Origin of the sequence: Streptomyces sp. NPDC007929 (assembly GCF_042959065.1) — a bacterium.
Classification (GTDB): domain Bacteria; phylum Actinomycetota; class Actinomycetes; order Streptomycetales; family Streptomycetaceae; genus Streptomyces.
The window spans coordinates 53,738-276,302 of record NZ_JBIBKD010000006.1; the positions used below are offsets into that span (position 1 = coordinate 53,738).

The following is a 222,565-nucleotide window of genomic DNA, read 5'->3' on the forward strand; positions in this document are numbered from 1 at the left end:
GAGATCACGGTGAAGGGTTCCGGCGTCCGGCTGGCCGGGTAGGCAGTCGCTGGACGCATCCGACCTGCGCTGTCCGGTGGGCGAGACAGTGATGTCCGCAGCGTAGATGTGACGAGGGATACGGTCGGCCGGATCCCGTGCGGCGAACGGCCCGGGGGCCTCCTGATCCCATATGGCGGATCATCCCGTCTCAGTATGCGACACACCGGTGACACGCCCGCCCGACCGTCCCTACGATCGAGGCCATGAAGCGACAGGCGGATCTCACGAAGCGGCGGGCAGTAGACCTGTGCCGCGTCGCCGCCATGCTCTGTCGCACCTTCTGAGCGATCGCGTCGGCAGTCGCGCCGGCGCGCGCATCCCCGCAGCCCCGCATCACGGGCACCCGTGCGCCGCCCTGCCTCAAGGGCGCGCCCTTGAGACCTCGCACGCCCCGCCGTAACTGCCCCGGAGGAGAAGAAGCATGAGCCGCAACGACGTCCTGGTTGACGCCGACTGGCTCCAGGAGCACCTGGACGACCCGACCATCGCCATCGTCGAGGTGGACGAGGACACGTCCGCCTACGAGAAGAACCACATCAAGAACGCCATCCGGATCGACTGGACCCAGGACCTCCAGGACCCGGTCCGCCGTGACTTCGTCGACCAGGAGGGCTTCGAGAAGCTCCTGTCCGACAAGGGCATCGGCAACGACCACACCGTGGTCCTCTACGGCGGCAACAACAACTGGTTCGCCTCCTACGCCTACTGGTACTTCAAGCTCTACGGCCACGACAGCGTCAAGCTGCTCGACGGCGGCCGCAAGAAGTGGGAGCTCGACGCCCGCGAGCTGGTCGCCGGTGACGAGGTGCCGGAGCGTCCGAAGACGGACTACAAGGCCAAGGCCCAGGACACCTCCATCCGCGCCTTCCGCGACGACGTCGTGGCCGCGATCGGCTCGCAGAACCTCGTCGACGTGCGCTCGCCCGACGAGTTCTCCGGCAAGCTGCTCGCCCCGGCCCACCTGCCGCAGGAGCAGTCCCAGCGCCCGGGCCACGTGCCCAGCGCCCGGAACATCCCGTGGTCCAAGAACGCCAACGACGACGGCACCTTCAAGTCGGACGACGAGCTCAAGGAGCTCTACGCCGCGGAGAGCGTCGACCTGGCCAAGGACACCATCGCCTACTGCCGCATCGGTGAGCGCTCCGCGCTGACCTGGTTCGTGCTGCACGAGCTCCTGGGTGTGGAGAACGTCAAGAACTACGACGGCTCGTGGACCGAGTACGGCTCCCTCGTGGGCGTGCCGATCGAGCTCGGCGCCAACAAGTAACCCACCCCGACCGACCTTTCCGAAACTTCAGGAGTACGACATGTGCGGTGCGAAGGCCGGCGGCCCCGACGCCTCGACGATCAAGCCCGGTGAGACCACCATCCAGGGTCAGGTGACCAAGGACGGCGAGCCCGTGGTGGGTTACGTGCGTCTGCTGGACTCGACCGGCGAGTTCACGGCCGAGGTGCCGACCTCGGCGACCGGACAGTTCCGCTTCTACGCGGCCGAGGGCACCTGGACCGTCCGTGCCCTCGTGCCCGGCGCCACCGCCGACCGCACGGTCGTCGCCCAGCAGGGCGGCCTGGCGGAGGTCGCGATCGCCGTCTGACGGCGAGCTTCTCCACGGAGGGCCGCACCCCCCGGGTTGGACACCTGGGGTGCGGCCCTTCGGCGTGCCCGGATCTACGCTGGACGTATGTACGCACGGCGGCGTCACACGTACTTCGCGATGATGGGCCTCTGCATCGGCCTCTTCGTGCTGGCGTGGGGTGTCGTGCGGCTGTGGTCCGTCCCCGTCGCCGTCGGGATGTGCGTCGTCGCCATGGTCATCCCGCCCGTCGCCGCCATGGTCGCGAACCGGCGTGGGCCTGAGGACCGCTGGTGGGACGACCCGTCCGGCGACCCCCAGTCCGACGAGTGGTGGGACGAGCTGGACGGCAAGAAGCGCCCCCACTGACCGGCGCCCTCCCGCCCGCCCGGGGCGTCCCGGGTGCTGCCGGATCCCGCGGGGCACCCGTTCCGCCGGTACACGGAGTCTCAGTAGACGAGCGCCTGCGTCTCGTCCGCCATCGCCTCCTGGACGAAGACCTGCGCACCCGCGATACGGACGCCCTTGAGCACGTCCTGCTCCGTGATCTCGCGCCGGGCCGCGCACTGCGTGCACAGGGTGACGCGTCCGGCCGTCAGGAGGGAGTCCAGCAGGTCGGGCAGCGGGGCCGCGTGCGGCAGCTCGAACTCGGCGGCGCGGCCGGGCAGCGCGAACCAGGCGGACTCGCCGGTCAGCCACAGGGACACGTCGACGCCGCTGGCGACGGCCACCGCCGCCACCGTGAACGCCTGGGAACACCGCTCGGGAGCATCGGCCCCCGCCGTCACCTTGATCACCAGCTTCTTCGCCATAGCCGGAAGCGTAGTCCGGAATCGAAGTGCTGAAACGGCCCGCGTAAGCTGGCCTCCGGCCCTGTGCACCCATTCGCACCCCCGCTCAAGGAGCACCCCGTGGAGATCTTCTTCGAAATCCTGTTGGTCCTGGTCGCCGTCGGCGTCCTCGCCTTCGCCGGACTGACCGTGAAGAAGCTGTACCAGGGCCAGCGCTGACCCACGTCTAGGAAGTTCCCATGATCGAGATCCCGTCCGACCTCCACAAGGACCTCGTCCCGCTCGCCTTCCTGCTCGGCAACTGGGCGGGCGCGGGCGTGCACGACTTCCCCGGTTCCGAGAAGTGCAACTTCGGGCAGGAGGTCTCCTTCACCCACGACGGCCGGGACTTCCTGGAGTACCAGTCGCACAGCTGGGTGCTGGACCAGGACGGCAACAAGGTCCGTCCCCTGGAGTCCGAGCACGGCTACTGGCGGATCGACGCCGACCGCAAGGTCGAGGTGACGATGACCCGCGACGACGGCGTCATCGAGATCTGGTACGGCGAGCTGGCCGACAAGAAGCCGCAGATCGACCTCGTGACGGACGCGGTGGCCCGCACGGCCGCCGCCCAGCCCTACACCGGCGGCAAGCGGTTGTACGGCTACGTCAAGAGCGACCTGATGTGGGTCGGCGAGAAGCAGACCCCCGACGTCGAGCTGCGCCCCTACATGTCGGCCCACCTGAAGAAGGTCGTCACCCCGGAGGAGGTCGAGCGCTGGGCCAAGGCCCTGCCCGACGACATGCCGGACGACGGGATCGCTTTCTTCAAGTAGTCCTAGACTGGCCGGTGTGGTGAGCACCGACTGGAAGAGCGATCTGCGGCAGCGCGGCTACCGGCTGACCCCGCAGCGGCAACTCGTGCTCGAAGCCGTGGACACCCTGGAGCACGCGACCCCCGACGACATCCTCGTGGAAGTGAGGAAGACGGCGTCGGGGGTCAACATTTCCACGGTGTACCGGACGCTGGAGCTCCTGGAGGAGCTCGGCCTGGTCAGCCACGCGCATCTGGGGCACGGGGCGCCGACGTACCACCTCGCGGACCGGCACCACCACCTCCACCTGGTCTGCCGGGACTGCCAGAACGTGATCGAGGCGGACGTCTCGGTGGCCGCCGAGTTCACCGACAAGCTGCGGCAGACCTTCGGCTTCGACACCGACCTGAAGCACTTCGCGATCTTCGGCCGGTGCGAGGACTGCACACTGAAGGCTTCAAGTACCGAGTCGTAGGCTTACGGGTATGAAGAGCCCCCTGCTGACCCTGCCCGGCGCCGTCCCCGCCGAGGGCGTGGACGAAGGCGTCGCCGCCCACTACGGCGATCTGTTCCGTGAGCAGCGCGCCCTCGCCGACGGCACCGGATTCGTGGACCTCTCGCACCGGGGAGTCGTCGCCGTCACCGGCGAGGACCGGCTGACCTGGCTGCACCTGCTGCTCACCCAGCACGTCAGCGACCTCCCGGCGGGCCGGGCCACCGAGGCGCTGATCCTCTCCGCGAACGGCCACATCGAGCACGCCCTGTACCTCGTCGACGACGGCGAGACGGTCTGGGCCCATGTGGAGCCGGGCACCCAGGAGGCGCTGATCGCCTACCTGGAGTCGATGAAGTTCTTCTACAAGGTCGAGGTCGTCGACCGCACGGCCGACATCGCGGTCGTGCACCTCCCGGCCGGTTCCATCGCCCCGGTCCCCGAGGGCGTCGTCGTACGGGAGACGCCGCACGGCCGGGACCTGTTCCTGCCCCGTGCCGAGCTGGAGGCGTTCGCCGGGCAGGCCGGGCCGCCCGCCGGGATCCTCGCCTACGAGGCGCTGCGTGTGGAGCAGCACCGGCCCCGGCTCGGTTTCGAGACCGACCACCGCACCATCCCGCACGAGCTGGGCTGGATCGGCTCGGCGGTGCATCTGCAGAAGGGCTGCTACCGGGGGCAGGAGACGGTCGCCCGGGTGCAGAACCTGGGCAAGCCGCCGCGCCGGCTGGTCTTCCTGCACCTCGACGGCAGCGAGGTCCATCTGCCCGTGGCCGGGACGGAGCTGCGGCTCGCGGACGACGGGCCCGACGGCCGCAAGGTCGGTTTCGTCACGACGTCCGCCCGGCACCACGAGCTGGGCCCGGTCGCCCTGGCCCTGGTGAAGCGGAACGTGGCGGTGGACGCCCCGCTGGTGGCGGGGGACACGGCGGCGGCCCAGGAGGTCGTCGTCGAGCCGTAGACCCTCCCGGTGGATCCGCGGCCCGGCTGACGCTTGTAGACCTTTCGGGTCAGATTTCGATCTGCACGGTGAACGGGCCGTCGTTCGTCAGTGATACACGCATCGCCGCCCCGAAACGGCCCGTGGCCACCGTCGCGCCGAGCGAGCGCAGCTGGGCCACCACCTCGTCGACGAGGGGCTCGGCCACGTCACCGGGGGCGGCGGCGTTCCAGGTGGGGCGGCGGCCCTTGCGGGCGTCGCCGTACAGGGTGAACTGGCTGATCACCAGCAGTGGGGCGGCGATGTCGCTGCACGACTTCTCGTCGTGCAGCATGCGGATCGACCAGAGCTTGCGGGCCAGCTGGGCCGCCTTCTCCTTGGTGTCCTCGTGGGTGACGCCGACCAGGACGCACAGCCCCTCGCCCTCGATCGCGCCCACCGTCTCGCCGTCCACGACGACGCTCGCGCCGTCCACCCTCTGCACCACTGCTCGCATACGTCCATCATGCAGGGCGGTGACATCGGCGCCGCCGCCGGTCGGCGGATGGCCCGAAAGGGTGGTTTGCGCGGACGCCAACAGCCCCTGCACGGACGTATTTTGCTGCTATACCGCCCATCTGGGGTCTATCGGGGGCACTCGTTCCCATAGCGGCCACCTGGGGTGGCACGATGCTTGCACACACCGGTCGAGGGGACGGTTGAGGCACATGAGCACATCAAGCACCGGACAGCAGCAGGCGGCTGTCTGGTCGACGTACACGGGGAGGGGCGCGTCGGAGTACCACCGGCCGCCCACACAGCGCACGGACAGCCCTCAGCTGCCCTCGGACACCTCGGGACCGGAGATGCCCGCGCTGAGCCTGCCCGAGCTGCGCACGCTGCGCCGCGAGGCCCAGCGCGACGAGGCCGACCTCAGCTATCTGCGGCGGCTGCTCCAGGGACGGATCGACATCCTGCGGGCGGAGGTGGACCGGCGTGCACCGGCGGGCGGGGCCCGCGTCGAGGTGCCGGAGGGGACGTCGGTGGTGGAGCGGCTGGCGGAGATCCTGCGGGACGGCCCCGCGCGGCACCGTTCCTCGGCACGCCACCTCACCCTGGGCACCCCGCGGGGTGAGGAGTACCGGCGGCTGGCCGCCGAGATGCTCGCCGAGGTGGAGCTGTCCGACCTGGGCGCGCGCACGGACCTGGAGCTGAACGCGGCGATGGGGCGGCTGGAGCGTCACGAACAGCAGGTCTCCCGGCGCCGCCGGAAGCTCCAGCGCACGGCCGACGAGTGCGGCGCGGAGATCGCGCGCCGCTACCGCGAGGGGGAGGCGCAGGTCGACGACCTGCTGGTCTGAGCCGTCCCGGACCAGGTCCGGCCGGGGGAGGACGGGGTAGGTGCTCTGCGCGGCCTCGCCGGAGCAGGTCGTCGGGGGCGGTCGGCGGACCGCGCGCGGTGGCGCCCCGGGCCGGTGCCGCCGGGCGGCCGCCCTGGCCGCCCGCCATCTGGCCCGCCGCCAGTCGAGGGCGGCGGGCAGGGCCGAGGGCAGCGCGGGCAGGTCAGCACGCGCACCTCGCGGGGGCGCAGGGGGACGGCGGGTGAGGGCGGGGCCGGGGGCCGGCGGCGGTCGGATATTGACGCGACACCGACCGGCCCTGCGCCTAGCGTGAGTTCATGGCCCCGATACCCCACTCCGACGGCATCGACATACGTCCCATCACCGAATCCGAGTTCGCCGACTGGCTGCGTGCCGTGAGCACCGGCTTCCTGCGGGCGGCTCCGCTGACCGACGAGGAGATCGAGGGGCGCAGCGAGCGGTTCGTGGCGGGGCGCTACCTCGGGGCCTTCGACCGCGGCAGATGTGTGGCGACGTTCCGGTCCTTCGACCAGCAGCTCACCGCCGTGGGCGGCGCGAGCGTCCCGGCCGACGCGATCTCGGGGGTCACGGTCACCGCCACCCACCGCCGTCGCAGGCTGCTCAGCCGCATGATGAGGCGGGACCTGGCGGCCGCGAAGGAGCGCGGGGACGTCGTCGCGACGCTGATCGCCGCCGAGTACCCGATCTACGGCCGTTACGGCTTCGGCCCGGCGACCTCGATGGCGGAGTGGACGGTCGACGTGCCGCGCGCCGGCCTCGACGCCCGCCGGGCGGGCCCGGCGGACGGCGGGCGGGTCGATCTGGTGGAGGGCGAGGACATCCGCAAGCTCGGCCCCGAGTTGCACGAGCGGCTGCGCCGCGGCCTGCCCGGAGCCATCGACCGCGACGACATGTGGTGGCGGGCGAACACCGGCGCCCTGCCCTGGGACACGACGTGGAAGCCGTGCTTCTTCGCCGTGTACCGCACGGCGTCCGGCGAGGTCGAGGGCATGGCCGCCTACGAGGTGGACGACAACTGGGGTGACGCCAAGCAGCCGTTGAACACGGCGACCGTGCGGTGGCTGATCGGTGTGACTCCGGCCGCGGAACGCGCGCTGTGGGAGTACATCTGCTCCGTCGACTGGGTCGTGAAGGTGAAGAGCGGCTGGCGGGCGCCCGACGACCTGCTCCCGCATGTCCTGCCCGACCCGCGGGCGGCCGGGATCACCTCGCTCGCGGACTGGCTGTGGCTGCGCGTCCTGGACGTCGAACGGGCCCTTCAGGCGCGGACATACCAGGGCACGGGGGCGCTGGTGCTGGAGGTGGCCGGTGTCGACGGGCTGACCGGCGGGCGCTACCGGCTGGAAGCCTCGCCCGAGGGGGCGTCCTGTGTGCCGACCACCGAGAGCGCGGAGCTGGAGCTGGGAATCGGCGCGTTGGGCGCGCTGTGGCTCGGGGACGAGTCGGCGGTGCGGCTGGCGGCGCTGGGGCGGGTGCGTGAGGAACGAGCGGGCGCCGCCCGGAAGGCCGACGCCCTGCTGCGTACGTCCAGGCGGCCTTGGTGCCCGGACATGTTCTGAACCGCTCCCTCCTGCCGGTGTGTGCTGGGCCCCGCATCCGTAGCGAGCTGTTCTGTTGTGGTTGTCGTGCGGCCGTGTCGGCCGGGCGGGACTCCCGGCTCCCCTCCGGAAGGGAGTCCCTGGTGGGCGGCCAACCCCCTGAAGGTCTGACCATGTGCCCGAAGTTGGCGACCAACTTCACTGTACTTATCTCCGCTTGGAAGCGGCTCATAACCACCTTTCCTTGAACTGCCCAAAGATGGCGGGAAGTTGTACTGTGCAGTGGTGGACCCGGAACACGACTCCGCCCATGGGCGGAAGAGGTCGCAACGGCCACAGAGGACACATCACGAGGTGGCCGACGAGCTGCGTGCCCGGATCAGGTCGGGGGCGCTGCGGCCAGGTGCGCGCATGCCCACCCAGGCTCAGCTGGCCCACGAGTTCGGTGTCGAGCGCGGGACGGTCCGGCAGGCGCTGCGCGTCCTGCAGTCCGAGCGGCTGCTGACCAATGTGTCCAAGGGCGCTCCGGCGACCGTCGCCCCCGATCCCGTCGGGGCGCTGACCGGCCCGGAGGCTCCTCCGCTGCCCACGACGGTGGCCCTCGCTCCGCGGATCGCGGCGGCGTTCGGCGCGGAGCACGTCGAGATCGACGCCGTGTGCCTGACGTCCATCTCCCTCACGCTCGCCATCGGTGAGCCGCTGCGGCAGATCCACGCCGGACGGCTGAAACCGGCCAAGGTCGACGTCAGGGTGCTGCTGCCGAGCCGGAACATCGACCTGGCCTTCCCGGTGCCGGTCGAGGGGGGCGACGACTGGGTGCACGAGCGGTGGCTGGCGATGCGCAACGCCCAGGGGCAGGTCCTCCAGCACAACCTGCTGGCCCTGCGCGCCACCCACGGCATCGATGTGCGCGTCACGTTCCGGGCGCTGCCCTTCACCCCGCCGGTGAAGCTGTACCTGCTCAACGGCGTGGAGGCGCTGTTCGCGTACTACACGCTGACCCGCCGTGAGGCCGAGGCCGAGCACGAGCAGCCGGCGCTGTACGACGCCCTGGGCAGCCGGTCCATGCTGTTCTCCTTCGAGCAGGGCGCCGGGCTGCGGGACACGACGTTCGTGGAGCAGTCGCACCTGTGGTTCAACGCGCTGTGGGAAACGATCAGTTCGGAGCTGGTGCTCACGAGCTGACGTCTCCCACGGGTCGTTCCGGGGCGGTGCGGTGGGTCATCGGGAGGGCCCCGTCATCAGCAGCGCGAGCACGACCGCTCCCGCGGAGCTGACGGCCGGGCTCTTGGCCTTGACGCCCACGGTGAGAAGGATCAGGCCGACGAGGCCGGCCGGGCCGTACTTCCACTGGACGAGCTGCTCGAAGGCGACGACGAAGGCGGCGGAGAGGAGAGCGAGGGCGGGCATCGGGGTTCCCCCTTCGGAAGTACGGAAGCAAAACTTCCGCCAACTCCGAGAAGTTGGCAACCAACTCTGATTAAGTTGTCCCCACTTGGCCCCTACTCATAAACAACTTTCAAACAACTCCCGCCAGATGGATCAGAGTTGTAGCGTTTTGGTCGTGACCCAGGAGAGCGTGGCGGAGAACGTGGCAGTGAGCGGCAGCAGAAGATCCTCGCCCCAGGAGATCGCCGACGTCCTGCGGCAACGCATCCGAGCCGGTGAGCTCAAGCCGGGGGACCGCCTGCCCACCCAGGCCGAACTCGCGGAGGAGTTCGGCGTGGAGCGCGGCGCCGTCCGCCAGGCCCTGCGCGTCCTCCAGGAGGACGGACTGCTCACCAACGTCAGCAAGGGCAGCCCACCGCGGATCGCCGCCCCCGAGCCGGTCCGGGGGGAGCCCCAGCCGACGATGGTGGGGCTGGCGCCCCGGCTGACGGAGGCCTTCTCGGCACCGCACGTCCGCGTCGACGTGGTCTGCCACACCGCCGAGACGCTGATGATCGCCATCGGCGAGCCGCTGCGCCTGATCCACGAGGGCCGTATCCGCCCCGAGTCGATCCACGTCCGCATCCTGGTCCCGTCCCGGGACATCGAGCTGGCCTTCCCGGTCCCGGTCGAGGCCCACGGCGACGACAACCCCGTCCACCAGCGCTGGCTGGCGATGCGCAACGCCCAGGGGCAGGTCCTCCAGCACAACCTGAAGGCGCTGCGCTCGACGCACGGCATCGACGTCCATGTCACCTTCCGCGCACTGCCGTTCACCCCGCCCGTGAAGCTGTACCTCCTCAACGAGGAGGAGGCCCTGATGGGCTACTACATGCTGACCAGGCGCGCGGAGGAGTGGGGCAGCCAGACCCTGGACATGTACGACGTCCTCGGCTCCCGGTCGCTGCTGTTCTCCTTCGTGAAGCGCACGGGTCGCCGGGACGCGGCGTTCGTGAAGGAATCCCAGAAGTGGTTCAACGCCCTCTGGGAAACCATCACGTCGGACCTGACACTCTCCTAGTGACTTCTGATGCGAAGCAGACTGGTGCGGTGCACATCACGACCGAGAACGATCCGAACCGACTCCGCGATCGGATCGGACGTGCCCGTGTCGTGCTCTGGGACTTCGACGGGCCCATCTGCCGCCTGTTCGCCGGGCACTCCGCGGAGCGGGTCTCGGCCGACCTGGTGTCCTGGCTGGCGGGCCGCGGTCTGCACGGCCTGCTCACGGAGAGCGAGCGCGAGTCCCTCGACCCGCAGGTGGTCCTGCGCGCCGTGGACCGCCGGCATCCCGGCAGCGACCTCGTCGCCGAGCTGGAGGAACGCCTCACTCAGGAGGAACTGCGGGCCGCGTCCTCCGCGATGCCGACCCCGTACGCCGATCCGCTGATCCGCACCTGGACGGCGGTGGGCTCCCGCCTGGCGATCACCACGAACAACTCGCCCCGGGTGGTGCACACCTACCTGGAGGGACGCGGCCTGGCCGGCTGCTTCGCCCCCCACGTCTACGGCCGCACCCAGGAGCTGCGGCACCTGAAGCCGGACCCGCACTGCCTGAACGGGGCACTGCGGGCGATGGGGGCGGCGCCCGGGGACGCGCTGATGATCGGCGACGCCCCCACGGACCTGAAGGCGGCCGGACGGGCCGGAGTGCCTTTCCTGGGTTACGCCCGCAACGAACGGAAGGCGAAGCTCCTGCTGGAGGCCGGGGCGGAGTCGGTCGTGGGGTCCCTGGAGACGTTGCTGCGGCTGCTGCGGGGGTGAGCGAAGGCGCGGCGGTCCCGGGCGTCTTGGCGGCGCGGGTCCGGCGCCGCAGCGGTCCGGGCCGTCGCTCGGGTGTGCGTCGGTTACGCCTGGGAGGGGACCCGCTCCTCGGATGGCCGGGTTTTCCTCCGGCGACCGGGGCCGGTGGAGTAACGTGCGTCTCCCCTTAGGGGTCCTTTCACCATCGGCACCACCGGAACAGGCTGAACCAGCGAATGACACCCTCCTTGGTCTCCGGTGCTCGAGAGCGAGCCGAGGAGATGAGCGGCGACCCGAGCCTGGTCAAGGGGCCGCTCAAGGGCTATCACCACGAGACCTACGTCCTGTCACTGCCGGGCCGGGCGGGAGCGGTGAAGGTCCGTGAACCGCGCGCCGAGATCCTGTGGTTCGACCGGCGGTGCTTCGGGTCGGAGGAGGAGCTGCTCAAGGCGCTCCAGCCGCACCTCAGCCGCATCCCGGACATCGTCGACGTCGGCGGCATGGCGCTCCAGGCCTTCATCGAGGGGCGGACGCTCGGGGAGCAGCGCAGGCCGGGTCGACGGGTCTGTGACGGAACGTTCGGTCAGATCGTCGACGTCTTCGGCGAGATGGTGCGCATCACGCCGGACATGCTCGACGTGGAGCGGCGCTGCGAGGACCGGGACCGTGCCGAGGACGGCGACAGCGACGGCTTCCTGGAGCGCCTGGTCGTCTTCGTCGAGAAGCAGGTCTACGAGAAGAACCACCGGAACTTCGCCGGGCTCTTCCACGCGCTCGGTATCTCGGAGGAATCGTTCACCCTGCTGAGGAAGCAGGTGCTGGGGTTGCGGGAGCGCCCCTTCTGCCTGCTGCACGCGGACCTGCACCGGGAGAACTTCGTCCTCGACCCCCGGCAGCGGCTCTGGGTCATCGACTGGGAGCTGGCGATGCTGGGGGACCCCCTCTACGACCTCGCCACCCACCTGTATCTGATGCGCTATCCGGCCGACCAGGAGCAGCGCATGGTGGGCGCGTGGTGCCGGGTCGTGGAGGAGACCCGGGCGGGCGGCTCGGCCGGCTGGGAGCAGGACCTGCCGAAGATCCTCGACTTCAAGCGGGCGCAGTCGGTCTTCACCGACGTCATCCGGGTGGCGCTGTCCCTGCGCGAGGAGTGGGGCTTCAACTGGGTGGCCGTCCCCGTCGCCGCCGCCCGCCTCCAGAAGATCCTCACCGCCGCCGCCCGGCCTCTCGGCCTGACACGGGTCCCGAGCCGCTCCCAGATCATGACCGCCCTCGTCCGCTGGCACGGCGACCGAGGGGCCGCCCAGGACGACCGGCCCATGCCCACGGCCTCGGACATCTACTGACGGGGCGGTGATCCCGGCCCCGCCCCGCCCCTGCGTAGGCTCGCCCTCATGAGTGACCCCGGGCTGCGTGAGCGTAAGAAGCGGCGGATGTACGAGACCGTGTCGGACATCGCTGTGCGGCTGTTCATGGAGAAGGGGTTCGACGCGGTGTCCGTCGCGGAGGTGGCGGCGGCGGCCGAGATCTCGAAGCCGACGTTGTTCCGGTACTTCCCGGCCAAGGAGGATCTGGTGCTGTACCGGATCGCCGATCACGAGGGGGAGGCCGCCCGGGTGGTGGCGGAGGCCGGGACCGCTCCCGTGGAGGCGCTGCGGCGGCACTTCGTGGACGGCCTGGAGCGGGGGGACCCCGTGACCGGGCTCAGCGACCATCCCGACGTGCTCGCCTTCCATTCCCTGCTCTACGGGACGCCCTCCCTGGTCGCCCGGGCGCACTCGCACCAGGAGCGGTCGGAGGCCGCGCTGGCCGAGGTGCTCGGGGGTGATCTGGAGGCGCGGCTCGCGGCCGGGCAGATCATGGCCGTACTGCGGGTGCTCGCGCTGGAGAACTGGCGGCGGATCGCGGCGGGGGAGCGGGTCGAGGACGTACGGCCGGACGCGGTCGCGGCGGCGCGGCGGGCGTTCGGATGGCTCGACGCGGGGCTGCCGCCGCGCCTCAGGGGCGAGACTCGGTAATTTATTTAACTCAGTCACATTTTCGCGTACGCTCGGTGGAATGACCTCGACCGAGCCTGCCCTGAAGCACGTCCTCGACCGCGAGCGCGCCCACCACGAGCGCTGCCGCACCGCCCTCGCCGCGATGGTCGAGGGCGCCGGTGAACAGGTCGTCATCGGGGAGGACGTGTCCGCGTCCGGGGCCGACGCCGAAGTCCTCGGGTACCAGTTGCGCAGCCGGGCCAAGGCGCTGCGGGAGCTGCCCGAGGGGCCGTTGTTCTTCGGGGCGCTCCAGGGCGGGGACGGCACGCTGCACATCGGGCGGCTGCGGATCTCCGAGCACCCGGCCGAACCGCCCCTGGTCGTCGACTGGCGTGCCCCCGTCTCACGCGCCTTCTACCAGGCCTCGGCCCGTGACCCGCAGGGCGTGGCGGTGCGCAGGCGCTTCGGATGGGCGCCCGGCAGCCGGGGCGACTCCGGGGACCTCACCGGCCTGGAGGACGAGCACCTGGAGCAGGGCGAGTCGCGCGACAGCGAGATCGTCGCCCGGGAGATCGAACGGCCCCGGGTCGGGCCGATGCGGGACATCGCCGCGACGATCCAGCCCGACCAGGACGACCTCGTCCGGGGGGACCTGGCGCTGTCGGTGTGCGTGCAGGGCGCACCGGGCACCGGCAAGACCGCCGTCGGGCTGCACCGGGCGGCGTATCTGCTCTACACCCACCCGCAGCGCATCCGCCGCGGCGGCCTGCTGATCCTCGGGCCGAACCGCACCTTCCTGTCGTACATCGCCGAGGTGCTGCCGGCCCTCGGCGAGAGCGGGGTGCGGCAGTCGACCCTGACGGAGGAGATCGCGCGCTGCCCGGTCCGCGGCGTCGACGACGAACCGGCCGCCGCCGTGAAGCACGACGCCCGGATGGCCGAGGTCCTGCGGCGGGCGCTGTACGCGCGCGTGCGCGCCGAGGGCAACGGCGCGGAGATCGCCCTGCCGGACGGGGCCTACCGGTGGCGGGTGCCGGCGGGGGAACTCGCCCGGATCGTGCGGTGCCTGCGCGAACAGGCCGAGCGGCGGGCCGGGCCGCCGCCGAACGCCTGGGTGCGGCGGGTGGAGCGGGCGCGGCCCGTGTCGGCGTACGTCGACGCCGTGTGGCCGCGGGTGCGACCCGAGGAGGTCGTGGCCGAACTGCTGGGCGACGAGCAGGTGCTGGCGTCGGCCGCCGAGGGGCTGCTCGACGCCGGTGAGCGGCGGGCGCTGCGGTGGCGGCGGCCGCCCCGGTCGTGGAAGTCGGCGCGCTGGTCGGCCGCCGATCTGGTGCTGCTCGACGAGGTCGCCGGGCTGATCGGGCATCCGGAGGGGTACGGGCACGTCGTCGTCGACGAGGCGCAGGACCTGTCCCCGATGGAGTGCCGGGCCATCGCCCGCCGGGCCCGCTTCGGTTCGCTGACGGTGCTGGGGGATCTGGCGCAGGGGACCACGCCGTGGGCGGCCCGGTCCTGGCGTACGGTCCTCGCGCACCTGGGGAAGCCGGACGCGGCCGAGGTCGCCCTGACCACCGGGTTCCGGGTGCCGCAGGCCGTCGTCGGGCTCGCCAACCGGCTGCTGGAGCGCCTCGACGTGGATGTGCCGCCGGCCCGTTCGCTGCGCGGGGACGGGGAGTTGCGGATCCGGGAGACGACCGTCGACGGCGTGCCCGGGGCGGTCGTGGCGGCCGTACGGGACGCGCTCGGGCGGGAGGGGTCGGTCGGGATCGTCGCGGCGGACGCGGACGTCGCACGGGTGCGGGCGGCCCTGGACGCGGCCGGCATCGACGCGGCGGGCCCGGACGAACTGGGCGCGCGGGTCGCCCTGGTGCCGGCGAGCGTGGTCAAGGGCCTGGAGTACGACCATGTCGTGGCCGTCGAACCGGCGGCGATCGCCGAGGCGGAGGAACGGGGACTGCACCGGCTCTACGTGGTGCTGACCCGGGCGGTGTCACGGCTGGAGGTGGTGCGGGGCAGGGAACTGCCGTTCCAGTGGTCCGCCTTCGGCGGCTAGGGTCCCCTGTCATGGTGGCTGACGTCGACGCGTTCACGGACATCCCCACGACCACGCTGGCCGATCTGCTGGGCCGCGAGCAGGTCATGGACATCGGGATCCGCCCGCTGTGGGAGCCGGTGCCCCGGGTGGCCGGAGCGGCCTTCACCGTGCGGTGCCCGCCCGGCGACAACCTGATGCTGCACGCCGCGATCCACCGGGCCGGGCCCGGCTCGGTCGTCGTCGTGGAGTCGGGCGACCTCGACCACGCCCTGGCCGGCGGCAACGTCTGCGCCGTCGCCCGGCGCCGGGGCATCACCGCGTTCGTCGCCGACGGGCTGATCCGCGACCTCGCCGAGGTCAGGGACATGGGCTTCCCGGTGTTCGCACGCGGTGTCATCCCCATCCCGGGCGCCAAGAAGGCCGCCCTGCCGCTGAACCAGCGGGTGCGCTGCGGCGGGGTCGCGGTCGACGCGGGAGACACGGTCGTCGCCGACGAGGAGGGCGTCGTGGTCGTGCCCGGGGCCCGCCGCGCGGAGGTACTGGCGGCGGCCCGGGCGAAGCTCGCGAAGGAGGCCGCGCAGACCCTGGACGACTGGGAGGCGGACCATCGCGGGCGCATCGCGGGGATCCTCGCGGAGCAGGGGTACGAGGAGGACTGACCGGCCACGCCCCGGCGCTGTGTCGTGGCGCCATGCCCCGGCGCTATGTCCTGGCGCTATGTCGTGGCGAAGGGCCCTCCGTCCCCGAAGGCCAGCTCGTGGAAGCGGGCGCCGATGTGGCGGTGGGTGGCCGCGTCCGGGTGGACGTTGTCGGGCAGGGGGTGGGCGGCTGCGTCCCGCGCGCCGTAGAGGTCGAGGCCGTCGAGGTAGTGGAGGTTGGGGTCGTCGGCGGCGCGCTGCTCGACGATGCGGGACAGTTCCTCGCGGATGACGGCGAGGGTGAGCTTGCCCGCGGCCGTCTGTGCCGGGTCGCCCATGGCGGCGAAGACCATACGGCCCTTGCTCATCTCGTCCCGGTCGGGGGCGGTGGGGCCGGGGGTGTTCTCGTGGATGGCGCAGTGGATGGGGGAGACGAGCAGCAGCGGGGTGTCCGGGTGCCCGTCGCGGATCGTGTCGAGGAAACCGTGCACGGCGGGCCCGAAGGTGCGCAGGTGCATGGCGTCCTGGTTGACGAGGTTGATGCCCGTCTTGACGCTGATCAGGTCGGCCGGGGTGTCGCGCATGGCGCGCGCGGTGAACGGGTCGAGCATCGCACTGCCGCCGAAACCGAGGTTGACCAGCTCGGTCCCGCCCCGCAGCGCGGCGATCGCGGGCCAGATGGCCGTGGGGCTCGCGGCGTCCGAACCGTGGCTGATCGAGCTGCCGTGGTGCAGCCACACCCGGCGGCCCCGGTCCGGGGCGGGCACGACGGGGGCGTCCGTGCGCAGGGCGACCAGCTCGGTGGTCTCGTTGTGCGGCAGCCAGATCTCCACGTCCTTGTCCCGTGCGGGCAGGCCCGTGAAACGGACCGTGCCGACCGGGCCGGGCGTGACCTCGCCCGCCCAGGTGGCGAGGTCGACGGTGAGGACGTTGCCGTCGGTCCCGGCGGCCTGGCCGGCCGGTACGCCGTCGACAAGCAGGTCGTACAGGCCGTCCGGGCGCGGCGGGAACCCGGCGTAGTCGCGCTTGGTGCGCAGGGTGTCCAGCTCGATCGCGGTCGCGGCGGTACGGAACACCAGCCGTACGCCGGAGGGCTGGGCCTCGGCCATCGCCAGCTGCGGGCTGGTGTTCTGCGCACGGGCCCGGGCGGGCAGCCGGTGCGGGAGCAGGCCGTGCTCGGTGCGCTCCAGGTCGAGGGCGCCGCGCAGCAGGTCCGCCGTGAGGGGCGTGGTGATCCAGTCGGGCTCGGGGTGCTCGGGGTGCTCGGGGTGCGAGTCGTGCTCGGGGTGCATGGGTGTCAGCCTCGGGGGTCGGTGGGGGCCGCGGGCCAATTCCGCAGCAGCGTGTCGAGGGCGTCGAGGATCCGGGCCCAGGTCTCCTCGGTGTCCGGGGCGCTGTGGCTGAAACCGCCACCGAGCTCCAGGCTGACGTAGCCGTGGAAGACGCTGCCGAGCAGCCGGACCGCGTGGGTCTGGTCGGGCTCGGTCAGGTCGTAGCCGCGCAGCAGCGCCCGGGTCATCTGCGCGTGCCGGACCCCGGCGCTGGCGGCCGCGGTCTGCGGGTCGAGCCGGAGCTGGGCGGCGGCGTAGCGGCCCGGGTGTTCGCGGGCGTAGTCGCGGTACACGTTCGCCAGAGCGGCCAGGGCGTCCTTGCCGGCCCGCCCGGCCAGGGCCTCGGCGGCCCGGTCGGCGAGTTCCGCCAGGGCGAGCAGGGCGATCCTCGTCTTCAGGTCGTGGGAGTTGCGCACGTGCGAGTACAGGCTCGCGACCTTGACGTCGAAGCGCCGTGCGAGTGCGGAGACGGTGACCTGCTCGAACCCGACCTCATCGGCGAGTTCGGCACCGGCCTCGGTCAGCCGCTGGGGCGTGAGCCCTACGCGTGCCATGGTTCTCCCTTCTGCCTAAAGGGAGTGTGCCCATGCCTAAAGCCTTTAGGCAAATGTGTTTGCCACCTTGCTGCCCCGGCGGGTCTTCCCCCAGGGCTTGAGCACGGAGATCACCGTCATGAAGACGTAGGCGGACAACGACACGACCGGCCCGAACAGCACGTCCCCGGCGTCCCGGAGCCCCTCGCCCGCGGCGACGGCCGTGACGGCGGAGTGCACGCCGGGGCGCAGCGCGAAGACGGTGGCGGTGGTGGTGCCGAGGGTGAGCCAGAACTTGGTGTACACCCACCGATACCGGGCCAGACCCCACTTCGTGCCGAGCGACAGCACGAGCCCGCTGAGCAACGTGAGGAACGCGACGGGCAGCAGGAGCCAGTCGGCGAACAACTCCATGCCCCGGACGGAGGCCTCCACGGCCGCGGGCGACCCGGCGGTGGCCGCGGCGATCCCGAGCGCGAGCAGCCCGAGGGAGAGCCCCAGCCAGCCGGCGGAGGCGATGACGTGAACGACGAGAGCGACCCGGCGGGCACGACGACTGAGTTTCCGATTCGGCTTCACGCTGTCACCGTGCCGGGCGGTGACGCCGAGGTCATCTCACGGCGGGAGTAGACCGGCGTACTGGTGTGGGAGTAGGAGGACTGAACTCGCGGCACCTCTCGGGCCGGTCGCCGACCTCGGCTGCGGTCCGGGCAAGGTGACGGCGCACCTGGCGGCTCTGGGCGTACCGGTGTTCGGCGTGGACGTGTCGCCGAGGATGATCGAGTTGGCCCGGGCGGCCCATCCCGAACTCCGTTTCACCATAGGCTCGATGACCGCGCTGGACATCGCCGACGGCGAACTCGGCGGCATCCTCGCGTACTACACCATCCACCACACTCCACCGCAGTGGCTGCCGACCGTCTTCGCCGAGTTCCACCGCACCCTCGCGCCCGGCGGCCGGCTGATGCTGGCCGGTCATGTGGGCAACGGCGAGCACCTGCGCCCCACGCGCGCGTACGGCGACCATCCGGTGTCCTACGAGTCCCACCTGCTGCCGCCGGACCGGATCGCGGAACTGCTGCACCGGGCTGGGCTGGTGATCACGACGAGGGTGGTGCAGGAACCGGAGGGCGGGGCGAAGCGGCAAGCGGGGACGTTCCTGGCGTACAGGCCGGAGTAGGGGGGAGGTGGCTGGTGGCCCCGCTCCCTTCAGGCGTTCGGTTCGTCTTCTTCCGGTGCGCCAACGGTCGGCTGTTCGACGACAAAGGAACCCTTGCCTCGGACGGTGACGATCAGGCCGCGCTCGCGGAGTTCCTGTGCGGCCCGTCGCGCGGTCAGTCGTGCTACGCCGTACTCGTCGGCGAGGTGGTTCTCGGACGGGATAGGCCTGTCCGGCGCCAGCTCACCGGATGCGATCTTCCCGGCGATGACGTCGGCCAACTGCACGTAGAGCGGTCTCGCGCTCATCGGGTCCAGAGTGGGCTTCGACGCTTCGGTATCGCTCATACGTCCAACGTAGAGCGGTAGCAACCTGCCCAATCGTGTGGATCCCTCTGTACTTGTATGTAGAGGACTGCATCCCGGTGTAGCGTCGAGGACGGAAAGACCCCGGCGAGGTGGACTAGACCTCCCGGGGCACGGCCAACGCTGATCAAGGAGCGTCGACATGCACGACCTTATCCCCCGCGCCCTCCAATGGCTGCGCCTTCTCTTCCTCCCCGGCACCGGGAAACGGCGTCGGTGCCGCCCCCGCCGTCACCTCTTCCCCCACGTGCACCTCACCCTCGTCAGCTGCCCCTCCGCATCCCGGCCGCCGCAGCTCCCCCGCCACCGCTCCCCGTACGGCCTGCACAGCCCCCTCGACGGCACTGCCTCCGCCCTCGTCCGCCCCTACCTCGTCGCTCACGAACAGGAAATCGCCCTGCTCGGCACGCGAAAGGTGGCCGCCTGATGGAACGCCCCACCGGTCCGACACACCTCACGCCGCCACCCCGGCTCCTGCCCTGGTCGTCTTCCGACGGCAACCCCTGGTACCTGGTGACCGACGACGACGGCAGCTACCTCTCCCGTCTTGCCGACGACTTGGAAGCCGTCCAGCTCGCCACCGGCGCGGACGTGCTCGGACTCGCCCGCAAGGTGCTGGACGACCCGGCCTCCTCGCACACGGAGGTCCGTTTCGCCGGCATCCGTCTCGCCGAGTGCCTGACCGACGCTTTGCGGGTCGCCGAGTCACGGGGGATGCGTGTGCCCGCACCGGTCACCGTGGACACCGAAGCGGGCGAAGACGCTCACCGACGGATCACGCGCATCCCAAGGAGCGGGCTATGGTCGTAAGCACGAAGCGTCGAAGGAGTCCACCGGCCATGACTGCCCACGCCGCCGAACCGACACCGAGTGTTCCGCCCATGCCCGAGCGGACCCCGAAGGCCCTGCGCGAGGCGATCGTGGAGCACGCCCCCCAGCTCCTTGCCGACTTCGACGAGCACTGGCAGTGGGCTGTCGCCGACGCGTACGACATCAGCACGGTGCCTGCATTCATGGCTCGATGGTGGGGTCAGTACGCGATCGCCCGAGACCCGAAGCTCGACGCTCACGTAACCGATCTCGAACACCGTGCGGCGGCGGCCACCGACATCACCGAGGCCAAGGCGCTCCTTGAAGAGGCATCCCATATCCGACACCAGGTGCGGCGGCTGGAGCCCGGCCAGTGACCGACGACGGATTCATGGGGCCGCCGTGGCAGATGGACTGGACGCTCAAGGCCCAGGCTGCCCGCGACACCCTGCCGGAGAACGTGCGGAAGACGGTCGACGCCGCGCGGGCCGAGCTGGTCACGGCAAAGGACCCCTACTAGGTCTTCTGGCAGTGACCCGCGGTCAGTCGCGCGATCCGTGCTGACCGGAGTGTGCCCACACCCGCAACGGGCCGATCGACTCGAAGCCGTGCCGGAGGGCGGCCGTCAGATCGTCGCCCTGCTCGTAGCCGACGACGGGCAAGGTGGGAAAGAGGTGGGCGAGCGCGTGCAGAACGGACGGCCAGGCCGCGTCGGGTCCGTCCTCTCGCACGAAGAGGTTGGAGACGCCGACCACGTGCTCACTGCGGGTCGCCACCGCTCCGGCGACCACTTGGCCGTCCGGGGTGTGGGCGGGCCGCGCCAGGATCACGAAGGTCTCCGGGTCGGCCAGCAGTCCGGGCCGGAACAGGTCCGCCTCCCCGGCCCCGTCATCCCAGGCCAGAGCCCAGGCACGGAGGGTGTCCGGGTCGCCCACCACGTCCCACGCGAGATCGGACGGCGGGGTGGGCGCTCCGGCCGGCCGGTGGATCCACTGTGCCTCGAACAGTACGTGGAACCCGGCTGCCCCCAACTCCAGGTCGGCGAAGCTGTCCTTGACCGAGGCACCGGGCGACGCCGTGTCGATCCGGGCGGTGAGTGCGTCGGAGTCGGCGTGCGGCTCCAGTGTGACCGCGTCGGGGTAGTAGAGCGGCGTCCGCACCGGGGCGGCCCAGGCGTCGGCCCCGAACCCGCCCGTCACCCCGTGCGCCCGGCACATCGCCGCACACCACTCGGCGTTGTTGCGGGCGGCGGCCCGGAGGAGCGGAAGTCGCTGTGCAGTCGTCACGAGTGGGGATCATGGCCGTGTCCGCCCCTGACGGTCGAATGAATTACGGCCCTCTCCGTGCAACTGCGCGCCACGGCCTCCGCGAAGGCGCGGGCGAGCGGGGAGAGCGCGTCCCAGCGGCGGACGGCCCAGCCGACCGGGAGCGGGGGCAGGTCCGGGACGGGGACGAGGCGGAGGGGGCCGTCACCGGGTATGTCCCAGCCGGGCAGGACCGGTACGACGGCGTGACCGAGGCCGAGTTCCGCCAGCAGCAGGGCGGTGTCCCAGTCGGCCACGCTGGTGTCGGAGCTGCTCCGGACGCCGAGTTCGGCGAACGCGGCGTCCAGGCGGGCACCCGACGTGGAGTTCCCGGGAAGCCGGATGAGGCTGACGTCGCTGAGTTCGGCCGTGCGGACGCAGGACAGCTCCGCGAGCGGGTCGTCGGCGCGTACCGCCAGGGCCCAGGGCAGGGAGACGACGGGGTGTTGCTCGATGCCGCGTACCGGGCCGTCGATGGTCACCCAGGCGAGATCGAGGTTGCCGGTGGTCAGGGCGTCGAAGCAGCCGCGGCTGGAGGTCTCGGTGCGAAACTCCAGACTGACCTTCGGGTAGCGCCGCCGGAAGGTGACGACGGCCTCGGACATGAAATGCCGCACCGTGGTGCCGCCCGTGGTGACCCGCACGGCTCCACTCTCGCCGTTGACCAGGTCCCCGAGACGCCGAAGGGCCAGATCCAGACCGGCGATGCTGTCCGACGCGGCATCGCACAGGACGCGTCCCGCGGGTGTGGGCACGACACCTCGGGGTCTGCGCTCCAGGAGGCTCACGCCGGCTTCCCGCTCCAACCGCCGGACGTGCTGGCTCACCGCCGATTGTGTGCGGTCCAGCTCCCGGGCGACGGCGCTGAGGCTTCCCGCCCGGCACACGGCCACGAAGACACGTAGGTCGTCCAGAGTCATAACTCCAAGCTACAGCTTGGGGTTTGGAAGAAATCCATAGGATTGACTGGGGCTGACGGGCGCACGAGGATCGGTGCAGGGCCCAGGCGGCAACCCGTCCGGCGCTTTCGCGGGATCCGGACCCACAGGCGAAGGCACGGGCGGGTGCCGACCTCAGCGACGGAAGGACCCGACGGTGCCTGCCTCTCCTCCTCCTACCGCTGCCGACCAGGCGGTAGCGCTGCTGCACAAGCTCGGAGCAGCGCGGATCGACCACCCGGGCGGCACACTCGTCGCCCACCTCCACCGCGTCCGAAGCCGGCTCGCCGACTGGGGCGCTCGCCCCGCCCTCCAGCTGGCGGGCCTGTGCCACGCGCTCTACGGAACGGACGGCTTCCCCGAGGCCCTGCTGCCCCTGGACCGCCGTACGGAACTCGCCACGGCCGTCGGCGCCGAGGCCGAAGCCCTGGTGTACCTGTACGCCTCCTGCGCCCGCGCTGCCACCTACCCGACGCTCGCAGACCCCGACGGGCCGTTCGCCGACCGCTTCACCGGCCTTCGACACGTACCGGACCCGCGATCACGCCGGGATTTCACGGAGCTGACCGCGGCCAACGAACTCGACCTGGCCCACACGGACCCCGCCTTCCGCGACAAGTGGGGCCCCCAACTCCTCACCCTCTTCACCCGCGCCCGTCCCTTGCTGAGCCAACCGGCTTGGACGGACTGCCGGGAGGTACTCGCCGGATGAAGCCGCGCGCGCGGGTCGGGTGTGCCGGGGCGGGTTTGCCGGTTCGGCAACGGCGGTCGTGTCGGGTGGTCGTCACGCCGCATGATCGAGGGGAGACCACCGGCCGCCCGCGTACCGAGGAGAAGCCGCTCATGCGATCCGAGCCGACCGTCGCACCGCGTCACCGCATCGTCGAGGCCCCGGCCGGGCGTCTGCACCTGGTCGAGCAGGGGCGTGGGCCGCTGGTCCTGCTCGTGCACGGTTTCCCCGAGTCCTGGTACTCCTGGCGCCATCAGCTCCCGGCCCTCGCCGCGGCCGGGTACCGGGCGGTGGCGGTGGACGTACGCGGCTACGGCCGCTCCTCCAAACCCGCCGCGACAGAGGCCTACCGGATGCTCGACCTCGTGGCGGACAACGTCGCCGTCGTGCGCGCCCTCGGGGAGGACAGCGCGGTGGTCGTCGGCCACGACTGGGGCTCCAACATCGCCGCCGCCTCCGCCCTGCTCCACCCCGAGGTCTTCCGCGCGGTCGGCCTGCTGAGCGTCCCGTACGCGCCGCCCGGCGGCCCCCGCCCCACCGACGTCTTCAGCCGGATCGGCGGTCCGGAGCAGGAGTTCTACGTCTCCTACTTCCAGCAGCCCGGCCGTGCCGAGGCGGAGATCGAGCCGGACGTCCGGGGCTGGCTCGCCGGCTTCTACACGGCGCTGTCCGCCGACACCATGCCGGCCGAGGGCGAGCCCGACCCGCACTTCCTCGCCCCGGGCGGTCGGTTGCGCGACCGCTTTCCCGCCGGTCCGCTCCCGGCCTGGCTGAGCGAGGAGGACCTCGACGTGTACGCCGGGGAGTTCGAGCGAACCGGCCTGACCGGCGCCCTCAACCGCTACCGCAGCATGGACCGAGACTGGGAGGACCTCGCCCCCTACCGAGGAGCCCCGATCACCCAGCCCGCCCTGTTCATCGGCGGCGCCCTGGACGCCTCCATCACCTGGATGTCCGACGCCATCGACGCCTACCCCACCACCCTCCCCGCCCTCTCCGCCTCCCACCTCCTGGACGGCTGCGGCCACTGGCTCCAGCAGGAACGCCCGGAGGAGGTCAACAGCCTGCTGACCGACTGGCTCGCCACCCTCCGTGTCCCGTCTCTCCGAATCTGAGGCACCACCGGTTTCCCCTGCGTGCTATCCAGGGGCAGTGACGAATCTCAAGATCTCCAGCAGGCCCTTCGACGCGGTGCTGTGCGACCTCGACAACGTGATCCGCTTCTATGACACGACGGAACTGGCCCGCCTCGAACGCAGTGCGGGGCTCGCTGAGGGGACGACCGAGAGCGTGGCGTACGCGCCGGAGACAGACCTTCCACTGCTCCTCGGCGAGATCACCAAGGATCAGTGGGTGGAGGCCATCGTGGCCGGCCTCGCGGGGCAGGTGCCGGAGCTCCAGGCGCGTGAGTTGGGGACGGCGCTCGCCGAAGCGCCCTTCTGGGCGGACGACATCGTGGTCACCATGCTTCGGCAGATGCGGGTGCACGTGCCCTTGGTTCTCGTGACCAACGCGACCGTGGAGTTGGAGGACGACCTGGCGTCACTCGGGCTGGCGGATCTCGCCGACCACGTCGTCAGCAGTGCCCGCGTGGGGGTGGCCAAGCCGGACCGGAAGATCTTCGAGATCGCGGCCGGTCAGGTGGGCGTTGCCATGAACCGGTGCCTCTTCGTGGATGACCGGTCCGAGAATGTCGAAGCCGCAATCGGGCTGGGGATGACCGGCCTCCACTATCGCGAGCCTGCCGACCTCCGTGAGGCGTTGGGCGTTTTGCTGGGCAGTTGAGTTCAGGGGCGCCCGTCTGGTCTCGCCCGACCCTCTTCGCTGCCGCGTGGCGTGGCGCACTTTTGCAAGCGGGTGCTTGCAATAGTTAGCGGGGTGCTGCACTGTGGGGGCATGGCATCGCTCAACGTCGGCAATCTCGGTGACTATCTGCGCGAACAGCGGCGCACCGCGCAGCTGTCGTTGCGGCAGCTCGCCGATGCCGCCGGGGTGTCCAATCCGTATCTGAGCCAGATCGAGCGCGGGCTGCGCAAGCCGAGCGCGGAGGTGTTGCAGCAGGTTGCCAAGGCGCTGCGGATCTCCGCCGAGACGCTGTATGTCCGGGCCGGCATCCTCGACGCCGAGCGGGACCGGGACGAGGTGGAGACGCGGGCCGTCATCCTCGCCGACCCGACGCTGCACGAGCGGCAGAAGCAGGTGCTGCTGCAGATCTACGAGTCCTTCCGCAAGGAGAACGGGTTCGGGATCGGCGACGGCATCGATGTCCCGGGTGGCGAAGACGGCCCCCGCGGCGCGGGCGTCGTCGGTGTCGTCACCGGTGACGGTGCGGTGAGCGTGGACGGGGACGCTCCCGAGACCGGCGCAGACGCCGGTATCGGGATATCGCCGACCGGGTCGGCCGACGGCGGCCAGTCCGCCCGGCGCCGTAGCCGTAAGGCCGCCGGCAAGCGCGCCGGTAAGGGCGCCGGCCAGAGCGACAGCACGAACGACGGCGGTACGACCGCCCCACGCCGGAAGCGCGAGAGCACCGGCGGCAGTGACACCGATCCGCAGCAGACGGCCGGCTGAGCCGGACCAGGGCATGGGCCGCCCGCCGCGGATCACACAACCCTCAGCCGAACCCTCAAGCGAGACAGAATCCGGGAGGACCCTCACCATGGCCATCACCGACGACCTGCGCAAGACCTTCAGCGACCCGACGCCGCTCTACTTCGCCGCAGGCACCGCCGACCTCGCCCTTCAGCAGGCCAAGAAGGTGCCGGCCCTGGTGGAGCAGCTGCGCTCCGAGGCGCCCGCGCGGATCGAGGCCGTGCGCAGCACCGACCCCAAGGCGGTCCAGGAGAAGGCCTCCGCCCGCGTCAAGGAGACGCAGGAGACCCTCCAGACCAAGGTCACCGAGTTCATCGGCTCGATCGACGTCGACATCAAGAAGCTCGGCAGCAACCTCGACGCGGACCTGAAGAAGCTCGGCGAGAACGCCCAGGATTTCGCGCTGCGCGGCGTCGGCGTGGCCGCCGAGTACGCCGTCAAGGCCCGTGAGACCTACGAGAAGGTCGCCGAGCACGGCGAGCAGGCCGTGCGCACCTGGCGCGGCGAGGCCGCCGACGGCATCGAGGACGTCGCCGAGGGCGTCGAGGAACTGGCCGTGGCCGTCGAGCCGAAGCCGAAGCCGCAGCCGGTCGAGGTGAAGGAGGAGCCGGCCAAGCCGGCCGCCGCCGCTCCGGCGAAGAAGGCCCCCGCCGCCAAGAAGGCCCCGGCGCGCAAGACTCCCACCGCGAAGAAGACCACCCCGCCCGCCAAGTAGGACGGCGGAGCGATCACAGAGAACAGTGATCACACACGGGCCGGGCACCCTGGGGGTGTCCGGCCCGTTGTACGGGTACGGTGACCGCGTAGGACGAGCCGAGACGGGTGGTGGACGTTGTGCTGATGCAGGGCTTCACAGGGTTTATGTGGCTTCTGAGCATGGCCCTGATCGTTTTCAGCGGCTTCGCGGTGTTCGACGCGGCGGTGCGCCGGGAGGACGCCTACCGGGCGGCCGACAAGAAGACCAAGCCCTTCTGGCTGATCATCCTCGGGATCGCCTTCGTGGTGAACCTGCTGTTCCCGATCCTGTCGTTCCTGCCGATCATCGGCCTCATCGCGACGATCGTGTACATGGTCGACGTACGGCCCGCGATCCGCGCGCTGCCCGGCGGCGGCCGCAGCAACCGCGGCTCCAGCAGTGACGGCCCCTACGGCCCGTGGAACGGCGGCCGGTAGACCCCCGCTGTGCTGTCCGCGGCTACGGTCGGCCGGTAGAACCCCCCGCTGTGCTGTCCGGGGCTACGGCACCCGGTCCAGCAGCAGAACCGCCACGTCGTCCGTCAGCTCGCCACCGTTGAGGTCGCGCACCTCGTTCACCGCCGCCCGCAGCAGCTGCTCGCCCCGCAGGCCCTCGGCGATCTGGCGGCGGACCATCTCCGTCATGCCGTCCTGGCCGAGCCGCTCCCGGCCCTGGCCGATGTGGCCCTCGATCAGGCCGTCGGTGTAGAGCATCAGGCTCCACTCGGCCCCCAGCTCCACCTGCATCCGCGGCCAGCGGGCGCCGGGCAGCAGCCCGAGCGCCGGACCGTTGTTGTCGTACGGCAGCAGGCGGGCCGGTTTGCCGGGGCGGGCCAGCAGCGGCGACGGGTGACCCGCCAGGCACAGGCCCGCGCGGCGGCCGTCCGGCGCGATGTCCACCGTGCAGAGGGTCGCGAAGATCTCGTCGTCGGCACGCTCGTGCTCCAGCACCTGCTGGAGCGTGCCCAGCAGCTGGTCGCCGCACAGGCCCGCCAGCGTCAGCGCGCGCCACGCGATCCGCAGCTCCACCCCGAGGGCGGCCTCGTCCGGGCCGTGACCGCAGACGTCGCCGATCATGGCGTGCACGGTGCCGTCCGGTGTGCGGACGACGTCGTAGAAGTCACCGCCGAGCAGCGCGCGCGAGCGGCCGGGGCGGTAGCGCGCGGCGAAGCGCAGCGGGGAGCCCTCCAGCAGCGGCGTCGGCAGCAGGCCACGCTCCAGACGGCGGTTCTCCTGCGCGCGCAGCCGGCCCTCGGCGAGCCGGCGCTCGGCCGACTCGGAACGCTTGCGCTCCACCGCGTAGCGGATCGCGCGGCTCAGCAGCCTGCCGTCCAGCTCGTCGCGGAAGAGGTAGTCCTGGGCGCCCACCCGCACCGCCTCGGCGCCGCGCTCGGCGTCGCCGGACGCGGTCAGCGCCAGCACGGCGTGCCGGGGCGCGAGCTCCAGCACGTGCTTGAGCACGGCGAGCTCGTCCTCGGGATCGGCGTGGCCCGGCGCGGGCAGCGCCAGGTCCAGCAGGATGCAGTGGACGTCGTCGGTCAGCAGCCGCCCGGCCTCCGTCAGGTTGCGGGCCGTACGGACGCGGATCGGCTTGCCTGCCTGGTCGAGCATGTCCGGCACGATCGGCGAACCGGCCGGGTCGTCCTCGATCAGCAGCAGCGTCAGGTTGGTGTGGGCGGTGTTGTGCTCCACCTTGTTCGTGGTGTTCCCGGCGGTGTCCGGCGTGCGGCTCGCGGGCGGGGCGTCCTTCACGGACTCCTCGGCCGAGCCGCCGCGCGGGGACGCGGCCTGCGCCTGACCACTCTCCGCGGCCGGGATCGCTCTCTGCCGCGGTATGGGTACGGGCATCGTCTTGGGTTCCTTCCCTCCCCCCGAGGGCACGGTGGGGCGAGGGACCTCGACCCACCGAGCGGGACCATAGCGGGTGTCGGCGCCGCATTGGAATGGTGTGAGCCACGCCGCTGCGCCACCGGCCAGTGTCATATGCCGCGATATGCCCCTCAGTTGGACAGCTCGGAGATGCTGCGGGGATGACGAACGTCACGTCAGCGCACGTTGTGCGGCGGGTGGTGCGTGCGGTGGGTCACGTGGGCCAGGTCACCAGGGGTGTCCGATATTCGGTGTGCACCCTCAGTCGGTGGTGGTGTTGGCGCCGGGGGCGGTGTCGGCATCGGCGTCGGCGTCAGGGCGCACCACGCCGAGGATGGGCATGGATCCCGCTCCCGCGATCGTCACCGTCCGGCCGGGGCGGGGCGCGTGCACGATCGCCCCGTCGCCGATGTACATCGCGACATGGCTGGCGTCGCCGAAGTAGATGATGAGGTCGCCCGGCCGCATGTCCTGGACGTCGATGTGCCGCAGCCGCTTCCACTGTTCCTGCGAGGTGCGGGGTATGCCACGACCGGCGGACAGCCAGGCCTGTGACGTCAGCCCCGAGCAGTCGTAGGTCTTCGGGCCCTCGGCGCCCCACTGGTACGGCTTGCCGATCTGGGCCGTGGCGTACTTCACGGCCTTCTTGCCCTGCTCCGTGGCCTTTCCGCCGATCTCGTCGAGGATGCCGGAGTCGAGCCAGGCACTCTGCGCCTTGTTCGCGGCCTCCTTCTCCAGCTCGGCGAGGCGCTCCTGCTCCTCCTTCTGCAGCGCGGACTCGAGCTTCTCCGCCTGCGCGATCTGCTTCTCGATCTTCTTCTGCGCGGCGGCCTTGGCCTTGCGGCCCGCCTCCAGCTTCTTCAGCTGGGCGGTGGCGTCCTTGGCGTACTGCTCCAAGTCTTCCTGGGTGCGGGTCAGTTCGCCGAGCAGGCCCTTGGTCGCGTGGTGGCCCTCGCGGACCCGGCCCGCGCCGTCGAGGAAGTCCTGCGGGTCGTCGCTCAGCACCAGGTGGGCTTCGGGGGGCAGTCCGCCCCCGCGGTACTGGGCGGCGGCCGCGGCGCCCGCGCGGTCCTTCAGCTTCCTGAGCTTCTCCTGGCCCTTGACGATCTTCTTCGCCAGTTGGACGACCTGGGCGGACTGTTTGTCCGCCTTCTCGTCGGCGGCGTTGTACTCGTCGGTGGCGCGGGCCGCGGCGCGGTAGAGCTTGTCGAGCTTCTTGCGGACGGCCTCGAGGTCCTTGGCGGGTGCGAGGGTGGCCGACCCAGCGCTCGGGGTGGGGGTGGGGGAGGGGCTCGCGAACGCCGTGCCCGGTGCGGCCAGCACCGTGACCGCGCAGACCACGGCCACCGCCGTCGCGATCAGGCCACGCTTGCCCGTGCCCATACCTCGTCCCCCAAACTGATTAACCATCAGTAACATGCGGTTCGCCTGGGGATGCTGCCATGCCGGCCCGGAAAGCGACAGGGGTAGTACTTCCCGCCACCCCCTCGCCGGTATGCGCCGGCAACACGATCTCCCCGCCTGTGTGACGAACGACTCAAAGAGATCGTTCCAACGGGCGCTGACCGGTTCCTCGCACGGGCGCTGACCGGGTTCTCGCACGGGTGTTGACTGGTTCTTCTGACGGGCCCCGGCCGGTTTCTCGTACGGGCCCGGATGGGTTCTCGTACGGGCCCCGGCCCGTTTCTCGTATGGGCCCCTGCCCTGCGCCAGGACTCAGCCGCCCGGCGCCAACGCCTCCCACCGCACCGTCACTTCCCCCTGCCGCCACCGCACCGGCCCGTCCGTCACCGGCCAGTCCGCCGTCAGGTCCCGCACCGTTCGGATCCAGCGCTGCCGGGCGCCGTAGGAGGCGTAGGGCGCGGCGGCCGCCCAGGCGCGGTCGAAGTCACGCAGGAAGGCGTGCACCGGCTCGCCCGGGACGTTGCGGTGGATGAGCGCCTTCGGCAGGCGTTCGGCGAGGTCCGAGGGGCGTTCCAGGGAGCCCAGCCGGGTCGCGAAGGTGACGGTGCGCGGTCCCTCCGGGCCGAGCGCGACCCACACGTGACGGCGTCCGATCTCGTCGCAGGTCCCCTCGACCAGCAGCCCGCCGCGCGAACCGGTCGCCGGGTCGGCCGGGGCGAGCCGCGCGCACAGTCGCTGCCACACGGCGGCGACCTCGCCCTCGTCGTACTGCCGCAGCACGTTCGCCGCGCGGACGAGCAGGGGCCGCTGGGGGATCGGAATCTCGAAGCCGCCGTGCCGGAAGACGAGTCCCGCCCGTGCGTAGGGCAGGGCGGCCGCGACCCGGGCCGGTTCGATCTCGACGCCCACGACACGCGCGCGTGGCGCGACGGTGCGCAGGCGCTGGAGCAGCTCGACGGCGGTCCAGGGAGCGGCGCCGTAGCCGAGGTCGACCGCCACGGGGTCGGCGGCGCGGCGCAGCTCGGCGCCGTGCGTGGCCGCGATCCAGCGGTCCATGCGGCGCAGCCGGTTGGGGTTGGTCGTCCCGCGCGTCACCGTGCCGAGGGGGCGGGCGGCTGCGCGGGGTGTCATGCGTACGAGGTTAAGCCGCCGCCGGTGCGGGCTGGACCCGCGTGAGGTCAAGTGATCCCCTGCGTCTCGAACGGTTGAGCGACAAGCGGTAATGATTCGGTAAAACTCTCGAATCGGGAAATGGAGCACCTCCCTCCGGCGTTGGACCCCGTCGGAGGGCGCCGTGCGCCCTGCGACCGGCATGCCCGAGGCGAGGAGGAACGCCACGTGAGCCAGTACATCGGCAGGCTCGGTAGGCGCTCCGCGTCGTCACCCGCGCGCCTGCGGCTGCATCGCAGGCCCCGCCGCGTGGCCATGCTGTCCGTGCACACCTCCCCGCTCCACCAGCCCGGCACCGGCGATGCGGGCGGCATGAACGTCTACATCGTGGAGTTGGCCCAGCGCCTCGCCGCGCACGGCATCGAGGTCGAGATCTTCACGCGCGCGACCGCGGCCGCCCTCCCGCCGACCGTCGAACTGGCCCCCGGCGTCCTCGTCCGGCACGTCGACGCCGGCCCCTACGAGGGCCTCAACAAGGAGGACCTCCCGGCCCAGCTGTGCGCCTTCACCCACGGAGTGATGCAGGCCTGGGCCCACCAGCGCCCCGGCCACTACGACCTGGTCCACTCGCACTACTGGCTCTCCGGCCACGTCGGCTGGCTCGCCGCCCAGCGCTGGGGCGTGCCCCTGGTGCACGCCATGCACACCATGGCCAAGGTCAAGAACGCCAACCTGGCCGCCGGCGACACCCCCGAACCGGCCGCCCGCGTCATCGGCGAGACCCAGATCGTCTCCGCCGCCGACCGCCTCATCGCCAACACCACCGAAGAGGCCGACGAGCTCGTACGGCACTACGCGGCCGAGACCGACAAGGTCGCCGTGGTCCACCCCGGCGTGAACCTCGGCCGCTTCTCGCCCGCCGACGGCCGCGCCGCCGCCCGGGCCCGCCTCGGTCTGCCCCAGGACGCGCTGATCCCGCTGTTCGCGGGCCGCATCCAGCCCCTGAAGGCCCCCGATGTGCTGCTGCGTGCCGTCGCCGTCCTCCTCGACGCACGCCCCGAACTGCGCTCCCGCATCCTCGTGCCCGTCGTCGGAGGCCCCTCCGGCAGCGGCCTCGCCAAGCCCGAGGGCCTGCAGAAGCTCGCCGCGCGCCTCGGCGTCGCGGACGTCGTACGGTTCCGCCCGCCGGTCGGCCAGGAGCAGCTCGCGGACTGGTTCCGCGCCGCTTCCGTGCTGGTCATGCCCTCCTACAGCGAGTCCTTCGGCCTGGTCGCCATAGAGGCACAGGCGGCCGGTACGCCGGTGCTCGCGGCGTCGGTCGGCGGTCTGCCGGTCGCCGTGCGCGACGGGCACAGCGGCTTCCTCGTCCGCGGGCACGATCCGGCCGACTACGCGCGCGTGCTGGGCCACTTCGCCGACGACCCGGCGCTGACCGCCCGGCTCGGCGGGCAGGCCGCCCGGCACGCACAGTCCTTCGGCTGGGACACCGCGGCCGCCGCCACCGCGGACGTCTACACGGCCGCGATGCAGGCCCACCGCCGTCGCGTACGCTCGCTGCATGGGTGAAACCGATCAGGAACAGCGCGCGGCACAGGTCGTCGAGGGAGCGCTGAAGGACGCCGACCTGGAGTGGGAGAGCCCCCAGCCGGGCACCTACGTCGCGCAGCTCCCCGGCACCCGCAAGCTCAAGACGACCGTCTCCCTGATCATCGGCCGCCACTCCCTGTCGCTGAACGCCTTCGTCATCCGCCACCCCGACGAGAACGAGCAGGGCGTCCACCGCTGGCTCCTGGAACGCAACCTCAAGCTCTACGGCGTGAGTTACGCCGTCGACCAGCACGGCGACGTCTACGTCACCGGCCGCCTCTCCCTGCCCTCCGTCACCCCCGACGAGCTCGACCGGCTGCTCGGCCAGGTCCTGGAGGCGTCCGACGGCGCCTTCAACACCCTGCTGGAGCTGGGGTTCGCCTCGGCGATCCGCAAGGAGTACGCGTGGCGGGTGTCGCGGGGGGAGTCGACCCGGAACCTGGACGCGTTCACCCACCTCACACAGCGGCCCGAGCGCGCCGAGCGGTCTGCGCGCGCCGAGCGGCCCGAGCGCGCCGAGCGGTCCGAGCGCGCCGAGCGGTCTGAACGGCCGTAGCGGACGTAGAGCCCCGAGCGGACGTAGAGCCCCGAGCGGACGTAGAGCCCTGAGCGGCCGAAGCGGCCCGAGTGGCCTAGCCGGCCTTGTAGCGCCCCGGTGGCACGCCCACCAGCCTGCGGAAGTGCCGGGTGAGGTGCGACTGGTCGTAGAACCCGGCCGCCACCGCCGTATCGCCCGGTGAGCGTCCCTCCAGGAGCAGCCGCCGGGCGCGCCCCACGCGCAGGGACGTCAGATACTGGTGCGGGGCGATGCCGTACGCCGTGCTGAACGCCCGTACGAGATGGGCGGGATGGGCGCCGAGCAACTCGGCCGCCTCGCGCAGGGCGACGCCCTCGACGATCCGCTCGTCCAGCAACTCCCGCAGCCGCCGCGCGAGAACGGGATCGGCCGGCCGCGGCGAGGCGGGGTCGCCCCGCAGATGCCCGCGCAGCCGCTCCCCGACGAACAACAGCCTGCTCTCGGCCTCCAGTTCCTCCCCCGGCCGCCCCAGCGCGCCGTGCAACTGCCCCACCCGGTGCCGCAGCAGCGGATCGCGCAGATCGGGCCGGTCGACGGCCGCCCCGATGAACTCGTCCCCGAGATGTGTCCCGTCCAGGTACAGCACCCGCTTGCGGAAACCCTCCGGGGTGACGGGGGAGCCGTTGTGCGGCACGTGCGGCGGCAGCAGCGTCACGGTGTCGTGCGGGGTGCCGCGCTCGTGCCGGTCGAGGTCGTACCGTACGGCGCCGGTGTCGACGATCAGCAGCGTCCAGGCGTCGTGGACGTGCATCGGATAGGCGTACTCGGTGAATCGCGCGTGGAAGACCTCGACGACACCCGGGACGGCGGGCCGCCAGGCGGAGACGGACCGGGAGGGCTCGGAACCCATGCAAAGAACGTACAAGACCCCGGCGAGCGCTGCCGGGCACGCTCGGACCATGGACACCGTAGCCCCCGCGGAGCCGATCCGCTTCGACACGAAGATCGCCGTACTGCTGCGCGCCGACCTGGAGCCGTGGCAGCGCCTCAATGTGACGTCGTTCCTGGTCAGCGGCCTGGGAACACAGCTTCCCGAGGTGATCGGCGAGCCGTACGAGGACGCGGACGGGGTGCCCTACCTCCCCATGTTCCGCCAGCCGGTCATGGTCTTCGAGGCCACCAAGGAGACCCTGACCACCGCCCACACCCGTGCGCTCTCGCGCCCCCTGCCCCGCGCGGTCTTCACCTCCGACCTCTTCGCCACGGGCAACGACCGTGACAACCGGTCCGCCGTACGGGCCGTGCCGACCGCGGACCTGGACCTCGTGGGACTCGCCGTGTACGGGCCGAGGAACGCGGTGGACAAGGTGGTGAAGGGGGCGCGGATGCATCCCTGAGCGGGGCGCCCGCGGGCGACCAAAGTCGCGGGCGCGTAGACCAACGGCCGACGACAGGGCGGACGGTTCATCAGGAGACTGGCCGCATGGAGGAAGCCAGGAACGTTCCCATGCAAAAGAGCCCCCGGTCACGGGCGGGCGGTGCCACCGAACTCGCCGAGTCGGCCTGGGTCATGGTGCTGTTCTGCGTCGCCTGCGGTGCCGCGGCCGGCGCCCTGCTCCCGCTTCTCGCCCGTCTGCTCCTGGCCCTGCCCTGGGCACCGCTCGAAGGCCCGGCCGAGCTGCTGACCTCAGTCCCGGAACCCGCCCTCACCCTCGGCACGATCGCGGTGGGCGTGCTCGGCGGTCTGCTGCTCGGCTTCACGGCGGTCCACGAGTCGCTGTCCGTCCGCGTCACCGACACCCACGTGACCCTGACGATCCGGGACAGCGCCCAGGAGTTCACCCGCGAGGAGATCTCCGTGTTCTTCCGCGACGGCAAGCAGCTCGTGCTGCTCGCCCCGGACGGTTTCGAACTGGCCCGGGAGCCCTGCGGCCTGAACTGGCAGCGCCTCGCCGATGCCCTCACCGCCCATGGCCACACCTGGGCGGGGCAGGACCCGCACCGCGCCGAGTTCCGCCGCTGGGTCCCCGGCACCCCCGGTCTGCCCCCGGGCGCCGATGCCCTGCTGCGCGCCCGCGCCCAGGCCCGCAGGGGCGACAACCACGCCGAGGAGGCCCGGGAGCTGCGCGGGGAACTGCTGCGGCTGGGTGTGGTCGTACGGGACGAGGAGGGGCGGCAGTACTGGCGGGTCGTGCGGGGCGTCGGCGGGTGAGGTCGGTGTCAGGGCGTGCAGGCCGCGGCGATCGACACGCTGTTCTCGTAGAGGTGGTGGCGGGTGATGCGCCCGTCCTCGACGGTGAGCCGCAGGGCGAAGGGCCCCGAGAAGGACTTGCCGGTCGCCCGGACGGTCCCCGAGACCCGCCCCGTCAGCACGGCGTCCGTCCCGTCGACGAGGATCGTGTCCACGGACGCCCGGGCGTCCTCGGGGACGGTGTAGCGGGCCAGGTCACCGGCCTGCGCCGCACACTCGGCGGCGGTGGACCGGGGCCGGATCCAGGGCACGACGGGGTTCTCGGCGAGCATCCAGTCGACGGTGTCGGCGAAGAGGGCCGTGAGTCCGTCGGTGTCACCGGCGAGGCGGAGTTCGAGGAACCTGCGGACGGTGGAGCGGGTGGCTTCGGCCGCTTCAATGGTGGCTTGGGTGGCTTCGGCAGTTTCAACGGTGGCTTGGGCGGCTTGGGTGGGTTCGGTGGCTTCGGTGGTGTTGGGGGGCGTCATAGGGCTCAGCCTGCCCGGGTGGCCGAGGGGCGTCGATTACCTCGGAGGTAGCGACGGGCCTGGGCCTCGCTGCCCTGGCCCGTCGGTCTGGGAGCCGCGGTGCGGGAGCCGCAGTCCGGGAGCCGTGGTCCGGGAGCCGCGGAGGCCCGGACGTAGAATCGAACGCATGAACGACCCAGAGTCGCGGCTCGCGCTGCTCCGCTTCCTGGAGCGCGTACAGGAGCGCGACCTGGCCCGCACCCGCCGATGGATCGCGGACGAGGAACGCCGCCAGACCGAACACCGTCGCGGCGTCCTCGCCCGGCCGCCCGCACCTGACTGGGTGATCGAGCGCGGTCTGTCCGGCCAGGAGGCGGTGTACGTCCATGTCGGCGGCTGCTGGAACGCCGGCCGGCGCGGCAAGGGGGTCGACCGCGACCACGCCCGACGCGCCCTCTCCGACGGGGTCAAGGCCTGCCCACAGTGCCGCCCGGACACGGAGCTCGGCTTCGTGGACGGATAGGGACACCTCGGGCGCCCTGAGGCGGGGGGCCGGCCGCCCGAAGCCCCGTTGTCAGTGCCCGGCGCTATGGTCCTCAACGCGCGGCCGGCTTCCGGGGGTTCCAGCTCTGCAATGAATGGCTGCATCCCCGATCTGTCCGGGGGCGGCCCGGAGAAGTCGTCCGGGACCCAACCGACGTTCGGGCTTCGTCGATGGCCAGGAGGAAACCTGCCAGCGCCGGCCGCGCACCCCGGCAGCACGCTCGCGACACAGGTCCTCCATGCCCCCGCCTGTCACCCTCCGGCCCGTTGCTCCCCGCCCGCCGATGCCAGCCCCCGTCACCCTCCGGCCCGTTGCTCCCCGCCCGCCGACGCCAGCCCCCCGTCAGCCTTCTCGGACACCGTCGCCGCCGCCTCCCCCTCTGCCTCCTCCTCCTCGGTCGCGGACACCCGCCGCATCAGCACGGCGTACCCCACCCCCGCCAAGGTCCCCACCAGCGCGCACAACCCCCACAGCCACTCCGCCCCGAGCCGGTCGATGACGAACCCGGACAGCAGCGGAGCGACCAGCGCGGCCACGGACCAGGACATCGTGTACATGCCCTGGTAGCGCCCGCGCCCGTGCACCGGGGACAGCCGTACGACGAGACTCGTCTGCGTCGGCGCGTTGACGATCTCCGCCAGTGTCCACACGCACACCGTGAGCGCGATGACACCCAGCGACCCCGCGAAGGCGGTGAGCGCGAAGCCGTACCCCGCGAGGACGGACGAGACGACCAGCAGCCGGCGGGGATCCCGGTGCTCGATGAAGCGGGTGACCGGGATCTGGAGGACGACGATCAGCACGCCGTTGACGGCGATGGCCATGCCGTACTCGGCCGGGGTGAAACCGGCCGCGCCCATCGCCACCGGCAGCCCCACCGCCCCCTGCTGGAAGATCAGCGCGACGAGGAAGGACAGCCCGACGACGCTCATGAACGGCCCGTCGCGCAGCACGGTGCGCAGGCTCACGGAGCTGTCCCGGCGGGCCGCTTCCGTCACGGTCGCGGTGGGCTTGGACTCCGGCAGCCGCAGGAAGACGAGGACGGCGCAGACCATCGTCATCCCCGCCTCGATCAGGAACCCGGCGCGGTAGCTGACCTCGGCGATGAACCCGGCGGCCATGGAGGAGACGGCGAAGCCGAGGTTGATGGCCCAGTAGTTGAGGGAGAAGGCGCGGATACGGTCCTCGGGCCGGACGATGTCGGCCATCATCGCCTGTACGGCGGGTCGCGAGGCGTTGCTCGCCATGCCGACGAGGAAGGCGACCCCGGCGATCGCCACCGGGTCGCGCACGAACCCCAGCAGCGCCACGGACACGGCGGTCGAGGACTGCGCGATCAGCAGGGTCGGCCGTCGGCCCAGCCGGTCGGTCATCACCCCGCCGGCCAGCGAGGAGACGACTCCGCCGAGCCCGTGCAGCGCGGCGACGAGACCGGCGTACGTGGCGGAGTAGCCGCGGTCGAGGGTCAGGTACAGCGCCATGAAGGTGGCGACGAAGGCGCCGAGCCGGTTGACCAGGGTGCTGGTCCACAGCCACCAGAACTCGCGGGGGAGACCGGAAACCGTCTCCCGGACGGCGCGTCGGGCACGCAGGGCGTACGGCATGGGTCCCCCGGAGGCAAAGGTGTGGGTGGCGTGCGGCTCGCGGCCACCGGGGCTCGCACGTGACGCCGTGAGCGGGGTTGTAAGTGGCGCTGGTGGCATACGCAAATTACAAGCCGCTGGTTGACGGGGGCCACTCAATTAACAGATTCAGTCAAACGTCCGCCTGCCGGGCAGCCACGCGAACGGGCGAAAGCGTGGATTACGCTCTGAGGCATGGCCGACGCACCGTACAAGCTGATCCTCCTCCGCCACGGCGAGAGCGAGTGGAACGCGAAGAACCTGTTCACCGGCTGGGTGGACGTCAACCTCAACGAGAAGGGCGAGAAGGAGGCAGTCCGCGGTGGCGAGCTCCTGAAGGACGCCGATCTCCTGCCCGACGTGGTCCACACGTCCCTCCAGAAGCGCGCGATCCGCACGGCTCAGCTGGCCCTGGAGGCCGCGGACCGCCACTGGATCCCCGTCCACCGCAGCTGGCGCCTGAACGAGCGCCACTACGGCGCCCTCCAGGGCAAGGACAAGGCCCAGACGCTCGCCGAGTTCGGCGAGGAGCAGTTCATGCTGTGGCGCCGGTCCTACGACACCCCGCCCCCGGCGCTCGACATCGACGCCGAGTACTCCCAGTTCGCCGACCCGCGCTACGCGACCCTCCCGCCGGAGCTGCGCCCGCGCACGGAGTGCCTGAAGGACGTCGTCGTCCGCATGCTCCCGTACTGGTTCGACGCGATCGTCCCCGACCTGCTGACCGGCCGCACGGTCCTGGTCGCGGCCCACGGCAACTCGCTCCGCGCCCTGGTCAAGCACCTGGACGGCATCTCCGACGCGGACATCGCGGGCCTCAACATCCCCACGGGCATCCCGCTCTCCTACGAACTCGACGCCGACTTCAAGCCCCTCAACCCGGGCGGCACCTACCTGGACCCCCAGGCAGCAGCAGCAGCCATCGAGGCGGTCAAGAACCAGGGCAAGAAGAAGTAGATTGCGTGATCATGCCCCCGGCCTGCGGTTTCTCCGCGGGGTCGGGGGCATTTTCGCGGCCTGGGCCCTCTGTGGGGCCTCAGCGCGGCGGGGCCTCCGGCGGCAAGAGTGCTTCCCGCATGGGGTCGATCTACTGTCGTGCCGCTGACATCGAGGTCAGGCGTCTTGACCCGACCAGGAAGCACGTTGCAGCTCAAGGAGTGAGGTCCGTGCGGGCCTCGGTAGTGAAGGTCGCGAGCGCCTTGAAGGCGAGAACAGCCTTCTCGGTGGCGTCCTTCTTCAGAGCCTGACGTTCTTCCGTGCTCCGGCCTGGGGTGATGGCCTTCTCGGCAGCCTGGCGATACTCCATTGCCAGCTTCCGCAGGAGCTCTACGTTCTCCCCTAGCTGCTCGGGAGCTTCCATATCCACAACACCTTTGGCAACGACCATGGCGTTGTACGAGTCCTTTACCTGCACCATGGCTTTCTGCCGGGCCTCGTCCGTATCGAAGCCCTCAGGGTTCCTCAGCATGGTTGTGTCACGAAGGCTGGTCAGCAAGGCCGTCACGTATGCCGCGTAAGCATCTCGCCGCGCCGTGCGGTGCTGCTCGTTGAGCCTCGCGGAACGATCCAGCGCTGCCATATCGGCGGCGTGAGCGAGGTTCCGCTGGGAAATCAGGTAGGCGATCACGGCGGTGACTGCGGATGCGAGAAGCGAGGACACGGCTGTGATGATGGCCACGGAGATGAGCGTGGACGCGGAGACCCCTGACTGCATCTTTCCCCCAGGAAGAGCTTGTTCGTGGAGTGCTTCGAAGGCATCACTCTCTCGAGGAGCTCAGCTCGGGACATCCGCTTTGAGCAAGACCAGAGGTATCCGCCAGATACCAGGCGAGTGGTTGTCAATGTGATGGGGCTTGCCCCCTGTTGCGCCGCCGGGCTTACATCGCTGTGCACCACAATCGCGCCAGATCACAGCGGGAAATCACGGCACAGGCAGCCGAGACCGACGAGGACGCGGATCGGCCGTTAGCCGAGGTCAGCGTCCAAATCAGCCGTCAACGATCACTGAGCTTCTTCAGCGTCGCAGCTCCAGGGTGAGGACGGCCTTGGCGATTGACGTCATGCGGTTGGGGCTGCAGCGGGACCTGCGGAAGATCCGCCAGGACTTCAGGCGGGCGACTCCACGTTCGACGGGGGCTCGTGTGGCGGCCAGGGCACGGTTGCGGGTCTTCTCGGTAGGGGTCAGTTCCTTCAGGGGCCTGCGTTTGATGCCCGTGGTCAGCCACGGACCGGCGCCCTGGTAGGCGAGATCGGCCACGATCGGAACGCCCTGGCGCTCGCAGATCCGGATGATCCGGCGGGTGCGGGCAGCGGTCAGATCGTGGGTGTGGCCCGGCAGGGCGGGCGAAAGCCACAGCAACTGGCCGCCGGGGTCGGTGACGACCTGCACGTTCACGCCGTGGCGCCGGTGTTTGTGGGAGTAGTCGGCCCGGCCGTCGCCGACCCGGTCGCATTCGGCGAGGGTGCCGTCGAGCAGGACGAAGTCGGGATCGTGGTCGCGCAGCGTCTTCAGCAGACCCGGTGCACGGGCGGCGAGAAGGTCGACGACCGCGCTGGTGTAGGCATGCGCGGTGGACTCGCTGATCCCGAACCCGGCGGCGATCTTCGCGACAGTGGTGTGTTCGCGCAGGTACACCAGTGCCACCATCGCGCGCTGGGACGGACGGAGCTTGCAGCGCCGGTCGCCCTCACGGGTGATGATCAGCATGGTGACCCACTCCACGAGTGCATGCGGTAAGTCGAGTGCGGCAGGATGGATGACCAACGAGGCCCCCGAGCAGTGTGATTGAGACGTCAGACATCTCGATCAACAGCCCGGGGGCTTCGCTCGTTGCGCTTCACGGACCGTCACCCGATCGGTAGCCACATCGAAGAAGCTCAGTGGTCCTTGGGCCTGGACCTGCTCCGGCTTGCCGGCGATGGGCGCCGGCGCACTGTTGACGCGGAGCAGAGAGGTGGTTGGTCTACCACCAAGAGGTGCACTGGATGCCGCTGTTGTCGCCCTGGCTCAGCAGGTGCGCGCAGACGCGGAAGGCCCGGCTCGACGAGCTGCTGGTCGGGTAGGCCGGCGTCGTCATCCTCTTGCCAGCCGTCATCGTGCTGAACGGACCGCACTGGATCCAGGTCTGCCTGTTGTCGTTGCTGACGTCCATCCAGACCTCCGCCAGGACGCCGGAACCCCAGTTACTGCCCGACCCGGTAGTCAAGACGCCCCACGCGGCCTGTCGGCCTCCGACGTTGCCGGCCTGCATCGCATACGAGGCGACAGCGTGGGGGAAGTCAATAATCATCGCACCCGCACCCCCCACACCCGTGCCACTGAGACTGTCCGGGATGTCGGTGAAACCATTCACACCTCCCTCGCAGTCCGACCGCGCTGCCTGAGCCGTGCCGGCGGATCCGGCCACCAGGCCTGCCGCCAACATGATCGCGGCTGCTCCTACGCAGAAGATCCGTCGGATGCTGTGCATGTTTTCTCCCTGGGTCCAGGTGCTGAGGGCTTCCGCAGAGGGGCGCTGTGCCGTGGAGTCGGCGGCCACTGCTGTGACCTGACCGAAGCGGTAACGGCCCCCGCTTCAGCTGCCGTAGCGGTGCAAGGGACGCCCAGTTGGCGCCTCGAACTGTAGGGCGGACCCGGGACGTTGCGACCCCGACAGATGTCAGGGTCACGATCAGCTGCTGGTGCGCGCCATGGTCTCGCCAGGCCGCCCTGGCCTGGGTCACGCAAGGGCCGATCAACTGGCTGCACGTGCCGCTGCCCTGTACCCGAACGGCAGGATCGGCGAGAAGCTGCTCTGAACTTTGACCCGGCCGGATCTCCTCGCGCCAGCGGCAGTCTCATCGTCCTCCAGGTCGCCCGCCTGAAGTCCTGGCGGATCTTCCGCAGGTCCCGCTGCAGCCCCAACCGCATGACGTCAATCGCCAAGGCCGTCCTCACCCTGGAGCTGCAACGCTGAAGAAGCTCACTGTTCACGGAGCGTCCCGTTATCAGCCATCGGCTTTCGCTACCGTTGAGCCGTCGCCCTTACGCCCTTCAGGAGCTCTCGTGCCCATCGTGAAGCACCCCTACGACGCGAAACTGCACCGCGAGGGCACGGTGGGGAGGCGGGGTGGATGTTCGTGGCATGGCCAGGAGGGCTGCTCGGAACAGCCGACCAGCACCTACGAGACGCCAAGCGGAATGATGGCTGCATGCCCTCGCGCCGAGCGCCAGATCGAAGACCTGTACGGCGCCCCGGCAACTCGTGAGCAATAGTGTCGCCGCGCCCGGCGAGGTACGAGGTCGCGTGCCACGGTCGTGCCAGATGTAGCGTTCGGCTGCGATCAACCACGGTGCCAGGCGGGCGAGTTCGTAGCGCTGAGGCCAATGCGGCTATCCGCAGGCCACCCGCCCCACGCCCCCGCCTCGCTCCTGAAGCGGTGCCGCAGGTTCGAATCCTTCCGGGGACACCAGCCGAAGGCCCACCTACGGCTTTCGCAGGTGGGCCTCCTGTATCTACTTGCATCAACACGGGAGATCGAGACGCCCCGTCCCGATCTCGATGCCCTTGGAGTCGGTGGAATCCCGGCCTGGGAATGTCGGGGCGGTGCGTGCGCGCCGTGCCTGCCGGTACCTCTCGTTCAGTTGGTCGGCCGTCGCGCAGGGGAGTCCGCGATTCACCCCCTCCTCGTCCACGGTCGTGCATGTCGCGCAGGTGATGCAGTGATCCGCCAGACGCACGTACGCGCCCGCCCACGGGGCATCGACGGATGACAGGTACGGGGCACCACTCATGCCTCCGTCTCCATGTCCACGCAGTGTCGTGCGGCGGAGATCAGGCGGGCGACCGCGAGCGGGCTGCACAGCACTGCGGCTGAATCCATCGGCACCGACCAATAGGAGGCGAACGCACCTTCCCGACCCACAGCATCCGGTCGAGGCACTCCCAGGTAACTCCCGCGTTCGAGGCACTCCACCTCCAGGTCACGCCAGGCGTCGGTGATCTGACGCAGTGTCGCCGGCATGCCGGCGGGCACCAGCGCGTAGTACCGCGAGAAGCGCGGGTCACAGATGACTGGCCCGCCGCCGAGGGCCTCGGACAGGAAGTCGTCCAGGCAGGCAGTCTCAGTGTGGGCGCTCAGGGCGGTCAGCAGGCGCTCAGGCATTCGTACGGCGGAGAAAGGTCCGCCGACCGGCAGTACTGCCACCCGGTGCTGCTCCCACTCCCACCGGGCTCGGTCCCGGAGCGGGGTCGGCAAATTCGCAAGCAGCCGGTGCTCCGTGGCGAGACGACGGTCCGCAGGGGAGTGCATGAACCCGCCGGGCTCCACGCTCAATGGACGCGGAACGATGCGCGTGTCCGATTGGTCCCCCGGCTGCATACCTGCTGCCTTATCGACGTCCACGGTTACACCTTCCATATACGCTCAGTTGTCGAATCGCTACTGTCTGAACGCTAGAAAGCATTGGCCGCCGCATGAAGTGACTTGCGGTACAGGTATGGATCGGACCCACACAGGGACAGGTGGTCGAGGTGCCGTCAATCCCAGGACGAACCCTGACCGGCAGTCGGGGTACGCCCTCGCGACCCCGGATCGGGGTCGTTTCCGGATACACCTTCCGGATCATCCGGGAGCAGCTTTGTCGGACACAGGACGACGTGGCCGAGCGGTTGGAGGTCTCGTCGGACACAGTCGCGGGCTGGGAGTCTAGACGTCGGCCCCTGCCCGCGTTGCCAGTCGGGCAGATGCTCGTGCATCGGCACCGGCTCATGCAGATGGGCACCTCCCCCGCCCTGCTTCAGGTCTTTGAGAGAGCGATAGAGGCCGACGTTCTCCTGGCCAGTGCCCTGGACGAGCAGACACCCACCGAGGAGAGCCAGCTCGGGGCGTGGGTCATGCAGCGTGACCTGGTCGAGGTCCTCGCATGGCCACTCACTCGGGTGGCGCCGCAGCCGGTTCGCGATCTACCCCCGCCCCGGCGACCGCGTCGAGGACCCGTACCGTCAGCGCCCGAGCTGCCGGCCACCGACCGGCGCAAGTTCTTCTCGCGGATGCGGGACACGGCAGAACAAGCACGACGCGAGGAGCAGTTCCTGTTACGACGCCAGGCCTTGTACCTGTCCGGTTACGACGACCGGTCCGACACTTCCGAGTGGCTCGCCCATCAGCAGGCCACGGAACGGCCTGGGGGCTGGCTCATCGGCTGGCTGAACGCCCGCTCTGTTGCGGCCGTTGCGGCGCGGCAGGGCGACCGCGCACGGATGAGCCATTTCATCGACACCGTCCTGCTTGACGACGATCGAGGCGAGGCAGCGAACTTGAACTACTGGGCGTACTGGGTGGGCGAGAGCCGCCACCTCGAACTGTCCGACGACTTCATCGCCTCCCGAGAGCCTGGGCCCTGGCCCGGGGACAAGCTGCTCGCCCACTTCGCGCATGGGTTGGCTCCTCACCACGGGTACGTCGATCTGACCGTCCACTCGCTGTGGTCCCTGCTCGCCATCCGGCCGAACCTGCTGAAGCCCGGGGCAGTTACCCGAGCCCTACGCGACCGGCTGCCGGTGATGTTGGATAGCCAGGGGTTGTCGGCTCGCGCTCGCCGAGAACTGGACAGCATTAGGTATGCGATCCGCCTTGCCGAGGCGTGAGAGGAGAGTCGACCGTGGCCGAAGAGCTGACCCAGGTGGCACGATTCCTGTACGAAGCGGGGACACTCAAGCAGTCGAAGCGCACCGGGTGGTGGATGGCTGGCGTGCGCGACCCGGAGAGCGTTGCCGAACACTCCTGGCGTACCTCGCTGATCGCGACGATCATCGCCAGACTGGAGGGGGCAGATCCTGCCCGTGCCGCGTTCCTGGCGGTGTGGCACGACTCTCAGGAGACCAGGACCGGGGATGTCAATCACCTGGCCAAGAAGTACGGTGCTGGTGAAGCCGACCCCGAGGTGGTCACCGCCGACCAGGTGGCGGGCATGCCCGAGGCGCTCGCGTCGACTGTGCGCGAACTGATCAGCGAGTACGAGGCCCGGGAATCACCAGAAGCGATCTGCGCACGAGACGCGGACAAGCTGGAATGCATGCTGCAGGGCATCGAATACAAGGCCCAGGGTTACGAGCACGCACAGCGGTGGATCGACAACAGCCGCGGACGGCTCGTCACGACGACCGCGAACGAGTTGGCCGACCAGTTGCTGGCGACCGACCCACTGGACTGGCTGCGCAGCACGATGGGCGAGTTGGGCTGACTCGCCCCTGCCGCTCACCCACGGCGGCAGAACGCTGAACTGACGCCGTGTGCACCCAGTTTGCACAGCCCCAAACCACAGACTGAGTTACAACCTCCCGCGCACGGCGCGGGCGCGCCCGGCCTCTGCGGCGCGGCGTGCCTCCTGTCTGCGCCCCGGCTGGCCGCGCCCGGCGGCGCGCTGCGTGCATGCGGGGGAGGTGGAAAACCCTCCGTGGCTGAGGCGATCAACTCCACGGCTTTAGAGGCCGTTCTCTTTCCGAATGCCGTGTGCGGATTCCGCTGGTCAGGCATGAGATTGCGGCTATGGCGGGAGTCTCGACTCGTTGCTTGGTTGAGACCGGTGGGAGTGCAGCGAGACACGCGCGCGCCTGATCGCTCGGCGTGCCCGCCGTCGTGGCTGGCTTTCGTCAGCTGAGGCACAGACGACCTCCTCGACGAGGCACCGGCAGAGGGCACCCCCGCGGCCTTGACTCGGTCATTGAGCTTCCAGCCCAAAGCCGTTCCGCCGACCTCACGTCATTGGCCAACGCAAGCCCTGATAGAACACGCGTGTGACCTACAGATTCACGGCGAAGATCGCTTACGGATGCCACGAGCCGGGGCCGGACATCTATGCCCTGACTGCCGGAGTTGCCGAGTCAGAAGGCGGAGAGGGCTTCGCGCTTGACTTCCAGTGCAGCTTCAAGGAACCCGATGCGCAGAACATCCGCAACGGCTGCGACTCGTACTGCGTTGTCACCCCCGACCAAGGCACCGCGTACGGATGCGTGCGCACGGTGGAGCTGGAAGGAGACCTCCTGCGGGTCACGTTCGACCCCGATTCCTTGGAAGCCCTGTTCCTGGATGACCCGGTCGTCGAAGCAGTGCTACACGCGCCGGCCGCAGACGTAGCTCACATGAAGGAGGCACTCACGCGCATCCTCGCTTACGGCCGGCCGGACGCGCTCCCGATCGTGATCGGGGTCTGAACCACGGTCGCTATTCGGGCCGTCTCGGGGCCGTGCGGGGGTACTCAACGACGACCAACGCTGACAACCACCGACAGCTAAGTCGCAGGTCGCGGCGTTGATCGATCGCACGGCCGCAGGTCAGAGACCCGGCCCTTCACTTCTTCGGCTACTGGTCGCACACCGCAGCGCTTGACTCGCCCATTGAAACTCCAGCCCAAAGCCGCTCCGTAAGTTGTTTGGCGGTCCGGAAGAGTGGGGTGTGGCTTTGCAGTCGCTTGCCCCCGGTGGCTCCGGTGGAGTGGCCGCCCTGCTCTTCGGGACGCCTGGCCGCTGATTGAGATCTGCGCACTGATCGCTGTTTACGGAGCTGACGGCGGGTGTTCCTCGGGCCGAGCGGGCTGAGGGCTGCAAGCACGTCCAGGCTGTCATCGCCCTCGCCCGCCGACGTGCCGATGTCCTGTGGGCGCTCTTGCGTGACGACAGGCCTTTCACCCTCGATCCACCCGACGCGCAAGCCGCCGAAAACGGGCCAGCGCACCCCGCCTACCTGGCGATAGCCTGCGGGCCAAACCAGAAAGGCGGACCCCAGTGGGCTTCGACGCAGAACGATCAGCGCGCATCGCTGCCATGCAGGAAACCGCCCGGCCCGTCTGGAAGGCAACTGGCGACACGGACGCACTCCAGCAGTTCCTCAAGGACAACGGGTGTCACGGAGTGGAAGCCGTGTTCGTGACCATGGGCCTGCTGCACTGCGATCTTGCCGAAGCTCAACGAGCCTTCTTCAACGCCCCGTGTCGCGACGCCGAACGCCGCTTCCACAACCGCGCCATGGACCTGCTCGAAGAGACCGCCGCCCACGACGCCTGACAGCCCGAGCGACCCTTGACACGCCCATTAAGACTCCACCGACCTCGTGGTTTGTCCTGGGCTTCATTCTGCTGATTCCCCAGGGGGAACCGTCCGTGGATGGCGGATAGAACCCACAGCCCGGCTCGTAGCTACTCAGCGTCCCTGATTGCGGCTAGACCTGCGGTGCAGGACAAGCGAGGCGCCGGCGCCAGCCACGACGGCGAAGACGGCGCCGCCGTAGTTGTCCTGAACGAGGACGCCAGCGGCAATCACGGTGCCGATGACGAGAGGTAAGCCGGTGGACATGCTGTTCTTCTTCACGAGAGCCTCTCCTCAGTGTGTGCGGCAGGAAGCGCCGCAGGCATGGGCAGATCGTCTACACGACTGCACGCCGCATGATCTCAGGTTCACCGATGCCGGACCAGACCGATCATGTTCAACGATGCGCTGCTGGCCGAGGCCGGGATCATCCTGTCGAAGGCCAAGGCCTCTGTTGATACCAAGATCAGCAACAAGTGGACATGGTCCGGGACGCAGACCGTGACTGACAGGAACACCAAAGCGAAGGGGTACCGGGCAGTGCTCGGCCAGCAGGGATGGAAGCTCACGGCCACCAAGACGTGGATTGCTCCGCCTTGCAAGGTCAAGAACAGGACCATCATCATCTAGGCCCCCAGGAAGGGCGACATTTCGATCGGGCGGAAGAAATCGTGATGATCAGCGGCAGGCGCGTGCGGCATCTCTTCATTTGCCTGGGCATCTCCATGCCGCTCGCTGTGGGGGCTTGCAGCTCCGGCGAGTCGTCCCCTCCGAAGGTCTCGACTTCGAAGACCTCCGCTTCGGACGGGGCGGAGGCGGCGAAGTCATTGCTGGAGAAACGCATTGTCGAAATGGAGTCGCTGAGTGGCGGGTCTGGCGTGCTGGAGCGGAGGTTCGGGAACACGCTGGAATCCGTGCCCGACGATGTACTGAGCGTGGCATTCGCGTTCACTTGCACGGGCGGTGAAGTGGTGAAACTGGCGATCACCTCTGCGGGCAACGACGCTTCATCGGGCACCCTTGTCTGCGACGGCTCCATTTTTCAACGGAGCGTCAACACAACCGAGTCGGGTCCTGTCGCACTTTCTGCCGTCACCTCTGACGGTACTAGCGGTGGGTATGCCTACGCCTACTACGTCGAGAAGAAGCAGCATTCGTAGGCTTCGGGTGGGCTTACGACGCGAAGCCGCGGGCCGTTCTCAGGGTGTCTTCGGGGGGTGTTCCGCACTGGGCCCAAGCGATGCCGACGCCTGCGTGCATGCGTACGGGTTGGCCGGGCAGGTGGATCGGCAGGTGGATCTGGGTTTGCATCCAGACCGCTGCGGTGTGTGCGTCGGCGGGGCTCAAGTCGTCGGCGAGGACGACGAACTCGTCCCCGCCGTAGCGGGCCACCGTGTCGCCGTCGCGTACGGCCTGGCCGAGGCGTCGGGCGACCTCGATGAGGACGCCGTCTCCCGCGTCGTGCCCGAAACGGGTGTTGATCGCCTTGAAGTCCCGGAGCGCGAAGAACAGCACGGCCAGGCCGTGGGTGGTGTCGTCGCCTGTGGGGGCCCATACGTGGGTGTGAGGTGGTCGCGCCCGGAGGTAGGGGACGTCGGCCTCCGCCCCCTCGGCGTCGGAGCCGTGCTTCCGGAGTGCGCAGAGCCGGGCGCCGATGCGGGCGTGCAGCTCCGCGGAGTTCGGCAGGCCGGTGAGCGAGTCGTGTGAGGCGCGGTGGGCGAGCTGAAGCTCGCGGCGCTTGCGCTCCTCGATGTCCTCGACGTGGGTGAGGAGGAAGCGTGGCCCGTCGGCGGCGTCCGCGACGACGCTGTGGCGCAGCGACACCCACACGTACGTGCCGTCGCGGCGGCCGAGGCGGAGCTCCGCGCGTCCACCCTCGGCGCTGGTGCGCAGCAGGGTGCCGATGTCGTCGGGGTGGACGAAGTCGGCGAACGTGTAGCGGCGCATCGCGGACGCGGGGCGGCCCAGCATGCGGCACAGGGCTTCGTTCGTCCGCAGGAGGCGACCGTGCTGGTCGCCTCCCATCTCGGCGATGGCCATGCCGGACGGGGCGTACTCGAAGGCCTGCCGGAAGGACTCCTCGCTGGCCCGCAGCGTCTGCTGCTCCCTGTCCAGCCGGACCAGGGCGCGCTGCATGTTGGCGCGCAGCCGGGCGTTGCTGATCGCGACGCCGGCCTGGAAGGCGTACTCCTCCAGATCCCGGCGTTCGTCCGGCCTCGGACGGCGACGGGTGAGGGGTTGGTCCACCGAGATCACACCGAGCAGCTCGCCTTGGGTGGCGCCGGAAGCGCTCCGGGCGTACATGGGGGCGTAGAGGCGGTCGGCGGGGTGCCACTCGTCCTCGAAGCGGGGGTCGGGGCCTTCGGTGTACCACTGCGGGACGTCGTCGTTGTCCAGGACCCAGCCCTCGGTGTGCGGGATGAACACCAGGTCGCCCCAGCGCTCGCCCATGCCGAGGCGGCGTTCCCAGGACTCGCGCGAGCCGACCCGGCCGGTGATGAGGGCCTCGGCGGCGGGGTTGCCCGCGAGGGCGGCGACGACCAGGTCGCCGTCCGGCCGTACGAGGTTGACGCACGCCAGCTCGTACCCGAGGCCGGTCACGACTCCCTCCGCGACGGTCTGCAGGGTGTTGGCGAGACTGCGGGCGATATGGAGGCCCTGGACCGTGGCCTGGAAGTTGTGGCTCTTGTCGATGGCGAGCGCGCTACGGGTGGCGAATTCGGCGGCGACCGACAGATCGGCGTCCTGGAAGGCCTGCTCGGCGGCGTGGCGCAGGAGGACCGCCGTGCCGATGATCCGCCTGCGGCCGTGCAGGGGCACGAGGACGGTGTGGCCTCCGCCGGGTGTCTCACGCCCCTCACCGAGCAGTTCCGGCAGCGCGGCGCCACCGACCGGCGAGTCGCCGCCGACCGGCAGTGCCCCGTTCAGCACTTCGAAGAGCGCGCTGCCGGGGCGTACCTCGCACCGTTCGGCACCCCCTCCGGCGTGGAGCGGGTGCACCTGCTGTAGCCGCAGCACCAGCGGGCCCACGTGCTCTTCGTCGCCCACCGGGATCGGGTCCCGCAGATAGACCATGACCGCGTCGGCGACGGTGGGGACGACGGCCCGGCACAGCCGCGTCACGATGTCCTCCGGGTCTCTTCCCCGGGTGATTCGGTGGGCCGCCTCGGAGATGTCGCCCTGGGGGTCGGTGGCCGGGGGCCGTGGGGATTCGAGCGCGGGCAGGGAGGTGTCCTGGCTGGTGGGCGGGTTGTTCGGGGTTGTTCCGGACAACTCGGCGGGTTGTCCGCCCGGGTTCCGCCGGACCTGGCCGGGTACGGGAACACCCACTTGTGCCGGAGGGCCGGGTACGGGAACACCCACTGGCGCCGGAGGAATCGAGGACGACCAGTAGCCCACCTCGTCGGCGGCCTGCTGCACGGCCTCGTGCTCCTCGTCGAGGACGGCGCGCGCCTTCTCCAGCGCCCGGTCCACATCGTTGAGGGCGGCGTCGTCGGGGTCGAGCGCATGCGGAGTGGGAGGGGACGGCGGCGGCACCGGCTCCTGCGCCCCGGAGGGCTCGTCCTCGCCCATGCGCAGCCGCAGCTCGGCCAGTTCGGCCTCCAGCTCGTGGATTCGGCGGGCCGCGTGGTCGGCGACCTGCTGGGCGATGCCCCGCTCCCGTTCGGCGCGGACCAGCTGTTCGCGCAGTTCCGTCTCCTGCTGCTGTACGCGGGAGAGCAGCTCCACCACTCCCTGCCCGGAGGGGAGCTCCGCCGTCACCGCGTCCAGTGCGTCGAGTCGGCGCCTCAGTTCGGAGACCTTCGCCTGGGCCTGCCCGAGCATGACGAACAGCAACGTGGCGATCGACAGGGCCTGTTGACGTCCGTGTTCGCCGGCTTCGTAGGCCTGCCGGACGCGCTGCATCTCCTGGAGGACCTCGATGGTGCGGTCCTTGGCCTCCAGCAACTCCCGGGCGGGCACGAGTTCCTGTGGTTCGGCGATCGCTGTGGGGGTCGACCGCGCACGGTCCCACAGCGCCCTCGCCTCCGCGAGGCGTTCCGAGGAGAGGCCGGCCTGTTCGTGGGGAAAGCACACGTCGGCCACGGCCTCGACGAGATCCCACTCCAGCGACTCGCCGGACAGCCGGTCACGTAACCGGCGTAACTCGGGCACCGTTCCGTCGATGAAGTGCTCGGGGGTGAGACGTGTGTGCAACTGCCGTACGGATACCGCCGATTCGTCCAGCCAGGATCGCACCACCGCGACCAGCTGGTTGATCTCCACGCACGAGCCGCGGGCCGGTCCCCAGGGCCGCCCCGCCCGCTTCCTCTCGCCGGCCACTCGCTCTCCCCCACGGTTTGTTCGCCGGACAACCCCCTGTTGTCGCGGGAGAAACATCCAACCGTCCCACCTGCGGTTCCGCCCGGGGATCGTCGTACTTCGTCATCGACACCACACGACCCAGGCGGTGCTCTCATGAACAACACCTTCCCGGCGTTCCTGCTCCTCGCGCTGGCGGTGGCCGTCCTCTTCTCCGTCGTCGCCGCGGCGATCGCCTTCGCCCTCGCCCGCTGGGAGGGAGCCGCGGTGCCGGCCGCCCTGTCCCGCGGTGGCCTCGCGTTCGCCGCGAGCCTCACCCTGTGCCTGGCCGTCTTCGCGGCGCTGGACCGGACATAGGCGCTGGACCGGACATGAGGGAGAGGGGAACAGGGGAACAAGGAGCCATGGCCCTCTATGACACGCTCGGTGCGACGTACGGTCTGACGCGGCGGCCGGATCCGCGGATCGCCGCGCGGATCCACGCCGCTCTCGACAGCGCCGCGGATGTGATCAACGTAGGGGCAGGCACTGGCTCCTACGAGCCGGCGCAGACCGTGCTCGCCGTCGAGCCCAGCCAGATCATGCTCCGCCAGCGGCCGCCCGGGTCGGCGCCCGCCGTGTGCGCCGTCGCCGAACGTCTGCCGCTGCGCGCCGACGCCGCCGACGCCGTCATGGCACTGCTGACCGTCCATCACTGGACCGATCTCGCGGCCGGTGTCGCTGAACTGCGCCGGGTCGCGCGCCGCCGCGTCGTCGTCCTGACCTGGGACCAGCAGGTCTTCCGCGAACACTTCTGGCTGGTGCGCGACTACCTCCCGCAGGCCGCCGCCTTCGACGACACCCGTGCCGTCCCGATCGACCGGCTGGCCGCTCTGCTCGGCGGGGCGGAGCAGTTGCCGGTCCGCGTCCCGCACGATTGCACGGACGGGTTCGGCGCGGCGTACTGGCGCCGCCCCCACGCCTACCTCGACCCCAAGGTCCGCGCCGGGATCTCCATGCTCGCCCAGACCGGGGAGGACGTCCTCGCCCCCGGCCTGGCGGCACTCGCCGACGACCTCGCGACCCGCCGCTGGCACAACCGTTACGCCGACCTGCTCGCACTCGACACCATCGACGTCGGCTACCGGCTCCTGGTGGCGGACGTCTGACTCCCGCCCGCCCGATATTCGGTGGTGTCCCCGCCCCGCCCGGTCCACCATGCCCCCATGCCCTCAAGCGAGCACCCCGGCGAAGCAGTCACGGCGGAAGCCTCCGGTACGACGCGGTGGACGCTGGCCACCGTCTACCCCGACATGTGGGTCGACCCCGACGACGACCCCCGCGAGACCGGCGACGAGCCCGTCGACGAACGCGGCATCCTGCTGGACTACCTGCGCACCTACCGCCTCACCTTCGAGATGAAGTGCGCGGGACTCGACGCCGAGCAGATGGCCCGGCGTTCCGTCCCGCCGTCCACGATGTCCCTGCTCGGGCTGGTGCGGCACCTGACCGAGGACGAGCGGCACCTCCGGCGGGTGATGGCCGGCGAGGACGCGCCGAAGCTGTACCGCACGGAGGAGGACCGGGACGGCGACTTCAACGGTGCCGTCGCCGACCAGGCGGTCGTGGACGAGGCCTGGCGGGCGTGGCGTGCCGAGGTCGAGCGCACCGATCGCTTCCTGGCCGGCGTCACCGACCTCGCCACCCGCAACGCGGGCTTCTCCGACTACGGCCCCGAACCGGGCGGACAGGTCCAGCTCCGCGACATCCTGGTCGCGCAGATCGCGGAGTACGCGCGGCACTGCGGCCACGCCGACCTCCTGCGCGAGTGCGTCGACGGCCGCGTCGGGCAGTGAACGGGGAACCGCTGAGAAAAAGATCCGGCGGCGATGTCGAGAACCCGCGTCCGGCTCCGTCCCCGGGGTGAAGGCGGCCAGGATGGGTCGCACAGCACCGAGGAGAAGACGATGGCCAAGTACCTGCTTCTGAAGCACTACCGCGGCGCCCCGGTAGCGGTCAACGACGTGCCCATGGATCAGTGGACGCCGGAGGAGATCTCGGCGCACATCCAGTACATGAACGACTTCGCGGCCCGGCTGGAGAAGACCGGCGAGTTCGTCGACGGCCAGGCGCTCGCCGCCGAGGGCGCGTGGGTCCGCTACGACGGTGAGGGGCGCCCGCCGGTCACCGACGGGCCGTTCGCCGAGACCAAGGACCTCATCGCGGGCTGGATGATCATCGACGTCGACGGCTACGAGCGGGCCGTCGAGCTCGCCGGGGAGCTGTCCGCCGCCCCCGGCGCGGGCGGCAAGCCGATCCACGAGTGGCTGGAGGTCCGTCCGTTCCTGACCGCGCCGCCCACCATCCCGGAGTGCTCCGTCCATGGATGAGGCACTGCTCCGCAGCCTCACCCCGAGCGTGCTCACGATCCTCGTCCGCCGCGGAGCCGACTTCGCGGCGGCCGAGGACGCCGTGCAGGACGCGCTGGTCGAGGCGCTCCGCGTGTGGCCGGCCGACCCTCCCCGGGACGCGAAGGGCTGGCTGGTCACCGTGGCCTGGCGCAAGTTCCTCGACCAGGCGCGGGCGGACAGCGCGCGCCGCCGGCGCGAGGACCTGGTCGAGGAGGAACCGGCGCCCGGGCCGACGCCCGACGCGGACGACACCCTCCAGCTGTACTTCCTGTGCGCCCACCCCTCGCTGACGCCCTCGTCGGCGGTCGCGCTCACGCTGCGTGCCGTCGGCGGGCTCACCACGCGGCAGATCGCCCAGGCCTACCTGGTGCCCGAGGCGACCATGGCGCAGCGCATCAGCCGCGCCAAGCGCACCGTCTCCGGTGTGCGGTTCGACCGGCCCGGCGATGTCGCGACCGTGCTGCGCGTCCTCTACCTGGTCTTCAACGAGGGCTACTCCGGCGACGTCGACCTGTCCGCCGAGGCCATCCGGCTCACCCGGCAGCTCGCGGGCATCATCGACCACCCCGAGGTGGCGGGGCTGCTGGCGCTCATGCTGCTGCACCATGCCCGGCGGGCCGGCCGTACCGCGCCCGACGGCAGCCTGGTGCCGCTCGCCGAGCAGGACCGCGGCCGGTGGGACACCGCGGCGATCGCCGAGGGCATCGGGATCCTGCAAGCGGCCCTCGCCCGTGACCGGCTGGGCGAGTTCCAGGCCCAGGCCGCCATCGCGGCGCTCCACGCCGACGCGCGGACCGCCGAGGAGACCGACTGGGTGCAGATCGTGGAGTGGTACGACGAGCTGCTGCGCCTGACGGACAACCCGGTCGTCCGGCTCAACCGCGCGGTCGCGGTGGGCGAGGCCGACGGACCGCGCGCGGGACTCGCGGCCCTCGCGGCCCTGGACGACTCCCTGCCCCGCCACACCGCGGTGGCGGCGTACCTCCACGAGCGCGACGGCGACCCGGAAACGGCGGCCCGGCTCTACGCCGAGGCGGCCCGCAAGGCCCCCCACCTCGCCGAACGGGACTACCTGACGCGTCAGGCGGCCCGCCTCAACGCCGGCCGGCGCCGCTGACGGGCCGCACGCGGCAGGTCACTGGACGATCAGCGGCACGGGGTGCACCTCGTCCGCCGTGTGCCCGGCCCGCTCGTGAATGCGCTGGACCGCTTCGGCCGAGGGGGCCTCGGAGAGGCAGTACACATGGCCGGACTCCGGGTCCGCCCAGGCCATCTCGAAGTGGACCTGCTCGTCCTTCTCTATGGCGAGGTCCGCGTTGTGCGCTTCACGGAGCTGTTCCGCCGTGATGCCTTTCATGCCGCGATGGACGTCCATGAACTTGGGCATGGCTCGCGTCTCCTTCCCGGCACGGCGCCGTCCGGCGCCGCCTTGCCTCCTCTCATGCTCCGCCCGTACGGCCACGGGGGCGACCGCACGCCGCGGGGCCCGGCGATCGACCCCACGCCGCAGGGCCCGGCGATCGACCCCACGCCGCGGGGCCCGGCGATCGGCACCGGGCCCCGCGGGTACGTCCTACGCGAAACTCCGCGCCGGCGTCAGCCGCACTGGCAGGGGCTGCCCGACTGGCATCCGCAGCCGCAGCCCGAGCCGCAGCCGCACGCGGCGATCAGGGGAAGGCTCCTGATCTCGGCGGGCTGCTCGGTCTCGCGCTGCCGGGCGGGGTCGGGCGTCGTACTGGGGGATTCGGCCATGGGTCCCTCCTCGAGGCTGGTGCCTGTGCCCATTGGATGCCCGTTCCGCTGGGCGCATCAACGGCGCACTGAGGCGCCCACGCGCCCCGGCCGATTCCCACCCGCCCCCTGAACCCGCCCCGGGCAAGGCGCCGCGGGATGCCTCCGGCGGCCCGCCCCCTCAGGCGCTCTCCGCCCCCGACACCGCCTGGATCTCGGGCTGCGTGTCCAGCTGGAGCTCGTCCGCGTGCTCACCCGTCACCAGGTACACCACCCGCTTGGCGACCGACACCGCGTGGTCGGCGAACCGCTCGTAGTAGCGGCCGAGCAGCGTGACGTCCACGGCCGTCTCGATGCCGTGCTTCCAGCGGTCGTCCATCAGGTGCTGGAAGAGGGTGCGGTGCAGCAGGTCCATCTCGTCGTCGTCCTGCTCCAGCTGGAGCGCCAGGTCGACGTCCTTGGTGATGATCACCTCGGCGGCCTTCGCCATCAGGCGCTGCGCGAGCTGGCCCATCTCCAGGATGGTGGCGTGCAGGTCGCTCGGGACCGCGCGGTCCGGGTAGCGCAGGCGCGCGAGCTTCGCCACGTGCTGGGCGAGGTCCCCCGAGCGCTCCAGGTCGGCCGACATCCGCAGCGATGTGACGACGATCCGCAGGTCCGTCGCCACCGGCTGCTGGCGGGCCAGCAGGGCTATGGCCCGGGCCTCCAGGTCGTGCTGGAGTTCGTCGACCTTCTGGTCGGCCTCGATGACGGCCTCGGCCAGCTTCAGATCGGAGTCGAGCATGGCGGTCGTGGCGCGCCCGATCGCCGAGCCGACCAGCCGGGCCATCTCCACCAGACTGTCGCTGATCGAGTCCAGTTCCTCGTGGTACGCGTCCCGCATCAGGCTTTCCCTCTCGTGCGTCCGTGTCGGGGTTCATCGGGCCGGGGCCCACCGAACAGGCCGGGGCCCACCGAACAACCGGCGGTACGACCGTCGTATTACCAGCGGTCCGAACCCCACGCTCCCACGTTCCGCCCCGTACGCGTCCGTTTCCGGCATCCCAAATGAACCAATACTGGCTCCAAGGTGAACTCTGGGCGACGAGTGTTCGAGCTCGCACCCGGACGGCTGTGGAGGGTGCCCGAGCCATGCCTAACCTGGGTGCATGGACGTGAACGCGGCGGTCGCCGCAGCGGCAGCGATCGCCGGGGTGCTCACCGGTGTCATCGCCGCACTGGCGTTCCGGTGGAGCGAGCGCGAGCAGAAGCGCCCCACCCGCAGCTCCCTGCACACCGACGCGGTGCTCCCGCCGGGCGTGGACACCGTCCTGTCGGTCCTCAGGTCGTCGGCCGTCGTCCTCGACGAGGCGGACGCCGTGGTCAAGGCCAGCTCGGCGGCGTACGCCCTCGGCCTGGTCCGCGGCGGCAAGCTCGCCGTCGAGCCGATGCTGCAGATGGCCCGGGACACCCGCCGGGACGGCGAGATACGCCAGGTCGAACTGGACCTGCCCCGGCGCGGCACCGGACGCGGAGAGGCCCTGGCCGTCTCCGCGCGGGTCGCGCCGCTCGGCTCCCGGCTGGTGCTGCTGCTGGTGGAGGACCTGACCGAGGCCCGCCGCATCGAGGCGGTCCGGCGCGACTTCGTCGCCAACGTGAGCCATGAGCTGAAGACGCCGGTGGGCGCCCTCTCGCTGCTCTCCGAGGCCGTGATGGACGCCTCCGACGACCCCGAGGCCGTCGAGCGGTTCGCCGGGCGCATGCAGATCGAGGCCACCCGGCTGACCAGCCTGGTGCAGGAGCTCATCGACCTCTCCCGGGTGCAGAACGACGACCCGCTGGAGGACGCCGAGCCGGTCCGCGTCGACGAGCTCGTCGCCGAGGCCGTCGACCGCTGCCGCCACCAGGCCGGCGCCAAACAGATCACCATGGCCGCGGGAGGCGCCGCCGACCTGCGCGTGTGGGGAAACCGCGGCCAGCTCGCCGCCGCCCTCGGCAACCTCGTCGAGAACGCGGTCAACTACTCACCCGCCCGCACCCGCGTCGGCATCGCGGCCCGCAGCGTGAACGCGCCCGGCGGGGACCAGATCGAGATCGCCGTCACCGACCAGGGCATCGGCATCTCCGACAAGGACAAGGAGCGCATCTTCGAGCGCTTCTACCGCGTCGACCCGGCCCGCTCCCGTGCCACCGGCGGTACGGGCCTCGGGCTGGCGATCGTCAAGCACGTGGCCGCCTCGCACGGCGGGGAGGTCACGGTGTGGAGCGCCGAAGGCCAGGGCTCCACCTTCACCCTGCGGCTGCCGGAGGCCGGTGCGGCCCGCGACCGCGCACATCAGCAGCCCGCCCGACACGAGCGCGCAGGAGGCGCGGGCCTCGACGAGGAGGCCGGGCGGTCCACCCCCACATCCCCCGAATCAACCGCGTACGAAACGCTTCCCGCCCCGGAGGTCCTTCCGTGACCCGAGTGCTCGTCGTCGAGGACGAGGAGTCCTTCTCCGACGCCCTGTCGTACATGCTCCGCAAGGAGGGCTTCGAGGTCGCCGTCGCGACCACCGGGCCCGACGGACTCGACGAGTTCGAGCGCAACGGCGCCGACCTCGTCCTCCTCGACCTGATGCTGCCCGGCCTGCCGGGCACCGAGGTGTGCCGCCAGCTGCGCGGCCGCTCCAACGTCCCCGTCATCATGGTGACCGCCAAGGACAGCGAGATCGACAAGGTCGTCGGGCTGGAGATAGGAGCCGACGACTACGTCACCAAGCCGTTCTCCTCGCGCGAGCTGGTCGCGCGCATCCGTGCGGTGCTGCGCCGCCGCGGCGAGCCCGAGGAGGTCACCCCGGCGGCCCTGGAGGCCGGTCCGGTCCGCATGGACGTCGACCGGCACGTGGTGACCGTCGCCGGCACCAAGATCGACCTGCCGCTGAAGGAGTTCGACCTGCTGGAGATGCTGCTGCGCAACGCCGGCCGCGTCCTGACCCGTATGCAGCTCATCGACCGCGTCTGGGGCGCCGACTACGTCGGTGACACCAAGACCCTCGACGTCCACGTCAAGCGGCTGCGCGCCAAGATCGAGCCCGATCCGGGTGCCCCGCGCTACCTGGTGACGGTCCGCGGCCTCGGCTACAAGTTCGAGCCGTAGACCGCCGGCGCACGACGGCGGAACACAGCGAAGGGCGGGACCTCCCCGAGGAGAGGTCCCGCCCTTCGCCGATCACGACGACTGCGAGGGCTCAGTGCCCGGCGCCCGCGCCGGTGCTCGCCGAGGCCGCGTCGGTCGGTGTGCCGGACGACTCGTGGCCACCCGGCGTCTGGCCGTCCGCGGGGCTCTCCGGGGCGCCCGAGGCACCTTCGGCCGGGGAACCGGACGGGGACGACGACGCGCCCGGCCCGGCCGGGACCTCGCTCGGGCCCCACTCCTTGAAGAAGTGCTCGGCGGGGACGACGAACGCGCGCAGGCTCACGGCGCCCGTCTTGCTGAAGGTGAAGGTGACCTTCTGGGCGTTGCCGTCCTGCACGGCCTCACGGCTGCTGGGCAGCATCGCCGTGGCGTTGTCCTTGCCGCCCAGGATCAGCGAGCCGCCGGGCGGGATGCTGAGGCTGCCGCCCTTGGCGGGCTTGAGCTCGGCGGTCTTGCCGGTGCCGGGGAGGGTGATGGACTCCAGCGTCTGGGCGCTGCGGCCGGAGTTGAACAGGGTCGCGGAGACCGCGGCCGGACCGGTCGACTCGAGGTCGGGCTGCGTGATGACGATCGCGTTCTGGACCTTGATGTCACCGACGCTCGTGGCCGCGTTGTCCGGCTGGATCTCCAGGGTCTGGGCGTCGTTGCCGGCGCCGCACGCGGCGAGCGAGGCGATCGAGAACGCGGTGACGGCGGCGGCGAGGGCACCGCGTCGAAGGCTGCTGCTCACGGCGGCGGCAACTCCTTGACTCGAGCGGAGCGGCCGGAAAAGCCGCCCTAAGTGTCTGTCAGCGGGCCTTAGGTTACCGAGCCGTCCTCCTCCGGCCGCACCCGACCCCCCGTCACCGGCGATCCCACCTGAGTCACGGATGACTCGCGGGTCACATTGACGGAGTGCTCGTCCGGCATTCACATAAGAGCCCCGGGGAGTACCGCAAATGTTCCGTGAAGGAATGCGCGGAGCACCTCGGAATTGATCATCGGTGGTCCGCCGGGGTGAGTCGTGATCAATTCCGGATTCGACCGGAACCCGGCTCGGGCCTCCGAACGGAGTAGCGGAAGCCGATCATACGGAACCGGACATATGCGGATGTTCGGCCTTCTGGAGGATGCTCCGGATGCGTGTACCGTACGCGTTTCGCTCACCCCGGAGAGCCGCTCCCACCTGCGAATACCTTCTTCCGATCCCTGTCCGAAGCACGTTCCTGTCGGAGTTGTCAAGCCCCGAGATATGCCCTGACCTGCGAAAACGCCATTCAGAACCCGCAGTTTCCGTGTTACCCTGGATAGCCACGGAAGGGGTACCTGTCACATGACGTTCAAGGTTGGCGACACCGTGGTCTATCCCCATCACGGGGCCGCGCTGATCGAGGCCATCGAAACTCGCCAGATCAAAGGCGTGGACAAGACCTACTTGGTGCTGAAGGTCGCCCAGGGTGACCTGACGGTACGTGTGCCAGCGGACAATGCGGAGTTCGTCGGCGTGCGTGATGTGGTCGGTCAGGACGGGCTGGACCGGGTCTTCGAGGTGCTGCGCGCGCCGTACGCCGAGGAGCCCACGAACTGGTCCCGTCGATACAAGGCAAATCTGGAGAAGCTCGCCTCGGGCGATGTCATCAAGGTCGCGGAAGTGGTGCGTGACCTGTGGCGTCGTGAGCGTGAGCGTGGACTCTCCGCCGGTGAGAAGCGCATGCTCGCCAAGGCCCGCCAGATCCTGGTGAGCGAGCTGGCCCTCGCGGAGAACACCAACGAGGACAAGGCGGAAGCTCTGCTCGACGAGGTTCTCGCCTCCTGAGGCGAAGCCGGTCGCTCAGCGCTGTGCTTGTCAAGCAGCTTGTGCTTGTCAAGGCTGCCGCTGATCAAGGCTGCTGATCAAGCGCGCGCCTGCACATCGAAATGCCGCGGTGCCCGATGACGAATTCCTTGTCGCCGGGCGCTGCGGCATGTTCATACCCTGATGCCGATGCACCATCACCCCGGAGTGTGTTATCACTCACGCCCCGGTTGTCCGTCTGGCGTGCCGGGCCCGGGCAGCCGGCTCGAACGGCGTCACGGAAGGGTCCGGTCGAGCGCGTCGCGCCCGGCACTCCTCCAGGCCATACCCACGCCAGGCCAGCACACAAACCTGACAGGAACCGATGTCTGACGATTCGCGTCCCTCGCCGCCCGCAGGCCCCGCCACGGTCCGTACCGCCGCCGTGATCCCGGCCGCCGGCCGGGGCGTCCGGCTCGGCCCGGGCGCCCCCAAGGCCCTGCGCGCGCTGGGCGGCACCCCCATGCTGATCCACGCGGTCCGGGCGATGGCCGCCTCCCGCGCCGTCTCCCTGGTCGTCGTCGTGGCCCCGCCCGACGGCGCCGCCGAGGTCAAGTCACTGCTCGACGCGCACGCCCTGCCCGAGCGGACCGACTTCGTCGTCGTCCCGGGCGGGCAGAGCCGCCAGGAGTCCGTGAAACTCGGCCTCGACGCGCTGCCGCCCCGCCACGACATCGTGCTCGTCCACGACGCGGCCCGGCCCCTGGTGCCGGTGGACACGGTCGACGCCGTGATCGAGGCCGTACGCGACGGCGCGCCGGCCGTGGTCCCGGCGCTGCCGCTGGCCGACACCGTCAAGCAGGTCGAGCCCGCCGCCGCCCCCGGCGAGCCGGAGCCGGTCGTCGCCACGCCGGAGCGCTCGCTGCTGCGGGCGGTGCAGACCCCGCAGGGCTTCGACCGGGCCACGCTGGTGCGGGCGCACGAGACGGTGACCGGCGAGGTCACCGACGACGCCGGGATGGTCGAACAGCTCGGCCTGACGGTCGTGGCCGTCCCCGGCCACGAGGAGGCGTTCAAGGTCACCCGCCCCCTGGACCTGGTCCTCGCGGAGGCGGTCCTGGCCCGCAGGAGGCTCAACGATGGCTTCTGACCAGCCCCTTCTGCCCCAGGTCGGCATCGGCACCGACATCCACGCCTTCGAGGAGGGCCGCGAGCTGTGGTGCGCGGGCCTGAAGTGGGAGGACGCGGGCCCGGGCCTGGCCGGCCACTCCGACGCGGACGTCGTCGCCCACGCCGCCTGCAACGCCCTCTTCTCCGCCGCCGGTCTCGGCGACCTCGGGCAGCACTTCGGCACGGGCCGCCCCGAGTGGTCGGGCGCCTCCGGAGTCACCCTGCTGACGGAGGCCGCGCGCATCGTGCGCGAGGCGGGCTTCCGCATCGGCAACATCGCCGTACAGGTGGTGGGCCCCCGCCCGAAGATCGGCAAGCGCCGGGACGAGGCCCAGAAGCTCCTGTCGGAGGCGGCCGGGGCCCCGGTCTCGGTGTCGGGCGCGACGACGGACGGCCTGGGCTTCCCCGGCCGCGAGGAAGGGCTGATGGCGGTGGCCACCGCGCTGGTGGTGCGCACCGGCTGAGGGCGGTGGCCACAGGCCCTGGTGGCGCGCACCGGCTGAAGACAAGGGCCCTGCGCGTTCCCATTGCCTATGTCACGAATATGTGCGTCCCCGGGGTGAAGGTCCTGATGCACACCCCGGGGCCCACTACCCTGGAGTGGTGACTATTCGCCTGTACGACACCAGCGCCCGGCAGATCCGTGACTTCTCCCCGCTCCAGCCGGGTTGCGTCTCGATCTACCTGTGCGGTGCCACCGTGCAGGCCGCCCCGCACATCGGGCACATCCGCTCCGGGCTGAACTTCGACATCATGCGCCGCTGGTTCGAGTACCGCGGCTACGACGTCACGTTCGTGCGGAACGTGACGGACATCGACGACAAGATCATCGCCAAGTCGGCCGACCAGAACCGCCCTTGGTGGGCCATCGGCTACGAGAACGAGCGCGCGTTCAACGACGGTTACCACGCGCTCGGCTGCCTCCCCCCGACCTACGAGCCGCGCGCCACCGGCCACATCACCGAGATGGTCGAGATGATGCGCGGCCTCATCGAGCGCGGGCACGCCTACGTCGCGGACGGCAGCGTCTACTTCGACGTCCGCTCCTTCCCGGAGTACCTGGCGCTGTCCAACCAGGACATCGACGACCTGCGTCAGCCCGACGAGGGCGTCTCGGGCAAGCGCGACCCGCGCGACTTCGCCATGTGGAAGGCCACCAAGCCCGGCGAGCCCGACTGGGAGACGCCCTGGGGCCGTGGCCGTCCCGGCTGGCACCTGGAGTGCTCGGCGATGGCCCACAAGTACCTCGGGACCGCCTTCGACATCCACGGCGGCGGCCTCGACCTGGTCTTCCCGCACCACGAGAACGAGATCGCGCAGGCCAAGGCCTACGGCGACGAGTTCGCCCGGTACTGGGTGCACAACGCCTGGGTCACCATGAGCGGCGAGAAGATGTCCAAGTCGCTCGGCAACTCGGTCCTGGTCAGCGAGATGGTCAAGCGCTGGCGCCCCATCGTGCTGCGCTACTACCTCGGCACCCCGCACTACCGCTCGATGATCGAGTACAGCGAGGACGCGCTGCGCGAGGCCGAGTCGGCGTTCGCGCGGATCGAGGGCTTCGTACAGCGCGTGGTGGAGAAGGCCGGCCTCGTCGAGCCCGCCGACGAGGTGCCGCTCGCCTTCGCCGAGGCCATGGACGACGACCTGGGCGTGCCGCAGGCGCTCGCCGTGGTGCACACCACCGTCCGGCAGGGCAACAGCGCCCTGGCGGCCGATGACAAGGAAGCCGCTGTGGCACGGCTCGCCGAGGTCCGCGCGATGCTCGGCGTGCTCGGCCTCGACCCGCTGGATGCCCGGTGGGCCGGGGAGGGCGACCGGGGCGACGACCTGCACGGCGTGGTCGACACGCTGGTGCGCATGGTCCTGGACCAGCGCGAGGCCGCCCGGGCCCGCAAGGACTGGCCCACCGCGGACGCCATCCGCGACCAGCTCGGCCAGTCCGGCCTGGTCATCGAGGACGGTCCGCAGGGGCCGCGCTGGAGCCTCGGTCCGCGCTGAGACGAGCCCCACGGGCTGATCGACTGTGCCGCCCGGGCCTCCGGGCGGCACACTGCATAGACGGAACAGACGTACACAGCCGTACGGACGCAGTCGTACGGACGCAATCACCTCACGGAGACGAGTAGCTCAATGGCCGCGAACAACCGCCGCATGTCCGGCAAGAAGGGCGCGCAGGTCGGCAGTGGCGGCCAGCGGCGCCGGGGCCTGGAGGGCAAGGGCCCGACCCCGCCCGCCGAGATGCGCAAGGGACACAAGAAGAACCGCGTCGCCAACGCCAAGGCGAAGCAGGCCGTCCGCCGGCCCACCGTGCGCGGCCGCGGCGGCAAGGGCACGTCCGAGCTGGTCGTCGGGCGCAACCCGGTCCTGGAGGCGCTGCGCGAGGGCGTCCCGGCCTCGACCCTGTACGTCCAGCAGTTCATCGACAACGACGAGCGGGTGCGCGAGGCCCTCCAGGTCGCCGCCGAGCGCGGCGGGATCAACCTCATGGAGGCCCCGCGTCCCGAGCTGGACCGGATGACCAATGGCCTCAACCACCAGGGCATGGTCCTCCAGGTCCCGCCGTACGAGTACGCCCACCCCGAGGACCTGGCGTCCGCCGCCTACGACGAGGGCGTGGACCCGCTGATCGTCGCCCTCGACGGCGTCACCGACCCGCGCAACCTCGGCGCGGTCGTCCGCTCGGTCTCCGCCTTCGGCGGGCACGGCGTGGTCGTCCCCGAGCGCCGCGCGGCCGGCATGACGGCCGGTGCCTGGAAGACGTCCGCCGGTACGGCGGCCCGCACCCCGGTCGCCCGGGCCACGAACCTCACCCGGGCCCTGGAGGCGTACAAGAAGGCCGGCATCACGGTCGTCGGCCTGGCCGCCGACGGCGAGGCCGAGGTCGGCGAGCTTCCGGCGCTGGACGGCCCCGTCGTCATCGTCGTCGGCAGCGAGGGCAAGGGGCTGTCCCGGCTGGTCGGGGAGACCTGCGACCACCGGGTGCGGATCCCGATGCCGGGTGGCGCCGAGTCGCTCAACGCCGGTGTGGCGGCGGGGATCGTGCTGTACGAGGCGGCCCGCCGACGCAGCTGAACAGGCGTCCGGAACTTCACCCGTACGGGGTAATTCCGGTGTCATCGGGGCGACGAGGACAAGCTTGACGGGGTCCGGACAGATCCGACGGGTCAAAGCAGTGTCCTAACGCGACGTCACTCGGTTAGATGAGTGTGGACACCAGAACACCCCGCACACCCACGGGGGACCGCTCGTCGGGACTCGACGACGCTCCCGCGCTGAGCATGGTGAAGGTGCCGAGCGACCCGGCGCAGGTCATCGTCAATCACGCGAGTTTCCGCGTGCAGTTGGGCGTCTCGACGCGTCGCGTCCAGTCCCCCCGGGTCGCACGGCATCTGACCGCCACCGAGGACACCGCCCGCATCCCCCAGGTGGGGGGAGGGGCGGACGGGGCCACCGCCCGCCGCCGGCCCGTCGTCTGGAGCGGCAGGTCAGCCCCCGACGACACCGGCGCGCACCGGCTCCTTCAGGCCGTGCGGCACGAGAGCGTCCGCCACACCGACGAGCCTGCCTCCGACACCGGAGCCACCCAGGTCATCTCCCGCGTGGGCCCGGGCTACGACAGCCCGGGCTACGACAGCCCGGGCTACCAGGGCGCGGGCTACGGCGACGGGTACGGCGGCGAAGGCTACCGGGGCGACGGGTACGCGGACGACGGCTACGGGGGCGACCTCGCCCAGACCGTCGAGACCCCGGTCGTCGGCCCGCAGCGCACCCACGAGCCCGCCGACGGCACCCGGCTGCTGCCGCCCATGCGCACCGTCGGCAGCACCTACGACGAACCGGCCTACGCGGGCGGTGAGTTCGAGGAGTCCGCCACCGACGCGGACGACACCGGCACCGGCCGCCGGGGCAAGCGGCACGGCGACGACCCGGCCCGGCACGCCTACTACCCGGGCCGCCGGATGAACCTCGGCGTCGTCCTGCTCCCGCTGCGGGTCTTCCTCGGCTTCATCTCGATCTACGCCGGCATGGGCAAGCTGTGCGACCCCGTCTACTTCGAAGGCGGCAAGCGCGGCTCCATGGTCAAGTGGCTCAACACCCTGCACCCGTGGGAAGTCGCCGAGCCACTGCGCCAGTTCGCCCTGGAGCATCCGGTCGGCGCCGGTCTGGTCATCGCCTTCGCGCAGGTCATCGTCGGCGTCCTGACGGTGCTGGGCTGCTGGCAGCGCGTCGCCGCCTGCCTGGGCGCCCTGCTGTCGGCCGCGCTGCTGGTCACGGTCAGCTGGAAGAGCGTACCCGCGTACGAGACGCCCGACATCATCTACCTCGCCGCCTGGTCGCCGCTGATCATCGCCGGTGCCCCCGTCTACTCCGTCGACGGCCGCCTCGCCGGCAGCGCCTGGCGCCGGCTCGGCCCCCGCGCCGACATCTGGGACCTGCGCCGTTACGTGCTGCGCCGCGGCGCCCTCGTCACCGCCATCGTCACCGGCATCACCCTGCTCGTCGGCTCGCTGCTCGGCGGCGCCGTCCGTGACGCCGACCGGGTCGTCGTCCCGGGCCCCGGCGAGGCCCCGCGCAACGAGCTGCCCGGCTCCCCGCTCCCGGGCGAGCCCGGCAAGCGCCAGGACAGGCGGACCCCGTCGGCCTCCTCCTCGCCGACCCAGGGCGCCACGGCCGGCTCGGCGAGCCCCAGCGCGGGCACCACGACCCGGCCGGGCGCCACGCGCGACACCGGCACGGTCACGGGCGGCTCCCCGAGCCAGACCCAGGGCACCGCGGGCCAGGCCCCGCCCCAGCAGTCCACCCCGGAGAACCAGGCCCCGAGCACCACGACGGGCCCCACGTCCGGCGGCGGCACGGCAACCGGCGGCGCGGGCTCCACCGGCGGCACAGAAGGAGGCAACCCCTCCACAGGCCGCCCCGGCCTGGTAGGCGGCCTCCTGGGCTAACACCCGGCCAGACGGCCGGAAGGCCCCGCACCGAAGAGTGCGGGGCCTTTTCGCGCGGAGGGGGCAGACGCCCCTGAGGGGCGCGGGGAACTACGCGAGCAACCACGACGGACCCGCGGGCGCCGGGCATGCCGAGGGCACCTCTCGACGGCCTCGGAGCCTGACGTCCTTCAGGGGCGCGGGGAACTGCGCGAGCGCCACGACGGACCCGCAGCCGAAGCACATCGCGCGGCGCAGCCGACTAGCGCCCCAACGCCGCCAGTTCCTTCGCCGCCTCCGTCAGATCCTTCGCCGTATCGATGGCCCGCCAGTACGACCCCTGCGGAATCGTGAACCCGGCCAGCCGCCGCTCCCGCGCCAGATGGGGAAACGTCGTCCGCTCATGATCCCCCCGATGCGGCAGCAACCCGGCGAACTCGGGGGAGAACACATACACACCCGCGTTGATCTCGAACGTCGACGGCGGCGCCTCGATGAAGTCCGTGATACGCCCGAAACCGTCCGTCCGCACCGCCCCCCACGGCAGCCTGGGCCGCGCCAGCGCCAACGTCGCGACGGCATCACGCTCGGCGTGGAAATCGGCCATGTCGCGCAGCGAGAAGCGCGTCCAGATGTCCCCGTTGGTCGCGTACCAGGGCTGGTCGGGGTGCGGAAGGTGCGCCGCGGCGTACTTGAGGCCGCCGCCGCGTCCGAGCGGCTCGGTTTCGACGACCGTCGTCACGGAGACCGGCCACTCGGCCGTCTCCAGCCACTTCTCCAGCACCTCGGCGAGATGGCCGCAGGAGACCACGACGTCCGTCACGCCCTCGTCGGCGAGCCAGGACAGCTGATGGCCGATGATCGGCGTCCCCGTCCCGGGAATCTCGACCATCGGCTTGGGCCGGTCGTCGGTGTACGGACGCAGCCGGGAGCCCTGGCCACCGGCCAGCACGACGGCTTGAACGGGGCGGGACGCGGCGCTCGGATCGCTCATGGACACGAACTGTACGTGGCGTCCCGCCCGTGACAGCGGCCGACGATCGATCTCACGTCGGCCGTGATGGACTTCCCACCCGTCGGCAGGGCGGTGCGCTCAGCGGTGCGCGGCGGCGACGCCGGTGGCGAAGGCGGTGTCGCAGACCGGGCGCGCGTAGGACTGGGCACGGGTGGGGCCGTAGACGCGGACGGCGGCCTGGCCGAGGGCGCGGGCGATGGACGCGCAGTGCTTCGCTAGCGACGGGCGGCCGTTGACGGCCTGCTGGAGGTGGGTGAGCGCGACGCCCGGGTCCTCCTCCTGCAGTTCGGTCAGCAGCTTGTCGCGCAGGATGTCCTGGGGGGCGCGCTTGGCGAGCCGTGGGGAACCCACGGAGGTGTCCGCGGCGGTGAGCACCGGGTCGGTGGAGTTCCCCGACCAGTTGACTCGGGTGACCGCGAGGGTCCCGGAGAGCACCAGGACGACGGGCAGGACGAATGCGAGGGTGCGGCCGATCCGGCGGGCGGGGCCCCGGCCGCGTCGCGTCTGTTGGTTCATGGAGTGCTTCACGCGTGTGAGGGTAGCGCCCGGTAATGGTTTGTAGACATTTAGTCACCGGTTCGGGGGATGAGAGAGTGCCACTTTCCGGGTAGGGGGTTGACGCACACGGCTCGAAACGTCCGTTCTGCCGGGGTATTTGTCGACAACGCGAAGGCCCCACAGCAGGCTGCGGGGCCTTCGTCGTCAACCTGGGTGATTCACCCGGGATTGTGCGTGCGCTGGTTGATCAGTCGGACAGGCGCGCACCGGTCGACGTGGAGAAGACGTGGGTCTCGCCGGAGCGGGGCACGATGTGCAGCTGGCTGCCCTTCTCCGGGACGTCACGGCCGCTGACGCGGACGACGAGGTCCTTGGAGTCCTCGCCGACCTTGGCGGTGCCGTAGACGTACGCGTCGGCGCCGAGCTCCTCGACCACGTTGACGGTGACCGCGAGGCCCGTGTCGGACTCCGGGCCGGCCACGTCGAAGTGCTCGGGGCGGACGCCGACGGTGACGGTCTTGTCGGTGGCGGCGGCGATCGCGTCGCGCTGCACCGGCACCACCGACTTGCCGAACTTCACGCCACCGTCGGTGATCGGCACCTCGACGAGGTTCATCGCCGGGGAGCCGATGAAGCCGGCCACGAAGAGGTTGGCGGGCTTGTCGTACATGTTGCGCGGGGTGTCGATCTGCTGGAGCAGACCGTCCTTGAGGACCGCCACGCGGTCGCCCATCGTCATGGCCTCGACCTGGTCGTGGGTGACGTAGACGGTGGTGATGCCCAGGCGGCGCTGGAGCGAGGCGATCTGCGTACGGGTGGACACACGGAGCTTGGCGTCCAGGTTGGACAGCGGCTCGTCCATGAGGAACACCTGGGGCTCACGCACGATGGCACGGCCCATGGCGACACGCTGGCGCTGACCGCCGGAGAGCGCCTTCGGCTTGCGGTCCAGGTAGTCGGTGAGGTCGAGGATCTTCGCGGCCTCTTCGACCTTCTGCCGGATCTCCGCCTTGTTGACGCCGGCGATCTTGAGCGCGAAGCCCATGTTGTCGGCGACGGTCATGTGCGGGTAGAGCGCGTAGTTCTGGAACACCATGGCGATGTCCCGGTCCTTGGGCGGCAGGTGCGTGACGTCGCGGTCACCGATGCGGATGGCGCCGCCGTTGACGTCCTCCAGGCCCGCGAGCATGCGCAGCGAGGTGGACTTTCCGCAGCCGGAGGGGCCGACGAGGACGAGGAACTCGCCGTCCTCGATGTCGATCTCCAGTGCGTCGACGGCGGGCTTGGTGGAACCCGGGTAGATCCGGGTCGCCTTGTCGAACGAGACTGTGGCCATGGTGAATGAACCCCTTCTACCGGCAGGAACGTGCCGGACGATCCGAGTAGGAAGGCGGTGCCACGACGGGTGTTCCGTTGTGGTGTAGTCCACGCGTGTGAACTGGCTCAGGACGGTACCTGGCGTTCACACGTCTGTCAGTAGTTCCGGCCCTGTGAACTTCGCGGAAATTTTCGAAGCGCCGTGCCGCGGCGGCCCGTGCCCCGCCCCGGACAAGAACGTCGTGGCTCGCCGTAACGGCCTCTGTGTACAGTGGAGCCGCCCTCGCGCGCGGCAACGCGCCCCACGGCACCCGCCTCCTTAGCTCAGCTGGCCAGAGCAACGCACTTGTAATGCGTAGGTCGTCGGTTCGAATCCGACAGGGGGCTCTGTAAAGGCCAGGTCACATAGTCTTTGACCTGGCCTTTTGTGTTGCTCGGGGCGTGACGCGTCACACTGCTGGGGTGCCACGAGATGGCTTGCGTGAGCGATGCGTGAGCGGAGCGGTCCGGTGCCCTACTTCTTGGGCTTCTTCCGCTTGCCCTTCCTCTTGGCCCTGGCCTCGGCTTTCGCCTTGTCCTTGGCCTTCTTGGCGGCCTTACGGGCGGCCTCCTCCGCCTCGGTCTTCCGCTGGAGCGGTACCAGCTTGGCGGTGGCCTCGGCGGCGTTCTTTCCGACCTGGGGCAGGACGCTCTGGTAGATGTCCCGCGTGATGCGGGTGTCGCTGTGCCCGAGCGTGTCCGACACGATCTTCACGTCGATGCCGGCGGCGAGCATGAGGGTGGCCGCTCCGTGCCGGAGGTCGTGCAGCCGGATCGGCGGGAGGCCGGAGGCGGCGACGAGGCGCTCGAAGAGGTCGGTCAGCTTCCCGGGATGGAGCCAGGAGCCGTCTTCCTGGGTGAAGACCATGCCGGTCTCGACCCAGGCTGATTCCCACTCCTCGCGGTCCGCGTCCTGCTGTTCGCGGTGCCGCTTCAGGACGTTGACGGTGTCGTCGTCGAGCGCGACCACGCGGAAGCCGCTGTCCGTCTTGGGCTCGGAGGTCTCGACCTCCCACCCGTCCTGGACGAGCTGGGCGGAGACGGTCAGGGAGTGGTCATCGAGGTTGGTCTCCGACCAGGGCTGCGCGCATGCCTCGCCCCGCCGCAGGCCGCGGAAGGCGATCAGGTGCCACATCGCGTACAGCCGGTCCTCCGCGACGAAGTCGAGGAACGCGCCGGTCTGTTCGGGCGTCCAGACCATGACGGGGGAGGGCTTCTCGCCCGTCTGCTCCCACCTGGCGACCCGCGCGTCCGTCCACACCAGAGCCTTCGGCTTGCGCACGGGGTCGAGTTCGACGTGTGCCGCCGGGTTGAAGGTGAGGATCTGCTGCCCGATCGCGTCGTTCAGCGCGGCCCGCAGCGTGGCTTTGATGCGTAGCCGGGTAGCCGGGCCGGTCACGCGCCGGAACGGGGGCATGGCGTCGATCGCCGTCTTCATCACCTTGCGGCGGGCACGGTTGTCCGTGCCCTTCCACGGCACGGTGGCCAGCTCCTCGACCGCGGCACGGCGCTGGGCGTTCTGCTCCAGGATTTCGGCGTTGGCGTCAGCGATCGCGGTGAACATGTCGCTGAGGTGGCTCACGCGCAGGCGGTCGAGGCGGTGGTGGCCGATCCGGGGTTTCAAGTGGACTCGGATGTCGGTTTCGTAGCGGCTGAGCCCCGACTTGCGGATGCGCTTGCCGTCGAGCCATCGGTCGAGCCACTCGCTGACGGTCAGGCGGCCGATCAGATCCTGACCGGACTTCAGGCGCCGCCGGGTTTCCTCGACATCGGGCAGCGGCGACTTCTGGTCGCCGACCCCTTCCAGCATGGCGGCTATCAGCTCCATGGCCTCGGGGTCGTCGCTGTCGGCGAGGCCGAGAAGCGCGCGAACGTGGTCGAGGTCCGCCTGGGCCGCCTTCAGGGACTCGTAGCCGGCGCGGCTGAAGGAGCGGCGGGTGCCGTCTTCGCGGGGCGGGAGTTCCTGGCGTATGGAGTACGAGCCGTGCTTGCGGCTGGAGAGCTTCGGGCATTTCTTGCCGAGCGGTTTGCCGGTGTGGGCATCGCGGCAGTAGCAGCGGCGGTGGGTGGAGCCCTTCAAAGGCGTTCCTCCGGGGTGGTGTTGGGTTCTTCTTCGGGTGGGTCGACGTCGCCCAGTGAGGGTGGGAGATGGGGTGGGGTGGCGCCCTCCTCGCGGAGTTCGCGGCGGAGGTGGCGGAGGGAGTACTTGGCGGAGATGGCCTGGTCTGCGTACTTGGCCCGCTTGCGTTCGGCTTCTTCCTGCTGGGCGCGGCTGGTTGCGGCCTTGGCTGCGAACCGTGCCTGTTCTTCCTCGTCGAGTGCGGCGAGGGCGGTTTGTACGAGGCTGGCGTGGTGCTCGAAGTCGGGGACCAGGCCCGGGTCGTGCATGGGCACTTCCTGCTCGCCGGTGAAGCGTCGTAGGGCGTCCCAGGTGGGGATGAGGTCCTGGAAGGGGAGTTCCTGGGTCTCCTCGACGTAACCGACCGGGAAGATCAGGCAGACCGGGTACGTCTCCAGGGCCGCCGCCAGGACCATGACGTCCACCAGCGGCAGGTTGGCCCGGCGTCCGGACTCCATGTTGGCGATCACGTTGCGCGGGATGGGGTGCCCGAGCTGCTCGCACCGTTCCGCGAGGTCCTGTGCGCTCCATCCCATCTCCTTCCTTCTGCGCCGGACTTCGCCGGCCACGTTGGCCTTGATCCGATCTGCCCACTCCGGGAAGTCGTCCTCATCAGCATCCACACCGCTTTGTGTCATGAAGACACAGTAGCTTGTCCATGATGGTTGGCACACGCCTGGAGCCGACGTGATGGGCACGTTCGCCGAGGGCTGTACCGAAAGGGGCGCGCTGCATGCGCGAAGACGCGACGACCGGAGAGTCGAAGGGCTCGAAGGGGATGAGTAGGGACGAGCTGCTCGCCCTCCCCGTGGCCATTGACCTGGACACGAGCAATCGTGCTCTGGGGCTCGGACGGAGCAAGGGCTACGAGCTGGCGAAGAGGGGTGAGTATCCGTGCAAGGTGCTGCGGCTCGGAAACGCCTACCGGGTGGTGACCGCAGACCTGCTGGAGCTGCTCGGGCTGGCGGCGTGAAAGCGGGGCAGCGTAGCAAACGATTCTGCGCTGAGCTGACACAGAAGCGCTGGACTGTCGCCAGGGGTGGACGTACTGTCCGTGTTCCCTCGGGGAACAAGGCGAGCGTCCCGTCTCGGGACACGGCCAGTGTTCAGTCACTGAACACACCGAGCCTCCGGCGCGGCAACGCCGGAGGCTCTGGAAACCCCGTCGCCCGCATCCAACGAACGATCCGCGCGCACCGGGCCAGCGATGCCCGGTTGCCGCAGGAGAGGAGCCGCCCTGTGCAACCTACGACACCCGAGCCCTATTCCGCTCCCGGCAAACCCGAGTGGCCTGCCGTCGCCGTGCCCGGCCAGTTGGAGCGCGCCTCAGGCGAAGAGACTCCAGCGGCCGACGGCAGTGCGTCCATCCCGGCCCTGGCGGATCAGCTTGCCGAGGAGGCGGTGCCGGACCCAGAGCCGACGTACGGCTCCGAGCTGCTGGACGAACTGCGTGCCCAGATAGCCCAGTTCGTGATCCTTCCCACCCAGCAGGCGCTAGACGCGGTCACGCTGTGGGTCGCGGCGACGCATCTGCAGCCCGCGTGGCAGCACGCGCCACGTCTGGCGGTGGTGGGGCCGGCGAAGCGGTGCGGCAAGTCGCGGCTGCTGGACGTGCTGACCGAGACGGTCCACGAGCCGATGCTCACCATCAACACCACACCGGCTGCGGTCTTCCGGTCGATCACCGAGGAGCCGCCCACGCTCCTGGTGGACGAGGCGGACACCATCTTCGGCACACCGAAGCAGGCGGAGAAGAACGAGGAGATGCGCGGCCTGCTCAACGCCGGTCACCAGCGCAACCGCTACGTCACCCGCGTCACCGGCAATGACCACACCCCGCACCGGTTTGCCACCTTCGCCATGGCCGCCCTCGCCGGGATTGGCGAGCTGCCTGACACGATCATGGACCGATCGGTCGTGATCCGGATGCGGCGTCGGGCGGAGGGCGAGAGCGTCAAGCCCTTCCGCTCCCGCCGCGACATCCCCGCCCTCCATGATCTGCGGGACCGTATCGCTGCCTGGGCACGGCCCCGGCTCGATGAGGCAGCGGATCTGGAGCCGGGCATGCCGGTGGAGGACCGGGCCGCCGACACCTGGGAGCCATTGGTGATCGTCGCCGATCTTGCCGCCGGGCACTGGCCCGGCCGGGCCCGTGAGGCGTGTGCGCGGATGGTGGCCGCGGAGGTCGAGGCAGAGGAGGACCAGTCCGGTGAGGCCCGGATCCTGGCCGACATCCGAAGGGTCTTCGTCGCCCAGCGCGAGGTCGACAGCCTCTCCACGGACGAGCTGCTGCACCACCTGCGGCAGAACGCCGAGAGCCCTTGGGCGGAATGGGGGCGCAAGGGGCTGAGCGCCCGGGAACTGGCGGCGATGCTGCGCCGGTACGACATCAGGCCCGGCAACGTCCGTCTCGCCGACGGAACCCAGCGCAAGGGCTACATGCGCAACAAGTTCCTCGACGCCTGGCGGCGCTACTGCCCCACCGTTCACTCAGTGAACGCCGAGTCCGCCGCTCCAGCGTCGGGCTGAGCACCGCCTCCCCTGGTGACCGTCCCTGCCGTCCCTGCCGTGATCCCGCAGGTCAAACGGTATGCGGCCGGGACGGGAACCGGGGGCAAGACGGCAACGCGATCACGCAGACCGTGCTGCTCCGCCAGGACGCTGTCTGAATCCGTCTTGTGCCGTCCCGGGCGTCCTCGCCGTATCGCCGCAGGTCACAGCGCGTGCGGCGGGGACGGCAAGACGGATCCGATCCGTCCACGGCCACCGACTGCAGCTCCGCCGTCCGTGCGTGCCCCAAGACGCGCCGGGCGCCGCCAGGACGGAACACCAGCCCTCCTGCCGTACCGGCCCTGACCTGCGCTTGCAACGGCCAAGACGGCAAAGACGGACCACGCCACCATCCCAGGAGAACCCCGCTTGACCACCCTCTCCCCACCCGCATACCGGGACCATCGCTCTGGCGAATGGCGGCCGATGACGACCAAGCAGGCGGCCGAGCGATATGCGCTCACCGCGGCCGGAGTTGTCATCGTGGCCCTCACCGCCGGCGGGTTCTGGCTGTCGTACGCGCACCTCGCGGAGGTCGCCGGACAGCACGGCCTCAAGAGCTCCCCGATCCGCCAGTGGGCCTGGCCGGCGACCCTGGACGCGTTCATCGTCGCGGGCGAACTGCTCATGCTCCGCGCGGGCCTGCGCCGGGTGACCGACGGCTGGGCCATCGCCCTCACCGCCATCGGATCCGTCGGCTCCATCGCACTCAACGTGGCCGGGGTCAGCGGCACCGGCAACGCAGGCACCGTGCCCCTCCTCGACTACGTGGTCGCCGCGGTTCCCCCGACCGCCGCGCTGCTGGCCTTCGGTGTCCTGATGCGGCAGATTCACCAACTGGTCGACCAACCTGCCGACCACTCGGACGCCGCGCCCTTCCGGGCGCCGGAACCACCGGTCACCGCGCCCGCCAAGCCCGCCAAGCCACCGGCCGAGCCGGTCCGGGCCGCTGAGCCTCCGGCCTCCGGTTCCGTCCAGCCGGCGGAACCATCGCCCGAGGTTTCGGATGGCAAGCCGCGCGGTGGTCGTCCGCCCAAGGCCACGCTCGCGGAGCTCGTGGCGATCGGCCGGATCGCCCTCGCTGAGCACGGCAGACTCAGCCGCTCCCTTCTCCGGAAGGCCGTCAAGGACAGGGACTTGACGATCGGCAGTCAGCGGCAGACCGAGGTGATGGAGATCCTCCGGCCCGAAATCGAAGCCGCCGCCAAGGCCGGTCCGAGCAGCGGCTGACCGGAAACCTCAGAGGGGTGACCGGAACCCTTCCGGTCACCCCGACCAGCCGACCACCGCCCCGCTCGCCACACCTGTGGACGGCGTGCCGACCACCAGTACCCCGTCAGCCCCTTCCACTCCTCTTCCGGAGAACCGCCCGTGACGCACGACCCGCACCGCTTCGACCGCACTCCCGACGAGCTGCTGCCGACGAAGTCCCCTACGCTGGTGGGGGGTTTGCGGCAGGCGTTCGGACGGGCTGCCCCTGGCGGAGCCAGTAGTACCCCGAGTCCGACTCAAGGCCGGACTTCGGGGGTCTCCGCCCCGGGGGTGGCGGAGACGGCCCAGCGCCAGGGGGCGCCGGACCAGGGGGTCGGAGCCGAGGGCGGCTCCGACCTGGACACGCTTCACTCCGTCCAGCAAGCCGTCCTGCGCCCCGCAGACAGCGCAGCGATCGCCGTCGGCGAGGCTGCCGTGCAGAGCGTGCAGCCCACGATCCGCCGCTTCACCGGCACCAAGCGCAACGACCGTGTCGGCCCGCTGCGCTTCACCGGCGACCAGCGAGCGCGTCTCCAGCAGGCCGCTGCCGAGCACGGCTACAAGGGCGACTCCGGCTTCGCCGCCGACATCGTCCTCGCCTTCATCACCGGCCGGTTCACCGCCAACCTGCCCCTGTCCGAGGACCGCCGCCGCACACACCACTTCCGCGCCCAGGTCCTGCGCCAGCTCAACCGGATCGGCGTCAACGTCAACCAAATCGCCCGCGCTCTCAACAGCGACCACACCCCACCCGCCATACGCCAGCACCTCGACGAACTCCACCACCTGCTGGAGCTGATCGCCGAGGCCCTCCGCCAGCCCGCCGACCCGGAGGAGGTCTGAACAGCGTGATCGCCGCCATCAAGCCCGCCGGGACCAACACCCGTGGCCTGCTCGCCTACCTCTACGGCCGCGGAAGCCATGACGAGCACTTCGACCCGCACATCGTGGCCGGCTTCGCGATGCTCGGCATGCCCGACCCCGGCCGCGACGAGAACGCCACCCTCACCGAACTCGGCCGCTACCTCGACGAGCCGGTCTCCTTGCGCAACAGCGAGTTCGGCAAGCCGGTCACGGACCACGTCTGGCACTGCCCGGTCCGCGCCGCCCCCGAGGACCGCTACCTCTCCGACGCCGAGTGGGGCGAGATTGCCCAGCGCATCGTCCAGGCCGCCGGCATCGCCCCGGCCGGCGACGACCTGGCCTGCCGCTGGATCGCCGTACGCCACGCCGACGACCACATCCACATCCTCGCCACCACCGTCCGCGAAGACGGACGCCGCCCCAAGCTCCACGACAGCGGCCTCCGCGTCGGCGACGCCTGCCGCGAGATCGAGAAGGACTACGGGCTGCGCCGCCTGGAAAAGGGTGATCGCACCGGCGCCCGCCGCCCCACCCAGGCCGAGATGCACAAGGCCGAACGCCTCGGCTGGGACCAGCCCAGCCCCGAGTGGCTCCAGGACCGCATCCGCGCCGCCATCCCCCACGTGACAGGCGCCGAGGAGTTCATCGCCTACCTCGAAGCCAGTGGCGTCGAGGTCCAGGTCCGGCGCGGCCCGTCAGGCGACCTCCTCGGCTACGCGGCCGGCCGCCCCGGCGACATCAATGAGGCCGGCGAGCAGATCTACTACCCCGGAAGCAAGATCTCCCCCGACCTCTCCCTGCCCAAAATCAAGGCCCGCCTCGAATCCAGCCAGCCCGAAGAACACCCCACCGCCCGCCGCAACCACCCCAGCACGCCGTGGCACCAAGCCACCGACGCCCTCGACACCCTCCACACCGACCTCACCGACGACACCCACGCCCAAGCCCACATCACCGCCCTCGGCGAACTTCTCGAAGCCACCGCCCAGAAGGCACCCGCCGATCTGCGCGCCGAACTCCAGGCCGCCTCGAAGGTGTTCAGCCGAGCCCAGCGTTCCCAGGTCCGGGCAGAAGACCGAGCCGCCCACGCCCTGCGCAGCGCGGCACGGGACATCGTGCACACGGCTACCGGCCCCGACGGCAGCGTCTTGGCCGCCCTGGTCGCAGCCCTCGTCTGGGCCGCCATCGTCGCTGGGCGCTGGCACGAGGCGAAGAACCACGCTCACCAGGCCGACGCCGCCCGCCAGGCCGTCCAGCACCTCCAGACAGCCGCCGACCACGCCCTCGCCCCGTCGCTCGCCGAACTCACAGCCCGCCCACCCAGGGAGGAAGCCCGCCGCGTTCTGGCCGGCGACGTACGAGCAGCCGTCCCCGACCACGCCGAGCGAATCCTCGCCGACCCCGCCTGGCCCGCGCTCGCCACCGTCCTCGCCGACGCAGAAGCCCGCGGCCACCAACCCCACCAACTCATCATTGAAGCCGCTGCCCAGCGTGAGCTGACCACCGCCCGCCAACCCGCCCGCGTGCTCATCACCCGCATTCAGCACACCGCCCGGAACCCAGCGCCCAACCGCCGTGCCGAAGCCGCCCGCCGCCGCTCGACCATCGCAGGATCGATCCCCACTCAGCAGACCGGAATCGGTCGGCTCCCAGTGGTGACTCCATCGCCTGCCGAACAGCAGCACCGACAGCGTCGGTAGGCACCCAACGCAGTGTGCCCATCCGGCGGGACCAGAAGGTGGCCTCGCCGTTCGCGGCGAGGCCATCAGTTCCTATGGCTTGTCCCCGGGGCCCCGCCGGGCGGGTGGAAGGCTAACGCGGCTGCTCGCCTCAGAGAGCCGATCGAACGCCTCCAGCGTTATCCCCGCTTGGCGTGCTCCACGAGTGCCGTCCAGGCGGTTCGCGGGACGGCCAGGATTCCCCGGTTGCGGTCCTTCGTGTCCCGAACCATCACGTACTTCGAATCGTTGTCGGCCACTTCAACGCAGTTCTCCGTCCCGGTGTAGGAGCTGGTCCGCCAGTTCGGAGCCACAGGCTGCATGGTGCTCTCCTAGTCGCTCGGCATCTGATCGAAGTGATGGATCGCTGTGAGGATGAGCTCTCGGACTGCGGTTCCGTAGACCGCTGACTGCTGCAAGAGGGCGAACGCCTTGGTGTACAGCTCGATTTCTCGGGGCTGGGTGACGGAGAACTCCGCCGAGTAGGTCTCGACGAGGACGAGCTTGTCGTCGAACATCGAGAAGGAGTTGCCGGGCCAGATGCCGATGGGGGCGGATCTGGGGATGATGCCCAGGCTCAGCCGGGGAAGGCGCATGACCGCGAGCAGGCGGTCGAGCTGCCCCTTCATCACCTCCGGGCCGCCGAAGTTGGTGTAGAGCGCCTGCTCGCCGAGTACCACGTTAAAGATCCGGTTGCCCCGATACAGGTACTGCTGCCGTTCGAGTCGCTTGGCGGTGGCGGCTTCCGCGTCGTCGGGGATCTCGTAGTAGTCGACAACCTGTCTGAACGTCTCGGCCGCGTAGTCCGCCGTCTGGATCGTTCCCCACACCAGCGTCGGGTGCCAGATGCGGAAGACCTTGGTCTTGGCGTAGACCGGCAGGGCCTTGCGCTGCCGCCGTTCCGCCCCCGTCTGCAGCTGCCGGCGCCACTCAAGCCACAGCTCGTCGATGTGGCGCACCGTGGCTATCAAGTCATCAACAAGTTCTTGCCTGTTGGTCTTGACGCACCAGACCCGGATGTCGTCTTCGCTGGGGTTCTGCTTACCGTTCTCCAGCCGAGAGACCTTGGACTCGGCCCAACCCGTGGCCACGGCGAATGCCCGGCCACTCGCGAATCCGGCGTCCTTCCGGAATCCGCGCAGCCGGGCACCCAGCGCCTCTCGTGCTTCTTGAGCTTGGTTATTCACTGATGGGTCAGGGCTTGTACTCGGCGTGTGGGATGGCGGCGGACCAGAGCACGTCACGCACGCGGACGCACTCGGCCACGGTGTCCGGGTCCTCGACGATTTCCGACCCCAGCACTCGACCCTCGGGGTCGAAGTGGCCGACGGCGAGGAGACGATCGTCGTACAGCCACCAGTCGTTGCCGCCGACCGGGAACGTGATGCCCTCCGGCAGCTGGTGCCGCGGAAGCCATCGGATGTCTTCGCCGGCCTCCAGGTTGAGGTGGGTCAACGAGTGCTCCCAGCCAACGTACTGGGAGTGCGGCTCCGTGATGACCCGGACGCGCCGGACGGTCTTCCCTTCGCCCGTGACGCGCTTCATCAGCGTCATCCAGGGGTCAAGCCACGCGTAGTCGTCCGGCTCACCCCTCTGCCATCGCGCGTAGGGCGTGTCCTCGACGGGAGACCCGTAGTCGTCCCTCAGCTCCAGGTGGAAGGCATCGCGTTCGAAGTTGCTGAACAGCTCGTCACGCTGGGCTGGGGTGATCAGGTCCACTGTTCTCCTCCAGTAGGGCCGTGATCGAGGACTTGGGGACCTCGATGCAGGTCTCATAGTCGGGCATCCGCATCTGACTCAGAGCCTCGGGATCAGTCATCTCCGGGCCTTGCAAGATGCACGTGTCCTGTTCCGTGACGAGCATGATCGGGGCGGTGAAGCTCCTGATCTCGCCGGCCGCGTGTCCGTCCTTCGTCAGATGCTCGAACAGCTCCGGCGGTACCTCGATCACTGTCTGACCTTCGGGCACGTCGAGCTGCATGAGCAAGTCGTTCGCGAACACCTTCCAGCCTTGGATGACGTAGCTGTCCTGGTCACTGGCGTACAGGGTGGGGCTGTCTCCGGGGGTGGAGTTCTTACCAAGGAACCGTAGCTTCACGGCTGCTCTCCCGTCCGCTGCCTTGCGCCGGTTTGCGTGACACGACGATGGTCCGCGAGGTGCTCTGCCCCGTCAATCGACTTGCTGCAAACTCGCGCAATCTCCTTGGGGGTTGAGAGACAGCCGTCCTACGGTCGTCTCCAAACCCGAGCAACCAAGGGAAGCCGGCGGACGCCCCTGAGGTGCGGCGCCGAGAGCAACCTTCCCGACCGTGACGTGCGGAGGACAGCGATGGCTCTTGCCTTGCAGAGTGCAACTGCTCCCGAGGCGACGCGCGGGAGATTACGGAGCGCTTCTGGCGGCATAGCCGGTGCTGCTCCGCCGCAGGGAAGGGTTCCGCAGGTACACGGTCCGGGGAGAGACATGGACCAGCCAGTTCGCTTCATCGTCTCCTGCACCCGCTCACCGCAGCGAGTTGGGCAGCTGCGCCGGATCGGTGCCGCTCACCTCCGGCTGTGGGGGATCGGCTCCTGCATCGACACAGCCAACCTGCTCATCAGCGAGCTGGTCACCAACGCCGTCCGGTACGGCGAGACGGAGGACGTCAGCATCTCTGTCTCGTACTGGCGGGGCGAGGTCCGCATCGAGGTGGATGACGGAACTCCGGGCCGGCCTCAGGTGAAGAGACCGGCCGCCGACGAGGAGAGCGGTCGCGGCATGCTGATCGTCGAAGCCCTCGCCGAGGATTGGGGGACCAGCGAGGACGGCACACTCACGTGGTGCACCATCGCTGTACCGGAGCCGGTGGTGCCCAAGTCGGGGTTCTGGTGCGAGTGGCGCCAGGAGGACGGCCAGCGGCTCTCGCTCGCGGCCATGTCCACGCCGGACCGCGCGATCCGCTGGGCTCGCATTCAGATGCGCGTCATTGCCTCGGCCATCGACGCGTCGGTGGTTGGCCACGTCTGGGACTGGCTGTCCGACGGATGGCGCGAGCCCGCCGTGGCTCTGAAGAACGGCGAGGAGTTTACGCTCCCCCTCTGGGCCGGCCCGTACAAGTTCGTCTGGCATGCCCGTCCGGTGCGCTTCGTGCCGGTGGTCGGCGGAAGCCCTCTGCCCCACCTCGGGGAGGAGGAGCCGGACTGGGACTGAAGCCCGCCGAGCTGTGGAGCTGTTCGACTGGCAAGGCGGGAGCTGCTTCAGGTGCGAGCGGATCGGACTTCCCGTGACGGAGATCGGTGATATCACCGTGGCAGGCGAGACCTTCGCCCTCCAAGCCTGCCAGTGGTGCGTGTTCAGGCTCGAGCAGCTCCACTACACGATGAGTGAGCGAGCTGTACGCCGGCAGCGCCCCCGGTCACCCGCACCCGCACCCGCACCGTCTCGCCCCATCACCCAGTGGCCCACCAGCGCGCCACTCGACAGACCGCCCGCCCATGTCGCGTAGCTGGGCAGCCGCGCCATGGGCGGGCCCTATTCCCCCGTCCCTGCCGTTCGAACTGGAGGCTCCCCCAAGACCTCAGAAGGACAGGTCGCGGCAGGGACGGGGCCGCCCCCGACCAGGAGAAGAGAGGTGCCTTGGCGACCGAGGAACAGGAACCACAGGAACTGGACGACGACGAGCTGTTCGACCCCGTCGGCGCGGTAGGCGCCGGGATCGGCGTCGCCAAGGACGAAGGGCTTCCCCAGGCTGCCCGTCAGGTCGGCACGGACGTTGCGGAGGACGCCGCAGCCAAGCTCGCGGACCTCAAGCGCCTGGGGCAGACGTAGAGGCGCGTGCCCACCCAGACCCCCGTCGGCAGGCACCAATCCGCATATCTTCCCGTGCCTGCCGGGGGGCCCATTGCGCCACCCGACGAGAAGTGAGGGACTGATGAGCGTCACCGCGCCACCCGCCCGAACCCATGGAGCCACAAGCCCGCTCCGCAGCCGTCCGGCCGTTCGCCGCTTCCTCGAAGGCCCGCCGCTTGACCCGGCAGACCTGTCGATGGTCTTACTGGTCACCGAGGAGGAGTCGGACCGCCCCATGCCGACCCTCACGGTCGCGCAGCTTCCCGCACGGGTGCGCCAGGCCAAGCAGCTCGGCATTCGCTCCGTGAAGATCTTCGCGGAGTCCACCCAGCGTGACGCCGCCGGGGAGTTCTCCGTCGTACCGGATGCCCTCATGGCCCGCGCGGTGCGGACGGCGAAGGACGCGGAACCCGAGATCGCCGTCATGACGGAGACCTGCCTCTGTTCGTACACCGACACCGGCTTCTGCTACGTCACCGACAGCAGGGACGCCCGGACATCGCCGCCACACCGGAACCTGCGACCTCGCCCTCGCCGCCTGCCGGGACGTCGAGCCCGCGACCGGGCCGGAGACGACCTCCTCGACAGCGATGCTGCCGCCGTCCGGAGCCAGGACCGTGCCCACTCGCCTGCGGGCGATCGCCCACTCCTGCCATTCCTCCTCGGCCGCGGCCAGCTCGGCCTGGATGCGATCGGCTTCCTCACGCACCCCCTCGACACGACGACGAGTAGCGAGCTCGTGCTCTTCCAGCAGTCCGACCACCGACGGCATCCGCGACCTCCCGGGGAGCGACGACACGACACGCCGCCACTCCCATTGAATCGCCGACCCTATGCCTGACCAGCGAAAACATCGCCCTCAGATTCGGAACGACGACAGCTTCTTAGGGTCATTTCTTCACATACAGCACCTGGTGGAGGAGAGGCAGGTCGGCGCCCCCCCGGTATTCCTCGCGGCACACGTAGGCGGTCCAGCGGCCTTCCGAAATGCCCGTTTCTCCCTCAGATTTGCAGTAGCTCATGTTCTGGGTGGCCAGCCATGCGGCCTCGTAGACGTAACCGTGCGGCGGGGGGTTCGATCCTGCGGGAAGCTGCTGGGCGGGGCCGCAGTCAGTGAAGGGTGCGGCGCTGTCGCGGCAGATTTTGACGAGAGGGGTGCCGGCGTATTCGCGGTAGACGGGCACTGTTTCGGAGCCGCAGCTGGTCGCTACCTTGGTGATGGGCCCGGGGAAGACGCCGATCATGGGCTGGATCACCAGCGAGTGGCAGCCTGGGCCCGCGTTGCGAAGTTCTCCGGCTATTGCGCTCTTGCCTTCAGCGGACCTGATCAGTCCGGAGGCGCTTGCGGTTGCGTGGGTTACGGACCACTCGGACATGGTTCTCTGGGCGTCTCGCTCGCCTTGGGGGGCTGCGCCGGCTGCCGTGGCTGGCTGCGCGAAGGCGTCATCCTCTGCGGCCGTCGCCGTCGCTGAGGCGGATATGGTGATCAGAGCGCTGACGGTAGCCGCCGCGGCGATCCAGGTTCGCTTGCGCATCATTCGGTTCTCCTTGGTTTTTAGGGCAGCGGGTGCTTGTCGCTCGAGTTGTCGCGCCAGAGGCGTCAGCCGGTCAAGCCGTTGATGGGCCAGGAGGTGAGGGGCACCGCTTCCCCGCAGTCCTCGGTGCCCTCGGATCCGCGGCATACCTTCAGGTAGCCGGTGGTTGTCGGCCGGTATGGGTCCAGGCGGAGATCGACGGGCGCTGAACCGCGACCGCATTGCGTCACATAGTTGGTGTAGGGGAGCGGGACGAAGTCATGCGTCCATCGCACCCATACCGAGTGGCACTCCGTCCCGGCGTTTTGCAGCTCTCCTCTGATGAGGAGCGCTGCACCGGTTGCGCTGGTGCCCTCCTCGATCCATCGCATGCCGAATGCGGTGGAGGATCCGTGGGCCGCGGACCACTGCACGGCAGGACGCGCCGCGTTAGGGGTGCTGGCTGCTGCTGAGGGCCCTGAAAGCGACAAGGCAGCAAGCACGGCGGCGCCTGCACACAGGGCACGACTGTCCGGCCTGAGAGTCATATGCGATCACCTTGGCTTAGCGGTTGACGAGGATTGGCCGCTCGGGGGTCCTCAGGCCGGGACGCGTTCTTTGCTCTGTGCGTCCGCTTCTGGCTGTTCCGCGACAGAGTGTCGGCGCGTGCGGCGAAGGAGCGCCTTGAAGTCGGGGTCGTGCCCGAGGGGCGACAGGAGGAGAAGGAGGCCGGCCCACATGGCGATGGCGAAGCTCCACAAACCCATGACGACTGCGATGGAGAGGTGGAAGAGGATGCCCGCGGGCAGCAGCATCCAGCGCACCCGTTGGGGCATGAGCAGCGCGGCGGCCAGGGCGATCTCAAGGACGAGTGGTCCCCAAGTGATCACGGCGACACCTACTGGGCTGTCGACGATGATGTCGAGCGCGGGGCGCAGCCAGTAAGGAGCGCCGAAGGCGTAGTTGTTGATCCAGTAGTACAGGGCCGTTCCGTCGGCCCATTCGGCGTGTGGCAGCTTGGCCACGCACGACTGGAAGTAGAGCAGAGCCATCTGGACTCGGGCCATGATGATGGCGCTGGTGCCGAGCAGGGCCGACAGGTTGCGCTGGCGGGAGGCTGGCTCCTCAAGTGGCTGGCTGGGCTGCCAGTGCCAACGTCGTTTGTCACCGATGGCCACCATCGCGATGAGCAGGGTCAGAATCCAGGTGATCTGGTCGCCGCCGTCGGAGATGGAAATTCCGGTGAAGACGCTGAAGGCGACGTATGCGTGCGGGATGGCGGTCAGGCGGGGCCGCCACCCACTGGCCGTCACCACCAGGACGAGGCAGCAGATCCAGCGCATCGTGTCGTAGTGCTGCGACGACACCAGGCAGAAGGCTCCGCCTGAGTTGACGCCCTGGCACAAGGGGTAGCGGCCGACGGTGGCGACTTCCCGGAAGAGGGTCGCTGCATCGCTGAACGCCAATGTGCCCAGAGTGCCCAGGGCGAGGAGGGTACGGGCTAGGCCGTAGCCGGCTGCCCAAGGAAGGGGGAAGGCACGTTGGCGCATCAGCACGTCACCTCCAGCACCATGACCTGCTCAGGGCTGTGTGACTCGGGGACGAGGTCGCGCCAGGCCCAGGGTGTGGGTTTCTCCTGCAGGAGGCCGACAGTCCCGCACAGAGTCGGTTCCGGAGACCGGTTCGCGATCCGACGTACCGGTGGCCCGAAGTCGCTCAGACAGCTCTGTCTGCTGCTTGTGCACTCACGCCAGTCCTTTTTCTGCGCTGCCGACAGCAGGAGTGCAATCTCTACTCCTTGGGCACGCGATTCGCGATCGAGCCCGAAGACGTTGCGGGGAGAGGAGTGCGGCGTCAGGGAAAGAGGCTTCCACTTACCTGGGGTCCTCTGGTATGGGACCATTTCGGGATCCCGCGGTGACTTGGTAAAGAAGGCCCATCCTTGGGGGGCCACGTTCGCCACGGTGTGCCTGGCTGCCTTTTGGCCGGGCAGCGTGATCACATTTTTCGGCAGCTGAACCTGCGCGACGTACACGACTACAACTGCCCACACAGTGCAGACAATTATCACTGATTTCCGCGAGACGGAGACTTGCCCATTTCCCGTGCGGGTGAATTTGGCATAGAAGGAGCGGAGTTTAGTCTTCATGGTGATGTTTGGGTCCCTGCCCGTGTGGAGCGGCGGAAGGGCGAGCCAGGCGCGGGGAGTCTGCAGCCTCCCCGCGCCCGCTGTGAATTAGGCGGCGTTGAGCGCCTTCGTGACCTGCGCGACGGCCTCGTCGTGCGACAGCGGCGTGTCGTCACCCGTAGTGGGCTCCGCGCTCCAGAACCAGTTCTTGGCCTTCACGAAGTTCGCGCCTACGGCGACGGTGACCGTGACGGCAGCGCCGGCTGCCGTGAACACGGCCGCGACATGCACGACCGCTGCGCCGACCGCGACGGTGACGCCGCAGAGCTGCCCGTCCTCGACGGGAGTGGCCGACTTGTTGTCCTTGGCGACGGCCAGCAGCATGTTCTGGGCGTCGGTGACGGCCTTCTCGACCTGGCGCGGGTCACCGCTGCGGGCCTTCTCGCTGAGGTCGGCGAAGAAGCTCGGGGACCGCTTGTTGATCAGCTCGATCACCACGTTGGAGGCACGGATCTCCTCCGGTGTGTCGTTGTCGACGTGCTTGCGGGCCTCGGAGAACAGCTCCAGCTTGGAGAGGTCCTTGCCCACCTGGCCCTGGGCGAAGAAGAGTCCGCGGAAGACGTTCTCACCGTCGGTCTTGGCGGATACTGCGGGCGCGGCGACGGCCGTTCTGTCGGATGCACCGAAGGTGTCTGCGGTTGCCATCGGCGCGGCAGCCACGCACAGGGCCGCTGCAGTAAGGCCGGCCACACCTAGGATTCCCCGCTGCTTGATGTTCAACTCGTTCCCCTCGAATCGATGGAATGCCCGAGGGGCGCACATGCGTGTGGTCGAAACGCATACCCCCCGGTGCGTGATCGAGAGCCTCACATATTTGATCAGTACCGCACAAGCACTGGCGGCGATCAGTAACAGCTTGACCGAATACCGCCCCCAGGGTTCTCCCGCGTCAGTGGCCGAACAGCGGTTGCGGGCTCGTAATTCCACTTGACCCGTCGCCAGAGAGCGGGGTAAAAGCGGCTTCGCTCAGAAAGGGTCCTGGCCAGGTGCGGGGGATCACCTGGCCAGGACCGGCTATCAACTTGAACGTTGAGCGTTCAAGGAGTTAAGGAGGGCAGCTCCGCGCTCGGCATCATCGACACTGACCGCAAAGTCCTTGCCCTTGTGGGTGCGGATTACCAGACACTCACCGCTGCGCAGCATCACAGTTGTGCCCAGCCCGCTCAACCGGTATCCCCAGCCGCCGACCTGGGAAGGCGTACGCGTCTCGACGCGGGCAGAGGCAATGGCATCGGCCGCCCAACGTCGCGCCGGCCAGCTCAGCGGCCCGAAGGTCACCTCCAGACCTCGTTCACTGACCCGTGCCTGCACCGAGGCGAAGCCGAGCACCAGGACAGAGGCCAGAGCGAACGGCCCGGCCAGCAGTGCAGCCTCAGCCCCCATCAACCCCCCCAGTCCCGCCACGACGGCGGCCATTGCTACGACACCTGTCACGGCGGCTGTCGCATGGAGCCAGGGGTTGGATGTGCGGGAGAGCCACACGAAGCGCTCTCCTGCGGGAATCTCCATGGTCGGTCCACCTCCTGTCGGCACCACGGCCGGAGTGCGGCGGCTGGCCAGCAAGGCGGCCGTGCCCACGCCAACAGCCGCTACGAGCGTCACAACGACAGAGACCGTCACCGAGTCCGCCTCGCGCCAGTCCGCATGGTCCAGATTCGCCCGCACGATAGACGCCTGGCCGCCCAGGAGCATCACACCCCCGGATCCGAGCGTCGCGCCGACCCACCCCCCTACTCCGCCACTCGAAGTGACACGGGCCCGCCACCACATCAGTGCCACAAGCGCCGCTGCCACCCCCCAGATCAGCGCCGGGAAGAGCGACGCGGCCCACAAAGGCATTGAACTGTCGGGCTTGCCCGAGCTGGCGTCCCAGTGCGTCGCCAGCCGGTCCGGAAGCCGGCTGCCGGCGACGAGCGGCAACGCCACCAGCAGCGCCAGGATCCCTAACACCCAGCCGGTGACACCCCACGCCGCAGCGCTCCTGCGTCCTGCACGGTCGGTCACGAAATCCCCCTGATCATGTCGATGAGATCCCTCTTGCTGTATCCGAGGCGCGCCGCGTCGGCCACGACATCACGGACGCGATCCAGCAACGCCGAGCGTTCAGTCGCCCCATGGGCCACCGTCACGCCTCTGCCTCGCCGGAACTCCAGCACTCCCTCGTCACGCAGCGCTCGAAGGCCACGCAGCACCGTATTCACGTTGATTCCCAGCGCCTGGGAGAGGTCCCGTGCTGGGGGAAGCCTGTCACCCGGCTCACACTCCCCCTCAGCAATGGCACGTCGGATCGCACCCGCCACCTGCTCATGCAGGGGGCGATTGTCCGCAGTGTTCAGCCTTAGCAACATGGTGCTAAAGATGATAGCACCAAAGGCTCGAAGAGCCGAGGTGGTGATGGCTTCAGTGCAGCGCCCGGCGTCTGCGGTGGAAGACCAGTCCCAGCGGCGAGCGCTGACCCTGATGGCGGGTCGCCTACCAGGCCACCCCGGCCTGCTCAATGCCGCGATGGCCTCCTCGTCGTGGCCTTCGCCGGCCAGGAGCCGGCCGTGGGCCCGGCGGATCCGGCGCAGCTGTGGTCGGCGCGGTGCTCGAGCTGCTCGAACAGGAACTCCCGGACCGCGGATGGCAGCGCATCGTGCGCCCGTCGGTCGACCAGACGACGGGCAACCGCACCGACAGAGGCACAAGTACTCGTGCGCGGGCACGGCGCTCCAGTGAGCGGTGTGCATCGTGAAGGCGAAGGTCACAGGTCCGGTGTGAATGGCGAGTTGGATACTCCTGCCGGTCGGCGGCCGATGACCATGGCGTAGATCATCGGGCGGTCCGGCTCCGGCGGGATGCCGGGTTCGGCTGCGCCCATGACCGGCCCCCGCCTACGATCCGTCAGCAGGTCGGCACACCGTGAGACTGCGGGAGGGTGCGGGGGATGAGCAGGCTCCTGGAAGCGGTGTGTGCGCTGACCGTGGGCGTCCTCGTTGCGCTCCTTGTATGGGGTGCTAACCCTGGCGCCGTGCGGGTGGCGTGGCGGGAGGGCGAGCTGAGTGGTGTGACGGTCGTGTTCGTGGCGGCGTGTGCACTGTGGCTGGTGCTGTGGCGCAGGCGTACCGGGCGCGGCCGGCTGGCATGGCCGCTTGTGGTGCTGCTGTGCGGTGCGGCTGTTGCGCTGGTCGTGGCGGCCATGGCCGGTTGACCGGCGCAGGCAGGCAGGTAGGGCTTCCCGTTCTTGCGGGCGGGGAGCCCCGCTGGCGTTTTCGGGCTACGGCTGCTGTTAAGGATCTTGGCAGGAGGGGCAAGGTATCCCTGCGTCACGGCTGCTGTTTCGCCGACCTGGTCCGATTCCGGGGCGTCACGCCTGCGTTTACAAGGCCGCCCGAAACCGGCCCCTGACACGAGGCCAGAAGCTGTCCATCACGGCACTGGCAGCCGTCCGGGCACCCGTCGAGCACGGCTTTGCCCACCTCAAGAACTGGCGCGTCTTTGGCAAGGTACGCACCGACCCCGCCTGGGCGACCGCCCTGGTCAGGGCCTTGCTGGTCCTCACGAACCGCGAAGTCGCCCGATGACCGACGATCTTCACCAAAGTCACCTGCCAGCGACCAGCACGAGCATCCCGATGCCCACGCACACCAGCCCTGTGACCAGCAACTTCAGCTTGCACACCTCCCAGTGGTCCGACGTCGCTGCCGTGGCTGGAGCGCGACCTACCCGGCGTCCGGATCCCCTTGCTGCGCGGGCCGGAGACAGCAAGGGGCGCAGAGGCAGCCGGAACCGCGGGAATCAGCTGCGACGGATCACGGTGAGCCGCCCCACCGCGCTCCTCGGCAGCGTGCGGCGTTCCACTCCGTCATCGCGGAGCCCGCGTGTGTGCGGGCGCTCAGCTGCAGGGCGACGGGCAGTCCGCCGAGCTCGAACGGGCAGCTGGCGAGGATCCACTCGGCGCCACGCAACTCGTCCGGGCTCACGTAGAGCAGCGTGTGGCGGGACGTCGGCCACATGCGCCAGCCGAGGCCGGTGAGGGTGTCGCCGACTCGCTCGGCGAGCTCGCCGTCGTCGCCAGCCAAGTGGCGTGGGGTGACCCAGTACACCGGGTCGGACTGGGAGGGATGGCTGGGATGGTGCGGGGACAGGGGCGCCTCCAGAGGCTTGGGAATGGGTGATTCGTCGTCGAGATGACTGGCTCCCACGGCGGTGGGAGCCTGGTGCCGTGGCGGCTACAGGTCCTTGGGGAAACTGCTGGTCATCCAACGGGCGATGCGTGAGCGATGCGTGAGCGGACGGTGCGGCACAAGGTGGATTCCGTGGCAGGCACCGACGAGCCCGCAAGTCGCTGATCAGGGAAAACGGGATCCGGTGTGATCATGTGGCACCAGCCGTCACGACCCCGCGAGCCCTTGTAATGCGTAGGTCGTCGGTTCGAATCCGACAGGGGGCTCCAGTGAAACCCCAGGTCGGATGTGTCCGGCCTGGGGTTTTGTCGTTCGGTTCGCGTGGTGGTGATGCGGGGTGCGTGTGGGCGGCCGATCTTGGGTGCGGTCGCTACCGGCAGATGTCACACTGGGCAAGCGCATCTGGACGCAAGGTGACCGGGCTCGTACTCTGCGCACATGGAGTGGGGGACTCTGGGGGTTGCGGCAAGTGGTGCCCTTTTCGGGATCGGGGCGACGCTGATCACCGATGTTTTCCGCTCCCGGCGGGAAAGAGATCAGCGGTGGGCGGATGCGAAGCGAGTGGCCTATGGGCGGTTTCTGACCGCGCTGGCCCAAACACACAGTCGTATGACTGTGGCGGCCGCTCGGGGAGAGGTCGGTATCGCGCGGCAGCAGGCGGTTCATGATGCTTTCCTCAGCGACCCGCAACACTCGGACGCGAAGTCCGTGTTGCGGGAAGTGGCCTTGGCCGCACCTGACCACGTCCACCGGGCTGCTGAGTCGGTGTATGAGCAACTGCGATCCGCCCGTGATCTTTTGGCCCAGGATGGGATGGACTTCGCCACGCCTGAGTATCAGCAGGTCATCCGGGCGTTCTTCGCAGACTTCGATGCTCTGCAACGGCTGATGCGAGACGATCTGCAGCCACCGGCCGAACGCCGCGTGTAAGTGGCCGCCGGTGAGTGAGGGCTCGGAACGACCGGCGGTGCCGGTCAGTGCACGTAGTGGCGGAGGCGGCGGGCTGTTTCCAGTTGTTCGTCGTCCACGGGGCGGGTGTCCTCGATGTCCCACAGGGTGTTCTGGAGGAGGCGGGCGAGGGTCCAGGCGTGGGCTTGGGGGCGGTCCAGGGCGAGGATGTCGGTCATGGCGTCGAAGCGCCAGAGGATGTCAGCGGGGTCGTAGCGGTTGTCCAGGGCCGGCCAGAGTTCGAAGCCGGGGTGGCCGGCGAGGGGCTTGGGGTCGATCGCGAGCCAGGGGGCGCGGGCGGTGGCCAGGACGTTCTCGTCGTGCAGGTCCCAGTGGAGGAGCCGGTCGCCCGGGTCGTCGACGACCTCGCGTACGGCGGCCGCGCAGTCGGCGACGATGCGGCGGGCCTCGGGGTCGGGGATGCGGTCGAGGGCCCAGGGCGTCCGGTCGAGCATGGCCTGCGCGATGTCGCCGAGGCGGCGCATGCCGGGCGGGGCCGGGAACGAGGTGAGGTGCGCCAGGAGCTCGGCGATGGTGACCACCGCCTGGTGGGGGTCCGGCACGGAGGACAGCATGCGGGTCTCGTCGAGACGCTCCAGCAGCATGGTGCCGGTGGGCTCGTCGTGGTCGAGGAGGTGGACGGCTCCGGCGCCGTTCCAGACGCGCAGCGCGACCGGTTCGCCCGCGCTCTCCTCGTCGAGGAGCTGGAGCTTCAGGACCGCCGGGGTGCCGTCGGCGGCCCGGACGACCGGCACGACCAGGGCGCAGACGCCGTGCATCGCGGGGCCGTCGGGCCTCAGGTCCCAGTGGTCGAGGAAGTGGGCCGTCCGCTCGGGCAGCGCGGCGATGAAGGCGCGGCCCGCCTCGCCGTTGAACTTCGCCTGTGACGCCGCCAGTTCCCGGGGGATGTCGATCACTCCCGGCACGGTAGTGGGAGGGGAGGAGTGGGGCATGCGAGTTTTTCGCCGCCCGGCGTCCTCGTGCCTCAGGTCACCGGTTCCGGTGTCGGGGTCGGCGTGCCGTGTCTCGGGGCCTTCTTCGTCACCATCAGGCCCGCGATCAGCCCGGCCAGCAGCATGATGCCGGCGGCCCACCAGATGGCGACGGTGTAGCCGTGCACGACGCCCTCGCGCGTCACCCGGGCACGGTCGGACGGGTCGGTGAGGTGCGCGGTGACGTAGGTGGCGGTACTGGTCGTCGCGATGGTGTTGAGCAGGGCCGTGCCGATGGAGCCGCCCACCTGCTGTGAGGTGTTGACCGTCGCGGACGTCACGCCCGAGTCCTGGGGGGCGACGCCCGCGGTGGCGGTGGCGAAGACCGGCATGAACGTCAGGCCCATGCCGAGGCCGAGCAGCAGCAGGGCGGGCAGGATCTCGGTGGCGTACGAGGAGTGCGTCGTGATCTGCGTGAGGAGCACCATGCCGGTCGCGGCCAGGATCATGCCGGGGACCATCAGCATGCGCGGCGGCACGCGCTGGAGCAGCCGGGCGGAGATCTGGGTCGAGCCGATGATGATCGCGCCGGTGAGGGGCAGGAAGGCCAGGCCCGTCTTGACGGGGGAGTAGGCGAGGACGACCTGGAGGTAGTACGTCATGAACAGGAACAGGCCGAACATGCCGATCACGGCCAGTGCCATGGTCAGGAAGCAGCCGGCGCGGTCGCGGTCGCGGATGATGTGCAGCGGCAGCAGCGGCATGGGTGCCCGGGACTGCCACCACACGAACACCGCGAGCAGCGCGATCCCGGTGGCGAACAGCGACAGCACCAGCGGGTCGCTCCAGCCCCGGGACTCGGCCTCGCTGAAGCCGTAGACGATCGTGACGAGGCCGCCGCAGCCGAGCAGGACGCCGGGGACGTCGAGTCGGGCGCCGGTGTGGCCGGGGCGGTCGTGCAGCAGGGCGAGGGCGCCGAGCACGGCGATGATCGCGATGGGCACGTTGACGTAGAGGCACCAGCGCCAGTCCAGGTACTCGGTGAGCAGCCCGCCGACCATGAAGCCGATGGCGGCGCCGCTGCCGGCAAGGGCGCCGTAAATGCCGAAGGCCTTGCCGCGCTCCCTGGGGTCGGTGAACGTCGTGGTCAGCAGGGACAGCGCGGAGGGGGCCAGGACGGCGGCGAAGGCGCCCTGGAGCGCGCGGGCGCCGAAGAGCATGCCGGCGTTGGTGGCGGCGCCGCCGAGCGCGGAGGCGGCGGCGAAGCCGATCAGGCCGATCACGAAGGTCCGTTTGCGGCCCACCAGGTCGGCGATCCGGCCGCCCAGCAGGAGCAGCCCGCCGAAGGCGAGGGTGTAGGCCGTGATCACCCACTGCCGGTTGCCGTCGGACATGCCGAGGTCGCGCTGGGCGGAGGGCAGGGCGATGTTCACGATGGTCGCGTCGAGCACGACCATGAGCTGGGCCAGGGCGATGACGACCAGGCCCCACCAGCGGCGCGGGTCGGTGTCCACGGGACCTTGTTCACCTGGCCGGGTGACGCTCATCCCGTCAGAACACCATGGATCCGGGGGGTCTGCATCCGCGGATCCGGCACCGCTGGTGGGGCGCGGCGGCATGGCTCCGGAGCCGGCCTGCAGAGCCGGCTTCATGGCTCCAGGGCCACCTTGATGGCCACTGGAGCGGTTCCTGGGCCGCCTTCGCGGTTCCGGGGTCACCGTCGCGGTTCCGGGGCCGCCTTCACGGTTCTGGGGCCGCGGCGACCGTGCTGGGGCCGCGGCCACCGTGCCTGGGCCGGGGTCACCGTCACGGTTACGGTTCCAGCACCGCCTTCACGGCTCCAGGGCCACCTTCATGGCTCGGGTCACCTTCATGGCTCCAGGCCCACCCTCACCGCCCCGGAACCGCGAAGGCGGCCCTATGGCTCCAGCACCACCTTTCCGACCGTGCCGCGGTTTTCCAGCGCGCGGTGTGCGGCCGCGGCCTCGGCGAGTGGGAAACGCTGCACGGCCGGGGTGAGCCGGCCGGCGGCGGCCTCGGTGAGGGCGCGCAGTTCGAGGGTGCGGACGGGGTCGGGCCCGCCGGCCTTCCCCAGCATCACCGGGCCGAGGACCTGCTCGGAGACGCCGTCGACGAGGTAGGGCTCGCCTTCCTTGACGCCCTCGCCGGACCAGCCGAAGACGATGTGCTTGCCGCCGGGGCCGAGGAGGCCGACTGCCTCGCGGGCGATGTCGCCGCCGACCCCGTCGAAGACGACGGTCGCGGCCCGGCCGCCGAACTGCGCACGCACCTTCGCGGGCCAGGCGGGGTCCGTGTAGTCGACGGCGAGATCCGCGCCACCGGCCTGCACGCGCGCGGTCTTCTCCGGCCCGCCCGCGAGGCCCACGACGGTCGCGCCGGCGTTCTTGGCGTACTGCACGAGGAGGGTGCCGATGCCTCCGGCCGCGGCCGGGACGACGACCACGGAGTCCTCGCCGAGCTCGGCGAACTGGACGATGCCCATCGCCGTACGGCCCGTGCCGATCATGGCGACGGCCTCGGCGAAGTCCAGGTTGCCGGGGATCTCGTGCAGCCGCTCGGCTTCGGTGACGGCCAGTTCGGCGTATCCGCCGGGGACGAAGCCGAGGTGGGCGACGACCCGCTTGCCGAGCCACAGTCCGGCGACGCCCTCGCCCAGCGACTCGACGACTCCGGCGACCTCGCGGCCGGGGATGGTGGGCAGCGGCGTCGGCTCCGCGACCGGGCCGCCCCGCATGCCCTCGCGCAGGGCGGCGTCCAGGAGGTGCACGCCCGCCGCCCGTACGGCGATACGGACCTGGCCGGGGCCCGGGCGGGGGTCTTCGACCTGCTCGTGGACGAGGTTCTCGGGCGGGCCGAAGACGTGCAGCCGGACGGCGTGCATGGCGACTCCTCTGGTCGGGGCGTTCGGTGCCCTCTGCTTGGACGGTCGGTGCCCTCCGCTCGGGCGCACGGTGCCCTCTGCTCGGGCCGACGGTGCCCTCTGCTCAGGGGTTCGGCGCCCTACGCTCGGACGGCTGTGCCCTCTGCTCGCACCCACGGCGCCCTCCGCTCGGACGGCCGGTGTCCTACGTCGGGCGTTCGATGTGACCAGCCTCCAACCTCAAGCTTGCTTGAGGTCAAGCTCGTGTCGGCCGAGGGCCAGACAGACCGCCGTCAGGGCGCTGTTGAAGGACACCTCCGACAGCACACCGGGGGCCGCGACCTGGTCGCCGGCCAGGTAGACACCGTCGCCCCGGTCCACGGCCGGCCGGTCGCGCCAGCTGGTGCCGGGCGGATCCACCGCGCCCGTACGCCCGCTCGCCACCGACTCGCGCCGCCAGGTGACGCGCTCGCGCCAGCCCGGGAAGCCCAGGTCGAGCAACTGCTCGGCGCGGGCGGTGCCGTCGGCCTTGGACTCGTGCGGGGCGAGGGGGATCTGCCCCTGGATCAACTGCTCGCCGGCCGGGGCGAGAGAGCGGTCCTGGGCGGTGAACCGCTCCAGCCACCCGGGGGCGTCCAGGTCGGAGACGGCGAAGGCGTCCCCGCGCCGGGTGCGCACGGCCAGGTCGACAAGCGCGGTACGACCGCTCGGCCAGGTCAGGGAGTCGTCGCCGAGCAGGCGGCGGGCGGCGGCGAGGGAGGTGGCGACGACGACGGGCGTGTCCGTGGGGAGGGTGTCGACGCGGGACAGCGTCTCCATCCGGACGCCCAGGTTCCAGGCGCGGGCGGCCATCCGGTCGACGAGGCTCGCCCAGCCGCCACGCGGGTAGTGCGCCTCGGGCGGCAGCTTGGTGGCACGGCGCAGCCGTTCCTGTACGAACGCCGCCGACAGGGACCCGGGGTCGTGGTGGAACAGCGCGACCGCCGAGTAGTGGGCGGCGGCCCGGGCCCCCTCCTCACCCGCGATGTCCGTCGCCCAGGTCAGGAAGTCGATGTCCACAGGCGCCTGACGGCCCGTCCGGCGCAGCAGCTTCAGCATCGGGAAGGGCGGGGTGCGGCGCAGTACGCCCTGGTGGCGCAGCCGGAGCCGGGCGGCCTCCAGGGGCGGGAGCGGGGCGAGCGGGCCGATCAGGTCGCGCTGCTTGAGCCACGCCCAGTGCGGGCCGCCGTTGTAGAGGGCGTGCGGGCCCTCGTTGGTGCGGTAGGGGCCGTCGGCGGTGCGCGCCCGGCCGCCGAGGGTGTGATGGGCCTCGTGGACGGTCACCTTGGCGCCCGCCTCGGCGGCGGTGATGGCCGCGGTCAGTCCGGCGAGGCCGCCGCCGATGACGGTGATGCGGTGCATGGCTGTGGATCTCCCTCGGGTCGGGGTCGCCTTCTGCCAGTACGACCGAGTGACGGCCCCGGAATGTGACATCGACGGTGTCCGTGCAGGTCAGGGCCGGTTGTCAGTGGTGGGGTGCAGCATGGGGGCATGGCGAGGAGAGCGGCGGGCGGTACGGGTGTGAAGGGCGCGCGGCGACCGGAGGTGCGGCTGCCGGTGCTGGAGCCGTACGGGGGCGGTGGGCTGGAGCCGGACGGGGACTACGACGGGTTGGAGTTCCGGGAGACCGGCCTCTCCGGGCAGGACGGGTCGGGCGCCCGATTCATGGACTGCGCCCTGACGGGCTGCGCGCTGGACGAGACCCGGTTGCGGCACGCCCGCGTCCTGGATTCCACCCTCACCGGCGTCCGGGGAGTCGGGACGGACCTCGCCGAGGCGACCCTGCGGGACGTGGAGCTGACCGATGCCCGGCTCGGCGGGCCGCAGTTGCACGGGGCGGTGCTGGAGCGGGTGCTGATCCGCGGCGGCAAGATCGACTATCTGAATCTGCGCACGGCCCGGCTCAGAGACGTCGTCTTCGAGGGCTGCGTCCTGGTCGAGCCGGACTTCGGCGGCGCCCGCCTGGAGCGCGTGGAGTTCGTCGACTGCGCCGTGAAGGGAGCCGACCTGCACGCGGCGACCCTGAGGGACGTCGATCTGCGCGGCGCAGCGTCCCTGGAGATCAGCCGCGGCCTGGACCGACTGTCGGGCGCGGTGATCAGCACGTCCCAACTCCTGGACCTGGCACCGGTGCTGGCCGCGCAGTGGGGGATCCGGGTGGAGGACTGACGCGCCGCCCGGCACCCCGGTGGGCTCATGTTTCGTACCAGCCCAGCGCGCCGGTCTCCTCCGCCGGGTCGGATGATGCGCCGGGGCGGGCGGAAACCGTCGTCGGCCTCCGCCATCAGGACCCACGGCAGGAACAGCAGCCGGACGGGCAGCCCCAGGGGCCACCACAGCACCCAGCGCCCGTGCTGATGTGCCCTGTGCTCATGTGCCCCGTGCCCATGTGCCCTGTGGTCACGTGCCCCGTGCCCATGTGCCCCGTGCTCACGCGCCCCGTGGTCACGCGCCCCGTGGTCATGCTCCTGTTCTCCCCATGTCAGGTACCGATCACCGGTGATGGTGTCACCGCGGTCGCCGGAGCGGTCAGGAGACCCGGGGGAAGCGGGCCTGGAGGGTCCAGATCGCCGGGTTCTCCGCGAGGTCGTCGTGGAGGTCGGTGAGGTCGGCGATCAGGTCGTGCAGGAAGTCCCGTGACTCGCGGCGCAGTTCGGTGTGGGAGACGGTGAGCGCGGGCTCCTCCGCGCGCATCCAGTCCGCCTCGATGTCCACCCAGCCGAAGCGCCGCTCGAACAGCATCCGGTCCGTCGACTCGGTGAAGTCCAGTTCCGCCCGCTGCGGCCGGGACGCCCGCGAGCCCGCAGGGTCCCGGTCGATGCGCTCCACGATGTCGCACAGCGCCCACGCGAAGTCGAGCACCGGCACCCATCCCCAGGCTGTGGACACCTCGTGGTCCGTCTTGGTGTCCGCCAGATACACGTCCCCGCAGAACAGGTCGTGCCGCAGCGCCCGGACGTCCGCGCGGCGGTAGTCCGTCTGCGGCGGGTCGGGGAAGCGGTTGGAGAGGGCGTAGCCGATGTCGAGCACGGAGGTGATGGTGTCACGCGATCGTAGGATCACGAGCGTGGCCCGATCTGTACGTCTTGTCCCCGCCCTGCGCGCGGCCTCCATGTTCGCCTGCGCGCTCGTCCTCGGCGCGTGCGGCGGCGGAGTGCACGGCACCCCGGGCGGCTCCGGCGTCCGCGACCCGTACTTCCCGAAGGCCGGCAACGACGGCTACGACGTCACCCACTACGGCCTGCGCCTCGCCTACGACCCCGACGCCGAGCACCTCACCGGCACGGCCACCCTCACCGCCCGCGCGGAGAAGGACCTCTCCGCGTTCAACCTCGACCTGGTCGGTATGGAGGTCGAGCAGGTCACCGTCGGCGGTGAGATCGCCCGCTGGAACCGTGCCGGGCAGGAGCTCACGGTCCGGCCGCGGGGCGACATCGACCGGGACGAGACGTTCCGGGTGAGCGTCCGCTACTCCGGAACGCCCGAGACCGTCACCGACCCGGACGGCTCCCGGGAGGGCTGGCTGCGCACCGCGGACGGGGTGCTCGCGCTCGGCGAGCCGACGGGGTCGATGGCGTGGTTCCCCGGCAACCACCACCCCTCCGACAAGGCGGCCTACGACATCGCGGTGACCGTGCCGAAGGGACTGCGGGCCGTGTCCAACGGGGAGTTGCGTGGCGAGCGGACCGCGCGGGGCCGTACGACGTTCGTGTGGCACAGCGGCCAGCCGATGGCGAGCTACCTCGCCACCCTCGCGATCGGCCGCTTCGACATCAGCCGCTCCAGGGCCGGGGAGCTGCCCCTGTACACGGCCGTCGACCCGGCCGAGGCGGCGGCGAGCCGGCCCGTGCTCGCGCGGATCCCCGAGGTGCTGCGGTGGTCGGAGCGGAGGTTCGGGCCGTATCCCTTCTCCGCCACCGGCGCGATCGTCGACAGCGCGGCCCTTGTCGGCTACGCCCTGGAGACCCAGACCCGGCCGGTCTTCCCCGGCGCCCCAGACCTCCCGCTGCTCGTCCATGAGTTCGCCCACCAGTGGTACGGCGACTCCGTCACGCCCGAGAGCTGGCGGGACATGTGGCTCAACGAGGGGTTCGCCACCTATGCGGAGTGGTTGTGGGACGAGGACCACGGCGGGGACAGCGCACAGGAGACGTTCGACGCGGTGTACTCGGGGGCGCACTTCGACACGGAGGAGGCCGCCGAGGAGATCTGGGAGTTTCCGCCGGCGGACCCGCCGAGCGCGGGGCAGCTCTCCGACCCGCCCGTGTACTGGCGGGGCGCCATGGTCTTGCAGAAGGTGCGGCAGGTGGTCGGCGACGACCGGTTCTTCGCGATCCTGCGGGGCTGGGCGGCCGGACACCGTCACGGCAACGCCGACACCGCCGACTTCACGGCCTATGTGGAGCAGCAGGCGCCCGGGAAGGACCTGGAGGCGGTCTGGGACGAGTGGCTGTACGGGGAGGGGAAGCCGGAGCGGCCCTGAGGCCTCAGGGCCCGGTCAGTCCTTGCGCGGGACCGCGCAGGGGCGCCCCAGCTGCTGCTCCTCGCGGTGGTCGACGACCTCGTAGCCGAGGGCGGTCCAGAAGGCCAGGGCCTTCGGGCGGGGAAGTCGCCGCGTGGAGGGCGGTCAGCTCCCTGAGGAACGGGTGGAGGGGGCTTCGACGCGCCGTAGAGGATCGGGGGGTTTTGTCCGGTGCGGGTGGGGTGTGGCTTGTCGCGCAGTTCCCCGCGCCCCTGAAAGGCGAAGCCCCCCGGGCCGCCGATAGTCCGGCCGGGGGGCTTCCCGTGAACGCTCGGGTGTCCGTCAGACGTTGACGCCGAAGTCCTGGGCGATGCCGACCAGGCCCGAGGCGTAGCCCTGGCCGACCGCGCGGAACTTCCACTCCGCGCCGTTGCGGTAGAGCTCGCCGAAGACCATGGCGGTCTCCGTCGCCGCGTCCTCCGACAGGTCGTAGCGGGCGATCTCCGCGCCGCCGGCCTGGTTGACGATGCGGATGTAGGCGTTGCGGACCTGGCCGAAGTTCTGCGAGCGGTTCTCCGCGTCGTAGATCGAGACCGGGAAGACGATCTTGTCGATGTCGGCCGGGAGGGCGGCGAGGTTGACGTTGATCGCCTCGTCGTCGCCGGCACCCTCGCCGGTGCGGTTGTCGCCGGTGTGGACGATCGTGTTGTCCGGCGTCTGCTTGTTGTTGAAGAACACGAAGTGGGCGTCCGAGTAGACCTTGCCCTGCGTGTTGACCGCGATCGCGGAGGCGTCGAGGTCGAAGTCCGTGCCGGTGGTGGTGCGGACGTCCCAGCCGAGGCCCACGGTGACGGCGGTCAGGCCCGGAGCCTCCTTGGTGAGCGAGACGTTGCCACCCTTGGACAGGCTTACAGCCATTGTTGGGAGTCCCTTCCCTCGTTACGTACGGCAAAGAAGCTGCGGCATCGAAGCTACAGCTACCCCCATGAACGTGGAGAGGGGTACGCGAGGTTCCAGCTCCTTTACTTTCTTTACCCACGATTATTCGGGTGACGTGGACGGGACAGAAGCGGGAACATGGACGGCATGTCCGGTTCCCACGTCATCCGCGGCTCCGTCTCCCTGCCCGAGGCCGAGCTGATGTGGCGTTTCTCGCGCTCGTCGGGGCCGGGCGGGCAGCACGTCAACACCAGCGACTCCAAGGTCGAGCTGAGTTTCGACCTGGCGAAGACCGAGGCACTGCCCGCGGTGTGGAAGCAGCGGGCCCTGGAGCGGCTCGCCGGGCGCCTGGTCGACGGGGTCGTCACCGTGCGCTCCTCCGAGCACCGCTCCCAGTGGCGCAACCGCGAGGCCGCCGCCGTACGCCTCACCGCGCTCCTGGCCGAGGCCACCGCACCCCCGCCCAAGCCCCGCAAGCCGACCCGGATCCCCCGCGGCATCAACGAACGCCGGCTACGGCAGAAGAAGCAGCGCTCGGAGACGAAGCAGGGACGCTCCGCGCGCAACTGGGGCTAGTCCACCCGGGCACCGCTACCGAGCGCCCGGACCAACGGATTTGGTCAACCCAACTGCCGGTACCGGCCCCGGAAGTACGTCAGGGGGCCGCCCTCCGCGCTGGGGACCGAGGCGGTCAGGACGCGGCCGATGACCAGGGTGTGGTCGCCCGCGGGGACGCGCTGTTCGGTGCGGCACTCCAGGACGGCCAGGGCGCCGCCGACCAGCGGGGAGCCGGTGTACTCGCCGCGTGTGTACGGGATGTCCGCGAACAGCAGCCGGTCGCTGACGCGGCCCTTCATCGCGAAACGGCCCGCGATGTGCCGCTGGCTCTCGGAGAGGACCGAGACCGCCCACAGGTCCTGCTCCTCCAGCAGCTCGTCCATGCGGGAGCCCTCGCGCAGGCTCACCAGCACCAGGGGCGGGTCCAGGGACACCGACATGAAGGCCGTGGCCGTCATGCCCACGTCCTCGCCGCCCGGCGCCGTGGCGTCGTCCGGGTCGAGCGGCGGCTCCTGCGCGGTCACCAGGACCACGCCCGAGGCCAGCCGGGACATGGCGGCGCGGAACTCGTCGTTGCTCACCCCCTCAGCATGCCCGGAGGCGGGCGACGGAATGATCGAGGACGTGGCGGCGGGAGTGTTCGGCACACCCGAGACGCTAATCTCCGTCCGGCACGCCCCGCATCGGGCTCCCGCCCGAGCACGGTCCTAGGTCTCGCGACGGACATCCGCGGTCTCTTCGCGGTCGTTAGGGAAATACATGTGCGCATCCCGACAAACTTTGCGTTCGGTAGAGCTCGTGAAGAACGCAGAAACTCCACTCAATTGTTCAGGTTTGCCTGTGACTTGAGTCACAAGGGGCAGGAATTGTTGACCCTGTGTACCGAGTGAGCAGCGCGCTGTGATTCAGTGGCGGGGAAGCTGCCAGCACGATACGCCGACGAGACCCTTGAATCGCTGCGAGTAATCGGGGGGAGGGCGAGCATGGAGACCGAGTCGGAACCCTACGTCCGCCTTGCGTCCCTGCGACAACTGCACCAGGTCATGGCCGACATGAACACGGCCCGCAGCCTGGCGGACACCCTGCAGACCGTCGCGGAAGGCGTCGTCGCCGCCCTCGGGTACGAGCTGGCGTGCGTGAACCTCGTACGGCCGGACGGCGACCTGGTCGTCGCCGCCTTCGTCGGGAACCCCGCCGCCGAGGCCCTCATCACCGGCCGGGTCGGCTCGCGCGAGTCCTGGGAACGCCGCCTCGGCATGGGCGAGCGCTGGGGCGACCTGGTGTTCATACCCCACACCGAGGGCTGGGTCCTCGACGACGACGATGTCCCCCAGTGGTACACCGACGGCCCCGCCCCCCGCTTCGAGGACGAGTGGCACCCCGCCGACCGCCTCTTCGCCCCCATGTACGCGCCCGCCCCGAAGGGCAGCGGCGCGTGCGGCGAGCTGATCGGCGTGCTGTCCGTGGACCGGCCGCGCAACGGCCGCCGGCCCGGCGCCTGGGGCCGCGAGGCGCTCCAGATGTACGCCTTCCAGGCCGCCATCGCGATCAGCAACGCCCGGCTGCGCGCCAACATGCAGCGCGCCCTGGTCCGGCTGGAGCGCGAGCAGCAGGCGCTGCGGGCCAGTGAGGAAAGCTTCAGGCAGGCCTTCGAGTACGCCCCGTCCGGCATGGCCATCGCCGAGATGGGCGGCGACCAGCACGGCCGGATCCTGCGCACCAACGACGCCCTGTGCCGGCTGCTGGGCCGCCCCGCGTCCGCGATGCGCCGCTACTCCTTCTCCGACCTGGTCCACCCCGAGGACATCGGCACCCTGCTGCGCACCAGCGCCGAGGGCGGACGCGCGGAGCTGCGCCTCGGCCGCCGCGACGGCACATACGTATGGGTGTCGCTGCGCAACAGCGTCGTCGCGGACGCCGCCGACGGACCCCGCTTCCTCCTCACCCACGTCGAGGACATAGAGGAGCGCAAGCGCCGCGAGCTCCAGCTCGCCCACCGCGCCTCGCACGACTCGCTCACCGGCCTGCCGAACTCCGCGGAGCTGCGCTCCCGGCTGTCCGCCCGGCTCTGTCAACGCGCGTCGTCCCCGCACTCCGCCGTGGAGTCCGTCGACGCGGCCTACGGCCATCCCGCCTTCGACGTGGTCGGGCCCGGCTTCGACTTCCGCCAGGGCGCAGAGTCGTTCGACGCCTACGACCACCATGTGCACACCGTCGCCCCGGACGGGAACCACGACGACGGCACCAAGGGCCTCGCCGTGCTCTTCTGCGACCTCGACGGCTTCAAGTCGATCAACGACCGGTTCGGGCACAACGCGGGTGACGCGGTTCTCATCGAGGTCGCCCGGCGGCTGAGCGGCGGCGTCCGCGACGGTGACACGGTCGCGCGGCTCGGGGGTGACGAATTCGTCATCCTGGCCGACGGGCTCGGCCGGGCCGACGCGCAGGACCTCGCGGTGCGGCTGCGCAACGAGATCATCCAGCCCATCCGTGCCGAGGGGCGGGCCGTCCGGGTGGGCGCCAGCTTCGGCATCGGATGGGCACACTGTGGAATGACGGCGGACGAAGTGTTGAAATCCGCTGACGAGCGGATGTACGTCGAGAAACGATCTCGTCCCAAACAACACAGACGCGCCGGGTGAAGCCCAGGTCAGTGAGTTGATGCGGTCTGAGTCACCCGTTTGGGTCTCTGGGAGCGGGTAGGCTCGCTTACTCACCCGTGTACCGCATGCACCGCACCTGACTGAGGAGACCAAGGGATGACGCCCGGCAACAACGGCGCGAGCACGCCCGAGGACGACGACCCGTTCGGCTATCTCTACGCCGACGGGCAGGCCAACGGGGCCCAGCCGCCGTCCGGGGGCTACGGCTACCCGAACTCGGTCAACCGGGTGCGCGCGGTCGGCACACGCCAGTACGGCCAGCAGCCGCAGCACCCGCAGACCGCGCCGTACGGCCAGGTCCCGCAGCAGGCCACCTACAGCCAGCCGAACGCGCACTACGCCGCGCCGGAGACGCTGCCCGGCGGTGCGACCACCGCCCAGCAGCAGGTGCCGGGCGGTGGCGGTGGCGGCCGGGGTGGTCGCGGGCCGAACCACAAGGGCCTGCTGATCGGCGCGATCGCGGTGGTGGCCGCGGTCGTCATCGGCATCGGCGTGGCCATGCTGGGCGGCGACAAGGACAAGGACGGTGCGTCCGACGAGGTGGGCACGAGCCCCACCCAGTCCGAGGAGTCGAAGCCGAGCCCCTCGGCGAGCAAGGCCGGTGGGAGCAAGGTCGACCTGCCCGAGATCGACGCCAAGGCGCTGCGTCTCGGTGGTGGCGCGGCCCTCGCCCAGGACGTCGAGGGCGCGCAGTCCGACGGCGGTATCTACGTCGGCAACCTCAACCAGGTCGGCTCGTCGGTCACCTGGACCGTCAACGGTGTCCCCAAGGATGGCACGTACACGGTCTTCGCCCGCTACAGCACGGCGGACGAGGACCAGAAGATGACGCTCACCGTCAACGGCAAGCCCTTCGGCAGCAAGCTGAACATGGGCAACTTCGCCCACGCCAAGGACGGCGACTTCGCCAAGGGCTGGACGAAGACCTACGCCTGGCCGACCCTCAACAAGGGCACCAACACGATCACGGTCTCCTGTGCGGAGGGCGACAAGTGCAACGTCCTCCTGGACCAGCTGTGGCTGAAGGCGGGCCAGGTCGAGGACTGACCCGGCTCACGCCGCGCTGACCTCCCCCGAGACCGACACCTTCGTCAGCAACTCCTCGTACAGCCTCCGGTCGAACTCCCCGGCCACCGGTGCCCGCACCGTCGCTGCCGCCAGGGCCGTCGCCCGGGTGAGGCAGGTCGGCCAGGGGAGGTGTTCCACCCAGGCCGAGAGCAGGCCCGCCACCGCCGCGTCGCCCGCGCCGGTCGGGTTGCCCCGTAGCTGGGTCGGGGGGACCGCTCGCCAGCGGCCCTCTCGGGTCACCGCCAGGAGGCCCTGCGGGCCGAGGGACGCCACCACCGCGCCCGCGCCCCGGCGGCGGGCGTCCTGGGTCGCGCGGAGTGGGTCGTGGGAGCCGGTCAGTTCCGCCAGTTCGTCGGCGTTCGGCTTGATGATGTCCGGGCGGGCCGCGACGCCCCGGCGCAGGGGTTCGCCGCTGGTGTCCAGGAGGACCGGGACGGCGAAGGAGCGGGCCGTGCGGACCAGGCCCGCGTACGCGCCCACCGGGACGCCCGGCGGCAGGCTGCCGCACAGGGCCACCGCGGAGGCGGACGGGAGCAGGTCCTCGTAGGCCTCCTGGAAGGACGACCATTCGGACGGCGTGATCGTCGGGCCCGGCTCGTTGAGCTGCGTCGTGTCGCCGGTGCGCTCGTCGGCCACGGCGATGGTGCGGCGGGTCGCGCCCGATACGGGGACCAGCGCGTCCACCACCCCCGGCGCCGCCGCGAGTCCCTCCTGCACGACCCGGCCCGTCGCGCCGCCCGTGAACCCCGTCACCGTCACCTCGTGCCCGAGGGCGGCGAGCACCCGGGCCACGTTGACGCCCTTGCCGCCGGGGCGTTCCGTCACCTCGGAGACGCGGTGGGAGGCGTGCGGCCTGAGGGACCGTACGCGGTAGGTGATGTCGAGAGCGGTGTTCAGCGTGACCGTGAGGATCACCTGGGCCGACCTCCCCCGATGTGCTTGCCGACGTGAACGTGCAGGTAGCCCGATCATGCCAAAGAGACGGCGGTCGGCCCAGTCCTGGAGTCGGCCGCCGTCTCTCGACTGGGGGATGGATCAGCCCAGTTGGGGAGGGACCACCCATTCGCCCCGGCGCATGACGCCCTTCAGTTCGTACGCGGAGTCCAGCAGCAGCAGGTCGGCGTACTTTCCGGGCTCCAGTGAGCCGATCGTGTCGGCCATGCCGAGCAGCCGGGCCGGGTTGGCGGACAGGGCCGTCACCGCGTCCTCGACGGTGAGCCCGTCGACCGTCACCGCCCGCTTGAACGCGCGGTCCTGGGTGAGGGTCGAACCGGCGATCGTGCCGTCCTCCACCAGCCGGGCCACGCCGTCCGCGACCTCCACCTCCAGCGGGCCCAGCCAGTAGCGGCCGTCGCCGAAACCGGCCGCGTCCATCGCGTCCGTGATGAACGCGACCCGGTCGGCGCCCGCGTGATGGAACGCCAGTCGCAGCGCGGCGGGGTGCAGGTGCGTGCCGTCGTTGATCAGCTCGACCGTGATCCGCTCGTCCTCCAGCAGCGCGGTGATCGGGCCGGGGGAGCGGTGGCCGAGCGGCGGCATCGCGTTGAACAGGTGCGTGGCGACGGTGGCGCCCGCGTCGATGGCCTCCACCGTCTGCTCGTACGTCGCGTCCGTGTGGCCGATCGCCGCGATCACGCCGTGGTCGGCGAGCAGGCGTACGGAGTCCAGGCCGCCGGGCAGTTCGGTGGCCAGCGTGAGCATCTTGGCCCGGCCCCGGGCCGCGTCGATCAGCTTGCGGACGTCCGCGGGGTCCGGGTCGCGCAGCAGGGCCTCGGAGTGGGCGCCCTTGCGGCAGGGGGAGATGAACGGGCCCTCGAAGTGCACGCCCGCGATCTCGCCCTGCTCGGCGAGTTCGCTCAGCAGGCCGGCGCGGTGGGTGAGGGAGTCCATGTCGCCGGTGACGGTGGAGGCGACCAGGGTGGTCGTGCCGTGCAGGCGGTGGGTGTGGATGCCCTTGAGGATGTCGTCGACCGAGCCGGAGGTGAAGGAGGCTCCGCCGCCGCCGTGGTTGTGGATGTCGACGAAGCCGGGGATCACGTAGTGGCCTGTTACGTCGATGACCTGGGCGTTCTTCGGTGCCGACCCGGTGATGCGGGGGCCCTCGATGGTCACCTGGCCGTTTTCCACGGTTCCTGTGGGGAGGACCACGGTCGCGCCGGTCAGGACCGTGGGGTCTTCGGCCGTTGCGGGGTGCGGGTGGTGTGTGGTCGGTCGCGCAGTTCCCCGCGCCCCTGGGGGCGTTGCCATCAGGTGGTTACCTCCGAACGGGCGGTCGACAGCAGAAGGTCCCAGGCCAGCAGGCCCGCCCCCAGGCAACCGGCGCTGTCGCCCAGCGCCGCGGGGACGATCGTCGGCTGTTTCTGGAAGGTGATGCGGCGGCGGATTGCCTCCCGCAGGGGCGTGAACAGCGTGTCCCCCGCCTCGGCCAGCCCCCCGCCGATGATCAGGACGCGGGGATCCAGCAACGTCAGGGCCGTGACCAGGCCGTCGGCCAGGGCGTCGATCGCCTGGTGCCAGACCGCCTCGGCCTTCGGGTCGCCGGAGGCCACCGCCTTCGCGCAGTCGGCCGCGTCGGCGTGCGGGTCGCCCGAGGCGGCGGCCCAGGCCTCGCTGACGGCCGCCGCCGAGGCGAAGCGCTCCAGGCAGCCCTGCTGCCCGCACGGGCAGGGGGCCCCGCCGGGGCGTACGACGATATGGCCGATCTCGCCCGCGAAGCCGTGCGCGCCCGCCTCGACCCGGCCGTCGACGCCGATGGCGCCCGCGATGCCGGTGCCCAGCGCCACGAACAGGTACCGGTCCGCGCCCCGGCCCGCGCCGACCCGCCCCTCGGCGAGGCCGCCGGTGCGCACGTCGTGGCCGAGGGCGACCGGGATGCCGAGCCGCTGTGCCAGCAGCTCGCGCAGCGGGACGTCGCGCCAGCCGAGGTTGGCCGCGTAGACGGCGACGCCGTGCGCCTCGTCGACGATGCCGGGGACGGCCACACCGGCGGCCGACGGGGGCGTACCGAACTGCTCGGCGCCGTACGCGTGCAGCTCGGCGGCGAAGTCGAGGATGCCCGCGACGACGGCGTCCGGTCCCTGGGCGCGTCCGGTGGCCCGGCGGGCCCGGTGCAGTACCTCGCCCCCCGGTCCGGCCAGCGCGGCCTTCATCCCGGTGCCGCCCACGTCGAGGGCGATGACATGTCTCACGGGGAACAGTGTGACCCGGGGACCCGCAAGAGGTCTAGTCCACTCACGTGGTGTAGACCTTGTTCCGGATATCGAAATGTTTCGGCGGCGGTGACGCCGGGGTTGGGGAAGAGCAGCGGTGCAGCGTCGGCGGATGGCAGGAACGATCGCGGTGGTGTCCGCACTGGGCATGACGGCGGTCCTCGGCGGCTGCGGAGCCACGGGCGGATCGGCCGACGTGACCCTGAAGCTGGTCGCCGCCGACTACGGCGACAGCGCGGCCAACAGCTCCGAGAAGTACTGGGAGAAGCTCGCCGCCGAGTACGAGGCCGACCACCCCGACGTCAAGATCGACGTCAGCGTCTACTCCTGGAACGACGTCGACCGCAAGGTCAGGGAGATGGTCGCCGCCGGTGACCCGCCGGACATGGCGCAGATCGGTGCGTACGCCGACTACGCCGCCCAGGACCAGCTCTACAAGGCCGACGACCTGCTCTCCATACGCACGCAGGCCGATTTCGTCGGACAGCTGGCCGCCGCGGGCCAGGTCAAGGGCGTGCAGTACGGACTGCCGTTCGCCGCCTCCACCCGCGTGCTCTTCTACAACAAGTCCCTCTTCGCCAAGGCCGGCATCAGCGCGCCCGAGTCCTGGGACGACCTGGCCGCGGACGCCGAGGCGCTCAAGGCGAAGGGTGTGAAGTACCCGTACGCGCTGCCCCTCGGTCCCGAGGAGGCGCAGGCCGAGACCATGCAGTGGATGCTCAGCGGCGGGGGCGGCTACACCGACGGCGTCGACAGCTACGGCATCGACTCCCCGGAGAACGTCGACACCTTCACCTGGCTGAAGGAGGACCTGGTCGGCAAGGGCCTGACCGGGCCCGTCGCGCCCGGCGAGCTGAACCGGGCCGCGGCGTTCGCCGCCTTCGCCAAGGGCGAGGTCGGCATGCTCAACGGCCACCCCTCGCTGATGAAGATCGCCGCGAAGAACGGCGTCAAGTACGGAATGGTGCCCACACCGGGCAAGGAGGGCCCGAGCCGGTCCACGCTCGGCGTCACCGACTGGATGACGGCGTTCCGCAAGAACGGCCACCGCGACCAGGTGGGGGAGTTCCTCGACTTCGTCTACAGCGAGAAGAACGTGCTGGCCTTCTCCCGTGAGTACGACCTGCTGCCGGTCACCTCCTCCGCGTCCGGCACGATGGCCGCCGCCGACGAGGACCGGCACCTTCGGCCGTTCCTGGAGGAGCTGCTGGCCTCCGAGCTCTACCCCGTCGGCAAGACGTCCTGGGCCGATGTCAGTGCGCAGGTCAAGCAGGAGATCGGCAAGGCGGTCGCGGCCGGGGGGAGTCCCTCCGGTGTGCTCGGGCATCTCCAGGCGGGGGCGACCCGGGCCGAGAGTGCGGAGTAGCTGCCGCTGGGCTGTCGGTGGGGGGCGTTACGGTGCCGTTCATGGGTGAGGACACGGGTGAGCAGGGGCTGGGGCGTCTTGAGCGGGACGTTCTCGCTCTTGAGCGGCGGGGGTTCTCCGGGCCGGGGGTGAAGGAGCGGGCCATACGTGAGGAGCTGGGGCTCGCGCCTGTGCGGTATTTCCAGTTGCTCAATGCGTTGCTTGACGATGCTCGGGCCCTGGCTCATGACCCGGTGACGGTGAATCGGTTGCGGCGGGTTCGGGAGCGGCGGCGGTCCGAGCGGTGAGTGGGGCTTTCTGACCGTCGCGGGTGCGGGTGCGTTGTGGTTGTTCGCGCAGTTCCCCGCGCCCCTGGAGGGGCGCCCCCCCTCAGCCGATTCGATCGGCCAGCGTGGACAGCAGCTCCACCACGCCCTCCGGGCCCTGTACGACCATGTCCGCTCGTTCGCTGAGTTCCGTCACCTCGTCGCTGCCGCTGCACACCAGCAGGCCCGGGGTGCCGGTCGTGCGGAGGGTGTCGACGGCCGAGTAGGCGGGGAGGTCGCCCAGGTCGTCGCCGGCGTAGAGGATGGATCCGGCGTCGATCTCGCGGGCGTAGCCGGTCAGGGCGACGCCCTTGTCCATGCCGGGTGGGCGTAGCTCCAGGACCATGCGGCCGGGCTCGACGATCAGGCCGTGCCGGGTCGCCAGGGCGGTGAGCGGCTCGCGCAGGGCGTCGAAGGCGGCCTGGGGGTCGGCGGCCCGGCGGGTGTGCACGGCCACCGCCCGGCCCTTGTCCTCGACCCAGGTGCCGGTGCCGTCGAGCAGCCCGGGCAGCTCGGTGCGTACGGCCGCGACGCCGGGGTGCGGGTCGGGTGCGGTGATCTTGCCGCTGCGGGCGTCCCACCGCTCGGCGCCGTAGTGCCCGAGGACGACGAGGTGCTCCAGGCCGGGCGCGTCCGCGAAGCCGCCGTTGCGCACCGCGACCTCGGCCGGCCGGCCGGTGACCACCGCCACCGCGGCGACCTTCGGGGCGAGGGCGGCCAGCGCGGGCAGCGCCTCCGGATGGGCCCGGGCCAGCTCCGGGTCGGCCACGATCGGCGCGAGGGTCCCGTCGAAGTCGAGCCCGATCAGTGCCTTGCCGGGCTGTGCGAGGAGGGCGTCGAGGCCGTCCTGCCCGGCCTTCGTGGCGGGGGTGGGAAGGCTGCTCATGCGGCCCTCAGCCCCTCAACGCGTTGAGCTGGTCGACGAACCACTGTGCCGGTGGCAGTGCCGTCGCCGCCGCGGCCAGGCGCTTGCAGCGTTCGGCGCGTTCCTCCGGGCGCATCGACAGGGCCTCGTGCAGGGCCGCCGCCGTACCCGTGATGTCGTAGGGGTTCACCGTGACGGCGTCCTCGCCCAGCTCCTCGTGCGCCCCGGCCTCCCGCGACAGCACCAGCGCGCAGCCCGCGTCGGAGACCACCGGGACCTCCTTGGCGACGAGGTTCATGCCGTCGCGGATGGGGTTGACGAGGGCCACGTCGGCCAGCCGGTAGGCGGCCAGGGAGCGGGCGAAGTCGTCCTTGACGTGCAGCACGACCGGAGTCCAGCCGGGCGTGCCGTACTCGGCGTTGATCTCGTCGGCGACCCGCCGCACCTCGGCCGTGTAGTCCCGGTACACCGCGAGGTCCTGCCGGGAGGGGTAGGCGAAGGCGACGTGCACCACCCGCTCGCGCCACTCGGCGTGCGTCTCCAGCAGGCGGCGGTAGGCCAGCAGGCCGCGCACGATGTTCTTGGACAGTTCGGTGCGGTCCACCCGGACGATGGTGCGCCGGCCCTCGCCGATCTCCTGCCGCAGCGCGGTGATCCGCTCCTCGACGTCCGGCTCGTGGGCCCGCTTGCGCAGGAAGTCCGCGTCGGCGCCGAGGCCGTGCACCCCGACCCGCGTGCCGCCCAGCCCGCCCGCGAACCGCTCGGCGCACGCGGTGAACGCCTCCGCCCAGCGTTCGGTGAGGAAGCCGAGGCGGTCCGCGCCGAGCATGCCGCGCAGCACCTGCCCGGCCACGTCGTCCGGCAGCATCCGGAAGTACTCGGGCGGCGCCCACGGCGTGTGCGAGAAGTGCCCGATGCGCAGGTCGGGCCGCAGCTCGCGGAGCATGCCCGGCACCAGCGTCAGGTGGTAGTCCTGCACCACGACCGCCGCGCCCTGCCCGGCCTCCTCGGCCAGCGCCTCGGCGAACGCCCGGTTGTACGCCTCGTAGGACGCCCACTGCCGCCGGAACTCCGCGTCGAAGACCGGCTCCAGGGGTGTCTGGTAGAGCATGTGGTGCACGAACCACAGGACCGAGTTGGCGATGCCGTTGTACGCGTCGGCGTGCACGTCGGCCGGGATGTCCAGCATCCGCACGCCGTCCTCGCCGATCCCGCGCCGTACGGCCTCGCGGTCGCCGTCGGACAGCGCCGAGCACACCCACAGCGCGTCCGCGTCCGAGCCGATCGCGGAGAGCCCGGAGACCAGCCCGCCACCGCCCCGTTTGGCCTCCAGCGAGCCGTCCTCGCCCACCGTGTACGAGACGGGACCCCGGTTGGAGGCCACCAGCACCTGCGCAGCACCGTTCGTCGAAGACATAAGCCTCAACCTAGCCCGGCCCCCGAACGCTCAAACGTGCGGATCTGCCGCGTCCGGCCGAAAACCGTCCCGGTCAGGCCGCTTTCCGCGCCTGGTACTCGGCGATGTCCACCATCGGCGGACGCTCCTCGGTGTCCACGGAGTACGTCCGCGGCTCGAAGCCGTCCTCGCCTCGCTCGAACTGCGTCAGGGACGGCCGGATCAGATGCCCGCGGGCCAGCCGCAGCTGGGCCGTGCGGTAGATCGCGGCGGCCATCCGGCCCAGCGCCTGCCCGTCCTGGTGCCGGTGCTTGCGCACCCCCACGTCCACCTGGGCGAGGGCGTCCAGGCCCACCAGGTGCAGGGCGTCCACCAGCATGCCCAGCTCCACGCCGTACCCGACGGGGAAGGGCAGCTGCTCCAGCAGGGAGCGGCGGGCCGCGTACTCGCCGCCCAGCGGCTGCACGAAACCGGCCAGCTGCGGCCAGTGCATGTTCAGCAGCGGGCGCGCCATCAGCTCGGTGACCCGGCCGCCCTGCCCGGCGGCGCCGCCGAGGGGGCGGTCGTACATGGCCTTCACCAGCTCCACGTCCGGATCCGTCAGCAGCGGGCCCACGATCCCGGAGACGAAGTCGGACGAGAAGTCCCTGAGGTCCGCGTCCACGAAGCAGACGATGTCGCCGCGGGTGACCAGGAGCGAACGCCACAGCACCTCGCCCTTGCCGGGCACGGCGGGCAGGCGCGGGAGTATCGCGTCCCGGTGCACCACCCGGGCGCCCGCGGCGGCGGCCACCTCGGAGGTGCGGTCGGCGGACCCGGAGTCGACGACGACCACCTCGTCGACGAGCGGCACCTGCCGCATCAGGTCATGGCGGATGACGGAGACGATGTCGCCGACCGTCGCCTCCTCGTTGAGCGCGGGCAGCACCACGCTGACCGTCCGGCCCGTGCGCTGCTTCGCGGCGAGGATCTGGTGGAGCGGGCGCTCGTTCGCTGACCAGGAACGGGTGCTCAGCCAGCGCTCGACTTCTTCCAGCACCGTGGCGGCTCCTCTGCGTACTCTCGGCGGGACGGGTTGCCCGCCGCCGTAGCGGCTGACGGGTACAGTCATCTCGCGGTTCGGACGACTATCTCAACTGTCCGGGTCGTCGGTTACAGTCTTGAACAACGCGGATGACCATCGCATGTCCGGGGTCACCCGCCGCCTACAACCACATACAGCTCATCCAGAGGGGCAGAGGGAAACGGCCCGATGAAGCCCCGGCAACCCTCCAGTCGGTACTCGTAGGTCACTGTCGACCACCAGCGCGAGGCTCCCGGCTCGGGAAGGTGCCAAATCCGTCTCACGGCGAGATGCGTCGTGAGGAAGATGAGGAGAAAGGGCCTCGCCTCACATGGCTGCGCAGACTGTTGCAAGCACCACTGAATCCACCGTAGACCTCGGCCCCGCCGCCGCGCTCAGCTGCCGCGAGTGCGGCCACCGTGTGCCCCTCGGCCCGGTCTTCGCGTGCCAGGAGTGTTTCGGCCCGCTGGAGATCGCCTACGACTTCTCGGCCTACGACACCGAAGAGCTCCGCAAGCGCATCGAAGCGGGACCCGCGAACATCTGGCGCTACGCCCCGCTGCTGCCGGTCCCGGCCGACGTCGCGGACAAGCCGAACATCAACCCCGGCTGGACCAAGCTCGTCAAGGCCGACAACCTCGCGCGCGAGCTGGGCGTCGACGCCGGCAAGCTGTTCGTGAAGGACGACTCCGGCAACCCCACGCACTCCTTCAAGGACCGCGTCGTCGCCCAGGCCCTGGAGGCCGCGCGCGCCTTCGGCTTCACCACGCTCTCCTGCTCCTCCACCGGCAACCTGGCCGGTGCGGTGGGCGCCGCCGCGGCCCGCGCCGGGTTCCGCTCCTGCGTGTTCATCCCGCACGACCTGGAGCAGGGCAAGGTCGTCATGGCCGCGGTCTACGGCGGCGAGCTCGTCGGCATCGAGGGCAACTACGACGACGTGAACCGCTTCTGCTCCGAGCTGATCGGCGACCCGGCCGGCGAGGGCTGGGGCTTCGTCAACGTCAACCTGCGGCCGTACTACGCCGAGGGCTCCAAGACCCTCGCGTACGAGATCTGCGAGCAGCTCGGCTGGAAGCTCCCCGACCAGCTGGTCGTGCCGATCGCCTCCGGCTCGCAGCTGACGAAGATCGACAAGGGGCTCCAGGAGCTGATCAAGCTCGGTCTGGTCGAGGACAAGCCGTACAAGATCTTCGGTGCGCAGGCCGAGGGGTGCTCGCCGGTGTCCGTCGCCTACAAGGCCGGGCATGACGTGGTGCGCCCGCAGAAGCCGAACACGATCGCCAAGTCGCTGGCGATCGGGAATCCCGCGGACGGGCCGTACGTGCTGGACATCGCGCGGCGGACCGGTGGGGCGGTGGAGGACGTGAACGACGAGCAGGTCGTCGATGCGATCAAGTTGCTCGCGCGGACCGAGGGGATCTTTGCGGAGACCGCCGGTGGTGTGACCGTGGGTGTCGCCAAGAAGCTGATCGAGAGCGGGCTGCTCGACCCGTCGTTGACGACCGTGGTGCTGAACACGGGTGATGGGCTGAAGACGCTGGACGCGGTGGCGGGTACCGGGCTCACTGCGACGATTCGGCCCAACCTGGACTCGTTCCGGGAAGCCGGGCTCGTCTGATCGTCGTTCGCTGCGGGCCGGTGGGGGCTGGTCGCGCCCGCGCGGCGGAGCCGCAAATCGACACAGCCCCGCGCCCCTAAGAGCAGGTGCGTCACCCAACCCGGAGGTTTTGAAGATATGAGCGTCACCGTTCGCATCCCCACGATCCTGCGCACCTACACCGGCGGCCAGGCTGAGGTGTCCGCCGATGGTGGGACCCTCGGCGAGGTCATCGCCGATCTGGAGAAGAACCACACCGGGATCGCCGCCCGGGTGCTGGACGACCAGGGCAAGTTGCGCCGGTTCGTCAACGTGTACGTCAACGACGACGACGTGCGGTTCGAGCAGGGGCTGGAGACGGCCACGCCCGACGGTGCCGGTGTGTCGATCATTCCCGCCGTCGCCGGCGGCTGAACCGGTCGGACGGCTTGATCATTACCTTCGGTAACGGCCGTCACTGAGAGTTCATCGAATTGCCCCCTCCGTGAGAGAAGCGGAGGGGGCAATTCTGCGTGATTGAGCGCGGTACAGTTGGGGAACGCGGTCCCGATCCCCTGATCGGAACCCTGAATTCCCGCTGCGAGCCCGACAAGATGTAGCCAAAGTGTGCGCATCTTTTGCGGCTTTTGTTCCCTTTGTGTGGCCCGACTTGCCCTGAACTCGGGCGAATTCTCCCCACATTCCGGACCCGGCGCGTCCAGAATTCTCGTCCGATTGACCTGTTGCAGACGGCAGTTGGACAGATACATTCAGCCGCGGTCGACGCGTTCCGGCGCACGCCCCCAACCGTGGGGGGTGAGGTCTGACCCGGGTCCGCGAAGTGTGGATCTGTGCAAGGGCCAGTAATAGGGGAGTTAGGCATGGCTCAGGGCACCGTCAAGTGGTTCAACGCGGAGAAGGGGTACGGCTTCATCGCGGTCGACGGTGGTGCGGATGTTTTCGTCCACTACAGCGCGATTCAGATGGACGGCTACCGCACCCTTGAAGAGGGCCAGCGGGTCGAGTTCGAGATCTCGCAGGGCCAGAAGGGACCGCAGGCCGACATGGTTCGCGTCTCTGCCTGAACGCGCACCACGACCAACGCATCAGCACCGGTCTTCTCAGAAGGGCCCGTACCCCCCGGGGTGCGGGCCCTTCCGCATGCTCGAACACCCCGCGGGACAGTGTTCGCGGGCGGCTGACGCCCCCGCCCGATCCCCGGGAGGCGCTTGCACTCGCAGGGGTCGAGTGCTAATCATTGCGTTAGCACTCTGAAGGTGAGAGTGACAACGTAAGGACCGGGTCGGTGAGGCCCGCAGGCCGGGTGGGGAAGGAACCACAAGGCAAGCGAGCCGTCCGTCGCGGGCGCGGGCGCGGTCCGAAGTAATCACCCCCAGTCCTGGAGGGACCACTTCACATGGCCAAGATCATCGCGTTCGACGAGGAGGCGCGGCGCGGCCTCGAGCGCGGCATGAACCAGCTCGCGGACGCCGTCAAGGTGACGCTCGGCCCCAAGGGCCGCAACGTCGTCCTCGAGAAGAAGTGGGGCGCGCCCACGATCACCAACGATGGTGTCTCCATCGCCAAGGAGATCGAGCTCGAGGACCCGTACGAGAAGATCGGCGCCGAGCTGGTCAAGGAAGTCGCCAAGAAGACGGACGACGTCGCCGGTGACGGTACGACCACCGCGACCGTTCTCGCCCAGGCCCTGGTCAAGGAGGGTCTGCGCAACGTAGCCGCCGGCGCCAACCCGATGGCCCTCAAGCGTGGTATCGAGCGTGCCGTCGAGGCCGTCTCCGCCGCCCTGCTGGAGCAGGCGAAGGATGTCGAGACCAAGGAGCAGATCGCTTCCACGGCCTCCATCTCCGCCGCCGACACCCAGATCGGCGAGCTCATCGCCGAGGCCATGGACAAGGTCGGCAAGGAAGGCGTCATCACCGTCGAGGAGTCCCAGACCTTCGGTCTGGAGCTGGAGCTCACCGAGGGTATGCGCTTCGACAAGGGCTACATCTCGGCGTACTTCGCCACCGACATGGAGCGTATGGAGGCCGTCCTCGACGACCCGTACATCCTGATCGCCAACTCGAAGATCAGCAACGTCAAGGACCTGCTGCCGCTCCTCGAGAAGGTCATGCAGTCCGGCAAGCCGCTGCTGATCATCGCCGAGGACGTCGAGGGCGAGGCCCTGTCGACCCTGGTCGTCAACAAGATCCGCGGCACCTTCAAGTCCGTCGCCGTCAAGGCCCCGGGCTTCGGCGACCGCCGCAAGGCGATGCTGCAGGACATCGGCATCCTCACCGGCGGCGAGGTGATCTCCGAGGAGGTCGGCCTCAAGCTGGAGAACGCCACGATCGACCTGCTGGGCAAGGCCCGCAAGGTCGTCATCACCAAGGACGAGACCACCATCGTCGACGGTGCCGGCTCCGCCGACCAGGTCGCCGGCCGGGTCAACCAGATCCGCGCCGAGATCGAGAACAGCGACTCGGACTACGACCGCGAGAAGCTCCAGGAGCGCCTGGCGAAGCTCGCGGGCGGCGTGGCCGTCATCAAGGCCGGTGCCGCCACCGAGGTGGAGCTCAAGGAGCGCAAGCACCGCATCGAGGACGCCGTGCGCAACGCCAAGGCGGCCGTCGAGGAGGGCATCGTCGCCGGTGGTGGCGTGGCCCTGCTCCAGGCCTCCCAGGTCTTCGAGAAGCTGGAGCTCGACGGTGACGAGGCGACCGGCGCCAACGCCGTGAAGCTCGCGCTGGAGGCCCCGCTGAAGCAGATCGCCGTCAACGGTGGTCTCGAGGGCGGCGTCGTCGTGGAGAAGGTCCGCAACCTCCAGGTCGGTCACGGCCTGAACGCCGCGACCGGTGAGTACGTCGACATGATCGCCGAGGGCATCATCGACCCGGCGAAGGTGACCCGTTCCGCTCTGCAGAACGCCGCCTCCATCGCCGCGCTGTTCCTCACCACCGAGGCCGTCATCGCCGACAAGCCGGAGAAGGCCGCCGCGCCCGCCGGTGGCGGCATGCCGGGCGGTGACATGGACTTCTGATCGACCCCTGGGGATTCCCCGGTTGATCAACGGTCTTACCGAGGGCGGCACTTCCTGTTCAGGCAGGGGGTGCCGCCCTCGGGCGTGTCCGGGGGTGCACTCTCCCGCGTGTCCGGGATCACAGCGAGGGTGGGATGGCGGGGCCGGGCCGGGTGGTTGAAGCTTGCATCCAATGCGTATGCACATACCAGCCGGTACCCCCGAAGGAGTCCTCCGTATGACCCTCGCCGCCTCCGCATCCCGCGCCGCCGAAATCCTCTCCCGGCCCGTGTCGCTGGGCGGCCTGACCGTTCCGAACCGGATCGCGATGGCGCCGATGACCCGGATGTTCTCCCCGGGTGGCGTGCCCGGCGAGGACGTCGTCTCGTACTACGCGCGCCGCGCCGCCGCCGGAGTCGGCCTGATCGTCACCGAGGGCACCTACGTCGGCCACGACTCGGCCGGGCAGAGCGATCGTGTGCCGCGTTTCCACGGTGAGGAGCAGCTCGCGGGCTGGGCGAAGGTCGCCGAGGCGGTGCACGCGGCGGGCGGCACGATCGTGCCCCAGCTGTGGCACATCGGCATGGTCCGCAACCAGGGCGAGCCCCCGTTCGCCGACGCCCCCGCCGTCGGCCCCTCCGGTCTGCGCATCGGCGCCGACGAGCCCACCGGCAAGGCCATGACCCAGGTCGACATCGACGCGGTCATCGGCGCGTTCGCCGAGGCCGCCGCGGCCGCCGAGCGCATCGGCTTCGACGGCGTGGAGCTGCACGGCGCCCACGGCTACCTGCTCGACCAGTTCCTCTGGGAGGGCACCAACCGTCGCGGCGACGCCTACGGCGGCGACCGGGTCGCCCGCGTCAAGCTCTCCGAGGAGATCGTCGCGGCCGTCCGCGAGACCGTCTCCGCAGACTTCCCCGTCATCTTCCGCTACTCCCAGTGGAAGCAGGAGGCCTACGACGCCCGCCTCGCCGAGACGCCCGAGGAGCTGGAGTCCATCCTGGCCCCGCTCGCGGCGGCCGGTGTCGACGCCTTCCACGCCTCCACCCGCCGCTACTGGGTGCCCGAGTTCGAGGACTCCGACCTGAACCTGGCCGGGTGGACGAAGAAGCTCACCGGCAAGCCGGCCATCACCGTCGGCTCGGTCGGCCTGAACGGCGACTTCATCAAGGCCCTCCAGGGCCAGGGCGCCGAGGTCGGCGACCTCGACAACCTCCTGGACCGTTTCGAGCGCGACGAGTTCGACATGGTCGCCGTCGGCCGCGCCCTGCTCCAGGACCCCGAGTGGGCCCGCAAGGTGCTCGACGGCCGCCTGGAGGAGCTGGCGTCCTACGACCCGGCGTCGCTGAAGTCCCTCAGCTGACCACCGTCACCTGAGGCCCTGGATCTGCTCGCTTCGGTCAAGGGACACTGACCGAGCGTTTGTTCACCCGTACGGAGTGAGGAGATCCCGATGACGACGACCGAGTCCCGCCCGCCGCACGACGATTCCGCCGGGCAGCCGGGGCCGGTGGTGCGCACCACCGGCGGGGCGGTCCGGGGCCGCAGGGAGGCGGGGCTCGCGGTCTTCCGGGGCATCCCCTTCGCCGCGCCGCCGGTGGGCGAGGCCCGCTTCCAGGCGCCCCGTCCGGCCCGGCCCTGGGACGGCACACGGGAGGCCCGCGCCTTCGGCCCGCCGCCCCCGCAGGACCTCGGCAGCCTGGGCGGCCCGGGCCTGCTCGATCTCCCCGAGGGCGACGACTGGCTCACGGTCAACGTCTGGACCCCCGACCCCGACCCGGCGGCCCGCCGCCCGGTCATGGTGTGGATCTACGGCGGTGCCTACAAGCTCGGCCACTCCGGCAGCCCCGGCTACGACGCCCGGCACATCGCCACCGAGGGCGATGTGGTGGTCGTGTCCCTCAACTACCGCCTGGGCATGGAGGGTTTCGCGCACATCGAGGGGGCGCCCGCCAACCGCGGACTGCTCGACCAGGTGGCCGCGCTGGAGTGGGTGCGGGACAACGTCGAGGCGTTCGGCGGCGACCCCGGCCAGGTCACGGTCTTCGGGGAGTCCGCGGGGGCGGGCTCGGTCGCCTCGCTGCTCTCCATGCCCCGCGCGGCCGGGCTGTTCCGGCGGGCGATCGCCCAGAGCGTGCCGGGGACGTACTTCTCCGACGCCCTTGCCCGGGACATCGGCACCGCCCTCGCCGCCGAGGTGGGCTCGCGCCCCACGGTCGCCGACCTCTCGACGATCGACCCGCGGCGGCTGACGTCGGCGGGCGAGACGCTGAGCGCCAAGATGCTCCAGCGCATCGACCGCTGGGGGCAGGCGGCGCCCACGGTCACCCCGTTCGCGCCGGTCGTCGACGGCGAGGTCCTGCCGACGACCCCGTGGCAGGCGCTGCGCTCCGGCTCGGCGCGGGACGTCGACCTCCTCGTGGGCCACAACCGCGACGAGTACCGCCTCTTCATCGCCATGGCGGGCCGGCTCGGCCAGATATCCGAGGAGAGGGCCGCCTCGGCCCTGAGCCTGTTCGCCCCCAGCGGCGAACAGGCGTACCGCGACGCCTTCCCCGACGCCTCCCCGAGCGAGCTCTACGAACGCGTCCAGACGGACTGGCTGTTCAACATGCCGTCCCTGCGCCTGGCCGAGGCGCAGCGGGCGGGCGGCGGACACGCCCACGTCTACGAACTGACCTGGCCGGCCCCCGGCAACGGCGGCGCGCTCGGCGCCTGCCACGGCCTGGACATCCCACTGCTCTTCGGCACCTACGGGGCGGACCTGGGGCTGCTGCTGTTCGCGGGCGTCGAGCCGTCCGCCGAGGCCCTCGCGCTGTCCGCTCGCTTCCGCGCGTCCTGGACGTCCTTCGCGAGGTCGGGCGACCCGGGCTGGCCGGCGTACGACGACGAGCGGCGGCTGGTGCAGGTGCTGGACACGGAGCCGGAGGTGCGGGCGTATCCGGAGGAGCGGTCGCGGCGGCTGTGGGAGGGGTACGAGTTCCCGCCCCTGCCGCTGCTGGGGTGACCTACAGGTTGCCCATGGGCTCGATGTCGGTCCGCATCGGCGTCCCCCACACCCGCAGCACCTCGTAGTCGGTGAACTCGTGGACCAGCCGGTACGCCATGGCGGCCCGGGGGGCCTTGCGCTGGGCGTTGATGAACAGTTCCGCCTCGCGCCGGTCCCGGCGCGGAGTGCCGCACAGCTGCCAGGCCTGACCGTTCCACAGCTCCGCCAGCCAGCGCTGCTGGGGCTGGGGGCGGTCGCCGCGCACGCCGTAACGGGACGGCGCGGGCTCGGCGGGCCGGGCTTGCGGGGCGGGACCGTTGAACTCCGCCCGGCGGGCCGCCCTGCGTCGCGTCTCGCACAGCAGACACAGATCGGGGGCGGCCTCGTCGACCGGGCCGTTCGGGTGCTCGGGGCAGCGGGTACTGGGCGCGGCGCCCGTGACACTCTCGTCCAGCAGGTCCAGGGCGCGCTTCAGATCGGCTTTGACCTCGTGCAGCTTGGCGTCCGGGGTATCGACGGTGAGGGCCTCCCCGTGCTCCCCGAGGAGCCGGAGGGCGCGGCCGAGGGCGGTCAGCTGGGCGTGGTTCATGACTCCATTGTCCTCAGTCGGCGCAATCGTGACGTCGGCGGGACATCGCGGCTCGGATCCCGGCCGCGTGGGCGTGGACCGTGGGGGCGGAAACGGGTGCGGGGGGTTGCGCGGGGGCGCGTTCGCCCCGGCAGGCGCTGCAACGCCCCCCTGGCAGGGTCTCCGGACGCCCCGGGGCGCCGCAGTTCGCGCACTCCAGGACCCGTAGGGGCGGTCTTGGGGTGGGTGGCGGCGGGATTTTGCTGGTCAGGCGGGTGCGGACCAGGGCGGCGGGGTGATGGACGGGCGTCGGCAGGCCGGCGGTGAGCGCCCGTAGTACGTCGTCCTCCGAGGCGCCCCGCTCGAACCAGTCCGTCACCAGGGGGGCGAGCGTCGCGCAGTCGGTCTGGGAGAGGGACAGGGCGGGGGCTGTGCGGCCGAGGGCGGCCAGGAGGATGTGGGCGCGGGAGCGGGTGGGGCGGGCTGCCTGTGGCGGTGGTGCGTCGCCGCGGGTGAACGCTGTCCACCAGTCGTCATCCCGGGCGGTGCGGGACCACCACGAACGGGTGATCCACCGGGAGCTGCCGTCGTCGGCTGTGATGCACTCCCGGCCTCGACGCAGGTGGCCCGCCTGCTGGATGCGGTTGAGGGCGGTGCCCAGGGCGCACTGTCCGTACGGGAGCTGCTTGGCCAGCGTCTTTACCGAGATGTCCGCGCCGTCGGGGAGCCGGTCCAGGTAGGTGGCGATGGCGGCTTCGCGGGGTGGGAGGTGGGCGAAGTCGTGGTTCGTGCGCGGGGATTGGCCGGGGGGCGTGCGTTTGCCGTAGCCCGGCCCCGCCATGGGGTGCGCGGACGGGGAGGCGGCACTAAAGTTGGCGTCAGCCATGGGATCGTTGCTTCCGATCTCGATGGTTAAGCCCCCGCAGGTGTTGGCGCACCGGGCGGGGGCTGTTGCTTGTTCAGGAACGGTAGAGGCAGGTGACTGTCCGTGGCAAACCGGATGCGTCGCGTCAACTCGCCGGGTGGGAGGGTGGGTTGAAGCCCTCCACCCAATCCTTGAAAAGAGAGCTCGAAGCTCGGATCCCGAAGCTCAAGCCGTCTCGTCCTTGAGGTTCTCGACGAAAGCGGACCAGGCGGTGGCCCGGAACACGAGCTTCGGGCCGTGGGGGGTCTTGGAGTCGCGGACGGGGATGACGTCAGGGAATGCCTGGGTGACTTCCAGGCAGTTGTCGCCGCTCCCGCCGCTGTAGCTGGACTTGTACCACTCAGGCATGTTCCTCATGGTCGTAATCCTGCGTCATTGCTTCGAGCAGGGCTAGAGACTTCTCAGGCGAGAGTGCAGAGGCTGCCAGGAACTCGTAGTAGAAGCGGTACTCCGCCACGGTGGCGGGGTCGTCGTCCAGCCGCCCTGTGCCGACACCTTCGAGGTAGGCGAGCGGAGGTGCGTCGTCGAAGTCCATGAGCTTGACGCACCCCTGCATGGCCGGGTGCGCCCCCGCGTCGAAGGGCAGCACCTGCACGATGGACCGGCTGCGGCGGGCCATGCCGCTGATGTGTCGCAGGGCCTCGGCCATGACCTCCGCCCCGCCTGTCACCCGCCGCAGGGCAGACTCGTCAATCACGGCCCACAACAAGGGCTTTGTTGGATCGTCGAGGATGCGAGTCCGCTCCATACGGGCGGCCACCCTCTTCTCGATCTCCTCATCGGGTGCGGTCGGTTGATATGCGCGGCACACCGCCCGGGTGTAGGCGGGTGTCTGGAGCAGGCCGGGAATCAGCATCGATGCGAACTCTCTGATGGCCACAGCCCGGCCCTCCGCCTCCGCCGCTTCCGCGAAGTGGTCCGGATACTTCGACTTCGCCGCCGCCCCACAGTTCCGCTGGAAGAAGTCCCCCGTCCCCAACTCCTCGTCCAGCAAACGGGCGTACTCCGCCTGCAACCGCCGCGTCCCCGCCTCCAGCTGCCCGATGAACGACCCGCTCACGAACAACCGCTGCCCCAGTTCCTCCTGGCTGAGGCCGGCCTTCTCGCGGGCGTGGCGGAGTTCCGCGCCCAGGAGGGCCCGCGGGGAGGAGGACGGGTCGAGGTCCCTGGAACCGGGCATGGGCAACTCCCTGTCACACAGATCGGGTTGTTGGACCGCCGTATCTGGCCAGGCTAGAGGCGGCTCGGCCACGCTGTGTGGAGAATCACAAACTCAGCGTGGAGGTAGGGAACCGTGCGTTCGACCGAAGAGATCGTGCAATCGCTGCGGGACGCCCTCGCCGGAGTCGGGGTCGTGCTGCCGTCGCTGGGCGTCGACCCGGTGACCGGCGCGAGCGACGAACCGTTCGCGCTGGTCGACTTGGGGCGGTGCAACGTACGGACGGCCGAGCACCTCACCGACGTACTGCGGTCGCTGCCCGTGAAGGAGACGCTGCGGGCGCGCGTGCGGCAGGTCAACCGGGAGCCCAAGTCACGGTGAAGTAATGGTGGCCGGGAGGTGTACAACCATTCACCCCTCATTGCCGTCGAACAGGCGTATCGCGCATACACACCGGCGTTCGCCCCACCGCACGCCACTCCGGAAATACACGTCCTTTCCCAGAGAAAGCACTCCCCATGACGTTCCGTTGGCTGTGTGGTGTCCTGCGTGTGCGCGGGAAGACCGACCTTTTTCTCGTGTTCCTGTTCGCCGCCGGATTCGCCGCACTGCCGGTTTTCGCGCTGCTCCCGTCACTGTGGGGCTTCGCCGCCGCCTCGGCGGTGACGTATGCCGCCGACGAGGTGCTGCACACGCGCTCGCCCGCCTTCGTGCGGCGGCTGGCCGCGTTGCAGCTGACCCGCACGATGCGGTTCGCCGTGCGGACGGTGATGCTGCTCGCGCTGGCCGAGCGGATGGACGCGCCCGGCGCCGTGCTGGTCGCCGCGCTGGCCGTGTTCGCCGCCCACTTCACGCTGGTGATCATGTTCACGGCCGTGCACCACGCCATCCGGCGGCGGCGCACGCTGCCGGTCGTCGTGCGCAACCTCGACATGAGCGGGGCGGGCATACCGCAGTCCCCGCCCGCGCTGCTCTACCGGCGGTTCCTGCGCAAGCTGCTGCACCTGGACCTCCCGGCCCACGCGGGGCTGCTCGCCGCGCTCGCGGTGGGGGCCTGGCAGCCCGCGGCCCTCGGCTTCGCGGTCACCGCCGGGCTCGCGGTCGCGGCCGTGGTGGCGCTGCTCGGGCAGCTGCGCCGGGCCCGCCGGATGCCGTCGGGCGACGAGGTGATCGCCGAGGTCAACCGCCAACTGGCCGGATACCGGCCGGAGGTGGCGCTGTACTTCAGCTTCGCGTCCGTGTCCCGGGACTTCATGTACCAGGTCAACATGTGGATCGAGACGCTGGAGCAGCTCGACCGGCGGCCGCTGATCATCCTGCGGGAGCGGGCCTCGTTCCGCTACCTCGGCCGTACGTCGATCCCGGTCCTGTGCGTGCCGAAGGCCGACGACGTGGCGCAGCTGGAGCTGCCCGAGCTTCGGGTCGTGCTCTACCCGGGCAACGCGGGCAAGAACGTGCACATGCTGCGGGTCGCCGAGGCCAAGCACGTCTTCATAGGGCACGGCGACAGCGACAAGCTCGCCAGCAGCAACCGGGTCAGCAAGGTCTACGACGAGATCTGGGTGGCCGGGCGGGCCGGGCGCGACCGCTACCAGCGGGTGCGGCACGCCATCAGCGACTCGGCGATCGTCGAGGTGGGCCGCCCGCAGCTGTCGTCGATCCGGTTGCACGCCGACCACGTGCCGGGCCCCCTGCCGACCGTGCTGTACGCGCCGACCTGGGAGGGCTGGAGCGACGACGACTGTCACACGTCCCTGATCCCGATGGGCGTGCCGCTGATCGAGAAGCTGCTCGCGGAGAACGTACGGGTCCTCTACAAGCCGCACCCCCTCACCGGGAAGCGCTCACGCGAGGCGGCCGAGGCGGACCGGGCCATCCGTGAGCTGCTGCGCGCCGACAACGAGCGGCGTGACTCCCGGGAGGCCGAGGCCGCGATGGCCGCCGCCCGGCCGCGGCTGGCCGAGATCCAGGCCCGCCTCGCCGAGCTGTCGGGCCGGCTCACCGGCGACGACGCGCAGCAGACGCGCGAGGCCCGCCCGTCCGGCCTGGACGGGGAGGCCGAGTGGCACGAGCTGAGCGCCGAGTGGCACCGGTTGTTCTGGGAGAGCCGGGGCCCGCTCGGGCACCAGGTGATCGTCAAGCAGCTGCCCACGCTGTACGCGTGCTTCGACCAGGCCGACATCCTGATCAGCGACGTCTCCTCCGTGGTCGCGGACTTCGTGGCGAGCCTCAAGCCGTATGTGCTGACCAACGCGAACGACCTGCCCGACGAGGACTTCCGCGCGGCGTACACCACCGCCGGGGGCGCGTATCTGCTGGACCGGGCGTGCACCCGGCTGCCGGACATCCTCGACTCGGTGCGCGCGCCGGGCCGCGACCCCATGGCACCCGAGCGCCGGATCCTCAAGGAGTACGTCCTCGGCCCGGACCGTCCCACCTCGATGGAGCGCTTCAACGCCGCCGTCAACGCCCTGGCCGAGAAGGCGACGGCCGAGCAGGACGAGCCCTGCGAGGGGAGGCTGCCGCTGGTCGCCGGGCTTCCGGGCTGACCGGGTTCCGGTCGGCAGCGGCGCGGGCCGCTTGGATATCGTGGCGGGCGCCAACGAACGTTCGAGCGACAGAGGATCGGGACCATGAGCGCGTCCGGTACGGCGGTGTCTGCCGATGGAGCCGGAGGGGCGGGGACTTCGCTGCCCGCCCCGTCCGGCGGACGCAAGACCGTCAGCTCCGCGCTGTGGGCGGTGCTGGTGCCCGCGCTGCTCCTCCTCGGCGCCGTGCTCGGGCAGTGGATGACCTGGGCCGGAGTCGTCGTCGCCCTGGCGGTCATCGCGGTCGCCGCCTGCGTCATCGGCGGCTCCTGGCACCGGGCCGGGGCGGCGACGCTCGTCTCGTTCGGCGGCTTCGCGCTGATGCTGTTCGCCGGGCCCGCCGCGTACGAGGCGTATATGAAGACCGCCGGAGAGCCCGTCGACGCCGTGGTGACCCAGGTGGTCGACCGGGACCAGCGGCGTGGGCCGGACATGGTCTGCACGGTCCGGGAGCTCGGCGGCAAGAGGACGACGTACGAGGTGTCCCAGCAGGAGAACTGCTTCGGCCAGGCCCGGCCCGGTGACCGCGTGGAGATCCGCAAGGACCCGCTCGGGCTGCTCGACCCCCGCCTGCCCGACAGCCCTGACCAGCGCAACACCACGGAGATCACCCTCGCGATCACCGCCGCGCTGACACTGCTCGTCGCCGGAGGCACCTTCTACGGCGGGCAGCGCCGCAGGGACCGGTGAGTCAGCCGCTCGCCGCCAGGGCCGCCCGCAGATGGCCCCCGGACTCCTCCAGGAGACGGGCGGCCGTCGGACCGTCCACGTCGGCCAGGATCGTCAGGATGGCGTTCTTCACCTCGCCGTCCGTGGCGGTCAGGGCCTCTTCGATCTCCTTGTCCCCGGCACCGGTCGCGAGGGCGACGATGCGGTGGGAGCGGGCGCGCAGCTTGTCGTTGGAAGCGCGCACGTCGACCATCAGGTTCCCGTAGGTCTTGCCCAGCCGGATCATCGTGATCGTCGACAGCATGTTGAGGACGAGCTTCTGCGCCGTGCCGGACTTCAGACGGGTGGAACCGGTGAGCAGCTCGGGGCCCACGACGATCTCGATGCCGTGGTCGGCGGCGGCCGCGAGCGGGCTGCCGGGGTTGCAGGCGAGCCCGACCGTGAGGCAGCCACGGGCCCGGGCGTGCTCGACCGCGCCGATGGCGTACGGGGTGCGGCCGGAGGCGGAGATGCCGACCACCGTGTCGTCGGGGATCAGGGCGAGGGCGTCCAGGTCGGCCTCCGCCAGGTCCCGGGAGTCCTCCGCGCCCTCGACGGAGGTGACCACGGCGTCCGGGCCGCCCGCGATCAGGCCGACGACCCGGTCAGGGTCGGTGTTGAACGTGGGCGGGCACTCGGAGGCGTCCAGGATGCCCAGCCGGCCCGCCGTGCCCGCGCCCGCGTAGACCAGCCGCCCGCCCCGGGCCATCCGCTCCGCGACGGCGTCGATCGCGGCGGCGATCCCCGGCAGCCGCTCCGCGACCGCCCCGGCCACGGTGGCGTCCTCGCCGTTCATCAGCCGGGCGATGTCCAGGGTGGGCAGCCGGTCGATGTCCGCGAGCTCCGGCCGGAAGGCCTCGGTGGTCAGGGACTCCAACTCGGTCCTGAGATTTCGGGGGTGGGAGGTGGAGGTCATGAACGGCTCTTTCCGTGTCTTTCCGGTGCTGGGCGGGGCGGCTGCCTCAGGAACGGTGCCGGTGGGCCAGCGCCTCGTACGACGCCGACAGCGCGGGCGCCGCCTTCTCGTACGTCCGCTGCGCCACCCCCACGAACAGGCAGTCCACCACGAGGAGCTGACCGGTCCGGGACGACATGGCCGCCGGACGCAGCTCGCTCTCGCGTGCGGTCGACGTGGTGAGGACGTGATCGGCGTACTGCGTGACCGGGCCGTTCGGACGGCCGGTGATCGCCACCGTCGTCGCCCCGCGCTCGAAGGCGACCCGCAGCGGCTCGATGACGTCGCCCGTCGACCCCGAGTGCGTGATGGCGACGGCGACATCGCCCGCGCGCAACTGCACGGCGTTGGTGACGGCCAGGTGCGGGTCGCTGTGCGCGTGCGCCATCAGCCCTATGCGCAGCAGCTTCTGCGTGAGGTCCTGCGCCACCAGGCCGGACGCCCCCACGCCGTACACATCGGTGCGGCGGGCCCCGGTCAGGGCGGTGACCGCCGCGCCCAGTTGCACGGTGTCGAGCCCGGCGGCGGTGTCGGCGAGGGTCTGCTGCTCGTCGTAGGCGAGCTTGGCGACCACGTCGGCGATCGGGTCGTCCACCGCGATGTCCGTGGTGATCGCGGGGGCGCGGCCGGACTGCTGCTGCGCGGCGAGCCCGGCCAGCGCCAGGCGCAGGTCCCGGTAACCCGGATAGCCCAGCAGCCGGGCGGTGCGCACGACGGTCGCCTCGCTGGTGCCGGTGAGCTCGGCCAGGCCGGTGACCGTGAGGGCCGCGCAGCCGGCCGGGTCGCCCGCGACGGCCTCGGCGACGCGCTGCATGGAACGCGTCATCGACGGACCCAGCGTGCGCACCTTGGCCGCGAGGGCGGCCGGGGCGGGCGGGGCGCCGCTCGCGCCCGAGGGGCCGCCGCGCTCACGGGCGAAAATTTCCTTCACGTCTCGGGTCACCATTGAAAGATATTTTCGGGGCGGCGTTCGGGTCAAGAGTGCGCACAATGGGTGCATGGATCCCATCAGCCCCCTGGAGCAGGCGCTGCACGCCGCGCGCGCCCTCGTGCTGGCCGACCTCGTCGCGGGCCGCGTCGCCGACGCGGATGTCGTCTCCCTGGTCGAGGAGTCCATCAAGCAGCGCCGATGGTGGGTCGAGCAGTGGCCCGAGGGCGCCCGGTACGTGGCCGGCCTGGTCGCGCAGGACGTCCAGGACGCCCTGCTGGAGCGGTACGGCCGCTGGCCGCTGTGCCCGGTGTGCGGCGCGGGCCAGCCGCACGCGCTCGACGTGGAGCCGGAGTTGGGGCCCGACCCGCACTGGGTGTGCGGCGAGGCGGGCGTGAAGGTCGCCGCCGTGGGAGCGCTGGGCGAGGCCATCGGCGGCCCCGCGGCGTCGTGAGGCTCGTGTGACGATCTACATCGACCCGCCGACCTGGCCCGGCCACGGCCGCCTGTGGTCCCACCTCGTCAGCGACGTCTCCTACGAGGAGCTGCACACCTTCGCCGAAGGCCTCGGCGTCCCCCGCCGGGCCTTCGAACGCGACCACTATGACCTCCCCGACCGCCGGTACGCCGACGCGGTGCGGGCCGGGGCGGTGGAGGTCAGCAGCCGCGAGGTGGTGCGGCTGCTGCACGCGGCCGGGCTGCGGCGGCCCAAGGGGCGCTATCCCTCGCCGGGTTCGCGCAGCTCGTAGGTGTGGTGCTCGGGGTCCTCGGCGACCTGGGTGAAACCGGCCCGGGCGAGCACGTTCCGCGAAGGTGTGTTGCCCCGCTCGACGATCGCGACGACGGTCCGTACCTCCGGCCGGTCCAGCGCCCAGGACGTCAGCGTGCGCAGCGCCTCGGTGGCGTAGCCGTGGCCACGGGCGCCGTCGACCAGGTCGTAGCCGACCTCGACCCGGCCCGCCTCGTCCGGGACGCCGTGGAAGCCCATGGCGCCGATCGCGCGCTCGTCCTCGCGCCGGACCAGCGCGTACATGCCCCACTCCGGCCGGTGGACGCCGTCCTCGTACTGCTTGTACACCAGCCCCGCGCCGACCCGGGTGCCCTCGACCGGACCGCCCTCGATCCACTCGAAGCCGCCGTCGCCGACCGTGGACAGATCGGTGGCCGCGGCCGGGGTGACGCCCTGGAGCGTGATCCGCTCGGCGTCGATCACCAGGTTGTTGTTCCAGCGCCACTCGGTGAGCGGGGCGCGGCCTTCCAGCTCGCCGCGGCCGGTGGCCCACAGCAGGGTCGGCCACGGGCTGGGACCCGGCTGGACGTGCGGGAAGATCCGGCCGAGCACGAAGTCGCACAGCTCGGGCGCCGGTTCGTACGCCAGGCCAAGCCCCTCGGCGATGTCGTGCGTGTGCAGCAGCACCTCGACCACGCCCATCGCGGCGAACCCCTCACGGTTCGCGTTGCGGAACGGGTACGGATGGAAGGCCCGTACGTGCCGCGGGGCGGTACGGACCGCGGCGGCGAGCAGGGCCCCCGTCGTGCGGATCACCTGGACCGCGCCCGCGTTCTCGGTCCCCTCGTCCAGCGAGATGTCGAAGGGCGTGTATCCCTCCTGCTCCCGCCCGGCCAACTGCCCGGCGTACGCGATGAGATCACTCGCGATGTGCACGGCCGTCTTCCGGCAGTCCCACTCCAGCCGCCCGGCCCGTACGCCCTCCCAGTCCCGCCCGGTGACCGCCCCCAGCAGGTCCACGCACTCGGCGACGGCCTGCTCCACCTGTTCCGCTCCCGTTGTCCACATGGTGGGCAGGCTACGAGGGGGCGGGAGACTCCGGCGACGGGTTTTCCGATGCGGTGAACCAGTCCTCGATCTCGTGGCGCATACCGAGTTCGGTCGCTTTCAGGGCGGTCCAGCGGAGCGTCCTGGCGGCGGACATCCCTACGACGGCCAGGGTGACGAGCGTGAGTGGGGGGTCGTCGGGGTCGGGAGTGAAGGCGGGGACGTTTTCGTTGGTGAGGGCGTGGCGCAGGAGCCCTTCCAGGTGGAGCTCTCTGACGTCGGTGTCCGACGGGGTGACGACGTCGTAGCCGAAGTCGGTGAGGGCCTTGGCGTGACCGCCCACGGCCTTCAGGGCGGCGAGGGACACCGGGCCGTGGGTGGAGGGGTCGGCGAAGGGACGGTGCTGATGCAGCATGTTGTCGATATCCGGGGCGGAGCAGACGGCTTCGGCTGTGACCGAGCAGCGGTAGCCCCACCGGGCGAGGACGGTGATCGCCTCGGGCAGTGGGATGCCCACTTGCCGTGCCCCGTAGGCCACGTCCATCAGGCTCACAGGTTCGGCCGTGTGCGCCATGGGACTGTGGCCGATGAGAGCGGTGTCGGCCGACGAAGGCAACTGCTCTTCGTCGTCGGGGACGGGCGCCACCGCGTAACCGAGCTCTTCCAGCCGGGCCGCGACGGAGCGGACGGTCTGGTGGAGATGGCGTGCTACCTCTGTCATGTAGAAGAGGGAGACCTCCTGATCCACCGGGGGGCGCTGGCCGTTGTGCCGGAGGAGCGACCGGTCGTCCTCCGTGAGTTCGGGCCGGTCCGTGGCGAGCGGGGGCAGCTGGAAGCCCAGTTCGGACAGGAACTCCGTGACGTGGAGCACCGTCGTGTCCGTCTCGTGGGCGACCGAGACCAGTTGGGTGCGGGAGATCCGAAGAGCCTCTTGTGGAGTCGGCTTCACGGTGCATGACGACCACAGGCTGTCGAGGAGCCTGCGCTCCTCGTCGGTCCAGTGCTCCCGCACCGGGGGGTCCTCCGGCACGGTGAAGCCCAGGTCCCGCAGACGCCGCGCGGCTCGTGTCGTGGAGCAGACATGGTGGGCGGCACTGAAACTCACCTGTGCCCCCGAGAGCACCGAGCCCGGAGTCAGCCAGCCCGCCGGGTTGCCCAGCGGTCGCAGGAGCTTGAGGTCCTCGTAGTCGGCGGCGGCGCATCCGGCCAGAGGCTCGACCTGGTATCCCAGAGCGGTGAGCCGGTCGGCGACCTCCGCGGGCGGTCGCTCCGTGACGAAGCTCAGCGTGAGTGCCGCGTCCGCGTCGAGCGGCTGGGCGGGGTCGAGCCATTCGAAGAGGCCACCGAGGAGCAACGCGGGATGCTGCTCGTACTCCCGCCCCTTCCACTCCCGGTACGCGAAGTCCCAACGCCTGTGCCGGCCTCCGCTGAGCAGGGGCAGGTCGGAGGGCCGGGCGCACACCTCGTCGGACGGGCACGGTTCCGGCAGCGACACCGGGCCGCCAAGGCCCGCGCGGTACAGCACGCGCAGGCGCCACCGCAGCACGCTCGGCGGCATGGTGCCGAAGAAGCGGGCCGCGTGGAGCCCGGACGGTTGTTCCGGCGGGTAGCTGCCGGTCACCAAGGAGATCAGCTCGGTGTCCGGAAGGAAGTAGCCGACTTCGTCGAAGGGCACCGAGGCGTCCCCGATCCGCCATGTCAGCTCGGCCAGCTGAGCCTCCCGGGCCACGACGTCGCCGAACCAGGTCGCGGTGCGGCTGACATGCATCAGCCACTTGAAAGTCGGCAGCGGAAGACCTGGGCGGGTCAGACTCGATGCCGCGGCGGTGGCGACGGCCCGCACATGATCCTGGTCGAAGGACCGTACCTTCTTCCGGTCGACGGTGAGGACCGGCGCATGCTCACCGTGCAGATTCAGGATGACGCCGTGAGGCATGCCGGACACCGCCTGCCACGCGACTTCGGGCTCAGTCCCCAGGCCGTCGGACAGGATGATGCCCTGATGATCGATCCACCAGAGGTCGGGTGAGTCGGACGCGATGCAGACAGGGTTCTTGGTCGGGAGGCCCGGCCTGTGTCGCGACTGTTCGATGCCGAGCGCCGTCAGGGACAACTCCCCCGGCGCCCACTCGTGCCGCCGCGACCCGTGCACCGCCGCCGTCCGATAAGGCGCCACCCACAGCAACCGCTGCAACGCCTCCACGCACGACACGCTCTTGCCCTGCCGCGACAGCAGCAGCCGGACGGTCGTCCCCGGCTCGGTCCCCTCCCCGAGGTCCTCGACCCGGAACAGGTTCCCCGGACCCGCGATCGTCACCTGCAACAGCCGCCCCGGTCGGCCGTCCCGGCCCATGCGGCACGTGCGCACCACGATCTCGTCGGCCAGCATGAAGTAGCTCAGGACGCCGATGCCGAAACGGGAGTTGGGGTAGAGGCGGAGCTTGGGTTCGGGGAGTTCGCTCCAGGCGACCTGCTCCTCGATGTACTCGGGCAGGTCGACGAAGCGGGTGCCGCCCTGGGAGAAGACGCTGGCGAGTTCGGTGATGCCCATGCCGATGCCGTTGTCGCGGCACTCCAGGTAGGGGCGGCCGTCGGTGCCGACGCCCTGGACGAACTCGATCCGCCCCTCGAAGGCAACCGCGGCCTGCCCGGTGCGCTGGAGGTACTGGGTGCGGCAGTCCCGGTAGCGCAGCGCGTCCAGCGCGTTCTGGTACAGCTCGCGGACCGCCAGCTCCCGGTCGCCGTAGAGCTGTTCGCCCATGAGGAGTTCCTGGACGCGGTCCTCGGCGAGCTGGAAGCGGATGCCGTCGGAGAACTGGTCGGGGGTGTTGCCGTCGAGACTCACCCGGCTGCCGTCGGCGTACGGCGGCAGTGCGCCGAGCGCGGCCAGGGCCGGGTCGTCGCCGCGGTTGATCTCGCGGAGCAGGGCGTCGACGCGGATGGCGTGCTCGCGCAGCGCGATCTGGACGGCGGGGTGGGAGCACACCGCGTTCAGCGACCGGCCCACACCGGAATGGCGCCAGTCGGAACGGCGCACGGTGGTCAGGAGTTCGCCCAGGTCGACGCTGTCGTAGATGCCGATGTGCTCCACGACGATCTCGGGCAGGTCGACGGGGTCCACGGCCATCGCGTAGGCAGCCTTGAGCAGGGCGGAGACCAGACGGGTGCGTACCTCGTGCTCGTCACCCGTGGCGGCGGCGATGACGTCGTGCTCCTCGTGGGAGGCGTCCCTCGCGGGCCGGGCGGCGGCGGCCCGGCGCACCGAGAACGGGGCCGTGCGGTGCTCCTTCAGCAGTCGCATCAGACGGTCCGCGGAGAGCGCGTCGGCCACCCAGGAGGGCTGGTCCGAGCCGCTCGGCAGCTCGCCGAGCAGGGACTTGAGAGCCTCCGCCGCGTACAGCTCCGGCTGCTGGATCAGCCAGCGGTGGAACAGCCACCAGCGGATCCGCTCCACCGAGCCGCGCGGCGCCGTCTTGTCGTGCAGGGTGAGCAGCCGGCGCTTCAGCCGCGGGAACCCCTGGCCGAACTTGCGGAAGCGGCTGTGATCGGGACCGGCGTCGCACCGGTCCGCGCCGAGTACGCCGACCCGCTGCGCGGACTCCTGGGCCCAGAAGGTCTGCTCGACCAGGGGCAGCAGGACGGCCAGGGCCGCCTCGGTCGGCGACACCTGGACGCCGTCGGCGAGGCGGCCGGCGAGGAAGCCGAGCCGCTCGTGCGTACGACGGGCCAGCTCGGCGTCGTGCCAGGGGTCGTCGCGCAGGGCGGGCGCCGCGCCCTCGTACGCCGAGGCGAGCCGGGCCGCCAGGGCCGTACAGGTCTCCTGGAGATGCCGGCGGGCGGGCCCGTCGGGGGTGCGCTGCCAGATGGGGTGCCGTTCCGCCGAGCGGATCCAGGGGTGGGCCTCGGTCCGGCGGTCGGGGCCGGGCAGCAGTGGGAAGTCCTCCCCGCCGGGAGCGGCCGTGGTCTCCGTGACGACCGTGACCTGCTGGAGCGCGCGTGCCTTGCCGTAGGCGCGGTGCAGTTCCTCCACCCGGGTCTGGATCCGCGCGGCGAACTCCCGCAGCCGCAGGGCGTGGGGGTCCGCCGCGATCGTGTCGGCGAGGGCGCGGGAGAAGAGGCTGAACGACTCGCCCGGCTGCGTACCGGGGTCGAAGCCCGGCCGGACCGTCTCCTTCTCGCCGACGAACAGCGCGAACTGGGGTGCCGCGCAGGCGTGTACGTAGGCCACCTTGCGGCGCAGCGCGTCGGCGACCTTGCGCCGGGGCCAGGGCCGCACCCCGGGCAGTGCCGCCATGGTGTCGCGGTCGATGCCCTCACGGCAGGCGTCGACGAGGAAGACGACATGGGCCGCGGCGCAGTCCTCCAGCTCCCGTTCCCAGCCGATCTCGATGCAGCTGTGGGCGAAGACCCCGACGTCGAACGTGGCGTCCTCGGGGATCAGGAAGTCCTTGCCCTCGAAGTGCTGGCCGTGCCCGCTGAGCAGGATCAGCAGGGTGTCGCCCCGGCCCGCGTCCCGCAGGAACGCGCGGATGCGGCCGTTGACGGTGTTCGGGGTGATGCCGCGCTTGCTCTCGACGATCTCCGCCGACTGGAACCCGCGCTCGACCAGCACCTCCCGGACCCGCTGGAGGTCGTCGCGGACGAACGGCAGGTCCTGGATGCGCGGGTCGTCGTAGTCGCTCGCTCCGATGAGCAGCGCTCTGTGCTGAGGCATGCGGGGCGGGTCAGGCGGGCCGGGTCGTGGCGACCCCCGCGGTCGTCGTCGCCGTTCTCCGGTTCACCGCGCTGCCGCTCATGCCGTCCCCCTGCCGCTCGGCCGTTCGTCCGACAACTTTAGTTCACCGGGCGGTTGTTGCGTCCCTGGTTGGGCGGGGTTCTCAGGGGCGCCGGAAGACCAGGGTGAGTCCGCGGGTGCCCTGCACCTGGCCGGTGCCGAGGAGCTGGATGCCGCCGCTCGCGGTGACTTGGAAGGACAGCTGGGCCTCGGCGAGCGGGAGGGTGCCGCCGCGGGCCGCGGCGTCCTCGAACAACTGCTGGAGCGCGTCGACGGTCTCGGCGAGGTTCTTGCGCAGGGGGCCGAGCGGGACGGACCGCAGGGCCGGCTCGCCGCTGCCGAAGAGGCCCATGGAGTCGTCGTCGCCCTCCTCGGTGACGGTGACCCAGAACGGCAGGCTCGGCTCGACGACCTCGGGTTCGCTGGTGTGGTCCATCCGGGTTCCCTCCCTGTGGTGGAGCTGTGGCGCGGTGGAGCTGTGGCGCGTGCGGCCAACCCTAGGACGTGGAGGGCGGGCCGGAGGGCGATTCCCCGAGCAGCTCCAGCTCCGACCGCAGGTTGTAGCGGGCGGTGGCCTCCCATGCGGCGGCGCCGTGCGGGGTGCGGAACAGGCGGGGGAGGTCCAGGAGTTGGCGCAGGATCGCGGCGCGGCCCTCGCGGAAGGCGTCGCTCGGGACGAAGTGGTACTCCTCGCGGACGGCCGTGGTGTAGGCGGCGTACGCCGACGGGGGCGAGGCGAGGATCGCGAGGTCGGCGTCGCACAGGACCTGGCCGTCGGGGTCGTCGTCGGCCGGGTCGTGGGTGACGGTGAGCCGGACCAGGCGGGCCACCTCGGCGGTCTTCGCCTCCGGGAGACCGGCTTCGGCGAGGGCGCGTTCGGCGAGGCGGGCCGAGCGCTCCTCGTTCTCGGAGCGGTCGGGCAGGTACACCGCGTCGTGGAACCAGGCGGCCAGCCGGACCACGTCCGGGTCGTGCGCGTACCGCTCCAGTTCGTCGACGCGGTCCAGGACAGCCGTGAGGTGCTCGACCGTGTGGTAGCGGCGCCGCGGCTCCTGCCAGCGGGTGAGCAGGGCGTCGGCGTACGGCGCCGGGTCGGGCCCGCCGGCCGGGCCCCGGGCCGCTTCCAGGGCGCGGGCGAAGCGGGTGCGCAGGGAATCGAGGTCGGACATGCGGCCATTCTCCCGCCGGACAGGCCCTAGCGTGGGGGCATGACGACTCCTGCTGATGTTCCTGATGTACGGGACCCCGAGCAGCCCGGGCGGTTGCTGACGATCGAGCGTGACGCGCTGATCCCGCTGCTGCGGGGCCGGGCCGCGCAGGACTTCGCGCGGCCCGTCGCCGCGTGTCCGGGCTGGACGGTGCGGGACGTGCTGGCGCACTGCTCGGCCGCGCTGACGCGGGTGGCGCAGGGCCGGTTCGAGGAGGGTGTGTTCTCGCCCGAGTCCAACGACCGGGACATCGCCGAGCGGGCCGGCTGGAGCGACGCGCAGGTCGTCGACGAGCTGGAGCGGGGGATGGGTGAGGCCGGGCCCGTGATCGCCGAGGCCGGCGGGAAGCTGGACCGGCTCGCCCTCGGGGAGTGGGTGCACGCCGGTGATGTGCGCGAGGCCTTCGGGGAGCCGGGGGCGTACGGCGGGGCCGGGCTGCCGGACGCGCTCGCGCTGCTCGCGCGGATCACCCGCGAGCGCGGGCACGTGGCGCTGCACGCCGACCTCGACGACCTGGACGAGCCGCTGCGGCTGGGGGAGAGCGGCGGGGAGCGGCCCCCGGGCCGTTTCATCGGGGACGGGCCGACGCTCGTACGGCTCTACGCGGGGCGGCCGGTCGACGGGGTGCCGGCGTTCGAGCTGGCCGGGGTGGAGGCCAAGGAGCTGAACATCTTCGGTTGAGCCCGCCCCCGGGGCGTCGGAGGCGGCGCGGATGGGCAGCGTAGTCTTGATTGGACTAGACCTGTCATCGAACGCCGACGCATGCCGACGAAGGGGCCCCATGAGCAAGCGTGCAGTCCTGGAGGTGATCGCCCTCGGGGTCGAGGACGCGGTCGCCGCCCAGGCGGGAGGCGCGGACCGCCTCGAGCTGGTCACCGACATGGCGGCCGACGGCCTCAGCCCGTCGGCCGCCACCGTCGCCGGGATCCGGCGTGCCGTCGACATCTCCCTGCGGGTGATGATCCGGCTGGCGGACGGATTCGCGGCGGGGGACGTCGAACGGCTGGCGCGGGTGGCCGGTGAGCTGCGGGAGGCCGGGGCGGAGGAGTTCGTGCTGGGGTTCCTCGACGCGGGGGGTGTCGTCGATCTGGCGGCCGTGGAGCGGGTGGTGGGTGTCCTGGACGGATGCCCCTGGACTTTCCACCGGGCCATCGACCGGGCCGCGGACCGGGACGCGCTGCGCAAGCAGTTGGACGGGGTGCCGGGGTTGGACACGTATCTGACGGCCGGGGCTTCGGCTGGGGTCGATGAGGGGTTGGCCGTGCTGCTCGCGGAGGCGGGGCGGGCGGGGGAGCCGGGGTATGAGCAGCGGCTGCTGGTCGGGGGTGGGTTGCGGCTGGAGCATGTGCCGGTGCTGTTGGAGGCGGGTGTCGACGGGTTTCACATCGGGGGCGCGGCTCGGCCCGGGGGGTGGGGGGAGCCGGTGTCTTCCGGGGCCGTTGCCGCGTGGCGGGCCGCGGTGGACGGGGATTGAGGGTGCTCGGATGAGGCCCCCGGTGGCCACCGAATCGGCTGAATCAGCTTGCGAGCCCCCAGTAGTTCAACGCACTGCTCCCGAGGCACCCTGGACAGTTACAGGTTCTGTGTTCCTTGCCGTTCCAAGAAGATGACGGCAGGAGCACTGTGTCCGACGAACTGGGGGGATTCTGTGAGCACATCGACACGACGTTTCGGGCTGGCCATCGCAGTGACGGCGAGCCTGCTCGTCGGCTGGGGCGCCGGACAGGGCGGCATGTCAGCCGCCGGCTCCACGAATGAGGAGTCCGCTGGTACGTCGTCAACTTCTGTACCCGCCCCGGATCTGGCGCTGGTCGCGGCGAAGGCCGCGGCATCGTCCTCGAAGACCATCAAGCGCGACTGCGGCTTCCTGAAGTCGGGAAAGTACGACTTCTATGTCAGTGGGACGTACGCGGAGACTCACAGGTGGGACAACGGGAAGTGTGACGGTCACGCCTGGGTGAAGATCAAGTACAAGGACCGCAGTGGGAAGATCCGCTACTCGTCGTGGAAGAGCGACCCTGAAACGGCCAAGACCACACAGTCGGACCGCGATCACGGCACGATCCTGAAGAGTTACCACAAGGGCTGCAGCAGCTGCAAGGAGTACACCTTGACCCCCTGAGGGACAACCGGTACTCGCCGATCCAGTGCGGGCCCGCAGGACATTCTCGGGGAGTAGCGCATCTCAGAAGCGCTCTCCCCGTACCTCATTCTGAAACGATCAGTAAGCCGCTCGGTGTGCGCCCGCGGCTGGGTCAGGTCAGCTGTGTGGGGAGCGGGGTCGTGTGCGTGACCGTCAGGCCCGAGACCGCCCTGGTCAGTGCGACGTACAGGCGGCGTAGGCCGGTGCGTTCGTCGGGTTCGCCGGTGACGATCTCCTGCGGGTCGTCCAGGACCACGTAGTCGTACTCCAGGCCCTTCGCGAGGGAGGCCGGGACCAGGGTCAGGCGGGTGTCGAGGGTCGTCTCCTCACCGGGGCCGAGGTACGGGATCCCGGCCTCGTCGAGAGCCCCGGCCAGCTCCGGGACGCGGGCGTCCGCCGCGATCAGGCCCGTCGAACCCTCGTGGCGCAGCAGCTCGCGGCAGGCCTCGACCACGTCCTTCGGGCCGGACACCGGCCGCACCTCGAAGTGGCCCGGGTTCTCGCGGATCGACACCACCGGGGTGAGGCCCGGGGCGATGTGCGGGAGCAGCCGGGACGCGTAGGTGATGACGTCCGTCGGCACACGGAAACCGGCCGTCAGCTCCTCCACCAGGGCATCCCGCTTGCCCAGATGCGTCAGCGCCTCCTGCCAGCTCCGGGTCGCCCACGGCGTCGTGCCCTGCGCCAGGTCGCCGAGGACCGTCGCGCTGCCGGTGGTGCAGCGGCGGCCGACGGCCCGGTACTGCATGGGGGAGAGGTCCTGCGCCTCGTCGAGCACGACGTGCCCGAGGGAGTGCGTGCGCTGGATCAGGTCCATGGCCTCGTCGATCAGCACGGCGTCCGCCGCCGACCACTTGGCCGACTTCACGCTGCGCGCCGGCTTCGCCCAGAGGATCGCCCTCTGCTCGTCCGCGTCGAGGATCCCCTCGGCATGGACCGCGAGGAACTCCGCGTCCGACAGCAGCCGCAGCACCAGCTTCGCCGGATCGACCGCCGGCCAGACCGCCTTCACCGCCGCCTTGACCGCGCTGTTGCGGGCCACCGCGTCCTGCACCCGGTCGTCCGGCGCCTCACCCGAGCGTTCCATCTGCACCAGCACGGCGTGCGCGATGCGCTGCGGCAGGGCCTCGCGGGCGGCGCCGTAGCGGATGTCACGGTCGAGCAACTCGCGGACCAGCTCCTCCAGTTCGTACGCCGGGATCCGCCAGCGGCGGGAGCCGCGCACCACCACGACCGGCTCGGTGGGCATCGTGACGTGCGCGTAGAGGGCCCGGCGCAGCACCCGCGCCAGCCGGGCGTCGCCCTTGACGACGGCGGCCGTCGCGTCGTCCGTGCCCTTGATCTCGACATGGCCGACGAGGTCGTCGACGGTCGCCTGCTGCACGGTCAACTCGCCCAGCGCGGGCAGGACTTGCTCGATGTAGTGCAGGAAGGACCGGTTCGGCCCGATGACCAGGGTGCCGGTGCGGGCGAGCCGCTCGCGGTGCGCGTAGAGGAGGTAGGCGACCCGGTGCAGACCGACGGCGGTCTTCCCGGTGCCCGGGCCCCCTTGCACGCACACCGTGCCGGACAGGCCGGAGCGGACGATCTCGTCCTGCTCGGGCTGGATCGTCGCGACGATGTCCCGCATCGGGCCGACGCGCGGCCGCTCGATCTCCTGCTGGAGCAGCTTGCTGGTCCGGGAGGCCTCGGCCGGGTCCGACAGGTGCTCGTCCTCGTACGCGGTGATGTCGCCGCGGGTGTAGCCGAAGCGGCGGCGCAGCGCGACGTCCATCGGGTCCTTCTTGGAGGCCCGGTAGAACGGCTGTGAGACCGGCGCGCGCCAGTCGATGACCATGGGGTCGCCGTCGGCGTCGTGCACATGCCGCCGCCCGATGTAGAACCGCTCACCTTCTGCGCCCTCGGCCTGCCCGGCGCCCGGTGCGTGCAGATAGTCGAGCCGGCCGAAGAACAGCGGGGTGTCGCTGAGGTCCGCGAGGGCCTTGACGCGCTCCTCGATCTGCCGGGCCAGCACCTCGGCGTTGACCCAGTTCGCGGTGACGTCGCTGATGTCGAGAGCCTCGACGTCCTCGCGCATGGCACGCAGGGCGGAACGGGACGCGGAGAGGTGGGAGCGCTCACGCGAGAGCGGATCGTCGACGTGCCTGGACAAGGGGGTGCCTCCGGAGGGACCTGCTGAAGAGTGGGCGGTGAGATGCCGGCCGGTTTCCGTCCGGTCGGCGGCACTCCGCTGGGGAGGCGGGCAAGAGCGGAGATCTTAAGGGAACGGGTACGTCGGCCGCGAACCCTTTTTCTCCGCCCTCCTCCTCCCCGGCCCCCCCGGTCCGCCGGGGGACCCCATCCCCTAGGGGTCGGGGCCCTCCTTTCTGAGGGGCCGGGTAGCCCCGGGGGTGGAGACGGACCGCCGCACAATTGGGTCCGGAGACCGACGCGGTCTTTACGGGGGAAAACGCACCATGGAGACATGAGCGCAGCAACCATCCACCCCGCCCCGGCACCGGGCCGCCCGCCCGGCGCCACCGCCGTGGCCGGCAGTCACCGCCACCGCCTCGGCGATGCCCTGCGCGCCGTCAAGGTCTTCGCGGGCGCCGCCTTCGACGTGGTCGTACTGGGCCAGTACGGAGAGGAAGTCGGCGTGGTCCGCCGCAAGTGAGCGGACCGGCCCGGTCTCCTCCGTCAGCTCTCCGCGAGCAGCTCGTCCGCGTCCATGATCCGGTACGCGTACCCCTGCTCCGCCAGGAACCGCTGGCGGTGGGCGGCGAAGTCCTGGTCGATCGTGTCCCGGGCGACCACCGAGTAGAAGTGCGCCTGGTGGCCGTCGGACTTGGGGCGCAGGACCCGGCCCAGGCGCTGGGCCTCCTCCTGCCGGGAGCCGAAGGTGCCCGAGACCTGGATGGCGACCGTCGCCTCCGGCAGGTCGATCGAGAAGTTCGCGACCTTGGACACCACGAGCACGCTGATCTCGCCCTCCCGGAAGGCGTCGAAGAGCTTCTCCCGCTGCGCGTTCGACGTCTCACCCTTGATCACAGGAGCCCCGAGGTGCTCACCCAGCTCGTCGAGCTGGTCGATGTACTGCCCGATGACGAGGATCTGCTGCCCGGCGAAGCGGCGGACGATGGCCTCCGTGACCTTCCGCTTGGTCGCGGTCGTCGCGCAGAAGCGGTACTTCTCCTCCGTCTCGGCCGTGGCGTACGCCAGCCGCTCGGAGTCCGTCAGATTGACCCGGACCTCGACGCAGTCGGCGGGCGCGATGTAGCCCTGCGCCTCGATCTCCTTCCACGGCGCGTCGAACCGCTTGGGGCCGATCAGGGAGAACACGTCCGACTCCCGGCCGTCCTCACGCACCAGGGTCGCGGTCAGGCCGAGCCGCCGCCGCGCCTGGAGGTCGGCGGTGAACTTGAAGACCGGCGCGGGCAGCAGATGCACCTCGTCGTAGACGATCAGCCCCCAGTCCCGGGAGTCGAAGAGCTCCAGGTGCGGGTAGACGCCCTTACGCCGGGTCGTCAGCACCTGGTACGTGGCGATCGTGACGGGCCGGATCTCCTTCCTCGTCCCGCTGTACTCGCCGATCTCCTCCTCGGTGAGGGAGGTCCGCTTCACCAGCTCGTGCTTCCACTGCCGGGCGGAGACGGTGTTGGTGACCAGGATGAGGGTGGTCGACTTCGCCTGGGCCATCGACCCTGCTCCGACCAGCGTCTTCCCGGCGCCACAGGGCAGGACGACGACGCCCGAGCCGCCGTGCCAGAAGTTCTCCACGGCCTGCTTCTGGTACGGCCGCAGTGCCCAGCCGTCCTCGGCCAGCTCGATCTCGTGCGCCTCGCCGTCGACGTACCCGGCGAGGTCCTCGGCCGGCCAGCCCAGCTTCAGCAGCGTCTGCTTGATCTGCCCGCGCTCGGAGGGGTGCACGACGACGGTGTCCGGGTCGATGCGGGCGCCGACCAGGGGCGTGATCCGCTTCGACCGGAGGATCTCCTCCAGCACCGGGCGGTCGGTGGTGGTCAGGACGAGGCCGTGCGCGGGGTGCTTGGACAGGGTGAGACGGCCGTAGCGGTCCATCGTCTCGGCGATGTCCACGAGCAGCGCGTGCGGCACGGGGTAGCGGCTGTACTGCACCAGCGCGTCCACCACCTGCTCGGCGTCATGGCCCGCCGCGCGGGCGTTCCACAGGCCCAGCGGGGTCACGCGGTAGGTGTGGATGTGCTCCGGCGCCCGTTCCAGTTCCGCGAACGGGGCGATGGCCCGGCGGCAGTCGTCGGCCTGCTCGTGGTCGACTTCCAGGAGCAGGGTCTTGTCGGACTGGACGATCAGCGGACCATTCACGCGCGGCACCCTTTCTGTGGCCGGAGGACTCGGACGGCTCGACAGCGCGATGCCTCGGCCAAACGTCCAGTGTGCCTGATCGACCGGGTCGGGTGGGGTGATCCGCGCGTCCGGTCGTACTGAATGCCTATTCATCCCAACGTGTGGTGTGAATTCAGTTTTTCCCTCACGGCCCCGAAGAATGGCGAAGGTGCAGAACCCGACGACCACCACACTCGGATACGCCCTGTTCGCCACCCGCTGGCTCCAGGCCCCGTTGTACTTCGGACTGGTGGCCGCCCAGGGCGTCTACGTCTACAAGTTCTTCAAGGAGCTGTGGACCTTAATCCTGATGTGCGTGGGTGGGCATGCCACCGAGACGTACGTGATGCTCGCGGTGCTCAAGCTGGTCGACGTCGTCATGATCGCCAACTTGCTGATCATGGTGATCGTCGGCGGCTACGAGACGTTCGTCTCGCGCATCGGCCTCCAGGGCCACCGCGACCAGCCGGAATGGCTCTCACACGTCAATTCCAACGTACTGAAGGTCAAGCTCGCCACGGCGATCGTGGGTATCTCCTCGGTGCATCTGCTCCAGATGTTCGTGGACGTCCACCACACCTCCCGGCACGCCCTGATGTGGGGGACGGTGATCCACATGGCGTTCATCGCCTCGGCGGCGATCCTCGCCTACATGTCGGGCCCGATGGTCGCCCACACGGACCGCGCGCACGCCGACCGTGCACCGGCGGCACCTGAGACACCGGCCGCACCGGCCCATGCCTCCGGACCGCAGGGGCACGAGCGCGGGGAGCGGCGGGAGAAGCCGGACCCCGAGACCCCGGCCGCCACACCCGCCCTCCCTCGGCAGCCCGGCCCCGACTTCGACGCCGAGGCCCGGATCCGGGCCGCCGGGTTCCCCGCGCGCAAGCTGCTGGAGGACTTCGACGAGCAGCACCCCCGGGGCTTCGACCGGGAGACCGTGGCGCGGCTCGGCAAGGCCGACTTCGTCACCGCCCGGCGCAACGTCGTCCTCGTCGGCCCGCCCGGCACCGGCAAGACCCATCTGGCCGTCGCCCTGGGCATCCGCGCCTGCCAGGCCGGGCACGGGGTGCTGTTCGCGACCGCCGCCGAGTGGGCCGCCCGGCTCGCGGACGCCCGGGCCGCCGGCCGGCTGGAGGCGGAGCTGATCGCCCTCGACGATCACCCCCTCCTGATCGTCGACGAGGTCGGCTACACGCCCTTCGACCCGGCGGCGGCCGGCCTGCTCTTCCAGCTCGTCGCCCGCCGCTACGAGCGGGGCTCGCTGATCGTGACCGGTGACCGGCCGCTCGGCCGCTGGGACGAGGTGTTCGGCCCGTCCGCCCCGGCACTGACGGACCGGCTCGCCCATCACGCCGACGTCGTACGGCTGGACGGCGACAGCTACCGGACGCGCCGGGCTACTTCAGCGTGGGCAGACTGACGTTCTGGACCAGCGGCCCCTCGACGGTGACCCCCTCGGTGACCAGCGGCTCCACGGCGGCGACCGGCAGGGGCAGCGGCAGCACGGGGGCCGCGGCGGCAGAGGGCGCGAGCACCCCCACGAGCGCGACGGCGCAGAGGACGGCGGCGGGCAGGTTCTCAGGCATGGGGGTGGCAGTGCCTTTCACGGGCTGGGAGACGACGGACACCGCCCCGCGAGCCGGCCCGGGGACGCCTGGGCCGGCCCGATGGGTGCGCGGGTGCGGATCAGATCTGCGGTGTCTCCAGGACGAGACCGGCGACGTCGATGCTCACCGCGGAGGCCGGGGTGGCGAGCCCCCCGAACGTCATCAGGGCGGCGGTGGCGATGACGGCGGCGACTCGGCGGACAACGCGCATGAATGGACTCCCTTTCGGCGACTCTCACAGGACACCCGGTGGCTGCCCCCACCCACCCGCCGCGATGCGGCCCGCCCGGGAAGGTCGCCCAAGCGTGGGAACTCCCCGGCGTGGCGCGCATGAACACCGCCCTGCACCCGAACGGGTGACGCCCCGAGCGAAACGACGACGCGACCGACATCTCGGCCCCCGCCCGGAGCGAGTTCCTCGCCGTCGGCTCGACGTCTCGGCCCCCGCCCAGAGCGGTAGACGCGCCGCCGTCAGCGCGGGTCGCAGCGCCACCGGCAGCGCGGGTCGCAGCGCCACCGGCAGCGCGGGTCGCAGCGCCGCCGACGGCGCGGCTGTCGGCCCGCGTCAGCCTGCGCAGACGTCAGCCCGGGGCGTCGGCGAGTTCCGCGACGTCGGCTCGATGTCTCGGCCGCCGCCCAGAGCGGTAGACGACGCCGCCGTCAGCGCGGGTCGCAGCGCCGCCGACCGCGCGGCTGTCGGCCCGCGTCAGCCTGCGCAGACGTCAGCCCGGGTCGTCGGCGAGTCCTCGCCGTCGGCTCGATGTCTCGGCCGGCGACGAGAGCGGCCGTCAGCGCCGCTCTCAGCGCAGCCGACGGCGCCGACGTCAGCGCGGCTCCGTGTGGCTGCGGCGTGATCGGGAGAGTTGCCGTCGGAGCTCGGCGGCGTCGTCCGCGTGGCGGACAGCCGCGTCGGCCGCGCCGACGGCAGACCGTGTCCTGCGTGCGGCCCCGCGCGGCTGTCAGTCCGTGTCGGTGGCGAGTTCTGCGACGCCGGTGATGCGGTGGAGGGGGTAGGTGCGGACCTCGTCCGCGGTGTGGTCGTAGGCCGTGACGAAGCCGCCTTCGACGCGGATCGGGGCGATGACCCGCTGGCTGGCGGCGCCCTCGGCGTTGACGTAGCCGATCCACAGGGCCTCGCCGGTCAGGACGGCGGCCTGCATGGTGGCGAGGGTCTCGGCGGCGCCGGTGCGGGGCAGTTCGCCGCTCGCCGCGGGGGCCGTGCCGGGTTTGCGCGGCGTGGTGGAGGCGAGGTCACCGGCCCGGATGGCGCGCAGCGCGGCCGCGAGGAGGGTGTCGTCGGGGACCGGCGGCCCGTCCGGGACCGGCTCGGGCGCGGTGCGCGGCGGGGTGCGGTGGGCCAGGGCGCGGGTGATCAGCACATCGCCCTCGGCGGACTCGGCGGCCGGCGCGAACCCCATCGCCCGCAGGCCCTCCAGCAGCCCGGCCGGGTCGGCCTGCGCGGCCAGCACGGTCGGGGCGAGCCGGCGCAGCCCCAGCCCGGCGGCCCGCTTGTCGGCGAGGATCTCGCTGAGCACCGCGTCGTCGTCGCAGCGCACGTACGCCGAGGCCGCCCCGACCCGGAGGTGCCCATGCCGCCGGGCCACGTCGTCGATCAGGTACGCGAGCGGCTGCGGCACCGGCGTGCGGGAGTGCGCGGCGAGGAAGGCGTGCAGGTCGGAGGCGGCCTGCCCGGCGTCCAGCGCCCGCCGCACCGAGCCGGGCGTGAACCGGTACACGGTCGCCCCGCCCTTGGACTCGACGTCCGCCAGCACGCCCAGCATGTCCGCGAGCGGCCGTTGCAGCGGGCCGGGCGCCACCGCCGTCAGGTCGGCCTGGAGCAGCACGTGATCCAGCGGCTCGGGCAGCAGCGGCGCGAGCAGCCGGGCCGCGGCGGCCGAGGCCACGGCCTGTTCGGCGGGGGAGAGGACAGCGAGCGGGGCGGGACGGTGATGGTGGTGGACGGGCAGTTTGTCCCCCGGCCCGGAGGGTTCCGCTTCCGGGCCCGGCGCGGGAGCCGCGGGCGCGCCCAGCAGGGCCCGGCCCTGCGCCGACAGCGCGCCGCGGCCCGTGACGCCCAGCAGTTCCGCCTCGGACAGCGTCCACTCGGCGAGCCGGCCGCGCAGATCGTCCTCGCGCCGTTCGCCGCGCAGGGGCCGCTCCCAGCGCAGCCGGGCCAGCACCGACCCGGCGGCGGGCGCGGCGCCCTCGGGCAGCCCGGCCAGCAGCGCCAGCACCCGGTGCCGTACCTCGGGCGCGGCCGAGCGGTCCAGGCCCGGCCCGAGCGCCGACAACGTACGGTCCTTCGCGTCCCGGCCGCCCACCAGACCGGCCGTGCGGGTCGCCGCGAGCCAGGCCGTGACCAGCCGCGACCAGCGCTCGGCGGCGGGCAGTTCCCGCCACTCGTCGTACGCCGGGGTCGCCGCGTACCGCTCGTCGGCCTCGCCGTCCGAGGCGATCAGGCCCGCCGCGTACGCCAGCTCCACCCAGAACGCGGCGAGCGGCTCCGGCACGTCGAGCGCGACGGCGGTCCGCTTCAGGTCGCGCACGCTCAGCCCACCGGCCCGCAGCACCGCGGGCCCGCCCTCGTCCCAGTCCTTCAGCAGCTCCTCGACGGTCGCGAGCGCGGTGTACGCCTGCCCGGCCGCCGCGCTGTCCACAACCTGTGGACGGTGCACGGCCGCCGTCTCCACGACCGGCGGCACCGGTTCGGGCACCCGGTGCGCCAGACCCCGCCGCAGATGCAGCGCGACCTCGCGCGGCAGGACGACCGTGCCGGGCGCGGTCGGCAGCAGCAGCCCGCGGTCCAGCAGCCAGCGCAGCCGGGCCGCCGGATCGGCCGTGACCTGTCCGTACGGCGGCCCCCACACCAGGCGTTCCAGCACGTCGAGGGAGTCGGCCGGGGCGTCGGCGAGCAGCGCCGCCATCCGCGCCCGGTCCGTGAACAGCCCCGCCAGGGCGGCCACCGCGGACACCGAGTCGTGCGTCGAGGCGAGTCCGGCGGCCGTGACGATCTCCTGGATCCGGCCCGGGGACATCCCGGCGGTGGCCTCCTGGACCGTCGGGCCGAGCCCGGTCGGCGAGGGGTGCTGCGGCGAGGGCGCCAGCAGCTCACGCGCCGTGCGCACCAGCCGCAGCCGGTCGTCGTCGCCCCACACCAGGGCCTGCTCGCGCAAACCGTCCAGGGTGTGCGGCAGCGCGGCGACGACGGCCGGGTCCGGATCGTCCCCGGCCATGAGCCCGAGCAGTTCGCCGTACGTCGCCGGGTCCGCCGCCACGGCCAGCGCCTCCGCCGTCTGGAGCGCGAACCGGTCCAGCCGCTCCAGCGCCCGCACCACCGAGGCACGGGTGCCCGCCCGGGTCGCGAGCTGGGTGAGGTCGGTCGGGACGGGCGTGATGAGATCCGGCCGGCTACGCAGCAGCGCACCCAGCGAGGCGTCCCCCCGCGCGCGAAGCGCTTCCGCGAGGGAGCGGGGGGCCGGGGGCCTGTCCACGGTGCTCATCCGGTCCACGGTAGCGGGTCGGCCCCGGCGGCCGGGCCGACCGTGCGGGGCCGCGTTCGGGGCTCCCGCCCTGAACGCGGGACGGGGTTTTGGCTGGTTCGTGGGCACTCGCGGTACCGTCGTGCGACGGCGTCACGCAACGCACCCGCCCCGGAGGGGACTTCGTGGGGATTGAGAGCGACCAGGTCGTTTACGAGTATCTGAGCCGCGTCGGCGACGTGGCCCAGCAGCGGCAGTTGTCGTCGGCCACCCGTATGCGGCTGGTGGCGGACCTGCGCAACGAGATCGACAAGCGCCGCGCGAAGGCCACCGTCGACTCGCCCGCCGCCGTCCGCCGCATCCTGACCCGGCTGGGCAGCCCCGACGACGTCGTGACCGCGGCGGCGGACGGTACGGGCGCCGGGCCGCACGGCGCCGCCCCCGCCTCCGTCCCCGTGCAGCGCGAGGCCGAGCCGGAGGAGCGGGCGAAGGGCGTCATCCGGCGTGTCGTGCCGCGTCCCCGCCCGGCCCGGTCCACCGAGGAGCCGCACCCCGCGCCCTCCGACGGCCCGGCCCCGCCGCACCTGGCCGCCGGGCACGAGCTCGGCGACAGCGTGCACCAGCCGGACTGGTGGCGGGTGGACAGCGGCCCCTTCGGCGTGGGCGACGAGGTACCGGGGTTCGTGGGCGGCGTGGAGGTGCCCGACCTGCTGAAGCCGCCCGCGCCGCGCAGGGCGGAGAAGGAGAAGCCGAACGCCGAGGAGACCGCCCCCGTCGTCGAGGCGGCGGCCGAGGTGACCGGGAAGGACGCCCGCCGCCGGCTGCCGCGCCTGCCCAGCACGAACTGGAGCAACCCGCTCCTTCTGATCGCCGCGGGCCTCCTCGTCGCCGGTGCCGTGCTCGGCAACTGGTTCGTGCTCCTGCTGGGCTGGCTCATCGCCTACGCCTCCCGCCGCCTCACCCAGGCCGAGACGAAGTGGGCGGTCGTCATCCTGCCCGGCCTCTCCGTGGCCGGGGGCCTGGTCTGGCTGTGGGGCCGGATGAACGACCGCTGGGGTGACCCGATCGCCGAGGGCCATATGATCGCCGCGGTGTCGGAGACCTGGCCGTGGGTGGTCAGGGCCGCGGCCGTGACATCGGCCCTGTTCCTGGTGTGGCGCTCACAGCGCTCGTGATCGGTACGGCCAGGGCCTGATCCGAACGGCAGGGCCCCGGCGCCGCCCCAGCCCGAACGCCTGGTGTTCACCCCTGCTGGGCACAATGGCCCATATGGCCTCCATGACCCCGCCCGCGCTCACCGTCGGCTTCGACCTCGACATGACCCTCATCGACTCCCGGCCCGGCATCCGCGCCTGCTACCAGGCACTGTCCGAGCGGACGGGCACGTACATCGACGCCGACCTGACGGTCACCCGGCTCGGCCCGCCGCTCGCCGACGAGCTGATCAACTGGTTCCCGGCCGGGGAGGTCGCGGCCATGGCGGACCTGTACCGGGAGATGTACCCGGACATCGCCATCACCGCGACCCCGGCGATGACCGGCGCCCGGGAGGCCATCGCGGCCGTACGGGAGGCCGGCGGACGCGCGATAGTCGTCACCGCCAAGTACGAGCCCAACGCCAAGCTGCACCTGGCCCACCTGGGCATCGAGCCCGACGCCGTCATCGGTGACCTGTGGGCCGAGCGGAAGGCGGAGGCCCTGCGCGAGCACGACGCGGGTGTCTACGTCGGCGACCACGTCGGAGACGTGCGCGGAGCCCGGACCGCCGGGGCGCTCTCGGTCGCCGTGGCCACCGGCCCCTGCCCCGAGGACGAACTGCGCGCGGCGGGCGCCGACGTCGTCCTCACCGATCTGACCGAATTCCCGCGGTGGTTTTCGGACTACCGCCCCGCACGCGCCTGACGGCGGCCCGCCGCCACGGAACGCAGCACTCCCGCACCGGCCATCAGGAATCCGACAGCCATGAGCATGCTCAATCCGAACATGTACGTCGGAAAGGGAGTCGTCCCGAGGAACAGCGGGGCGACCGTGACCAGTGTGGCCAGGGCACCGATGAAGAAGACGACGGCTCCGGCACGGACCAGGCGGTCACCGGGAGCGGCGGAATTCGTTTGGGTTTTGTCACGCACCCGACCAGGGTAGTTCCCAGCGCGAAGGAACAACCGGGTGACGTCTTGTCACCGGCTGCAAGAGCATTAGCCTGGGTACCGGCGGGTCGTACGACCCGCCCGAGTGCTATCAAGAGCCGTTTCCAGAAGCAGTTTTCCGACGAGTACGAGGACGAGGACAGACGTGCCCACCGGCAAGGTCAAGTGGTTCAACAGTGAGAAGGGCTTCGGCTTTCTCTCCCGCGACGACGGCGGTGACGTCTTCGTCCATTCCTCGGTCCTCCCCGCCGGAGTCGAGACGCTCAAGCCGGGTCAGCGCGTGGAGTTCGGCGTCGTCGCCGGGCAGCGCGGCGACCAGGCCCTGTCCCTGACGATCCTGGACCCGACCCCGTCGGTCGCCGCCGCGACCCGGAAGAAGCCGGACGAGCTGGCCTCCATCGTCCAGGACCTGACGACCCTCCTGGAGAACATCACGCCGATGCTGGAGCGGGGGCGCTACCCCGAGAAGACCGCAGGCAAGAAGATCGCCGGCCTGCTGCGGGCGGTCGCCGACCAGCTGGACGTCTGAGACCTCAGGGAAAGCGCAGCGCGTCCGGGCCGAGGGGCGGCACCAGCCCCTCGGCCGCCGCACGGGTCAGCAGCCCGCGCACGGCCGCGTAGCCGTCCTCGCCGAGGTCCGCGGTGAACTCGTTCACGTACAGCCCGATGTGCTGGTCGGCCACGGCCGGGTCCATCTCCTGGGCGTGCTCCATGACGTACGGCCGGGATGCCTCGGGATCGTCCCAGGCGGCGCGCACGGACGTGCGGATCGAGTCGGCCAGCAGCCGCAGCTTCTGTTCGCCCAGCGACCGCTTGGCGATGATCGCGCCCAGCGGGATCGGCAGCCCCGTGGTGTTCTCCCAGTGCTCGCCCATGTCGGCGAGCTTGTGCAGCCCGTAGTTCCGGTAGGTGAAGCGCGCCTCGTGGATCACGAGCCCCGCGTCGACCTTCCCGTCCCGCACGGCCGGCATGATCTCGTGGAACGGCATGACGACGATCTCGCCGACCCCGCCCTCCAGCGTGTCCGCGGCCCACAGCCGGAACAGCAGATAGGCGGTCGACTTCTCACTGGGCACCGCCACGGTCCGCCCGTCGAGGTCGGCACCGGCCTCCCGCGTCAGCACCAGCGGCCCGCAGCCCCGCCCCAGCGCGCCCCCGCAGGGCAGCAGGGCGTAGTCGTCGAGGACGTAGGGCAGCACCGCGTACGACACCTTCAGCACGTCGAACTCGCCGCGCTCGGCCATGCCGTTGGTGATGTCGATGTCGGCGAAGGTCACGTCCAGGGCGGGGGCGCCGGGGACCCGGTCGTGGGCGAGGGCGTCGAAGACGAACGTGTCGTTCGGGCAGGGCGAGTAGGCGATCTGCAGCTCAACTGTCATGCCGGTTCCAACTCTCCAGTACGGGCGCGAGCTTCCCGAACCCCTCGGTCAAGGCTGCCAGAGCGTCCCCGATCCGCCATGCGGCGCGGTCACGCGGCCCGACGGGATTGGAGATCGCCCGGATCTCCAGCGCGGGCACCCCCTGCGCGGCGGCGGCCTCGGCTACGCCGAAACCCTCCATGGCCTCGGCGAGGGCGGTGGGGTGCCGCTCCCGCAGCGCGGCGGCCCGTACGGCCGTGCCGGTCACGGTCGACACGGTGAGCACGGCCCCGGTCCGCGCCCCGGTGCTCCCGGCGGCCCGCCGCACGAGATCCGCGGGGGGCTCGTGCCGGACCGTCCCGAAGCCGAGCTCGGTCACCGGAACGAACCCGTCCGCGGTCTCGGCCCCCAGATCGGCCGCGACGATCTCATCGGCGACCACGAGCGACCCCACGGGAGCCTCAGGCTGAAACCCACCCCCGATCCCGGCCGAGACGACCAGCCGGTACGGCACGCCCGCCAGGGCGGCGGTGGTGAGGGCGGATGCGGTGGAGGCCGCGGCGAGCGCGGGCCCGACCCCGACGGCGATCACCTCGATGCCGGCGTGGTCGGGAAAGGCCTGAGCCACAGCGTCCCTCTCGACAGGAACAGCCGTGGCCACGAGAACCCCGCCAAGCCCAGCGGCAGCGATCAGGCGTCCTTCTTGAGCTTGAAGTTCCAGAGCCCGGACGTGTCCTTGTCGCCCTCCTTGATGGAGACCAGCGTCGAGTTGCCCTGCGCGCCGTACTGGGCGTTGAAGAACACGCTGCCCGGAATCGTGCGGTAGGTCTTCTTGCTGGAGTCGGTCAGCGGCTGACCGTTCATCAGGATCGTCCAGCCGTTGTCGGCGATCTCGGGGTCGACACCGAAGCGCACCGTCTCGTCGGGGTCGACCGTGATGGTCTTGACGCCCTTGTCCTTCAGACAGCCGGAGAGGTCGGACGGCTTCAGGGCGTCGCCCTCGCCGCCGCAGGTGGCCTCGGAGTTCACCGAGTCGCTGCCCACGGTGACCGTGGCCATCGGGGTCGGCTTGTCACAGGCCGACAGGACGAGCAGTCCGGCGGATACGACGCCGGCGACGGCGACGGCGCGGCGGCGTCGCACAACGGATTGCAACGTGTTCATGGGCGAAGGCTATAGGGCGCGCGGGTCACACCGCCCACGCGGGGTACGGCTCCCCCGTAGATCCATCAGAAGGGCCCTACGGGCGAGCCGTACGGGATCAGCAGGCCCCTACGGGATCAGCAGGCCCCTACGCGACACGCGCTCGCCCCGAGCCGCCGCGCCGGGCCGAGCCGAGCAGCCCCCGTACGGTCGTCACCCACCCGACGCCGACGATCGCGGCGCCCACCGCGAGCCCGGCCGTGCCGTTGAGCGGCATCGCGATGCCGATCGCCCCGCCCAGCACCCAGGACATCTGCAGCAGCGTCTCGGAACGGGCGAAGGCGGACGTACGGACACTCTCGGGCACGTCCCGCTGGATCAGCGCGTCCAGTGACAGCTTGGCCAGGGCCTGCGCGAACCCGGCGATCGCCGCCAGGCCGGCCACCAGGACCGCGCCGAAGAACACCGACGCCGTGATCGCCGCGCCCGCCACGCACGCCACGACCGTCACGATGATGATCTCCGGCGCCCGGGACCGCAGCCACGCCCCGACGGCCGTGCCGAGCGCGTTGCCCACCCCCGCCGACACGCCCACTATCCCCAGGGACACGGCGGCGCTCTGCCCGGAGACCGGGTGCTCGCGCAGCAGGAACGCCAGGAAGAAGATCAGGAACCCGGTCAGACAGCGGATGGCGGCGTTGGCGGCCAGGGCGTGGGTGACGGCCGGGCCGACCGTGCGCAGCCCGGGGCGCTTGACGGGCTGCCGGTGCGGGCCGTGCAGGTGCTGCTCGTCCGCCGCCAGCAGGGCGCGGTCCTCGCCCTTGGCGGAGTCGACCTTCGGCGGCAGCCTGAACGACAGGAACGTTCCCGCCACGAAGATCACGAAGGCGCCGATGAGGGGCCAGCGCGGTCCGATCTGCTGGAGCCCGGCGCCGACCGGCGCGGCGATGCCGGTGGCGAGCAGCCCACCGAGGGTGACACGCGAGTTGGCCTTCACCAGGGAGAAGCGCGGGGGCAGCAGCCGGGGCACCACGGCGCTTCTGACCACGCCGTACGCCTTCGACGAGACCAGGACGCCCAGCGCGGCCGGATACAGCTCCAGGCCACCGCTGACGACCGCGCCGGACAGGACGATCGCGAGCAGCGCCCGGGCGAGCATCGCGCAGGCCATCGCGGCGCGGCGGCCGTGCGGGACGCGGTCGAGGAGGGGGCCGACCACCGGCGCGAGGAGGGTGAAGGGAGCCATGGTGATGGCGAGGTACAGCGCGACCCGGCCCCGGGCCTCGTCGGTCGGCACGGAGAAGAACACCGTCGACGCGAGGGCGACGGTGATCATCATGTCTCCGGCGCCGTTCACGCCGTGCAGTTCGATCAGCTTGCCGAGGCCGGACTCGCCGGCGCCGTGCGCGTGGGTGGCCTTGCGGATGCCGCGGGCCGTGCCGGTGACGGGGAAGTGCAGGGCACGGCCGACCGCGCGGAAGGAGCCGCCCACACGGCCCGGTCCGTTCGGTCGGTTGCTTCCCTTGACCCCTTTCGACCCACCGGTCCCGGTGGCGCCCGGGGGTGTCTTCGCGGCTGCCACGACGTCATAGTGCCCCGATAAGGCTCTGGGTAGTGCCATTACCGCTTGTATAGGGCCTGTGGGGTGACTGTCCGGGGGCGGTCCGGGGGGCGGTCCGGGGTCGGGCGGGCGGTGGAACAGGACCGTCGGTGTACGCGAAGTGGGGCGGAAGGGTAGCGTGCGTATCTCAGCCATCCCGCAAAATGGATGAAGGATGTCGACGCGGTCCCCCGGTCCGCTCCGTCCGCCCCCGCGCTGGGAGTGGCGCACTCGTGAGACGGCGTATGGAGAGAAGCGATACCTGTGAGCGCAGCGACAACGCGAAGCCGCACCCCTGACCGTCTGTGCGCGGAGGCCGTCGACCTCGCACGCGCCGCAGCCGAGGAGGCCGCCGCGCCCGGCATCGTCGGCGAGCACGTCGGGCTGGTCTCCGAGGGGGACCGCGTCGTCACGCACTTCTTCCAGTGCCTGGAGCTCGGGTACCGGGGCTGGCGCTGGGCCGTGACGGTGGCCCGGGCGTCCCGGGCGAAGATCGTCACCGTGGACGAGGCGGCGCTGCTGCCCGGCCCGGACGCGGTGCTGGCGCCCGAGTGGGTGCCGTGGAGCGAGCGGCTGCGGCCCGGCGACATGGGGCCGGGCGATCTGCTGCCCACCGACGCCGAGGATCTGCGGCTGGAGCCGGGCTACTCGGGCGAGGACGAGCCCGCGCCGAACGTTCCCGTGTCGCACGAGATGGCCGACCTGGTGGAGGCGGAGGACGCGGACCTCACCACCGGCCCCTCGTCCGGCTTCACGGTCGCCCCCCTGCGCGGTTCGATCCCGGCAGTCGCCGAGGAACTGGGCATGCGCCGCGCCCGCGTCCTGTCCCGCTACGGCCTGCACACCGCGGCCGACCGCTGGGAGGAGGCGTTCGGCCCCAAGACGCCCATGGCCCAGTCGGCCCCCGCCGCCTGCGTCAGCTGCGGCTTCCTGGTGCCCATCGGCGGCTCCCTCGGCCAGGCCTTCGGAGCCTGCGCCAACGAGTTCTCCCCGGCCGACGGCCGCCTGGTCTCCCTCGCCTACGGCTGCGGTGGCCACTCCGAGGCCGCGGTCATGCCCCGCCCGCCCCAGCCGGCCGCCCCGGTCATCGACGAGACCCGCGTCGACCCCTTCCCGCTGCGCCCGGCCCCCGACTCGGGCTCGGTCCCGCCGCCGTCCGACGCGGACACGGAGGAACTGGGCCACTCGTAGCAACCGGCGTCCGCCCGGCCCCGGGGACGTGCCGGGCGGGGGGCGGGTCGTAGGCGGTACCTTCTCCTCACGTCCACGAGGAGAAGGAACGGAACGTGAGCAGCAAGTTCGTGCGGCGCGCCGCCGAGGGGGCCGATCCGTTCGGTACGGCCCGACTGCGGCGCGGTGTCCTCGACGCCTGGGCCACCAGCCCCGCCCGGTTCCGTGAGGACGCCAACGCCGAGGAGGACCTGGTACTCGGCGGCTACCGGGACCGGCTCGTCGTGGAGCTCGCGCAGAACGCCGCCGACGCGGCGGCCCGGGCCGGGGTGCCCGGTCGGTTGCGGCTCACCCTGCGCGACGGCGTGCTCGTCGCCGCCAACACCGGCGCCCCGCTGGACGCCGCCGGAGTGGAGTCGCTGTCCACGCTGCGCGCCTCCGCCAAGCGGGACCCGCGCGACACGTCCTCCGTGGGACGGTTCGGCGTCGGCTTCGCCGCCGTCCTCTCCGTCACCGACGAGCCCGCCGTCGTCGGCCGGCACGGCGGCGTGCGGTGGTCGCTCGCCGAGGCCAGGGCACTGGCCGCCGAGACCGCCCGGCACAGCCCCGGCCTCGGCGACGAGGTCCGCCGCCGGGACGGCCACGTACCGCTGCTGCGCCTGCCGTACGCCGCCGAGGGCACCGCACCCGCCCCGTACGACACCGCCGTCATCCTGCCGCTGCGGGACGCGGCCGCCGCCGACCTCGCCGAGCGGCTGCTGAGGGCCGTCGACGACGCCCTGCTGCTCACCCTCCCCGGGCTCGACGAGCTGGTCGTCGAGATCGACGGGGAGAGCCCGCGGACCCTCACCCGCCGTACCGACGGTGCCTTCACCGTCGTCGACGACTCCGTCCACGGCGTCACCCACTGGCGTACCGCCGCGGCTCACGGGCCCCTCACCCCCGACCTCCTCACCGACCGGCCCGTCGAGGAGCGGCTGCGGCCCCACTGGTCCGTCACCTGGGCCGTCCCCGTGGGCAGCGACGGCAGCCCCGCCCGGCCCCGCACCAGCGCGGTCGTGCACGCCCCCACCCCGAGCGACGAACCGCTCGGCGTCCCGGCGCTGCTCATCGCCTCGTTCCCGCTGGACTCCACCCGCCGGCACGCCGCCCCCGGCCCGCTGACCGACTTCCTCGTCCAGCGCGCGGCCGACGCCTACGCCGAACTCCTCGGCGACTGGCGGCCGGTGACCTCCGACATCATCGGCCTGGTACCCGGCCCGCTCGGCAAGGGCGAGCTGGACGGCGCCCTGCGCCAGGCGATCCTGGACCGGCTGCCTCGTACGTCGTTCCTGCCGCCCGCCCTCCCGCCCCGTGAGGGTGACGACCTGCCCGACGCCCTGCGGCCCCGGGACGCCGAGATCGTCGAGGGCGCGGGCGCGGACACCGTGCGGGTGCTCGCCGAGGTGCTGCCCACGCTGCTGCCCGCCGGGCTGGAGCGCCGCGCCGAGCTGCGGACCCTGGGCGTCGCCCGCGTCCCGCTGACCGACGCGATCGACCGCCTCGCCGGGCTGGAGAAGGAACCCGGCTGGTGGCGGCGGCTCTACGACAGCCTGGCCGGGATCGACCCGGACCGTCTGTCGGGGCTCCCGGTCCCGCTCGCCGACGGCCGCACCACCATCGGACCCCGGCAGATCCTGCTGCCCGGCGCTGAGACTGCCCGGATCGACCCCGAGGTGCTGGCCCGGCTCGGACTGAAGGTCGCCCACCCGGACGCCGCCCACCCGATCCTGGAGAAGCTCGGCGCGCTGCCCGCGACCCCCCGGGCCGTCCTCACCACCCCGCAGGTCCGGGCCGCCGTCGCCGCGTCCCTGGACGACGAGGGCGGTGTGAACTGGGAGGAGGACGTCCTCGACGCCGACGAACTGGCCGACACCGTGCTCGCGCTGGTGCGGGACGCCGGTCTGGAACCCGGTGACGAGCCCTGGCTCGGCGCGCTCGCGCTGCCCGACGAGGACGGCGAACCGGCCCCGGCCTGCGAACTGGTCTACCCCGGCAGCCCCTTCGCCCAGGTGATGCGCGAGGGCGAACTCGCCGCTGTGGACGCCGAGCTGGCCGGCAAGTGGGGTGAGCAGCCGCTGGCCGCCTGCGGTGTGCTGGTGGACTTCGCGCTGGTCCGTGCCACCGACGTCGTCCTCGACCCGGACGAACTGGAGCCCCGCGAGGGCGACTTCGCCGAGCCGGACGACGCGGGCCTGCTGGACGCCGTCGACGTGTGGTGCGAGGACGTCCTGGACCGCTTCCCGGACAGCCCGGTGCCGCCGGTGGCCACCGAGATCGTCGCCGTACGGGACCTGGACCTCGTCGACGAGGACAAGTGGGCGCAGGCGCTGGCGCTGCTGTCCCGGCCGCCGCTGCGGGACGCCATCGTGGAGCCCGTGCGGATCCTGCTGCCGGACGGGACGCACGAGACCGTCCGGCCGTACACCGCCTGGTGGCTGCGCGGGAACCCGGTGCTCGACGGCCGCCGCCCGGCCGGCCTGCGGGCCGCAGGCGGCGACCCGCTGCTGCGCGGGCTCTACGACGAGGCCGACGCGACCGGGTTCGAGGACGAGCAGGTGCTGCGGGCGCTGGGCGTGCGGACGTCCGTCGCCGCGCTGCTGGACGAGCCCGGCGGCGCCGCCGAACTCCTGGAGCGGCTCGCCGACCCCGAGCGTGCGGTGACCGGCGCCCAACTGCACGCGCTGTACGGGTCGTTGGCCGAGCTGGACCCCGAGCAGGTGACCCTGCCGGACGACCTGCGGGCCGTCACCGACGGCCGGGTGGAGGTCGTGGACGCGGCTGACGCCGTGGTGTGCGACTCGCCCGACCTGCTGCCCTTCACCGAGGGCGTCCCGCTGCTTCCGGTACGGCCGTCCCGCGCCGCCGACCTGGCCGAACTGTTCCAGGTGCGGCGGCTGAGCGAGTCCGTCACCGGCAAGGTCACCTCCGAGGGCACCGAGCACGACGTGCCCGAGCCGGTGCGGGTGCTGCTCGGCCGGAACACCCCGTCGTTCTACGTCGAGCACGAGGAACTCGTCGTCGACGGCGTGGAGATCGACTGGCGGCTCACCGACGACGGTGTCCTGCACGCCGCCACCCTGGAGGGCGTCGCCGCGGGGCTCGCCTGGGCGGCGGGGCAGTGGCCGCGGCGGTTCGAGGTGGCGGCGCTGCTCGAAGACCCGTCCAGGACCGAGGAGTTGGCGCGGGACCGGTGGTTCGACTGAGGTGGTGAGGTACGGCCGGGCCGGCTACGGCGGTCGGTGAAAACTCCCGCACAAATTTTTCACCTGTCGTACAACCATGCGTATCACTGGGCTATCTGATCACGTGAGTCAACAGACTCCACGATCACTTGGGCCCCGAGAGCCGACGACGAGCACCGGGGCCCCTCTCCACCTGGAGAACGCATGCGTATCCGAGCCACCGTGGCCGCCGTCACCGGCGCCCTGGCCCTCTCCGCCCTCGCCGCGCCCGCCGCGCAGGCGGACAACCACACGCCGAACCTCGCGTCGCTGGTTCCGTCCACCTCGAAGGCCACGCCGTTCACCGCCGCCGCTCCGGCGGACGACTCCCTGGGCGACACCAAGATCACGGCCGTGACCGTCAACTCCGGCAAGAACATCGTGGTCGGCACCACCGTCAAGAAGTCCTTCACCGTCTCGGTGACGGCCACCGACCCGGAAGGCGTCCAGGACGCCTTCGCGATGCTGTGGCACGGCCCGGACACCGACCACGCCGACGGCGCGATCGTGCCGACCAGCCTGGACAACGACCAGGTCGGCAAGTGCACCGACACCAGCGCGACCACCGCCACCTGCAAGGTCACGCTGATCGCCGACCCGAACGAGAACATCTACCGCAACATCCTGGCCGGTACCTGGAAGGTGTGGGCCGCCGCCGCGGGCAACGACGGCGACTACGTGATCCGCGAGGCCTACAAGACGGCCAAGGTCCAGCGGGCCTCCAAGCTGACGGTCAACGCCTCGCCGGAGCCGGTGAAGAAGGGCAAGACCATCACCGTCACGGGCAAGCTGTCCCGTGCCAACTGGGACGACCACAAGTACCACGGCTACACCGGCCAGTCGGTGAAGCTCCAGTTCCGCAAGAAGAACAGCAACACCTACACCACCGTCAAGACCATCAAGTCCAACTCCACGGGCGGGCTGAAGACCACCGTCAAGGCCTCGGCGGACGGCTACTTCCGCTACTCCTTCGCCGGCACGACGACGACCCCGGCCATCAACGCCACGGGTGACTTCGTCGACGTGAAGTAGAGCGCCCCCTAGGGGCACCGCGCTCAAGCGGGGAAGCGGCGGTCCACCCACCTCCACGAGAGTTCCAGGGTGGCCGCCGCCACCGCCGCGATGCCGACGGCGGTCCACGGCATCGTCACCCCCACTAGCTTCAGCGCGAAGAAGTGCTGCAACCAGGGCACGACCAGCACCAGCAGGAACGCCCCGGCCATGGACGCGACCAGCGCCACCCGCCACCAGGTGTAGGGCCGGGCGATGATCGCCAGCACCCACATCGAGATCAGGAACAGCGTGAGCGTCGCCGCGCTGGTCTCCGCGTCCAGCGCCCCCGGCCCCGTGTAGTGCTCCCGGGCGAGCAGATACGTCGCGAAGGTCGCCAGCGCCGCCACGGCCCCGCCCGGGATCGCGTACCGCATGACCCGCCGTACGAAGTTCGGCCTCGCGCGCTCCTTGTTGGGCGCGAGCGCGAGGAAGAACGCCGGGACGCCGATGGTCAGCGTCGACAGCAGGGTCAGATGGCGCGGCAGGAACGGGTACTCGACCTGTGAGCACACCACCAGGACGGCCAGCAGCACCGAGTACACCGTCTTGACGAGGAACAGCGTCGCCACCCGCGTAATGTTGCCGATGACCCGGCGGCCCTCCGCCACCACCGACGGCAGCGTCGCGAAGCTGTTGTTCAGCAGCACGATCTGCGCTACCGCCCGGGTCGCCTCCGAGCCGGAGCCCATCGCGACCCCGATGTCGGCGTCCTTCAGGGCGAGCACGTCGTTCACCCCGTCGCCCGTCATCGCGACGGTGTGCCCGCGGGCCTGCAACGCCCCCACCATGGTCCGCTTCTGCTGCGGGGTGACCCGCCCGAAGACCGTGCCGTCGTCGAGCGCGTCGGCCATGTCCTCCTGCTCGGCGGGCAGCCGCCGCGCGTCCACGGTCGTGCCGGACAGCCCGAGCTTGGCGGCGACCGCCCCGACCGACACCGCGTTGTCGCCGGAGATGACCTTGGCGCGGACGTTCTGGTCGGCGAAGTAGCGCAGGGTGTCCGCGGCGTCCGGCCGCAGCCGCTGCTCCAGCACGACCAGGGCGGTGGGCCGCGCCCCCTTCGTCACCTCCGGATCGTCCAGGTCCCGTGCGACCCGTACCAGCAGCAGCACCCTGACGCCCTGCTCGTTCAGCCGCCCGGTCTCGGCCAGCGCCGGGTCGTCGTCCGCGAGCAGCACGTCCGGCGCGCCCAGCAGCCACCGGCTCGTCTGCCCGTCGCCCTCACTGAACACGGCGCCGCTGTACTTGCGGGCGGAGGAAAACGGCAGCGCCTCGGTGCAGCGCCAGCCCTCCACCGCCGGGTAGGCGTCGATGATCGCCTTCAGGGACGCGTTCGGCCGCGGGTCGGCCTCGCCGAGCGCGCCGAGCACCTGCCGTACGTAGGTCTCGTCGGCGCCCTGGAGCGGGCGCAGCTCGGTGACGTCCATGCCGCCCTCGGTGAGGGTGCCGGTCTTGTCGAGGCAGACCGTGTCGACCCGGGCCAACCCCTCGATCGCGGGCAGCTCCTGCACCAGGCACTGCTTGCGGCCGAGCCGGATCACGCCGATGGCGAAGGCGACCGAGGTGAGCAGGACCAGCCCCTCGGGGACCATCGGGACGATGCCGCCGACCGTGCGGGCGACGGAGTCGTCGAAGGCGTTCTCCTTCACCACCAGCTGGCTGATGATCAGACCGATCGCGGTCGGCACCATCATCCACGTGACGTACTTGAGGATGGTGGAGATGCCCGACCGCAGCTCGGACTGGACGAGGGTGAAGCGGGAGGCCTCCTCGGCGAGCTGGGCGGCGTAGGCCTCACGGCCGACCTTCGTCGCCTGGAAGGCCCCGCCGCCCGCCACCACGAAGCTGCCCGACATCACGTGGTCGCCGGGCTGTTTGACGACCGGGTCGGCCTCACCGGTGAGCAGCGACTCGTCGATCTCCAGACCGTCCGCCTCGACGCAGACCCCGTCGACGACGACCTTGTCCCCGGGCCCGATCTCGATCAGGTCGTCCAGCACGATCTCGGACGTGCTGACCTGCGCCGCGGTCCCGTCGCGCCGCACCGTCGGCCTGACCTCGCCGATCAGCGCGAGCGAGTCCAGCGTCTTCTTCGCCCGCCACTCCTGGACGATGCCGATGCCGGTGTTGGCGAGGATCACGAACCCGAACAGGCTGTCCTGGATCGGCGCGACCACCAGCATGATCAGCCACAGCACGCCGATGATCGCGTTGAAGCGGGTGAAGACGTTGGCGCGGACGATGTCGACGGTGGACCGGCTGCTGCGCACCGGTACGTCGTTGACCTGGCCGCGCTCCACCCGTTCGGCGACCTGAGCACCGGTCAGGCCGGTCTCTCGGGAGGTGACCGTCGCCGGCCGTGCGGAGTCGGGCCGGGCACCCGCGTCGAGATGCGTCATGCATTCGACGGTACGTGCGGTTTTGCCGCTTCACCCGCTGAATGCGGCGAAGATCCGACCTGGGAAGGACGGACTTCGTGCCGTGGTCGTACGGCAGTTGTACGTCGTCGGGCCACGGTGCCGTGTTCGCGTGTCACGCCCCGGTGTCAGCTCGCCCTTCGGGCGGTGAGCAGCAGGTACTCCCACTCCAGGGCCGTCCCGGCCGGGCCTGTGCCCTGGTCGGCGTCGCGGACCAGGTCCGCCAGGGCGGCGTCCAGGGCCGCGACGCGTTCGGGGTCGTCCGCGATGTTCTTGTAGACGCTGATCGTCGGGCCGTAGCGCTGCTTGAAGTAGTCGCGGAACGCCTCGGGGGTCTCGAAGCGGTCGACCCGGACCGTGCGGCGTTCGGCGCGTACGTCCGTGACCCGGTCGCCGAGCAGGGCGCGCACATGGTCCTCGTCACCCCACAGCGGGGGCGGCTGCGCGCCGGGCGGGGGCGGGGGCGCGTACGGCTTCATCGCGGCGAACATCCGGCCGATGAAGCCCTGGGGCGTCCAGTTCAGCAGTCCGATGGTGCCGCCGGGGCGGCAGACCCGGACGAGTTCGTCGGCGGTCGGCTGGTGGTGCGGGGCGAACATGACGCCGACGCAGGACAGCACGGTGTCGAACTCGGCGTCGCCGAACGGCAGGGCCTCGGCGTCGGCCTCCTGCCAGGTGAGACGCGCGCCCTGCTTCTCGGCCGCCGCCCGGCCGGCGTCGAACAGCTCCGGTGTCAGGTCGGAGGCCACGACGTCCGCGCCGGCCAGGGCGGCCGGGATCGCGGCGTTCCCGGAGCCGGCGGCCACGTCCAGCACCCGGGTGCCGGGGCGTACCCCGCACGCCTCGACCAGGGTCGCGCCGAGCCGGGGGATGATCTCGGCGGCCAGGGAGGGGTAGTCGCCCTGGGCCCACATCGCCCGGTGCTTGGTCTTCAGCGCGCGATCGGCCTCGGTCACGCTGTTCTGCATCGTCATGGCTGCGCTCCTCACCGGTCGGACGGCGGTTTCGCGCCGACGGATTTCGAGCGATTCGCCGCCACTCCTGAGCGTAAGGAGGGGGTGGGCGGGTGTCTCGTCGGAGAGTGCGGCGGGTTTGCTTCCGCTTCGCGTGATGCCGGGTGGGGGTGCGCCTTTGCTTCGCGTGATGCCCGTGCGTCTTTGCTTCGCCTGACGCCGGGTGGTGGGTCGGGGCCGCGCCGGGGGGTGTCCGTCCTCGGAACGGCGCGATGGACCTTCTTACCGACTGACTGGCGTTGACGCGCCAACCGCTGCGGGCGGACACCCCCCGACACGGCCCCTTCTCGCCGTACGCGGGTGCGCGTGCGTTCCCCAACGGCCCCTTCTGGCCGTACTCGGGTGCGGGTGTGTTCCCGGCCCTGCCTACGGGGCCGTGGGCGTCGCCGTCGGGTCTTGTGCCGCGCGCTTGATCGCCGCGTCTCGTTTGCGGACGTACCAGATGCCGATCAGGCCCAGGCCGCCGCCGGCCAGGCAGGTCCATACCCACCAGGTGTGGCCGTGGTCGTCGAACCAGCCGTAGAAGGGGAGCTGGACCAGGAAGAGGACGAACCACAGGATCGTGCCGCCGGTGATGGTGGCGACCACGGGGCCCTCAAGGGGCTCCGGCGCCTCGTGTCTGGGGGTCCACTTCGCCATGGGGGACAGCTTACGAGGCCTTCTGGTCTACGCGCGGAGATGGCCGAGCGGAGCTTTATATGTTCATACTGAAACGGTTTGTGTCTGACCACTTCTCTTCGTAGGAAACTCCAAGAAATGTCCTCCTCGGCTCCTGCCAAGGTCCCCGCCCCTCAGCAGCCGGGAGCCGGGTCCGCGTTCGGCGCGCTCGACCGCTTCTTCCGGATCTCCGAGCGGGGCAGCACCCTGCCCCGCGAGGTGCGCGGCGGTCTCGCCACCTTCTTCGCGATGGCCTACATCATCGTGCTGAACCCGATCATCCTCGGCAGCGCCAAGGACATGTACGGTCACCAGCTCGACAACGGGCAACTGGTCACCGCGACGGCACTGACCGCCGCGCTGACCACGCTGCTGATGGGCGTCATCGGCAACGTCCCGATCGCGCTGGCGGCCGGGCTCGGTGTGAACTCCGTCGTGGCCCTCCAGCTCGCCCCGCGGATGTCCTGGCCGGACGCGATGGGCATGGTGGTCCTCGCCGGGTTCGTGGTCATGCTGCTGGTGGCCACCGGACTGCGCGAGCGCGTCATGAACGCCGTGCCCTACGGGCTGCGCAAGGCCATCTCCATCGGCATCGGCCTGTTCATCATGCTGATCGGGCTGGTGGACGCGGGCTTCGTCTCCCGGATCCCGGACGCCGCCCAGACCACCGTTCCGCTCCAGCTGGGTGGTGACGGGCACCTCAACGGGTGGCCGGTTCTCGTGTTCGTGCTGGGGGTGCTGCTGACGCTCGCGCTCATCGTGCGCAAGGTGTCCGGCGCGATTCTCCTCTCGATCGTCGCCATGACCGTGGTGGCCGTGGTCGTCGAAGCGGTGGCGAAGGTGCCGAGCTGGGGCCTCACCGCCCCGAAGTGGCCGGGCAACCCGGTCGCCAGCCCCGACTTCGGGCTGATCGGGCAGGTCAGCCTGTTCGGCGGCTTCGACAAGGTCGGCATGCTGACCGGCGTGCTCTTCGTCTTCACCGTGCTGCTGTCGTGCTTCTTCGACGCGATGGGCACGATCATGGGCGTCTCCGACGAGGCGAAGCTGACCGACGGCGAGGGGCAGATGCCCGGCATCAACCGGGTGCTGTTCGTCGACGGCCTCGCGGTCGCCGCCGGTGGCGCCAGTTCCTCCTCGGCGACGACCGCCTTCGTCGAGTCCACGGCGGGTGTCGGTGAGGGGGCCAGGACCGGTCTGGCGAACGTCGTCACCGGTGGCCTCTTCGCCGTCGCGCTGTTCCTGACGCCGGTCGCCACGATGGTCCCGTCCCAGGCGGCCACGCCCGCGCTGGTCGCGGTCGGCTTCCTGATCATGGCCGGGTCGGTCAAGGAGATCGACTGGGCTGACTACACGATCGCCGTCCCGGCCTTCGTGACGATGCTGATGATGCCGTTCACCTACTCGATCACCAACGGCATCGGCATGGGCTTCATCACCTTCGTGGTGCTGCGGCTGGCGGCCGGGCGGGGCCGGGAGGTGCCGGTGGCGATGTACGCGGTGTCGGCGGTGTTCGGGTTCTACTACCTGATGCCGGCGCTGGGTCTGACCTGATCCCCGTCACCGGAGTCGGGTGAGCCGTAGAACCTCTCCGTCTCCTCCACGGCGGACTGGAAGCGTTCGTCGAAGTCATCGCGGATGAGCGTCCGGACGACATAGTCCTGGACGCTCATTCCTCTTTTCGCGGCATGGTGCCTGAGCCGTTCGAGCAGGTCGTGGTCTATTCGCAGGCTGAGCACGCTGGTCCCCATGACGATGAGGGTCGCGGCAGTGTTCGGTGCGGCGGGGCGCGTTCCGCCGCTGTGTCACCCATATGAGTGATGTCACGGTTCAGTGGCGGGGGTCACGGGGGTTCCTGCGTATTCCGCTGGTCTTTAGCGAGAGTAATGAGTTACGCTAAAGAACATGTCGGACCTCAGCCATGGCGACGACGTAGCCGCCGTGAACTCCCTCCGATCCGCGGTGATGCGGCTGTCCCGTCGCCTCAAGCACCAGCGGGTCGACGAATCGCTCAGCCCCACCGAGATGTCGGTGCTGGGCACCCTGTCGTTGTGCGGCCGGGCCACACCGGGCGAGCTCGCCCGCAAGGAGCACGTCCAGCCGCCGTCGATGACCCGCATCGTGGCGCTGCTGGAGGCCAAGGGGCTGGTCCGGCTGGAGCCGCACCCCGAGGACCGCCGCCAGAAGGTCGTCACACGCACCGAGCAGGCCGAGGCCATGCTTGAAGAGAGCCGCGCCAAGCGGAACGCGTTCCTGGCCACGCTGGTGGAGAACCTCGACGACGACGAGTGGGCGAAACTGCGCGCCGCCGCCCCCGTGCTGGAGAAGCTCGCGCATCTGTAAGCCGTACATCGCAAGGAGGCGAACCCTTTGAGTTCGGGACCCGGAACACCTTCCGCCCCCGCACCTGATCCCCACGAGACCCCACCCACCTCCGACGCACCCGCCGCCCGGCCCGCCCGCAAGTCCTCGATGTTCTCCTCCCTCAAGGTGCGCAACTACCGCCTGTTCTTCATGGGGCAGGTCGTCTCGAACATCGGCACCTGGATGCAGCGCATCGCCCAGGACTGGCTGGTGCTCAGCCTCACCGGCTCCTCCGCCGCCGTCGGCATCACCACCGCCCTGCAGTTCCTGCCGATGCTGCTCTTCGGCCTCTATGGCGGTGTCCTCGTCGACCGGCTGCGCAAGCGGCCCACCTTGCTCGTGACACAGACCTCGATGGCGCTCACCGCCATCGCCCTGGCCGTCCTCACCCTCACCGGCCAGGTCCAGGTGTGGCACGTGTACGTCGCCGCGTTCGCCGTCGGACTCGCCACCGTCATGGACAACCCGGCCCGCCAGTCCTTCGTCTCCGAGCTGGTCGGACCGGGGCAGCTGCAGAACGCCGTCAGCCTGAACTCCGCGAACTTCCAGTCCGCACGCCTGGTCGGCCCCGCCGTCGCGGGCCTCCTCATCACCGGCGTCGGCACCGGCTACGCCTTCCTCTTCAACGGCCTGTCCTTCATCGCGCCGCTCACCGGACTGCTGCTGATGCGCGCCCGTGAGCTGCACGTCGTGGAGCGCGCCCCGCGCGGCAAGGGGCAGCTGCGGGAGGGCGTGCGGTACGTCACCGGCCGCCCGGAGCTGATCTGGCCGATCGTCCTGGTCGGGTTCGTCGGCACGTTCGCCTTCAACTTCCCCGTGTACCTCTCGGCGTTCGCGGACGACGTGTTCCACGCGGGGGCGGGCGCGTACAGCATGTTCAACACGCTGATGGCGGTCGGCTCGGTCGCGGGCGCGCTGCTCGCGGCGCGGCGGGGCACGGCCCGGCTGCGGCTGCTGATCGTGGCGGCCATGGCCTTCGGCGCGCTGGAGATCCTGGCGGCGACGACCCCCACGCTGTGGATGTTCGCCCTGCTCATGGTCCCACTGGGCCTGTTCGGCATGACCGTCAACGTCACGACGAACACCAGCATCCAGATGTCCACCGACCCGGCCATGCGCGGCCGTGTCATGGCCCTCTACATGATGGTCTTCCTCGGCGGCTCCCCGGTCGGCGCCCCGATCGTCGGCTGGATCACCGACACGTACGGTGCCCGGATCGGCCTCGCGGCCGGCGGCGCGGTGGCGGTGCTCGCCGCGGCGGTCATCGGCCTGATCCTGGCCCGCGTCGGCAACCTGCGCCTGTCGGTGGGCTGGCACGGCGGCCACCCCCGGGTGCGGTTCGTGCCCCGGGAGCGGGAGCAGCTGGCCCCGGCGGCCTAGGAGGCGGCGTCAGTCCCGGGGGAACTCGGCGGTTTCCAGGACGAGCCCGACCACGGTGCCGGTCAGGTCGATCTCGTCCCCGAAGTCCAGACTCAGCTCGCCCCGGTACTCGCCGTCCCTGGGCTTGGTGTGCAGATGCCAGCGGCCGGTGTACGGATCCACGATCAGGTACACCGGCACGCCTGCGGCGGCGTAGGCGTCCTTCTTGGGGCCGTAGTCGTTCGCCCCGGTCTTCCTGGAGATCACCTCGGCGACGAACTCGACGTCCTGATAGCGCCACAGGCCCTTGTCGTTCTTCGCCGAGCCCTCCGCCATCACCGTGATGTCGGAGGCGAAGCCGTTGAGGTGGCCCGGATAGTCGACACGGACGTCGGATTTGACGCGCTTGCGTGGATACTTGCTGCGCAGCTGCTCGACGATGTCCAGGATGATGTCCCAGTGGGTGTCCCGCTGAGGCGCCATGAAGATGTTCCCCCCGACGATCTCGACCTTGTAGCCATCGGGGACCGGCATCGTCTCCACCCACTCGAACATCGTGTCGAGGGTGAGTTCACCGCTGCTGTCGGCCATCTCGATCCTGTCGTCAAGGACGGTCATCGTGGCGCTCCTCCCCGGCCGCATCCATGGATGAATCCGGCCGCGCGGTACAACGATACGCACGGTGACCTGGACACGCCCGGGTCCGGAGGCCGCCTACACCCGCCTGGCCAGCAACTGTCCCGGCCACTTGTTCTCGCCCACCGTGAAGGCCACGGTGCGGGTGAAGCCGTTGGACTCGTAGTAGCGGACGAGCTTGCCGTCGTCACCGGCGTAGCAGTCGACGCGGAGGAGGGAGATTCCGGCGCGGCGGGTCTCCTCGGCGGCGTGGCTGAGGAGGGCGCTGCCCACGCCGTGGCCCTGGAAGCGGCGGTCGGAGGCGAGCCAGTGGATGTAGCGCTCGGGTTCGCCGGGGTGGGGGAGGTGGGACAGGTAGGCGCCCGCCGAGCCGGTGAGGGTGAGGGTGCCGGCCGGGACGCCGTCGACGTCGGCCATGTACACGCTGCCCTCCTCCATGTACCGGCCGACCGACTCCACCGTCTTCGGGCTCTGCGACAGGGGCTTCGTGCCCCACTGCCCCGTGCGCCCCTGGGAGACCAGCCACTCCACGCAGCTGTCGAGCATGCCGAGTATCGCGGGAATGTCGTCGGGCCCGCCGTCCCGGATGGTGATCCGCATCGCCCCATGGTGCCAGGCTGGGTCCATGAGACTCTTCGCGGCCGTGCTGCCCCCTGATGAGGTGTGTCGTGAACTCGGCTCTGTGGTCGACGAGTTGCGCGGGCTGCCCGGTGCCGACGGGATGCGCTGGACCGGCCGTCCCGGCTGGCACTTCACGCTCGCCTTCTACGGCGAGGTCGACGACGGTCTCGTCCCCGGGCTGTCGGAACGGCTGGAGCGGGCCGCGCGCCGGACCGAACCGTTCACCCTGGCCGTACGGGGTGGTGGGCAGTTCGGGCACGGAAAGGCGCTGTGGGCCGGGGCCGAGGGGGATCTGGCGACCCTGCGGCTGCTGGCCGAGCGGGCCGAGGCGGCGGCGCGCAAGGCCGGGGTGCCGATGGGGGAGCACCGGCGGTACAAGGCCCATCTGACCGTGGCGCGGAGCCGGGCGGCGGGGGACGTGCGGCCCTTCCTGGACACGCTCGCCGGATTCACGGGCCGGAGCTGGACCGTGCGGGAGCTCTGCCTGATGCGGAGCCATCTGCCGACGTCCGGGGTGCCCGGGAAGCAGCCCCGGTACGAGGCGGTCGGGCGCTGGGCACTCGGGGGCGCCGGTTAGGCTCGGTGTCGTGGACCCGAAAACCCGCAACCGGATCATGGCCGGTGTGCTCGTGCTGATGTTTCTCGTCGTCGCCCTCGCTTCCGTGATCGGAAGGTAGGGGGCGGGGACTGCGGACGGCCCGTATCTTCGACTGCGGGCCGGTGGGGGCTGGTCGCGCAGTTCCCCGCGCCCCTCAAAAGAAGGGCGCTCGCCCTCCCGGTGTCACCAGGCGAAGGCCTCCGGGCTTCGGCCCGGGCCCGGGAAGATGTCGTCCAGGGCCGTCAGGAGGTCCTCGGAGAGTTCCAGCTCGGTGGCGCGGACGGCGGAGGCGAGCTGTTCGGCGGTGCGCGGGCCGACGATCGGGCCGGTCACGCCGGGGCGGGTCAGCAGCCAGGCCAGGGCGGCCTCGCCGGGCTCGATGCCGTGCTTGTCGAGCAGGTCCTCGTAGGACTGGAGCTGCGCCCGGGTGGCCGGGTCGTTCAGTGCGTCGGCCGCGCGGCCGGAGGCGCGACGACCGCCCTCGACCTCCTTCTTGAGGACACCGCCCAGCAGACCGCCGTGCAGCGGCGACCACGGGATGACACCGAGCCCGTACTCCTGCGCGGCCGGGATCACCTCCATCTCGGCGCGCCGCTCGGCGAGGTTGTACAGGCACTGCTCGCTGACCAGGCCGATGGTCCCGCCGCGCCGGGCGGCGATCTCGTTGGCCTGGGCGATCTTGTAACCGGGGAAGTTGGACGATCCGACGTAGAGGATCTTGCCCTGCTGGACCAGGACGTCGATCGCCTGCCAGATCTCGTCGAAGGGGGTGTCCCGGTCGACGTGGTGGAACTGGTAGACGTCGATGTGGTCGGTCCGGAGCCGCTTGAGGCTGGCGTCCACGGCCCGCCGGATGTTGAGCGCGGAGAGTTTGTCGTGGTTGGGCCAGGCCGGGCCGTCGGCGCCCATGTTGCCGTACACCTTCGTGGCGAGGACGACCTTGTCGCGGCGTCCCTCGCCCTTGGCGAACCAGTTGCCGATGATGCTTTCGGTACGGCCCTTGTTCTCGCCCCAGCCGTAGACGTTGGCCGTGTCGAAGAAGTTGATGCCCGCGTCCAGTGCCGCGTCCATGATGGCGTGGCTGTCGGCCTCGTCGGTCTGCGGACCGAAGTTCATGGTGCCGAGGACGAGCCTGCTGACCTTGAGTCCCGTGCGTCCGAGCTGCGTGTACTCCATGGTCCCCAAGCCAACGTCTTCGAGTGCGCTCCAGGCAAGCACGCAGCCTGGGGAGGCTACGCCTCGTAGGGCCCGGCCAGGTCCCAGCTCTGGTGCATCGCCTCCGCGAACGCCGCCGCGATCTTGTGTTCGCCGCTCGCGTTGGGGTGGGTGCCGTCGTAGGTGTCGGTGGCGATGTCGTACGAGGGTGGGGCCGAGGCCAGGAGGACGGGGGAGGCGGGTTCGTCGAGGTCGGCGGCCGTCTTGGCGAGGAGTTCGTTGAAGCGGGTGACCTCGGTGGCGAAGGGTGCGTCCGTCGCCGCGCGCACGTTCGGGATCACCGGCAGCCACACCATCCGCACCCGGCGGTTGGCCGCGCGGGCTTCGGCCGTGAAGGCCCGGACGTTCTCGGCGGTTTGCTCGACGTTCGTGTAGAAGCCCAGGTCGATCAGGCCCAGGGAGACCAGGAGGACGTCCGCGCGGCAGGACCGTACCGCGTCGCCGATCAGCGGCGCCATGTGCTGCCAGCCCTCACCCCAGCCGGCCAGGTGGGAGCGCGGGAAGTCCGGTTCGGCGTAGTCGTACGACACCGGGGCGTCGGCGAGCTTGTCGTGGAGCGTCTCGCGCGGGCCGACGAGCGTGCAGGGGCCGGCGTAGGAACGGCACAGGTGCTGCCACAGCCGGTAGCGCCATGTGTGTTCGCCCGTGCTCCCGATCGTCATGGAGTCACCGACGGGCATGAACCTGAGCATCCGCTCATGATGGACGATCTCGGCGGCCGACGGGGTGTGAGCCGGGACACGCCCCAGGTCCTGGCACGGTCCTGTGATCGGTTACGCCGGTGAACCGCCGGGCCGGATGGCAGGCTTGGGGCATGCGCAGACCGTTCGCCCTCCTCGCCGCGGCCCTCCTCACGGGCGCCCTCGCCGTGCCCGCCTCCGCCGCCGACGGCGACGAGAAGTTCACCATCAAGGACCCGCGCATCACCGAGTCCAGCGGCCTGGCGGCCTCGCGGCAGCACCCCGGCATCTACTGGACGCACAACGACAGCGACGACGGGGCCTACCTCTACGCCGTCGACGGCTCGACGGGCGAGACGGTCGCCACGATCACCATGTCCGGCGTGGGCAGCCCCCGCGACGTCGAGGCCATCTCCATCGGCCCGGACAACCAGATCTACGTCGGCGACATCGGCGACAACCTCGGCGGCACCTGGCCGTACGTCTGGATCTACCGGCTGCCCGAGCCGAAGGACCTGCGCGACCGGACGATCAAGGCCACGCAGTACGTGGTGAAGTACTCCGACGGCGCGCGGGACGCCGAGTCGCTGGTCGTGCACCCGAAGACGGGCCGGGTCTACATCGTCGACAAGAACGAGAAGGGCGGGCATCTCTTCGAGGGCCCGGCGGAACTCTCCCCGTCCGGCACGAACGTCTTCCGCCCCGTCGCCGCGGTCCCCGACCTGGAGGCCACCGACGCCACGCTCTCCCCGGACGGCGAACACCTCGTCGTGCGCAGCTACTTCGGCGCGATCGCGTACGACTGGAACGGCGGGAAGCTCAAGAAGAAGGAACGGCTCGGGGTGCCGTTCCTCGGGCAGGGCGAGTCCGTCACGTACACCGCGGACGGCAAGAAGCTGATGTACGGCGCCGAGGGCGCGGACAGTCCGGTGGAGCCCCAGGACGCGCCCGGGGGCGGGGACTCCGGCTCCTCCTCCGGAAACGGCGGTTCGGCGGCGACCGACAGCGGGGGAGACGGCCTGACCGGCGACCTCAAGAAGGGCGCGATCGTCGCCGGGGTCCTGCTCGTGGTCGTCCTGGCCGTACGGGGGATGCGGCGGCGGGGTTAGGGCCTCGCGCCCCCTGCGGTTGCGAGCTTGCGGGGCCAGGACCTCGCGTCCTGCGGTTGCGAGCTCGCGGGGCCGGTGTCCCGTGGTCGGGCCGGCTCGCGGGGCCGGTGTCCCGCGGTCGGCTCGCGGGGCCGGCGTGCTGCGGCCGGGGCCGCGTGGCCGGCGGTCCACGCTCCGCGGTCGGCCGGCTCGCGGCGTCAGCGCGCGCTCGCCGGGGGGCGTGTCCCGCGCGCCGGGTCAGCGGGCCGCAGTCGGAGGATCACAAGGTCCGTGCCCCGTGGCCCCGGCCTCCTTCGCCCTGCGGGCCACCAGAACCTCCAGCCCGTCCAGGATCCGCTGGAGTCCGAACTCGAAGTGGTCGAAGTCCGAGCCGAACGTGTCGTCGGCGAGGGACGCCAGCACCGGGTAGCGGCCCGAGGCCATGGCCTTCTCCAGGGACGGCACCTGCGCCTGCCAGAACTCGGCGTCGGTCAGGCCCGTCCGGCGCTCCACCTCCTGCTCGTAGAGCTGCGTGCGCGCGGCCCCGACGACGTATCCGTCGATCATGATGATCGCGGAGACCAGTTCGGGGTCGGTCAGTCCCATCGGGCGGATCCGGGTGAGGGCCCTCTCCATTCCGTCGAGGGCGCTCGGGCCGAGGATCGGGCGGGCCTGGTTGACCCGGAGCAGCCAGGGGTGGCGGCGGTAGAGGGCGAGCGTGGCGCGGCCCAGTGCCTCCAGGGCCGCCCGCCAGCCGCCGTCGCCGAGGTCGGCCGGGTTCTCGGAGGGGCGCTGCACCCGGTCCAGCATCAGGTCGAGCAGCTCGCCCTTGCCGGGCACGTACCGGTACAGCGACATGGTGCCGGTGCCCAGCTCCGCGGCGACGCGGCGCATGGACAGGCCCTCCAGCCCTTCGGTGTCCGCCACCTGGACGGCCGCTTCCACGATCCGGTCCAGGGTCAGGGTCGGTTTGGGGCCCCGGCTGGGGCGGCGGCCGGTCTCCCACAGCAGCTCCAGGGTGCGGGCGATGTCGCCGCTGCCACTGGTCTCCGTACCGCCCGCGCCACTCGTACCGCTCGTCATGGAGTCAGCTTAAGTGCCCGCGCAAAAACTGGGTACGTCGTACGCGTAATAGGGTACGGTGTACTCAGTTCGGTGCCGAGGTGGCACGGGCGCACGGGAGGGGACGATATGGACGGATACGCGGTGCAGGCGGAGGGGCTGGAGAAGAGGTACGGCGAGAAACGCGCGCTCGACGGCTTCGACCTGGAGGTGCGCGAGGGCACGGTGCACGGCCTGCTCGGGCCGAACGGCGCGGGCAAGACCACCGCCGTGCGCATCCTGTCCACGCTGGTCCGGCTGGACGGGGGCCGGGCGACGGTCGCCGGCCTCGACGTCGCCCGGCAGGCGCGCGAGGTGCGGGCCCGGATCGGTCTCACCGGCCAGTACGCGGCGGTCGACGAGGTGCTCACCGGCCGGCAGAACCTGGAGATGTTCGGCCGTCTGTTCCACCTGGGCGGCAGGCGGGCCCGGCTGCGGGCGACCGAACTGCTGGAGCAGTTCGACCTGACGGACGCCGCCGACAAGGGCGTCGGCAAGTACAGCGGCGGCATGCGGCGCCGCCTCGACCTCGCCGCGTCGATGATCCTCGCCCCGGCCGTCCTCTTCCTCGACGAGCCGACGACCGGGCTTGACCCCCGCAGCCGCGGCGAAGTCTGGGACTCGGTACGGGCGTTGGTGGCGAGCGGCACGACCGTGCTGCTGACCACGCAGTACCTGGAGGAGGCCGACAAGCTGGCCTCGCGCATCACCGTCATCGACCAGGGGCGGTCCATCGCCGACGACACCCCGGACGGCCTGAAGAACCTGGTCGGCGGCGACCGTATCGAGGTCGTGGTCGCCGAGCGGTCCGAGATCCCCCGGGTGGTGAAGGTCGTCGCCCGGGTCACGGACGGCGAACCCGAGTCGGACGAGGCGGAGTTGCGGGTGCACGCCCCGGTCGCCGACCGGGTCACCGCCCTCACCGAGGTCGCGCGGACCCTCCAGGACGAGGGCGTGCGCGTCGAGGACATCGGGCTGCGCAGGCCGAGTCTCGACGATGTGTTCCTGCGCCTGACCGGACACCGCACCGAGAAGGAGGCCGCGGCATGAGCGGCGTCACCGAACTGAGCGCCCCGGGCTCGCGGGGCGGCGCGTACTGGCTGCTCGCCGACTGCTGGAACATCGTCCGCCGCGGCCTGACCCACTACCAGCGCCAGCCGGTCAACATCGCCTGGCAGCTGGGCTTCCCGATCCTGTCCGTGCTGCTCTACGGCTATGTCTTCGGCAGTGCGATGACGGTGCCGGGCGGCGGGGACTACAAGGACTTCCTGATGCCCGGCATGTTCGTGATGACCATGGCGTTCGGCTTCATCAACACGGCGACCGTCGTGGTCTACGACTCCACCAAGGGTGTCATCGACCGCTTCCGCTCGATGCCGATGGCGTCCTCGGCCGTGGTGGCCGGGCGCGGGGTCACCGATCTGATCATCGCCTGCGCCGAGTTGGCCATCATGATGCTGACGGCCCTGGCGATGGGCTGGCGCCCGGACGGTGGCCTCGGCTTCCTCGCCGCGTTCGGGCTGCTGCTCTGGCTGCGGTTCGCGCTGATCTGGATCGGCGTGTGGCTCGGCCTGCTGGTTCCCAACCCGGAGGCGGCGGGCGGTCTGTTCGCGGTCGCCTTCCCGCTGACGATGATCTCCAGCATCTTCGTCGCGCCGCAGCTCATGCCCGACTGGCTGGGCTGGGTGGCGGCCTGGAACCCGATCTCCTCCACGGCGGCGGCGACCCGCGAGCTGTTCGGGACGCCGGTCGGGGGCGGTGACTCCTGGGTGGAGCAGCACGCGCTGCTGATGGCCGGAGTGTGGCCGGTGATCCTGACGGCGATCTTCCTGCCGCTGGCCGTACGGCGGTTCCAGAAGCTGGGCCGATAGCGGTCGCGGTGACGGCGACACCTCCCAGAGTCTTGACGTGCTCATGCTGCGTCGGTTCTCTGGGAGGTGCGCGGCACGATGGGAGCGCTCCCAAATGCTCTCGCCCGGTTCCGGTCGCCGTGCTTTCCGAGAGGCATCCACAGAGGAACCCGAGAGGAAGCAGCCCATGTACCGCACTCTGCGCAGAGCGCTGTGTGTCGCCGCGGCGCTCCTGTTACCGCTGGCGGGCGTGCAGTCGGCACGGGCCGATGTCGCCGCGGAGGCCGCCGGTGGCGGTTACTGGCACACCAGCGGCCGGCAGATCCTGGACGCGGCCGGACAGCCCGTCCGTATCGCCGGGATCAACTGGTTCGGCTTCGAGACCGACACCCACGTCGTCCACGGCCTGTGGGCCCGCGACTACAAGAGCATGATCGACCAGATGAAGTCGCTGGGCTACAACACCATCCGCATGCCCTACAGCGACGACATCCTCAGGCCCGGCACCATGCCGGACAGCATCAACACCGACGGCAGGAACACGGACCTGCGCGGGCTGACGTCCCTCCAGGTCCTGGACAAGATCGTCACCTACGCGGGCCAGTCCGGCCTCAAGGTCGTCCTGGACCGGCACCGCCCGGACGCGGCGGGTCAGTCGGCCCTCTGGTACACGGCGTCGGTGCCCGAGTCGACGTGGATCACCAACCTCAAGGCGCTGGCCGCGCGTTACAAGGGCGACTCCACGGTCGTCGGCATCGACCTGCACAACGAGCCCCACGACCCGGCCTGCTGGGGCTGCGGCGACACCTCCCGCGACTGGCGCCTGGCCGCCCAGCGCGCGGGCAACGCGGTGCTGTCGGTCAACCCCGAGCTGCTGATCATGGTCGAGGGCGTGCAGTCCTTCAACGGCGCCAACATCTGGTGGGGCGGCAACCTCATGGGCGTGGCCCAGTACCCGGTCCAACTGGACGTGCCCAACCGGCTGGTGTACTCGGCGCACGACTACGCGACCTCGGTGGCGCAGCAGTCCTGGTTCTCGGACCCGTCCTTCCCCGCCAACATGCCGGACATCTGGGACAAGCACTGGGGTTACATCTTCAAGCAGAACATCGCCCCGGTGTGGCTCGGCGAGTTCGGTACGACCCTCCAGCCGTCGGTGGACCGGAAGTGGCTGGCCGAACTGGTGAAGTACCTGCGCTCGACCTCCACGTACGGCGCGGACAGCTTCCACTGGACGTTCTGGTCCTGGAACCCCAACTCCGGTGACACGGGCGGCATCCTGAAGGACGACTGGCAGACGGTCGACACGACGAAGGACGGGTACCTGGCGTCCATCAAGGCCCCGGGCTTCGAGCCCGGCGGCCCCGGCCCGGGCGGCCCCGGCGACCCCGGCCCCGGCGGCGGGACCGCGGCCTGCACCGCCGCCTACACCGTCGGCAGCGACTGGGGCGGCGGCTTCAACGCCGAGGTGAAGGTGACCAACACGGGGAGCGCGCCGCTGAAGTCCTGGAAGGTGACCTGGACCTGGAGCGGCTCCCAGAAGGTCACGAACATGTGGAACGCGACCCACACCCAGAGCGGCGCGACCGTGACGGCGACGAACGCGACGCACAACGGCAGCGTGCCGGTGGGAGGTTCGACGACCTTCGGCTTCGGGGGCGCGCCTGGCGGCGGAGGCGCGCCGAGTGTGAACTGCACAGCAGCTTGACCACCGAACGCGCCCCTCGTCCTGCCGGTTTCATCGGTCCACAGGGCAGGTGAATTCGCTGCCCAGGCGATTCGGGGAGCAGGTCACCAGGGCGATGAAGAGGTACGAGGGGCGTTCGAGGTACCAGCCGAGCGATACGTCGGCGCCAGACGCCAGCCGTTCGCAGGCGGACGCGACGAGGGCGGTGAGGCGCCTGTCGTCGCGTTGTGCCTCGGATGCGAACCGGGGGGCGTACTCGGTCAATCGATCTCCCAGCCATGCCGCCGCTGCCTTCGCGTCCGGCCAGGTGCCACGCACCAGTGCACGTGGTTTGACGAGCCAGTACGCCGATTCCAGCGGCGGCAGGTCCGAGGTCGGGAACAGCGCTGCCACTTCGCGGTAGCGCTGGATCAGTTCCGGTCGGCTTTCTGCGGGCGGAGGCTCGGGGTGGGGTGGGCGTCTGAGCGCTTCCTGGTCGAAGCGGGCCTTCGGGCCCGTCCACAGATATGCATGGTGGTGCACGGGCTGTCCAGTCGGTATCCGAAAATGGCGAACAGGGCCGGTCCTGCCCGGGACTGCGCCGTGCCAGGACCGGCCAGGGGACGGGCCTCAGACGGGCAGGCCGAAGCGCGCCGGATCGATTCCGGCCGCCTCCAGCTCCGCCGACGTGAAGCGCAGCGGCTGTGCTTCCGGCCGCTTGCTGTCACCGAGGGCCCATACGCCCTCGCCGATACGGGCCAGAGTCACGCAGCCCTCGGTGCACGGACCTCCACATGGCTTCACGAACGAGACCCCGTCGAGGTCGAGCGCGTACAGGTCACTTCCGTTCAACATCACTGCACCTTCCTGCTCAGCTGTCGCGGTCACGGCTGACCGCCGCCCTTGGCGGGCGGGTGTTCCTTGGTGTGCTGCGGGAACGACCGTAGGAAGGAGCGAGGAGCAAGAAGTTGAATATTCTCGACTATTCTCCCGTCGTCACTCTGCATGCGTGGACATTCACTGAGAGGTACGGAGATGCTGGATGTACAGCATCGTCGGAGCCAGGGGGTTGTCGTACATGGCGCGCAGGTTGCGTTTCAACGGGACGGGCAGCGACGTCGGCGGATGCCCGGCTGTGCACGAGGACTTGGACAGCGGGGAGATCATCGTTCACGGCCCTCCACTGGCCGACGCCGAAGCCGTCGCGCAGCTCCAGCATTTCTCGGAGGGGGAGGTTGCGGTCGTGGTACCGCGTGAGCTGCTGGTGGATTGGGCGCCGAAGGGGACGACCCGGCGGGTGCGGACGATCGGACTGGACGAGTTCGGTGACCTGTTCGGGAAGTTCGAGCACACGGCATGGCGTCTGGAGACACGTCGGCGGTACGCGAGTGACGAGGCAAGCGACCGTTGGGACGCGTTCATCAAGACCGGCAGCATCGGGACGGACTGGCCGGAGGGGTCGCCGGCGAGGGTGTTTCGCGACATGATCCGTGCGCAGACCGCGCAGGGCAAACGTGTCGAGCGGGTGCGCATCGTGGACCAGCCTGCCACCATCGGCCAGCGCTACCTCCTCGACGGTGCCAGGTGGAACATCGCGACCGGGGAGGACATTCGCAACATGTGGCGTGCCGACGCCGAGCGGCTCCGGCTGCCCGCCGAGGACTTCTGGCTGTTCGACAGCCGCCTCATCGCGCTGCTCCGGTTCGATGGCGACGACCAGCTCACTCACGTGGACCTCATCACGGAACCGGCTGAGGTGGTGCGTTGCGCCGTGATCCGCGATGCTGCTTGGCATCACGCCGTACCGTGGACGCAGTTCACGGCCGAGATGCACAGTGACGCGTAGGAGCCAGAGCGGGTACCGGTGAGCACGGACTATCAGAGGGCGCGTTCGGAACTGGGCCGCAAACTCCGCGAGCTGCGTGTCGATGCCCCTGATGGTCGGCTCACCGGTACGGAACTGGCCGAGCGGCTGGGATGGCCGCAGTCGAAGGTCAGCAAGCTGGAGAACGGCCGACAGACTCCCACGGACGACGACCTCCGAGCATGGCTCGAGGCCGTGGGACAGCCTGCGCTGTTCCCGGAGCTACGCGCCCGCCTGAAGGGTTTCGAGAGTCATATCCGCTCCTGGCGGCGCCAGCTCGCGGGAGGGCATGGCCCGGTGCAGGAAACGTGGAACACGCTCGTGTCCGAAGCCCGGACCATGCACATGTTGAGCAACGCCGCGGTCAGCGGGATGCTTCAGACGGCCGATTACGCCCGGTACGTCTTCGAGGGTCACTCCGCCCTCCAGAACGCCCCCCGGGATACGGAAGCCGCGGTGCGGGCCCGGATGAAGCGGCAGGAGTGGCTCTACCGGCCGGGCAGGCGGTTGAACCTGCTCATGCACGAGAGTGTGCTGTGGGCTCGCGTCTGCCCACCCGAGGTACTGGTCTCCCAACTCGATCGGCTGCTCGGCGTGGTGGGAATGGACACCGTGCGCATGGGAATCCTGCCGCTGGACGCCGCCCTGCCTCTGGCGCTGGGCAACTCCTTCTGCACGCTGGACGAGCGCCTGGTCGTGGTAGAGGACTGGCACGCCGAACTCTGGCTGGACGACCCCGAGACCATCGCTCTCTACCGTCGCGTCTGGGACACCTTCGCCGAGGCGGCCGTATTCGGTGCCGACGCCCAGCAGGTGATCGCCCGAGTTCGTCGGAGCATCAGGGTCTGAGGACGTACGCGCGCACCACATCGTCGGTGGCTTCCCGGCGGGGCCTTCTTGGCGGGCGGGGAGTCGGCCAGTACGCGTCGTCGCAGAGGGGAGGCAGCCGGTAGCCGGTCGCACGGCAGCGTTTGGCCCAGCGGCGCCAGCGGGCCTCGTAAGGGCTCGGAAGCCGCCGGACGTACGGGGCCGGCGCCCTGGCCTCCTGCGAGGGAACCAGGGGGTTCAGCGCGGTACGGCCGGCGCGCCGGCGGTCGATCAGGCGGGCGGCTGCCTCATAAAGCTGCCGGAACATGGACCCTCTCCGGCTTCTGGGCGAGCGTGAACCTGGCCCATACGCACTTGGTGTACGGCTCCTGGCGATGCCCCCAGGCGTCGGCCAGCCCCGCCACCAGCGCCAGTCCGCGTCCGCCCTCCTCGTCCGGGCCAGGGTCGTGGAGTCGGGGGAGCCGATCCCTGTCCGGGTCGGAGACCTCCAGCAGCACGTCCGCGTTCCGGAGGGTGAGCGTGACTCGCACCTGGGCGCAGGAGACACGGCAGTGGGTCACGGCGTTGGTCACCAGTTCGTTCGCCAACAGACAGATGGTGTCGCTGAGTTCGCTGTCGGTGCCCCAGTCGGCGAGGGTCTTCCGGATGTGTTGGCGGGCGGCTGCGACGTGTCGTCTGTTCGCGGGGATGCGGAAGGTTCTGGTTGCGGGCATGGAAGTCCTGCCTCCTGATGTGCCGTCAGCATTTCTGCAAGCTGCCGTTGCCTAGGAGGCTAGAACTGAAGATGAACGGAGTGCAACCTGCTCAGGTGCATACATGCAATTGGGAGTATGTTCGGGTGTGCCGTGCCCTAGGGTTTGGTTGCGACAGAGAGGGGTCCGAAATGCCTGTAGGTGGGCGACCGACCGTGCGCAGCAGGCGGCTTGGTGCTGCACTCAAGGCGTACCGGCTTGCGGCGAACAAGGACCAGGCCGAGGCAGCCGAGGTGATCGCCGCCCACCAGACCCGGGTCAGCCGCATCGAGACCGGGCATGTGTCCGCCCGTCCACTCGAGATCCGGGCGATGCTGGATGCGTACGGCGTGCACGACCCTGAAGTCCGGCAAAAACTTGAGGAGTTGGCCCGCCAGTCGAAGCGCAGGGGCTGGTGGCTCGAGCATGCCGCACACCTGCGGCCGGAGTACGTGGATCACATCGCGTTGGAGGACGACGCGACCTACATCCGGGAATGGCAACCAGTGCTGGTGCCCGGCCTCCTGCAAACCAAGGGCTACGCGGAGGCTGTCATCTCGGAGGGCCCTGACTATGTCGCGCCGGACCTGATCGCCCAGTTGGTGAAGGTCCGAGAGGCGCGGCAGGCGAAGATCGGTGAGGGTGGTGCGTCGTACACGGCCATCCTCTGGGAGGCGGTCATCGTGCACCCGCTGGTGAGCGTCGAGATTCACCGGGAACAGCTCGCCGCGATTCTCCAGGTCGCGCAGCGCAAGAACGTGACCGTGCAGGTTCTGCCGTTCAGTGCCGGAGCGCTCGCGGCGACAAGCTCCGCGTTCTCCTCCTTCAGTTTCGACGCCGAACCGACCGTCGAAGCTGTGACCATGGAGAATCTTCGGGGCACCTCGGTGCTTGAGGCGCCTGGGGACCTCGCCGCTTACGGCAATGCGTTCGACCTACTACGATCGGCAGCGTTGGCGCCGGAGGCGAGCGCAAAGCTCATTCGGCACATACTGCGGAGCATCAAGGAAGACTCATTGTGACGGAGGTTGTGGGTTCCTTCCGGAAGTCGTCGTACTCCGGGCAGCAGGGCAACTGCGTGGAGACCGCTCCAACGGCGGTCGGTGGCCGGGCCGTCCGCGACAGCAAGCTCCAGGGCGGGCCTCTGCTCACCGTCTCCCGTGAGGGCTGGCGGGTGTTCGTCGGGCAGTTCAAGTAGGCGGAAATGCACTGAAACGCTCACGGGGCGCCCGGCGTTGGCCGGGCGCTCCTCCTCGTGGACGAAGACTCGGTTCGGTCAAATCTTTTCGATTCCTACTTGCGCGGTGCGCTCTTTCGGAACGATGCGGCACGTCCCGCGTCACTCGCGGGCTCGACACCCCTCACCGTTGCGAGAGACTCCATGAGAAGAAGCGCAGCCGTACTGTGCGGCGCCACCGTCGTCCTGGCCGGGACGCTCACCGCCGTTCCCGCCAACGCCAGCTCGCCGCACTCCGCGAGCACCGCCCTGACGACCGCCGCCGCGAAGGTCACCTGGAAGAAGTGCGGGACGGACGACACCCCGACGCTCCAGTGCGGGACGGTCAGGGTGCCGCTCAATTACGCGAAACCGCGAGGGAAGCAGATCACGCTGGCGCTCTCCCGCGTGCCGCACACCGCGTCGAAGTCGCAGGGCCCGCTGCTGGTCAACCCCGGCGGCCCCGGCGGCAGCGGCCTGTCGCTGGCCGAGTTCGTCGCGTCCTCGCTGCCGAAGGCCGTCGCCGCCCAGTACGACGTGATCGGCTTCGACCCGCGCGGCGTGGGCAAGAGCCAGCCCGCCCTGGACTGCAAGCCGGGCCACTTCGACCCCGTGCGCCCCGACTCCGTGCCGAGCACCCCGGCGCTGGAGAAGGCCAACCTCGCGCGCGCCAAGGCCTTCGCCAAGGCCTGCGGCACGAAGTACAAGGACGTCCTGCCCTACATCGACACGGTCAGTGCCGTGAAGGACATGGACTCCATCCGCAAGGCCCTCGGCGCGCCGAAGATCAACTACTTCGGCTACTCGTACGGCACCTACCTCGGCGCCGTCTACGCCAAGCTGTTCCCCGAGCGCGTGCGGCGCCTGGTGCTGGACTCGATCGTCGACCCCACCGGCGTCTGGTACGACGACAACATCCAGCAGGACTACGCCTTCGACAAGCGCCACAAGGCCCTGATGGCGTGGATCGCCAAGTACGACTCCACGTACAAGCTCGGCACGAACCCGAAGAAGATCGAGGCCAAGTGGTACGCCATGCGCGCGGCCGTGGCCAAGAAGCCGGCCGGGGGCAAGGTCGGCGCCTCCGAGCTGGAGGACATCTTCATACCGGGCGGCTACAACAACGCCTACTGGCCTACGCTCGCCGCGACGTTCGCGGCGTACGTCAACGACCACGACACCGCGGCGCTGGTGAAGGCCTACGACAACATCGCGGCGATCGACGCCTCCGGTGACAACGGCTACAGCGTCTACGCGGCCGTGCAGTGCCGTGACGCGTCCTGGCCGCGTGACTGGAAGCAGTGGCGCAAGGACAACTGGGCGGTGTACGAGAAGGCCCCGTTCATGGCGTGGAACAACGCCTGGTACAACGCGCCGTGCGCGTTCTGGCCGACGAAGACGCTGAAGCCGGTGAACGTCGCCAACTCCAAGCTCCCGCCGGTGCTGCTGTTCCAGGCCACCGACGACGCGGCCACCCCCTACCAGGGTGGTGTGACCATGCACCGGCTGCTGAAGGGCTCCAGCCTGGTGGTGGAGCAGGGCGGCGGCAACCACGGCATCTCGCTGAGCGGCAACGCCTGCCTCGACAAGCACCTCGCGACGTACCTCACCAACGGCAAGGTCCCGCACGGCAGCGGCGTGGCGGACGCGGTGTGCAAGAAGCTCGCCGACCCGAAGCCGCCGGCGGCGGCGGCGCGGCAGACGCCGAGCGCGACGGGGCAGCCGGCCCTCGCGGCGATCGGTGACAGCCTGCGCGGCATCCTGGGGTCGGGGCGCTGAGCGCCTCGGTGACCCAGGGGTGAAGCGAGGGGCGCCCCGCAACAGCAGGGCGCCCCTCGGCCACGTACGGGAGAAGGTCAGAGCTTCTCGATCACGTAGTCGACGCACTTCGTGAGCGCCTCGATGTCCGCCGGGTCGATCGCCGGGAACATCGCCACGCGCAGCTGGTTGCGGCCGAGCTTGCGGTAGGGCTCGGTGTCGACGATGCCGTTGGCGCGCAGCACCTTGGCGACGGCGGCGGCGTCGACCTCGTCCGTGAAGTCGATCGTGCCGATGACCTGCGAGCGCTTGGCCGGGTCGGTGACGAACGGGTTGGCGTACTTGATGTCCTCGGCCCAGCCGTACAGCGTGCGGGCGGAGGTCGCGGTGCGCCGGACCGACCAGTCGAGGCCGCCCTGGCCGTTGATCCACTCCAGCTGCTGGTTCAGCAGGAAGAGCGTGGCGAGGGCCGGGGTGTTGTACGTCTGGTTCTTGCGGGAGTTGTCGATCGCCGTCGGGAGGCTGAAGAACTCCGGGATGTGCCGGCCCGAGGCGTGGACGCGCTCGGCGCGCTCGATCGCGGCCGGGGAGAAGACGCCGATCCACAGGCCGCCGTCGGAGGCGAAGGACTTCTGCGGGGCGAAGTAGTAGACGTCGGTCTCGGAGATGTCGACCGGGAGGCCCCCGGCGCCCGACGTGGCGTCGACCAGGACCAGGGACCCGGAGTCCGCGCCCGCCACCCGCTTGATCGGCATGGCGACACCGGTCGAGGTCTCGTTGTGGGTGAACGCGTAGACGTCCACGCCCGCCTGGGCGACCGGCTCGGGGTGGGTGCCCGGGTCCGAGGCGATGACGCCCGGCTCGGCCAGCCAGGGAGCCAGCTTGGCGGCCTTGGCGAACTTCGAGGAGAACTCGCCGAAGTTCAGGTGCTGCGACTTGTTCTCGATCAGGCCGTGCGTCGCGATGTCCCAGAACGCGGTGGAGCCGCCGTTGCCGAGGATCACCTCGTAGCCGTCGGGGAGCTGGAACAGCTCACTGATGCCCTCGCGCACCTGGCCGACCAGGTTCTTGACCGGAGCCTGGCGGTGGGAGGTGCCCATGAGAGAGGTGCCGGTCGCGGCCAGCGCGTCCAGCGCTTCCGTCCGCACCTTGGAGGGGCCCGCGCCGAAACGTCCGTCGGCGGGCTTGATGTCAGCGGGAATCTGGATCTCAGCCACGGAGGGGAGCGTAGCCGTTTCCAGAAACGTGGGCGAAACGTCGTCCGTCGGGTGAGACGGTGTTGAGTGGGGACATGGCGAATCTTGAGGCGGAGCTTCGTGGGGCCGTCCGCGGCGAGGTCGGGTTCGATGTCACCTCCCGGGCCCTGGTCACCATGGACGCGTCCAACTACCGGCGGGTGCCGCGCGGGGTCGTCGCCCCGGTGGACGCCGACGACGTGGCCGCGGTCCTGGCGGTCTGCCGGGAGCACGGTGTGCCCGTCGTCGCCCGCGGCGCGGGCACCTCCATCGCCGGGCAGGCCACCGGCACCGGCGTCGTCCTGGACTTCACCCGGCACATGAACCGGCTGGTCGCCCTGGACTCCGGGGCGCGGACGGCCGTCGTGCAGCCTGGGCTGGTGCTGGACCGGCTCCAGGAGGCCGCCGCCCCGCACGGGCTGCGCTTCGGGCCGGACCCGTCCACCCACAGCCGGTGCACGCTCGGCGGCATGATCGGCAACAACTCGTGCGGCTCGCACTCGGTGGCGTGGGGCACGACCGCGGACAGCGTGCGGGAGCTGGACGTCGTCACCGCCCGGGGCGCGCGGCTGCGACTGGGGCGGGACTGGGCCGGGGCGCCGGACGGGCTGCGCGAACTCGCCGAGGGGGAACTCGCCCGGCTGCGCACCGGCTTCCCGCGGCTGCCGCGCCGCATCTCCGGCTACGCACTGGACGCCCTGCTCCCGGAGAACGGCGCCGACGTGGCCCGCTCCTTCTGTGGCTCCGAGGGCACGCTCGGGGTGCTGACGGAGGCGGTCGTGGGACTGGTCGAGGCGCCACGCGCGCGTGCGCTGGCCGTGCTGGGCTACGCCGACGAGAGCGCGGCGGCCGAGGCGGCGGCCGGGCTGCTGCCCTTCGGTCCGCTCACGGTGGAGGGCATGGCCGCGGACCTGGTGCCGTCCCCGGCCGAGCTGCCGCGCGGCGGGGCCTGGCTGTTCGTCGAGACCGGCGGGGAGTCGGCGGGCGAGGCACGCGCGCGTGCGGAGACGATCGTGCGGGCCGCCGACGTCCTGGACGCGCTCGTGGTCACCGACCCGGCCGGGCAGCGGGCGCTGTGGCGGATCCGGGAGGACGCGAGCGGTACGGCGACACGTATGCCGGACGGGACCGAGGCCTGGCCCGGCTGGGAGGACTGCGCGGTGCCGCCCGCCCGGCTCGGGGCGTATCTGCGGGACTTCCGGGCGCTGATGGCGGCGCACGGGCTGCGCGGCACGCCGTACGGGCACTTCGGGGACGGCTGCATCCACGTCCGGATCGACTTCGACCTGCTCACCGAGGCCGGTGTCGCCCGCTTCCGCCGCTTCTCGGAAGAGCTCGCGGAGCTGGTGGTGGCGCACGGCGGGTCGCTGTCCGGGGAGCACGGAGACGGGCAGGCGCGGGCGGAACTGCTGCCGAGGATGTACGGGCAGGAGATGGTGGGCCTCTTCGAGCGGGTCAAGGGCGTATGGGACCCGGACGACCTGCTCAACCCCGGGATGCTGGTCCGCCCCGCGCCCCTGGACAGCGGCCTGCGCTTCTCCGTCCTGCCCCGCGAGCCGGTCGACGTGGCGTTCGGCTACCCCGCCGACGGCGGCGACTTCTCGGCGGCGGTACGACGCTGCGTGGGGGTCGCCAAGTGCCGTACGACGTCGGTGTCCGGCCCGGGCGTCATGTGCCCGTCCTTCCGGGTGACGGGAGCGGAGGAGCACTCCACGCGGGGTCGTGCCCGGCTGCTGCACGAGATGCTCGCCGGTGAGGTGGTGACGGACGGCTGGCGCTCCGAGGAGGTCCGGGACGCGCTGGACCTGTGCCTGTCCTGCAAGGGCTGCCGGTCGGACTGCCCGGTCGGGGTGGACATGGCCACGTACAAGGCGGAGTTCCTGCACCGGCACTACGCCGGGCGGCCCCGCCCCGCCGCGCACGTGGTGATGGGCCGGCTGCCGGTGTGGCTCCGGGCAGTGTCCCGCACGCATACGGCATGGCTGGTCAACACCCTGTCCCGGATACGGCCCCTGGCATGGGCGGCGAAACGGCTGGGCGGTCTCGCACCCGAGCGGGAGATTCCGCGCGTGGCGACACGGACGTTCAGCCGGTGGTGGGAGCGGCGCAGGGCTTCGGGCCCTTCTGCGGAGGGCTCCAGCGGGGAGGGCCCCACCGGGGAGGGCCCCAGCGCGGAGAGCCCCAGCGGGGAGGGCCCTACCGCGGAGAGCCCCACCGGGGCGGGCCTCACCGCAGAGGGCTCCAGCGCGGAGAGCCCCAGCGCCCAGGGCCCGATCGCGGAGAAGCTCACCGCCCAGGGCCGGACCGCAGAGGGCCCTGCCACCCAGGGCCCGACCGCCGCAGAGAACCTCAGCGCCCAGGGCCCCACCGCGCGGGGCGACCTGGTCGTGCTGTGGCCCGACACCTTCACCGAGCATCTCTCGCCGGCCGTCGGGCAGGCGGCCGTGCGGGTGCTGGAGGCGGCCGGGCTGCGGGTGGCGTTGCCGCCGACGCTGCGGCTGGAGAAGCCGCCGGTGGGGGACGGCAGGACCGTCGCCCTCGATCCGCTGTCCCTGCTGCGCGGCCGGGGCCGGGTCTGCTGCGGGCTGACGTATGTGTCGACGGGCCAGCTCGACCGGGCCCGGGCCGTCATGCGCCGCACGCTGGACCTGATGGAACCGGTCCTGGAGACCGACGCCCCGGTCGTCGTCCTGGAGCCGAGCTGCGCCGCCGCCCTGCGCACGGACGTCCCCGAGCTGCTGCACGACGACCCCCGTGCGGCCCGGCTCGCCGCCAAGGTCCGCACCTTCGCCGAGGCGCTGGAGCGCCACGCACCCGGCTGGACGCCGCCGCGCGTGGACCGTCCGGTGGCCGGGCAGACCCACTGCCACCAGCACGCGATGCTCGGCGACGCCGCCGACCGCAGGCTGCGCGAAGCGGCCGGGCTCACCGGCGAACTGAGCGGCGGCTGCTGCGGCCTGGCCGGGAACTTCGGCTTCGAGAAGGGCCACTACGAGGTGTCCACCGCCTGCGCCGAGGAACAGCTCCTGCCGTCCGTACGGGACGCCCCGGACGGCACGGTGGTCCTGGCGGACGGCTACTCCTGCCGCACCCAGCTGGAGCAACTGGCGGGCGTGCGCGGCAGGCACCTTGCGGAGGTCCTGGCCGAGGCCCTGGACGGGGACCCCGGGCACGACGGGGGGTGAGGCGTCGGACCACGGGCCGGGCGGGCCTCCGGATGAGGCGTTCGGGCCACGGGGTCGGCGGACCCGAGTGTCTGAGCCGGGGGAGGGACGCGGCCGCTCCTAGGCTCGCGAGACCAGTCACCGCCCGCCGAGGGCCGCTGCTCGAAGGAGCCGCCGCATGAGCGTCCGCGTTCAGCCGATCACCCGTGACGAGCACCTCGCGTTCGTCACGGCACGCCGGCGCGCCAGTCACACCCAGGTCCCCTCCTGGGGCGACGTCAAGCCCGACTGGGAGGCGGAGAGCCTCGGCTGGTTCGACGACGCCGGACAGCTCGTCGGCGCGGGGCTCGTGCTGCTGCGCCCGCTGCCGGGGCCGCGGGTGCCCGGGCTGCCGCGCCACCTCGCGTACCTGCCCGAGGGCCCGCTCCTCGACTGGCACGGACCCGGCCTCGACCGCCTGCTGGAGCCGATGCTCGCGCACCTGAGGCGGCGCGGCGCCTTCGCGGTGCGGATGGGTCCGCCGGTCGTGGTGCGCCGCTGGAGCGCCGAGGCGGTCAAGGAGGCCATCGCGGACCCGGCCGCCCGGCGGCTGCGCGACGTGCGGGCGACGTCGTACGAACCGCGCGCCGGGCAGGTCGCGGACCATCTGCGCCGCATGGGCTGGCGGCAGGCCGAGGCCTCCGGCGACGACGGTTTCGCCCCGGGCCAGCCCCGGTACGTCTTCCAGGTGCCGTTCGCCGGCCGGTCGCTGGAGGAGATCCACGGCGGCCTGAACCAGCAGTGGCGCCGCAACATCAAGAAGGCCGAGAAGGCCGGGGTGAAGGTCGTCCGAGGCGACCTGGAGGACCTGCCGGCCTTCCACGAGCTGTACAGCGAGACCGCCGAACGGGACCGCTTCATCCCCCGCCCGCTGCCGTACTTCCAGCGCATGTGGAGCGCGCTCACCGCCGAACACCCCGACCGGATGCGGCTCTACCTCGCCTACCACGACGGCGAGGTGCTCGCCGCGGCCACCATGCTGACCGTCGGCGACCACGTCTGGTACTCCTACGGCGCCTCCACCGCCCGCCGCCGTGAGGTCCAGCCGAGCAGCGCCGTGCAGTGGCGCATGATGACCGACGCGCACGAACTCGGCGCCGCCGTCTACGACCTGCGCGGCATCACCGACACCCTGGAGGAGTCCAGCCACCTGCTGGGCCTGCTCCGCTTCAAGGTGGGCACCGGTGGCGAGGCCGTGGAGTACCTCGGCGAGTGGGACTACCCGCTCAACCGGCTGCTGTACAAGGCGCTGAACCTGTACCTCGCCCGCCGCTGACGTCTCACAGCACGAGACAGAGGTAAAAAGGGTTCACGCACCTGACGGAGTCCATTACCCTGGACTGTGCAGTGCACCGGACTGTACGTAGCGTGTATTCCGGTGTACGCACCGCACACGTCCAGCACCCCTGACACCGATTCCCGAGCACAGGACCGCCCGTGACCACGCCGGAGACCGCCACCTCGCCCTCGTCCTCGCCCGCGTCCGCCGACGCCACCGCGCCGGCCGCCGGCCCGGGGCGGCTCGGCTCCCTCGGGCCCGTGGGCCTGGTGCTGGCGGGCGGGATCTCCGTGCAGTTCGGCGGCGCCCTGGCCGTGACGCTGATGCCCAGGGCGGGTGCCCTCGGGGTAGTGGCCCTGCGCCTGCTGGTAGCCGCCGTCGTGCTGCTCCTGGTCTGCCGCCCGCGGCTGCGCGGCCACTCGCGCACCGACTGGGGCACGGTCGTGGTCTTCGGCATCACCATGGCCGCGATGAACGGCCTCTTCTACCAGGCCGTCGCGCGCATCCCGCTGGGCCCGGCGGTCACGCTGGAGGTGCTCGGCCCGCTCGCCCTCTCGGTCTTCGCCTCCCGCCGCGCGATCAACGTCGTCTGGGCGGCTCTCGCCCTCGCCGGTGTGTTCCTCCTCGGCGGGGGAGGTATCACCGGGCTCGACCCCACAGGGGCGGCCTTCGCCCTGGGTGCGGGCGCCATGTGGGCGGCCTACATAGTCTTCAGCGCCCGCACCGGCCGCCGCTTCCCGCAGGCGGACGGGCTGGCCCTGGCCATGGCGGTGGGAGCGGTGCTGTTCCTGCCCCTGGGCATCGCCGAGTCGGGGGCGAAGCTGCTCGACCCGGTGACGCTGGGCCTGGGCGCGGCGGTCGCCCTGCTCTCCTCCGTACTGCCCTACACCCTCGAACTCCTCGCCCTGCGCCGCCTGCCCGCCTCCACCTTCGCGATCCTGATGAGCCTCGAACCGGCCATCGCCGCGACGGCCGGCTTCCTCATCCTCGACCAGGCCCTCAGCGCCGCCGAGGCCGCCGCGATCGCCCTCGTCGTCGCGGCGAGCATGGGCGCGGTGCGCACCCAGGTGGGCCGCGGTCGCAAGAAGCGGGCGGCGCTGGAGAGCACGGGCTTGGAGGGCTGATCAGCCCCGCGAGGGATCGCCCCCCCAGGGGCGCGGCGGCCCCTGGCCGGCCCGGCCCCTCGCGAGGGATCGCCCCCCCAGGGGCGCGGCGGCCCCTGGTCGGCCCGGCCCCGCTGTCAGTGCCGGGTGCCAGACTGCCGGCATGACCGCATCGGACCCCAAGGCCGACCTCCTCCGCTACCTCCAGGACGCTCGTGACGCCCTGCTGTGGAAGCTCGACGGACTCTCCGAGTACGACATCCGCCGCCCCCTGACACCGACCGGCACCAATCTGCTGGGGCTGGTCAAACACGCCGCGGGGGTGGAACTCGGATACTTCGGCGACACCTTCGGCCGGCCGTACTTCGACGAGAACCCACCGTCCTGGTGGTGGACGCAGGACGCCGAAGCCAACGCCGACATGTGGGCCACCCCCGACGAGTCGCGTGAGGACATCGCCGGGCTCTACCGACGGGCGTGGGAGCACGCGAACGCCACGATCGCCGCGCTGCCGCTGGACGCGACCGGTCGTGTGCCCTGGTGGCCCGAGGAGCGCCGGGAGACGACGCTGCACCACCTCCTGGTGCGCGTGATCGCCGACACCAGCCGGCACGCGGGCCACGCCGACATCGTGCGCGAACTCATCGACGGGTCGGTGGGCCTGACGCAGGGCAAGGACAGCATGCCCCCGGGCGACCGGGCCATGTGGGAGGCCCATCGGCAGCGACTGGAGGAGGCGGCGAGGGAAGCGGACGAAACGGCCTGAGCGCGGCCCAAGACCGGTTGGTAGGGCACGCGCCCGGCCACTGCCACATTTTCATGCAAGCACGCTTGATTGTTTCCATCCTCGCTGCCATGCTCCTCAGCACGCCGCACCACCCCGCACGCCGCACCACCCCGCACCCGCACCACCCGGCATACCGTCGTGCCCCGTACACCGCTGTGCCCCGAGGGGAGCGCCCCGTGTCCGATCCGACGTCCGTGATCGACGACCTGCGTGAGGAGAGCGAGGAACTCGACCGCCTCGTGGCCGGGTTGCCCCCGCGGCGCTGGTCGCTCGCGACCCCCGCGCCCGGCTGGTCCGTGGCCCATCAGATCGCCCATCTCGCCTGGACGGACCACTCGGCCCTGCTCGCCGTCACGGACCCCGACGGTTTCCACGCCCTGGTCGAGAAGGCCCTCGCCGCGCCCGGCTCCTTCGTCGACGAGGGTGCCGAGGAGGGCGCGCGTCTCCCGCCCGGCGAGTTGCTCGCCCGGTGGCGCGACGGTCGCGCGGCACTGGAGGAGGCCCTGCGGGCCGCCCGGCCCGGGGCGCGCTTCCCCTGGTACGGCCCGCCCATGTCAGCGCCCTCCATGGCGACGGCCCGTCTGATGGAGACCTGGGCCCACAGGCAGGACGTGGCCGACGCCCTGGGTGTGGTGAGCCCACCCACCGACCGGCTGCGGCATGTGGCCTGGCTCGGGGTGCGGACCCGTGACTTCGCCTTCGGTGTGCACGGCCTCACCCCGCCCGCCGACCCCTTCCGGGTCGAACTGCGTGCCCCCTCCGGCGACCTGTGGACCTACGGCCCCGAGGACGCCGAGCAGCGTCTCACCGGGACCGCCCTCGACTTCTGCCTGCTGGTCACCCAGCGCGCCCACCGTGCCGACCTCACCCTGCGCGCCGACGGCCTCGACGCCGACCGCTGGCTGGACATCGCCCAGGCCTTCGCCGGGCCGCCGGGCGCCGGGCGGCCGCCGAAGGAGTCCGCCTCGTGATGCCCGAGCCCGGCGGCAGGGAGGCAGCCGCGTGACAACCCTCCGCATCGGCAACGCCTCCGGCTTCTACGGCGACCGTTTCGACGCCATGCGCGAGATGCTCACCGGCGGCGAACTCGACGTCCTCACCGGTGACTACCTCGCCGAACTGACCATGCTGATCCTCGGCCGGGACCGGCTGAAGGACCCCGCCGCCGGGTACGCCCGCACCTTCCTGCGGCAGTTGGAGGAGTGCCTCGGACTCGCGCACGAGCGGGGCGTCCGGATCGTCACCAACGCCGGAGGGCTGAACCCGGCCGGACTCGCGGACGCCGTAAGGCAGTTGGCTGACCGGCTGGGCATCCCCGTACGCGTCGCCCAGGTGGCGGGCGACGACCTCACCGCGGCGCATCCGGGCTCCCTCGCCGCGCACGCCTACCTCGGCGGCTTCGGCATCGCGGAGTGCCTGCGGGCGGGCGCCGACGTCGTCGTCACCGGGCGGGTGACGGACGCGGCCCTGGTCACCGGGCCCGCCGCCGCCCACTTCGGATGGACACCGCAGGACCACGACCGGCTCGCGGGGGCCGTGGTCGCCGGGCACGTCCTGGAGTGCGGGGCGCAGGCCACCGGCGGAAACTACGCCTTCTTCCGGGACGGCGACGCCCGCCGCCCCGGCTTCCCCCTCGCCGAGCTGCACGAGGACGGCAGCTGCGTCATCACCAAGCACCCCGGCACCGGCGGTTTCGTCGACGTCGGCACGGTCACCGCACAGCTGCTGTACGAGACGGCGGGGGCCCGGTACCCGGGGCCGGACGTCACCGCCCGGCTGGACACCGTACGGCTGCACCAGGACGGGCCCGACCGGGTGCGGATCGAGGGCGTGCGCGGGGAGGCACCGCCGCCCACGCTCAAGGTCGGGCTCAACCGGCTCGGCGGCTTCCGCAACGAGGTCGTCTTCGTGCTCACCGGCCTCGACATCGAGGCCAAGGCCGCCCTGGTGCGGGAGCAGCTGGAACCGGCCCTCGGCAAGGTCGCCGACGTGCGCTGGGAGCTGGCCCGCACCGACCGCCCCGACGCCCCGACCGAGGAAACGGCGAGCGCGTTGCTGCGGCTCGTCGTACGGGACCCCGACCAGGGAGCCGTGGGGCGGGTGCTGAGCGGGGCGGCCGTGGAGCTGGCGCTGGCCAGTTACCCCGGCTTCCATGTGCTGGCCCCACCCGGAAAGGGCTCGCCCTATGGGGTCTTCGAGGAGGTGTACGTCTCCCATAGGGAAGTCGACCATGTGGCCGTCCTCCATGACGGGCGCCGCATCCCCGTGCCGCCGGCCCACGACACGGCCGTACTCGACGCGGTGCCGCAGCCGCCGCTACCGCAGCCGCCGCTGCCGCAGCCGCCGGAGCCCGGGCCCACCCGGCGTGCCCCCCTCGGGCTGGTCGCGGGCGCCCGCAGCGGGGACAAGGGCGGAAACGCCAACGTCGGGGTGTGGGCGCGCACGGACGAGGCCTGGCGCTGGCTCGCGCACGAGCTGACCGCCGACCGGTTCCGCGAGCTGATCCCCGAGAGCCGCGAACTGACCGTCGTACTGCACGTACTGCCGAACCTGCGCGCCCTCAACTTCGTCGTCGAGGGCATCCTCGGCGCCGGTGTCGCCGCCCAGCACCGCTTCGATCCGCAGGCCAAGGCCCTCGGCGAATGGCTGCGCTCCCGCCACCTGGAGATACCGGAGGCCCTCCTGTGACCGTCCTGTCCTCCGCGCTCGACCCCGCGGCGCCCGAGTACCGGGCCAACCGCGAGGAGATGCTCGCCAAGCTCGCCGCGCTCGACGCCGAGCACGCCAAGGCCCTCGCGGGTGGCGGAGAGAAGTACGTCGCCCGGCACCGGGGGCGCGGCAAGCTCCTCGCCCGTGAGCGCATAGAGCTGCTCCTCGACCCCGACACGCCGTTCCTGGAGCTGTCCCCGCTGGCCGCCTGGGGCAGCGACTACACCGTCGGCGCGTCCCTCGTCACCGGGATCGGGGTGGTGGCGGGCGTGGAGTGCCTGATCACCGCCAACGACCCGACCGTGCGCGGCGGAGCGAGCAACCCCTGGTCGCTTAAGAAGGCCCTGCGCGCCAACGACATCGCCCTCGCCAACCGGCTGCCCTGCATCAGCCTGGTGGAGTCCGGAGGAGCCGATCTGCCGTCGCAGAAGGAGATCTTCATCCCCGGCGGCGCCATCTTCCGCGACCTCACCCGGCTGTCCGCCGCCGGGATCCCGACCGTCGCGGTCGTCTTCGGCAACTCCACCGCGGGCGGCGCCTACGTCCCCGGCATGTCCGACCACGTGATCATGGTCAAGGAGCGGGCGAAGGTGTTCCTCGGCGGCCCGCCGCTGGTGAAGATGGCCACCGGCGAGGAGAGCGACGACGAGTCCCTGGGCGGCGCCGAGATGCACGCGCGCGTGTCCGGCCTCGCGGACTACTTCGCCGTCGACGAGCCGGACGCGCTCCGGCAGGCCCGCCGCGTGGTCGCCCGCCTCAACCACCGCAAGGCGTACGAGGATCCGGGGCCCGCCGAGCCGCCCACGTACGACCCGGAGGAGCTGCTGGGCGTCGTCCCCGGCGACCTCAAGAGCCCCTTCGACCCGCGCGAGGTCATCGCCCGGATCGTCGACGCCTCCGACTTCGACGAGTTCAAGCCGCTGTACGGCACGAGCCTGACCACCGGCTGGGCCGCCCTGCACGGCTACCCGGTCGGCATCCTCGCCAACGCCCAGGGCGTGCTGTTCAGCGCGGAGTCGCAGAAGGCCGCCCAGTTCATCCAGCTCGCCAACCAGCGCGACATCCCCCTGCTCTTCCTGCACAACACCACCGGCTACATGGTCGGCCGGGAGTACGAGCAGGGCGGCATCATCAAACACGGCGCGATGATGATCAACGCGGTCAGCAACAGCCGCGTGCCCCACCTCTCCGTCCTGATGGGCGCCTCCTACGGCGCCGGTCACTACGGCATGTGCGGCCGCGCCTACGACCCCCGCTTCCTCTTCGCCTGGCCCGGCGCCAAGTCCGCCGTCATGGGGCCGCAGCAGCTCGCCGGCGTGCTGTCGATCGTCGCCCGCCAGTCGGCCGCCGCCAAGGGGCAGCCCTACGACGACGAGGCCGACGCCGCGCTGCGCGCCATGGTCGAGCAGCAGATCGAGTCCGAGTCGCTGCCGATGTTCCTGTCCGGGCGGCTCTACGACGACGGCGTCATCGACCCGCGCGACACCCGCACCGTCCTCGGCCTGTGCCTGTCCGCGATCCACACCGCCCCCTACGAGGGCGCCCGCGGCGGCTTCGGCGTCTTCCGGATGTGAGGCACATGATCACTTCAGTACTGGTCGCGAACCGGGGCGAGATCGCCTGCCGTGTCGTCCGCACCTGCCGGGAGGCGGGGATCCGGACGGTCGCCGTGCACTCGGACGCCGACGGAGGCGCCCTCCACACGCGCGTGGCCGACACCGCCGTACGGCTGCCGGGGTCGGCGCCCGCCGACACCTATCTGCGCGGCGACCTGATCGTGCAGGCCGCCCTCGCCGCCGGCGCGGACGCGGTGCACCCCGGATACGGCTTCCTCTCCGAGAACGCCGGCTTCGCGCGGGCGGTCCAGGACGCCGGTCTGGTGTGGATCGGGCCGCCCCCGGAGGCGATCGAGGCGATGGCGTCCAAGACCCGCGCCAAGGAACTGCTCGGCATCGAGCCCCTGCGCGAGGTCACCGAGGCCGATCTGCCGGTGCTGGTGAAGGCGGCGGCGGGCGGCGGCGGCCGCGGCATGCGCGTCGTGCGGCATCTGGCCGACCTGGACACCGAGTTGGCCGCCGCCCGGGCCGAGGCCGCGAGCGCCTTCGGCGACGGCGAGGTGTTCGTCGAGCCGTATGTGGAGGGCGGCCGGCACGTCGAGGTGCAGGTGCTCGCCGACACCCACGGCACCGTGTGGGCACTCGGCACCCGCGACTGCTCCCTCCAGCGCCGTCACCAGAAGGTGATCGAGGAGGCCCCGGCGCCCGGACTGTCCGCAGCGCTCGACGAGGAGGTCCGCGCCCTCGCCGTACGGGCCGCCCGGGCGGTGGGGTACGTCGGCGCCGGAACCGTGGAGTTCCTCGTCGCGGGCGAGAGGGCGCACTTCCTGGAGATGAACACCCGCCTCCAGGTCGAACACCCCGTGACGGAGGCGGTGTTCGGGGTCGATCTCGTCGCCGAGCAGCTCCGCGTCGCCGAGGGCCAGGCTCTCGCGGACGCACCCCCGTGCGCGCGGGGCCACGCCGTCGAGGCCCGCCTCTACGCCGAGGACCCGGCCAGGGACTGGGCTCCGCAGACCGGCCGACTGCACCGCCTCACCGTCCCGGGCGCCGTACGCCTGGACACCGGTTACACCGACGGCGACGACATCGGCGTCCACTACGACCCCATGCTCGCCAAGGTCGTCGCCCACGCCCCCACCCGCGCCGAGGCGATCCGCAAGCTGGCCGCCGCCCTGGACCGCGCGGTGATCCACGGCCCCGTCACCAACCGCGACCTCCTGGTCCGCTCCCTGCGCCACCCCGAGTTCACCGCGGCCCGCATGGACACCGGCTTCTACGACCGCCACCTGCCGGACCTGACCGAGCCCGCTCCCGACCCGCACGCCCCCCTGGCCGCCGCCCTCGCCGACGCCCACGGCCGCTCCCGCTTCGGCGGCTGGCGCAACGTCCCCTCCCAGCCGCAGACCAAGCGGTACCTGATGGCGGGCGAGGAGCACGAGGTCCGGTACCGGCACGGCCGCGGGGGCCTGGAGGCGGCCGGGGCGCGGGTGGTGCACGCCGACGCGGGCCTGGTCGTACTCGAAGTGGACGGGGTACGGCGCAGGTACGAGGTCTCCCGCTACGGCGACCGGGTCCACGTCAACACCACCGCGCTGACCGCCCTGCCCCGCTTCCCCGACCCCACCGCCCAACACGCCCCCGGCTCCCTCCTGGCGCCCATGCCAGGGGTCGTCGTCCGCGTCGCCGACGGCCTCACGGCAGGAACACCGGTCAAGGCAGGCGAACCCCTCCTCTGGCTGGAGGCGATGAAGATGCAGCACAAGATCACGGCCCCGGTGACGGGAAGGCTGACCGAGCTGCACGCCGTACCCGGACAACAGGTGGAGCCGGGCATGTTGCTGGCGGTTGTGCAGCAGACCTGAAGGGGCGCGGGGAACTGCGCGCTCAGCCACGACGAAGGAGTCACATGACCGCGATCGAGACCCAAGACCACAAAGCCCTACGAGAAGCCGTCTCCGCCTTCGGCAAACGCCACGGCCAGGACACCGACAACACCCAACTCTGGCAGGAAGCCGCCAAGCTCGGCTACATCGGCGTCAACCTGCCGGAGGCATACGGCGGTGGAGGCGCCGGCATCTCCGAACTCTCCCTCGTCCTGGAGGAACTCGGCGCCGCGGGCAACCCCCTGCTGATGATGATCGTCTCCCCGGCCATCTGCGGCACGGTGATCGCCCGCTTCGGCACGGACGCCCAGAAGCAGCAGTGGCTCCCCGCCCTGGCGGACGGCACCCGCCTCATGGCGTTCGGGATCACCGAGCCCGACGCAGGCTCCAACTCCCACCGCATCACCACCACGGCCCGCCGCGACCCGGACAGCGGCGACTGGCTCCTCACCGGCCGCAAGGTCTTCGTCTCCGGCGTGGACATCGCCGACGCGACCCTCATCGTCGGCCGCACCGAGGACGCCCGCACCGGCCGCCTCAAGCCCTGCCTGTTCATCGTCCCGCGCGACACCCCCGGCTTCACCCGCCGCGCCATCGACATGGAACTGAACGCCGTGGAGAAGCAGTTCGAACTGGTCCTGGACGACGTACGGCTGCCGGCCGACGCTCTGGTCGGGGACGAGGACGCGGGCCTGCTCCAGCTCTTCGCCGGCCTCAACCCCGAGCGCGTCATGACCGCCGCCTTCGCGATCGGCATGGGCCGCTACGCCCTCGCCAAGGCCATCGAGTACGCCCGCGACCGCACCGTCTGGAACACCCCCATCGGCGCCCACCAGGCCATCGCCCACCCCCTGGCCCAGGCGCACATCGACCTCGAACTCGCCCGCCTGATGACGCAGAAGGCCGCCGCCCTCTACGACGCGGGCGACGACATGGCCGCCGGGGAGGCCGCCAACATGGCCAAGTACGCGGCCGGGGAGGCCTGTGTGAAGGCCGTCGACCAGGCCGTGCACACCCTCGGCGGCAACGGCCTCACCCGTGAGTACGGCCTGGCCCGGCTGATAACGGCCGCGCGCGTGGCTCGTATTGCCCCGGTGAGCCGGGAGATGATTCTCAACTACGTCTCCCACCAGACCCTGGGCCTGCCCAAGTCGTACTGAGGACCCTGAGACGGCCCGCGCCGCGAGGAGGAACCCGCCCATGTTCCGCAGCGAGTACGCAGACGTCCCGCCCGTCGACCTGCCCATCCACGACGCGGTCCTGGCCCGGGCCGCCGAGTTCGGCGACACCCCGGCGCTGATCGACGGCACCGACGGCACCACCCTCTCGTACGAGCAGGTGGACCGCTTCCACCGGCGCGTCGCCGCCGCCCTCGCCGAGGCCGGAGTCCGCAAGGGCGACGTCCTGGCCCTGCACAGCCCCAACACCGTCGCCTTCCCGACCGCCTTCTACGCCGCCACGCGCGCGGGTGCCACCGTCACCACCGTGCACCCGCTGGCCACCGCCGAGGAGTTCGCCAAGCAACTGCGGGACTGCGCGGCACGCTGGATCGTCACCGTCTCACCGCTGCTGGACACCGCCCGCCGGGCCGCCGAACTCGCGGGCGGCATACGGGAGATATTCGTCTGCGACAGCGCGAGCGGCCACCGCTCCCTGATCGACATGCTGGCCTCCACCGCCCCCGAGCCGCGGATCGCCATCGACCCGGCCGAGGACGTCGCGGCCCTGCCGTACTCCTCCGGGACCACCGGCACCCCCAAGGGCGTGATGCTCACGCACCGGCAGATCGCCACCAACCTCGCCCAGCTCCACCCGGCGGTCCCCGCGGGCCCGGGAGAACGGGTCCTGGCGGTCCTGCCGTTCTTCCACATCTACGGCCTCACCGCCCTGATGAACGCGCCCCTGCGGCAGGGCGCCACCGTCGTCGTCCTGCCCCGCTTCGACCTGGAGCAGTTCCTCGCGGCCGTCCAGAACCACCGCATCACGGCGCTGTACGTGGCCCCGCCGATCGTCCTGGCCCTCGCCAAGCACCCGGCCGTCGCCCAGTACGACCTGTCGTCCCTGCGGTACATCATCAGCGCCGCCGCACCCCTGGACGCCCGCCTCGCCGCCGCCTGCTCCCGGCGGCTCGGCCTGCCGCCCGTCGGCCAGGCCTACGGCATGACCGAACTCTCGCCCGGCACCCACGTCGTCCCCCTGGACGCCATGGACGACGCCCCGCCCGGCACCGTCGGCAAGCTCATCGCCGGCACCGAGATGCGCGTCGTCTCCCTCGACGACCCCGGCAAGGACCTCCCGCCCGGTGAATCCGGCGAGATCCTCATCCGCGGTCCCCAGATCATGAAGGGCTACCTCGGCCGCCCCGACGCCACCACCGCGATGATCGACCCCGACGGCTGGCTGCACACCGGCGACGTCGGCCATGTCGACGGCGACGGGTGGCTGTTCGTCGTCGACCGGGTCAAGGAACTCATCAAGTACAAGGGCTTCCAGGTGGCCCCCGCCGAGCTGGAGGCCCTGCTGCTGACCCACCCCGGCATCGCCGACGCCGCCGTCATCGGCAGGTACGACGCCGACGGCAACGAGATCCCGCACGCCTACGTCGTCCGCCAGCCGTCCGCCGCGGACCTCACCGAGGCGGAGATCATGATGTACGTCGCCGAGCGCGTGGCCCCCTACAAACGGATCCGCCGCGTCACCTTCATCGTCGGCGTCCCCCGCGCGGCCTCCGGCAAGATCCTCCGCCGACAGCTCAGGGAGAGCGCATGACACTGATCGCCCGTACCCGCGCGCGTGCCGTTCAGACCCTGACCCTCGACGCGCCGCACAACCGCAACGCCCTGTCGGCGGCCCTCGTCGGCGAACTGGCCGACGCGCTCACCGGCGCGGGGAAGGACTCCGGCGTCCGCGCGGTCGTCCTGACCCACACCGGCAACACGTTCAGCGCGGGCGCCGACCTCAAGGACCCGCCGCCGCCCGAGGCGCTGGTCGCCCTGCTGCGGCAGATCATCGCCCTGCCCAAGCCGGTGCTCGCCCGGGTCACCGGGCACGTCCGCGCGGGCGGCCTGGGCCTGCTGGCCGCCTGCGACATCGCGGCCGCCGCCACGGACGCCACCTTCGCCTTCACGGAAGTGCGCATCGGTGTCGCCCCCGCGGTCATCTCCCTGCCGTTGCTGCCCCGCACCAACCCGCGCGCCCTGGCCCGCCACTACCTCACCGGCGAACGCTTCGACGCGGCGGAGGCGGTGGCCACGGGCCTGCTCACGGCCTGTGACAGCGATGTCGACCGGGTCCTCGACCCCATCCTCGACGGTCTGCGCCGCTCCGCCCCCGAGGCCCTGGCCGAGACGAAACGGCTGCTCACGGCTAGGGTGCTGGAAGCCTTCGACCGGGACGCCGCCGACCTGACCGCGCTCTCGGCCCGGCTGTTCGCCTCCCCGCAGGCCAGGGAGGGGATGACGGCCTTCCTCGAACGACGGGATCCGGCATGGGTGGTGTGAGCACGGCCGACCGTGCGGAGAGAGTCCCCAAGCAGGACCGCAGCCGGGCCACCCGGCAGCGGCTCCTCGAAGCCGCGGTGTCCTGCCTCGCCGAACACGGCTGGGCGGGCTCCACCGTCTCCGTGGTCGCCGAACGCGCGGGCGTCTCCCGCGGCGCCGCCCAGCACCACTTCCCGACCCGCGAGGACCTCTTCACGGCGGCCGTCGAGTACGTCGCCGAGGAACGCTCCACGGCCCTGCGCGACCTGTTCCCCGACGGCGCGGCCGGAGACCGCCACGCCGTCGTCGCCGCCCTGGTCGACCTCTACACCGGGCCGCTGTTCCGCGCCGCCCTCCACCTCTGGGTCGCCGCCTCCAACGAGGAGCAGCTGCGGCCCCGCGTCACCGAACTCGAATCGCGCGTCGGCCGTGAGACCCACCGCATCGCCGTCGACCTGCTGTCCGCCGACGAGACCGTCCCCGGCGTCCGTGAAACCGTCCAGGGCCTGCTGGACATGGCCCGCGGCCTGGGCCTGGCCAACCTCCTCACGGACGACGCGGCCCGCCGGGAACGGGTGGTCGCGCAGTGGGCGGGACTGCTGGAGGAGACGCTGCGCTGAGAGAGCAGGTGTCCGCGCGGAGGCGGGATGCGCGCCTCACGGGCTGAGCCGCTCCACCCGCCAGCTGCCGTCGGGCTGCTCCACGTACCGCAACCGGTCGTGCAGCCGGTTCTCGCGGCCCTGCCAGAACTCCACCGCCTGCGGGGCCACCCGGAAACCGCCCCAGTGCGGCGGCACCGGCACCTGCTCGCCCTCCGGGTAGCGGGCAGCGAGTTCGGCGTACGCGGCGTCGAGGTCGGCGCGGGTGGCGACCACCGAGGACTGGGCGCTGGCCCAGGCCCCCAGCTGGGAGCCGTGCGGCCGGGTGCGGAAGTACGCGGCCGTCTCGTCCCGGCCGGTGCGCCGGGCGATCCCCGTCACGATGACCTGCCGGGCCATCGGGTGCCAGGGGAACAGCAGCGAGACGTGCGGGTTCTCCGCCAGGTCACGCGCCTTGCGGGAGTCGTAGTTCGTGTAGAAGACGAACCCCTGCTCGTCGAAGTGCTTCAGGAGCACCGTGCGGGCGGTCGTGCGGCCCTCGGCGTCGGCCGTCGAGACGATCATGGCGTTCGGCTCGAACAGCCCGCCGTCCATCGCGGCCTGCTTGAACCAGCGCGCGAACTGCTCGACGGGGGAGGCGGCCAGCTCGGTCTCGGAGAGCCCCTCGGCCCGGTACTGCTTGCGCATCGAGGCCAGATCGAAAGGGACGTCGTCGCGGTCGGTCACCCGGTCATCTTGCCGTACGGGCGGTGTCCTTCGTCACTGCGTGGCACTGAGTGCCGTGAACCCTCCCCAAATATGGCACTCGGGGATATCGTTTCGGTGCCGTATCGGTTGGGTGACCGCCGACCGTTCGGGGCATCACAGGGGAGACCGGCCAGGGCCGCGAGTCGCGCGGACGACCGTGGATCCTCCGGACGGTCGCCCGCTTCGCAAGCTGACTGACACATGGTTCGTTCGTCCCACCCCACCAACACCATCTGTCACATACATCACGAGGAGCCGCCTGATGTCCGACTTCGTACCCGGGCTCGAGGGAGTCGTCGCGTTCGAGACGGAGATCGCCGAACCGGACAAGGAGGGCGGCGCACTCCGGTACCGGGGCGTCGACATCGAGGACCTGGTCGGTCACGTCTCGTTCGGCAACGTCTGGGGCCTGCTCGTCGACGGCGCCTTCAACCCCGGCCTGCCGCCCGCCGAGCCGTTCCCCATCCCCGTGCACTCCGGCGACATCCGCGTCGACGTCCAGTCCGCCCTGGCGATGCTCGCGCCCGTCTGGGGCCTCAAACCCCTCCTCGACATCGACGCCGAGCAGGCCCGCGCCGACCTGGCCCGGGCAGCCGTCATGGCGCTCTCCTACGTCGCGCAGTCCGCGCGCGGCCAGGGCCTGCCGATGGTCCCGCAGCGGGAGATCGACAAGGCGCAGTCGGTCGTCGAGCGGTTCATGATCCGCTGGCGCGGCGAGCCGGACCCCAAGCACGTGGCGGCGGTGGACGCGTACTGGACGAGCGCCGCGGAGCACGGCATGAACGCGTCCACGTTCACGGCCCGGGTCATCGCCTCGACCGGCGCGGACGTCGCGGCGGCGCTGTCCGGAGCCGTCGGCGCCATGTCCGGCCCGCTGCACGGCGGCGCCCCCTCGCGCGTCCTCGGCATGATCGAGGAGATCGAGCGCACGGGCGACGCGGAGGCCTACGTCAGGAACGCGCTGGACAAGGGTGAACGCCTCATGGGCTTCGGGCACCGCGTCTACCGCGCCGAGGACCCGCGCGCCAGGGTCCTGCGCCGTACGGCCCGCGAGCTGGGAGCGCCCCGCTTCGAGGTCGCCGAGGCCCTGGAGAAGGCGGCCCTCGCGGAGCTCCACGCCCGCCGCCCCGACCGTGTCCTGGCCACCAACGTCGAGTTCTGGGCGGCCATCGTCCTGGACTTCGCCGAGGTCCCGGCCCACATGTTCACGTCCATGTTCACCTGCGCCCGCACCGCCGGCTGGTCCGCCCACATCCTGGAGCAGAAGCGCACCGGCCGGCTGGTCCGCCCCTCGGCCCGCTACGTGGGCCCGGGCACCCGCAACCCCCGCGAGATCGAGGGCTACGACGCCATCGCCCACTGACCCGCCCACCCCGCACGGCCTCACCCGACCCGGGGTGGGGCCGTCCGCGTGCGTCACCCCGCGAGCCGGTCGAGCTCCTCACCGATGGCCTCCCGCAGCCGGTCGTGCCGGGGCCCGAGCGCGAACCGCTCCTCGCTCCACCGCTGCCGCGGATAGAGCCACACGGGCAGCCGCACCAGCCCCTCGGGCTCCCAGTCGTAGCGGGGCCACACATGAGCGTGCAGGAACCCGGGCCAGATCGTCGGTCAGCAGGACCGAGTAGCCGGGCAGGAACTGCACATCGCCGATCACCGCGAATCCCGACCCCATCCGGCGCATCACGGCCGGGTTCTCACCCCGCAGGGCACTGCCGATCCGGTCGTCTCAGACGACACAACGCAGACGACCCGCGAGTCTGGTTCCTCCTGGGGAGGAGCCGGCCGGACGTACCGGCGACTCGCGGGTCGGGTGACTGCTGGAGATTGGGCCGGCTGCGCGTCGCTCACGCGCTGGTCCGGCACCGCACTGTGTGTGGTGACGGGCCGCTAGCCCGCAGCCACCTCACGCGTCCGGTTCTCATACATCTGCCGAACCACCTCCTCTCTCGTGTACCTGGAGCCTAGGAAACAGTCCGGCCCCGGATCAACCGCTTTTTCCCGGACGCCGGCGATCGGCCGATGATCTGCCCGGCCGAGCCGCCTCCGTGGCGTTGACGTGGGGATTGCCGCCGTACAACGATTCCTTCAATGTTGTGGGAACTCGGTGTGCGCTGGGTCACGTTCGAGTTGAATGATTGCAAGGAGCGAACCGACGTGCCGGACGTGCGGACGCAGCCTGCAGGGGGTCCAGGTGAGTGCTTCCCGGCGTAGTGGGACCACCGACGAGCTGGGGCCGGACGAGCCCGAGCGCGACTCGGATGGTTCGGATCTGCTTGCCGCGTTGCTGGACGGGATGGACGCGGCGCTGTGCGCGTTCGACGCCGACGGGGTCGTGACGCACTGGAACCGCGAGGCCGAGCGGATCCTCGGATGGAGCGCGGAGGAAGCCGTCGGGCGCCGCGGTCTGGCCGGATGGGCCGTGCGCACCGCGGACGCCGAGGAGGTCGAGGGGCGGCTGCTGTCCGTGATGCACGCGCCCGGGCGGCAGGTGCACGAGTTCGCCCTGCTGACCAAGGACGGCGGACGGGTGCTCGTGCGGACCCAGTCGGCCGCCGTGCGCGGGCCCGACGCAAAGCCGGCCGGGGTGTACTGCGCGTTCAGCGAGGTGCACGCCCAGATCGACCTGGAGCGTTCGATCGCGCTGAGCGAGGCGCTGTTCGAGGACGCCAGCTGGGGTGTCGTGCTGGTGGACGTGGATCTGCGTCCGGCCGTGGTGAACGCGCACGCCGCCCGGGCCCTGGGCACGGGCCGTACGTCGGTGCTGGGACGGCCGCTCGGCGAGCTGCTGGCGCAGGGCGTGGAGGAGCTGGAGAGCGCGTTGCAGCATGTGCTGGCCGAGGGCGCGCCGCCCGCGCCTGCCGAGGTGTGGGTGACCGTGCGCGCGACGGAGGGCGAGAAGCGCCGGTGCTGGCGCAGCGGCTTCCTGCGGCTGGCCTCTCCACTGGCGGAAGAACCGGTTCCGCTGGGTGTGGGCTGGCTGTTCCAGGACGTCACGGAGGCCAAGCAGGCCGAGCAGGAGGCGTCCCTGCTGCGGTTCCGGACCCAGCAGCTGCACCGCGCGGCGCGGGCCGCGGCCGAGTGCGAGGACCCGGCGGAGGCGGCCACGGTCCACCTGGACTTCGCCCTGGCCGGTTTCGCGGACCACGCGGTGATCGACCGGGTCGTCGGCGGCGCCCTCACCGACACCCAGACCGAGGGTCCCGTCCGGCTGGTCCGGGTGGCCGCCACGCCGTCCGGCGCACCGGGCCCGAGCAAGCTGGCCGACCTCGCGGGCCTGCCGGTGCGCTACGCCGAGGGGCACCCGGCCCTGCAGTGCGTGGAGCGCGTGGGCGCCGTACGCGCGAGCGCGGGCACGGCTCCGCCCGAGGCCGCCCGCGAGTGGGCCCTGGCCCGCCAGTGGCCACCGGACGCGGTGCACGCCCTGTGCGCGGTGCTGCGCAGCCGGGGCCGGACCCTGGGGGTCGTGACGTTCCTGCGGGGCGCGGGCCGCAGCGCCTTCGAGCGGTCCGACGCGATGTACGCGGAGGACGTGGCGGTACGGATCGCGACGTCGCTGGATCTCGCGGGGCTGTCGAACGGGACGTGAGGGGCGGGGCGGGGGGCAGCGCGGCCCCGCCCGTGCCCCGTTCAGTGCCGGTAGAAGATCCGGTCGCGGTACCGCTCCATCACCCGGGTGTTCCAGTCGTGGCCGCCGTCGACGTTGCCGGAGCGCAGCAGGGGCGGTTCGACGCCGCGCTCGGCGAGGGTGGTGGCCGTCGTCGCCATGACGGCCTGGAGGAGGGCCGAGGTGACGACCGTGGAGGCCGGGGCGAAGGGGGCCGGGATGTCGTCGTGGGTGAGTTCCGCGTCGCCGACCGCGATCTTGGAGTCGAGGACGAGGTCGCAGTGGTCCTTCAGATACGTGCCCGAGGAGTGCCGGGACTCGGTCTGCGAGGCGTAGGCGACCGAGGTGACGCCGATGACCTGCACGCCGAGGGCGCGGGCGCTCATCGCCATCTCCACGGGCAGGGCGTTGCGCCCCGACAGGGAGATGATCAGCAGGGCGTCGCCGTGGCGGAGCGGGGAGCTGTCGAGGACGGCGCTCGCGAGGCCGTCGACCCGCTCCAGGGCGGAGCCGAGCGGCGCGGGCATGACGTCGACGCCGACCACGCCTGGCACCACCAGGAGGTTCATCAGCGCGAGCCCGCCGGCCCGGTAGACGAGGTCCTGCGCGGCGAGGGAGGAGTGCCCGGCGCCGAAGGCGAAGAGCCGGCCCCCGTCCGCGACGGTGTCGGCCAGCAGTGTCCCGGCCGCGGCGATGCTGTCGGCCTCCTCGTCGCGCAGCCGCTCCAGCAGGCCGATCGCGGAGTCGAGGAACTGGCCGGCCGGCGCGCGGTCGCTCATACGGGGTCCCTTCGGGCTGGCCTGATCGGCTTGTGTCGCGCATCACGGTGCGGTCTGGACCAGTGCGGTGTCAACACGGCCGTGGGCCGCGCGCCCGGCCCGGGGAAGCGGCCGAAAGGGAAGTCCGTACCCTTGCGCCCGGCCGGGTAATCCCCGGCTTTCCCTCCCGAGGCCCGGTTGTCGGTGGTATCCGGCAGAATTGGGTGCAGGGCCAGCGCACACGCCGGTGAGCCGTCCAGCCTCCGGCAGATCTCATTCGAGGGGCACGTATGTCCGGACTGATCGACACCACGGAGATGTATCTCCGCACCATCCTCGAGCTGGAGGAAGAGGGTGTGGTCCCCATGCGCGCCCGTATCGCCGAGCGGTTGGACCAGAGCGGGCCGACCGTCAGCCAGACGGTGGCGAGGATGGAGCGCGACGGTCTGGTGTCCGTCGCCAGCGACCGGCATCTGGAGCTGACCGACGAGGGCCGCAGACTGGCCACGCGCGTGATGCGCAAGCACCGCCTCGCCGAGTGTCTGCTCGTCGACGTGATCGGCCTGGAGTGGGAGCAGGTCCACGCGGAGGCGTGCCGCTGGGAGCACGTGATGAGCGAGGCCGTGGAGCGCCGCGTCTTGGAGCTGCTGCGGCACCCGACGGAGTCGCCGTACGGCAACCCGATCCCGGGTCTGGAGGAGCTCGGGGAGAAGGACGGCGCGGACCCGTTCCTGGACGAGGGCATGGTGTCGCTGGCCACGCTCGACCCGGGCGCCGAGGGCAAGACGGTCGTGGTGCGCCGGATCGGCGAGCCGATCCAGACGGACGCGCAGCTGATGTACACGCTGCGGCGGGCGGGCGTGCAGCCCGGCTCGGTGGTGAGCGTGACCGAGTCGGCGGGCGGGGTGCTGGTGGGCAGCGGCGGCGAGGCGGCCGAGCTGGAGTCGGACGTCGCCTCCCACGTGTTCGTCGCCAAGCCCTGAACCGACCGCCTGTCGCGCCGGGGCACGCGCCAACTCCGGTTGCGCGTGCGGCCGTTGTGGCGTCGATGCGCTCTTGGCGTGATCCGGACCGATTCGGGGACCCAGTCCGTCGAACGGCAGCGCCCGCACGCTTCCCGTGCGACGCTGTCGCGTGAGGCATATGACCTGAGGGGCTCTGGGCCGCGGCTCGACAGCGATGTCGCCCCGGCCGGGGAGGGGGCGGGAGGATGTGCCGCGCAGATGTGGAGGGCCCCGGCGCCATGTGGCGCCGGGGCCTGTCCTCCCCTGTGCTGACCCGGAGCCCCGAGCTCTCAGGGTCATTCCCCGCGGACCGGTTTCCCCGAGCGGTCCGCCCCCCGCTGAAGATCTCCCCTCGGCACCGGCGATCAATCCCCGGGGGTGGTCACTCGAACGAGGGGTGTTGCCCGCGGAAGCCGGATTCTCGAATGCGCTTTCGATAGTCTTCGGGCGGCGCACGGCACACTTGCACCGACGGACACGGCAACCAGCACGGCAGAGGCAACAGAAGGCAGAACACGGTTCACAGGACCGGACGGCTCAAGGGAGCCGCGGTCCGCGCGAAGCTTGGGGGGTGCCAGGACATGGCGCGACGCATCGACGTGACCGGGACGGGCGGCGTACGCCTGGCGGCCTGGGAGTTCGGCGACCCGCCCAAGCCCGATCCGGCGCAGGACGGCCAGGGGGCGCACGCCGGGCCCACCGCACCGGAGGGCTCCTCGGGCGTGCTGTTACTGCACGGCCTCATGGGCCGCGCCTCGCACTGGGCGTCCACCGCCCGCTGGCTCTCCGGACGCCACCGGGCGGTCGCCCTCGACCAGCGCGGCCACGGCCGCAGCGACAAACCCCCGCAGGGCTCCTTCACCCGTGACGCCTACGTCGACGACGCCGAGGCCGCCCTGGAGCAGCTGGGCCTCGCCCCGGCCGTCCTCATCGGCCACGCCATGGGCGCGCTGACCGCCTGGCAGCTCGCCGCCAAGCGCCCCGACCTGGTCCGCGGGCTGATCATCTGCGACATGCGGGCCTCCGCGCTCGGCGCCGCCTCCCAGCGCGAGTGGGGCCAGTGGTTCGACTCCTGGCCGCTGCCCTTCGCCACGCTCGCCGACGTCCGCAAGTGGTTCGGCGAGGACGACCCCTGGGTGGAGAGGCCCAATCCGGCCCGCGGTGAGTTCTACGCCGAGGTGATGGCCGAGTCCCCGGACGGCTGGCGTCCCGTCTTCGACCCGGAGCAGATGCTCCGCTCCCGCGAGACCTGGGTCTACGACGCGCACTGGGAGGAGCTGACCCAGGTCCGCTGTCCCGCCCTGGTCCTGCGCGGCCTGGACGGCGAGCTGGGCCGCGCCGAGGCCCAGGAGATGGTCCGGGTCCTGCCCCGCGGCCAGTACGCGGAGGTCGCCGACGCGGGCCACCTGGTGCACTACGACCAGCCGGAGGCCTGGCGCGCCGCCATCGAGCCGTTCCTCGACTCACTGAGCGGCGGCTGACACCGGCTCACTGCGCCGGCGCCGCCCCTTGCCCCCGGCCTCCGGCCTCTGCCCCCGCAGTCCGGTTCGGCCTTCGCAGTCCGGTTCGGCCTCCGCAGTCCGGTTCGGTCTCCGTAGTCCGCCTCCGGCCTTCGCCGTCCGCCTCCGGCCTCCGTAGTTCGGTTCCGGCCACCGCAGTCCGCCTCCGGCCTCCGGCTCAGCCATCGGCGGTCGCCTTCGGCCTCCGGAAGCCGGAGTCAGCCCTTGCTGACCGCCGCCAGGATCTCCGGCAGCCGCCCGGCCGTCCGCGGGGCGGCCAGTTTCAGCCCTGCCGCCGTGAGCACCGCCCCGTAGACCGTGCCCGCCGGCAGCAGCAGCCACGTCCAGTCGTCGCCGTCGGCGCTCACGTTCAGCCAGATCGTGAGCGCGATGACGGGCGCGCAGAGCAGGGCGGCCGCCATCATCCCGCCGAAGATGGAGATCCAGGCGAGCCCGGTCTGCCCCGGGGCGACGTTCTTGTAGCCCTCCTGCGGGATGGAGTAGGGGAAGCGGGCGGAGGTCCACGCCCCGGTCGCCAGCATCGCGCCGAGCAGCGCGAAGGACAGCCCCAGCGCCTCGGGCAGCCGCTGCCAGTCGCCCAGCATGGCCGTCGTCACCACCGTCACGAGCGTGGCGTACGGCAGGGTGATCAGCAGCAGGGCGTACGCCCGGGCGCGCAGCTCGACGTAGGCGTCCCGGGGCGAGGAGATGGTCAGCGCGACCATCCAGAACGCCGAGGTGTCCTGCCCGAACTGGTTGTACATCTGGATGCCGAGCATCCCCGCGGCGAAGCACGCGAAGTACACCGACCCGGTGCCCTGCCAGGCGTTGAACACCGGCACGATCAGCCCGATGGCCAGCGATGTCACCCAGGCCGCCTTGGTCTTGGGGTCGCGCCAGATGTACCGCAGACTGCGGTCCATGACCGTGCCCGTACGGCCCACCGGCAGCAGCCGCGCGAGCCCGGTCGACGAACGCTCCTTCGCGGCCGACTCGGCGCTCGGCAGGGTGGAGCCGTCGGGCGAGGTCATCAGCCGGGTCAGATGCCGCGACCAGAGCGCGAGCAGCGCCACCAGCGCACCCGCGCTCAGCGCCAGTTGCGCGACGGCCACACCGTACGACCCCTCGCCGGCCGCGTGCACGGCGCCGACCGCCGACGCGGGCGGCACCCACTGGAGCACCTCGGCGGCCGGGTCGAGCTCGCCCAGCCCGGACGCCCCGAGCCGCTGCGCGCCGAAGTTGACGATCTGCGCCCCGACGGCGATGACGAGCCCGCTGAGCACCGCGAGGTCCCGCCCCTTGCGGCTGGTCAGCAGCCGTACGTTGGTCACGGCGACGGCCCGCGCGAGAGCCACGCACAGCAGCAGCGCCAGGACGACGGCGACGGCACCGACGGCGAACGCCGCCCCGCCCCGCGCCACCGCGATCACGGACCCGACCAGCAGGCACAGCGTGAACAGCGGCCCGATGCCCACCAGTGAGGACGTGAGCAGTGCCCGCACCAGCGGCCGGGGCCGCAGCGGCAGCATCACCAGCCGGGTCGGGTCGAGGGTCTCGTCACCACCGGGGAAGAACAGCGGCATCACCGCCCAGCCGAGCCCCAGCACCGCCACCGCGAGCACGACCACCGACTCGGCGTGCGCGTGCCCGCGCAGCGCGATCAGGCCGATCAGCTGGAGCGCGGCGAACAGCAGGGCGAAGACGGCCGAGGTGATGTAGGCGGCCTTGCGCCCGCCGGACTGCCGCAGTCCGTTGCGCAGCAGCGACAGCTTCAGCCGGACGAAGACCGGGGTGATCGCGGGGGCGCTCACCGCGACCCGCCGCCCAGCCAGTCCAGGTCGGATCCGGCGTCCCGGCCCTGCGCGCCGACGAGTTCGAGGAAGGCCCGTTGCAGCGAGGGCGCGTCGCCGCGCACCTCGGCGAGGGTGCCGGTGGCGCGGATCCGCCCGGCGGCCATGACGGCGACCCAGTCGCACAGCGACTCGACGAGCTCCATGACGTGGGAAGAGAACACGACCGTGGCGCCCGAGGCCGTGTACCGCTCCAGGACTCCCCGGATGGTCTGCGCGGAGACGGGGTCGACGCCCTCGAACGGTTCGTCCAGGAACAGCACTTCGGGATTGTGGAGGAGAGCGGCGGCGAGCCCGATCTTCTTGCGCATGCCGGTCGAGTAGTCGACGACCAGCTTGTGCTGGGCGCCGGCCAGGTCGAGGACGTCGAGCAGCTGGGTGGCCCGCTTGTCGACCTCGGCGCCGGGCAGCCCGCGCAACCGCCCCGTGTACGCCAGCAGTTCCCGCCCCGACAGCCGCTCGAACAGCCGCAGCCCCTCCGGCAGCACCCCGATCCGGGCCTTCACCTCGACGGGGTCCCGCCACACGTCGTGCCCGACCACCTCGACGGTCCCGTGGTCGGGCCGCAGCAGCCCGGTCACCATCGACAAGGTGGTGGTCTTCCCGGCCCCGTTCGGCCCGACGAGCCCGATGAACTTGCCCGCGGGCAGGTCGAGATCGACCCCGGCCACAGCGACCTGCTGACCGAACCGCTTCCAAAGCCCCCGCACCCGCACAGCGCTGGATTCCACCACGCCTCCCTCCGTCACCTTGCACCCTACGGCGGGGCAACGCCCTTCTCTTAAGGGGCGCGGGGAACTGCGCGATCAACCACGACGAAGCCGCAGCCGCCGACGAAGAGGAACCACGCAGACGATCAGGCGCTACCGATCCCGCCCGCACGCATAGGCCAACGGCGAGATCAACTCCTCCGCGTCCGGCAGCCACCGATTCGCCGGGGTCGGCCGGCAGGCCCACTGCACAGCCCCCCGAGACCCGAACCGCGTAGGCGGCGCGGCCACGTACGCCCCCTCACCCAGCACCGTCAGATCCAGCGACGACACCGCCCACCCCAGCTTGCGCACCAGGTCGGGCACCTTCACCCCGGCCCCCGGCAGCACGAAGAACTCCATCCGCCGATCCGGCGTGAGCGTCACCGGCCCGAGCGTCAGCTCCATCCGCTCCATCCGCGCCAGCGCCAGGAACCCCGCCGTCTCCGGCACGGAGATCGCGTCGAACGTCCGCCCCGTCGGCAGCAGGATCGACGCCGTCGGCTGCTTCTGCCACATCCGCCGCGCGACCGTCGCGCTGCCCGTCGCCTGCGTCGCCCAGTCCGGACGCGCCGGGTGCGACCCGGGCGCCGGACACGCCACGTCACCGCAGGAGCAGCGCTGACTGCCGTCGACGGCTTCCAGCCAGGTGCCGGGGAACACGTCCCAGTGGCGCTCCTCGGCGTAGCGAACAGCGGTCTCCAGCAGCGATTCCCCGCGCTGCTTCGGGATCTGAGCGGCTTCGGTGCCGGCGATCGTCTCTTCCACGATGAACACAACTCTGGTCGTCACCAGGGGTTACGCCCACCCGCGTGCGCGGGGGAGAGCATCGCCCCTGTTCCCGGGGCGCATGGGTGCATGTCCGGGGGCGCGCGGGAGGAACCGGGGCCGTGGCTGGGTAGCCACGAGGGGGGCCGGCAACAGCCGTTACCCCGGCATTCCTCACATGCCTCGCATTTTCGCCTGGTCGGCGGGGCATTGATCTTCACGGCCGGATCTTTTCGCCGGGACGTGAGGGGTTCGGCCGCGGAAGGCACGTCAACTCGGTGCGTGGCAGGCACCGCAGCCACCCGGCGTGGGCGCCCCGTGGGCGCACCGCCAGAAAGCAGGGGGTACGCCATGGCCGCAAGGCCGCTCGTCGCCCGGCAGCCGAACGAACGGCTGCAGGCGCTCATCCAGGAAGCCGGATGCTCCAACGCCGGCCTGGCCCGACGGGTCAACATGTGCGGCGCCGAGCACGGCCTCGACCTGCGCTACGACAAGACGTCGGTGGCGCGCTGGCTGCGCGGGCAGCAGCCACGGGGCCGGGCACCGGCGATCATCGCCGAGGCGCTGGGCCGCAAACTCGGCCGTACGGTCACGATCGACGAGATCGGCATGGCCAACGGCAAGAACCTCGCCTCGGGCGTGGGCCTGCAGTTCTCGCCGACGGTGCTGGGGGCCATCGAGCAGGTCTGCGAGCTGTGGCGCAGCGACGTGGGGCGGCGGGACTTCCTGTCCGGTTCCTCCGTCGCCGCGTCCGCGCTGGTCGAGCCCAGCCGCGACTGGCTGATCTCCTCACCCGACGCGCAGGTGTCGCGCTCGGCGGGGCCCCGGGTGGGGCAGTCCGACGTGCAGGCGGTCCAGGCCATGACGCAGGCGCTGGTGGACCTCGACCACCAGTACGGCAGCGGGCATGTGCGGCCGGTCGTCGTGCACTACCTCAACAGCGTGGTCTCGGGGCTGCTGGCGGGCTCCTACCGGGAGGCGGTCGGGCGGGACCTGTTCGCCGCGGTGGCCCGGCTCACCGAACTCGCCGGGTACATGGCCGTCGACACGGGGCAACCCGGCCTGGCCCAGCGCTACTACATCCAGGCGCTGCGTCTGGCGCAGGCCGCCGGGGACCGCGGCTACGGCGGGTACGTGCTCGCCGCCTCCATGAGCCACCTCGCCGCGCAGCTCGGAAACCCGCGGGAGATCGCGCAGTTGGCGCGGGCGGCGCAGGAGGGGGCGCGGGGGCGCGTGTCGCCGCGCGCGGAGTCCATGTTCCTCGCGGCGGAGGCGCGCGGGCACGCCCTCATGGGCGACGTGCGCGCCGCCCAGTCCGCGGCGGGGCGCGCGGTGAACGCCCTGGAGGCGGCCGACCCGGCCGCCGGGGACGACCCGGTGTGGATCGCGCACTTCGACGAGGCGTATCTGGCCGACGAGTTGGCGCACTGCCACCGGGACCTCGGGCAGGCCGAGGCGGCGGCCCGGTGCGCGCAGGAGTCGCTGGCCGGGCACCCCCGGACGCGGGCGCGCCGCCGGGCCATCGGATATGTGCTCCTGGCCACGGCGCAGGTGCAGCAGCGCGAGATCGAAGAGGCGTGCGCCACAGGCATGAAGGCCGTGGAACTGCTGGAGGGGCTGCGCTCCAACCGGGGCGCCGAGTACCTGGAGGACTTCCAGCAGCGGCTGGAGCCGTACCGGGACGAGGCGGTGGTAAGGGAGTTCGGGGCGCGCCTCGACCTGCAAGCGGCTGCGTGAACACGGGGGCCGCGGATGCGTGAACATGCGGGAAACGGCGGCTCGATGCGCAGGAGGTGACAGGAACAGCGCGCCGTGAGCCGGTGGTGTTACCGCGCTCACAGGGCACGGGGTCGTGCCCTGTGCTGCGTGGCACGGGGCTCTGGGGACCCGGTAGCGTGACCCGACGATTCACAAGGTCCCCCATAAGTAGGAGTCCCGGTGACGCAGAGTGGACAGGGCGAGGAGCCCTCGGCGCGCCCCGCGCGCGAAGGCATCGTGCTGCCCTCCGACGGTGGCGAACCCCTGCTGCCGGGCATGACGGGCGGACCCGCCGACGTCTCCGGCCGTAGGCCCGCCCCGCCGCCGACGGCCGCGCCGCAGGCCTCGGCCCCCGCGGAGGGGCAGACCTGGGGCCAGCCGTGGGGCCCCGACCGGCAGCAGGCCTCGCCCGCGCCGGGCCAGACCTGGCAGTCGCAGCCCGAGCAGTGGAGCACACCGGAGCAGCCCGCGTGGGACGCACAGCCCCCGGCCGCCCCGGCCCCCGACCCCTACGCCCCGGCCCAGCCGCCCGCGGGCGCGACCGGCTACGCCCCGTACGGCACCCCCGGCGCGGCCCCGCTCCCCCCGGAGGGCTCCGGCGGCCAGGCGCCGCAGGGCGGGGCCGGATACGGCTACCCGCAGGGGCCCGCCGCCGGTACCTACGGCGCGACGGCCGGGAGTGCCCAGCCGCAGCCGGGGCACGGCGCGCCCGGGTACGGCTACCCGCAGGGGCCGGCCGCCGGTGACCACGGCGCCTCGCGGCAGGCCGGTGCCCATGGGTACGAGGGCGGTCCGCCGGCCGCCTCCGGTGCGTGCGGCGGTGGACTGCCGTCTGCCCCGGGGGGCTACGGGCCCGCCGGAGGCGCACCCCTGCCGCCCGCCGCCGACGAGGGGGCGACCCAGTACATACCGCCCGTCACGGACGACACGGCCGCCGCGGCCACGCAGTATCTGCCGCCCGTCGCGCCGGCCGCCGACGAGGGCGCCACCCAGTACATACCCCCGGTCGCCCCCGGGGCCCTGCCGCCCGAGATGCCCGCGGGCGAGGACCCCGAGGCGACGCGGTTCCTCGGGACCGGGCCCCGCACCGGCGCCGGACCGCTGCCGCCCGCCGCGCACCCGGACGCCGAGGCGACGCAGTACATCCCGCCGGTGCCCGGCGGCGACAAGCAGCCGCCCGCCGAGTTCGACAACCTCTTCCGCAGCGACCAGGCCGGCGAGAGCCCGGCCGGGGCCACCCAGCAGATGCCCCGCATCGAGCAGCCCCGGCCGCAGCCCCCGGCCTCGTACGGCGCCCCCCAGCCCTCCCACGCCCCGCCCGCCGCGGGCCGGTCGCGTGGCGGGCGTTCCGGCTCGCGCGTGCCCGTCATCGCCGCCGTCGGCATCGGCATCGCCGTCCTCGGCGTCGGCGCGGGCGCGCTGCTCGCGAGCGGCGGGGGCGGCGGTGACGACGACAGCGGCGACAAGAAGACCGTCGCCGCCTCCGCACCCGCGACCGACGGCTCAGCCTCCCCGTCCGCCGACCCGGCCCGGGCCCAGGCGGTCGAGCTGGACAAGCTGCTCGCCGACAGCGGCAACAGCCGCACCACGGTGATCAACGCGGTCGCCGACGTCAAGGGCTGTGACAACCTGCCGGGCGCCGCCAAGGACCTGCGCGACGCGGCCAAGCAGCGCAACCAGCTGGTCACCCGGCTCTCCGGCATCAAGGTCGACCTGCTGCCCGACCACGCCGCGCTGACCACCGCCCTCACCAAGGCCTGGCAGGCCTCCGCCTCCGCCGACAACCACTACGCGGCCTGGGCCGACCAGACCGCGGGCAAGAAGGGCTGCAAGAAGGGCCAGGCCCGCGCCACCAACCAGACCCGGGCCGGCAACCGGGCCAGCGGCGTCGCCACCACCGAGAAGGCCAAGGCGGCCGGACTCTGGAACGGGATCGCGAAGAAGTACGGCCTGACCGAACGCCAGCCGACCCAGCTGTGACGGGACGCGGACGGCTGACCGGCGTGGGCGTTCAGTGGTCCACGTCGGCGTCCTGCAGTGTCCTCGTGGTGTCGACGAAACCCTGGCGCGCCGACACCAGCCGCCCGTCCCGCACCACCTGGAGGGTCACGTTCGCGTTGACCAGGCGCGGGAAGCCCACGGCGGCGAGCTTGTCCTGGAACCGCCAGCGCAGCGTCGGCGTGAGCCCGCCCGTGCCGGCCTCCAGGCCGTCGTCCAGGGCGTCCGTCACCGTGTCGGCGCTCACCTCGCCGCCCCCGAGCGACTCGACGACCTGCCGGAACACCGTGTAGGCGATCCACGTGGTCTGCACCCCGGCGTCCGCGGGGTCGATGCGGTTGTCGCCGAAGGCCTGCTCCCGGATCACCCGCTTCATGCCGTCCCAGCGCGGATCGCTCGCCACCGGGTACCAGCCGGTGAGGTACGAGCCCTCGTACGGGCCCGACGCGCCGCCGGTCGCGTCGATCACCGTCTGGTCGACGCTGCCCAGCACGGTGGCCGTGCGGACCTCGGGGTAGTCCCCGCGGGCCCGCCGGAAGGAGTCCATGAAGGTGCCGTTGCGGTCGCCCAGCGCGGGCACCACGCAGCCGTCGTCCGCCGCGCCGCGGGTCGTGGTGCGCAGCGCCCGCTCGGCCTCGCCGTCGTACTCGGTGGCGTCCTCCGCCGCCCGCTGGTCGGTCGAGGCACGGTGGCCGCCTGCCTTCAGACCGGAGTCGAGCAGCGGGGGCAGCTGGTCGCCGGCGATGGTGTCGGGCCGGATCAGTGCGACGGGCCCGCAGTCGGCGAGGGCGCTGCCGAGCCCGGCGAGCAGCGCGGGCTGGCCGCCGTTGACGGGGTAGGACAGGGGGCTGGTGAACTCGGCGTTGGTGATGCCGTAGCCACCGATGTAGGGGATGCCGGCGCCTTCCAGCGACGGGAAGAAGGAGTCCGCGTACTGACTGTAGGATCCGACGACCGCGACCACGTTCTCCTTGGCCGCTCGTCGGGCGCACTTGGCGGCGGCCACGCTGTCGTTGTGGTCGTTGCAGGTCAGCACGGTGAGCTTGCGGCCGTTGATCCCGCCCGTGGCGTTGATCCAGCGGGCGTACGCCTGGGCGAAGGCGGGCATGCCGGGTTTGTTGGTGGCCCTGGTGTCCTGCGGGGCCCAGGTCATCACGGTGATGGTGTCGTCCCCGGCGCCCCCCGTGGTGCCGGGGACGACACCGCATCCGGCGAGGAGTGACGCGCACGCGAGAGCCGTGCCCGTGGAGAGGACGCCTTTTCTGGCGTGACGGGTGAGGAGGCCGGGGAGGAATGTGCTGCGGGTGCGTCGCCTGCCGGTCATGGGTCCGCACGATTCCGTCACACGGCCAACCGGTGAGTGATCTGGGGTCAACACGTGGTGACGCACAGGTGAAATGCGGGGGCTGATGTAACCGATGTGGAGGGGAACGTACGATCGATGACCGTGCAAGCTTCGGAGAACTCTTCCCGTCGTGGCCGTCGCTCATCCACCATGGGCGGCATGCCTGTCAACGACATGCCGTGGTGGCGCTGGCGCAGCAACGTGCGCTCGGCGCTGCACATGCTCTCCGATCCCGGGTTCCAGCGGGACGTCTGGCTGGCCGGTGTGGACGGCTTCGGCGACGTGACCGACGCGGTGTACCGGCTGGTCGAGGACACCTGGCTGGACCACTGGTCCGCCGAGAAGTACGTCGGCACGATCTTCCGCGACGCGCAGGAGGCCGCCCTGGTCGACAGCGCGGTGCTGCGGGTGCTGCGGATCATGCACCAGGTCGGGCCGGACGCGCCGGTCGCCGCGTACCTCGACCATGAGGCGTGGCCGGAGGCGGTCCAGGCGGCCCGGGAGGCGCACGTACGGCTCGCGACGAGTGACGGCGAGGACCCGGACGCGGTGCCGCGCAGCCTGGACGTGCTGCGGATCATGACCAGGTCGGCTTAGCGGTTCATGGCGCGGTTCCCGATGCGGCTCCCGGCACGGTCCGCGGCGCGGTCCCGCCCTGCGGGACGATTGCCGGGGGTGTCGGTCCTTGTGGGAACCTGTCCTGCATGAACGAGCAGTCCTCCAGCGCCGCGGCCCCTGCCGACCAGTACGTCCTCACCCTTTCCTGCCCGGACAGGAAGGGCATCGTGCACGCCGTGTCGAGCTATCTGTTCATGACCGGCTGCAACATCGAGGACAGCCAGCAGTTCGGCGACCACGACACGGGACTGTTCTTCATGCGGGTCCACTTCTCCGCGGACGCCCCGGTGACCGTGGAGAAGCTGCGGGCCAGCTTCGCGGCGATCGGTGACTCGTTCCAGATGGACTGGCAGATCAACCAGGCCGACCGGAAGATGCGCATCCTGCTCATGGTCAGCAAGTTCGGGCACTGCCTGAACGACCTGCTGTTCCGGGCGCGGACCGGGGCGCTGCCGGTGGAGATCGCCGGGGTGGTGTCCAACCACACGGACTTCGCCGAGCTGGTGAAGTCGTACAACATCCCCTTCCACCACATTCCGGTGACCAAGGACACGAAGGCCGAGGCGGAGGCGCGGCTGCTCGACATCGTCCGCGAGGAGGGTGTCGAGCTGGTCGTGCTCGCCCGGTACATGCAGGTGCTGTCGGACGACCTCTGCAAGGCGCTGTCCGGGCGGATCATCAACATCCACCACTCGTTCCTGCCGAGCTTCAAGGGGGCGAAGCCGTATCACCAGGCTCATGCCCGGGGTGTGAAGCTGATCGGCGCGACCGCGCACTATGTGACGGCTGATCTCGATGAGGGGCCGATCATCGAGCAGGAGGTCGAGCGGGTCGGGCATGACGTGACGCCGGAGGGGCTGGTCGCGATCGGGCGGGACGTGGAGTGCCAGGCGTTGGCCCGGGGTGTGAAGTGGCATGCCGAGCGGAGGATTCTGCTCAATGGGCGGCGGACTGTGATCTTCGCCTAGGAGCTCGGGTTATCCCGTTTCGTGGCGGGTGCGGGTGTTTTGTGGTTGTTCGCGCAGTTCCCCGCGCCCCCAAACCTCACATCCTGCTCAGTGAGGCGGCCGCGAACAGAACGTCCCTGATGGCCTCTCTGTCTCCTACCTGGCCTGCCGCTGCCTCCTGCGGAGGGACGTGACCGGCGGCCAGGCGGCAGAACTCGACGCCGTCCAGGGCCACATGGGCCACCTCGTGCTCGGCGGAGCCCTTCGCCGCGGGGGAGTCCAGCGGGATCAGCCACTCGCCGCCGCCCGAGCCCTCGATCTCCAGCCGGAGGCTGCGGCCCGGTTCGCCCGCCGCGACCAGATGCCGGTGGCGGGCGGGGGAGGCGAGACCGGCCCGGCGGCGCTGGGCCAGGGCCGTCGGCAGCATCCTGGCCGCCAGGTCGATCATGCGGTGCAGATGGCGCGGCGAGGGCGGGTCGTAGGGGTAGTCGACCGCCTCGGCGATGTCCTCCGCGTGCACCCAGCACTCGAAGGCGCGGTCGAGCATCGCGTCGTGCAGGGGCAGCTCGAAGTCGCCGTACGACACCGGCATCTTCCCGGCGCCGCCGCCCGTGAAGGACACCGTGCGCACCAGGCCGTGGCTCTGCTCGCGCCAGGGCGCGCGGACCGACCGGGTCGGCGGGAAGTGGGAGGCGCGCCACAGGGCCTCGGTGCGGGCCGCCGGTGTCGGCCGCCGGGCCGGCACGTCGCCCAGCGGGTCGTCCAGGCCGAGCGCGACCGCCACCAGGCCGTCGACGCCGAGCAGATGCGCGATGACCCCGGCGACGGTGGTGCGGCGGCTCGTCGACTCGTCGGACCGGAACCAGCGCAGCCGTACCGGCGCGTGCCACTCGGCGTCGCCGAAGTCCTGCAGCAGGGCGTCCAGGCGCGCGGTCTCGGCGTCGTAGGCGGCGGCCCAGTCCGGTACCGGGATGCGCGGCGGGCGCCGTTCCAGGCAGGTGTCCAGCACGCGGGTCCGCAGCCCCGGGTCCAGGTCGAGGCTCTCGGGGCGTTGCAGCAGTCCGACGGCCTCCCGCAGCCGCCGGGCCTCGTCGGCGCAGGAGCCGCAGTCGCCGAGGTGTTCCTCGACGGCGGTGGCCTCCTCGGCCGAGCAGGCGGCCAGCGCCCAGGCGCCGAGCAGGGCCTTCAGCACGGGGTGCGCGAAGGCGGGCGGGGCGGGCGGCGGTGCGGAATCGCCGGGGCCCTCCGGCGCGGGCAGCGGCAGTCCGCTGTCCTCGACGGAGGCCCGGGGCATGGGGATCCGGGGCGGACGCCCGCGCTCGGAGTCGTCGCCGTGCCCGGGTCCGCCCGGTCCGTCCGGTCCGTCCTGTGCCTCCGGCCGACCGGGCCCGCCTGAGCCGGCACCGAGCCCACTTTCGCCGCTTTCCTCGCAAATGCTGCTTTCGTCCCTGGGGTTGTCCTGCCTCCCGCGGTCGTGCTCACCCTCGTCGCCGTCGTACGCCTCGAAGCGGTCCGGCCCGTTCACACCGCACCCCCGTACCCGGGCGGTGCGCCCGGTGCCTCGGTGTCGTGGGCGGTGGAGAGCAGTTGCAGACCCAGGCGCAGGCGGCGGCGGGCCTCGTCCTCGGTGATGCCGAGGTCGGCGGCGGTCTGGCGGTAGTCCCGGCGCTGGAAGTAGGCCCGCTCCAGGGCCGAGCGCAGCGGGACGGGCATGGACTGCACGATGTAGTCGGCGCGGGCGGCGACCGAGGCGCGGCGCACCCTGTGCTCCAGCTCCTCGGTGGTTCCGGAGCCTTCGCGGGCGAGGGCGGCGGTCTCGGTGGCACGCAGCCGCTGCACGGCGAGCCGGTGCGTCAGGGAGGCGACCCAGGTGCGCAGCGGGCCCTGCCGGGGGTCGTAGGAGTCGGGGTGCTCCCAGACGTGGATGAAGACCTCGCGCGTGATGCCGTCGGCGGCGCGCTCGTCGCCGAGGACGCGGTGGGCGAGGCCGTGCACCAGGCAGGCGAACCGGTCGTAGAGCTCACCGAGGGCGGCGGCTTCCCCGCGGGCGAGCCGCTGCTGCATCTTGCGGTCCCAGCGAGGCGGTACGTCTTTTTTCGCCATGCGGCCCCCTCACCCCCTGCTCGTGTCCCGCGCCCGTGTTCTGTCCAGCCTGTGCTCGACGTCTCCTCGAATGTAGTCGGCACGTCCGGTAGCGCACGCCCCTTTGTGGCAATGTGCGCCCCCTGACCGGGTGCAGGTGGTAGGGGGCTTCCGGCGCTCGTGCCGTTCGCCTTTGGGCTCGCGCCTACCCCGACACCCGCGGATCAGGCCTGGCTGAAGTCGATCGAACAGGATCGAAGCCGACTAAAACAAGCCTCTTCCGCGGGAGATCGGTTTTTCGGGTTGTGTTTCAGGGAACGGCCGGTGGGCAGCCGCGCTGCAAGGAAGCGTAGGGTCTGCTTCCGGTTCGGCGAGCGAGGGGCGTGGTGGTGACCTTCAAAGTGACCGGCGGTGAGCAGGGCGAATGGGCCGTGCTCCGGGTGTCGGGCGAGCTGGATCTGGTGACGTCGCCGGTGCTGCGCCAGCGCGTGCACGACGTGGTGGCCGAGGGGCACCACTGTCTCGTCCTGGATCTGTCCGACGTGTTCTTCTGCGACTCCAGCGGCGTCGGCGTGCTCATCGCGGCCCGCCGGCTGATCCGCTCCTGCCAGGGCCGGCTGCGCCTCGTGCTGCCCGCCCGCGGGGCGGCCGACGGCTCCCACGTCAACCGGGTCCTCGGCGCGCTGGGTGTGCGCAGGCTCTTCGACGTGTACGGCGATGTGGACGCGGCGCTCGGCGACGAGGGTGAGCCTCTGTCCGCGTGACGGCTCCATGACGCACGGTGGAGCGAGTGTCGCCGTTCCGCACGCCCGTGTCCCGGAATTCCTCCGGTCTCGCCACAAGTGACGTTTTCCCGCGCCCGAACGGCGTCCCGCGTCGTACGCTCCGACCCAGACGCACCCCACCTGACGTAAGGCGGCCCGAAAAAGACATGGTCAGCAGCGAGTACGAGCGCAGGATCGCCGCCCGGTTCGCCACCTTCGACCAGGACGGCAACGGCTACATCGACCGCGAGGACTTCTACGGCGCGGCCAAGGCGCTGCTCACGGAGTTCGCGGTGGCGGCCCGCTCCGACAAGGGGCAGGCCCTGTATGGCGGCGCGGAGGCCTTCTGGCAGGGCATGGCCGGGATCGCGGACCGTGACGGCGACCAGCGCATCACGCGCGAGGAGTTCGTCAACGGGGCGGTGAAGCGGTTGCGTGACAACCCCGAGCGGTTCGCCGAGATCGCGCGGCCGTTCCTGCACGCGGCGCTGGGGGTCGCCGACGGGGATGGTGACGGGGTCGCGACGGTTGAGGAGGCGGGGCGGGTGTTGGTGTGCCTCGGGGTTCCTGAGGAGCTTGCGGGGTCGGCTGCGGCCGCGCTCGATGGGGATGGGGATGGGAAGGTGGGGGAGGCGGAGGTCGTTGCGGCCTTTGCTCGCTACTTCACGGTGCCGGAGTAGGGGTTTCGCCGCGGGGGTTGTTGACGGGGGGTGGGTGCGGGTTGGTTGTGGTCGCTCGCGCAGTTCCCCGCGCCCCTGGGGTTCGTGGGGGTGTTTGTGGGTGGGTGGGTGCGGGTTGGTTGTGGTTGTTCGCGCAGTTCCCCGCGCCCCTAAGCCGCGTGTCCCTGAGACCCCGTGTTCCTGAGCCCGCGTGTTCCTGAGCCCCCGCGTCTCTGAGCCCGCGCGTCTCTGAGTCCCCGCGCCCCTGAGCCCGCCTGGCTCTGAGCCCCGTGTTCCTGGGGTGGGTGGTGGCCTAGGAGGCGTAGTGTTCACGGAGTTTGTATTTGAGGGTCTTGCGGAGGGTTTCGCCTCGGGGGAGGGCAGTTGTTACTTCCAGGCGTTCCGGGAGCTTGTGGGGTGACAGGCCCTGGGTGCGTAGGAAGTCGGTGATGTCCGTGAGGGTCAACGGCTGTGCTCCCGGCGGTTGTTCCACCACCGCGCACACCAGCTCGCCGCGCGCCGCGTCCGGCAGGCCGATCACCGCCACGTCGCCGACCGCCGGATGCCGGTGCAGCAGGTCCTCGATCTCCTGGGCCGATATGTTCTCGCCCTTGCGGATGATGACGTCCTTCAGCCGCCCGGTGAGGACCAGGTGCCCGGTGTCGGTGAGGCGCCCGAGGTCGCCGGTGCGCAGGAAGCCGTCCTCGTCGAAGGCCTCGGCCGTCTGCCCGGGATCCAGGTACCCGCGGCACACCGCCTCCCCGCGCAGCCGCACCTCCCCGTCCACGATCCGGATCTCCATGCCCCGGGGCGGACGCCCCTCCGTCGTCGCCAGCAGCTCGGGGTCGTCGTCCGGCGCCCCCATGGTGATCATCGGCACCTCGGTCATGCCGTACCCGTGGGTGAGCTGCACCCCCATCTCGCGTACGACGGCGTGGTACAGCTCCGGCGGCTTGGGCGCCCCGCCGCCCGCCAGCAGCCGCAGGGTCGGCACCACCGGCTCTCCCGGCCGCTTGCGCTGCTCCGCGAGGAACATCGAGTAGAACGCCGTCGACCCGCCCGCCATGGTCACCCCGTGCGCGCGGTACGCCGCCAGCGCGTCCGGCAGCGCGAACTGCTCGAACAGCACCGCCGGGAAGCCGTACAGCAGCAGCATCACCGTGTAGTCGGGTCCGCCGATGTGGGCGTACGGGAAGGCGATCGAGCCGACGTCGTCCGCCGAGGGGCGCAGCGCGTGCGCCAGGCAGGAGCCGCCCGCGAGCAGCGAACGGTCCGTGTGCAGCACGCCCTTGGGGTCGGAGGTCGTGCCGGACGTCCAGTAGATCCAGCGCACGGCGGTGCCGTCGGAGGGCGGGGGAGGCAGCACGGACGGATCACCCTCGGGCAGGTCGTCGTAGGCCTGGAAGACGCCCTTCGCGCCCAGCCTCCGGGCCATCTCCGTGTGGTCGAAGCCGCGCCAGGTGCCCGGCACCGCGAAGAACTCGGCCCCCGACCCGCGCAGTGCGAAGCCGACCTCGCGGTCCCGGTAGAAGGGGATCACCGGGGTCTGCACGGCGCCGAGCCGGGCCAGGGCGAAGGACAGCACGGCCGTCTCGATACGGGTGGGCAGCTGCCAGGCGACGACCGTGCCGGGGCGTACGCCCATGCCGTACAGGCCGGCCGCGACCCGCTCGGCGCGGTTGTGCAGCTCCCCGAAGGTCAGGGTCTGGTCGTCCTGGAGGAACAGCGGCCGCTCCGGTGTGCGGGCGGCACGGCGGCTGACCAGCTCCCACAGGGTGCGGGACGAACTCAGTTCGTGCGGGGTGTCGTTCACGGCTGCCCCCTGCCGCTCGGCGCGCTGCTTGGCTGACGGGTCGTCAGGTGGGATGCTATCTGACGCTGCATCAGATAAGTACCGTCCGGCGGAGGGGACCCATGGCGACCGAACTGCCCCGCATCATCAGCGTCGACGACCACGTGATCGAGCCCGCCCACCTCTTCGACACCTGGC

The 222,565-nt window shown here is 71.1% G+C and carries 223 protein-coding genes, 1 tRNA gene, 5 pseudogenes and 1 riboswitch (2 of these 230 cut by a window edge); of the genes and pseudogenes, 131 read left to right on the plus strand and 98 right to left on the minus strand.

What is annotated here, in order from left to right; all coding sequences use genetic code 11:
- From ACFZDE_RS20895 to ACFZDE_RS20915, 5 genes are all read left to right on the plus strand, one after another.
- On the plus strand, positions 1-42 hold the 3' end of the coding sequence (locus tag ACFZDE_RS20895) for an LmeA family phospholipid-binding protein (RefSeq protein WP_391000369.1). The gene continues 696 nt to the left of window position 1, outside the view; 42 of the gene's 738 nt are visible here — the last part of the coding sequence; its start codon lies beyond the left edge, outside the window; the stop codon is at positions 40-42.
- Between the two features lie 203 nt (positions 43-245).
- Complete coding sequence (locus tag ACFZDE_RS20900) at positions 246-326, plus strand: putative leader peptide (RefSeq protein WP_350310325.1); 81 nt, start codon at positions 246-248, stop codon at positions 324-326.
- Between the two features lie 137 nt (positions 327-463).
- Positions 464-1,309, plus strand: a complete 846-nt coding sequence (locus ACFZDE_RS20905; protein ID WP_358279300.1) for a sulfurtransferase — start codon at positions 464-466, stop codon at positions 1,307-1,309.
- A 40-nt stretch (positions 1,310-1,349) separates the two neighbouring features.
- Positions 1,350-1,637, plus strand: a complete 288-nt coding sequence (locus tag ACFZDE_RS20910) for a DUF1416 domain-containing protein (RefSeq protein ID WP_003991226.1) — start codon at positions 1,350-1,352, stop codon at positions 1,635-1,637.
- Positions 1,638-1,724: 87 nt separating this feature from the next.
- Entirely contained in the window at positions 1,725-1,985 is a 261-nt protein-coding gene (locus ACFZDE_RS20915; protein ID WP_104787603.1) for a DUF3099 domain-containing protein, read from the plus strand.
- A gap of 80 nt (positions 1,986-2,065) precedes the next feature.
- On the opposite strand, the gene ACFZDE_RS20920 is transcribed toward ACFZDE_RS20915, so the two are convergent.
- Positions 2,066-2,428, minus strand: a complete 363-nt coding sequence (locus tag ACFZDE_RS20920; protein WP_097217443.1) for a DsrE family protein — start codon at positions 2,426-2,428, stop codon at positions 2,066-2,068.
- Between the two features lie 218 nt (positions 2,429-2,646).
- Here ACFZDE_RS20920 and ACFZDE_RS20925 point away from each other — a divergent pair, with 218 nt between their 5' ends.
- Genes ACFZDE_RS20925 through ACFZDE_RS20935 form a run of 3 tightly spaced genes read left to right on the plus strand, consistent with a single transcriptional unit; the run spans position 2,647 to position 4,652 of the window.
- Entirely contained in the window at positions 2,647-3,222 is a 576-nt protein-coding gene (locus ACFZDE_RS20925) for a heme-binding beta-barrel domain-containing protein (RefSeq protein WP_391201545.1), read from the plus strand.
- Between the two features lie 16 nt (positions 3,223-3,238).
- On the plus strand, positions 3,239-3,676 hold the full coding sequence (locus ACFZDE_RS20930) for a transcriptional repressor (protein WP_391000379.1): 438 nt from the start codon (positions 3,239-3,241) through the stop codon (positions 3,674-3,676).
- A gap of 10 nt (positions 3,677-3,686) precedes the next feature.
- Positions 3,687-4,652 carry a YgfZ/GcvT domain-containing protein gene (locus ACFZDE_RS20935; protein ID WP_391201548.1) on the plus strand — a complete coding sequence of 322 codons (966 nt, stop codon included), beginning with the start codon at positions 3,687-3,689 and terminating at the stop codon, positions 4,650-4,652.
- Positions 4,653-4,701: 49 nt separating this feature from the next.
- Here the strand turns inward: ACFZDE_RS20935 and dtd are convergent, their stop codons facing one another.
- A complete protein-coding gene (dtd, locus tag ACFZDE_RS20940) occupies positions 4,702-5,127 on the minus strand; it encodes a D-aminoacyl-tRNA deacylase (protein WP_391000385.1) in 426 nt (141 codons plus the stop codon).
- Between the two features lie 211 nt (positions 5,128-5,338).
- Between dtd and ACFZDE_RS20945 the strand changes: the two genes are divergently transcribed.
- The 3 genes from ACFZDE_RS20945 (at position 5,339) to ACFZDE_RS20955 (ending at position 8,715) form a co-directional block, all read left to right on the plus strand.
- A complete protein-coding gene (locus tag ACFZDE_RS20945) occupies positions 5,339-5,971 on the plus strand; it encodes an aerial mycelium formation protein (RefSeq protein ID WP_391000388.1) in 633 nt (210 codons plus the stop codon).
- A 317-nt stretch (positions 5,972-6,288) separates the two neighbouring features.
- Positions 6,289-7,551 (plus strand): GNAT family N-acetyltransferase, encoded by a 1,263-nt coding sequence (locus ACFZDE_RS20950; RefSeq protein WP_391201551.1) that lies wholly within the window; start codon positions 6,289-6,291, stop codon positions 7,549-7,551.
- 249 nt (positions 7,552-7,800) lie between these two features.
- Positions 7,801-8,715, plus strand: a complete 915-nt coding sequence (locus ACFZDE_RS20955) for a GntR family transcriptional regulator (RefSeq protein WP_391201554.1) — start codon at positions 7,801-7,803, stop codon at positions 8,713-8,715.
- A gap of 36 nt (positions 8,716-8,751) precedes the next feature.
- Here ACFZDE_RS20955 and ACFZDE_RS20960 read toward each other — a convergent pair whose 3' ends face one another.
- Positions 8,752-8,940 (minus strand): hypothetical protein, encoded by a 189-nt coding sequence (locus ACFZDE_RS20960; protein WP_391201557.1) that lies wholly within the window; start codon positions 8,938-8,940, stop codon positions 8,752-8,754.
- A 148-nt stretch (positions 8,941-9,088) separates the two neighbouring features.
- On the opposite strand from ACFZDE_RS20960, the gene ACFZDE_RS20965 reads away from it, so the two are divergent.
- The 6 genes from ACFZDE_RS20965 to ACFZDE_RS20990 all read left to right on the plus strand — a co-directional run bounded on the left by ACFZDE_RS20965 (position 9,089) and on the right by ACFZDE_RS20990 (position 15,374).
- The gene (locus tag ACFZDE_RS20965) at positions 9,089-9,979 is read left to right on the plus strand and encodes a GntR family transcriptional regulator (RefSeq protein WP_391201559.1); all 891 of its coding nucleotides are present in this window, start codon (positions 9,089-9,091) and stop codon (positions 9,977-9,979) included.
- Complete coding sequence (locus ACFZDE_RS20970; protein ID WP_391201562.1) at positions 9,979-10,722, plus strand: HAD family hydrolase; 744 nt, start codon at positions 9,979-9,981, stop codon at positions 10,720-10,722. The genes ACFZDE_RS20965 and ACFZDE_RS20970 overlap by 1 nt, the downstream gene beginning before the upstream one ends.
- 260 nt (positions 10,723-10,982) lie before the next feature.
- Positions 10,983-12,047, plus strand: a complete 1,065-nt coding sequence (locus ACFZDE_RS20975; protein WP_391201565.1) for a phosphotransferase — start codon at positions 10,983-10,985, stop codon at positions 12,045-12,047.
- Between the two features lie 48 nt (positions 12,048-12,095).
- Positions 12,096-12,719 carry a TetR family transcriptional regulator gene (locus ACFZDE_RS20980; protein ID WP_391000454.1) on the plus strand — a complete coding sequence of 208 codons (624 nt, stop codon included), beginning with the start codon at positions 12,096-12,098 and terminating at the stop codon, positions 12,717-12,719.
- A 40-nt stretch (positions 12,720-12,759) separates the two neighbouring features.
- Entirely contained in the window at positions 12,760-14,733 is a 1,974-nt protein-coding gene (locus ACFZDE_RS20985; RefSeq protein ID WP_391201567.1) for a HelD family protein, read from the plus strand.
- A gap of 11 nt (positions 14,734-14,744) precedes the next feature.
- A complete protein-coding gene (locus ACFZDE_RS20990) occupies positions 14,745-15,374 on the plus strand; it encodes an RraA family protein (RefSeq protein WP_391201570.1) in 630 nt (209 codons plus the stop codon).
- Between the two features lie 56 nt (positions 15,375-15,430).
- Here the strand turns inward: ACFZDE_RS20990 and ACFZDE_RS20995 are convergent, their stop codons facing one another.
- From ACFZDE_RS20995 to ACFZDE_RS21005, 3 genes are read right to left on the minus strand one after another with little or no spacing between them, the layout of a single operon-like run.
- Entirely contained in the window at positions 15,431-16,645 is a 1,215-nt protein-coding gene (locus ACFZDE_RS20995; RefSeq protein WP_391201572.1) for a GDSL-type esterase/lipase family protein, read from the minus strand.
- A 5-nt stretch (positions 16,646-16,650) separates the two neighbouring features.
- Complete coding sequence (locus tag ACFZDE_RS21000) at positions 16,651-17,238, minus strand: WHG domain-containing protein (protein WP_391201575.1); 588 nt, start codon at positions 17,236-17,238, stop codon at positions 16,651-16,653.
- Positions 17,239-17,283: 45 nt separating this feature from the next.
- Positions 17,284-17,796: a DUF2269 domain-containing protein gene (locus tag ACFZDE_RS21005; protein ID WP_391201577.1), complete on the minus strand. Its 513-nt coding sequence runs from the start codon at positions 17,794-17,796 to the stop codon at positions 17,284-17,286.
- 91 nt (positions 17,797-17,887) lie between these two features.
- On the opposite strand from ACFZDE_RS21005, the pseudogene ACFZDE_RS21010 reads away from it, so the two are divergent.
- Positions 17,888-18,397: pseudogene (locus ACFZDE_RS21010) on the plus strand (class I SAM-dependent methyltransferase); the annotation flags it as partial.
- Positions 18,398-18,426: 29 nt separating this feature from the next.
- On the opposite strand, the gene ACFZDE_RS21015 reads toward ACFZDE_RS21010, so the two are convergent.
- Positions 18,427-18,723 carry a GntR family transcriptional regulator gene (locus ACFZDE_RS21015; protein WP_391201579.1) on the minus strand — a complete coding sequence of 99 codons (297 nt, stop codon included), beginning with the start codon at positions 18,721-18,723 and terminating at the stop codon, positions 18,427-18,429.
- Between the two features lie 160 nt (positions 18,724-18,883).
- Here ACFZDE_RS21015 and ACFZDE_RS21020 point away from each other — a divergent pair, with 160 nt between their 5' ends.
- The 4 genes from ACFZDE_RS21020 to ACFZDE_RS21035 are packed head-to-tail and all read left to right on the plus strand — an operon-like array spanning position 18,884 to position 20,071.
- Positions 18,884-19,168: a hypothetical protein gene (locus ACFZDE_RS21020; RefSeq protein ID WP_391201582.1), complete on the plus strand. Its 285-nt coding sequence runs from the start codon at positions 18,884-18,886 to the stop codon at positions 19,166-19,168.
- Entirely contained in the window at positions 19,168-19,551 is a 384-nt protein-coding gene (locus ACFZDE_RS21025; protein WP_391201584.1) for a hypothetical protein, read from the plus strand. Before ACFZDE_RS21020 ends, ACFZDE_RS21025 begins: the two co-directional genes overlap by 1 nt.
- Positions 19,552-19,580: 29 nt before the next feature.
- Positions 19,581-19,928, plus strand: a complete 348-nt coding sequence (locus tag ACFZDE_RS21030) for a hypothetical protein (protein ID WP_391201586.1) — start codon at positions 19,581-19,583, stop codon at positions 19,926-19,928.
- Positions 19,925-20,071 (plus strand): hypothetical protein, encoded by a 147-nt coding sequence (locus ACFZDE_RS21035; protein WP_391201589.1) that lies wholly within the window; start codon positions 19,925-19,927, stop codon positions 20,069-20,071. The genes ACFZDE_RS21030 and ACFZDE_RS21035 overlap by 4 nt, the downstream gene beginning before the upstream one ends.
- 22 nt (positions 20,072-20,093) lie before the next feature.
- Here ACFZDE_RS21035 and ACFZDE_RS21040 read toward each other — a convergent pair whose 3' ends face one another.
- Entirely contained in the window at positions 20,094-20,837 is a 744-nt protein-coding gene (locus ACFZDE_RS21040; RefSeq protein WP_391201592.1) for a hypothetical protein, read from the minus strand.
- A complete protein-coding gene (locus ACFZDE_RS21045) occupies positions 20,834-21,775 on the minus strand; it encodes a LysR substrate-binding domain-containing protein (RefSeq protein WP_391201594.1) in 942 nt (313 codons plus the stop codon). The genes ACFZDE_RS21040 and ACFZDE_RS21045 overlap by 4 nt, the downstream gene beginning before the upstream one ends.
- A 175-nt stretch (positions 21,776-21,950) precedes the next feature.
- Between ACFZDE_RS21045 and ACFZDE_RS21050 the strand changes: the two genes are divergently transcribed.
- The 6 genes from ACFZDE_RS21050 to ACFZDE_RS21075 all read left to right on the plus strand — a co-directional run bounded on the left by ACFZDE_RS21050 (position 21,951) and on the right by ACFZDE_RS21075 (position 26,288).
- Positions 21,951-22,505 (plus strand): DUF6817 domain-containing protein, encoded by a 555-nt coding sequence (locus tag ACFZDE_RS21050; protein ID WP_391201597.1) that lies wholly within the window; start codon positions 21,951-21,953, stop codon positions 22,503-22,505.
- Positions 22,506-22,636: 131 nt separating this feature from the next.
- Positions 22,637-23,638 carry an alpha/beta fold hydrolase gene (locus tag ACFZDE_RS21055; RefSeq protein WP_391201600.1) on the plus strand — a complete coding sequence of 334 codons (1,002 nt, stop codon included), beginning with the start codon at positions 22,637-22,639 and terminating at the stop codon, positions 23,636-23,638.
- Between the two features lie 37 nt (positions 23,639-23,675).
- On the plus strand, positions 23,676-24,308 hold the full coding sequence (locus ACFZDE_RS21060) for an HAD-IA family hydrolase (RefSeq protein WP_391201603.1): 633 nt from the start codon (positions 23,676-23,678) through the stop codon (positions 24,306-24,308).
- A 111-nt stretch (positions 24,309-24,419) separates the two neighbouring features.
- The gene (locus tag ACFZDE_RS21065) at positions 24,420-25,094 is read left to right on the plus strand and encodes a helix-turn-helix domain-containing protein (RefSeq protein ID WP_391201606.1); all 675 of its coding nucleotides are present in this window, start codon (positions 24,420-24,422) and stop codon (positions 25,092-25,094) included.
- 88 nt (positions 25,095-25,182) lie between these two features.
- Positions 25,183-25,830, plus strand: coding sequence for a hypothetical protein (locus ACFZDE_RS21070; protein ID WP_391000490.1), 648 nt, complete (start codon positions 25,183-25,185; stop codon positions 25,828-25,830).
- Between the two features lie 125 nt (positions 25,831-25,955).
- Positions 25,956-26,288 carry a DUF2516 family protein gene (locus ACFZDE_RS21075; protein ID WP_391000493.1) on the plus strand — a complete coding sequence of 111 codons (333 nt, stop codon included), beginning with the start codon at positions 25,956-25,958 and terminating at the stop codon, positions 26,286-26,288.
- A gap of 63 nt (positions 26,289-26,351) precedes the next feature.
- On the opposite strand, the gene ACFZDE_RS21080 is transcribed toward ACFZDE_RS21075, so the two are convergent.
- From ACFZDE_RS21080 to ACFZDE_RS21090, 3 genes are all read right to left on the minus strand, one after another.
- Positions 26,352-27,698, minus strand: a complete 1,347-nt coding sequence (locus tag ACFZDE_RS21080; RefSeq protein WP_391201609.1) for a SpoIIE family protein phosphatase — start codon at positions 27,696-27,698, stop codon at positions 26,352-26,354.
- Positions 27,699-27,980: 282 nt separating this feature from the next.
- The gene (locus ACFZDE_RS21085) at positions 27,981-29,102 is read right to left on the minus strand and encodes an NlpC/P60 family protein (protein WP_391201612.1); all 1,122 of its coding nucleotides are present in this window, start codon (positions 29,100-29,102) and stop codon (positions 27,981-27,983) included.
- Between the two features lie 333 nt (positions 29,103-29,435).
- The gene (locus ACFZDE_RS21090) at positions 29,436-30,254 is read right to left on the minus strand and encodes a class I SAM-dependent methyltransferase (RefSeq protein WP_391201614.1); all 819 of its coding nucleotides are present in this window, start codon (positions 30,252-30,254) and stop codon (positions 29,436-29,438) included.
- Between the two features lie 207 nt (positions 30,255-30,461).
- Between ACFZDE_RS21090 and mshA the strand changes: the two genes are divergently transcribed.
- Positions 30,462-31,799, plus strand: coding sequence for a D-inositol-3-phosphate glycosyltransferase (gene mshA, locus ACFZDE_RS21095; RefSeq protein ID WP_391201616.1), 1,338 nt, complete (start codon positions 30,462-30,464; stop codon positions 31,797-31,799).
- A complete protein-coding gene (locus ACFZDE_RS21100; protein ID WP_391201619.1) occupies positions 31,792-32,376 on the plus strand; it encodes a YbjN domain-containing protein in 585 nt (194 codons plus the stop codon). The genes mshA and ACFZDE_RS21100 overlap by 8 nt, the downstream gene beginning before the upstream one ends.
- A gap of 76 nt (positions 32,377-32,452) precedes the next feature.
- Here the strand turns inward: ACFZDE_RS21100 and ACFZDE_RS21105 are convergent, their stop codons facing one another.
- Entirely contained in the window at positions 32,453-33,247 is a 795-nt protein-coding gene (locus tag ACFZDE_RS21105) for an AraC family ligand binding domain-containing protein (RefSeq protein WP_391000511.1), read from the minus strand.
- Positions 33,248-33,296: 49 nt separating this feature from the next.
- On the opposite strand from ACFZDE_RS21105, the gene ACFZDE_RS21110 reads away from it, so the two are divergent.
- Together ACFZDE_RS21110 and ACFZDE_RS21115 are read left to right on the plus strand one after the other, a co-directional pair.
- Positions 33,297-33,734: a DUF2000 family protein gene (locus tag ACFZDE_RS21110; RefSeq protein WP_391000514.1), complete on the plus strand. Its 438-nt coding sequence runs from the start codon at positions 33,297-33,299 to the stop codon at positions 33,732-33,734.
- A gap of 110 nt (positions 33,735-33,844) precedes the next feature.
- The gene (locus ACFZDE_RS21115) at positions 33,845-34,549 is read left to right on the plus strand and encodes a hypothetical protein (RefSeq protein WP_391201622.1); all 705 of its coding nucleotides are present in this window, start codon (positions 33,845-33,847) and stop codon (positions 34,547-34,549) included.
- A gap of 8 nt (positions 34,550-34,557) precedes the next feature.
- Here ACFZDE_RS21115 and ACFZDE_RS21120 read toward each other — a convergent pair whose 3' ends face one another.
- A complete protein-coding gene (locus ACFZDE_RS21120) occupies positions 34,558-35,055 on the minus strand; it encodes a nuclear transport factor 2 family protein (RefSeq protein WP_391201625.1) in 498 nt (165 codons plus the stop codon).
- Between the two features lie 166 nt (positions 35,056-35,221).
- On the opposite strand from ACFZDE_RS21120, the gene ACFZDE_RS21125 reads away from it, so the two are divergent.
- Complete coding sequence (locus ACFZDE_RS21125; RefSeq protein ID WP_391201628.1) at positions 35,222-35,557, plus strand: DUF6233 domain-containing protein; 336 nt, start codon at positions 35,222-35,224, stop codon at positions 35,555-35,557.
- 317 nt (positions 35,558-35,874) lie between these two features.
- Here the strand turns inward: ACFZDE_RS21125 and ACFZDE_RS21130 are convergent, their stop codons facing one another.
- Positions 35,875-37,182 carry an MFS transporter gene (locus tag ACFZDE_RS21130; RefSeq protein WP_391201631.1) on the minus strand — a complete coding sequence of 436 codons (1,308 nt, stop codon included), beginning with the start codon at positions 37,180-37,182 and terminating at the stop codon, positions 35,875-35,877.
- A 213-nt stretch (positions 37,183-37,395) separates the two neighbouring features.
- Here ACFZDE_RS21130 and ACFZDE_RS21135 point away from each other — a divergent pair, with 213 nt between their 5' ends.
- Positions 37,396-38,157, plus strand: coding sequence for a phosphoglyceromutase (locus ACFZDE_RS21135; RefSeq protein ID WP_391201634.1), 762 nt, complete (start codon positions 37,396-37,398; stop codon positions 38,155-38,157).
- A gap of 193 nt (positions 38,158-38,350) precedes the next feature.
- Here the strand turns inward: ACFZDE_RS21135 and ACFZDE_RS21140 are convergent, their stop codons facing one another.
- The 3 genes from ACFZDE_RS21140 to ACFZDE_RS21150 all read right to left on the minus strand — a co-directional run bounded on the left by ACFZDE_RS21140 (position 38,351) and on the right by ACFZDE_RS21150 (position 40,670).
- Complete coding sequence (locus ACFZDE_RS21140) at positions 38,351-38,878, minus strand: hypothetical protein (RefSeq protein WP_391201636.1); 528 nt, start codon at positions 38,876-38,878, stop codon at positions 38,351-38,353.
- Positions 38,879-39,214: 336 nt separating this feature from the next.
- Positions 39,215-39,964 (minus strand): transposase family protein, encoded by a 750-nt coding sequence (locus tag ACFZDE_RS21145; RefSeq protein ID WP_391201639.1) that lies wholly within the window; start codon positions 39,962-39,964, stop codon positions 39,215-39,217.
- A 199-nt stretch (positions 39,965-40,163) separates the two neighbouring features.
- Positions 40,164-40,670, minus strand: coding sequence for a hypothetical protein (locus tag ACFZDE_RS21150; RefSeq protein WP_391201642.1), 507 nt, complete (start codon positions 40,668-40,670; stop codon positions 40,164-40,166).
- A 378-nt stretch (positions 40,671-41,048) separates the two neighbouring features.
- On the opposite strand from ACFZDE_RS21150, the pseudogene ACFZDE_RS21155 reads away from it, so the two are divergent.
- Positions 41,049-41,156, plus strand: a pseudogene (locus tag ACFZDE_RS21155) (IS5/IS1182 family transposase); the annotation flags it as partial.
- An 814-nt stretch (positions 41,157-41,970) separates the two neighbouring features.
- Here the strand turns inward: ACFZDE_RS21155 and ACFZDE_RS21160 are convergent.
- Positions 41,971-42,345: a hypothetical protein gene (locus ACFZDE_RS21160; RefSeq protein WP_391201645.1), complete on the minus strand. Its 375-nt coding sequence runs from the start codon at positions 42,343-42,345 to the stop codon at positions 41,971-41,973.
- Between the two features lie 377 nt (positions 42,346-42,722).
- On the opposite strand from ACFZDE_RS21160, the gene ACFZDE_RS21165 reads away from it, so the two are divergent.
- From ACFZDE_RS21165 to ACFZDE_RS21185, 5 genes and pseudogenes are all read left to right on the plus strand, one after another.
- A complete protein-coding gene (locus ACFZDE_RS21165) occupies positions 42,723-43,829 on the plus strand; it encodes a helix-turn-helix domain-containing protein (protein ID WP_391202563.1) in 1,107 nt (368 codons plus the stop codon).
- 14 nt (positions 43,830-43,843) lie between these two features.
- A complete protein-coding gene (locus tag ACFZDE_RS21170) occupies positions 43,844-44,425 on the plus strand; it encodes an HD domain-containing protein (protein ID WP_391201648.1) in 582 nt (193 codons plus the stop codon).
- A 553-nt stretch (positions 44,426-44,978) separates the two neighbouring features.
- Positions 44,979-45,395 carry an Imm10 family immunity protein gene (locus ACFZDE_RS21175; RefSeq protein WP_391201651.1) on the plus strand — a complete coding sequence of 139 codons (417 nt, stop codon included), beginning with the start codon at positions 44,979-44,981 and terminating at the stop codon, positions 45,393-45,395.
- 373 nt (positions 45,396-45,768) lie between these two features.
- Positions 45,769-45,897: pseudogene (locus tag ACFZDE_RS21180) on the plus strand (IS110 family transposase); the annotation flags it as partial.
- Positions 45,898-45,965: 68 nt separating this feature from the next.
- Positions 45,966-46,244 carry a hypothetical protein gene (locus ACFZDE_RS21185; protein WP_391201654.1) on the plus strand — a complete coding sequence of 93 codons (279 nt, stop codon included), beginning with the start codon at positions 45,966-45,968 and terminating at the stop codon, positions 46,242-46,244.
- 135 nt (positions 46,245-46,379) lie between these two features.
- Here ACFZDE_RS21185 and ACFZDE_RS21190 read toward each other — a convergent pair whose 3' ends face one another.
- Complete coding sequence (locus tag ACFZDE_RS21190) at positions 46,380-46,547, minus strand: hypothetical protein (RefSeq protein WP_391201656.1); 168 nt, start codon at positions 46,545-46,547, stop codon at positions 46,380-46,382.
- Between the two features lie 111 nt (positions 46,548-46,658).
- On the opposite strand from ACFZDE_RS21190, the gene ACFZDE_RS21195 reads away from it, so the two are divergent.
- Together ACFZDE_RS21195 and ACFZDE_RS21200 are read left to right on the plus strand one after the other, a co-directional pair.
- Positions 46,659-46,895 carry a hypothetical protein gene (locus ACFZDE_RS21195; protein WP_391201659.1) on the plus strand — a complete coding sequence of 79 codons (237 nt, stop codon included), beginning with the start codon at positions 46,659-46,661 and terminating at the stop codon, positions 46,893-46,895.
- A gap of 44 nt (positions 46,896-46,939) precedes the next feature.
- Entirely contained in the window at positions 46,940-47,425 is a 486-nt protein-coding gene (locus ACFZDE_RS21200) for a hypothetical protein (RefSeq protein ID WP_391201662.1), read from the plus strand.
- 13 nt (positions 47,426-47,438) lie between these two features.
- Here the strand turns inward: ACFZDE_RS21200 and ACFZDE_RS21205 are convergent.
- Positions 47,439-48,911 (minus strand): annotated as a pseudogene (locus tag ACFZDE_RS21205) (diguanylate cyclase domain-containing protein); the annotation flags it as partial.
- 1,812 nt (positions 48,912-50,723) lie between these two features.
- Here ACFZDE_RS21205 and ACFZDE_RS21210 point away from each other — a divergent pair.
- The 5 genes from ACFZDE_RS21210 to ACFZDE_RS21230 all read left to right on the plus strand — a co-directional run bounded on the left by ACFZDE_RS21210 (position 50,724) and on the right by ACFZDE_RS21230 (position 54,074).
- On the plus strand, positions 50,724-50,924 hold the full coding sequence (locus tag ACFZDE_RS21210; RefSeq protein ID WP_391201664.1) for a hypothetical protein: 201 nt from the start codon (positions 50,724-50,726) through the stop codon (positions 50,922-50,924).
- Positions 50,925-50,971: 47 nt separating this feature from the next.
- Entirely contained in the window at positions 50,972-51,715 is a 744-nt protein-coding gene (locus ACFZDE_RS21215) for a methyltransferase domain-containing protein (protein WP_391201667.1), read from the plus strand.
- A gap of 57 nt (positions 51,716-51,772) precedes the next feature.
- On the plus strand, positions 51,773-52,402 hold the full coding sequence (locus tag ACFZDE_RS21220) for a DUF664 domain-containing protein (RefSeq protein WP_391201670.1): 630 nt from the start codon (positions 51,773-51,775) through the stop codon (positions 52,400-52,402).
- Positions 52,403-52,513: 111 nt separating this feature from the next.
- Entirely contained in the window at positions 52,514-52,936 is a 423-nt protein-coding gene (locus tag ACFZDE_RS21225; RefSeq protein WP_391201672.1) for a YciI family protein, read from the plus strand.
- The gene (locus ACFZDE_RS21230; protein WP_391201675.1) at positions 52,929-54,074 is read left to right on the plus strand and encodes a DUF6596 domain-containing protein; all 1,146 of its coding nucleotides are present in this window, start codon (positions 52,929-52,931) and stop codon (positions 54,072-54,074) included. The genes ACFZDE_RS21225 and ACFZDE_RS21230 overlap by 8 nt, the downstream gene beginning before the upstream one ends.
- A gap of 18 nt (positions 54,075-54,092) precedes the next feature.
- Here ACFZDE_RS21230 and ACFZDE_RS21235 read toward each other — a convergent pair whose 3' ends face one another.
- From ACFZDE_RS21235 to phoU, 3 genes are all read right to left on the minus strand, one after another.
- Positions 54,093-54,344, minus strand: a complete 252-nt coding sequence (locus tag ACFZDE_RS21235) for an SCO4226 family nickel-binding protein (protein ID WP_391000550.1) — start codon at positions 54,342-54,344, stop codon at positions 54,093-54,095.
- Between the two features lie 209 nt (positions 54,345-54,553).
- The gene (locus ACFZDE_RS21240) at positions 54,554-54,709 is read right to left on the minus strand and encodes a hypothetical protein (RefSeq protein WP_167345925.1); all 156 of its coding nucleotides are present in this window, start codon (positions 54,707-54,709) and stop codon (positions 54,554-54,556) included.
- 160 nt (positions 54,710-54,869) lie between these two features.
- Entirely contained in the window at positions 54,870-55,571 is a 702-nt protein-coding gene (gene phoU, locus ACFZDE_RS21245; RefSeq protein ID WP_391000554.1) for a phosphate signaling complex protein PhoU, read from the minus strand.
- Between the two features lie 265 nt (positions 55,572-55,836).
- Here phoU and ACFZDE_RS21250 point away from each other — a divergent pair, with 265 nt between their 5' ends.
- Together ACFZDE_RS21250 and ACFZDE_RS21255 are read left to right on the plus strand one after the other, a co-directional pair.
- Positions 55,837-57,129 (plus strand): ATP-binding protein, encoded by a 1,293-nt coding sequence (locus tag ACFZDE_RS21250; RefSeq protein WP_391000557.1) that lies wholly within the window; start codon positions 55,837-55,839, stop codon positions 57,127-57,129.
- Complete coding sequence (locus ACFZDE_RS21255; RefSeq protein WP_391000560.1) at positions 57,126-57,806, plus strand: response regulator; 681 nt, start codon at positions 57,126-57,128, stop codon at positions 57,804-57,806. The genes ACFZDE_RS21250 and ACFZDE_RS21255 overlap by 4 nt, the downstream gene beginning before the upstream one ends.
- Before the next feature lie 91 nt (positions 57,807-57,897).
- Here ACFZDE_RS21255 and ACFZDE_RS21260 read toward each other — a convergent pair whose 3' ends face one another.
- The gene (locus ACFZDE_RS21260; RefSeq protein ID WP_391201678.1) at positions 57,898-58,575 is read right to left on the minus strand and encodes a DUF461 domain-containing protein; all 678 of its coding nucleotides are present in this window, start codon (positions 58,573-58,575) and stop codon (positions 57,898-57,900) included.
- 582 nt (positions 58,576-59,157) lie between these two features.
- On the opposite strand from ACFZDE_RS21260, the gene ACFZDE_RS21265 reads away from it, so the two are divergent.
- From ACFZDE_RS21265 to ACFZDE_RS21290, 6 genes are all read left to right on the plus strand, one after another.
- Positions 59,158-59,640 carry a CarD family transcriptional regulator gene (locus tag ACFZDE_RS21265; protein WP_003953493.1) on the plus strand — a complete coding sequence of 161 codons (483 nt, stop codon included), beginning with the start codon at positions 59,158-59,160 and terminating at the stop codon, positions 59,638-59,640.
- Between the two features lie 343 nt (positions 59,641-59,983).
- A complete protein-coding gene (gene ispD / locus ACFZDE_RS21270) occupies positions 59,984-60,748 on the plus strand; it encodes a 2-C-methyl-D-erythritol 4-phosphate cytidylyltransferase (protein ID WP_391201681.1) in 765 nt (254 codons plus the stop codon).
- Positions 60,738-61,232: a 2-C-methyl-D-erythritol 2,4-cyclodiphosphate synthase gene (gene ispF, locus ACFZDE_RS21275; RefSeq protein ID WP_391201683.1), complete on the plus strand. Its 495-nt coding sequence runs from the start codon at positions 60,738-60,740 to the stop codon at positions 61,230-61,232. Before ispD ends, ispF begins: the two co-directional genes overlap by 11 nt.
- A gap of 139 nt (positions 61,233-61,371) precedes the next feature.
- Entirely contained in the window at positions 61,372-62,766 is a 1,395-nt protein-coding gene (gene cysS / locus ACFZDE_RS21280) for a cysteine--tRNA ligase (RefSeq protein ID WP_391201686.1), read from the plus strand.
- Between the two features lie 132 nt (positions 62,767-62,898).
- Positions 62,899-63,840 carry a 23S rRNA (guanosine(2251)-2'-O)-methyltransferase RlmB gene (gene rlmB / locus ACFZDE_RS21285; RefSeq protein WP_391000575.1) on the plus strand — a complete coding sequence of 314 codons (942 nt, stop codon included), beginning with the start codon at positions 62,899-62,901 and terminating at the stop codon, positions 63,838-63,840.
- A gap of 128 nt (positions 63,841-63,968) precedes the next feature.
- A complete protein-coding gene (locus ACFZDE_RS21290) occupies positions 63,969-65,714 on the plus strand; it encodes a DoxX family membrane protein (protein ID WP_391201689.1) in 1,746 nt (581 codons plus the stop codon).
- Positions 65,715-65,955: 241 nt separating this feature from the next.
- Here the strand turns inward: ACFZDE_RS21290 and ACFZDE_RS21295 are convergent, their stop codons facing one another.
- The 3 genes from ACFZDE_RS21295 to ACFZDE_RS21305 form a co-directional block, all read right to left on the minus strand.
- Positions 65,956-66,687 carry a sugar phosphate nucleotidyltransferase gene (locus ACFZDE_RS21295; RefSeq protein WP_391201692.1) on the minus strand — a complete coding sequence of 244 codons (732 nt, stop codon included), beginning with the start codon at positions 66,685-66,687 and terminating at the stop codon, positions 65,956-65,958.
- Between the two features lie 99 nt (positions 66,688-66,786).
- The gene (locus ACFZDE_RS21300; protein ID WP_391000584.1) at positions 66,787-67,236 is read right to left on the minus strand and encodes a hypothetical protein; all 450 of its coding nucleotides are present in this window, start codon (positions 67,234-67,236) and stop codon (positions 66,787-66,789) included.
- 217 nt (positions 67,237-67,453) lie between these two features.
- Positions 67,454-68,542 carry a sn-glycerol-3-phosphate ABC transporter ATP-binding protein UgpC gene (locus ACFZDE_RS21305; protein WP_391000587.1) on the minus strand — a complete coding sequence of 363 codons (1,089 nt, stop codon included), beginning with the start codon at positions 68,540-68,542 and terminating at the stop codon, positions 67,454-67,456.
- A gap of 294 nt (positions 68,543-68,836) precedes the next feature.
- Between ACFZDE_RS21305 and ACFZDE_RS21310 the strand changes: the two genes are divergently transcribed.
- A tRNA-Thr gene (locus ACFZDE_RS21310) sits at positions 68,837-68,910 on the plus strand.
- A gap of 127 nt (positions 68,911-69,037) precedes the next feature.
- On the opposite strand, the gene ACFZDE_RS21315 is transcribed toward ACFZDE_RS21310, so the two are convergent.
- Both ACFZDE_RS21315 and ACFZDE_RS21320 read right to left on the minus strand, forming a co-directional pair.
- The gene (locus ACFZDE_RS21315; protein WP_391201694.1) at positions 69,038-70,642 is read right to left on the minus strand and encodes a tyrosine-type recombinase/integrase; all 1,605 of its coding nucleotides are present in this window, start codon (positions 70,640-70,642) and stop codon (positions 69,038-69,040) included.
- Positions 70,639-71,304 (minus strand): helix-turn-helix domain-containing protein, encoded by a 666-nt coding sequence (locus ACFZDE_RS21320; protein WP_391202566.1) that lies wholly within the window; start codon positions 71,302-71,304, stop codon positions 70,639-70,641. Before ACFZDE_RS21320 ends, ACFZDE_RS21315 begins: the two co-directional genes overlap by 4 nt.
- A 110-nt stretch (positions 71,305-71,414) precedes the next feature.
- On the opposite strand from ACFZDE_RS21320, the gene ACFZDE_RS21325 reads away from it, so the two are divergent.
- The 5 genes from ACFZDE_RS21325 (at position 71,415) to ACFZDE_RS21345 (ending at position 77,046) form a co-directional block, all read left to right on the plus strand.
- A complete protein-coding gene (locus ACFZDE_RS21325; protein WP_362045160.1) occupies positions 71,415-71,654 on the plus strand; it encodes a hypothetical protein in 240 nt (79 codons plus the stop codon).
- 392 nt (positions 71,655-72,046) lie between these two features.
- Positions 72,047-73,210 carry a DUF3631 domain-containing protein gene (locus ACFZDE_RS21330; protein ID WP_391202568.1) on the plus strand — a complete coding sequence of 388 codons (1,164 nt, stop codon included), beginning with the start codon at positions 72,047-72,049 and terminating at the stop codon, positions 73,208-73,210.
- A gap of 447 nt (positions 73,211-73,657) precedes the next feature.
- Positions 73,658-74,461 carry a DUF2637 domain-containing protein gene (locus tag ACFZDE_RS21335; protein ID WP_391201698.1) on the plus strand — a complete coding sequence of 268 codons (804 nt, stop codon included), beginning with the start codon at positions 73,658-73,660 and terminating at the stop codon, positions 74,459-74,461.
- Between the two features lie 312 nt (positions 74,462-74,773).
- A complete protein-coding gene (locus ACFZDE_RS21340; protein WP_391201701.1) occupies positions 74,774-75,325 on the plus strand; it encodes a plasmid mobilization relaxosome protein MobC in 552 nt (183 codons plus the stop codon).
- 5 nt (positions 75,326-75,330) lie between these two features.
- Positions 75,331-77,046: a relaxase/mobilization nuclease domain-containing protein gene (locus ACFZDE_RS21345; RefSeq protein ID WP_391201704.1), complete on the plus strand. Its 1,716-nt coding sequence runs from the start codon at positions 75,331-75,333 to the stop codon at positions 77,044-77,046.
- Between the two features lie 158 nt (positions 77,047-77,204).
- On the opposite strand, the gene ACFZDE_RS21350 is transcribed toward ACFZDE_RS21345, so the two are convergent.
- The 4 genes from ACFZDE_RS21350 to ACFZDE_RS21365 are packed head-to-tail and all read right to left on the minus strand — an operon-like array spanning position 77,205 to position 79,162.
- On the minus strand, positions 77,205-77,387 hold the full coding sequence (locus ACFZDE_RS21350) for a DUF397 domain-containing protein (RefSeq protein WP_306965861.1): 183 nt from the start codon (positions 77,385-77,387) through the stop codon (positions 77,205-77,207).
- A gap of 9 nt (positions 77,388-77,396) precedes the next feature.
- A complete protein-coding gene (locus tag ACFZDE_RS21355; RefSeq protein WP_391201708.1) occupies positions 77,397-78,251 on the minus strand; it encodes a Scr1 family TA system antitoxin-like transcriptional regulator in 855 nt (284 codons plus the stop codon).
- A 7-nt stretch (positions 78,252-78,258) separates the two neighbouring features.
- The gene (locus ACFZDE_RS21360) at positions 78,259-78,783 is read right to left on the minus strand and encodes a DUF6879 family protein (protein WP_391201711.1); all 525 of its coding nucleotides are present in this window, start codon (positions 78,781-78,783) and stop codon (positions 78,259-78,261) included.
- Positions 78,755-79,162: a hypothetical protein gene (locus ACFZDE_RS21365; RefSeq protein WP_391201714.1), complete on the minus strand. Its 408-nt coding sequence runs from the start codon at positions 79,160-79,162 to the stop codon at positions 78,755-78,757. The genes ACFZDE_RS21360 and ACFZDE_RS21365 overlap by 29 nt, the downstream gene beginning before the upstream one ends.
- A 363-nt stretch (positions 79,163-79,525) precedes the next feature.
- On the opposite strand from ACFZDE_RS21365, the gene ACFZDE_RS21370 reads away from it, so the two are divergent.
- The 3 genes from ACFZDE_RS21370 to ACFZDE_RS21380 all read left to right on the plus strand — a co-directional run bounded on the left by ACFZDE_RS21370 (position 79,526) and on the right by ACFZDE_RS21380 (position 81,731).
- Positions 79,526-80,251: an ATP-binding protein gene (locus ACFZDE_RS21370; RefSeq protein ID WP_391201717.1), complete on the plus strand. Its 726-nt coding sequence runs from the start codon at positions 79,526-79,528 to the stop codon at positions 80,249-80,251.
- 426 nt (positions 80,252-80,677) lie between these two features.
- The gene (locus ACFZDE_RS21375; protein WP_306965868.1) at positions 80,678-80,869 is read left to right on the plus strand and encodes a hypothetical protein; all 192 of its coding nucleotides are present in this window, start codon (positions 80,678-80,680) and stop codon (positions 80,867-80,869) included.
- Between the two features lie 103 nt (positions 80,870-80,972).
- On the plus strand, positions 80,973-81,731 hold the full coding sequence (locus ACFZDE_RS21380) for a hypothetical protein (RefSeq protein ID WP_391201721.1): 759 nt from the start codon (positions 80,973-80,975) through the stop codon (positions 81,729-81,731).
- Between the two features lie 49 nt (positions 81,732-81,780).
- On the opposite strand, the gene ACFZDE_RS21385 is transcribed toward ACFZDE_RS21380, so the two are convergent.
- The 6 genes from ACFZDE_RS21385 to ACFZDE_RS21410 form a co-directional block, all read right to left on the minus strand.
- Positions 81,781-82,428 (minus strand): hypothetical protein, encoded by a 648-nt coding sequence (locus tag ACFZDE_RS21385; RefSeq protein ID WP_391201724.1) that lies wholly within the window; start codon positions 82,426-82,428, stop codon positions 81,781-81,783.
- 575 nt (positions 82,429-83,003) lie between these two features.
- Positions 83,004-83,954, minus strand: a complete 951-nt coding sequence (locus ACFZDE_RS21390) for a sporulation-delaying protein SdpB family protein (RefSeq protein ID WP_391202571.1) — start codon at positions 83,952-83,954, stop codon at positions 83,004-83,006.
- On the minus strand, positions 83,954-84,553 hold the full coding sequence (locus tag ACFZDE_RS21395; RefSeq protein WP_391201726.1) for an SdpA family antimicrobial peptide system protein: 600 nt from the start codon (positions 84,551-84,553) through the stop codon (positions 83,954-83,956). The genes ACFZDE_RS21390 and ACFZDE_RS21395 overlap by 1 nt, the downstream gene beginning before the upstream one ends.
- Before the next feature lie 87 nt (positions 84,554-84,640).
- Positions 84,641-85,237 carry a sporulation delaying protein family toxin gene (locus ACFZDE_RS21400; RefSeq protein ID WP_274817254.1) on the minus strand — a complete coding sequence of 199 codons (597 nt, stop codon included), beginning with the start codon at positions 85,235-85,237 and terminating at the stop codon, positions 84,641-84,643.
- A gap of 372 nt (positions 85,238-85,609) precedes the next feature.
- Entirely contained in the window at positions 85,610-86,596 is a 987-nt protein-coding gene (locus tag ACFZDE_RS21405; RefSeq protein ID WP_391201729.1) for a DUF1648 domain-containing protein, read from the minus strand.
- Positions 86,593-86,940: a GntR family transcriptional regulator gene (locus ACFZDE_RS21410; protein WP_362045117.1), complete on the minus strand. Its 348-nt coding sequence runs from the start codon at positions 86,938-86,940 to the stop codon at positions 86,593-86,595. Before ACFZDE_RS21410 ends, ACFZDE_RS21405 begins: the two co-directional genes overlap by 4 nt.
- A gap of 578 nt (positions 86,941-87,518) precedes the next feature.
- Here ACFZDE_RS21410 and ACFZDE_RS21415 point away from each other — a divergent pair.
- Positions 87,519-87,782, plus strand: a complete 264-nt coding sequence (locus ACFZDE_RS21415; RefSeq protein ID WP_306965878.1) for a hypothetical protein — start codon at positions 87,519-87,521, stop codon at positions 87,780-87,782.
- Positions 87,783-88,383: 601 nt separating this feature from the next.
- On the opposite strand, the gene ACFZDE_RS21420 is transcribed toward ACFZDE_RS21415, so the two are convergent.
- Positions 88,384-88,776: a hypothetical protein gene (locus ACFZDE_RS21420; protein ID WP_391201734.1), complete on the minus strand. Its 393-nt coding sequence runs from the start codon at positions 88,774-88,776 to the stop codon at positions 88,384-88,386.
- A gap of 420 nt (positions 88,777-89,196) precedes the next feature.
- Between ACFZDE_RS21420 and ACFZDE_RS21425 the strand changes: the two genes are divergently transcribed.
- Positions 89,197-89,688 (plus strand): hypothetical protein, encoded by a 492-nt coding sequence (locus tag ACFZDE_RS21425; RefSeq protein ID WP_391000627.1) that lies wholly within the window; start codon positions 89,197-89,199, stop codon positions 89,686-89,688.
- A 44-nt stretch (positions 89,689-89,732) separates the two neighbouring features.
- Here the strand turns inward: ACFZDE_RS21425 and ACFZDE_RS21430 are convergent, their stop codons facing one another.
- The 4 genes from ACFZDE_RS21430 to ACFZDE_RS21445 form a co-directional block, all read right to left on the minus strand.
- The gene (locus ACFZDE_RS21430) at positions 89,733-90,659 is read right to left on the minus strand and encodes an aminoglycoside phosphotransferase family protein (RefSeq protein WP_391201737.1); all 927 of its coding nucleotides are present in this window, start codon (positions 90,657-90,659) and stop codon (positions 89,733-89,735) included.
- Between the two features lie 32 nt (positions 90,660-90,691).
- The gene (locus ACFZDE_RS21435) at positions 90,692-92,185 is read right to left on the minus strand and encodes a DHA2 family efflux MFS transporter permease subunit (RefSeq protein ID WP_391000632.1); all 1,494 of its coding nucleotides are present in this window, start codon (positions 92,183-92,185) and stop codon (positions 90,692-90,694) included.
- Between the two features lie 371 nt (positions 92,186-92,556).
- Positions 92,557-93,540 (minus strand): zinc-binding dehydrogenase, encoded by a 984-nt coding sequence (locus tag ACFZDE_RS21440; RefSeq protein ID WP_391201740.1) that lies wholly within the window; start codon positions 93,538-93,540, stop codon positions 92,557-92,559.
- Positions 93,541-93,759: 219 nt separating this feature from the next.
- Positions 93,760-94,920 (minus strand): FAD-dependent oxidoreductase, encoded by a 1,161-nt coding sequence (locus ACFZDE_RS21445; protein ID WP_391201742.1) that lies wholly within the window; start codon positions 94,918-94,920, stop codon positions 93,760-93,762.
- 129 nt (positions 94,921-95,049) lie between these two features.
- Between ACFZDE_RS21445 and ACFZDE_RS21450 the strand changes: the two genes are divergently transcribed.
- Positions 95,050-95,727, plus strand: a complete 678-nt coding sequence (locus tag ACFZDE_RS21450) for a pentapeptide repeat-containing protein (RefSeq protein ID WP_391000641.1) — start codon at positions 95,050-95,052, stop codon at positions 95,725-95,727.
- A 360-nt stretch (positions 95,728-96,087) separates the two neighbouring features.
- Here ACFZDE_RS21450 and ACFZDE_RS21455 read toward each other — a convergent pair whose 3' ends face one another.
- A complete protein-coding gene (locus ACFZDE_RS21455) occupies positions 96,088-96,588 on the minus strand; it encodes a hypothetical protein (protein WP_097223059.1) in 501 nt (166 codons plus the stop codon).
- Positions 96,589-96,625: 37 nt separating this feature from the next.
- Between ACFZDE_RS21455 and ACFZDE_RS21460 the strand changes: the two genes are divergently transcribed.
- Positions 96,626-98,041: a M1 family aminopeptidase gene (locus tag ACFZDE_RS21460; RefSeq protein WP_391201745.1), complete on the plus strand. Its 1,416-nt coding sequence runs from the start codon at positions 96,626-96,628 to the stop codon at positions 98,039-98,041.
- A 321-nt stretch (positions 98,042-98,362) separates the two neighbouring features.
- On the opposite strand, the gene ACFZDE_RS21465 is transcribed toward ACFZDE_RS21460, so the two are convergent.
- Positions 98,363-98,938, minus strand: a complete 576-nt coding sequence (locus ACFZDE_RS21465) for a TerD family protein (protein ID WP_030829245.1) — start codon at positions 98,936-98,938, stop codon at positions 98,363-98,365.
- Between the two features lie 159 nt (positions 98,939-99,097).
- On the opposite strand from ACFZDE_RS21465, the gene arfB reads away from it, so the two are divergent.
- Complete coding sequence (arfB, locus tag ACFZDE_RS21470; RefSeq protein ID WP_031105492.1) at positions 99,098-99,535, plus strand: alternative ribosome rescue aminoacyl-tRNA hydrolase ArfB; 438 nt, start codon at positions 99,098-99,100, stop codon at positions 99,533-99,535.
- Between the two features lie 44 nt (positions 99,536-99,579).
- Here the strand turns inward: arfB and ACFZDE_RS21475 are convergent, their stop codons facing one another.
- A complete protein-coding gene (locus ACFZDE_RS21475) occupies positions 99,580-100,164 on the minus strand; it encodes a flavin reductase (RefSeq protein ID WP_391000652.1) in 585 nt (194 codons plus the stop codon).
- A 336-nt stretch (positions 100,165-100,500) separates the two neighbouring features.
- Between ACFZDE_RS21475 and cdgB the strand changes: the two genes are divergently transcribed.
- Positions 100,501-102,159 (plus strand): diguanylate cyclase CdgB, encoded by a 1,659-nt coding sequence (cdgB, locus tag ACFZDE_RS21480; protein ID WP_391000655.1) that lies wholly within the window; start codon positions 100,501-100,503, stop codon positions 102,157-102,159.
- A gap of 117 nt (positions 102,160-102,276) precedes the next feature.
- A complete protein-coding gene (locus tag ACFZDE_RS21485) occupies positions 102,277-103,227 on the plus strand; it encodes a carbohydrate-binding protein (RefSeq protein ID WP_391201748.1) in 951 nt (316 codons plus the stop codon).
- Between the two features lie 6 nt (positions 103,228-103,233).
- Here ACFZDE_RS21485 and ACFZDE_RS21490 read toward each other — a convergent pair whose 3' ends face one another.
- The 3 genes from ACFZDE_RS21490 to ACFZDE_RS21500 all read right to left on the minus strand — a co-directional run bounded on the left by ACFZDE_RS21490 (position 103,234) and on the right by ACFZDE_RS21500 (position 106,436).
- Entirely contained in the window at positions 103,234-104,163 is a 930-nt protein-coding gene (locus ACFZDE_RS21490) for a hexose kinase (protein WP_391201751.1), read from the minus strand.
- A gap of 120 nt (positions 104,164-104,283) precedes the next feature.
- The gene (nagA, locus tag ACFZDE_RS21495; protein WP_391201754.1) at positions 104,284-105,495 is read right to left on the minus strand and encodes an N-acetylglucosamine-6-phosphate deacetylase; all 1,212 of its coding nucleotides are present in this window, start codon (positions 105,493-105,495) and stop codon (positions 104,284-104,286) included.
- Positions 105,495-106,436: an ROK family protein gene (locus ACFZDE_RS21500; protein ID WP_391201757.1), complete on the minus strand. Its 942-nt coding sequence runs from the start codon at positions 106,434-106,436 to the stop codon at positions 105,495-105,497. Before ACFZDE_RS21500 ends, nagA begins: the two co-directional genes overlap by 1 nt.
- Before the next feature lie 133 nt (positions 106,437-106,569).
- Here ACFZDE_RS21500 and ACFZDE_RS21505 point away from each other — a divergent pair, with 133 nt between their 5' ends.
- The gene (locus ACFZDE_RS21505; RefSeq protein ID WP_391201760.1) at positions 106,570-107,823 is read left to right on the plus strand and encodes an extracellular solute-binding protein; all 1,254 of its coding nucleotides are present in this window, start codon (positions 106,570-106,572) and stop codon (positions 107,821-107,823) included.
- A 41-nt stretch (positions 107,824-107,864) separates the two neighbouring features.
- Entirely contained in the window at positions 107,865-108,110 is a 246-nt protein-coding gene (locus ACFZDE_RS21510) for a DUF3263 domain-containing protein (protein ID WP_391201763.1), read from the plus strand.
- Positions 108,111-108,192: 82 nt separating this feature from the next.
- On the opposite strand, the gene otsB is transcribed toward ACFZDE_RS21510, so the two are convergent.
- The 3 genes from otsB to ACFZDE_RS21525 all read right to left on the minus strand — a co-directional run bounded on the left by otsB (position 108,193) and on the right by ACFZDE_RS21525 (position 111,428).
- The gene (otsB, locus tag ACFZDE_RS21515) at positions 108,193-109,014 is read right to left on the minus strand and encodes a trehalose-phosphatase (protein WP_391201766.1); all 822 of its coding nucleotides are present in this window, start codon (positions 109,012-109,014) and stop codon (positions 108,193-108,195) included.
- 7 nt (positions 109,015-109,021) lie between these two features.
- A complete protein-coding gene (locus ACFZDE_RS21520; protein ID WP_391201769.1) occupies positions 109,022-110,410 on the minus strand; it encodes a trehalose-6-phosphate synthase in 1,389 nt (462 codons plus the stop codon).
- A gap of 73 nt (positions 110,411-110,483) precedes the next feature.
- Positions 110,484-111,428: a glucosyl-3-phosphoglycerate synthase gene (locus ACFZDE_RS21525; protein ID WP_391201772.1), complete on the minus strand. Its 945-nt coding sequence runs from the start codon at positions 111,426-111,428 to the stop codon at positions 110,484-110,486.
- A 180-nt stretch (positions 111,429-111,608) separates the two neighbouring features.
- Positions 111,609-111,765: riboswitch (SAM riboswitch) on the plus strand.
- An 18-nt stretch (positions 111,766-111,783) separates the two neighbouring features.
- On the opposite strand from ACFZDE_RS21525, the gene thrC reads away from it, so the two are divergent.
- The 6 genes from thrC (at position 111,784) to ACFZDE_RS21555 (ending at position 119,054) form a co-directional block, all read left to right on the plus strand.
- Positions 111,784-113,070, plus strand: a complete 1,287-nt coding sequence (thrC, locus tag ACFZDE_RS21530; protein ID WP_391201775.1) for a threonine synthase — start codon at positions 111,784-111,786, stop codon at positions 113,068-113,070.
- Positions 113,071-113,187: 117 nt separating this feature from the next.
- The gene (locus ACFZDE_RS21535) at positions 113,188-113,463 is read left to right on the plus strand and encodes a MoaD/ThiS family protein (protein ID WP_031135858.1); all 276 of its coding nucleotides are present in this window, start codon (positions 113,188-113,190) and stop codon (positions 113,461-113,463) included.
- Between the two features lie 446 nt (positions 113,464-113,909).
- Entirely contained in the window at positions 113,910-114,113 is a 204-nt protein-coding gene (locus tag ACFZDE_RS21540) for a cold-shock protein (RefSeq protein WP_010035953.1), read from the plus strand.
- 332 nt (positions 114,114-114,445) lie between these two features.
- Positions 114,446-116,068 carry a chaperonin GroEL gene (gene groL, locus ACFZDE_RS21545; protein ID WP_381428510.1) on the plus strand — a complete coding sequence of 541 codons (1,623 nt, stop codon included), beginning with the start codon at positions 114,446-114,448 and terminating at the stop codon, positions 116,066-116,068.
- Positions 116,069-116,285: 217 nt separating this feature from the next.
- Entirely contained in the window at positions 116,286-117,410 is a 1,125-nt protein-coding gene (locus tag ACFZDE_RS21550) for an NADH:flavin oxidoreductase (protein ID WP_391201779.1), read from the plus strand.
- A 90-nt stretch (positions 117,411-117,500) separates the two neighbouring features.
- The gene (locus ACFZDE_RS21555; RefSeq protein WP_391201782.1) at positions 117,501-119,054 is read left to right on the plus strand and encodes a carboxylesterase family protein; all 1,554 of its coding nucleotides are present in this window, start codon (positions 117,501-117,503) and stop codon (positions 119,052-119,054) included.
- 1 nt (position 119,055) lies between these two features.
- Here the strand turns inward: ACFZDE_RS21555 and ACFZDE_RS21560 are convergent, their stop codons facing one another.
- The 4 genes from ACFZDE_RS21560 to ACFZDE_RS21575 form a co-directional block, all read right to left on the minus strand.
- Positions 119,056-119,625, minus strand: coding sequence for a hypothetical protein (locus tag ACFZDE_RS21560; protein ID WP_391000693.1), 570 nt, complete (start codon positions 119,623-119,625; stop codon positions 119,056-119,058).
- Positions 119,626-119,638: 13 nt separating this feature from the next.
- Positions 119,639-120,445, minus strand: coding sequence for a hypothetical protein (locus tag ACFZDE_RS21565; RefSeq protein WP_391202574.1), 807 nt, complete (start codon positions 120,443-120,445; stop codon positions 119,639-119,641).
- A gap of 249 nt (positions 120,446-120,694) precedes the next feature.
- Positions 120,695-120,886, minus strand: coding sequence for a DUF397 domain-containing protein (locus tag ACFZDE_RS21570; protein WP_391201785.1), 192 nt, complete (start codon positions 120,884-120,886; stop codon positions 120,695-120,697).
- A complete protein-coding gene (locus ACFZDE_RS21575) occupies positions 120,870-121,709 on the minus strand; it encodes a Scr1 family TA system antitoxin-like transcriptional regulator (RefSeq protein WP_391201787.1) in 840 nt (279 codons plus the stop codon). Before ACFZDE_RS21575 ends, ACFZDE_RS21570 begins: the two co-directional genes overlap by 17 nt.
- A gap of 114 nt (positions 121,710-121,823) precedes the next feature.
- Between ACFZDE_RS21575 and ACFZDE_RS21580 the strand changes: the two genes are divergently transcribed.
- The 3 genes from ACFZDE_RS21580 (at position 121,824) to ACFZDE_RS21590 (ending at position 124,966) form a co-directional block, all read left to right on the plus strand.
- Complete coding sequence (locus tag ACFZDE_RS21580; protein WP_359893349.1) at positions 121,824-122,069, plus strand: hypothetical protein; 246 nt, start codon at positions 121,824-121,826, stop codon at positions 122,067-122,069.
- A gap of 197 nt (positions 122,070-122,266) precedes the next feature.
- Positions 122,267-124,237, plus strand: coding sequence for a hypothetical protein (locus ACFZDE_RS21585; RefSeq protein ID WP_391201789.1), 1,971 nt, complete (start codon positions 122,267-122,269; stop codon positions 124,235-124,237).
- Between the two features lie 84 nt (positions 124,238-124,321).
- Positions 124,322-124,966 carry a hypothetical protein gene (locus ACFZDE_RS21590; RefSeq protein ID WP_391000703.1) on the plus strand — a complete coding sequence of 215 codons (645 nt, stop codon included), beginning with the start codon at positions 124,322-124,324 and terminating at the stop codon, positions 124,964-124,966.
- A 1-nt stretch (position 124,967) separates the two neighbouring features.
- Here the strand turns inward: ACFZDE_RS21590 and murQ are convergent, their stop codons facing one another.
- Positions 124,968-125,900, minus strand: a complete 933-nt coding sequence (murQ, locus tag ACFZDE_RS21595) for an N-acetylmuramic acid 6-phosphate etherase (RefSeq protein ID WP_391201792.1) — start codon at positions 125,898-125,900, stop codon at positions 124,968-124,970.
- Positions 125,901-125,946: 46 nt separating this feature from the next.
- Positions 125,947-126,882, minus strand: coding sequence for an SIS domain-containing protein (locus tag ACFZDE_RS21600; RefSeq protein ID WP_391001234.1), 936 nt, complete (start codon positions 126,880-126,882; stop codon positions 125,947-125,949).
- Between the two features lie 55 nt (positions 126,883-126,937).
- Here ACFZDE_RS21600 and ACFZDE_RS21605 point away from each other — a divergent pair, with 55 nt between their 5' ends.
- Positions 126,938-127,321, plus strand: a complete 384-nt coding sequence (locus ACFZDE_RS21605) for a hypothetical protein (RefSeq protein WP_391000708.1) — start codon at positions 126,938-126,940, stop codon at positions 127,319-127,321.
- Between the two features lie 7 nt (positions 127,322-127,328).
- Positions 127,329-127,616, plus strand: a complete 288-nt coding sequence (locus ACFZDE_RS21610) for a DUF4031 domain-containing protein (RefSeq protein ID WP_391000711.1) — start codon at positions 127,329-127,331, stop codon at positions 127,614-127,616.
- Here ACFZDE_RS21610 and ACFZDE_RS21615 read toward each other — a convergent pair.
- From ACFZDE_RS21615 to ACFZDE_RS21630, 4 genes are all read right to left on the minus strand, one after another.
- The gene (locus ACFZDE_RS21615; RefSeq protein ID WP_391201795.1) at positions 127,586-128,665 is read right to left on the minus strand and encodes a GNAT family N-acetyltransferase; all 1,080 of its coding nucleotides are present in this window, start codon (positions 128,663-128,665) and stop codon (positions 127,586-127,588) included. The genes ACFZDE_RS21610 and ACFZDE_RS21615 overlap by 31 nt on opposite strands.
- A gap of 10 nt (positions 128,666-128,675) precedes the next feature.
- The gene (locus ACFZDE_RS21620; RefSeq protein ID WP_391201798.1) at positions 128,676-133,358 is read right to left on the minus strand and encodes a caspase family protein; all 4,683 of its coding nucleotides are present in this window, start codon (positions 133,356-133,358) and stop codon (positions 128,676-128,678) included.
- Between the two features lie 163 nt (positions 133,359-133,521).
- On the minus strand, positions 133,522-133,854 hold the full coding sequence (locus tag ACFZDE_RS21625; protein WP_391000720.1) for a hypothetical protein: 333 nt from the start codon (positions 133,852-133,854) through the stop codon (positions 133,522-133,524).
- 61 nt (positions 133,855-133,915) lie between these two features.
- The gene (locus tag ACFZDE_RS21630) at positions 133,916-134,587 is read right to left on the minus strand and encodes a hypothetical protein (RefSeq protein WP_391201801.1); all 672 of its coding nucleotides are present in this window, start codon (positions 134,585-134,587) and stop codon (positions 133,916-133,918) included.
- Positions 134,588-134,626: 39 nt separating this feature from the next.
- Here ACFZDE_RS21630 and ACFZDE_RS21635 point away from each other — a divergent pair, with 39 nt between their 5' ends.
- The 3 genes from ACFZDE_RS21635 (at position 134,627) to ACFZDE_RS21645 (ending at position 136,748) form a co-directional block, all read left to right on the plus strand.
- The gene (locus ACFZDE_RS21635; RefSeq protein WP_391201803.1) at positions 134,627-135,307 is read left to right on the plus strand and encodes a maleylpyruvate isomerase family mycothiol-dependent enzyme; all 681 of its coding nucleotides are present in this window, start codon (positions 134,627-134,629) and stop codon (positions 135,305-135,307) included.
- A 100-nt stretch (positions 135,308-135,407) separates the two neighbouring features.
- Positions 135,408-136,100, plus strand: a complete 693-nt coding sequence (locus ACFZDE_RS21640; protein WP_391201806.1) for a copper homeostasis protein CutC — start codon at positions 135,408-135,410, stop codon at positions 136,098-136,100.
- Between the two features lie 174 nt (positions 136,101-136,274).
- Entirely contained in the window at positions 136,275-136,748 is a 474-nt protein-coding gene (locus ACFZDE_RS21645) for a hypothetical protein (RefSeq protein ID WP_391201808.1), read from the plus strand.
- A gap of 133 nt (positions 136,749-136,881) precedes the next feature.
- Here ACFZDE_RS21645 and ACFZDE_RS21650 read toward each other — a convergent pair whose 3' ends face one another.
- Positions 136,882-138,921 carry a UvrD-helicase domain-containing protein gene (locus tag ACFZDE_RS21650; protein ID WP_391201811.1) on the minus strand — a complete coding sequence of 680 codons (2,040 nt, stop codon included), beginning with the start codon at positions 138,919-138,921 and terminating at the stop codon, positions 136,882-136,884.
- A gap of 312 nt (positions 138,922-139,233) precedes the next feature.
- On the opposite strand from ACFZDE_RS21650, the gene ACFZDE_RS21655 reads away from it, so the two are divergent.
- Complete coding sequence (locus ACFZDE_RS21655) at positions 139,234-139,422, plus strand: hypothetical protein (protein WP_062927558.1); 189 nt, start codon at positions 139,234-139,236, stop codon at positions 139,420-139,422.
- A 23-nt stretch (positions 139,423-139,445) separates the two neighbouring features.
- On the opposite strand, the gene ACFZDE_RS21660 is transcribed toward ACFZDE_RS21655, so the two are convergent.
- A complete protein-coding gene (locus ACFZDE_RS21660; RefSeq protein WP_391000736.1) occupies positions 139,446-141,089 on the minus strand; it encodes a DNA repair helicase XPB in 1,644 nt (547 codons plus the stop codon).
- A gap of 181 nt (positions 141,090-141,270) precedes the next feature.
- Here ACFZDE_RS21660 and istB point away from each other — a divergent pair, with 181 nt between their 5' ends.
- A complete protein-coding gene (gene istB / locus ACFZDE_RS21665; protein ID WP_391201814.1) occupies positions 141,271-142,533 on the plus strand; it encodes an IS21-like element helper ATPase IstB in 1,263 nt (420 codons plus the stop codon).
- On the opposite strand, the gene ACFZDE_RS21670 is transcribed toward istB, so the two are convergent.
- The 3 genes from ACFZDE_RS21670 to ACFZDE_RS21680 form a co-directional block, all read right to left on the minus strand.
- Positions 142,511-142,699 carry a hypothetical protein gene (locus ACFZDE_RS21670; protein ID WP_391000742.1) on the minus strand — a complete coding sequence of 63 codons (189 nt, stop codon included), beginning with the start codon at positions 142,697-142,699 and terminating at the stop codon, positions 142,511-142,513. The two genes, istB and ACFZDE_RS21670, sit on opposite strands and share 23 nt — an antisense overlap.
- Positions 142,700-142,799: 100 nt before the next feature.
- Positions 142,800-142,931, minus strand: a complete 132-nt coding sequence (locus ACFZDE_RS21675) for a hypothetical protein (protein ID WP_391201817.1) — start codon at positions 142,929-142,931, stop codon at positions 142,800-142,802.
- A 748-nt stretch (positions 142,932-143,679) separates the two neighbouring features.
- Positions 143,680-146,220: a helicase-associated domain-containing protein gene (locus ACFZDE_RS21680; protein ID WP_391201820.1), complete on the minus strand. Its 2,541-nt coding sequence runs from the start codon at positions 146,218-146,220 to the stop codon at positions 143,680-143,682.
- A 164-nt stretch (positions 146,221-146,384) separates the two neighbouring features.
- Here ACFZDE_RS21680 and ACFZDE_RS21685 point away from each other — a divergent pair, with 164 nt between their 5' ends.
- A complete protein-coding gene (locus ACFZDE_RS21685; RefSeq protein WP_391201822.1) occupies positions 146,385-147,374 on the plus strand; it encodes a hypothetical protein in 990 nt (329 codons plus the stop codon).
- A gap of 94 nt (positions 147,375-147,468) precedes the next feature.
- Positions 147,469-148,101 carry a haloacid dehalogenase-like hydrolase gene (locus tag ACFZDE_RS21690; protein ID WP_391201825.1) on the plus strand — a complete coding sequence of 211 codons (633 nt, stop codon included), beginning with the start codon at positions 147,469-147,471 and terminating at the stop codon, positions 148,099-148,101.
- On the opposite strand, the gene ACFZDE_RS21695 is transcribed toward ACFZDE_RS21690, so the two are convergent.
- Positions 148,080-148,328: a hypothetical protein gene (locus ACFZDE_RS21695; RefSeq protein WP_031110609.1), complete on the minus strand. Its 249-nt coding sequence runs from the start codon at positions 148,326-148,328 to the stop codon at positions 148,080-148,082. The genes ACFZDE_RS21690 and ACFZDE_RS21695 overlap by 22 nt on opposite strands.
- Before the next feature lie 163 nt (positions 148,329-148,491).
- Here ACFZDE_RS21695 and ACFZDE_RS21700 point away from each other — a divergent pair, with 163 nt between their 5' ends.
- Positions 148,492-148,875 (plus strand): cold-shock protein, encoded by a 384-nt coding sequence (locus tag ACFZDE_RS21700; RefSeq protein WP_010035896.1) that lies wholly within the window; start codon positions 148,492-148,494, stop codon positions 148,873-148,875.
- Positions 148,876-148,879: 4 nt separating this feature from the next.
- Here the strand turns inward: ACFZDE_RS21700 and ACFZDE_RS21705 are convergent, their stop codons facing one another.
- The 4 genes from ACFZDE_RS21705 to ACFZDE_RS21720 all read right to left on the minus strand — a co-directional run bounded on the left by ACFZDE_RS21705 (position 148,880) and on the right by ACFZDE_RS21720 (position 152,429).
- Positions 148,880-149,725: an MqnA/MqnD/SBP family protein gene (locus tag ACFZDE_RS21705; protein ID WP_391000753.1), complete on the minus strand. Its 846-nt coding sequence runs from the start codon at positions 149,723-149,725 to the stop codon at positions 148,880-148,882.
- Positions 149,715-150,425: a futalosine hydrolase gene (locus ACFZDE_RS21710; RefSeq protein ID WP_391202577.1), complete on the minus strand. Its 711-nt coding sequence runs from the start codon at positions 150,423-150,425 to the stop codon at positions 149,715-149,717. Before ACFZDE_RS21710 ends, ACFZDE_RS21705 begins: the two co-directional genes overlap by 11 nt.
- A complete protein-coding gene (locus ACFZDE_RS21715; RefSeq protein WP_391000756.1) occupies positions 150,395-150,868 on the minus strand; it encodes a DUF2771 domain-containing protein in 474 nt (157 codons plus the stop codon). Before ACFZDE_RS21715 ends, ACFZDE_RS21710 begins: the two co-directional genes overlap by 31 nt.
- A 127-nt stretch (positions 150,869-150,995) precedes the next feature.
- Positions 150,996-152,429, minus strand: coding sequence for an MFS transporter (locus ACFZDE_RS21720; protein WP_391000759.1), 1,434 nt, complete (start codon positions 152,427-152,429; stop codon positions 150,996-150,998).
- A gap of 282 nt (positions 152,430-152,711) precedes the next feature.
- On the opposite strand from ACFZDE_RS21720, the gene ACFZDE_RS21725 reads away from it, so the two are divergent.
- The 3 genes from ACFZDE_RS21725 (at position 152,712) to ACFZDE_RS21735 (ending at position 157,912) form a co-directional block, all read left to right on the plus strand.
- Positions 152,712-153,638: a DUF3027 domain-containing protein gene (locus tag ACFZDE_RS21725; RefSeq protein ID WP_391201829.1), complete on the plus strand. Its 927-nt coding sequence runs from the start codon at positions 152,712-152,714 to the stop codon at positions 153,636-153,638.
- A gap of 95 nt (positions 153,639-153,733) precedes the next feature.
- On the plus strand, positions 153,734-156,862 hold the full coding sequence (locus ACFZDE_RS21730; RefSeq protein ID WP_391201832.1) for a sacsin N-terminal ATP-binding-like domain-containing protein: 3,129 nt from the start codon (positions 153,734-153,736) through the stop codon (positions 156,860-156,862).
- Between the two features lie 183 nt (positions 156,863-157,045).
- Positions 157,046-157,912, plus strand: a complete 867-nt coding sequence (locus ACFZDE_RS21735) for a calcium-binding protein (protein WP_391000767.1) — start codon at positions 157,046-157,048, stop codon at positions 157,910-157,912.
- A 23-nt stretch (positions 157,913-157,935) separates the two neighbouring features.
- Here ACFZDE_RS21735 and ACFZDE_RS21740 read toward each other — a convergent pair whose 3' ends face one another.
- From ACFZDE_RS21740 to ACFZDE_RS21750, 3 genes are all read right to left on the minus strand, one after another.
- Positions 157,936-160,329 (minus strand): HAD-IC family P-type ATPase, encoded by a 2,394-nt coding sequence (locus ACFZDE_RS21740; protein WP_391201835.1) that lies wholly within the window; start codon positions 160,327-160,329, stop codon positions 157,936-157,938.
- Positions 160,330-160,475: 146 nt separating this feature from the next.
- Complete coding sequence (locus tag ACFZDE_RS21745) at positions 160,476-161,321, minus strand: methyltransferase domain-containing protein (RefSeq protein ID WP_391201838.1); 846 nt, start codon at positions 161,319-161,321, stop codon at positions 160,476-160,478.
- A gap of 405 nt (positions 161,322-161,726) precedes the next feature.
- Positions 161,727-161,999 (minus strand): DUF2530 domain-containing protein, encoded by a 273-nt coding sequence (locus ACFZDE_RS21750; RefSeq protein ID WP_391000776.1) that lies wholly within the window; start codon positions 161,997-161,999, stop codon positions 161,727-161,729.
- Between the two features lie 117 nt (positions 162,000-162,116).
- Here ACFZDE_RS21750 and ACFZDE_RS21755 point away from each other — a divergent pair, with 117 nt between their 5' ends.
- Entirely contained in the window at positions 162,117-163,568 is a 1,452-nt protein-coding gene (locus ACFZDE_RS21755; RefSeq protein WP_391000778.1) for a solute carrier family 23 protein, read from the plus strand.
- On the opposite strand, the gene ACFZDE_RS21760 is transcribed toward ACFZDE_RS21755, so the two are convergent.
- Positions 163,538-163,765, minus strand: a complete 228-nt coding sequence (locus tag ACFZDE_RS21760) for a ribbon-helix-helix protein, CopG family (protein ID WP_391000781.1) — start codon at positions 163,763-163,765, stop codon at positions 163,538-163,540. The two genes, ACFZDE_RS21755 and ACFZDE_RS21760, sit on opposite strands and share 31 nt — an antisense overlap.
- A gap of 154 nt (positions 163,766-163,919) precedes the next feature.
- Here ACFZDE_RS21760 and ACFZDE_RS21765 point away from each other — a divergent pair, with 154 nt between their 5' ends.
- Positions 163,920-164,357: a MarR family transcriptional regulator gene (locus ACFZDE_RS21765; RefSeq protein WP_391201841.1), complete on the plus strand. Its 438-nt coding sequence runs from the start codon at positions 163,920-163,922 to the stop codon at positions 164,355-164,357.
- Positions 164,358-164,384: 27 nt separating this feature from the next.
- A complete protein-coding gene (locus ACFZDE_RS21770) occupies positions 164,385-165,758 on the plus strand; it encodes an MFS transporter (protein ID WP_391201844.1) in 1,374 nt (457 codons plus the stop codon).
- Positions 165,759-165,767: 9 nt separating this feature from the next.
- Here ACFZDE_RS21770 and ACFZDE_RS21775 read toward each other — a convergent pair whose 3' ends face one another.
- Together ACFZDE_RS21775 and ACFZDE_RS21780 are read right to left on the minus strand one after the other, a co-directional pair.
- Positions 165,768-166,355, minus strand: a complete 588-nt coding sequence (locus ACFZDE_RS21775; RefSeq protein ID WP_391201847.1) for a Uma2 family endonuclease — start codon at positions 166,353-166,355, stop codon at positions 165,768-165,770.
- Positions 166,356-166,451: 96 nt separating this feature from the next.
- Positions 166,452-166,973: a GNAT family N-acetyltransferase gene (locus ACFZDE_RS21780; protein WP_391201849.1), complete on the minus strand. Its 522-nt coding sequence runs from the start codon at positions 166,971-166,973 to the stop codon at positions 166,452-166,454.
- Between the two features lie 25 nt (positions 166,974-166,998).
- Here ACFZDE_RS21780 and thpR point away from each other — a divergent pair, with 25 nt between their 5' ends.
- Complete coding sequence (gene thpR / locus ACFZDE_RS21785) at positions 166,999-167,571, plus strand: RNA 2',3'-cyclic phosphodiesterase (RefSeq protein WP_391201852.1); 573 nt, start codon at positions 166,999-167,001, stop codon at positions 167,569-167,571.
- Between the two features lie 204 nt (positions 167,572-167,775).
- Here thpR and ACFZDE_RS21790 read toward each other — a convergent pair whose 3' ends face one another.
- Positions 167,776-168,768 (minus strand): aldo/keto reductase, encoded by a 993-nt coding sequence (locus tag ACFZDE_RS21790; RefSeq protein WP_391000796.1) that lies wholly within the window; start codon positions 168,766-168,768, stop codon positions 167,776-167,778.
- A gap of 56 nt (positions 168,769-168,824) precedes the next feature.
- Complete coding sequence (locus tag ACFZDE_RS21795; protein ID WP_391201856.1) at positions 168,825-169,499, minus strand: GDSL-type esterase/lipase family protein; 675 nt, start codon at positions 169,497-169,499, stop codon at positions 168,825-168,827.
- A gap of 122 nt (positions 169,500-169,621) precedes the next feature.
- On the opposite strand from ACFZDE_RS21795, the gene ACFZDE_RS21800 reads away from it, so the two are divergent.
- A complete protein-coding gene (locus tag ACFZDE_RS21800; protein WP_391201859.1) occupies positions 169,622-170,596 on the plus strand; it encodes a WD40 repeat domain-containing protein in 975 nt (324 codons plus the stop codon).
- Positions 170,597-170,833: 237 nt separating this feature from the next.
- On the opposite strand, the gene ACFZDE_RS21805 is transcribed toward ACFZDE_RS21800, so the two are convergent.
- Positions 170,834-171,658, minus strand: coding sequence for a TetR/AcrR family transcriptional regulator C-terminal domain-containing protein (locus ACFZDE_RS21805; RefSeq protein ID WP_391201862.1), 825 nt, complete (start codon positions 171,656-171,658; stop codon positions 170,834-170,836).
- 108 nt (positions 171,659-171,766) lie between these two features.
- Here ACFZDE_RS21805 and ACFZDE_RS21810 point away from each other — a divergent pair, with 108 nt between their 5' ends.
- From ACFZDE_RS21810 to ACFZDE_RS21820, 3 genes are all read left to right on the plus strand, one after another.
- Positions 171,767-172,726, plus strand: coding sequence for an ATP-binding cassette domain-containing protein (locus ACFZDE_RS21810; RefSeq protein WP_391201865.1), 960 nt, complete (start codon positions 171,767-171,769; stop codon positions 172,724-172,726).
- On the plus strand, positions 172,723-173,547 hold the full coding sequence (locus ACFZDE_RS21815) for an ABC transporter permease (protein WP_391201868.1): 825 nt from the start codon (positions 172,723-172,725) through the stop codon (positions 173,545-173,547). Before ACFZDE_RS21810 ends, ACFZDE_RS21815 begins: the two co-directional genes overlap by 4 nt.
- Positions 173,548-173,713: 166 nt before the next feature.
- The gene (locus tag ACFZDE_RS21820) at positions 173,714-175,234 is read left to right on the plus strand and encodes a cellulase family glycosylhydrolase (RefSeq protein ID WP_391201871.1); all 1,521 of its coding nucleotides are present in this window, start codon (positions 173,714-173,716) and stop codon (positions 175,232-175,234) included.
- A 30-nt stretch (positions 175,235-175,264) separates the two neighbouring features.
- Here ACFZDE_RS21820 and ACFZDE_RS21825 read toward each other — a convergent pair whose 3' ends face one another.
- Entirely contained in the window at positions 175,265-175,735 is a 471-nt protein-coding gene (locus ACFZDE_RS21825) for a hypothetical protein (protein ID WP_391201874.1), read from the minus strand.
- 87 nt (positions 175,736-175,822) lie between these two features.
- Entirely contained in the window at positions 175,823-176,047 is a 225-nt protein-coding gene (locus ACFZDE_RS21830) for a DUF397 domain-containing protein (protein WP_391000819.1), read from the minus strand.
- A gap of 223 nt (positions 176,048-176,270) precedes the next feature.
- Here ACFZDE_RS21830 and ACFZDE_RS21835 point away from each other — a divergent pair, with 223 nt between their 5' ends.
- Positions 176,271-177,038 (plus strand): DUF6879 family protein, encoded by a 768-nt coding sequence (locus ACFZDE_RS21835; RefSeq protein ID WP_391202580.1) that lies wholly within the window; start codon positions 176,271-176,273, stop codon positions 177,036-177,038.
- Between the two features lie 18 nt (positions 177,039-177,056).
- Positions 177,057-177,905 (plus strand): Scr1 family TA system antitoxin-like transcriptional regulator, encoded by an 849-nt coding sequence (locus ACFZDE_RS21840; RefSeq protein WP_391201877.1) that lies wholly within the window; start codon positions 177,057-177,059, stop codon positions 177,903-177,905.
- Here ACFZDE_RS21840 and ACFZDE_RS21845 read toward each other — a convergent pair.
- Positions 177,895-178,191: a hypothetical protein gene (locus ACFZDE_RS21845; RefSeq protein ID WP_391201880.1), complete on the minus strand. Its 297-nt coding sequence runs from the start codon at positions 178,189-178,191 to the stop codon at positions 177,895-177,897. The two genes, ACFZDE_RS21840 and ACFZDE_RS21845, sit on opposite strands and share 11 nt — an antisense overlap.
- Positions 178,172-178,597: an ATP-binding protein gene (locus ACFZDE_RS21850; RefSeq protein WP_391000826.1), complete on the minus strand. Its 426-nt coding sequence runs from the start codon at positions 178,595-178,597 to the stop codon at positions 178,172-178,174. Before ACFZDE_RS21850 ends, ACFZDE_RS21845 begins: the two co-directional genes overlap by 20 nt.
- Positions 178,598-178,767: 170 nt before the next feature.
- On the opposite strand from ACFZDE_RS21850, the gene ACFZDE_RS21855 reads away from it, so the two are divergent.
- The 3 genes from ACFZDE_RS21855 (at position 178,768) to ACFZDE_RS21865 (ending at position 181,610) form a co-directional block, all read left to right on the plus strand.
- On the plus strand, positions 178,768-179,637 hold the full coding sequence (locus ACFZDE_RS21855; RefSeq protein ID WP_391000829.1) for a Scr1 family TA system antitoxin-like transcriptional regulator: 870 nt from the start codon (positions 178,768-178,770) through the stop codon (positions 179,635-179,637).
- Positions 179,634-179,813, plus strand: a complete 180-nt coding sequence (locus ACFZDE_RS21860) for a DUF397 domain-containing protein (protein WP_391000831.1) — start codon at positions 179,634-179,636, stop codon at positions 179,811-179,813. Before ACFZDE_RS21855 ends, ACFZDE_RS21860 begins: the two co-directional genes overlap by 4 nt.
- 183 nt (positions 179,814-179,996) lie before the next feature.
- Positions 179,997-181,610 carry an alpha/beta fold hydrolase gene (locus ACFZDE_RS21865; RefSeq protein ID WP_391201883.1) on the plus strand — a complete coding sequence of 538 codons (1,614 nt, stop codon included), beginning with the start codon at positions 179,997-179,999 and terminating at the stop codon, positions 181,608-181,610.
- Between the two features lie 77 nt (positions 181,611-181,687).
- Here ACFZDE_RS21865 and serC read toward each other — a convergent pair whose 3' ends face one another.
- Entirely contained in the window at positions 181,688-182,806 is a 1,119-nt protein-coding gene (gene serC, locus ACFZDE_RS21870) for a phosphoserine transaminase (RefSeq protein ID WP_391201886.1), read from the minus strand.
- A gap of 74 nt (positions 182,807-182,880) precedes the next feature.
- On the opposite strand from serC, the gene ACFZDE_RS21875 reads away from it, so the two are divergent.
- From ACFZDE_RS21875 to ACFZDE_RS21930, 12 genes are all read left to right on the plus strand, one after another.
- Entirely contained in the window at positions 182,881-186,009 is a 3,129-nt protein-coding gene (locus ACFZDE_RS21875; RefSeq protein WP_391201889.1) for an FAD-linked oxidase C-terminal domain-containing protein, read from the plus strand.
- Between the two features lie 157 nt (positions 186,010-186,166).
- Complete coding sequence (locus ACFZDE_RS21880) at positions 186,167-187,303, plus strand: peptidoglycan bridge formation glycyltransferase FemA/FemB family protein (RefSeq protein WP_391000841.1); 1,137 nt, start codon at positions 186,167-186,169, stop codon at positions 187,301-187,303.
- Positions 187,304-187,464: 161 nt separating this feature from the next.
- The gene (locus ACFZDE_RS21885) at positions 187,465-188,430 is read left to right on the plus strand and encodes an EamA family transporter (protein ID WP_391201891.1); all 966 of its coding nucleotides are present in this window, start codon (positions 187,465-187,467) and stop codon (positions 188,428-188,430) included.
- 142 nt (positions 188,431-188,572) lie between these two features.
- Positions 188,573-189,175 (plus strand): DUF664 domain-containing protein, encoded by a 603-nt coding sequence (locus ACFZDE_RS21890; protein WP_391201894.1) that lies wholly within the window; start codon positions 188,573-188,575, stop codon positions 189,173-189,175.
- 197 nt (positions 189,176-189,372) lie between these two features.
- Positions 189,373-190,167 (plus strand): TIGR03084 family metal-binding protein, encoded by a 795-nt coding sequence (locus tag ACFZDE_RS21895; RefSeq protein WP_391201897.1) that lies wholly within the window; start codon positions 189,373-189,375, stop codon positions 190,165-190,167.
- 31 nt (positions 190,168-190,198) lie between these two features.
- Entirely contained in the window at positions 190,199-191,884 is a 1,686-nt protein-coding gene (locus ACFZDE_RS21900; RefSeq protein ID WP_391201900.1) for an acyclic terpene utilization AtuA family protein, read from the plus strand.
- The gene (locus ACFZDE_RS21905; RefSeq protein WP_391201903.1) at positions 191,881-193,479 is read left to right on the plus strand and encodes a carboxyl transferase domain-containing protein; all 1,599 of its coding nucleotides are present in this window, start codon (positions 191,881-191,883) and stop codon (positions 193,477-193,479) included. The genes ACFZDE_RS21900 and ACFZDE_RS21905 overlap by 4 nt, the downstream gene beginning before the upstream one ends.
- Positions 193,480-193,484: 5 nt before the next feature.
- Positions 193,485-195,326: a biotin carboxylase N-terminal domain-containing protein gene (locus tag ACFZDE_RS21910; RefSeq protein WP_391201906.1), complete on the plus strand. Its 1,842-nt coding sequence runs from the start codon at positions 193,485-193,487 to the stop codon at positions 195,324-195,326.
- A gap of 44 nt (positions 195,327-195,370) precedes the next feature.
- On the plus strand, positions 195,371-196,507 hold the full coding sequence (locus tag ACFZDE_RS21915) for an acyl-CoA dehydrogenase family protein (RefSeq protein ID WP_391201909.1): 1,137 nt from the start codon (positions 195,371-195,373) through the stop codon (positions 196,505-196,507).
- 40 nt (positions 196,508-196,547) lie between these two features.
- Positions 196,548-198,116: an AMP-binding protein gene (locus ACFZDE_RS21920; protein WP_391201912.1), complete on the plus strand. Its 1,569-nt coding sequence runs from the start codon at positions 196,548-196,550 to the stop codon at positions 198,114-198,116.
- Complete coding sequence (locus ACFZDE_RS21925) at positions 198,113-198,847, plus strand: enoyl-CoA hydratase family protein (protein ID WP_391201914.1); 735 nt, start codon at positions 198,113-198,115, stop codon at positions 198,845-198,847. The genes ACFZDE_RS21920 and ACFZDE_RS21925 overlap by 4 nt, the downstream gene beginning before the upstream one ends.
- Positions 198,835-199,446, plus strand: coding sequence for a TetR family transcriptional regulator (locus ACFZDE_RS21930; protein ID WP_391000872.1), 612 nt, complete (start codon positions 198,835-198,837; stop codon positions 199,444-199,446). Before ACFZDE_RS21925 ends, ACFZDE_RS21930 begins: the two co-directional genes overlap by 13 nt.
- A gap of 36 nt (positions 199,447-199,482) precedes the next feature.
- Here ACFZDE_RS21930 and pdxH read toward each other — a convergent pair whose 3' ends face one another.
- Entirely contained in the window at positions 199,483-200,151 is a 669-nt protein-coding gene (gene pdxH / locus ACFZDE_RS21935; RefSeq protein WP_391201917.1) for a pyridoxamine 5'-phosphate oxidase, read from the minus strand.
- 283 nt (positions 200,152-200,434) lie between these two features.
- On the opposite strand from pdxH, the gene ACFZDE_RS21940 reads away from it, so the two are divergent.
- Positions 200,435-201,535, plus strand: coding sequence for a citrate synthase (locus ACFZDE_RS21940; protein ID WP_391000878.1), 1,101 nt, complete (start codon positions 200,435-200,437; stop codon positions 201,533-201,535).
- Between the two features lie 53 nt (positions 201,536-201,588).
- Here ACFZDE_RS21940 and ACFZDE_RS21945 read toward each other — a convergent pair.
- Positions 201,589-201,853, minus strand: a pseudogene (locus tag ACFZDE_RS21945) (hypothetical protein).
- A 450-nt stretch (positions 201,854-202,303) separates the two neighbouring features.
- Between ACFZDE_RS21945 and ACFZDE_RS21950 the strand changes: the two are divergent.
- A complete protein-coding gene (locus ACFZDE_RS21950; RefSeq protein ID WP_391201920.1) occupies positions 202,304-203,758 on the plus strand; it encodes a PAS domain-containing protein in 1,455 nt (484 codons plus the stop codon).
- A gap of 41 nt (positions 203,759-203,799) precedes the next feature.
- On the opposite strand, the gene ACFZDE_RS21955 is transcribed toward ACFZDE_RS21950, so the two are convergent.
- Positions 203,800-204,555, minus strand: coding sequence for a sugar isomerase domain-containing protein (locus ACFZDE_RS21955; protein WP_391201923.1), 756 nt, complete (start codon positions 204,553-204,555; stop codon positions 203,800-203,802).
- Positions 204,556-204,824: 269 nt separating this feature from the next.
- On the opposite strand from ACFZDE_RS21955, the gene ACFZDE_RS21960 reads away from it, so the two are divergent.
- Together ACFZDE_RS21960 and ACFZDE_RS21965 are read left to right on the plus strand one after the other, a co-directional pair.
- Positions 204,825-205,517, plus strand: a complete 693-nt coding sequence (locus ACFZDE_RS21960; protein ID WP_221759220.1) for a metal-dependent transcriptional regulator — start codon at positions 204,825-204,827, stop codon at positions 205,515-205,517.
- Positions 205,518-206,119: 602 nt separating this feature from the next.
- Entirely contained in the window at positions 206,120-207,019 is a 900-nt protein-coding gene (locus ACFZDE_RS21965; protein WP_391201926.1) for an alpha/beta fold hydrolase, read from the plus strand.
- Between the two features lie 236 nt (positions 207,020-207,255).
- Here the strand turns inward: ACFZDE_RS21965 and ACFZDE_RS21970 are convergent, their stop codons facing one another.
- From ACFZDE_RS21970 to ACFZDE_RS21980, 3 genes are all read right to left on the minus strand, one after another.
- Positions 207,256-208,848, minus strand: a complete 1,593-nt coding sequence (locus ACFZDE_RS21970; protein WP_391201929.1) for a transporter — start codon at positions 208,846-208,848, stop codon at positions 207,256-207,258.
- Positions 208,845-209,636: an ATP-binding cassette domain-containing protein gene (locus ACFZDE_RS21975; RefSeq protein ID WP_391000891.1), complete on the minus strand. Its 792-nt coding sequence runs from the start codon at positions 209,634-209,636 to the stop codon at positions 208,845-208,847. Before ACFZDE_RS21975 ends, ACFZDE_RS21970 begins: the two co-directional genes overlap by 4 nt.
- A 114-nt stretch (positions 209,637-209,750) precedes the next feature.
- Positions 209,751-210,413 carry a bifunctional DNA primase/polymerase gene (locus ACFZDE_RS21980; protein ID WP_391001242.1) on the minus strand — a complete coding sequence of 221 codons (663 nt, stop codon included), beginning with the start codon at positions 210,411-210,413 and terminating at the stop codon, positions 209,751-209,753.
- A 342-nt stretch (positions 210,414-210,755) separates the two neighbouring features.
- On the opposite strand from ACFZDE_RS21980, the gene ACFZDE_RS21985 reads away from it, so the two are divergent.
- Both ACFZDE_RS21985 and ACFZDE_RS21990 read left to right on the plus strand, forming a co-directional pair.
- Positions 210,756-212,141 carry a transcriptional regulator gene (locus ACFZDE_RS21985; RefSeq protein ID WP_391000894.1) on the plus strand — a complete coding sequence of 462 codons (1,386 nt, stop codon included), beginning with the start codon at positions 210,756-210,758 and terminating at the stop codon, positions 212,139-212,141.
- Between the two features lie 201 nt (positions 212,142-212,342).
- The gene (locus ACFZDE_RS21990) at positions 212,343-214,142 is read left to right on the plus strand and encodes a hypothetical protein (RefSeq protein ID WP_391201931.1); all 1,800 of its coding nucleotides are present in this window, start codon (positions 212,343-212,345) and stop codon (positions 214,140-214,142) included.
- Between the two features lie 31 nt (positions 214,143-214,173).
- Here the strand turns inward: ACFZDE_RS21990 and ACFZDE_RS21995 are convergent, their stop codons facing one another.
- Positions 214,174-215,484 carry an ABC transporter substrate-binding protein gene (locus ACFZDE_RS21995; RefSeq protein ID WP_391201934.1) on the minus strand — a complete coding sequence of 437 codons (1,311 nt, stop codon included), beginning with the start codon at positions 215,482-215,484 and terminating at the stop codon, positions 214,174-214,176.
- Positions 215,485-215,601: 117 nt separating this feature from the next.
- Here ACFZDE_RS21995 and ACFZDE_RS22000 point away from each other — a divergent pair, with 117 nt between their 5' ends.
- Positions 215,602-216,102 (plus strand): hypothetical protein, encoded by a 501-nt coding sequence (locus ACFZDE_RS22000; RefSeq protein WP_391000903.1) that lies wholly within the window; start codon positions 215,602-215,604, stop codon positions 216,100-216,102.
- Between the two features lie 107 nt (positions 216,103-216,209).
- Entirely contained in the window at positions 216,210-217,091 is an 882-nt protein-coding gene (purU, locus tag ACFZDE_RS22005; protein WP_391201937.1) for a formyltetrahydrofolate deformylase, read from the plus strand.
- Between the two features lie 76 nt (positions 217,092-217,167).
- On the opposite strand, the gene ACFZDE_RS22010 is transcribed toward purU, so the two are convergent.
- On the minus strand, positions 217,168-218,595 hold the full coding sequence (locus ACFZDE_RS22010) for a zf-HC2 domain-containing protein (RefSeq protein WP_391201939.1): 1,428 nt from the start codon (positions 218,593-218,595) through the stop codon (positions 217,168-217,170).
- Positions 218,592-219,173, minus strand: a complete 582-nt coding sequence (locus ACFZDE_RS22015; RefSeq protein ID WP_391000912.1) for a sigma-70 family RNA polymerase sigma factor — start codon at positions 219,171-219,173, stop codon at positions 218,592-218,594. The genes ACFZDE_RS22010 and ACFZDE_RS22015 overlap by 4 nt, the downstream gene beginning before the upstream one ends.
- A 362-nt stretch (positions 219,174-219,535) precedes the next feature.
- On the opposite strand from ACFZDE_RS22015, the gene ACFZDE_RS22020 reads away from it, so the two are divergent.
- Entirely contained in the window at positions 219,536-219,916 is a 381-nt protein-coding gene (locus tag ACFZDE_RS22020; protein WP_391000914.1) for an anti-sigma factor antagonist, read from the plus strand.
- A 167-nt stretch (positions 219,917-220,083) separates the two neighbouring features.
- Positions 220,084-220,596 (plus strand): EF-hand domain-containing protein, encoded by a 513-nt coding sequence (locus ACFZDE_RS22025; protein ID WP_391201942.1) that lies wholly within the window; start codon positions 220,084-220,086, stop codon positions 220,594-220,596.
- A gap of 292 nt (positions 220,597-220,888) precedes the next feature.
- Here ACFZDE_RS22025 and ACFZDE_RS22030 read toward each other — a convergent pair whose 3' ends face one another.
- Positions 220,889-222,388, minus strand: coding sequence for an AMP-binding protein (locus ACFZDE_RS22030; RefSeq protein WP_391201945.1), 1,500 nt, complete (start codon positions 222,386-222,388; stop codon positions 220,889-220,891).
- A 101-nt stretch (positions 222,389-222,489) separates the two neighbouring features.
- Between ACFZDE_RS22030 and ACFZDE_RS22035 the strand changes: the two genes are divergently transcribed.
- Positions 222,490-222,565: the start of an amidohydrolase family protein gene (locus ACFZDE_RS22035; RefSeq protein ID WP_391201948.1), read on the plus strand. Its footprint extends 1,121 nt past the window's final position; the window shows 76 of its 1,197 coding nt (coding positions 1-76); its start codon is at positions 222,490-222,492; the stop codon falls past the right edge of the window.

Coding starts and splice junctions, on each gene's coding strand:
- ACFZDE_RS20900 (WP_350310325.1), top strand. CDS start 246: ATGAAGCGACAGGCGGATCTCACGAAGCGGCGGGCAGTAGACCTGTGC.
- ACFZDE_RS20905 (WP_358279300.1), top strand. CDS start 464: ATGAGCCGCAACGACGTCCTGGTTGACGCCGACTGGCTCCAGGAGCAC.
- ACFZDE_RS20910 (WP_003991226.1), top strand. CDS start 1,350: ATGTGCGGTGCGAAGGCCGGCGGCCCCGACGCCTCGACGATCAAGCCC.
- ACFZDE_RS20915 (WP_104787603.1), top strand. CDS start 1,725: ATGTACGCACGGCGGCGTCACACGTACTTCGCGATGATGGGCCTCTGC.
- ACFZDE_RS20920 (WP_097217443.1), bottom strand. CDS start 2,428: ATGGCGAAGAAGCTGGTGATCAAGGTGACGGCGGGGGCCGATGCTCCC.
- ACFZDE_RS20925 (WP_391201545.1), top strand. CDS start 2,647: ATGATCGAGATCCCGTCCGACCTCCACAAGGACCTCGTCCCGCTCGCC.
- ACFZDE_RS20935 (WP_391201548.1), top strand. CDS start 3,687: ATGAAGAGCCCCCTGCTGACCCTGCCCGGCGCCGTCCCCGCCGAGGGC.
- dtd (WP_391000385.1), bottom strand. CDS start 5,127: ATGCGAGCAGTGGTGCAGAGGGTGGACGGCGCGAGCGTCGTCGTGGAC.
- ACFZDE_RS20945 (WP_391000388.1), top strand. CDS start 5,339: ATGAGCACATCAAGCACCGGACAGCAGCAGGCGGCTGTCTGGTCGACG.
- ACFZDE_RS20950 (WP_391201551.1), top strand. CDS start 6,289: ATGGCCCCGATACCCCACTCCGACGGCATCGACATACGTCCCATCACC.
- ACFZDE_RS20960 (WP_391201557.1), bottom strand. CDS start 8,940: ATGCCCGCCCTCGCTCTCCTCTCCGCCGCCTTCGTCGTCGCCTTCGAG.
- ACFZDE_RS20975 (WP_391201565.1), top strand. CDS start 10,983: ATGAGCGGCGACCCGAGCCTGGTCAAGGGGCCGCTCAAGGGCTATCAC.
- ACFZDE_RS20980 (WP_391000454.1), top strand. CDS start 12,096: ATGAGTGACCCCGGGCTGCGTGAGCGTAAGAAGCGGCGGATGTACGAG.
- ACFZDE_RS20985 (WP_391201567.1), top strand. CDS start 12,760: ATGACCTCGACCGAGCCTGCCCTGAAGCACGTCCTCGACCGCGAGCGC.
- ACFZDE_RS20990 (WP_391201570.1), top strand. CDS start 14,745: ATGGTGGCTGACGTCGACGCGTTCACGGACATCCCCACGACCACGCTG.
- ACFZDE_RS20995 (WP_391201572.1), bottom strand. CDS start 16,645: ATGCACCCCGAGCACGACTCGCACCCCGAGCACCCCGAGCACCCCGAG.
- ACFZDE_RS21000 (WP_391201575.1), bottom strand. CDS start 17,238: ATGGCACGCGTAGGGCTCACGCCCCAGCGGCTGACCGAGGCCGGTGCC.
- ACFZDE_RS21015 (WP_391201579.1), bottom strand. CDS start 18,723: ATGAGCGATACCGAAGCGTCGAAGCCCACTCTGGACCCGATGAGCGCG.
- ACFZDE_RS21020 (WP_391201582.1), top strand. CDS start 18,884: ATGCACGACCTTATCCCCCGCGCCCTCCAATGGCTGCGCCTTCTCTTC.
- ACFZDE_RS21025 (WP_391201584.1), top strand. CDS start 19,168: ATGGAACGCCCCACCGGTCCGACACACCTCACGCCGCCACCCCGGCTC.
- ACFZDE_RS21030 (WP_391201586.1), top strand. CDS start 19,581: ATGACTGCCCACGCCGCCGAACCGACACCGAGTGTTCCGCCCATGCCC.
- ACFZDE_RS21045 (WP_391201594.1), bottom strand. CDS start 21,775: ATGACTCTGGACGACCTACGTGTCTTCGTGGCCGTGTGCCGGGCGGGA.
- ACFZDE_RS21055 (WP_391201600.1), top strand. CDS start 22,637: ATGCGATCCGAGCCGACCGTCGCACCGCGTCACCGCATCGTCGAGGCC.
- ACFZDE_RS21065 (WP_391201606.1), top strand. CDS start 24,420: ATGGCATCGCTCAACGTCGGCAATCTCGGTGACTATCTGCGCGAACAG.
- ACFZDE_RS21070 (WP_391000490.1), top strand. CDS start 25,183: ATGGCCATCACCGACGACCTGCGCAAGACCTTCAGCGACCCGACGCCG.
- ACFZDE_RS21075 (WP_391000493.1), top strand. CDS start 25,956: ATGCAGGGCTTCACAGGGTTTATGTGGCTTCTGAGCATGGCCCTGATC.
- ACFZDE_RS21080 (WP_391201609.1), bottom strand. CDS start 27,698: ATGCCCGTACCCATACCGCGGCAGAGAGCGATCCCGGCCGCGGAGAGT.
- ACFZDE_RS21085 (WP_391201612.1), bottom strand. CDS start 29,102: ATGGGCACGGGCAAGCGTGGCCTGATCGCGACGGCGGTGGCCGTGGTC.
- ACFZDE_RS21090 (WP_391201614.1), bottom strand. CDS start 30,254: ATGACACCCCGCGCAGCCGCCCGCCCCCTCGGCACGGTGACGCGCGGG.
- ACFZDE_RS21100 (WP_391201619.1), top strand. CDS start 31,792: ATGGGTGAAACCGATCAGGAACAGCGCGCGGCACAGGTCGTCGAGGGA.
- ACFZDE_RS21105 (WP_391000511.1), bottom strand. CDS start 33,247: ATGGGTTCCGAGCCCTCCCGGTCCGTCTCCGCCTGGCGGCCCGCCGTC.
- ACFZDE_RS21110 (WP_391000514.1), top strand. CDS start 33,297: ATGGACACCGTAGCCCCCGCGGAGCCGATCCGCTTCGACACGAAGATC.
- ACFZDE_RS21115 (WP_391201622.1), top strand. CDS start 33,845: ATGCAAAAGAGCCCCCGGTCACGGGCGGGCGGTGCCACCGAACTCGCC.
- ACFZDE_RS21120 (WP_391201625.1), bottom strand. CDS start 35,055: ATGACGCCCCCCAACACCACCGAAGCCACCGAACCCACCCAAGCCGCC.
- ACFZDE_RS21125 (WP_391201628.1), top strand. CDS start 35,222: ATGAACGACCCAGAGTCGCGGCTCGCGCTGCTCCGCTTCCTGGAGCGC.
- ACFZDE_RS21130 (WP_391201631.1), bottom strand. CDS start 37,182: ATGCCGTACGCCCTGCGTGCCCGACGCGCCGTCCGGGAGACGGTTTCC.
- ACFZDE_RS21135 (WP_391201634.1), top strand. CDS start 37,396: ATGGCCGACGCACCGTACAAGCTGATCCTCCTCCGCCACGGCGAGAGC.
- ACFZDE_RS21150 (WP_391201642.1), bottom strand. CDS start 40,670: ATGCACAGCATCCGACGGATCTTCTGCGTAGGAGCAGCCGCGATCATG.
- ACFZDE_RS21160 (WP_391201645.1), bottom strand. CDS start 42,345: ATGCCTGAGCGCCTGCTGACCGCCCTGAGCGCCCACACTGAGACTGCC.
- ACFZDE_RS21195 (WP_391201659.1), top strand. CDS start 46,659: ATGTTCAACGATGCGCTGCTGGCCGAGGCCGGGATCATCCTGTCGAAG.
- ACFZDE_RS21200 (WP_391201662.1), top strand. CDS start 46,940: ATGATCAGCGGCAGGCGCGTGCGGCATCTCTTCATTTGCCTGGGCATC.
- ACFZDE_RS21210 (WP_391201664.1), top strand. CDS start 50,724: ATGAACAACACCTTCCCGGCGTTCCTGCTCCTCGCGCTGGCGGTGGCC.
- ACFZDE_RS21215 (WP_391201667.1), top strand. CDS start 50,972: ATGGCCCTCTATGACACGCTCGGTGCGACGTACGGTCTGACGCGGCGG.
- ACFZDE_RS21220 (WP_391201670.1), top strand. CDS start 51,773: ATGCCCTCAAGCGAGCACCCCGGCGAAGCAGTCACGGCGGAAGCCTCC.
- ACFZDE_RS21225 (WP_391201672.1), top strand. CDS start 52,514: ATGGCCAAGTACCTGCTTCTGAAGCACTACCGCGGCGCCCCGGTAGCG.
- ACFZDE_RS21230 (WP_391201675.1), top strand. CDS start 52,929: ATGGATGAGGCACTGCTCCGCAGCCTCACCCCGAGCGTGCTCACGATC.
- ACFZDE_RS21235 (WP_391000550.1), bottom strand. CDS start 54,344: ATGCCCAAGTTCATGGACGTCCATCGCGGCATGAAAGGCATCACGGCG.
- ACFZDE_RS21240 (WP_167345925.1), bottom strand. CDS start 54,709: ATGGCCGAATCCCCCAGTACGACGCCCGACCCCGCCCGGCAGCGCGAG.
- phoU (WP_391000554.1), bottom strand. CDS start 55,571: ATGCGGGACGCGTACCACGAGGAACTGGACTCGATCAGCGACAGTCTG.
- ACFZDE_RS21250 (WP_391000557.1), top strand. CDS start 55,837: ATGGACGTGAACGCGGCGGTCGCCGCAGCGGCAGCGATCGCCGGGGTG.
- ACFZDE_RS21265 (WP_003953493.1), top strand. CDS start 59,158: ATGACGTTCAAGGTTGGCGACACCGTGGTCTATCCCCATCACGGGGCC.
- ispD (WP_391201681.1), top strand. CDS start 59,984: ATGTCTGACGATTCGCGTCCCTCGCCGCCCGCAGGCCCCGCCACGGTC.
- ispF (WP_391201683.1), top strand. CDS start 60,738: ATGGCTTCTGACCAGCCCCTTCTGCCCCAGGTCGGCATCGGCACCGAC.
- rlmB (WP_391000575.1), top strand. CDS start 62,899: ATGGCCGCGAACAACCGCCGCATGTCCGGCAAGAAGGGCGCGCAGGTC.
- ACFZDE_RS21290 (WP_391201689.1), top strand. CDS start 63,969: ATGAGTGTGGACACCAGAACACCCCGCACACCCACGGGGGACCGCTCG.
- ACFZDE_RS21295 (WP_391201692.1), bottom strand. CDS start 66,687: ATGAGCGATCCGAGCGCCGCGTCCCGCCCCGTTCAAGCCGTCGTGCTG.
- ACFZDE_RS21305 (WP_391000587.1), bottom strand. CDS start 68,542: ATGGCCACAGTCTCGTTCGACAAGGCGACCCGGATCTACCCGGGTTCC.
- ACFZDE_RS21325 (WP_362045160.1), top strand. CDS start 71,415: ATGCGCGAAGACGCGACGACCGGAGAGTCGAAGGGCTCGAAGGGGATG.
- ACFZDE_RS21335 (WP_391201698.1), top strand. CDS start 73,658: ATGACGACCAAGCAGGCGGCCGAGCGATATGCGCTCACCGCGGCCGGA.
- ACFZDE_RS21350 (WP_306965861.1), bottom strand. CDS start 77,387: ATGCAGCCTGTGGCTCCGAACTGGCGGACCAGCTCCTACACCGGGACG.
- ACFZDE_RS21370 (WP_391201717.1), top strand. CDS start 79,526: ATGGACCAGCCAGTTCGCTTCATCGTCTCCTGCACCCGCTCACCGCAG.
- ACFZDE_RS21380 (WP_391201721.1), top strand. CDS start 80,973: ATGAGCGTCACCGCGCCACCCGCCCGAACCCATGGAGCCACAAGCCCG.
- ACFZDE_RS21385 (WP_391201724.1), bottom strand. CDS start 82,428: ATGATGCGCAAGCGAACCTGGATCGCCGCGGCGGCTACCGTCAGCGCT.
- ACFZDE_RS21390 (WP_391202571.1), bottom strand. CDS start 83,954: ATGCGCCAACGTGCCTTCCCCCTTCCTTGGGCAGCCGGCTACGGCCTA.
- ACFZDE_RS21395 (WP_391201726.1), bottom strand. CDS start 84,553: ATGAAGACTAAACTCCGCTCCTTCTATGCCAAATTCACCCGCACGGGA.
- ACFZDE_RS21400 (WP_274817254.1), bottom strand. CDS start 85,237: ATGGCAACCGCAGACACCTTCGGTGCATCCGACAGAACGGCCGTCGCC.
- ACFZDE_RS21410 (WP_362045117.1), bottom strand. CDS start 86,940: ATGTTGCTAAGGCTGAACACTGCGGACAATCGCCCCCTGCATGAGCAG.
- ACFZDE_RS21415 (WP_306965878.1), top strand. CDS start 87,519: ATGAGCAGGCTCCTGGAAGCGGTGTGTGCGCTGACCGTGGGCGTCCTC.
- ACFZDE_RS21425 (WP_391000627.1), top strand. CDS start 89,197: ATGGAGTGGGGGACTCTGGGGGTTGCGGCAAGTGGTGCCCTTTTCGGG.
- ACFZDE_RS21430 (WP_391201737.1), bottom strand. CDS start 90,659: ATGCCCCACTCCTCCCCTCCCACTACCGTGCCGGGAGTGATCGACATC.
- ACFZDE_RS21435 (WP_391000632.1), bottom strand. CDS start 92,185: ATGAGCGTCACCCGGCCAGGTGAACAAGGTCCCGTGGACACCGACCCG.
- ACFZDE_RS21440 (WP_391201740.1), bottom strand. CDS start 93,540: ATGCACGCCGTCCGGCTGCACGTCTTCGGCCCGCCCGAGAACCTCGTC.
- ACFZDE_RS21445 (WP_391201742.1), bottom strand. CDS start 94,920: ATGCACCGCATCACCGTCATCGGCGGCGGCCTCGCCGGACTGACCGCG.
- ACFZDE_RS21450 (WP_391000641.1), top strand. CDS start 95,050: ATGGCGAGGAGAGCGGCGGGCGGTACGGGTGTGAAGGGCGCGCGGCGA.
- ACFZDE_RS21465 (WP_030829245.1), bottom strand. CDS start 98,938: ATGGCTGTAAGCCTGTCCAAGGGTGGCAACGTCTCGCTCACCAAGGAG.
- arfB (WP_031105492.1), top strand. CDS start 99,098: ATGGACGGCATGTCCGGTTCCCACGTCATCCGCGGCTCCGTCTCCCTG.
- cdgB (WP_391000655.1), top strand. CDS start 100,501: ATGGAGACCGAGTCGGAACCCTACGTCCGCCTTGCGTCCCTGCGACAA.
- ACFZDE_RS21485 (WP_391201748.1), top strand. CDS start 102,277: ATGACGCCCGGCAACAACGGCGCGAGCACGCCCGAGGACGACGACCCG.
- nagA (WP_391201754.1), bottom strand. CDS start 105,495: ATGGCAACGCCCCCAGGGGCGCGGGGAACTGCGCGACCGACCACACAC.
- ACFZDE_RS21505 (WP_391201760.1), top strand. CDS start 106,570: ATGGCAGGAACGATCGCGGTGGTGTCCGCACTGGGCATGACGGCGGTC.
- ACFZDE_RS21510 (WP_391201763.1), top strand. CDS start 107,865: ATGGGTGAGGACACGGGTGAGCAGGGGCTGGGGCGTCTTGAGCGGGAC.
- otsB (WP_391201766.1), bottom strand. CDS start 109,014: ATGAGCAGCCTTCCCACCCCCGCCACGAAGGCCGGGCAGGACGGCCTC.
- ACFZDE_RS21520 (WP_391201769.1), bottom strand. CDS start 110,410: ATGTCTTCGACGAACGGTGCTGCGCAGGTGCTGGTGGCCTCCAACCGG.
- thrC (WP_391201775.1), top strand. CDS start 111,784: ATGGCTGCGCAGACTGTTGCAAGCACCACTGAATCCACCGTAGACCTC.
- ACFZDE_RS21535 (WP_031135858.1), top strand. CDS start 113,188: ATGAGCGTCACCGTTCGCATCCCCACGATCCTGCGCACCTACACCGGC.
- ACFZDE_RS21540 (WP_010035953.1), top strand. CDS start 113,910: ATGGCTCAGGGCACCGTCAAGTGGTTCAACGCGGAGAAGGGGTACGGC.
- groL (WP_381428510.1), top strand. CDS start 114,446: ATGGCCAAGATCATCGCGTTCGACGAGGAGGCGCGGCGCGGCCTCGAG.
- ACFZDE_RS21550 (WP_391201779.1), top strand. CDS start 116,286: ATGACCCTCGCCGCCTCCGCATCCCGCGCCGCCGAAATCCTCTCCCGG.
- ACFZDE_RS21555 (WP_391201782.1), top strand. CDS start 117,501: ATGACGACGACCGAGTCCCGCCCGCCGCACGACGATTCCGCCGGGCAG.
- ACFZDE_RS21560 (WP_391000693.1), bottom strand. CDS start 119,625: ATGAACCACGCCCAGCTGACCGCCCTCGGCCGCGCCCTCCGGCTCCTC.
- ACFZDE_RS21565 (WP_391202574.1), bottom strand. CDS start 120,445: ATGGCGGGGCCGGGCTACGGCAAACGCACGCCCCCCGGCCAATCCCCG.
- ACFZDE_RS21570 (WP_391201785.1), bottom strand. CDS start 120,886: ATGAGGAACATGCCTGAGTGGTACAAGTCCAGCTACAGCGGCGGGAGC.
- ACFZDE_RS21575 (WP_391201787.1), bottom strand. CDS start 121,709: ATGCCCGGTTCCAGGGACCTCGACCCGTCCTCCTCCCCGCGGGCCCTC.
- ACFZDE_RS21590 (WP_391000703.1), top strand. CDS start 124,322: ATGAGCGCGTCCGGTACGGCGGTGTCTGCCGATGGAGCCGGAGGGGCG.
- murQ (WP_391201792.1), bottom strand. CDS start 125,900: ATGACCTCCACCTCCCACCCCCGAAATCTCAGGACCGAGTTGGAGTCC.
- ACFZDE_RS21605 (WP_391000708.1), top strand. CDS start 126,938: ATGGATCCCATCAGCCCCCTGGAGCAGGCGCTGCACGCCGCGCGCGCC.
- ACFZDE_RS21615 (WP_391201795.1), bottom strand. CDS start 128,665: ATGTGGACAACGGGAGCGGAACAGGTGGAGCAGGCCGTCGCCGAGTGC.
- ACFZDE_RS21620 (WP_391201798.1), bottom strand. CDS start 133,358: ATGCCTCAGCACAGAGCGCTGCTCATCGGAGCGAGCGACTACGACGAC.
- ACFZDE_RS21625 (WP_391000720.1), bottom strand. CDS start 133,854: ATGGACCACACCAGCGAACCCGAGGTCGTCGAGCCGAGCCTGCCGTTC.
- ACFZDE_RS21630 (WP_391201801.1), bottom strand. CDS start 134,587: ATGTCCGACCTCGATTCCCTGCGCACCCGCTTCGCCCGCGCCCTGGAA.
- ACFZDE_RS21635 (WP_391201803.1), top strand. CDS start 134,627: ATGACGACTCCTGCTGATGTTCCTGATGTACGGGACCCCGAGCAGCCC.
- ACFZDE_RS21640 (WP_391201806.1), top strand. CDS start 135,408: ATGAGCAAGCGTGCAGTCCTGGAGGTGATCGCCCTCGGGGTCGAGGAC.
- ACFZDE_RS21655 (WP_062927558.1), top strand. CDS start 139,234: ATGAGCGCAGCAACCATCCACCCCGCCCCGGCACCGGGCCGCCCGCCC.
- istB (WP_391201814.1), top strand. CDS start 141,271: ATGGCGAAGGTGCAGAACCCGACGACCACCACACTCGGATACGCCCTG.
- ACFZDE_RS21670 (WP_391000742.1), bottom strand. CDS start 142,699: ATGCCTGAGAACCTGCCCGCCGCCGTCCTCTGCGCCGTCGCGCTCGTG.
- ACFZDE_RS21675 (WP_391201817.1), bottom strand. CDS start 142,931: ATGCGCGTTGTCCGCCGAGTCGCCGCCGTCATCGCCACCGCCGCCCTG.
- ACFZDE_RS21680 (WP_391201820.1), bottom strand. CDS start 146,220: ATGAGCACCGTGGACAGGCCCCCGGCCCCCCGCTCCCTCGCGGAAGCG.
- ACFZDE_RS21690 (WP_391201825.1), top strand. CDS start 147,469: ATGGCCTCCATGACCCCGCCCGCGCTCACCGTCGGCTTCGACCTCGAC.
- ACFZDE_RS21705 (WP_391000753.1), bottom strand. CDS start 149,725: ATGACAGTTGAGCTGCAGATCGCCTACTCGCCCTGCCCGAACGACACG.
- ACFZDE_RS21715 (WP_391000756.1), bottom strand. CDS start 150,868: ATGAACACGTTGCAATCCGTTGTGCGACGCCGCCGCGCCGTCGCCGTC.
- ACFZDE_RS21735 (WP_391000767.1), top strand. CDS start 157,046: ATGCGTATCCGAGCCACCGTGGCCGCCGTCACCGGCGCCCTGGCCCTC.
- ACFZDE_RS21740 (WP_391201835.1), bottom strand. CDS start 160,329: ATGACGCATCTCGACGCGGGTGCCCGGCCCGACTCCGCACGGCCGGCG.
- ACFZDE_RS21745 (WP_391201838.1), bottom strand. CDS start 161,321: ATGACGATGCAGAACAGCGTGACCGAGGCCGATCGCGCGCTGAAGACC.
- ACFZDE_RS21750 (WP_391000776.1), bottom strand. CDS start 161,999: ATGGCGAAGTGGACCCCCAGACACGAGGCGCCGGAGCCCCTTGAGGGC.
- ACFZDE_RS21755 (WP_391000778.1), top strand. CDS start 162,117: ATGTCCTCCTCGGCTCCTGCCAAGGTCCCCGCCCCTCAGCAGCCGGGA.
- ACFZDE_RS21760 (WP_391000781.1), bottom strand. CDS start 163,765: ATGGGGACCAGCGTGCTCAGCCTGCGAATAGACCACGACCTGCTCGAA.
- ACFZDE_RS21765 (WP_391201841.1), top strand. CDS start 163,920: ATGTCGGACCTCAGCCATGGCGACGACGTAGCCGCCGTGAACTCCCTC.
- ACFZDE_RS21775 (WP_391201847.1), bottom strand. CDS start 166,355: ATGACCGTCCTTGACGACAGGATCGAGATGGCCGACAGCAGCGGTGAA.
- ACFZDE_RS21780 (WP_391201849.1), bottom strand. CDS start 166,973: ATGCGGATCACCATCCGGGACGGCGGGCCCGACGACATTCCCGCGATA.
- thpR (WP_391201852.1), top strand. CDS start 166,999: ATGAGACTCTTCGCGGCCGTGCTGCCCCCTGATGAGGTGTGTCGTGAA.
- ACFZDE_RS21790 (WP_391000796.1), bottom strand. CDS start 168,768: ATGGAGTACACGCAGCTCGGACGCACGGGACTCAAGGTCAGCAGGCTC.
- ACFZDE_RS21795 (WP_391201856.1), bottom strand. CDS start 169,499: ATGCTCAGGTTCATGCCCGTCGGTGACTCCATGACGATCGGGAGCACG.
- ACFZDE_RS21800 (WP_391201859.1), top strand. CDS start 169,622: ATGCGCAGACCGTTCGCCCTCCTCGCCGCGGCCCTCCTCACGGGCGCC.
- ACFZDE_RS21805 (WP_391201862.1), bottom strand. CDS start 171,658: ATGACGAGCGGTACGAGTGGCGCGGGCGGTACGGAGACCAGTGGCAGC.
- ACFZDE_RS21810 (WP_391201865.1), top strand. CDS start 171,767: ATGGACGGATACGCGGTGCAGGCGGAGGGGCTGGAGAAGAGGTACGGC.
- ACFZDE_RS21815 (WP_391201868.1), top strand. CDS start 172,723: ATGAGCGGCGTCACCGAACTGAGCGCCCCGGGCTCGCGGGGCGGCGCG.
- ACFZDE_RS21820 (WP_391201871.1), top strand. CDS start 173,714: ATGTACCGCACTCTGCGCAGAGCGCTGTGTGTCGCCGCGGCGCTCCTG.
- ACFZDE_RS21830 (WP_391000819.1), bottom strand. CDS start 176,047: ATGTTGAACGGAAGTGACCTGTACGCGCTCGACCTCGACGGGGTCTCG.
- ACFZDE_RS21835 (WP_391202580.1), top strand. CDS start 176,271: ATGGCGCGCAGGTTGCGTTTCAACGGGACGGGCAGCGACGTCGGCGGA.
- ACFZDE_RS21845 (WP_391201880.1), bottom strand. CDS start 178,191: ATGTTCCGGCAGCTTTATGAGGCAGCCGCCCGCCTGATCGACCGCCGG.
- ACFZDE_RS21850 (WP_391000826.1), bottom strand. CDS start 178,597: ATGCCCGCAACCAGAACCTTCCGCATCCCCGCGAACAGACGACACGTC.
- ACFZDE_RS21855 (WP_391000829.1), top strand. CDS start 178,768: ATGCCTGTAGGTGGGCGACCGACCGTGCGCAGCAGGCGGCTTGGTGCT.
- ACFZDE_RS21865 (WP_391201883.1), top strand. CDS start 179,997: ATGAGAAGAAGCGCAGCCGTACTGTGCGGCGCCACCGTCGTCCTGGCC.
- ACFZDE_RS21875 (WP_391201889.1), top strand. CDS start 182,881: ATGGCGAATCTTGAGGCGGAGCTTCGTGGGGCCGTCCGCGGCGAGGTC.
- ACFZDE_RS21880 (WP_391000841.1), top strand. CDS start 186,167: ATGAGCGTCCGCGTTCAGCCGATCACCCGTGACGAGCACCTCGCGTTC.
- ACFZDE_RS21890 (WP_391201894.1), top strand. CDS start 188,573: ATGACCGCATCGGACCCCAAGGCCGACCTCCTCCGCTACCTCCAGGAC.
- ACFZDE_RS21910 (WP_391201906.1), top strand. CDS start 193,485: ATGATCACTTCAGTACTGGTCGCGAACCGGGGCGAGATCGCCTGCCGT.
- ACFZDE_RS21915 (WP_391201909.1), top strand. CDS start 195,371: ATGACCGCGATCGAGACCCAAGACCACAAAGCCCTACGAGAAGCCGTC.
- ACFZDE_RS21920 (WP_391201912.1), top strand. CDS start 196,548: ATGTTCCGCAGCGAGTACGCAGACGTCCCGCCCGTCGACCTGCCCATC.
- ACFZDE_RS21925 (WP_391201914.1), top strand. CDS start 198,113: ATGACACTGATCGCCCGTACCCGCGCGCGTGCCGTTCAGACCCTGACC.
- ACFZDE_RS21930 (WP_391000872.1), top strand. CDS start 198,835: ATGGGTGGTGTGAGCACGGCCGACCGTGCGGAGAGAGTCCCCAAGCAG.
- ACFZDE_RS21940 (WP_391000878.1), top strand. CDS start 200,435: ATGTCCGACTTCGTACCCGGGCTCGAGGGAGTCGTCGCGTTCGAGACG.
- ACFZDE_RS21950 (WP_391201920.1), top strand. CDS start 202,304: ATGATTGCAAGGAGCGAACCGACGTGCCGGACGTGCGGACGCAGCCTG.
- ACFZDE_RS21955 (WP_391201923.1), bottom strand. CDS start 204,555: ATGAGCGACCGCGCGCCGGCCGGCCAGTTCCTCGACTCCGCGATCGGC.
- ACFZDE_RS21960 (WP_221759220.1), top strand. CDS start 204,825: ATGTCCGGACTGATCGACACCACGGAGATGTATCTCCGCACCATCCTC.
- ACFZDE_RS21965 (WP_391201926.1), top strand. CDS start 206,120: ATGGCGCGACGCATCGACGTGACCGGGACGGGCGGCGTACGCCTGGCG.
- ACFZDE_RS21985 (WP_391000894.1), top strand. CDS start 210,756: ATGGCCGCAAGGCCGCTCGTCGCCCGGCAGCCGAACGAACGGCTGCAG.
- ACFZDE_RS21995 (WP_391201934.1), bottom strand. CDS start 215,484: ATGACCGGCAGGCGACGCACCCGCAGCACATTCCTCCCCGGCCTCCTC.
- ACFZDE_RS22000 (WP_391000903.1), top strand. CDS start 215,602: ATGACCGTGCAAGCTTCGGAGAACTCTTCCCGTCGTGGCCGTCGCTCA.
- purU (WP_391201937.1), top strand. CDS start 216,210: ATGAACGAGCAGTCCTCCAGCGCCGCGGCCCCTGCCGACCAGTACGTC.
- ACFZDE_RS22015 (WP_391000912.1), bottom strand. CDS start 219,173: ATGGCGAAAAAAGACGTACCGCCTCGCTGGGACCGCAAGATGCAGCAG.
- ACFZDE_RS22025 (WP_391201942.1), top strand. CDS start 220,084: ATGGTCAGCAGCGAGTACGAGCGCAGGATCGCCGCCCGGTTCGCCACC.